This window comes from Pseudarthrobacter enclensis, assembly GCF_030811655.1.
Taxonomy (GTDB): Bacteria; Actinomycetota; Actinomycetes; order Actinomycetales; family Micrococcaceae; genus Arthrobacter; species Arthrobacter enclensis_A.
This window is the reverse complement of the sequence record NZ_JAUSRE010000004.1, coordinates 57,672-251,977: the sequence shown is the minus strand read 5'-3', so window position 1 is coordinate 251,977 and position 194,306 is coordinate 57,672. Positions and strand designations below refer to the sequence as shown.

The window sequence follows — 194,306 nt, the reverse complement described above, 5'->3', positions numbered from 1 at the left end:
CATGAAACGACTGGGGGCAGAAACCATGCCGGGACCGACCGGCCAACACACCCTCATCCTGCAACAGGAACGGGCTACGAAAAAGGTAACGGGGGTAGAGCCTCCCGGTACCGCAGCGCTCGGCCGAAGGCTGCTGATTACCGGTCAATTGATAGTTTTCCAGCGGGATGTCCCCAAACAGTTTCCCCTCTGTAAAAGGCGGATAGACATCTTGTTTCCTGCAGATTTCCGTCCCCTCACCAGCACTGATGCCGCACCGGCACTCGGCGGCGGGGGCCGCCGTGGTGCAAGAATGAGGCGGTGACTTCAGCCGGACCGGGACGCCCCCGCCACCAGCAGCCGTCGCGGCCAGGCGCCACGGCCCGCGACGAAATACTCGACGCCGCAGCCGAGCTCTTCACCAACCAGGGCTTCGCCAGCACCTCCACCCGGTCGATTGCGGATGCGGTAGGAATCCGGCAGTCGTCGCTCTACCACCACTTCAAAACCAAGGACGACATCCTCGAGGACCTTCTGGAGGGGACGGTGTCAGCCGGCCTGAAGTTCGCACGGTCCGTGGCCGCGCTTCCTGCCGGATCCCCGGGAACCGAAGGCCCGGCAGGAAGCCGGCTGCACGCCGTCGCGCTTTACGACGGCACCCAGCTGTGCAGTGCCCGTTGGAACCTGGGCGTCCTGTACCACCTGCCGGAGGTGCGGAGCACCCGCTTTGCCCGGTTCCTCAGCGATCGGCAGGAGCTGCGGCGGCTGTACGGGGAGCTGGGCGGGAGCCTGCCGGCGACCCCTAAGGGAACGGACGGAGGCGACTTCACCTTCCGGCTTGTCGAATCCCTGATCTACCTCCGGGCGGATGGGGCGGTTGGTCCGGAGTCGGCCATGCAGGCTGCGGACGCCGGGCTCATTCTTTGCGGGCTTGGCCACGATCTCCCGGCCATCCGGGGCGCCAGCCGGGCCCTCATCGACGGGCTCGCCTGAGCCAGGGCGTCCGTTACACCCGCGTCCCTTATGCCCCACCGAGTTTGCTCAGCTAGGCTCGGAGCATGACGCGAGAGAACATCAGGACCCCCGACGGCGGCACGATTGAGCTCTTCTCCACCGGCGCGGAACTTGCCACGGCAGGGTCGGGAGTGGTGGTGGTACCGCCCTCCATGGTGACGGCCGCCGACTACACCAAATTTGCCCAGAAACTGAGCGCAGCCCTGGGCCGGCCGGTGCACACGTTCAACCGTCGCGGCCGCGGCTCATCGTCCCCGCAGCCCGAGGATTACACACTGGACGTGGATATCCGGGACCTCGATACCGTCATGAAGCACACGTCCAGCACGGACGTCTTTGGACACAGCTTCGGCGGCGCGGTTGCCCTGCACGCCGCGCGGACCCTTCCGGTGGAGCGACTGGCCGTCTACGACCCCGCGGTGTCCGTAAACGGCAGCGTGACCGCCAACTGGATTGGGGAATACGAGAAGGCGATCGCCGCCGGCGACGACGACCGCGCCCTGGCCGTGATCCAGCGGGGCCTGGAGGCAGGCGGTTCCTTCTCGTCGCGCATGCCGCTCTCCATGCTGACGCTTGCCAACAAGCTGACAGCGGGCACCACGGAAGGCAAGCAGCAGCGTGAACTGATGCGCACCGGCGTCCGCGAGATCAGGGCCATCATTGCTGCGGACATGCCGGCCGAACCGTTCCAGGCGCTGCCCTTGGAGACGCTGATTGTGGTGGGTGAAAAGAGCCCGGCGTACTTCGGCATTGCCTGCGGCCAGATCCACGACGTCCTGTCCGGTTCCAGCTACACCATCCTGCCGGGCTTCGGCCACGACGGCGCCATCAAGGCTCCGGACAAGCTGATCAAGGAACTGAGCGACTTCTTCGCCGGCTAGTGTCGCCGGCTGAGTCAGTGCGCGCCGTGCCCTGCCGTAGCGCCGTCGGTCTTGCGCATCATTACGGACAGCACGACGGCGGCCAGGGCTATGACGGTCGCTGTCATGAAGGCGGCGCTCATTCCGGCGACCAGGCCGGACGCGGCACTCACCACCGCGAAGATAGACACCAGCAGCGCGGTGCCCGCGGCGCCGGCCACCTGCTGCGTGGTGCTCATGATCGCCGAACCATGGGAGTAGAGGTGCGGGGGCAGCGGGTTGAGTCCAGTGGTGAAGGCGGGGGTGAACAGCAGCGCGAGGCCGAAACTCAACCCCACGTGAAGGGTGATGATCCACCAGACTGCCGTGCCGGCGTCGAGCATTGAAAACTGCCAAAGTGTGGCCACCATCAGCAGGGACCCGGTGACGGTCAGCGGCAGCGGGCCCACCTTGTCGAACGCGCGGCCAATGACCGGGCCAAGCAGGCCCATGGCAAGGCCGCCGGGAAGCAGCGCCAGTCCGGTTTCGAGCGAACCGAGGCCGCGCACCTGCTGCAGGTAGAGCGGCAGCAGGATCACGCCGCCGAACAGGGCCATCATGGCCACCACCATCAGCAGGACCGAGACGGTGAACATCCGGAAGTTGAAGGCCCGCAGGTCCAGCAGCGGCGCGGCGGCCTTCTGCAGGCGGACCTGGCGCAGGACGAATACCGCCAGCGCAGCGACGCCGACGACCAGGGCCGCGATGGCACCTGCGCCTGGACCCGCCTGGCCGCCGTGGCCGCCACCGATCTGGCTGAGGCCGTAGACCAGGCCGCCAAAGGCCGGGACGGTGAGGATAACCGACAGGACATCCAGCTTCCCCTTTTCCGCCTCGCCCACGTTGGTGAGGTATTTCGCCCCAATGGCCAGCGCGGCAAGGGCCACGGGCAGGACGAAGACGAACATGAACCGCCACGTGAAGTGCTCCAGGATCAGGCCCGAAACGGTGGGCCCCATAGCGGGCGCCACTGAGATGGCGATACTGACGTTCCCCATCACCGCGCCGCGTTTGGACAACGGAACCAGGGTGAGGATGGTTGTCATCAGCAGCGGCAGCATGATGGCGGTGCCGCCGGCCTGGACGATGCGTGCCAGCAACAGGACTTCGAACCCGGGCGCCATGGCCGCAAGCGCTGTCCCGCCCGCGAACAGGCCCATGGCAAGCATGAAGACCGCCCGCGTGGAGAGGCGCTGGAGGATGAATCCGGTGGTGGGGATGACCACGGCCATGGTGAGCATGAACCCCGTGGACAGCCATTGGACGGTGGGCGCATCCACGCGGAGGTCCACCATAAGCCGCTGCAGGGCCACGTTCATGATGGTCTCGTTGAGGATCACCACGAACGTCGCCACCAGCAGCGTACTGATGATGGTCACAGACTCCCGGGACATCTTCTCCGGGGCAGCAGGCCGCGATCCTTGGTTTTTGACGGACTGGCCGCTGGCGTTGGGAGAGGTCTCGGTAGACATGGGTGTTCCCTCAGGGGTGTTTTAAGAGTGGTGCGCGGCCGGCGCCGCTGCAGATTCCAACACTCTACCCGCTGGAGTAATTCCTCCGCATGGGTTCTTTTTACCCCTGAGGGAACATTAGGGATTTGCGTTAGGCCGTCTGGCCCGCGTGCTCGCCTTCGGAGATTTCTTCCACCAGCTTGTTGTTGAACGCGGGGAGGTCGTCCGGGTTCCGGCTGGTCACCAGACCCTGGTCCACCACCACTTCCTGGTCGGTCCAGTTGGCGCCCGCGTTCTTGAGATCCGTTTCCAGGGTGAAGTAGGACGTGACGTTGCGGCCCTTGATCACGCCAGCCTCGATCAGCAGCCACGGACCGTGGCAGATCGATGCCACCGGCTTGTGCTGCTCAAAGAAGCTGCGGGTGAAGTTTTGGGCGTCCTTGTCGACGCGCAGGTGGTCTGCGTTGACGACACCGCCGGGAAGGACCAGCGCGTCAAAGTCGGAGGCGTCGGCGTCGGCGACCGTCATGTCGACGTCGAAGGTATCGCCCTCCTCCGTGCCGTTGTAGCCCTGCAGCTTGCCGCTCTTTGGCGCAACCAGGGTGGGCTCGCCGCCGGCGTCCTTAACAGCCTGCCAGGGGCTGGTGAGCTCTACCTGCTCCACTCCATCAGTGAGCAGGAATGCGACCTTCTTGCCTGCGATGCTGTGCTCTGACATTGTTCCTCCTCGCCTGAGGCGGCCCGCGGCCTTTAGGCACACGGCATGCCGCCCGAGAGTTGATTGCCTGACGCTTTCCAGCCTAGGAAAGTAAAAAGTAATAAGCAAGCTGACTATCTTTCCCGATGGTGCTGCCCCTGCGGACTTCCGCGGCAAATGTGCCGCGTTCGACGCGTAGGTTCCTCCTGCTGCGCGCTACGCATTTCCGCGGCGCAAATTACTCGTCGCGCCGGGTGCTTGGGCTGCGGAAACGAACCTGCGCAGCGGCAAGGCGTACGACGGCGGCGCGCGGCTTTTGGGGAGCGGCGCCATGGGCTGCGCGGGCCGGGCGCCCAACGATCCCCCAGCCACGATCCCCTCGTCTGCCCGGTCTGAATGTCGGTGGGTGGTTGGATGATGTGGGTATGGGAATCAGCGGTGGTTTGGGGGCGGTGTTGGAGGGTGTTCGTGCCTCTGTCGCTGCCCTTGATGCGCTGGCTTTGGCAGACCTGGACCTTGAGATCCCTGCAGTGGGTGCTGATGGTGCCGGTGTGGACGTGTTGCAGCGGCGGTACGAGTTGTGCCTGGAGCGGTTGGAGGTTGTTGCCCGGTTGGAGGCGCAGCTTGCGGCGGTGAAGGCGCGGGACGTGGCGGAGTGCATTGGGTTGCAGCAGGCCATGACCGGCCCGGATGCCTCCCTGCAGGACCGCACCTACGCCGAAATGTCTGTCGTGGAGGAGATCGCAGGGGTCCTGACCATCAGCTCCGCGGCCGCGGGCGCGTTGGTGGACCAGTCACGGCGGGTCTGTTCCCTGCCACCGGTGCTCGAGGCGCTGTCCGCCGGTGCCGTGTCCTGGCAGCACGCCCGCATCATTGCCGACGAGACCGAAGAACTCACCCCCGAAGGCGCCATGGAGTTGGTGGCGCATTTCTTCGACCTCGACGCCCCCAACCCCGCACGCGGCGCAGCCCCCGGTGAGCTTGTCCCGTCCCGGTTCCGGGCGAAGGTCCGTGGGTGGCGGGAACGGCACCACCCGGAATCCATCGGGAAACGCCACGCCAAAGGTGAGGCGGACCGGCGGATGGAATACAGCCCCGACCGGGACGGCATGGCCTGGCTCTCGCTCTACCTCCCCGGGGACACCGCGTGCGCCATCTGGAACCGCACCACCGCCACCGCCCGCGGCCTCCAAAGCCCGGACGAGGCCCGCACCCTCACCCAACTCCGCCCCGACATCGCAGCATCCCTGCTGCTCGGTGCCGGAAACCCTGCCGGGCCCATCAAGACTCCCACCCCCAAGACCGACGTCCTGGTCACCGTGCCGGTGTTCTCCCTCCTCGGCCTCACCGACGAACCCGCCACGCTCGACGGCTTCGGCCCAATCCCGGAGTCGATGGCCCGCAAACTCGTCGCTGACGGGGCGCATTCGTTCTACCGGGTCCTGGTCGACCCCCGGGACGGGGCACCACTGGAAATCGGACGCACCCGCTACCGACTCCCAGAGACCATCAAACAATGGATCAGGATGCGCGACGCCAAATGCACGTTCCCCGGCTGCACCAACCGCACCCCCGACAACGAAATCGACCATGGCACAGCTTGGGAACACGGTGGAAGCACCGGGATCAGCAATCTCGGACAACTTTGCCCGAAACACCACCGACTCAAACACCACAGCACTTGGGCACCAGATCCAACCACCACGAAAGAGCCACCCGGCTGGACCTCACCCAGCGGCCGCCACTACAAACCCGAACACCCGGACCGAGAACAACCGCACTGGCCGCAATGGCTCCTGCCTGCTGGACTGCAGTCTCCGGAGGCCAAGGGCCTCGATGCCGGAGTTCCGGATGCCACGTGCAGTGACGTGCACTGCCTCAATATCCGCTGTCCCGAGGGCGGCCTGGCAGACCTCCCGCCCTGGGAACCAGACAATGACAGATACCTCGACCTCGACGACATCCCACCCGACGACCCCCTCTGGGAGGAGTTCTTTGCAGGATCGCTTGCCCTCACCCCCGGCTGGATCGGAGCAGAGTGCTAGGCCTTGGCGCTCGGCGCCCGCCCGTGACTGCGTCCATCAGTTGAAAACTGAAAGGCCTGGTTTGTCTGCAGCTGATCAGGTCGGGGGCGCCTGCGGGTCGGCGGCGGCTGCGGGTTGACCGCGGCTCCGCCTGGACCTTCAGAGGCTGCTAAGCCCTGTGGTGCTCAATCAGCCAACCGGCCATCTGCTGGGCACGTTTAGCGGCGTCCATGTCGCCCTCGGCGGCAGAGATGATGGACCCCTTCATCAGAATGTGCATGGACCGGGCGAACTCCTCGGGCTGTTGGAGTCCAGCTGTTTCCGCCAGGGCTTGCACGTGGCCGCGGATCTTCGCCAGGTAGTCGATGCTTGCCTGGCCAAGAGGATGCGCTGGGCCCATCTCCAGGAGGACATTGACGAAGGAGCAGGCTTCGAAATCTTCGCGCAGGAACCAGTCACTGAAGACATCGAAGATGGCCAGCAACTGTTCCGCGGCAGTGTTTGCCCTCCGCTGCGCTTCGGAGACGATGGCATCAACAGTCCACAATTTGTCCCGCCGCTCAAGGAACGCAAGCACCAGGGAGTCCTTGGACGGGAAGTGCCGGTAGAAGGTGGCCTTGGCCACTCCGGATCGTTCGATGAGTTCATTGACGCCAACATCCCGGATGCCCCGCCGCGAGAACAAGTCGTACGCGACCAACAGGATGCGCTCCTGGATACCGGCACCGCCAAGCGTCGCCTCGCCCGCAGCGTGCGCGGAAGGCGGTTGACCGTTTGCCTCAGGATTCATCGTGTCAATAGCCTACTCCAGGGAAGACAGACCAGTCTTTCCGGCTGTAAAGTTCTTCCTACGCGCAGTGCTCTCAACAGCCGCGGAGGCCAGACGAACGGCCCCTTCGGAACGGTGCAAGGAGGCCCCTATGGCAGCAGAGCGGTTGTTCGAAAGCGTTCCGTCGGACCCGGAGCCTTGGATGTCCAGTGACACTCCGGCCGAAGTCCGGCAATTCGCTATCGAATCCCTCCGCTGGCAGGCGCAGGAAATCATCGACGAACTGCTCTCCAGCACAGACCCTGCAGATGAACTGGCCAAGGCCCGTCTGCGACGGTACGTGGCCCAAAATCCCGGGCGCCCGGAAAGGGCGCTACTGGAGCAGCTGATGGCCAGCGAGGACGGCCTTCACCTCTAGGCCGCTCCTTCAACGCGCACGCTCGAAAGCTGCAGGAACCTGGCGCGGCCCGGCTGGTGCATCAGGAGTTGAGCGGCATGTTGTCGATGAGCCGCACCGGGCCCACCTTGGCAGCGATGAGGGCCAGGCCTTCTCCGCGGAACGGCGTCTCCCGGCAGTTTTCGGCCAACGGTTCAAGCGTGCGCGGATCCACCACGTCGAAGTAGTCGAGGGAAACCAGCGGCTGGGATTCCACCAGCGCCAGCGCGGAGTCAAGGTCCAGGGGCTCGTGGGCGTTGGCCCGCTCTTCCAGCAGCCGCAGGGCCCTGGACAGAACCAGGGCGGCGTCCCGCTCTTCGTCGGACAGGAAGCGGTTCCGGCTGGACAGCGCCAGGCCGTCCTCCGCGCGGACCGTCGGCACGCCCACAATTTCCACGGGGAAGTTCAGGTCGGCAACCATCTGCCTGACCAGGGCCAGCTGCTGGGCGTCCTTCTGGCCGAAGTAGGCACGGTAGGCAGGCAGTCCACCCGCAGCGGCACCTGCTGCGGAACCAGCCGTAAGCCCCGCCGCCGGCATCCCATAATGCAGCAGTTTGGCCACAACAGTGAGGGCGCCGTCAAAATGCCCGGGTCGCGAAGCGCCCTCCCATTTCTCCCCCAACCGGCCCGAGGTAACCCGCACCAACGGCTCCCCGCCGGGGTAGACCTCCTCCACGGAGGGCGCGAACGCGAGGTGCACGCCCTGCTCCTCCAGCAAGGCAAGGTCTGCGTCAAGGGTTCGCGGATAGCGGTCCAGGTCCACGGCGTCACCGAACTGCAAGGGATTGACGAAGATGCTTGCAACCACCACGTCATTGTTTTCGACGGCGGTGCGCGCCAATGTTGCATGGCCTTCGTGGAGTGCGCCCATGGTGGGCACCAGCGCCTGTGAAGTGCCCTGCTTGGCGTTCAGGAGCCGGACGCTTTCGGCCTTCAGCCCGGCCACAGTGGTCACGAGTTGAATGGACATCAGTCCTCCTTCGGATCCAGGGCGTCGCGGAGCCCCTTCAGCTGGTCAGGTTTCAGCAGGCCGCGACCTTCAGCACGGCGGGCAGTGGCGTGTGCCATTGCCAGGTACGCCTCAAGCACATCCCCATGCCCACCGTCGTCGAACTCACGCAGCGCTTCCGCATGGGCACGGACCGTTCCCACGTCGCCCCGCGCCACGGGGCCAGTCAGCGCGGACTCCCCGGAGGCCAGCGCGTTCTCCAGGGTTGCCCGGAGCAGCGGACCGAGCATGCGCTCCGGGGCTTCGACGCCCACCTCGCGCAGCAGTTGCGATGCCTGCGCCACCAACGTGACGAGATGGTTCGAGCCGTGGGCCAGGGCGGCGTGGTAGAGAGTCCGGTCCGCTTCGGCGATGGCGACCGGCTCCGCCCCCATCTCCACCACCAGCGCCTGGGCGATGGGGAGCATGGCGGCGTCGGCCGTCACCCCGAAGGTACAGTCAAGCAGCCGGGTGAGGTCCAGGCTCATGCCGGTGAAAGTCATGGCCGGGTGAAGTGCCAGGGGAATGGCGCCCGCGGCACGCACAGGATGCAGCACACCTACGCCGAACCGGCCGGAGGTGTGCGCCACGAGCTGCCCGGGCTGCCAGGCGCCGAGCTTCGCCAGCCCCTCCACCAAATCCGGCAGTGCATCGTCCGGTACCGCCAGCAGCACCAGCTCGGCTCGCTCAACGATCTCCTGCACTTCCAGGATGGGCACGCCGGGGAGCAAAGACTCAGCCCGCTCCCGGCTCGCATCGGAAACCGCCGACACTCCAATGACGGCGTGCTCGGCGGCCCGCAGGGCGGCGCCAAGAACGGCCCCCACCTTGCCGGCGCCGATGATTCCGACGCCGAGGCGTCCGGGCTTAGCCATTTTGCTGGCCTTCCTGTTGGTTATGCATTCGGGAATCCATAGTTTCGACGGGCTCAACCACCGCTTCGCCCCCACCCACCGGATTGGGCTCCGGCGCCGGAACAACCTGCCGCAGCCATTGTTCCGTCGTCTGCCGCTTCCGGGCCAACCGGGCGCGCGCCGACTGCTCGTCGAAGAGCCGCCTCGCCTCGTCCAGCCCCGCGTGCCTGAGCCGCGGGGCAACCGGCCCCGCCGTGGTGTGCAGGACCAGGTCTGCCACTCGGAACCAGCGCGCCAGGGGCCCCTGCTGCAGCGCCATTGACTGCGTCCGTTGATGCGGCACCAGCACAAGCTCGCGCCACCAGCGGCCGGAACGGATCAGCAGGGCCGTGTCAGTGGCCGCAAAACCGTTCCGCCGCCACGCCAGAGGTGCCAGCAGCCAGGCTCGGCGCGGCGTGGTAACAAACCCGCTGCCGGTATCCCTGCCGGTGAGCCCGGCGCCGAACGTCATGGCAGGCTGGGCGGTTCCGGGGTCGGGCAGGACCAGCGAGAGCATGGCCAGGACCTCGGGGAACTTCCCCACCGGCAGCAGGATGGTCCGGGTGTTGCCTTCGACCGCGTTGCCCGACGTTCCGTAGCCCGCCGCGTTGACCTGCATCCGGTACCAGCCGAACGGGCGCCAGAGCGGGGGCTGCGCAATCTTCACCGCCTGGATCCGCCCGGGCGGAAGCGTCTGCGCCTGGGTGTCCAGGAGTCCGTAACGCAGCCGGATTCCGTCAGGGGAAATGGCGGCGGTGAAGTTGTACCCCTTGTTGAAGAAGTTCCAGTAGCTTGCCGCAAGGCCCAGCGCGGCGGGCACCAGGTAGAAGTAGAAGGCGCGGTTGTCCGTCACTGCGGACAGGATCACGGAAGCCACGCCGCCCACCACAATGAAGAAGCTTTGCTCGCTCAGCAGCAACGATCCAATAAGGCGCGACGGCGGCACGGCCAGCACTGCGAGCTCCGGCGCCTCGGGCGCGGGACGGGCTGGAAGTCCCGCGACGGTCGGGTCCCAACGGCCCGCGACGGACGGGGCACTCATGCCGGCCGCGGAAGCCGTGCCGGGACCAGCAGCAGGGAATGCCCCGGAAGCGCGCGCCAGGATGGTGGCGCGCAGCTGTCGTGCGTCATCGATCCTCAGGTAGGCAAGGCGGACCGCGGACTCGCCGGCGTCGGCAACTTCAAACTTGAGTTCAGCCAGCCCAAAGATCCGGGCCAGCAGGGGCCGCACGATGTCAATGGCCTGCACCCGGTCCAGGCGTGCCTGGCGGTGCTGCCTGAAGAGGAGTCCGCTGTTGACCCGGACGTAGCCGCCCGACACCTGGTATCTGGTGAAGTACCAGGTAAGGACGAACCCCAGCACCGCCACCGCCAGCACCAGCGCTCCCCCGCCCAGCAGCCAAGGGGCACGCCTGGCGAACCCTTCTTCAAAAACGGGTTGGCCCTGCAGGGCCCGCTCGAAAAGGTCCCTGCCAAAGAAGAAGGCGATGGCTGCCAGGGCAAACCAGCCACGGACAAAAGGTGAGGCGGGATGGACACGAAGCCATTCGCCGTCGGACGTTGCGTTGCTTTCCGGACCGGATGCAGCAGAGGGCAGCAGGGGCGGTCCGGGCAGCTGGCCGTCCGCGGTCACAGCCCTGCCAGCCTGGCTTCGCCGCGCGCAGCCAGCTGCTCACGCAGCCGCACGCCTTCCATTGCCGGGAGGCCGGGGATGCGCGCGTTGGTGCCCGGCGACGCTGTGTGGAGCTTTACGGTGCACAGCCCCAGCGCCCGTTCCACCGGGCCGACGGCGATGTCCACGTACTGCATCCGTCCGTAAGGCACGGCCATGCTGCGCTGGAAGAAGATGCCGCTCCTGATCAGCAGGTCGTCGCCGCGCTCGGCGTAGCCAATGGCCCGGACCTGCCGCGGAATGAGGGCCAGCCGCCACAAGGCAACCACCAGCGCGACGGCGGGAACGGTGACGGCCAGCCACAGTGGGGGCCACCGCCACCATCCCAGGAGGACAAACACCAGCGGAGCGGACAGGATGAGGACTGCGGCGAGGTTGGCGACGGCCCACTCCACCAGCCGGACGGAGACGTACTGCGGCGAAACCCTTTGCCAGGCGATACCGGGCGGGTCAATCGCCTCGGTATGCATATTCGCCTTCCCCTGCGGCTTCCCCGCGGGCAGGGCGGCCCTTTTTGCTGTCCAGGTTGGGGTCGCCGTCTTCCGGCGGAATCCGGCAGAACCGCTCCACGACGAGACCAACCACGATCATCACCAGCCCGCCGCCGGCCATGGCCAGGGCCAGCCAGGTGATGCTCTGGTCGCTGCGCAGGCTCCATACCCGCAGCTGGTCGAGGAAGATGCCCACGTGCCAGCCCAGCAAGACTGTCCCGGCATAGGCGCAGGCCTGCGCCAGGACCAGGGTCCGGGCGGCCAGGAGCGGATCCAGGTGGGTCTTCTTGGCAGTGCTGTTGGGCTTGTGGCTGTTGCGCCATCTCAGGACCCGGATTCCCAGGACCAGCGTGATGGCCACGATGACACCCATGGTGGCCAGGGCGGTAAGGGGCAGCACGGGCGTAGCCATGCTGTACCGGCTGGTGACAACAGTGGCAGACCAGCCGGCGACGGCGAGGATGACGCAGATCAGCAGGAGGCGCAGGGGGTTGATGGGCTTCATCGTTCCTCGACCGCTCCTGCCGTGGGCAGCCCGTTGAAGTCGCCGAACCCGTCGAACGGAGCCAGGTCCGCGAAATCGTCCGCCTGTGCCGCGAGGATGCTGATCCGTTCGCCGGCCAGTGTGGCGCTGGGCTCAATAAGCGACCAGGGGTAGAGGACGAAGGCCCGGGACGCCGCCCGGGGGTGCGGAAGGGTCAGGTGGGGGTCGTCGCTGTGCAGGTCGCCGTAGGTGATGATGTCGACGTCGAGCGTCCGCGGACCCCAGTGGACCTCACGGACGCGGAGGTGCTTGTTCTCCACGGCCTGGCAGTGTGCCAGCAGTTCCATTGGGCTGAGGCAGGTCTCCACGGTGATGACCATGTTCAGGAAGTCCGGCTGCCCCGCAGGACCTCCCACCGCCTTGGTCTGGACGATGGGCGAGACGGCAAGGAGGCGCACTTCCGGCGGATCCACGAGGTCCGCCACGGCCTCGGTCAGCGTCTCATTGCGTTCGCCAAGGTTGCTGCCGAGGGCCAGCACGGCCTTGGTGTAGGTCCCGTTCATCCGCGCACCCCGATCATGCCGCAGCCGCTCATGCATCCGCTCCGGAAAGGACGGGTCCGGCGGCGGCACGTTCCCTGTGGACAGCCACAGCGACGTCGCCGAACGGGACCTCGATGGGTGCCTGGGGCTTGTGGACGGTGATGTCGACGGCGTGGAGCTTGAATTCGGCCAGGAGGCTGTCCGCGATGCGCACAGCCAGCCCCTCGATGAGGTTCAGTGGTTCCCCGGAAATCCAGTCGACAATACGCTGCGCAACCTCACCGTAGTGTGCGGTGTCCCGGACATCGTCGGACTGCGCCGCCTCGGTGAAGTCGAGGTAGAGCACCGCGTCCACAACAAAGGGCTGGCCCTCCCGGCGTTCGAAATCGAAGACACCGTGATGGCCGACTGCGGTTACTCCGGTCAGCGTAATCCTGTCCATGGGTCCCCGGCCCTATTGCGTTTTGGGTACGGTTGCGGCTGAAGACACGGCGGCCATGCGCGCAGCCACCTTCACGGCGTCCAGGCTTGATCCCACGTCATGCACGCGGACGGCCCAGGCCCCGCGGTAGGCACTGATGGCGGTGATCGCCGCCGTGGCACCGTCGCGCTCCTCGGGAGCGGCGGCCTTGCCCGCCACGGTAAGCAGGGTGCCCAGGAACCGTTTGCGGGAGGCACCTACCAGGACCTTGTGGCCCAGGCTGTCCAGCTGGTCCAGGTTCTGAAGGAGTTCCCAGTTCTGCGCGTCGTTCTTCGCAAACCCCAGGCCCGGGTCAATAATGATCTGCTCCTGGCTCACTCCAGCCGCGTACAGCTTGTCCCGCACTCCCGCCAGTTCCGCCACCACTTCGGCGGCCACGTCCGTGTATTCGGCGAGCGAATTCATGGTCCGGGCGTCTCCGCGGCGGTGGGTGAGGACGTAGGGCACCTTGGCGGCAGCCACGAACTCGGCCATTTCGGGCTCGATACTCAGGCCTGAAATGTCGTTGATGATGGCGGCGCCCGCCTTGACTGCCGCTTCCGCCGTGGAGGCGTGGGTGGTGTCAATGCTCACCAGGGCACCAGCCTTCACCAGCGCCTCGATGACGGGCAGGACGCGGCGCTGCTCTTCGTCCGGGCTGACATCATCCGCGCCCGGCCGGGTTGACTCTCCGCCGACGTCGATGATGTCCGCACCCGCGTAGAACATGCGCAGGCCGGCAGCAATGGCGGTATCCGCCGTGGCATGCTTGCCGCCGTCGCTAAAGGAATCCGGGGTGACGTTCAGGATGCCCATGACCAGCGTCCTGTCAGTGGGCAGGTCGTCAAACCGCGCAGCCGGGCGCGGCTTGCGCAGGATGGGCAACGGGGAGGTTGCGGGCCCCGTTCCGGGGGCTGCAGCGAGTGAATCCATGGTGTGTGGTTACCTTCCGAGGATGAGGCTCATGGCTTCGGCACGGGTGGCCGGGTCATGAAGCTGCCCGCGGACCGCACTGGTGACGGTCTTCGCTCCGGGCTTGCGGACGCCGCGCATCGACATGCACATGTGCTCGCATTCAACAACGACGATGGCGCCGCGGGGCTTGAGGTGCTGCACCATCGCTTCGACTATTTCAGTGGTCAACCGCTCCTGCACCTGCGGGCGCCGTGCGTAGATGTCCACCAGCCGCGCCAGCTTGCTCAGACCCGTCACCTTTCCGTCGTGCGACGGGATGTAACCGACATGGGCCACCCCGTGGAAGGGCACCAGGTGGTGCTCGCACGTGGAGTAGAAGGGGATGTCCTTGACCAGGACCAGTTCCTCGTGGTCCAGGTCGAAGGTGGTGGACAGGACGTCCGCGGGGTCGTGGTGCAGTCCGGCGAACACCTCGGCGTACGCCTTTGCCACCCTTTTGGGAGTGTCGACGAGGCCGCCGCGGTCCGGGTCCTCGCCGATGGCAAGGAGGATCTCGCGGACGGCCGCCTCAATCCGGGGCCGGTCCACCTTTTGGCTCGTCGAATGGTGGGAACCGGCCTCCGCCAGGTATCCGGCGGAGGCGGGAACGTCGTCGTCGTCGAAGGAAGTCACAGGGAAAGCTTAGCCGCGAAGGGTGTCAGGCCCCGAGTCGGTGACTCCGCCCTTGAAGGGAGCATCCTCCGGGACGCCCTGCGCGTGCGGGGGCTGGGCGTCCAGCGGCTCGTCCAGGCGGGCCTTCTTGGCTTCCTCCTGGGCTTCGCGCTCTGCCCGCTCGCGGCGGGTTTCCACGGGACCGGCCAGGACTGGGCGGGTCTCCTTGGACAGCCACACCTCACGGAAGTCGCGCTTGCGCACGTCCCGGAAGATGTCGGCGATCTCTGCCTGGTTGAGCGTTTCCCGCTCCAGCAGTTCAAGGGCCAGTATGTCCAGGATTTCCCGGTTTTCGGTGAGGATCTCGTAGGCCTCGTCGTGTGCCTGCTCGATGAGGCGGCGCACTTCCTCGTCCACGACATAGGCGATCTGGTCCGAGTAGTTGCGTTCGTGCCCGGCGTCGCGGCCCAGGAAGGGTTCCCCGCCGCCCTGGCCCAGGCGGACAGCGCCGACACGTTCGCTCATGCCGTATTCGGTGACCATCTTGCGGGCGGTGCCGGTGGCCTTCTCGATGTCATTGGAGGCACCGGTGGAAGGGTCGTGGAACACGATCTCTTCCGCCACTCGGCCGCCCATGGCGTAGGCCATCTGATCCAGGAGTTCATTGCGCGTAATGGAGTACTTGTCGTTTTCCGGAACCACCATGGTGTAACCCAGGGCCCGGCCACGCGGAAGGATGGTGATCTTGGTGACCGGCGCGGAGTTGCGGAGTGCAGCCGCCACCAGGGCGTGGCCGCCTTCGTGGTAGGCGGTGATCTTGCGCTCGTGTTCCTTCATGACGCGGCTGCGCTTCTGCGGGCCCGCCATGACGCGGTCGATGGCCTCGTCCAGGGCGCGGTCATCGATCAGGTTGGCGTTGGAGCGCGCGGTGAGCAGTGCGGCCTCATTAAGGACGTTGGCGAGGTCGGCGCCGGTGTAGCCGGGGGTCTTCTTCGCCACGGCTTTCAGGTCCACGCCGGGCGCCATCGGCTTGCCCTTGGCGTGCACCTGCAGGATCTGGTCGCGGCCGATCAGGTCCGGCGCTTCCACGGAGACCTGGCGGTCGAAGCGGCCGGGACGCAGCAGTGCGGGGTCCAGGACGTCAGGCCGGTTGGTGGCGGCGATGAGGATGACGTTGGTCTTGACGTCGAAGCCGTCCATCTCCACCAGCAGCTGGTTGAGGGTCTGCTCACGTTCGTCGTTGCCGCCGCCGATGCCGGCGCCGCGGTGGCGGCCGACGGCATCGATTTCATCGACGAAGATGATGGCGGGCGAGTTGGCTTTGGCCTGTTCAAAGAGGTCGCGGACGCGGGAGGCGCCGACGCCGACGAACATTTCCACGAAGTCCGAACCGGAGATGGAGAAGAAGGGTACGCCTGCCTCGCCGGCTACGGCGCGGGCCAGCAGGGTCTTACCGGTACCTGGAGGGCCGTAGAGCAGGACTCCCTTGGGGATCTTGGCGCCAACGGCCTGGAACTTGGCCGGTTCCTGCAGAAATTCCTTGATTTCCTGGAGTTCCTCCACGGCTTCGTCCGCACCTGCGACGTCAGCGAAGGTTACCTGCGGCATGTCCTTGCTGACCATCTTGGCCTTGGACTTGCCGAACTGCATGATCTTGGAGCCGCCACCCTGCATGCGGGTCATCAGGAACCAGAAGAGGGCGCCCAGCAGGATGACCGGGATCAGCAGGGAGAGCAGGCCGGAGAACCAGTTGCTCTCGATCGGCTGGTCGGTGAAGCCCTGGGCGGGCTTGGCGTCGGTGACGGCCTTTACTACGTCCTGTGCCCGTGCATCCACGAAGAAGAACTGCACGCTCTTGCCCTTGTCCTGCCCATCCACCTGCAGGTCATCCTTGAGCGTGAGGTCAACGCGGTTCTCACCGTCGAAGATCTTGGCCTGCTCCACCTTGTTGCTGGAGAGCAGTTCCAGGCCCTTGTCCGTATCGATCCGGGCGGCACCGCCGGGGGCGAGCGTTGCAAAAGCCACGAGGAGCAGACCGACCACAACGACGATCCAGATGCCCGGGCCTTTGAAGAAGTTCTTAGCTTTCATCTGTTCGGGGCTGGCCCCGTCCCTTCCGGTAGTGCTTCACGGCGAGTAATCTGCGCGCGTGATGGTGCTGCGTCAGCTTCTAGCTATACACCGTCCGGACTAGATCACGCATAGCCGAAAGCAAAAGTTCCCTGTCGGCGTAGCTTGCGCGGATGACCGCCGAACGCCCGCTTCAGCGCAACACCGGCAAGGACGGGACTGTCGTCCGGCGGGGAGTCCTGGGGAGGCCTACTCGTAGACGTGCGGGGCCAGGGTGCCCACGAAGTCCAGGTTGCGGTACTTTTCGGCGTAGTCCAGGCCGTAACCCACCACGAACTCGTTGGGGATGTCGTAGCCGACGTACTTGACGTCGATCTCCACCTTGGCCGCAGTGGGCTTGCGGAAGGCGGTGCAAATCTCAACGGACGCCGTGCCGCGGGATTCCAGGTTGGTCTTGAGCCAGGACAGGGTGAGGCCGGAGTCGATGATGTCCTCGACGATCAGCACGTCCTTGCCCATCAGGTCCGTGTCCAGGTCCTTGAGGATGCGCACCACGCCGGAGGACTGGGTTCCCGAACCATAGGAGGACACGGCCATCCAGTCCATGGAGATGTGGCTGTGCAGTGCCCGGGCCAGGTCCGCCATGACCATGACGGCGCCCTTGAGGACGCCCACAATGAGGATCTCGCGCCCTTCGTAGTCCTTGTCGATCTGCGCTGCGAGTTCGGTGATCCGCTGCTGGATCTGTTCCCTGGTGTAGAGAACGTGCTTGAGGTCTGCCTGGACGTCGTTTGAATCCACCAATGGCTCCTGTTTAGATGCGGGGTGCGACTATTTTGCGGGTGGCTTTTGGGGCCGGAATACTAGCTTCCCACAGCGCGCCCGTTCGCGGGGAACGGAACCGGCGTCCTCCGGGGACGCGGCGACGGCAACGCCCCGGGATTCCTCAAGTTCCGCCAGCGACAACCTGTACACGCTCACGTTGCCGGGCAGCTGGACCGGACCTGCCGAACCCTTCCGCCGCAGCAGCGCTTCCGCCGCCAAAAGGCGCTGATAACCGGGCTGCTGGCCGCCGGCGCCGGCCGCCGCCTTGGCGATGACCCGGAACCTGATGGCGGGGGCCAGGTCCCGCAGCGCCTCCTCCGGCAGGCTCAGTCCGGTCCCCTCCCGCTCCACGAGCGAGGCGTAGGTGCTTTCCGCCACTTCCTCCAGGTAGTCGGCGTCCAGCTGCAGGATGGCGGCGGTGCGGGCGAGGGACTCAGCTACGCCGGGACCGAGTTTGTCCTCAAGGTGCGGGAGGACCTCCACCCGGGTCCGCGAACGGGCGAAAGCGGGATCGGCGTTGGTGGGATCGTGCCAGGGATCCAGGTCCTCCACGGCACAGATCTCCTCGGTGTCCGCCCGGCGGAGTCCGAGGAACGGCCGCAGCAGAAGGGTCTTCCCCGCACCTGCGCGGGCAGGCCGCATGCCGGCAAGCGAACGGGTGCCGGAGCCGCGGGCAAGGCCCAGGAGCACTTGTTCAGCCTGGTCGTCCAGGGTGTGGCCCAGGAGGATTGCCTCCGCGCCTTGTTCAACAGCGGCGGCTTCCAGCGCGGCGTGCCTGGCTTCCCGGGCGGCGGCTTCGGGGCCCATGCCGGCGCCGGCCACGGTGACAGTGCGGATCTCAACCGGTGCCAGGCCCAGCTCCGCCAACACCTGGGCCGTGTGCGTGGCCACATCAGCTGAGCCCTCCTGCAGCTGGTGGTCAACCACCACGGCGCCAACCGTAAGGGGGTGGCCGTCCACGTGCCCGCGGCGGGCAAAATAGGCGGCGACGGCGGCGAGCGCCAGGGAGTCCGGGCCGCCGCTGCACGCAACAACAACGTGGCGGGGATAGCCTGCCCCGGACAGGGCGTCCTGCAGCATTTTGCGTGCTGTGCCGACGACGGGCGCGAGCCTGCCGGGCCGGCGTCGCCCACTGCGCGTGGGGGCATGTACCGGCAGAGGTGAAGGTGGATTGTCAGGCAGTGGCGCGTGGGGCAATTACAGGCCCATCCGCTCAAGCCACAGCTTGGCGTCATGGATCTCGGGTTCCGTAGGCAGGTGCTCAGCCGACTCCCACACCCTGTTGAACCCCTCCATCCCGGCCACGTCCACCACGGCGCGGACAAAGCGCGCCCCATCGGAGTATTGGCGCATCTTGGCGTCCAGACCCAGGAGGCTGCGGATGAACTTCTCGATCACGCCGCGGTCCTTGCCCCGGTCGTTGAAGCGCTGCCGGATGGTCTTGACGGAGGGCACGATGCTGGCGTCCACGCCGTCCATCACCACGTTTGCGTGGCCTTCGAGCAGGCTCATCACGGCGGTGAGGTGTGAAATCGCGGCCTTTTCCTCGGGGTCCTGCAGCAGGTCCAGGATGGCGCCGCGGCGGGGCGCCTCTCCGTTCGCCGACCGGTCCTTCAACGACCGTGCAGCGGCCGAAGCCCGTTCCATCAGCGAATCGACGTTGCCAAGCAAGTGGCCGCTGAGGTTGTCGATCTGTTCGAGCATGTGGTGGCGCAGCCAGGGTGCGGCCGCGAACTGGACGCGGTGGGTTTGCTCGTGCAGGCACACCCAGAGCCGGAAATCCTCCGGCGCGACGTTGAGTTCCCGCTCAACAGAGACGATGTTGGGGGCCACCAGCAGCAGCCTGCCGGCCGCGGGCGCAGAGGAGTTTTCCGCCAGCGCGGCGAAGGGGTCGTACTGGCCCAGGACCTTGCTGGACAGGAAGGCCAGGACGGCGCCCAACTGGCTGCCGGTGATGGCGCCGCTGACCTGGGCAGCCCCGGGGCTGAGGTTTCCGCGCCGGCTGTCCAGCATCTTCTGCATGGCGGGTTTGAGCATCACCGCGAAGCTCTGGGTATTGGCCTTGGCCCAGGACGCCCGGTCCACCACGAGCACCGAGGAGTCCCGAAGATCGCGTGCCGCCTCCAGGCCCGTGATCTCGTGGACGTGCGGCACTGATGCGTCCGCGAGCCTGCGCAGGCTGTCCACCGCCTCGCCGATGGCCTTTTCGTCGAGCACCGGTCCGGCTGGGGCCAGCCGCGCTGCGGCAGAAGCAGCGAGGTCCCAGTTAATCAGGGATTGGGCCGGACTGGATTGGGCCGTGGGGGATCCGTTTGTGGATACGGACGGTGCGGACTCGCGCGCAGTGGACTCCATGGTTCCCATCAGAACACAGCAGGCCGCGGCCCGTCCTTAAGTTCGCTGACCGGCGAAACTTCCACAGCCCCTGCACAGGAGGGGAAAAGCGGCGTCCCAGTGTGCCGCGGGAGATTGGAAACACCCCGAAAGTCCCTGCCGAAAGAGGCCGCCATGATCCCCTACCGTCCCATTCCTCCCCTGACCGCAGGCGAGCGCAAGGGCTGGGCGTCAGTGCTTGCCGCCGTCGTCAGGGCCGCGTTGCTGGGCGTGCAGCCGCAGTAGTTCCTAGCGGCAGCCGCAGCCTGCGAGCGCCGTGGCGGCCCGGTCCAGGGCCTCCTTGTTGCCGGCGGCCCCGGGCGTCAGTCCGTTGCCGATGAACGAGAAGACCAGGAGCCGCCCGTCAGCGTCCACCACGTAGCCGCTCAGCGCGAGCACCGTGTTCAGGGTTCCGGTCTTGGCCCGCACCAGCCCCGCGCCGCCGGACGTTGTGGCATCGCCGTAGCGGGCGTCGAGCGTTCCGGACAGGCCGCCAACCGGAAACCCGTCCAGGGCGGCGCGCAGCCTGGTGTCGGTACCGGTGGTCATGGCACGCACCACCTCCGCCAACAGGCCGGAAGGGACCTGGTTGCCCATGGCCAGCCCGCACACGTCCGCCAGCTTCACAGAGTCCGCGGCGATCCCGGCTGCCCCGAGTTCGGCAGCCACGGCGGCCACAGCGCCATCGTTGCTGCCCGGCCTGCCCGTGGCCACCGCGGCCATCCGGCCCATGGTTTCGGCCAGGTAGTTGTCCGATACCTGCAGCATCAGGTCCACCTGCTCTCCCACGGTGGCCGAGTCAATGCCCGCCAGGGCTGCAGCGCCGGGAGCGGCGGGGGAACGTTCGACGCCGGCCGCCACCGTCAGTCCCGCACCGGCACCTGCCGCGCGCAGCTGCCCGGCGAACGCCTCTGCCGCGGCCATCGCGGAGTCCTGCGGGCGCGGACCTGTGGTGACGGCGGGATCGAACCGCGCCGAGTTGAGCGCCAGAGGAGAGAGGGGTGCTATTTCGCCGGCTTCAACGTCGCCCGACTGCCAGTTGGGATTCAGTGCCGGCCCGGTAAAGAGGGAGTCATCCACCAGGACCTTGATGGTTCCCGTGGTCCCGGCGGCCTGCAGGGCCCGGACCGTCAGGGCGGCAAGGGTGCCAAGGCCTGCGTGGCCCATCACCTGGTTCGGCTGTGATTCCCCTGCCCCGAGGAGAACGTCGCCACCGCCCACCAGCACCACCTGTCCCGGCGCGGGGCCTGGCACCACCTTGGTGGTGAAGCGGTGCTCCGGTCCCAGCGTGCGCAGTGCGGCCACCGCCGTCAGCAGCTTGAGGTTCGACGCCGGAACCCGGCCGTCCGCGCCGCCCCTGTCAAAGAGCACCTGGCCCGTGAGCGCATCCTGCACCGTGCCGGTGAAAGTACCGCCGCCGTCGGTCATCAACACCGGCTCCACCTGGGCTGTTACCGCTGGCCGGACCGGCACTGGCGCGGACGGCTGAAGCGGGGCGAGCACCTGCGGTGCCGAAAGGGTTGCCGGAGCCTGCTGCCAGGCAGGAGTGGCGGGAGTGGACGCGGGGGCGCTGGAGCCGAACAATCCGGGGCCGAGGAATCCGGGAGCCACCAGCAGGGCGCCCGGGACGGCGAGGATGAGCAGGACCAATGCCGCCAGCGCCAAGTGCCAGGGCTTTCGAGGCCGCCCGCCACCGTTTCCCGGGCGGCGGGACAAACGGTCACGCGTGGGTTCCCGGCTGGTTGTTTTGGTCATGCTGGTGCTGGTCCTCAAGTCCTGAAATTCCCCACAAGTTCCTGATTCCAGGGCCTCTCGCTATATCCTCAATACTAGTCGGCGGCACCGACACTCTCATTTACGGGCCCGTCAAGTGTGCCGCGCACCCCCCTGCAATTGCCGAGGAGCATTCCATGAAGCACGACGTGACCATCGAGATCCCCAAGGGATCGCGCGTCAAGTACGAAGTTGACCACGAGACCGGCCGCGTCCGCCTGGACCGCGTCCTCTTCACCTCCATGCAGTACCCCACGCACTACGGGTACTTCGAAAACACCCTCGGCGAGGACGGCGACCCGCTGGACGCACTGGTGCTCCTGCAGGACTTCGACCTGCACCCGGGTGTCATTGTCGAGTCCCGCCCCATCGGCGTCTTCAACATGACCGACGACGGCGGCGGGGATGCCAAGATCCTGTGCGTGCCCGTGGACCCCCGGTTCGACCACATCCAGGAAGTCAGCGACGTCAACGAGTTCCTGATCAAGGAAATCGAGCACTTCTTCACCCGCTACAAGGACCTGGAGCCGGGCAAGTGGGTCAAGGCCGAAGGCTGGGGCGACCGCGCCGCCGCCGAAGCCGAACTGGAGGCCTCCATCAAGCGCTACGTGCCCACCGGACACTAGTCCCCCTGACGGCGTGGGCCCACCTCCTTGTTGACGGCCCACTCCAACGACCAGTCCGACGGCGGGTGCCCGGCTTTTCGAAGCCGGGCACCCGCCGTCGTTGTTCCAGGAAGTTGTGGCATGGTGAAGCTGTGAGTTCCGAGCCCGCCGTAACGTCCCAGCTCTTGTTCCAGCCTCCCTGCGGGCCCGTCTCCGGTTGGCGTGACGGCGGGGTCATCCGCGCCACCGGCATCCCGTACGCCAGGGCGCAACGGTTCCAGCCGCCGGCCCCGGCCCCGGACTGGACTGCGGAATTTGCCGCCACCTCCCTCTCCCCTGCGTGCCCGCAGGCACCCGTGCCGTTCCTCGATGACGTCCTGGGCACCAGGTACGGCGAGCTCCCTGGCAGCGAGGACTGCCAGAACCTGTCCGTCACGATGCCCGGTGACCTGATGCCGGGTGAGAAACTGCCGGTCATGGTGTGGATCCATGGCGGCTCCTACACCACCGGTTCCGGGGACCTGGCCATCTTCGACCCCGCCCGGCTGGTCGCCGAAAACCGCGTCATCGTGGTGTCCGTGACGTACCGGCTGGGCCTGTTCGGGTTCCTGGCCACTCCCACGGGCCGGCCCGGCAACCTGGGCCTGCTCGACCAGCTTGAGGCCTTCCGCTGGGTGCAGCGGAACATCGCCGGCTTCGGCGGCGATCCGGGCCAGGTCACCGCGTTCGGCCAGTCCGCGGGCGGCGACGCGATTGCCCACCTGATAGCCACGCCCGAGGCGCCATCCCTCTTCCAGCGCGCCATCATCCAAAGCGCGCCGCTGGGCATCACCCGCGGCCGGGCAAAGATGAATCACGCCATGGGCATCGCCGCGGATTCCGTAACGGAGGAGACGCCCGCCCTGGACGTGGTGGCCCGTGAAGCAGAAGTTACCCAAGTGGCCAGGAAGTTTGGCATGCTTGCCGCCATGCCGTTTGGAACCCAGTACGGCCACGACCCGCTCCCGGAGGAGTCCGGCATCGAGGCAGCCTGGAACCGGAGCGCGCCCGCAATCGAGGTACTGATTGGCCACACCTCTGAGGAGGCCCGCCTGTTCCTGCCCCGCAACCCGCGGCTCATGCGGCTGGCCGCCGTTCCGCTGGTGGGGGCCGCCGCCGTCCGCGCCATCGACTGGGTGGTCACCGAAACCGTATACGGCCGGGCCACCAGGCGGTTCGCCCGCCGGCACGCCAAAGCGGGAGGCCGTGCCCACCGCTACGTTTTGGATTGGCACGCCCCCGGGAACATCTTCGGCGCCGCCCACACTGTGGACCTGCCCCTGCTGCTGGGCACCCGGAAGACCTGGGAGGGCGCGGGCCTGATCGAGGGCGCCCGCTGGGAGGATGTTGAGGCCGCGGGCCGGGAGATGCGCGCGCTGTGGGCCGGCTTTGCGGGGGGCGGGGACCTCGGGAAATCCGGCGGCATCCCGGGTGTCCTGCGCTACCGAGCCGTCTGAGCCCGGCATGAAGACCCTCGGCGTGGACCTGGCGGCAGCCACCAAGAAGACGGCGGTTGCGGTCATCGATTGGGGCGGTGACCGGGCCCGCCTTACCCACCTGGCCCTGGACGTGGGTGACCAGGAGATCGTGGAGCTGTTCGGCACCTGCGACATGACCGGCGTCGACTGCCCCGTGGGCTGGCCCGACGCGCTCATCCCGTTCCTCACCGGCCACCTGAACAACATTGCGGCCCCGGTCCTCGAACACGACGGCATCGCAGGCCGCAGGTTGCTTGCCTACCGGGACACGGACCGGTTCTGCACCGCCCAGACCGGCCTGATCCCGCTGAGCGTCTCCGCGGACCGGCTGGCCCATCCTGCCATGCGCTGCGCTGTGATCCAGGCAAAGATCGCCGCGCTGCACGGTCCGCAACGGCGCGACGGGGCCGGACGCCTCGCCGAGGTGTATCCGGCGGCATCGCTGAAGATCTGGGGCCTCAACGGGCGCGGCTACAAGGGCCGGGGTGTCCCGGAAGCCGAACGCCTCAGCCTCCTGCTGGCTGCCCTGGAGGAACAGGCACCGTGGCTGGACCTGGGCGGTTACCGGGACAGACTGACCAGTTCGGACGACCTGTTCGACGCCGTCATAGCCTCACTGACCGCCCGTGCCGTGGCCCGTCGTCGTACGCTCCTGCCCGATGGTGCCCACGCCCAGGCCGCCCGCAGCGAAGGCTGGATCCACCTGCCCAGCTGCACGCTGGACGAACTCCCGGGGCAGTAAGTCAGCCGCCCAGCTTCCAGTTCCGGATCTCCTCCGGGTCCTCGCCGTGCGTGCGGGTGTGCGCGCGGGCGCGGCTGCGCCGGTCCTGCAGGTCCTGGCGCAGGAGCGAGTGCTTCTCCGCCATGCCCGGCACGCGGTCGATCGCATCGATGGCGAGGGTGAAGCGGTCGATGCCGTTGAGCATGGCCATGTCGAACGGCGTGGTGGTGGTCCCCTCTTCCTTGTAGCCGTGCACGTGCAGGCCCTGCTGGTTGGTGCGCCGGTACGCCAGCCGGTGGATCAGCGCGGGATACCCGTGGTAGGCGAAAATAACAGGCTTGTCCGGGGTAAAGATCCCATCGAAGTCGTGGGCCGGGAGGCCGTGCGGATGCTCGCTTTCGTCCTGCAGCCGCATCAGGTCCACCACGTTGACCACGCGGACCTTGAGTCCGGGTGCGCCCTCGCGGAGCAGCTCGGCCGCCGCCACGGTCTCCACCGTGGGTACGTCACCGGCGCAGGCAAGGACGACGTCGGGCTCCTCGCCGGGCACTTCGGACCCCGCAAACGTCCAAATCCCCAAGCCACGGCGGCAGTGGTTGGCGGCGTCCCCCGGGCCAAGCCAGGTGGGCGAGGGCTGCTTGCCGCTGACCACAATGTTCACGTAGTCCGTGGAAGCGAGGCAGTGCTCCATGACGGACAAGAGAGTGTTGGCGTCCGGCGGCAGGTACACCCGGATGACCTCGGCCTTCTTGTTGACTGCATGGTCGATGAAGCCCGGGTCCTGGTGCGAGAACCCGTTGTGGTCCTGCTGCCACACATGCGAGGACAGGAGGTAGTTCAGCGAGGGCACCGGCTGGCGCCAGTGCAGTTTGCGGGACACCTTCAGCCACTTGGCGTGCTGGTTGAACATGGAGTCGACAATGTGGACGAAGGCCTCGTAGCAGTTGAAGACCCCATGCCGGCCGGTGAGCAGGTAGCCTTCCAGCCAGCCTTGGCACAGGTGCTCGCTCAGCACCTCCATCACCCGGCCGGACCGCGCCAGGTGCTCATCGACGTCGTCAATCCGGTACTGCCACACCTTGTCGGTGACCTCGTAGACGTTCTGCAGCCGGTTGGACGCCGTCTCATCCGGGCCGAACAGCCGGAAGTTCTCCATGTTCTGCGCAATAACGTCCCGCATCCAGGAGCCAAGCGTGACCATGGGGCTGACCCGCTCGATGCCGGGAGTGGGCACCTCCACGGCGTGGTCCCGGTACGCGGGCAATTTCAGCGCGCGCCGGAGCAGCCCGCCGTTGGCGTGCGGCGTAGCGCTCATGCGGAAATCTCCCGTGGGCGCACCCTCTGCGATGTCGGGCCTGAGCCTGCCGTCGCCGTCGAACAGTTCGTTGGGCCGGTAGGACAGCATCCACTCCTCCAGCTGCTTCAGGTGCTCCCCGTTGGTGCGGACCTCCGACAGCGGCACCTGGTGCGCCCGCCACGTGCCTTCCACCTGCAGCCCGTCCACCATGCGGGGGCCGGTCCAGCCCTTCGGCGAGCGCAGGACGATCAGTGGCCAGCGGTGTCCACCCTCCCCCGCATCCTCACCGGAGAGGTCTTGCCGGTGGGTGTCCTGGATGGCTTTGATGTCCGCCAGGCAACGGTCCAGGACAGCGGCGAAATCCTGGTGTGCCTGTTCCGTGCTGTCCGGGTCCGCCACGGTGACGAAGTACGGCTCGTGCCCGTAGCCGCGCAGCAGCTGCTCCAACTGCTGCTCAGGCATCCGGGCGAGGATGGTGGGGTTGGCGATCTTGTAGCCGTTCAGGTGCAGGATGGGCAGCACCGCGCCGTCCGCCGCGGGATCCAGGAAGTTGTGGGAGTGCCAGCTGGCGGCCAGTGGCCCGGTTTCCGCCTCGCCGTCGCCAATCACGACGGCGGTCACCAGCTGGGGGTTATCGAAGACCGACCCGTAAGCGTGCGCCAGGGAGTACCCGAGTTCCCCGCCTTCGCTGATGGAGCCGGGAGTTTCCGGGGCGGCGTGGCTGGGGATGCCGCCGGGGTAGGAGAACTGCCGGAACAGTTCCGCCAGGCCGGCCTCATCGTTGCCCACATGGCCATAGATTTCAGAGTAGGTTCCCTCCAGCCATGCATTGGCGACGACGGCGGGGCCGCCATGGCCGGGACCGGCCACAAAGAGCATCTCCAGTGAGTCACGGCGGATCACGCGGTTAAGGTGCGCGTAGATGAAGTTGAGCCCAGGGGTGGTCCCCCAGTGGCCCAACAGGCGGGACTTGGTGTCCTCCGCCTGCAGCGGTTCCCGCAGGAGCGGGTTGGACCGCAGGTAGATCTGCCCCACGGAAAGATAGTTCGCGGCCCGCCACCACTTATCAACGAGCTCGAGTTCTTCCTGCGGAAATGCGTCCTGCTGCATCCGGTCCTGCTGCTGCCCGTCCTGCCCTGCGCTGCCGGCCATGACCATCCTTACGTCGGGTGTGCCGCTGCAGGCGGCCGTTCCCCCATCGCAACAGATGAAGGGGCAGGCAGGCAACCCCCGCCGTCGGGCTTTTCCGCCCTTGCCGCACAGCGCATGGCACAGGTTCCCGGCAGACGGCGCGGCCGCGGAACAGTAAGACTGACCCACGGGCCCACATTCCGGCGGGGATCCAGGGGCGCTGACCACTCGTAACATGCCGGTTCCGCCGTTCCTACTTCCGGGTAGTGTGGACCCAGAATGTTCACCCTGACCATCAACCAGACGGACAGCCGGCGCGACGGCGACCAGGTTCCGCAGCTGCTCAAGGCACTGCGGCACATTCCCGCGCGCCTGGATTTCGACCGGTCCGTGGAGGACGAAGTCCAAGGGATCGTCGAGTGTCCGCACCAGGCCGTGGACACCGCCCTGATCGCGCTCCGCAGCGGGTACTGGTACGTGGGAATCGGCGTAGGACCGGTGAATGAACCGCTGCCCAACCAAGTCAAGGACGCGTCGGGCCACGGCCTGGTGTACGCGCGGCGCGCCGTGGACAGGCTTCGCAACAGCAAGGAACGCATCCCGGTGGCCGTAGAGGGGCCCCTGGCTGATGCAGCCCACGACGCCGAGGCCGTCCTTCGCCTCCTGGGCCACATCGTGCGGGACCGTTCGGGCGCAGAGTGGCGGGTGCTGGACCTGCTGACACCTGGCGTCCGCGGGCAGCAGAAGGCGGTGGCGCAGGAACTGGGCATCACCACCCAGGCTGTCAGCAAAGCGGTGGCACGGTCGCAGTGGAACGAGGAACATGCCGCCCGGCCCGCTGCCGCAAGACTGCTGGCGCTGATCCTCGCAGCCACGTAACCCGGGGCGGGGTAACCCGCTTAGGCGTGGTCCGCCGTCGTCATTCCTGCCTGGACGTGCGCGCCCGGCTTTAGCTGCCGGCGGCTGCCATTACCGGTTCGCCGTTGAAGTACTCCAGCTTCCAGCCGTCCATCGCGTGGTGATGTGCCAGGTTCAGGGCGGCGTTGTCCACGCTGGCGAGGGTCTGGCCGATGGCGCGGCTGAGGCTGACGCGCAGCAGCGTGCCATGTGTGACCACCAGGAGCCGCTGGCCGCGGAACTCCTCTGCCAGGGCTTCCAGGGCGGCGAGGCCCCGGTCTGCGGCCTCGTCTTCGCTTTCCGCACCCTTGAAGCCGCCGGGAACCCGGAGCGCCTCCAGCTCCGGGCCCGCCTGCATCCCTTCGGCAGGACCGAAGCTGCGCTCGGTGAGCTCCGGGACGCGCCGGGATACCGTCAGCCCGAGCCCTTCGGCGATCAGGTCAGCCGTTTCCGCGGCGCGGCTCAGGGGCGAGGAAACGATGGCGTCCCACTCGTAAGGGGCGAGGACGGCGACCGCGTCACGCGCCTGGCCGCGTCCGACGTCGTTCAGAGGGATATCGGTTGATCCCTGCAGCCGGCGCTCGGCATTCCAGTCGGTCTGGCCATGGCGGACGAGGGCGAACGTCGTAAGGGTCATGCCCCTATTCTGCCTTGGCCGCGGACCGGGACCGGAATCGCGGCAGCGGAAAGTGTCTTGCAGCGCCTTACAGCAGGCTGCGGAGCACGTGGGCCGCGCCGTCGTCGTGCACCGAGTGGGTGACCTCATCGGCAGCGGCCACCACCTCTGCCGGAGCCTGCCCCATGGCCACGCCGCGGCCTGCCCAGGCGAGCATTTCGATGTCATTCCTGCCGTCACCCACAGCCACCGTGAGGTGCTCCTCGAAGCCGAGCCGGACGCGCAGGTTTTCCAGGGCGCTGGCCTTGGTGACGCCGGCGGCGGCGATGTCCAGCCACGCGGTCCAGCCCACGGAGTAAGTCACTCCGGCCAGGCCCACGTGGTTGATGGCCTCGTTGAACTCCTCGGGGGTGTTTTCGGTGCTGAACACCACCACGCGGACGGCGGTTGCCTCCAGCATGGTGTGGAAGTCCACGCCCACCGCCTCGACCCCAAAGCTGGCATCCTGGAACCGCTCCGTGGACAGGAAATTACCGTCGGCGTCCTCCAGCGCATACTTGGCGGACGGGAGGCGTTCGCGGAGGGCGCGCAGGGCCGGCGCGGGATCGAACGTGGCTTTGTGGATCACCTCGTAACCGTTTTCCAGCTCCGGGTGGAGCCGCAGGGTCACGCCGCCGTTGCAGCAGACCGCATACCCGCGCTCGATGCCGATCTTCTCGATGATGGGAAGCGTGGCATTCAGCGACCGGCCGGTGGCAATCATCACCTCGTGTCCGGCGGCCACTACGGCCTGCGCGGCATCCCGCACCCCGGGGGACATGTGGCCGTCATGGTTGACCAGGGTGCCGTCCACATCCAGTGCGACCATGAATTTCCGGTCAATAGGGGTGAACTCAATGTTGTTCAGGTTGTTGTTCTGGTCATTCTCTCGCCGGTCATCGTTGCCGGCGACTGAGGTTTCAGTCAGCGTTGTCATCCACATAGTGAACCAGACGTAACTGACACGCGCTAGGACGGGGACCACACGTTTACTGAACTGTTGGTTAACACGGCGGATTTCCACATGGCTGCTGTGCCGGCGTCTCCTTCGTTATGCACCCGCCGACGGACACCGCACCCCCGCACGCGCCGGTGCCATGTCCATTGGCAGGTGCGGTTAGGAGATCCCTGGTTGTCCACATGCACCTGCTGCCCGCTTCAACGACGGTGCATCATCCTGTGACGATGAGCGGCATGCACCTGAACTCGGCTCAAGATCTCCGCCTCACCACGGGGGATGCCCGCTCACTCAGCAGGCGCTATGCCCAGGGTGAACTTGTCCGCGTCCGCAAAGGTGTTTACGCCCGGAAGGAAGAGTGGGTATCCCTGGCTCCGTGGGAAAGATACCTCCAGACAGTCCGCGCCGTGGACCTGGAACTCCCGGGATCCGCATTCTGCCTGAACTCAGCGATTGCTGTTTGGAACTTGGACCTGCTTGCAGTTCCTGGATGCGTCCATCTGTCCGGGGCATCGAGGGGGCACCGGCCGGAAGCAACCCACCACTTCCGCGGCGTGCAACAGGTCCGGTCACACAGGCATCGAACACATCAGCGCTTACGGCGTTCACAGGCATCGTGGCCACCCTGCCGCAGTGGAGCACGCAGGGCTTCAGGTAACCCCCCTGCCCGAGACCGTAGTAGGAGTCATCGCGACGGAAAGCTTCGCGGCAGGAGTAGTGCTGACGGACCACGCAATTAGCAGCCGCCGCACTTCGGGACCTGCGCTCAGCAAGGATGAACTGCTGGGCACGGCTGCCCGGCTCCCCGGCTCCTATGCTCCAGGCAAAGTTCAAAGTTCCGGCAGGCGGGTTCCTCCTCGCCCGGACTGACTTCTTCTGGCCTAAGTACCGGCTTATCGGGGAGTTCGACGGCGACGCGAAGTATCTCAGTGACCACTACCTGGGCACCCGGACGGCACGGCAGGCCGTACTGGCGGAGAAGAAACGCGAGGACAGGCTGCGGGCGGCCGGCTTCCCGGTTGTTCGATGGGACTGGGCAACAGCGTCCGACCCCGCCCGCTTCGCGGCATGCCTCCGGCAGGCAGGCCTGCCGGTCGCCCGGAGCAGACTATCTGGCACGTGTCCAGGTCCGGGTGCACCAGCAAAAAGAAACCTACAGGACCGGCAAAACCTCAAGGCCGCCGATGTACTTCTGCAGCGCCTTGGGCACGTTGACCGAGCCGTCCGGGTTCTGGTGGTGCTCCAGCAGCGCCACGATCCAGCGGGTGGTGGCCAGGGTGCCGTTCAGGGTGGCCACGGCACGGGTGCCCTTGGAGACCCCTTCAGCGTTGACCACCCGTTCACGGATGTTCAGGCGGCGGGCCTGGAAGGTGGTGCAGTTGGAGGTGGACGTCAGCTCGCGGTAGGCGCCCTGCGTGGGAACCCAGGCCTCGCAGTCGTACTTGCGTGCGGCGGAAGTGCCCAGGTCGCCCGCCGCGGTGTCAATCACCCGGTAGGGCAGCTCGCACTTGGCCAGCATCTCCTCTTCCCAGGCCAGCAGCCGCTGGTGCTCGGCGGCGGCCTCCTCAACCGTGGTGTAGATGAACATCTCCACCTTGTTGAACTGGTGCACGCGGATGATGCCGCGGGTGTCCTTGCCGTGCGAACCGGCCTCGCGGCGGTAGCAGGAGCTCTGGCCGGCGTAGCGGATGGGGCCGGCGGAGAAGTCCAGGATCTCGTCGGCGTGGTACCCGGCCAGCGCCACCTCGGAGGTGCCCACCAGGTAAAGGTCGTCTTCGGCGAGACGGTAGATCTCGGCGTCGTGCTTAACATCGAAGCCCGTACCCTGCATGGTCTCCGGGCGCACCAGCGTGGGGGTGATCATGGGAACGAAGCCCGCTTCGATGGCCTGGTCCATGGCCATCTGCAGCAGGGCCATTTCCAGCCGGGCTCCAACGCCTTTGAGGAAGTAGAAGCGGGCGCCGGAGACCTTGGCCCCGCGCTCCATGTCGATGGCGCCGATCAGCTCACCGATCTCCAGGTGGTCACGCGGCTCGAAGTCGGGGAATTCGCGGGGCGTGCCAACGGTCTTAACCACCACGTAGTCGTCCTCGCCGCCTTCGGTAACGCCGTCCTCCACCAGGTTGGGGATGGTGCGCAGCAGTTCTTCCTGCTTGAGCTGGGCGGCATCGGCCTCCGCGGAGGCTGCCTTGACGGAATTGGCCAGCTCCTTGACCTCGGACAGCAGGGCCTGCTTCTCCTCGCCCTTGGCTTTGGCCACCTTCTTGCCGAACACGTTCTGTTCCGCGCGGAGGTTTTCGAAGCGGAGCAGGGCGGCACGGCGGGTGGAGTCCGCGGAGATGATCGCGTCCACCACTGATTCGTCCGCGCCGCGGGCACGCTGGCTGGCACGGTACTTGTCCGGGTTTTCGCTGAGGTCTTTTACGTCGATCACCAGACAAGGGTATCCAATTCGGTGCACGACGGCGGGCGGCGGCCTCCGTGCCCCCGCCTGCCGCGCGCCGGGCTACTGTTGAACCACCATGAGCGACTGGATTCTCTACCTGCTGATTGCGGTGGCGCTTGCCTTCGCCACGTCCAGCTGGTGGGGGGTGCGGCGCCTCAAAGCCCTGCACGTCCGCAGCGCCGTGGCCGGGGAAGCCTACGAATCCGGGCTGGGGCAGCAGCGGGTGGCCGTGGTCCTGAATCCCATCAAGGCGCGGGCAGCCGAGGCGCGGGCAACGATCCAGCGGGCCTGCCTGGCAGCCGGATGGGAAGAGCCGGTCTTTTTCGAAACCACGGCGGAGGACCCCGGCTTCTCCCAGATGCAGGCCGCCCTTGCGGGCAAGCCCGACGTCGTCCTGGTGGGCGGCGGCGACGGCACTGTACGCGTGGTGGCTGAGGCCCTGGCCAACACGAACGTGGCAATGGGCCTGATCCCCCTGGGCACGGGAAACCTGCTGGCACGCAACGTAGACCTGGACGTCAACGATCTGCATGGCAACATCCAGACCGCACTCTTCGGCCGCCAGCGCTACATCGACACCGCCCGGATGGCCATCGAGAACTCCCGTACCGGCCATTACTCGGAACACCTCTTCCTGGTGATCGCGGGCATCGGGATGGACGCGGAGGTGCTGGCCGACACCAACGCGGGGCTGAAGAAGGCCGTGGGCTGGCTTGCCTACACGGAGGCCGGCGTCCGCCACCTTCCCGGCCGGCGCAAAAAGGTATCCATCGCCCTGGACGGCAGCCCGGAGCAGATCCGGAATATCCGCAGCGTGCTGTTCGCCAACTGCGGCCTGGTACCGGGCGGCATCGATTTCATTCCGCAGGCCATGATCGACGACGGCATGCTGGACGTGGTGGTGATGAGTCCCCGGAGCGCCCTTGGCTGGCTGCTGATGTACATGAAGATCATGTTCAAGCACAGCGGAAAGCTGCCCATCATGACCGTGTACCGCTCCACCAAGGTGGTCATCAAGTGTCCCGAGCCCATGCCCACGCAGCTCGACGGCGACACGTCCGGTGAGGCGACGCAGCTTACGGTCCGGGTGGAGCCCCGGTCGCTCCTGGTCAGGGTGAAAGGGCAGGTCCAGGCAGCGATGGGATAAAGACTCCGGGGCCACGTTGGCGCCCGCTTACGGGAGGGCCGGCGTCCGGATGACGGCCTGGTCAGGAGCCGGCTTCCTCTTCTGGTTCCTTCTCCACGTGCGTGCCGTGCTTGGCGGCCGCATGGGCTTCGGACTGCTCGCGGATCATGGCCTGCTCCTCTTCGAAGCGCAGGCGGTCAGCCCGGTCCGCGTCGTCCCCGTCCCAGTCCTGGTTGTCTCCCGACGGCTTGGGGTTGACGATCATCCCCTGGCCGTCGTTTTCGGTGCTGCTGGTCATGACCCTCTCCCTTCGTCAGGGGCCATACCCCGTGTGGATCAGGTAAGCATACGCATTGTCCACAGCCCGGGGAAGTACTTCGGAGCGCTTTTGCCTACGCTGTTGGCGAAGCCGCAAAACCGTTTTCACCTGCGGGGCGTTCCCCCGACAGGATGGATTCAACCCAGGATCGGGCGGCCGAGAACGCTTCATCGGAGGTGTGTGGCGCCACCTGGGAGGCCTGGCCGTCCGCCCTGGGGTAGGAGCCCAAAAAACGCGTCGCCGGGCTGATGCGGTGAAGCCCCGCCAGCGCATCAGCCACCCGGGCGTCGCCCACGTGGCCGTCAGCGTCAATACTGAAGAAGTAGTGGCCCAGGTACTGTCCCGTGGGGCGGGATTCGATCCGGCTGAGATTGACGCCGCGGCTGGCGAACTGGTCCAGGATCTCCATGAGTGCACCCGGGCGGTCCTCCGGCAGCGGGACAGCCACCGTGGTTTTGTCCGCGCCGGTGGGGGCCGGAAGCACTTCCGGGCGGCTGACCAGGATGAAGCGGGTCACGGCGCCGTGATTGTCACCAATGTTTTCCGCAAGGACCGACAGTCCAGCATGTTCCCGTGCCACGAGGGGAGCACAAATGGCCGCGTCGTAGTGGCAGTCTTTGTCCAGCAGGCCCACGGCGGCGGCCGCAGTGGAGGACCCCGGGACAAATTCCGCTTCGGGTATGTTCTTGTCCATCCACAGCCGGCACTGGGCCCAGGCGTGTCCGTGGGTGGAGATTCTCCGCACGTCCTCCAGCCGCACGCCAGGGCCGGCCACGAGGACGAAGGTGATGGGAACCAGGACCTCACGAACGATGCGGAGTTCCGGGCCGCCCGAGATTGCATCCAGGGTGGCGGTGACTCCACCCTCAACCGAGTTCTCGATCGGGACCATCGCAGCATCCGCCGCCCCGTCGCGCACCAGGTCCAGGGCAGCGTTGACGTTGGACGCGGGAACGCGGACCGCCTGGAGCGCGTCCGGAACCTGCAGGAGCGCAGCCTCGGTGAAGGTACCTTCCGGCCCCAGGAAGGCGTAGGTATGGGAAGCAGCGGGCACTAAAGCACCAAGGGCTTGAGTCCGTTGTCCGAGACCAGGGGCTTGCCGGATTCGAGCCACTGGTCCATTCCTCCGGCGACGTTGATGGCGGTATACCCCTGGCCCGTGAGCCACTGGGCAACGCGGAAGGACCGGCCGCCGGTGCGGCAGATGACGTAGACGTCCTCATCGGGATCGAGCTCGCCCAGCCGGGCCGGGACCTGGTCCATGGGGATGTGGAGTGCGCCGTCAGCATGTCCGGCAACCCACTCGTAGTCCTCGCGGACGTCCAGGATTACCGCGTCGGTAGGGACGTCATGGACGGGGACGGTATCGAAATCACTCATCGGAAGTCCTGTCTTGGCGGATCAGAGTCACTTTTAAGCCTATCCCTTCCACCTGCTTCCGCCCCGACCGGAGCCGGCACGCTCGAAACAGATGCCGGAAAGCAGCGGGTTAGGCTGGTGGAGCACAAGGAGGTTTCCATGTCCCGAAAGCCCGTGGCCACCACCGCGCCAGCGCCGCGTCCGCGCGCACGGGCGGAGCGGAACACCCTGGGGCCGCAGCGGAAGGCACGTCTTCGTGGCTGAACTCCACGACCTTTCGGCAATGCAGCTGCGGAATCTCCTGCGCAGTGGAACGGTCTCCGCCGCAGATGCCGCCGCCCATTTCCTCGCGCGGATCGGGCAGCAGAACCCCCGCCTGGGGGCCTTCATCACCGTCACCGGGGACCAGGCCATGGAACAGGCACGGGCAGCTGATGCCCGTTACTCCCGCGCCCTGGACAGCGACCTTCCCCTGCTGCACGGCATGCCTCTGGCCTTCAAGGACCTCACCGACGTGGCCGGGGTGGTGACCACGCACGGCAGTGCTGCACTGGAGCACAAGCCTGCGCCGTCGGACGCTCCCCTGGTGTCCCTCTTCAAGGACGCCGGCGTGATTCCGCTGGGCAAGACGCAGGTGCCCGAATTCGGACTGACGGCCTACAGCGAAAACCGCATCGCACCGCCGTCGCGCAATCCCCATGCCCCCAGCAGGAGTTCGGGAGGTTCGTCCGGCGGCAGCGCCGCGGCGGTGGCGGCAGGGCTGCTGCCGTTCGCGCCGGGGACCGACGGCGGCGGATCGGTCAGGATTCCGGCCGCGGCGTGCGGATTGGTGGGGCTGAAACCGGGCCGGGGCCTGGTGCTGGCCGGGGAAAGCGCGGGAGATCCGGCCCGCCTGGTGGCGCCCGGGCCCCTTGCGCGCAGCGCGGAGGATGCAGCACTGATGATGGATGCGCTGGCACCGGGGAACGGATACCTCCAGGCACTGCGCCAGGAGCCTTCCCGGCTCCGCATCGGCGTCACGCTGGACAGCCCATGGTCGGGCACCTTTCCCTTCACGCCCGACGCCGAGGCACTTGACGCCCTCCGCGCCGGCAAGGCCCTCCTGGAACACGCGGGCCATGTCCTTGCCGACGCTGCCATCCGTTATGACAACCGCTACCCTGATGCCTTCACCACGGCCTGGACCGCCGGGGTGGGCACGGCGAGGATCAGCCCCACGCGCGAAGCCTTGCTGGCACCCCTGACCCGGACTTTCCGGCGGCGCGCCCAGCAGCGCAGCCCCGCGAAGCTCGCAGAGGCGCTGGCCTTCCTCCGGCAGTTCCAGCACGACACCGTGGCCCAGTACGGGCAGTGGGACCTCATGCTGATGCCGGCGCTGGCGCAGACCCCGCGGCCGGTGGGATGGTTCACCGGCACCGGACATGGCAGTGAGCGCTGGCCCGCGGCCCAATGGCCGGGCGATGCAGACGGCGACTACCGCAAGCAGTGCGAATTCGCGCCCTGGTCCTCCATGGTCAACGTGTGCGGCCTGCCGGCCATCACCATTCCCGTGTACTGGACCGGCGGGACCCCCGGCAGCGGGTTGCCCATGGGCATACAACTGGTGGGCCCCATGGGCTCGGAGGTACTCCTCCTTCAGGTGGCGCACCAGATAGGGTACTGACGCCAGCCACTGCTGTTGGCCGTTGTTGACCTGAACCTAACGGCCGCTTAACCCGCCCGTAATCCTCACGGCACAGACTGGAAGAAGCACCATTCAGCACCCTCCATTCGCCCTCCGCCCGATGAGGAGTTGCCCCACCATGAACGCAGAGAACCCTGCTGCCAACGCCGGAACCACCGGGATGGCCGACGACGAACGGCCGGACCTGAGCAACTCCAACGTCCGCGAGGACCTGGCCATGACGGGCCGGTGCGCCCTGGTCCACCTTCCCACGGGCCGGACCTGCCTCCTCCCCCTCCGCCACCAGGGGCCCTGCGAGTTCCACCGCCCGCAGGAGGCGCAGGACATGGTGCCTGGCAGCTGAGCGGCGCCCGGCTGGAAGCGGCTGGAAGCCTCCTGGTCCTGATGTCCCGGCCCATCGCGGGCCTTGCCTCCGCGGCCCCCTGCCCCTTCGCCGGTCTATCGACTCCCGCACCAAACCGGAGGACGATTAAAGGGCAGTCACCATAAGGAGGTCTGTGATGTGCTACGCATCGAGCAAGGACTTCGGGTGGGGCGCAAGGAAAGAAACCAAGCGTCAGCCTGAAGCGGAACCGGAGGCTCCCGAGAAGACCCCGGAGGAGCCGGACAAGGCACAGGAATTCACGTTCTGGGCCTTCCCCAAGTGGCGCCGGACGCCTGCGCCACGCACCCCCTCGGCCGAGCGGAGCAAGGAGAGGGTGTGACGACCGGGGCGACCGACCCGGACAGGAGTCACGGAGGGGTCCCCGCCCGGGGCCCCCTCCGCCATTGCGGCTCCATGACAGCTCCATGCCAGGCCTGTCCCTGATGCGCCGCACGCCGTCGTTCCAGTCGTTGTGCTGCGGGGATCCTGACGTCTATGGTTGAACAATAAGCATGCTTACCATCCTGGGAAGAGGGACGACAATGAGCGCAGGACAGTACACGCCGGGACCGGACCGCCGGCCGGAAACTGAACCCGGCACCACGCAGCCCGACTCCACGGCAGCACCGGCAGCACCGGCGGCCCCCGCCGCGGGGCGCGGCAACGCACCCTCTTACCGGGCAGACACACCGGACACGGCGGCGCCCACGGCCGCGGCCCCCAGGGCAGGCGCCGCCCCGGACCGCAAAGTCACCCGCGCAGGTGTCATCTGGGCCGCCGTGGTTGCCGCGCTTGTGCTGTTGATCCTGCTGATCATCTTCATCCTCCAGAACCAGGACCAGGCCCTGGTCCGTTTCCTGGGATTTGAAGGTTCTGTCCCGCTGGGCATGGCGCTCTTCATCGCCGCGGTGACCGGAGGGGTGCTGGTGGCAGTGGCAGGCGGTGCCCGCATCCTGCAGCTGCGCATGAATGTCCACCGGGACCGGGCGCGACAGCGGAGGTAAGCGCCCCAGGCGTACTCATGGCTTTGCGCGTGCCGGACCGGGGGTAAAAACCGGGAGCCGACCCCATTCCAGCCCCCGGCACAGCGTCAGCGCCGTCCCAGGGAGGCGAACTTCCGGGCCCGTGCGGCCACGAGTTCAGGCACCGGAACAGCGGCCACCCTGCCCAATTCATATTCAATGGCACGGGCCATCCGGGTGCAGAACTCCCGCGGCTCCAGTGAGGCATCAGCACGCTCATCAACAATGTGGTCCACCAGGCCGTTGGCGTGCAGCGCGGCGACGTTCACCCCCTGCGCCTGGGCCATGGCGGGCGCGAACGCGGTGGTCCGGTGGACGATGGCGCTGGCACCCTCCGGAGGCAGCGGCGACAGCCAGCTGTGCTGGGCAGCGATGGTCCTGTCCGCGGGCAGCAGCGCCAGGGCCCCTCCCCCGGCGCCTTGGCCCAGCAGCACCGAGACCGACGGCGAACCAAGCCCGATCAGTTCGTGCAGCGAGCGGGCAATCTCCGCGGCCAGACCACCCTCCTCCGCCTCCCGGGACAGCGCCGCACCGGCAGTATCAATGACAGTGAGCAGGGGAAGCCTGAGCTCCTCTGCCAGTTTCATCCCGCGGCGGGCCTCCCGCAGCGAGCCTGGCCCCATCCCGGCACCATCCTTGCGCAGCGGGCGCGCGTGTCCCAGCACGATGCAGGACTGGGTGCCGAAGCGCGCCAGCGCCAGCAGCAGGCCCGGGTCCTTCTCGCCCTGTCCCGCCCCGTTAAGGGGGAGGGCGTCCGTGGCGCCGAACTTCAGCAGCTGGCGCAGGTCAGGGCGGCGGGGCCGCCGGGAGAGCTCGATGGAGGTCCAGGCGTCAACGGCCGCTGGCCGGATGTTCAGGGTTTCGGGCGGAGCAGGCGGCGCAGCCGCCGGATGTCCGGGAGAGAGGAGGTCCAGGGCCCGGGCCACCAAGTCGGCCAGGTCGCCGGGCTCCACCACACCGTCGATCAGCCCCTTGTGGAAAAGGTTCTCGGCGACCTGCACGTTCTCCGGGAACGCTTCGCCGTACAGGGCCTGGTACACCCGCGGCCCCAGGAAGCCCAGCAGGGCACCCGGCTCGGCAACGTTGATGTGTCCCAGCGATCCCCACGACGCCATGACGCCGCCGGTGGTGGGGTGCCGCAGGTAGACCAGATAGGGCAGCCCGGCCTGGCGGTGTGCCCGGACAGCGCCGGTAATCTTCACCATCGACAGGAACGCGAGCGTGCCTTCCTGCATGCGGGTTCCGCCGGAGGCAGGGCCGGCCAGCAGCGGCAGGCCCTCCGCGGTGGCGCGTTCGACGGCGGCAACGATCCGTTGCGCCGCAGCATGCCCAATGGAGCCGGCCAGGAAAGAGAATTCGCTGACGATCAGTGCCACCGGGCGCCCGCGGATGAGGCCGGCGCCGGTGATTACCGATTCGTCGGCGCCACTGCGCTCCCTTGCTTTGGCCAGGTCGCGGGCGTACTCCTCCGACAGCGCGGGCTGCTCCGGTTCGCTATCCCAGGAGACAAACGACCCCGGGTCCACCACCGCGTCCAGCAGTTCGGTTGCCTTCATGTGCCGTACATTCTCTGCCGTCGCCATGCTATTTGGAGCCGCCAGGCGTGGCACCCAGGCCCAGCCATTCGCGGATTGCGGCGCCGTCCTCGTTGAGCAGCGGTGGCGCGTCGTGGCCGGTCCGGGTGGTTTCGGCCGCGTCCCCGGGTGCGAAGAACCGCAGGGGCGGGCCCGGCAGGCTGATCTTTCCAAGCAGCGGATGCTGCACGTCAACCACCAGGCCCTGCGAGGCCACCTGCTCCCACGCGTACACCTCGTCCAGCGAGCGGACCTTCCCTGCCGGGATCCCGGCGTCGTTCAGTTTTTCCAGCAACTCAACAGCGCCATAGTCCGCGAACGCGCGTTCGACGGCGGCAATCACCTCATCGCGGTTCCGCACCCTTTCCGCGTTGCTGGCAAAGCCCGGGGCAGCCGGTTCCAGGCCAAAGGCCGCGGCGAAGGACTGCCAGAGCTTCTCGCTGCCGACGCTGATCTGCACGCTCCCGTCCTTGCAGTTGAACAGGCCGTAGGGGGCGATGGACGGGTGGTGGTTGCCCTGGGCCTGCGGGACTTCACCTGCGATGGTGGTCCTGGTGCCCTGGAAGGCGTGGACCCCGATCAGCGATGCCAGCAGCGAGGTCCGCACCACTTGGCCCTGCCCGGTCCTGTTCCGCTCCACCAAAGCGGCGAGGACACCAAAAGCGCCGTTCATCCCGGAAAGCAGGTCCGCGATGGGGACGCCCACGCGCTGGGGATCGTCCGGCCCCGAGCCCGTGAGGGACATGAGGCCTGCTTCCCCCTGGAGGATCTGGTCGTAGCCGCTGCGCTGGGATTCGGGCCCGTCGTGGCCAAAGCCGGTGATGGACAGGATGACCAGCCGCGGGTTGAGCTGGTGCATGGCGGCGGTGGAGAAGCCCAGCCGGTCCATGACGCCGGGCCGGAAGTTCTCGATTACCACGTCCGCGCGCTCCAGCAGCCCGCGCAGTACCGCCTGCCCGTCGCCGCTCTTCAGGTCCAGGGTGATGGACTCCTTGTTGCGGTTGCAGGACATGAAGTAGGTGGACTGGAGGTCGTCCTCCGGCCCCACGAAGGGCGGCCCCCAGCCCCGGGTGTCGTCTCCGGTCCCGGGACTCTCCACCTTGATGACGCGGGCGCCGAGATCGGCCAGCATCATCCCGGCGTGCGGACCTGCCAGTGCGCGGCTGAGGTCGACGACGAGGTGCCCGGCCAGGGGTCCTTGGGAAGATTCGGTTGTAGACATGCTGGGTTTCCTTTCTAAAGTGCGGCGTAGGTGGCTAGAGCCAGCCGGGAACCACCAGTGCCAGCCAGGCCAGGACGGGACCGGCCACGATAACGATTCCGCTGTAGCCGAGGATCCGCTTGTAGAACTGGTCCTTGTCCACACCCTCGGGCGCGTTGGCCAGCACCAGGGCGCCGTTGGTGGAGAACGGTGAGACGTCCACGATGGTGGCGGAGACCGCCAGGGCGCAGATGACGCCGACGGCACCGATCTCGCCAGTGGAGAGGAACGGCACGGCCAGCGGGATGAGTGCCGCCAGGATGGCGGTGGAGGAGGCAAAGGCGGACACCACGGCGCCGATGAAGCAGATGATGAGGGCCGCAAGGAGCGGCATTCCCATTCCGGCAACGCCGCTGGAAACGAATTCGATGGTGCCGGCTTCCTCCAGTACGCCGACGAAGGTCAGCATGCCGCAGATCAGCAGCACGGTGGACCAGCTGATCTTGTTGATGGCGCCCTTCTGGGCTGCGGGCGATACCAGGGCCAGCACGATGGCGATGGTGATGGATACGAACCCGACGTCCATCTTGAAGCCGAGGGCCACGACGGCCAGCACGATCAGGCCGGCAATGGTCACCAACTGCGGGATCCGTTCCTTGCGCTCCTTGGTGGCGGCGACGCCGTCGCCTGCGGGGTCGCGGGGGCCGTACATGCCGGAGCCGACGCCCTTGAAGGGGACGTCGCCACCGGCTGCCTTGGCGCCGACGCTGACGGCCATGCGGGCTTCGGCTGCCTGCTCCACGAAGTGCCCCACCCTGGAGGACAGGAGGTTCCTTCCACCCAGGACCATGAAGAGCACCAGGGCGATGACCAGGTTGAAGATGAAGCTGGAGAGGAAGAGTGCCGTGGGACTGAAGGCCAGGTCCGTCTTGGCAAGGATGCCGTTGACGGTGACGCCATAGACGGCAATGGGCGAGAAGCCGCCAGCCTGGGCACCGTGGATGACCATCATGCCCATCAGGAGCGGGCTGATCCTGTACTTGCCGGCGAAGCTCAAGGCGATCGGGGCGATGATGGCAACGGCCGCGGGAGACAGGGCGCCTACAGCCGTGATGACGGCGGTGATGGCGAACATGACCCAGGGAATGAGGGCAACGCGGCTGCCCACGAGTTTGACGGCACCCCGGACCAGCAGGTCGATGGTGCCGTTGTTCTGGGCGATGGCGAACAGGTAGGTGACGCCGACGATGGTCAGGAAGAGGCCGCCGGGGAAGTTGGCCAGGATTTCGTTGGTGGACATGCCAAGGACTACGGCGCCCAGCAGGAAGGCGCCCACGAACGCGAGCGCACCCATGTTCAGGGGCAGGACGGTCGCGAGCAGGAACATCACCGCCAGGATGATGATCGATAACACAGGAGCGGACATCGTTGGTCCTCCATTTTGGGGAAGCTAGGGGGAGCGAGTGTGTGACGTGAGTTACTGGCTCACTGGACTAGCCTCTTAGACAGTGAGTCTATCTGTCAATAGATGAAGGAGGTATCCTGATCCGGTACGTCCGAGGGAGGGCTTTGTGGAGAAGGCAGCACGACTGGGTCTGGAGCGGGTCTCACGTCCGCGGCTCTACGAGCAACTGGTGGAGCAGATCCTCGCCTACATCGAGTCCGCGCAGTTGAAGCCCGGCGACCTCCTGCCCGCAGAACGCGACCTCGCGGAGCGGCTCGGCGTTTCCCGCGCCACCCTGGCCCAGGCCCTGGTGGCCCTTGAAGTACTTGGCGTTATCGACGTGCAGCACGGCACCGGGGCAGTCCTGGCCAGGCGGCCCAGCGTGGCCTCCGTCATCAAAGGTCTGCGCGCCCACCAGAGCCGCCTCCCGGAAATCGTGGAAGCCCGCAGCACGCTTGAAGTGAAGCTTGCCGCCCTTGCCGCTGAACGACGGACTGACCAGGACCTGGCGGCCATCGACACCGCCCTGGACGTCATGGAAAAGGAAATCCACGACGGCGACCGCGGCACCCACGGCGATGAGCTGTTCCATCAGGCCATCACGGCCGCTGCGCACTCGTCGGTGTTGGCGCAGCTGATGGCGTTCATCGCGGAAATGATCCTGGAGACCCGGATGGAATCGCTGGGCCAGCCCGGGCGCCCCGAGCAGTCATTGGCCTCGCACCGGAAGATCGCCGAGGCCATCCGCGCCCAGGATGGCGCCTCAGCCGCGGACGCCATGCTGGCCCACATCGACCTTGTCTCTGACGTGGAGCTGCTCCGCTAGGACCGACGGCGCCCCGGCTGAAGCGCCCGTGCCGTCGCCGCATCCTTGGCCGGCCGGGACTAGAACGTGCCGCCGCTATTCGAACCGGACGTGCTGGCGACGGCCAGGCCAATGATGAGCAGCAGCCACAGTGCACCGTAGCCCAGCAGGCACAGGTAGCCCAGGACCAGGCCGCTGATGGACATGCCCCTGCCCGAAGGTTCCCGGCGGAGGGCAAGATGGCCGGTGATGATTGCGGCGACCTGCGGAAGCACCAGCCAGCCCATGATGACCGAGGCGATGCCGCAGACCATGCTGGCAATGCTCAGGGTCTTCGGCTCCGGCCTGCCGTAGTACGCCTGCTGGCCAAAGTACTGGGCCTGATCGTACTGGGCCTGGTTGTAGGGGGCCTGGTTGTACTGCGGCTGGCCGTACTGCGGGGTCCCGAACCGTCCCTGGCCATAGGATCCGCGGCCATAGTCGGGCGGCCCGTACTGTCCCTGGTTGTTCCCTGCCGGCTGCTGGTGGCCGGGCCAGGGCGAGCCATTGCCTTGGTAGTCAGGTCCCTGGGATGGCTGGTTGGTCATGGTTTCTCCCCTGCGAATCTGCCTACAGCCTACTTCAGTGCAGTACCAGGCGGATGGCCAGGAAGACCATCAGGACCCCGATCCCGGCGTCGATCCAGCGCCAGGTCTGCGGCCTGTGGAGGACACCTGCCAGCGCCCGCGCCCCGTACCCCAGGGCCGAGAACCACAGCACGCTGCCGGCGACTGCGCCGCCGGCGAAGACCCAGCGCAGGTCGGCGCCCTGCTGGTTGGCCACGCTGCCCAACAACACCACGGTGTCCAGGTAGACATGCGGGTTGAGGAAAGTCAGTGCTGCAGTGGTGGCAACCACGGAGTTCTTTGACCTGGGCGCCTGCTCCGAAAGCGCAGAGGGTTTCGCCGCCGCTGTGAAGGACCGCACCCCGAACCAAAGCAGGTAGGCCGCGCCGGCCCAGCGCAGGACCTCCAGCACTCCGGGGAACCGCGCCACCAGCGCTCCGATGCCGGCTGTCCCGCCCACTATCAGCAGGGCGTCACCGGCCATGCAGACGGCTACCACGGCCCCAATGTGCTCCCGCCTGATCCCCTGCCGCAACACGAACGCGTTCTGCGCCCCAATCGCCACTATGAGCGCGAGCCCTGTCAGCATTCCGGTAATCCCTGCGGTCCACATATCAACGACGGTAGGATCCTGCGCCATATGCAGGCAAATAAAACATTCTTCTCTTTCCTTAGAATATCTTCATGAACCTGGAACACTTGAAGGCCCTCGTCGCTGTGGTGGACGAAGGTACGTTCGAGGCAGCGGCGGATTTCCTCCGGATCACGCCGTCCGCCGTCAGCCAGCGGATCAAGGCGCTGGAAGCCTCGGTGGGGCAGGTCCTGGTGCGCCGCCGGCTGCCCTGCACCGCCACCGACGCCGGCGCCCTGCTGCTGCGGATGGCCCGCCAGGTGCAGGTATTGGAGGCGGAAACGGCCGCTGCTCTTGGCTCCGGAGCGTCCTCCCGGGCCCATCTCCCGGTGGCTGTCAATGCCGATTCGCTGGCTACCTGGTTTGTCCCCGTGCTGCAGCAGGCCGCCGGATGGGACGACTCAGCCCTCGACCTCCACGTGGAGGACCAGGGCTACAGCAGCCAGCTCCTGCGCGAGGGCGAGGTCACGGGCGCCGTCACTTCGGACCCCGTCCCGGTCAGTGGCTGCCGGGTGGAACTCCTGGGTTCCATGCGGTACATCCCGGTGGCTGCCCCCGCACTGCACCGCCGTTTTTCCACCTCAAGGGGCATCGACTGGGCGGCCATGCCGGTCCTCAGATTCAACACAAAAGATAACCTGCAGCAGCAGCTCCTTGCGGCGAAGGGCGTGGGCGAACAACCTCCCACGCATACCGTCCCGTCCTCGCAGGGATTCCTCACCGCGGTGACCGCCGGCCTGGGCTGGGGGATGATCCCGGAGCTGCAGCTCACCGACGAGCTGGAGTCCGGCGCGCTGGTCCGGCTGGAGAAAGCCGACCACCAGGACGTGGCCCTCTACTGGCAGGCCTGGACCCTCGATTCGGAGCGGCTCAACCGGGTTACTGCCGCCGTCCGCAGCGCTGCGGCAGACCGGCTGCGGGCCGGAGGTGCCCCGGAGGCTAGCGGCCCAAGTAGGGCAGGATATAGACGGCGAAAATGACGAAGGCGGCGAGCAGCGCCAGCTTTCCTCCGCTCGTGGTGCCGCGCTGATGGGCACTGCCGTTCCGGCCGTGGGCGCCGGCAGCGGCGCCGGCCCGTGATCCTGGCGGCGTCCCGGCCCGCTCTGACGCCTGCCGCCCGCCGTTCGCCGCCCTGGGGGGCAGGGCCTTGCCCGCAGGGTGCCGGGCCGCGCTTTGGCTTCGTCCTGTTCCGTCCGGACCTGCCGCCTTCCGGGGCCCGGGCTTCATGCGGGGAACTGCAGTGGAGCCTCCGGGCGGTAAAGCGTCCGGCGGGCGCACCACGGTACCCGGACGCACGTTCCGCAACGCGGTAATGCCCGGCTCCTGCTCATGCGTAAGCTGCTGGCCCAGCTGCGCATACAGCCCCACCACCTCCTGCTGGTCCAGCACTGGCGGCAGCGCCTCGATAGCGGCCACCACCCGTTGGGAGCCCGCAATGGCAACGTCCGAGTTCGTCACGCCGAACAGGTCCGGCTGCGCGGCCATGCAGATGAGCGGCCGCACCAGCCTGCGATGCGGTGGAGTCAGCACCGAGGCCACGGCAGCGCACTGGGCAAGGGCACCTTCCACGGCCTGGGTCCGCGCAAAACGGCCCTGCCACAGCACGCCGGATGCCACCCGGACCTCACCCGTCCAGTTCTTGGAATCAACCACCACCACACCGCCCGGTCCTACCAGGACGTGGTCCAGGTTCGCCTTGGGACGGCCCGGCCAGTGGACATCGTGGAGCACGTACCAGCCGCGCGGCACCAGCTCGCTGAGCTTTTCCGCCACCACTTGCTCCCCCACGGCGCCGGCGTCCCACGACTTTGTGGAGCGCTCCGTCTGGTCCAGCCGGCGTTTCAGCCTCGCAACCCGCTCGGCGGCGAGCCTGGACTGCTCCGCTGCCCCGTCTCCTGCCCCCATTGGACGTCCCCGTTTCCTTGGCGGAAATGACGACGGCGACGGCCCGCCGTCGTCCGTTCCTTTCGTTGCATCGTGGAATTTTCTTGAAATTAGCAGGGTGCCGGAGGGCAGGTATATAGGTACTTTCCGGGCCAGGTACTCAGGTGGACTACTTGTTTGGCGGCGTCATTGCGTGTCACAGGGGCCGGATTTTGGGCGGGTCGTTTTGACTCCTGCCAGGTTCTGGCATGCTGGAGCCATGGCTAGCCGCGCGGGCACAGTTGCCCAACCACAGGACCTTGTTGACATCACTGCGCTCCTTGACGCGTATTACGACATCACGCCGGACCTGGGGGACCCCGGCCAGCGCGTGGTGTTTGGCACGTCCGGACACCGCGGGTCCAGCCTCAAGGCGTCCTTCAATGAGCCGCACATCGTGGCCATCACCCAGGCGATCGTTGAGTACCGGGCAGCGCAGGGCGTCACCGGTCCGCTGTTCCTGGCGAAGGACACCCATGCCCTGAGCGAGCCGGCGCAGAACTCCGCCCTGGAGGTGCTCGCCGCCAATGGCGTCCAGGTCCTCGTCGACGCCCGTCACGGCTACACCCCTACTCCGGCACTGAGCCACGCGATCCTCACGTATAACCGGAAGGCTGCGCCCGGCGCGCCCCAGGCGGACGGCATCGTGGTGACCCCCAGCCACAACCCGCCGGCCGACGGCGGCTTCAAGTACAACCCGCCGCACGGCGGCCCGGCCGACTCGGACGCCACGGGCTGGATCGCAAACCGGGCCAACGAGCTGCTGGAAAACGGCCTGCGCGGCGTGAAGCGGATTCCGCTGGCCGAGGCCCAATCCGCGGACACCACCGGCAAGTTCGATTTCCTCTCCAGCTACGTGGATGACCTTCCGTCCGTCCTGAACCTGGACGCCATCCGGGAGGCCGGCGTCCGGATCGGGGCCGATCCCATGGGCGGAGCCTCCGTGGACTACTGGGGCGAAATCGCTGAACGCCACCACCTGGACCTCACCGTGGTGAACCCCACGGTGGACCCGCAGTGGGCCTTCATGACCCTGGACTGGGACGAGAAGATCCGCATGGACTGCTCCTCCCCGTCCGCCATGGCCTCGCTGATCCAGCGGATGTCCGACGCCGCGGCCTCCGGCCAGCCCGCCTTTGACATCGCCACCGGCAACGACGCCGACGCCGACCGGCACGGGATTGTCACCCCTGACGGGGGCCTGATGAACCCCAACCACTACCTGGCCGTGGCCATCGATTACCTCTACCGCAACCGCAGCGGCTGGAACCCAGCCTCCGTGGTGGGCAAGACCCTGGTGTCCTCCTCCATCATCGACCGCGTGGCAGAGAGCCTGGGCCGCAAGCTCGTCGAGGTCCCGGTCGGTTTCAAGTGGTTTGTGCCGGGCCTGCTCTCCGGCGAGGGCGCGTTCGGCGGCGAGGAATCCGCGGGCGCGTCCTTCAACAAGCTGGACGGCAGTGTGTGGACCACGGACAAGGACGGCATCCTGCTGGCCCTGCTGGCCTCCGAAATCACCGCGGTCACGGGCAAGTCCCCGTCCCAGCTGTACAAGGGACTGACGGACCAGTTCGGCGCCCCGGTGTATGCCCGGATCGATGCCGCCGCCACGCGTGAACAGAAGGCGAAGCTGGGCAAGCTGTCCGCTGCCGACGTCACGGCGACGTCGCTTGCGGGCGAAGAGATCACCGCCAAGCTCACCGAGGCGCCCGGCAACGGCGCAGCAATCGGCGGGCTGAAGGTGGTCACCGAGAACGCCTGGTTCGCGGCCCGGCCCTCCGGCACGGAGGACGTCTACAAGATCTACGCCGAGTCCTTCAAGGGCGAGGAACACCTGAAGCAGGTGCAGGCCGAGGCCAAGGCGCTGGTGGACAGCGTCATCGCCTAGCTTTCACCTTCGCGGCTCCAGAGCCGGAGGACGCGCCTAATGGTGTGGTCGCCGCCGGGAGCCATGTCCACCAGGGCGACGCGGTCAAGTACGACGGCGTCGCCCGGGTGGAGGCGCTTGGTGGCGGTTGGGCCGGTGCCCACCTGGTGGGAGACGTGCGGCCGGTAACCCGTGAGGGTGTGGTGCGGCGTGAGGATCCTTCCGCCAACATCCGCCACGGCCTGCACGAGCTTTTCATGCAGTTCCTGCAGGGCGGGGTGCGGTTCCACCAGGTTGACGGGGACGGACGCGTTCCGTCCAAACCCCGCGTCCTCCGCTACGGTCAGCGGGGCACCAAGTGCTGCGGTGGCCGTCCCGTCCGCCAGCCCGGCGATGCGTTCGGCGGGTTCGGCACCTGCTGGAGTGCCGGCGTCGAACCTCACGTCAAACCGCACGAGCGTGATGTGCAGCGGCCAGTCAGTCCGCGGGAAGACCTGGCCCTCGGCCACCGGTTCGACGAAGGCCACGAAAATCAGGTTCCGGATCGGCATGGCCCCAGTCTCCCACTCCCCCCGTCAGACGCCCCATCACGTCCCGCCCTTAAAACCCCAACGCCCCATCAGGAGGTGATGGGGCGTTGGGGAAAAGGGGGCAGTAGGTGATGGCGCGTCGGGAACTGTTAGACGGTGCGGACGGCCTCGTCGTAAGAGAACTTGGGCTTGGCCGCGCCCCAGGCTTCCTCTCCGGGCTGGCCGATGTTGACCACCAGGAAGCTCTTCTGGTCCCCGGCGGGGAAGAAGGCTGCGTCGATCGCGGCGAAGTCGGCGCCCGTCATGGGGCCCGCGGCGAAACCGAGCGAGCGGACGGCCAGGATGAAGTAGCCGGCCTGCAGGTGGGCATTGTTATTGCCCGTGGCTGCGGCCAGGGCCGGGTCGGCGTCGTACATGGCCTTGGGGGCGTTGTAGCCGGGGAGGAAGTCGTCCCACTTGCCGGCCCAGTCGGTGTCGTAGCTGAGGATGGCCACGAGGGGAGCGGAAGCCGTCTTTGCCTGGTTGCCGCGGGACAAGGCGTCCACAAGGGTGGCGCGGGCCTCGGCCGAGCGGACGTAGGTCACGCGCATCGGCTGGGAGTTGAACGCGGTGGGGCCGAACTTGGTGAGTTCGTAGATGGCCTGTGCCTGCTCCTCCGTCACCTCTCCGGTGAAGGAGTTGGCGGTGCGGGCCTGGGCGAAGATGGCGTCCACCGCTGCGGAATCGATAACCGCCTCATCATGGGCAATGGTCATGTGCTTACCTTTCGCTGCGCCGCCCTGCCTGCGGGGTGGCTTCTGTTGCTTTCCATAGTTGCAACTTCAACTGCTTTCCTCCTCTTCCCGTGGCGGCAGGTGACGTTGGCCACAGCGGCAGTCCTGGAAAACTTGGCGGTATTCTGGAGCGAGTCGATTTTCGCCCATTCGCGGCATCCCCCCTGAAAGGCTTTCCTTCCCATGAGCATGCTCGGAATCAAATGGAAGCTGCACGGCACCGGCAAATCCATCAAGCCCGGCCAGGTGGTGGCGCCGGATGAGCGCCTGGCCTGGCCGTTGACGATCGGCGTGGGCATGCAGCACGTGGTGGCCATGTTCGGTGCCACCTTCCTGGTGCCCATCATCACCGGGATGCCGCCGGCCACCACCCTGTTTTTCTCAGGGATCGGAACGCTGCTCTTCCTGGTGGTCACCAAGGGCCGGGTGCCCAGCTACCTGGGCTCCAGCTTTGCGTTCATCGCCCCCATCACCGCGTCACAGGCCCAGTTCGGCATCCCCGGCGCACTGGGCGGCGTGGTCCTCGCCGGTACCACGCTGGCGCTGGTGGGCGCGGTGGTGCAGAAGTTCGGCGCAGGCTGGATCAACCGGCTGATGCCGCCCATCGTCACCGGCGCCATCGTGGCCCTGATCGGCCTGAACCTTGCCCCCGCCGCCAAACAGAACTTTGACGCGGCGCCCGTCACGGCCCTGGTCACGCTGGTCACCATCATCCTGGTCAGCGTCCTGTTCCGCGGCATCCTGGGCCGATTGAGCATCCTGGTGGGCGTGGTGGTGGGCTACCTGGTGGCCATGCTCCGCGGCGAGGTGAAGTACGACAAGATGGACGCCGCAGCATGGGTGGGCCTGCCGCACTTCCAGACCCCGGAGTTCCACATCGGCGTCCTGGGTCTGTTCGTCCCCGTAGTCCTGGTGCTGGTGGCGGAGAACATTGGCCACGTGAAGTCGGTGGCCGCCATGACGGGGCAGAACCTCGACGGCGTCTCCGGGCGCGCGCTGCTGGCCGACGGCGCAGCCACCGTGCTGGCCGGCTTCGGCGGCGGATCCGGCACCACCACGTATGCAGAAAACATCGGCGTGATGGCAGCCACCAAGGTCTACTCGACGGCGGCCTACTGGGTGGCGGGCATGTTCGCCATCCTGCTCAGCTTCTCCCCGAAGTTCGGCGAACTGATCGCTACCGTCCCGGCAGGCGTGCTGGGCGGCGCGGCCACCATGCTGTACGGCATGATCGGCATCCTGGGCGTGAAGATCTGGGTGCAGAACAAGGTGAACTTCTCCAACCCGGTCAACCTGACCACGGCTGCCGTGGCCCTGATCATCGGTATCGCCGACTACACCTGGACCATCGGCGACCTGAAGTTCACCGGCATCGCCCTTGGCTCGGCCGCCGCCCTGGTGATCTACCACGGCATGAAGGCCATCGCGGAAGCACGCGGGACCGTGGCAGAACCGGAAACCGAGCCGGGAGCGCTGCCGCCCGCGGCCAAGGCCGCCATGAAGGCTGCCGCCAAGCGCGCTCCCCGGAAGCGCTAGGCGCCTCAGGCCACCCTGTCCGATCCCAGCGCCGGGTCGAGTCCCATGTCCACAGCGGATGGGACGCCGCGCCCGGAGGCATGGCCCCCGGGATGGCCGGGCGGGAAGGGACCGGGACGGCCAAGGCCGAACACCGGTTCCGGCTGCGGACGCTTAGCCATTAAGGGGCCGCCGGCCTGGTGGTGGCGCAGCCGCTTCAGCACCCATGGCACGAAGTACTGCCGCGCCCACACCAGGTCCTCGGCCCGGGCCTGCGTCCACCCGTGGGCCGGAAGCGGCCGCGGCTGGAGCGGCTTGAGCGGGTGGGCCACGCCCAGTGCGTTGAGGGTGGCCACGGCAACCGAGTGATGCCCCAGCGGGGATAGATGCAGGCGGTCGGGGTCCCACATGGCCTCGTGCTGAAGCTCCGGCAGGCACCACAGGTCAACCATGATGGCGTGGTGCCGGGCCCCTATCCTGTGCAGGTGCTCGTTGTAGATGGCGACGCGGCCCCGGATCTTTCCGAAAACCGGCGTGCTGCCCCAGTCGGGGCCGGCGTACAGCAGCACCGTGGCGCCCGTCGCGGCCAAGGTGCCCACGGCCTCGTCAATCTTTTCTGCCAGCTTGTCGGGGTCGCCATGCCGGAACACGATGTCGTTGCCGCCGCCGGACATGGCGATCAGGTCGGGTCTCAGGGCCAGGGCCGGTTCCAGCTGGGCATCGAGGATCTGCTTCAGCAGCATGCCGCGGATGGCCAGGTTGGCGTAGGCGAAGTCCGGCTGGCCGTCCGCCAGTTCCTCCGCCACCCGGTCCGCCCAGCCCCGGAGGCCGCCCAGGCTGTGCGGTTCGGGGTCGCCAATTCCTTCCATGTAGGAGTCGCCCAGGGCAACGAACCGGTGCCATGGGTGCCTGGCTACTCCTTGTTCGACGGGCCGCAGTTCCTGCTTCTCGATGGTCATGCCGTCCTCCCTTTTGCCGCTGGCGGGGGTTCCCTCCCCGCCCCGGCGTCCCTGCGGGGTGACGTTCCGGTTGGAAAGTCCCGCCCCGCCGCCGACGGCCGCGGCAGCTCCGCCACGCCGTCGTACGGTTCCTGCCGCAGTCCCGCAGGCTGCGCGGGCCCGCGGTCCATTCCACTGGGCGCAACGACGCTCAATGCCGCGTCCCGCAGGTCCACTTCGTGGTGCAGTGCCTGTGTCTGCAGGAAGCGCAGCGCGCCCTCGCGCGTGAGTCCGTATTCGTTCATGAGGCTGCGCACCGCGAGGTCCACCAGCACCAGGGAACTTTGCACGACAGCCAGACCCGCCGTCGCTTCCGCGCGCTCCGCCACGTGGAGCACAACACGCAGCGCCCGGGCAACCTGGCGTGCGTAACGCCGGCTGCTGACCAGGTCGTCGCTGGTGAACATGTGCGGGGCAGGCGCATACAGGCTGATGGCCGCGCTGGTGCCGCCCTCGGAGAGGATGGGAACGGCGAGCAGGGATTGAACGCCGTGGCCGGCGGCGATGCTGGAATATCCGGGCCAGCGGCGGTCCAGGCCCAGGTCGGACACCAGGACGAACTCTCCGCTGCGAACCGCCTCCATGACCGGTCCATCGGAAAACGAGCACTGCTCCCGGTCCGCCTCGCGCGCCTGCTCGGTGCTGGCCGCCAGCGCGTGTCCTTTACCCAACCGGAAGAGGGTGGCAGCCCAGCCGATGCCACGCCGCTGGCCCCCAATGTCCACCATCAGGTCATGGGTGACTTCCCCGAGGTAGGTTTCAACGTCTTTACTGTCGAAAACCGGCTCCGGGGTAACTGGAAGCGGTCCCCAGCCAACCTGCCCGGTGGGATCAGCGGCCATGTTCCAGCCTTGCTATCAGAGCTCCGGCCCACTGCAAAACCTTTGCTCCAAGCATACGGCCGGTGGGCGGCTTGAAGGTGGACACCGGGAAAACAAGGGGGTTTTGGCAGCTTAGGGAGGAGCGGCGCGCCGGTGTCCCTTCCACCGGCATCGCTGCGCAGTAGCATCGGGAGAGGGAACGCCGAATACTCCCTGCCCGCCTGGGTACCTGTCCCTGGGCAAGGGGGTCTTGAAGCATCCATGCCAGCACGGAAACGAGCAACGGAAAGAGGAGCTAATGCGGGAGCCGGGCACCAGCGAACACACTTCGGAAGCGGATGCAGACGCAGTAAATGGGGAAGTGGACGCGGGTGCTGCGGAGCAAGCCACGGAACTGGACGCGGGTGCTGCGGAGCAGGCCACGGAACTGGACGCGGGTGCTGCGGAGCAGGCCACGGAACTGGACGCGGGTGCTGCGGAGCAGGCCACGGAACTGGACGTCAATTTCGACGAGCAATTCTTCGCGGCCCGGCCCAAAGCACTGCGGCCCATCGCACGGCGGCGCCAGTTCGTAGGCAGCAAGCCGTCCTTCGAATTCGACGGGCGGAACGCCGCGTACGTGGAGTGGCTCCGCAACCAGGCCATGCTGGGGGACGCGAACACGCTGGCGCGGCAGCTGTCCGGACAGGCCAGCATGTGGCAGAACTCGTACGCGCACCCCAACCCGCGTGCCGCCGTCGAACGCGCTTCCGTCTGGTTCACCGCCTATCCCCTGTCCTTCATCACGCCGACCGGCCAGTCATTCCTCTCCGCCCTGGGCGACCCCGAAATGTGGAAGGCCTTCCGTGAAATCGGCATCCGCGGAATCCACACCGGCCCCGTGAAGCTTGCCGGCGGCATCAGCGGCTGGTCGCACACGCCCAGCGTGGACGGGCACTTCGACCGCATCAGCATGGCGATCGACCCGGTCTTCGGCACGGAAGACGAGTTCCGCCGCATGTGCGAGGTTGCCGCCGAGCATGACGGCACCGTTATCGATGACATTGTCCCCGGCCACACCGGCAAGGGCGCGGACTTCCGCCTGGCCGAAATGAACTTCCGGGACTACCCCGGGATCTACCACATGGTGGATATTCCGGAAGAGGACTGGCACCTTTTGCCGGATGTTCCCGAGGGTGCCGATTCAGTCAACCTCAGCCCGGACTCGGAGCAGGCGCTGCAGAAGGCCGGCTACATCATCGGGCGGCTGCAGCGCGTCATCTTCTACGAACCCGGGGTCAAGGAAACCAACTGGAGCGTCACCCGCCCCATCGTGGACACCACCGGCAAGACCCGCCGCTGGGTCTACCTGCACTACTTCAAGGCCGGCCAGCCCTCCATCAACTGGCTGGACCCCACCTTCGCAGGAATGCGCCTGGTGGTGGGCGATGCCCTGCACTCGCTGGTGGACCTGGGCACCGGGGCGCTGCGCCTGGACGCCAACGGCTTCCTGGGGGTGGAAAAGAGCGCCGAGGAGCAGCCCGGCTGGTCCGAAGGGCACCCGCTCTCCGAGGCCGCCAACCAGCTCATCGGTTCCATGATCCGCAAGGTGGGCGGATTCTCCTTCCAGGAGCTGAACCTGACCATTGACGACATCAAGGCAACCTCGGATTCCGGGCCGGACCTCTCCTACGACTTCATCACCCGCCCGGCGTACCACTACTCGCTGGTCACCGCGGATACCGAATTCCTGCGGCTGACCCTGCGGCTGTCCCTGGAAATCGGCGTCGACCAGGCCTCGCTGGTGCATGCCCTGCAGAACCATGACGAGCTCACCTACGAACTCCTGCACTTCGCCGCCGGGCACCGGGACGAAATGTTCGAGCTTAACGGCGAGGAACTCACCGGAGCCCAGCTTGCAGAGCAGATCCAGCAGACCCTCCGGGACCGGCTGACCGGCGAGAACGGGCCCTACAACGCCGTCTTCACCACCAACGGCATTGCCTGCACCACGGTCAGCTTCATCATGGCCGCGCTGGGAATCAAGGACCCGGCGGACATCACCCCGGAGCAGGAAACGCAGATCAGGGACGTCCACCTGCTCCTGGCCATGTACAACGCCCTGCAGCCCGGCGTCTTCGCCCTCTCCGGCTGGGACCTCACAGGCATCCTGGCCCTGGACCGGAGCAGCGTCCGCGAACTCACCTCCCAGGGTGATACGCGCTGGATCAACCGCGGCGCCCACGACCTCATGGGAACCAGCCCGGACGCCACCACCTCCTCGGCAGGGATGCCCCGGGCACGCAGCCTCTACGGGCCGCTGCCGGAACAGCTGAAGGACCCGGACTCGTTCGCCAGGCGGCTGCAGCGGATCCTTGCCGTTCGTGAAGACAACGGGATTGCCACCGGCACCCTGCTCGACGTTCCGGACGTCTCAAACCGGGGCGCACTGGTGCTGGTCAACCGGCTCAAGGACGGAGCCCTTCAGGTCACGGCACTGAACTTCTCCGGCCAGGACATCGCCGGCAGCATCCAGTCCAACGAACTGCCGTCAGGCGCCAACGTCCAGGACCTGTTCAGCGGCGAGACCGTGGGGCAGGTGGACGACCTGCACAGCTTCTTCCTGGAACTGCCGGCCTACGGCGGAACGGCACTGATCCTGACCGAGGCGCCGGAGCCCGACGCGGAAGCCTAGGTTCCCCGGGTGGCGCCGGAATCCCCTGCGTCACCCGGCGGCGGCCCCGGCCAGGGTCGCTTCGATGACGGCTGGCGACAGGATGTACTGGGTGACCAGCTGGCTTGCCCCCAGTACGGCAGCCTGGCTTCCGGCGCGGGAGACGCTGATGCGCAGGTGCGAGGTGGCCAGCGGCGGCGAGCGCCGGTACACCACTTCGCGGATGCCGGCCACGACGTGCTCCCCCGTCTCCCCAAAGCTGCCGCCCACCACAATGACTGACGGATTGAGCAGGTTGACCACGGAAGCCAGCACCTCGCCGATGTCCCGGCCTGCCTGGCGCAGGGCCTGGATGGCCTGCAGGTTGCCGTCTGCGGCGAGCCGGATCACGTCGGCGCCCCTTGCCACGTCCAGTCCGTGCTCCCGCAGGGAACGCGCGACGGCGGGACCTGACGCGAGTGCCTCCAGGCACCCATAGTTTCCACAGGCGCAGAGGATATCCGCGCCCCGGGCCACCTGGACGTGTCCCAGGTCGCCCGCCGTACCGTTGGCACCGCGTTGCAGTTCGCCGTTGCTGATGATGCCGGAGCCGATGCCCGTGGCCACCTTGACGAAGAAAAAGTTGTTGTGCTCCGGCCAGTGGGCGGACTGCTCCCCCAGGGCCATGATGTTCACGTCGTTGTCCACCAGCACGTGGACGGGGAGGGACCGCTGGACGTAGCTGACCACATCGAACCCGTCCCAGCCCGGCATGATGGGTGGTTTTACGGGCTTGCCGGTGTCATGTTCCACGGGTCCGGGGAGTCCGATGCCGATCCCAGCGAGTTCGCCAACCCCCCGTCCCACGGAGCCAAGCAGTTCCTTGCCCTGCGCCACCACCTGGTCCAGCACTGCCTCGGGCCCATCGGCCACCTGCTGTTCAAGCCGGTGCTCTGCGAGGATCTTCCCGCCCAAATCAGTGACCGCCACGATCACGTGGGTGGCGCCCACGTCCACGGCAAGCACCAGCCGGGCGGAGGGGTTGAAGGCAAAGCGCGACGGCGGCCTGCCGCCGCTGGACAGCGCCTCGCCTGCGGGACCCACCAGGCCGGAGAGCATCAGCGCATCAATCCGGGAAGCGACGGTTGAGCGGGCCAGTCCCGTGGTCAACGCGAGTTCGGCCCGGGTGCGCGCCCTGCCGTCGCGCAGCAGTTGGAAAAGATCGCCGGCGCGGGACAGGCTGCCGACGTCGGCGTCTTTTAGGGCCTGTTTCCCCGTGGCTTGAGTCATGTCTAAGTCATAACACTCTTACTTGGTGCTGTCATCACGGCAGAAGAACGATGCGCAACAAACAACTTTTGCTTGACGCGCGTCAAAAGTGCCTCTACGTTGTGATTCACGGCACATTCGTCATTCCGCTAGCAGGCATTCACGGAACTGATCCCGCCACAACAGAGTCCGCTTACAAAGAGGTAATTGAACTTGTCACACCACGCAGCGCCAGCAGACCGGCTCCTCGGCGTCGGCATTCTCGGCGCCGGCCCGGTCACGCAGGCCATCCATCTCCCGGCCCTGGCCCGGCTTCAGGACATCCTCGAGGTGCGGCACATCATGGATGTGGACCCGGCGGTGGCCTCCTCCGTTGCAGCCCGCGTCGGCGCAACATCCAGCACCGGGATGGATACCCTTCTTGGTGACCCGGCTGTGGACATCGTGGCCATCTGCAGCCCCCATCAATTCCATGCAGACCAGGTCATCGCCGCCTGCCGGGCAGGCAAGAAGGCAGTTCTTTGCGAGAAACCCTTCGCCATGAGCGGGGAGGAAGCTGCCCGCATCTCCGCAGTCAGCGCTGAAACCGGCGTACCCATCATCGTCGGGGCCATGCACACTTTCGATCCCGGCTGGCTCGCGGCAGAAGAGAACTGGGGCGACCTTCCGGAGCAGGTGCACACCATCCGGTCCTCCATCGTCCTGCCGCCCAATGCCCGCTTCGAAGACTTCGCAACTGAAATCATCACCCGCCCCACCGCCGCCCAGCCCGACTACTCGGACATCGAGGTCATCAAAACCGCGCTGCAGGGCGGCGTCATGGGCCTGGCAATCCACGACCTGCCCCTGGTGCGCCGATTCACGCCGGACTTCGAGCAGGTCGAGCTCCTCCACGTATTTCACGTCCGCCCGTTCGGCTACACCATTTCGCTCCGCACGCCAAGCCGCACGATTGAACTGCGGGCCGTCATGAACAGCACCTGGAAGCCGGAATGGTCGTTCGAAGCAATCGCGGACGACACGGCACTGCATATCGACTTCACGCCGTCCTACGTCCAGGCGGGCTCCGCCGTCGCTGCCTTCTCGCGTGGCAGCGGCACCGAAAGAAGGTCTTCGGTCCCTACGGCCACAACGGCTACGAGGGCGAGTGGCGCGAATTGGCTGAACTGGCCAGGGGAACCCGGCCAGTTCCCTCCGCGCAGGCGCTGATTGACGACCTTACATTCGCCCTCGCCATCGCGGATGCCACGGTGGCAGGTGCGGCGGCACTGCACGCAGATGCCGCAAACAAAGCAGGAGCTTCGGCATGAACGGCCACTACACCGTCTGGGCAAACCCCGGGGCCGTGGCAGGCGGAGCCGTCACCCAGACCATGGCATCCCTGCCCGCAACGTTCGGACCAGCCCCGGAGGAGCGGGCAGGCAGTGCCGACGTCGTGGTCATCGCCGGCGGATTCGGCTGGACCGCCGAAGCCACTGCCGCGACCGGCTCCGGCGCCCGGGGCATTGTGGTGGCCAACCCGGTTCCCGAGGACACCTCGGAACTGGCAGCCGCGGCAGGTGCCGCAGGTACCGCCGTCGTCCTTGACCTTCGCTGGGCTTCCAATCCCGCACTGGTGGGCGAAGCCGCGGACCCGGACGCCCGGGACGCGGTGCGCAGCGCACTTGGCACTGCGTCCCTGCTGGACAGCGTTGCGACGGCGGCTCCAGGCAGCGACCCCCAGCGGATCCTGGGCGAGCACCTGGCCGCGCTGCTGGCCGTGTGCGGCCCCTTCGACGGCGTGGCACGGCTCAACGGCAATGCCGCCGGATACACCGTGGGCGGCCGACTTGGCAACGGCGCCCCCTTCACCGCCCAGGGCGTGCTCACCGCTGCCCGCCCGGCCGGCGTCGATATCCGCCTCTACACTGCCGACGGCGGGGTAGCTGTCCAGGTTCCCGACCCGGACGCAGCGTGGCCCGCCGAAGTCCGGGTTACGGGGGCGCACGGCGAACTCCTGCTCCCCACCCTCTACGAATCCGCCCACCGGTATGCGTGGCGGCGCCTGAAGGAACATCTTCACGCCGGCACCCGTCCAGACGATCTGGCCGGGTTCGCCCGGCTGACCGACCTCTACGCAACCCTCGCCGCCCCGTAACCAGCCCCTCCGATACGCAACCGAACAAGCACCCCCGCAGCACAGTCCAGTCCCACCTCCACTCTCGACGATGAGCAGGACCGCACCACCGGCGCAGGCCAGGACGGTCCCGAAAGGACACATCATGAACGCAACTTCCGAACAGCGCCGTTCCTTCTCCCGGCGCGGCTTCCTGGGCCTGACGGCTGCCGCTGCCGCAGCACCCCTCCTCGCTGCATGCGGGGGCGGCTCGGCATCGCAGGGCGGCGGAGGCGGAGCGGGCGGCACCATCAAGTTCTGGGACATGCCCTGGGCAACGCCGGCCTACAATGACGCCGCCAAGGGCATCGCGGAAGGTTTCTCCGGCGCCAACGGGGCCAAGGCGAGCTACCAGATCATCCAGTGGAACAACTTCTACCAGACCTTCTCCTCAGCGATCGCCTCGAAGACAGGCCCGGCCGTCTCCACCGGCGGCGGCTTCCAGGCCTTCCAGTTCGAACAGCAGGGCCAGATCGCCTACGCGGACAAGGTCATCGACAAGCTGAAGGCCAACGGCCAGTTCGACGACTTCCTGCCCGGCGTGCTGGACCCCTTCAAGTCGGCCAAGGGCTACGTGGCCGTCCCGTGGCAGCTGGACATGCGCGTCTTCTGGTACCGCAAGTCCCTGTTCGACAAGGCAAACGTTGCACTCCCCACTGACTGGCCGTCCCTGCTGGAGGCGGGCAAGGCACTGAAGAAGGTCGGCGCGTTTGGCTTCACCACCGGCGCAGGAGCAGGCAACAACTACGCCAACCACTCCATGATCATGATGATGGTCAACAACGGCGGCGGTGTCTGGAACAAGGACGGCGAGCTGGACCTGATGAATGACCGGAACGTCGAGGCCATGGAGTTCGTCCTGGAACTCGTGTCCAACGGCATCATCGACCCCGCTGCCGTCAGCTACACCACGGACAACATGTCAGCGCAGTGGAAGGACGGAAAGGCAGGCTACGGCCTGTTCCAGGTCAACGTGCCGCAGCGCGTCGGCGACACGTCGGGAGACCTCATGGTGGCCGATCCCATCACCGGGCCGCACGGCGACAAAGCCACCATCGTGTTCCCGAACAACATCATGATGTACACCAACACCCCGTCGCAGGACGCCTCAGAGGAATTCCTGGTGTACTACCTGGGCCAGCTGAAGCAGCTGTGGCAGAAGAAGCTGATGTCCGCCCTGCCGGTCTTCAAGTCCATCACCGAGATGCCCGAGTTCGCAAACGACCCCAACAACGTGAAGATCGTCAAGGAATGGCAGCCCATCGCCAAGACTTTTGCTGCCCAGGGCAGCACACTCAACGCCAACCTGGCTGCGCTCGACGGCGGCCAGGCACTCAACCAGTTCAGCCAGACCATCATCACCGGCAAGGCAGATGCCAAGACTGCCCTGCAAACCTTCCAGTCGGGCCTAGAATCCGTCTTGAAGAAGTAGGACGGACCGCCCATGTCCAGCACCACCACCCAGTCCGGCCTGGCCCGGGCCCGCCGCGGGGTTGCACCTGGCGGGACCGGGACGGTCCCCGGGAAACGCAAGAGCAAGCTGTCCGCGCAGGCCACCAGGACGTTCTTCTGGCTCCTGCTCCCCTCCGTGGTCCTCCTTGTCCTGATCCACGGCTACCCTCTGGTCTATGCCGCCGTGCAGGCGACGCACGACGGGGACCTGCTGCAGACCGGCAACTTCGTGGGCGGCCAGAATTTCGCCACCGTCCTGACCTCGCCGGCGTTCTGGAAGGCAGCGCAGTTCACGCTGTGGTTCACCATCGTGGGGGTCTTCGGATCCTGGCTGGTGGGCCTGGGCCTGGCCCTGCTCCTGCGCACCAAGATCCCGGGCGGCGGCACCTTCAAGGTCCTGCTGCTCCTGCCCTGGGTGGTGCCCATCGTGGTGTCTTCCACCGCCTGGAACTGGCTGGTGGCCACCCCGGACAGCCTGATTCCTTCGCTGTTCCGGAACCTGGGCATGGGCACCCCGCTCTTCCTGGCCGATCCCACCCTGGCCGCCGTCACCGTGATGGTGTTCAAGGTGTGGGTCAGCTTCCCCTTCATGATGATGATGATCTCGGCCGCCCTGGCCTCCGTGGACACCACCGTGTACGAGGCAGCCAGCATGGACGGCGCCAGCCGCTGGCAGCAGTTCACCCAGATCACCCTGCCGTTGATCGCACGCTCCACCTACATCAGCTGGATCCTGATGACCATCTTCTGTGTCAACGACTTTCCCACGATCTATCTGCTCACCGGCGGCGGCCCCGTCAATGCCACCACGTCCCTGGTGGTCCTTGCCTACCGGACCGTGTTCCAGGACTTCGCCACCGGGCCCGGCGTGGCCATCGCCTTCCTCATGACCATGACCCTGGTGGTCATCTCGGTCATCCTGTACCGCCAGATCCGAAAGTCGAGCGTCGAATAATGAGCGCAGTCCTTCACGCCCATCCCGAGTCCGGCCCGAGCCTGGGCGTTGACGTCGGCAAGCGCCGCAAAGTCCTCTCCGAAGCCGGCCAGCGGGGCCGCTGGTGGCGCTTCGCCGCGATCCTCATCATCACTGGAATCGTGCTGGTGCCCATCATGGTCACCGTGCTGCTGGCCTTCACGCCCGGACCCAACAGCACCGCGACCGGGCTCACGTTCGAAAACCTCGCCAACGTCTTCTCCAAGACCCTGGCCGCGACATGGCTCAAGAACAGCCTGGTCACCACCCTCTCCACCGTAGTAGTGTCCGTGGCCGTTGCAGCACCCGCCGGATACGTCCTCTCCCGAGGCCGCAGCAAGGCGGTGTCCGGCTACTCGCTGCTGCTGTTCGTGATGCAGTCGCTGCCGATCATCACCTCCGTGGTGCCGCTTTTCATCCTGTTCGCCGGCATGGGCCTGGTGGACAACCTCCTGGGCCTGACCATCATCTACGTGGGCTCCACCATGACAGTGGCCACCTGGATGATGGCGGCCTACTTCGACTCCATCCCGGCCAGCCTCGAGGAGGCATCCTGGATCGACGGATGCTCGGTCTTCGGATCGTTTACCAAAGTGGTGCTCCGGAATTCACTCCCGGGCGTCCTCTCCACAGCGATCTTCGCCTTCCTGCTGGCGTGGAACGACTACTTGGTGGCCATCGTTTTCCTGCGCTCGAACGAAATCTTCACCCTCCCCATGGGCGTGCAGTCCTTCTTCCAGCAGAATGCAACTGACTGGACATCCGTCATGGCCCTGGCCGTGGTGATGATGCTCCCGCCCGTCATTGTCTTCGCCACCTTGAACAAGTACTTCAGCGTCGGCGGCATCGGCGGATCGCTGGCAGGACGCTGACCACGGTCCGCTGAAGACCGCCCGCCCACCCCAACGACCAACCACAAACCGCAAAAGGAAATACATGTCCTACTCACTGCAGCTCTACACCCTCCGCAATGCCCTCTCCGAGGACCTTCCCGGCACCATCAGGAAGGTGGCGGAGATCGGCTATACCCAGGTTGAGCCGTACAACTTCGTGGCCACTGCCAAGGAACTGGGTGCGGCCCTGAAAGAGAACGGCCTGACCGCGCCCTCGGGCCATGCGCCCCTGATGAGCCAGGACCAGGACGGGATTTTCGCCGCTGCGAAGGAACTGGGAATCACCACGGTCATCGACCCGTTCCTTCCCGCGGAGCACTGGCAGAAAGCCGAAGACATCCAGGCCACCGCAGCCAAGCTGAACGCAGCCGCGAAGAAGGGCGCGGAATACGGCATCCGGGTGGGATACCACAACCACGCGTGGGAGCTGGAGTCCACTATCGAGGGCCGGACCGCCCTGGAATACTTTGAAAGCCTGCTGGACCCGGAGCTGGTCCTGGAAGTGGACACCTACTGGGCGGCCGTGGGTGGCCAGGACCCCGTGGAGCTCCTGGGCAGGCTGGGGGACCGGGTGAAGTTCATCCACATCAAGGACGGCCCCCTGAACAAGGACAACAAGGCCCAGCAGCCCGCCGGCCAGGGCAAGGTTCCCGTCCTGGACGTCATCGCCGCCGCCAAATCCCTGGAAGTGGGCGTGGTGGAGTTCGATGACTACAGCGGCGACATCTTCGAGGGCATCGCCCAGAGCCTCGCCTTCCTGACCAGCAACACTGCAACTGAAGGAGCCAACGCGTGAGCACCCCCGCAGCCAACCCGGCCCGCAGCGGCCCGGTAGGCGTCGGTGTCATCGGCGCCGGCGTGATCAGCAAGCAGTACCTCGACAACCTCACGGCGTTCCCGGACCTCAAAGTCCACGTCATCGCCGATCTCTTCGAGGACGCCGCCGAGGCACGGGCCAAAGAGTACGGCATCCCGGAATGGGGCGGCGTTGACAAGGCCCTGAACCACCCCGACGTCGAAATCATCGTCAACCTCACCATCCCCGCCGCGCACGTGGAAGTGGCCACCGCAGCAGTCCACGCCGGCAAGCACGTCTGGACCGAGAAGCCGTTCTCCCTGGACCGCGAGTCCGGGCTTGGCCTGCTCAAGACCGCGGACGCTGCAGGAATCCGCCTGGGCTGCGCCCCGGACACGTTCCTGGGCGCGGGCATCCAAACCGCGCTCCGGCTGATCCGCCGGGGCGACATCGGCACTCCCCTGACCGCCATGACCACGTTCCAGACCCCCGGCCCGGAGTCCTGGCACCCCAACCCGGCGTTCCTCTTCCAGCACGGCGCGGGCCCGCTGTTCGACATGGGCCCGTACTACCTCACCACCCTGGTCCAGGCCTTCGGCTCCATCCGCAAGGTGGCCGCCGTCGGGTCCAAGGCCAAGGACGTGCGCGTCATCGGCTCCGGCCCCAAGGCCGGCGAGGTGTTCACGGTTGAGGTGCCCACGCACGTTTCCGCCATGGCCCAGTTCGAGTCGGGCGCGTCCTCGCACAGCGTCTTCTCCTTCGAGTCCCCCCGGACGCGGATGGGATTCGTGGAGATCACCGGCACCGAGGCCACCATCTCGCTGCCGGACCCCAACTACTTCACGGGCGACATCAAGCTCTGGCGCGCCGGCGACGAGGACTGGACCACCGTTCCCGCCACCGGGCCCGCCAACGGCCGCGGCATGGGCGTCCTGGACATGGCACGCTCCCTCCGGGCCGGCGTTCCGCACCGCGCACCGGGCGAGCTGGCGTACCACGTGTTGGACACGATGGTCTCCATCAGCGAATCAATCGACGCCGGCACGTTCGTGAACGTCGAAAGCAGCGCCCCGGCATCCCCCGCCCTCCCCGAGGACTGGGCACCGGAAACGGCCACCCTCTAACCCGGCACACCCAGCCCAGCCAGCAGGAAGCACGCAGGAACGCATCATGACCACCCCCGCACACCAGTCCGAGCCCCGGGCCTCCCGACCGGCTACACGCCCGTTGGGCGTGGCCGCCATTGGTTACGCCTTCATGGGCAAGGCCCATTCCAACGCGTGGCGGAACGTGGCCAGCTTCTTCGACGTCCCGGCCTTCGAACAAAAAGTCCTCGTGGGCCGGGACGCCACCGCTGTGGCAGAGGCCGCGGCCAAGTACGGCTGGGCCGAATCGGCCACGGACTGGCGCACCGTAATCACCCGGGACGACATCGACATCGTGGACATCTGCGCCCCGGGCTGGATGCACGCCGAGATCGCCATCGCGGCGCTCGAGGCGGGCAAGCACGTGCTGGTGGAAAAGCCGCTGGCCAACACCCTGGCCGAGGCAGAACTCATGACCGCCGCGGCCGCCAAAGCCAGGGCCCGGGGCGTGCAGTCGATGATCGGTTTCAACTACCGCCGCGTCCCCGCCCTGGCCCTCGCCCGGGAACTCATCGCCGAAGGACGGCTGGGCACCGTGCGGCATGTGCGCGCGGCGTACCTGCAGGACTGGCTCGCCGACGCCCAGGCCCCCATGACCTGGCGGCTGCGGAAAGAAACCGCCGGGTCCGGCGCCCTGGGGGACATCGCCTCGCACGCCATCGACCAGGTCCTGTTCCTGCTGGGCGACCAGGTCACCGAAGTCTCCGGCCGGCTCAACACGTTCGTCACCCAGCGCCCCGGCTCTGAGGGAACCGAGGACGTCACGGTCGACGACGCCGCCTGGGCCACCCTGTCCCTCACCTCCGGGGCCATCGCCTCCGTCGAGGTCTCCCGCGTGGCCACGGGCCGGAAGAACAGCCTCCAGATCGAGGTCTACGGCGAGAAGGGCAGCCTGCTGTTCGACCTGGAAAACCTCAACGAACTCGGCTTCCTCGACGCCACCCTTCCCGTCCGCGAGCAGGGCTTCCGCCGTATCCTGGTCAACGAACCCGAGCACCCCTACCTCGCAGCCTGGTGGCCGCAGGGCCACATCATCGGCTGGGAACACACCTTCACCCACCAAATCCGCGACTTCCTCACCGCCATCAACGATGGAACCCAACCCACACCGTCGTTCGAAGAGGGACTGAACGTCCAATACGTCCTGAACGCCGTCGAGGAATCCGCAGCCAACAAAAGCACCCTCACCATCGTCCGCCACTAAACGCCAGCCAGTACCAGCCGCCGCCAGCACCAATCCAAGGAGCCCCCGCATGCCCCGCCCGTTCACCCTGTTCACCGGCCAGTGGGCCGACCTGCCCTTCGAAGAAGTCGCACGCCTGGCCTCCGGCTGGGGCTACGACGGCCTGGAAATCGCCGTCTCCGGCGACCACCTGGACGCCTGGCGCTGGGACGAACCCGGCTACGTCGACTCCAAACTGGAGATCCTGGACAAATACAACCTCAAGGTCTGGGCCATCTCCAACCACCTCAAAGGCCAGGCCGTCTGCGATGACCCCATCGACTTCCGGCACCAGGCCATCGTCGGATCCAAAGTCTGGGGCGACGGCGACCCCGAAGGCGTCCGCCAACGCGCCGCCGAGGAAATGAAACACACCGCCCGGCTCGCCAAAGCACTCGGCGTCGACACCGTCGTCGGGTTCACCGGATCCTCCATCTGGCAATACGTCGCCATGTTCCCGCCCGTCCCGGACAAAGTCATCGACGCCGGCTACCAGGACTTCGCCGACCGCTGGAACCCCATCCTGGACGTCTTCGACGAACAAGGCGTCCGCTTCGCCCACGAAGTCCACCCCTCCGAAATCGCCTACGACTACTGGACCACGGTCCGCACCCTCGAAGCCATCGGGCACCGCGAAGCATTCGGGCTGAACTGGGACCCCTCCCACATGATGTGGCAGGGCATCGACCCAGTGTCCTTCATCTGGGACTTCAAGGACCGGATCTATCACGTGGACTGCAAGGACACCAAGATCCGCCAGACCGGACGCAACACCGTCCTGGGCTCGCACCTGGCCTGGGGTGACCCCCGCCGCGGCTGGGACTTCGTCTCCGCAGGGCGCGGCGACGTCCCTTGGGAAGCTTCCTTCCGCGCCCTCACCGCGATCGGCTACAACGGCCCCATCAGCATCGAATGGGAAGACGCCGGCATGGACCGCCTCCACGGCGCCCCCGAAGCCCTCGCAGCCCTGAAGAAGTACGACTTCCCCGCCTCCCAAACCAGCTTCGACGCCGCCTTCAGCAGCAACGACTGAGCTCCCCGCCATGCGCAGCCTCCGCCCGGGCCAGCAATGCGAGGTGTGGATCGCTTCGACCAACGGCCAGCGGAATCTTGTATACGCTTCAAGGAATATGCTCTTTGAAGCGCCCAACTGGACCCTTGACGGGCACGCACTGATTCTGAACGGCGGCGGCAAGCTGTGGCGGCTCAGCCTGGCGGATGGCGGCCTCGCGGAGGTTCCGCTGACCGGCGTCCCCCACCTCAACAACGACCACGTCCTCGCCCCGGACCGGAGCACCATCTTCCTATCCGGGGAGGACGGCCACATCTACCGGGCGCCCCTTACGGGCGGTGCAGCCACGCGGATCACGGACGACGACGGGTCCTTCCACTTCCTGCATGGCATCAGTCCCGATGGTGGGCGCCTGGCGTACGTGGACATCGAGGGTGGGGACTTCACGCGGCCGGGGCGTCTGCGGACCATCCCCGCGGCCGGCGGTCCGGCCCGCAGCGTGGATGTGGGGGCCGGGCACTGCGACGGCCCCGAGTACTCGCCGGATGGAGACTGGCTGTACCTCAACACCGAATCCTTCAGCACGGCGCCCGGCCACGCGCAGCTGGCGCGCGTCCGCACGGACGGCAGCGGATTCGAGCGGCTCGCAGAGACTGCCAGTGTGGACTGGTTCCCGCACCTCTCCCCCGACGGCCGCCTGGCCAGCTACCTTCGCTTCACGGCTGGAACGCAGGGCCACCCCGCGGACCTGCCGGTTGAGGTCGTCCTCGTTTCCACCAATGACTGGACCACTCCGCTGCACACCTGGCCGGTCTTCGGCGGCCAAGGCACCCTCAACGTCAACAGCTGGTCGCCGGATTCCCAACGCTTTGCCTTCGTTGCGTACCCGCTGCGCTAGGGTGTACGGGCCGACTCCTGGCCGAGGACGACGTGGTGCGCCTCCACGCGCCGTTCTATCACCGTCGTGGGCGATTCCAGGTGGACCGCACCGGACGGCAGGATGCCCGCACCGCCGTACCGTTCCATGACCTGCCATTGGGCCACCACGTCCTCGCCGGCATGGTCGGCCGGGAGGCTGGCCCAGAAACGGAACCCCCCGGCGTCGTTCAACGCCTCTCTCCGGTACAGCACGCAGCCGCCCAGCCATGCCACATGGTAGGGGACCCATTCGCCGGGCCGCAGCGACAGTTCGGCGCTCAGGTGGCTGAGGTTGGCGGCGCTGTGCAAAGGCCACTGTTCGAATTCCCGGGTGCCCGGGCGGACGCGCTCGGGGGTCACCGGGCCGTCCCATGGCCGGAACGGTGCCGTCTGTTCCGGCCTGGGGTCACCCAGGAAGGACAGGCCCTGCGGCGCCATTCCCACAAAGCCGCACTGGAGCCGGTCGAGCGCCTGGCTCAGCCGGGCCAGGGCACCGGGCTCCAGCCAGACGTCGTCATCCAGGAAGAGGCACTGGTCCGCGGTGGACTGCTCCAGCAGGAACTGCCGGTGTTCGGCCAGGCCGCGGCGCGGGAGGTGGCGCAGCAGCGTGACGGGCCGTCCCTGCGCCTCAAGCACCCGCACCATGGCGGCGGCTGCGGGATGTTCCCAGGCGGGCTGGCCTGCCGACTGGTCGCTGATGACGACGGCGAACGTGGGCCCGGACTGCGCGGCCAGTCCCGCGAGGGTCACGGCGAGTTCGGCCGGCCGGTTGCATGTGGGAACCAGGACGTCCACGTCCACGCTGTCCGGCCGGTCCAACCGGCGCGCCCACTGCTCCGAAGATCTCATGCCACAGGCCACCTTCCCGGGGTTCGACGCCGGCGCCGACAGGCAGCATGGGGTGGCAGCTGCTGCCGGTTGCCGGCGAATTGGTTTCGCCTCTTCCGTACCCAGCCGGGCGGGATGTATGCCCTCCCCCCGGCGCAGGCAGCCGGCTGAAGCCCCGTTACAGCAGAGGCCCCCCGCGTCCGCTGCCCGGGGGCAGCAGAGCGGGGGCCCGTGGGCCAGGGCGCCTTATCCGGCGTCGAAGCTTTCGTCGTCGTCGTTGGGTGACTTCTCCTGGGGAAGATCGTTGCCGCTGCCGTCCGGAATGCCGGTGGCTTCCTGCCCGGACTCGGACGACACGGGAGCCGAACCCTGGGAATCGTCGTTGGACTCATCGATTTCCGCTGCGCTGGAGGGAAGGTCCATATCGTGCGGTACGGGCTGCTGACCCGCTCCGGCCTGCGGCTCGTTGGTGTCCGCGCCGGGCGACGAAGTGCCGCCGCTGGACTGCTTGCCCTGCCCGCCATGGGTCCCCGCCGCCTCCTGCTCCGCGGTGGGGGTCCCGTAGCCGCCGGGGGCCGTCTCGGGTTCAGCCTGCTGGTTTTCCTGCGTCATGCTTCCTCCTGTTGTGCGTTGCCGATATTGCTGGTCTGGTGATGGTGCCGGATAGTCGTTCCGTCCTGCCTACAGTCCCTTGCCGCCGGTGACCGGCAGGACGGCGCCGGAGATGTAGGAGCCGTCCTCGGATGCCAGCAGTACATACGCTGCGGCGAGTTCCGCGGGCTGTCCGGCCCGCTCCAGGGGCGTGTCCTGCCCGAAGGACGGTAGCTTGTCCGGCCACTCTGTGGCGGGAATCAGGGGTGTCCAAATGGGGCCGGGCGCCACTGCGTTGACGCGGATCCCCTTGGGTCCGAGTTCCTGGGCCAGGACTTTGGTGAACGCCACCTGGGCCGCTTTGGTCATGGCGTAGTCGATAAGCCCCGGTGAGGGGTTGAAAGCCTGGATGGAGGCGGTGGTGATGATGGAGGCCCCCGCCTTGAGGTGGGGTACGGCCGCCCTGGCCGACCATAGCAGCGAGTACAGGTTGGTGCGGAAGACCCGGTCAAATTCCTCGGTGGGAAGCGTCTCCAGGCTCTCACGGTTCTTCTGGTACGCGGCGTTCAGCACCAGGACATCGAGGCGCCCGAATTCGGAGACGGTCTCGTCCACAATGCGGGTGCTGAATTCCTCCTCGCGTCCGTCGCCGGGAAGCAGGAGCACCCTGCGTCCGGCTTTCCGGATCCATTCCGCCGTGTCCTGCGCGTCGTCTTCCTCCTCCGGCAGGTAGGAGATGGCGACGTCGGCCCCTTCCCTGGCGAAGGCGATCGCCGCGGCTTTGCCGATGCCCGAGTCGCCGCCCGTGATCAGCGCGGCCTTGCCCTCGAGCTTGCCGTGCCCCTCGTAGCTCAGCTCCCCGTGGTCCGGCTTGGGGTCCATCGGTGCCGTCAGCCCGGGCTGTTTTTGTTCCTGTTCCGGAAACGGCCCCGAGTGGTAGCCGCCGCGCGGATCTCCCGGCTGGTCTTTCTGCTTTTCCGTGTCGCTCATGGTCCGCCCTGCCTGTGTCGGTTGGAAAAAGCCCGTCGGTTGGGAAGAGCACCACCGTGCTCCGGCCCTTTGAAGCTATCCCGATGTGGAGCACGTCGTCCACCACTCCGGGTAATAATCAGTAAACTTATCAAATGTTGTAGGAGGCGCAACGGCTGGCCTTGTTTCTGGGTATGGGAGGAGTAGAAAGAAGACCTGGACGGGGCCTGAAAGGGAGGAAGACCGATGTCCGAAGTCGAGGACTACACCGGCCGTACGGGACGGAATGAGACCCGTGAAGAGCAGCTGGACCGCAACTGGGCGGAACTGCTGCAGGAGCTGCGCGTGCTCCAGACCGGGGTGCAGATCCTGGCAGGCTTCCTGCTGACGCTGCCATTCCAGCAGCGGTTCGAAAAGCTCGACGACTGGGAAGTCGGCCTCTACCTGGCCAACGTAGTGATCGCCGCGTTAACCACCGCCTTCATCCTCCTCCCGGTCAGCGTGCACCGCCGGCTCTTCCGCAAGCGGCTCAAGGAAATGCTGGTTTCCAGCGCCGACACCATCACCAAAATTGCCCTTGGCGGCATCGCCCTGCTCAGCGCCGGAACCGCTGCCCTGGTGTTCGACGTCGCTGCCGGACGGTCCGCCGGGGTCGTGGCGGGAGGAGCGCTCCTGGGCGTCATGGTGGTCTTGCTGGTCTTTGTCCCGCTTCGACTGAACAGACTGGCCACCGGAAGGGTCCTTCCCACGGCCGGGGAGAAGGAGTGAGGATACGTAAACGGGCCAGGGAACACGGCCTGCTGCTGGCCAACGCAGGCCTGGTCCTCGCTTTTTTCGTTGGGATGGCCACGTAGGCGGTCCTGGTGGGTGCAGCGGTCCACCTTCGGGAAAAGGGGTCCCCTGAATCGAAGCCTGTCGCTGAACCCCACTGCGGAACCGGCGCCGAAGGCGCGCCGACGCAACACCACCATCGTGGGCTGGCGACCCCGCCTGCTAGGCGCCTTCGAGTACCTGGCTTGTGGCCCAGGCCAGGTACTTGCCGGCGTTTGCCACGGCGTCTTCCGGGCTTGAGGCGACGTCCAGCAGCTGCGCCGCGCCGACCACACCGTGTCCGGCGAGATCCTCAAGGGTCACCAGGATCCTGCCCGCCACCACGATGACAGGAATGCCCCGTTCACGGGCCGCGTCGGCGAGCGCGATCGGGGCCTTTCCGGTCAGCGACTGCGAATCCATGGACCCTTCGCCGGTGATGACCAGGTCTGCCTGGTCCAACTGGCCTGCCAGACCGGTCAAGCCGGCCACCAGCGCGAAGCCGCCTTCCAGCGTGGCATTGGTAAAGGCAAGGAACGACGCCGGGAAGCCGCCGGCGGCGCCCGCACCGGGGACGTTCACGTCCCGCCCCGTTGCTTCCCGCAGCACTGATGCCCAGTTGCGAAGCCCGGCGTCGAGCATTTCCACGGCGTCCTGGTCCGCCCCCTTTTGCTGGGCGAAAACGTGCGCGGCGCCGGTTGGCCCGTACAGGGGGTTGCGTACGTCCACGGCAATGCGGAAGGTGGCGGCGGACAGCCGCGGGTCCAGGCCCGTCGTGTCGAGGGCGACCACGTCGGCCAGGGAACCACCGCCCAGGGGCACCACGTTCCCGGCGGAGTCCAGGGGTTTCAGGCCCAGGGCCCGCAGGGCGCCGCTGCCGCCGTCGGTCATGGCCGATCCGCCCAGGCCCAGGACGATTTCGGTGGCGCCGGCGTCGAGGGCGGCGGCGATGAGCTGGCCGCAGCCGTAACTGTGTGCCCGCAATGAGTTGGCCGGGGTCGGCTCCATGTCGGCCAGACCGGACGCCTGGGCTGTTTCGATAACCGCCGTGACCTTGCCGCCGCCCGCCTTGTGGATGGCCCAGGCAGCGCCCACGGGGGCCAGGATGGGTCCCACCACGGCGTTCAGCCGCTCTTCGTAGCCGGCTGCGACGGCCGCTTCCAGGGTGCCCTCGCCGCCGTCGGCAATGGGGAACTGGGTGGCAACGGCGTCCGGGTACACCCGCAGCGCGCCTTCGGCGATGGCCGCGGCAGCTTCAGCTGCGGTGAGGGACCCCTTGAACTTGTCCGGGGCGATAAGAATGCGCATGCGCTCCATCATGCCAGCCGGACCAGGGAAAGGGCTTGCCGGATCCGCGATATGGACCTGCGGGCTGGCGTCCGGACCGGAGCCAGGTTCCGGCGACCCCCTACGCTTCGCGCCAGTCGTTGCTGGTGAGGTGCGACCCTGCCTGCGGGCCCATCTGCAGCATCCCGCCGTCCACCACCCAGGCCGCACCCGTCACATAACTGGACGCCGGCGAGGCGAGGAACGCTATGACGTCGGCGATCTCGCGCGCGTGCCCGGGCCGTCCGAGCGGCACCCCAGGCCGCTGCGTCGTCGTGGGGTCCTGGTCCTCCTGCCCCGTCATGGGGGTGGCGATCTCGCCCGGGGCCACGGTATTGGCCGTAATGCCGTACTGCCCCAGCTCCAGTGCCAGCGTCTTCATGAGGCCGCCCAGGCCGTGCTTGGACGCATCGTAGGCGGACGATCCCACGCGGGGCTGGAACTCGTGCACGCTGGAGACGGCCACCAGCCGGCCGCCCCGTCCGGCGTTGACCATGCGGCGTGCCGCTGCCTGCAGGCAGACGAAGGCGCCATTGAGGTTCGTGTCCAGGATCTTCATCCAGTCCTCGATGCCCATATCCAGGAATCTTGTGCTTGCACCGGTGCCGGCGTTGTTCACGAAGACATCGAGGCCCCCCAGTTCCCCGGCAAGCTCGTCGATTACGCCCGCGGCCTCCCGGAGTTCGGTGGTATCCAGGCGGCGGACCACCGCTTTGCGGCCCAGGCCGCGGATTTCCTCCGCCGTACCTTCCGCACCTTCCTTGTCTGAGTGCCAGGTGACGCCAACATCCATTCCGGCGCGGGCGAGTGCCACGGCGGTGGCCTTGCCGATTCCCGAGTCGGAGGCGGTGACAATGGCGGTGGTGGGGGCAAAGTCGCTGGTGTCCGGCATGGCGGGCCTTTCGATGGGTTAGGCGGGGCGGCGGAGGTCGTCCTGGTAAGGCTCGTTTTCGGTGTCGGGAGCGAAACGGCGGACTGCCGCCTCCCCGGAAGCTTCAGGGACGGCCATCAGGGGGACTGCGAAGGTCACCACGGGGCGGCCAGCGGGGTCGTCCGCAGACCTGATGGTGAGGCTCCTGGTGCCGGGCGGCACCGACGGGGTAAACACCTGCAGGTTGCGGGACCCAAGGGTGGCCGAGTCCTGCAGCCGGTATTCAGTCCCGAAGTGGTCCTGCAGGACAAGGCGGGGTTGGGGCGCGCCATCCGAGGGCAGGTGGATGTTGACCACCAGCCCGGAGGCCCACACCTCCACGGACAAAATGGTGAATTCGGTGGCGGAGGTGACGTGCCGCCCATAGGTGGGGGGCAGCAGCATCCGGCGGAGTGCGCCGGACGGAATGAGATTGCTCATGGTATTTCCTGAAGGTCATGCGCCTCGGCGGAGGGCTGCGGAGCCGAAGATAATTCCGGCGCCTGCAAAACGCTGGGGCGCGGGTGCGGCTTGGGCGTCTTCCGGGCTGGGGTCCTCCACCCGGAAGAAGTGGATTGGCGCCGTCGCTGCGTTGTTCCTGGTGAATGAAGTTGGGTTTTGCGGGAGTTGCCGTGTCAAACCATGTCCTTCCGTGATGTACGCGGCCCCCTCTCACCCATCAACTAGTAAGTCTACTTACCATGGAGCCTCCAGCCACGGCCCCCTGTCAAGGGGAACACGGGTGGTCTGCGGCGTGCCTGCGGGGAGATGGGCAAAGTGTGCGGCAATGGACGGAGCCGGGTGCACCGGGCGTCTTCCGGTTAGTGGCGGGGGCGGACCACGGCGTAGTAACCGGGCACCCGGTCCTGTCCCGGGACACCGGTCACGGGGTTGGTTTCGATGGCCACCTGGCCGTCCTCAAGGAGTTCCCAGTCCGACGCCGGGAACGCGCGTTCGCGTTCTGCCGGACCGAAGTGCCCTGGCATGGGGAGTCCGCGGATGGCCAGTTCCAACGGTGCCGGAATGCCGCGTGTGCTGGCGCCGAGGTGCGAGACATATTCCACAGGGTTGCCATGGAAGTTCGTTTCAGCCATGAAGACTGTGCCGCGGCGGCCCGCAAGCTGCAGCAGGTTTTCCACCAGCGCCACCTGGTGGGCCGGGTCAAGGACGTGCAGGACGCCCCGGATGAACACATTGGCTCCGTCGGCAGCGGCCTGGATGGATTCCGCCAGTGCCGCGCCCGCGCCCGCTGCCGTCATGTCCCGCGCTTCGTAGGTGGTGTTGCCGGTCCCCTGCGGCTCCGCGGCGGCCCTTGCAACCGCGTGGGGTGAGACATCCACGCCGATGACCCGGGGAAAGATCCCGGCGAGCGCCCGGGTGAAGCTGCCATGGCCGCAGCCTATGTCCACTACGGGAAGCGCGGGGTCAAGGTGGCGCAGCAGGGTGTCCTTGTAGCCAAGGAACTCGTGGTCGCTGCCCGAGTCCCACAGGACCTCACCGCCGGGCCCGGTAGTACTGATGCCAGCCCAGTACTTGTCCCACGCCTTGTGCCGGTCCTTCGGGGCGCGCCGCGACAGCCTGACGAGCTTGGGGATCATCAGGTATTTCTGCCAGGCGGAGGACGTTGACTTTGCTGCGGACACGGGTCAAATATATGTTCCCTCCCCGGCCGAAGCTGCACCTTGGGTTACGTTACGGCGCGCCACATCCCGGGTTGATGCCAAGGGAGATGCCCGGCGGGTCCAACGAAGTGGACCCGCCGGGCACGCGTCCCCCTAGAATGTACTCAACTGGGAGGGAAGGGAGCACTGTGACGGCTGCGCCGAGTGACGTCCGCCTGCCCCGTACCGCTGTTGTCGCCGATCCCGACGCCGGCCGGCTCGCCGCTAACGCACAGGCGCTGCGCAACGCCGGGTACACCGTCCTCGAAGCAACCGACGACCCTGGCCTCGCTGGCCTGCTGGCCGCCGTCGAGCCTTCCGTTATCGTCGCGGACGCCAGCTTGTCCTCCGTCCGGTCCAAGGCCCCGGTTCTGGTGATGGTGGACCTGGACAACCCGAAGGAGATCGCCGCCGCCAATCCACCCGGCGTCCATGACTGCATCACCAAGCCGCCGGCCCCCAAGGAGCTGGTGCACCGGGCATCCGCCCTCATCGACCAGGTCAGGCGGCGCAGCGCCTCGCGGCAGGAGGCGGAAGGGCTTCGCGAGCAGCTGCGTGAGGTCTCCGCCGCCGTCCGCGCCACCAACGATCCGCAGGAGATCGCCAACCACGTGGTCTCCGGGTTCGGCCGGACCTTCAAGGCAGACCACGTTGTCCTGGCCACTTTCGAGGACCACAGGGTCCCGGTGATCAGGGCGGCGTGGCACAGGCGCGGCCTGGCCGCGCTGCCGCCCGAGGCCCTTCCCGGCGAGGACACGGCCCGCGCCACGGCGGACGCGCTCTGGGCAGGGACGGAAACACTCTCCGCGGACGGGACCGAGACCGGGTCCCTGGCATACGACAAGCCTGTGTCAGCGATCGCCGGCGCCGCTTCCACGCTTGCGGTGCCCATCGGTGAGGGCAATTCCTCCCTGGGCATCATCTGGATCGCTGCGATGGACCGGACCCGGACGTGGTCAAGCGCCGAGCTGGGGCTGATCCAGCACGTGGCCGGCAACGCCGCCTACGGGCTCATCCAAAGCCACCTGATCAGCAGCCAGCAGCAGGTGGTCAAGCAGCTGCGGGAACTGGACAAGGCCAAGACCGACTTCCTGGCCACGGTCAACCACGAACTGCGCACACCGCTGACCTCGATCATGGCGTACCTGGACATGATCCAGGAGAGCACTGAGCATCCGGTGTCCAGGGAAGTCCACCAAATGCTGGACATCGTGGTCCGCAACACCGAGCGGCTCCGGACCCTCATCGAGGACATGCTCAGCGTCTCGCGGGGCGGCCTGGACACCCTGGAGATGCATCTTGCGCCGGTGCGCCTTGGCCGGACCCTTGACCTGGTGGCCGCGGCCCTCCGCCCCCTGGCCACGCTCCAGAACGTGACCATCGACGTGGAGCCGGTACCGGAGGATCCGGAAATCCTTGCCGACGAAGTGCAGCTGCAGCAGGTGTTCACCAACCTGGTGTCGAATGCCATCAAATTCACGCCCAGCGGGGGACGGATTGCGGTGGGCAGCGAATCCCATGCCACCCCGGACGGGTCCAAGTGGGCCACCGTGCGGATCTCCGATACCGGCATCGGCATCTCGAGCGATGAGATCAACCACGTCTTCACGAGGTTTTACCGGGCATCGAACGCCATGAACGGCGCCATCCCCGGCACCGGGCTGGGCCTCGCCATCTCCAAGGACATCGTGGACCGCCACGGCGGCCGGATCGACGTCGACTCCACCTTGGGCACAGGGACCACGGTCACCGTCAGCCTTCCCCTTGGCACCGACCGCGCCCTGGCCAACTAGGCGTCAAAGGAGGAGTGGCGGTGTTTGCCAACGACGACCCCCGGCTGTCCCAGCTGCTGGAAGGCATAGTCCGGCTTGCCTCCGGCGACCTCAACTCCCGCATTGAGGTTTCCCCTGCCCGGGATGAACTGGATGCGATCATCATGGGCACCAACCTGCTGGCCGAGGACTTGCAGGTCATCTACGAGGAACTCGAGCAGCGGGTCCAGGTGCGGACCCAACTCCTGCACGAGGCGCACCTCGAGATGCAGAAGATGGCCATGCAGGACCCGCTGACGGGGCTCGCCAACCGGTCCGCGTTGATCGAGGCCCTCCGCACTGCCCTCGGGTCCCGCTCCGGAGCGGACGGGGAACCGGGGCAGGACGGCCCGGCAATCCTGCTCATGGACCTGGATGCGTTCAAGTCCATCAACGACAGCCTGGGCCACACCGCCGGCGACCAGGTGCTGGTGACCGTAGGCGAAAGGCTGCGGACAGCGGTGCGGGTGTCCGACGTCGTGGCCCGCCTGGGCGGCGACGAATTCGCCATCGTCATGCCGTCAGCGTCGGCGGACCAGGCTGCCATCGTGGCGCACCGTATCCTTGCGTCCCTCAACGATCCCATCGAGCTGCCGGGCCGCAGCGTCCGCTGCGGCGCCAGCATCGGACTGAGCGTGGGAAGCGACGGCCAAAGCCCTGAGGACATGCTGATGGAGGCCGACGTCGCCATGTATGCCTCCAAGGCGGAAGGACAGAACAAGCTGCACCGGTTCGAGCCGGCGCTGCTGCTGATGCGGCGGCTCCGCAGCCAACTGGTCGATGACCTGCGGGCCGCCATCAGGAATGATGCGCTGAGCCTGCACTACCAGCCGGTGGTGGAGCTGGAGACCGGACGGATCGAAGGCGTCGAGGCCTTGGTCCGCTGGGACCACCCCACCCGCGGCTTCATCATGCCCGACGAGTTCATTCCCCTGGCCGAAGAGGCGGGACTGATCTCCGAACTCGGGCTGTGGGTGCTCAGGACGGCCGTGAAGCAGCTGCGGTCCTGGATCGACGCGTCGCTGGTGGACAGCAGCTTTTCCGTCCGCGTCAACATCTCCGCCACGGACCTGCAGAGCCTGCAGTTCATCGAGGACGTGCGGAACACCCTGCAGGAAAACGGCGTGCGGCCCCAGCAGGTTGTCCTGGAGCTGACGGAAGTGGCCATCGTCAAAGGCAACGAACTCGACCGCTATTCCCTGGGCGGCCTCCGCGGCCTGGGCGTGGGCATCGAGATTGACGACTTCGGCACCGGTTACTCCTCCATCAGCTACCTTCGCCGGCTGCCCGTTGACCGGGTCAAGGTGGACAGGTCGCTGATCACCGGCCTGGAAAGCGATCCCAGCCAGCCGGCCCTGGTGGCTGCGGTGCTGCAACTGGTGCGGGCATGCGGCCTGGAAGCCGTTTGGGAGGGCGTTGAAACGGCGGAACAGGCGGAAATCCTGCGGGACCTTGGCTGCCGCAGCGCGCAGGGCTACTACTTCAGCCGCCCCGTTCCGCCGGACCAGATCCCGGAACTGCTTGCTGACCAGCAGGAAAGCGCTGACCAGTAACGCAAAACTACTGCGCTTTTGGAGCCGCCGTTATACGATCAGCGTGCGGTGTCAGGGTTTTTCGCCGCCGCGGAATTCAGTTCTGGCAGCACCGTACTTTTATAAGGCGTTTGGAAATTTGAACATTATTGGGCCATGGGGTCATTACTTCGTCAACTGGGGGCGTCGCTAATGTCGGTTCGGGTACAGGCATGGGGAATTATCGCCGCTGTCCTGGCGGATACGGATCCTGCGGGAGCCGCCGTGCGGCAGCGGTTGAGCAACAGCCTCGACGAGAATCCGGGCGTGCCTGAACGCGCCCTGCTGGAATATCTCCTGGAGACCCGGCGCAGCGAGGCGAATACGGCGGATTCGTTGGAACCGGCACGCGACATCCGCCTTACGCCGCCCGCACTGCCGCCCCAATTCGCCGAACAGGTGGACGCGATCCGCAGTATGTCGCGGATCAGTGCCCTGCTCGAAAACCAGATGCTGATGACAGCATTCCAACCCATTTACGGGCTGGAGGGAAAAACGGTGGTCGGCGTGGAAGCCCTCTCACGCTTCGTCAGCGACGACGGCGCCACCGCTGAACTTTGGTTTGCCGAGGCCGCGGCCGTGGGCCTCGGGGCAAACCTTGAATTTTCTGCCCTCGGATCCGCGGCAGCTGCTGCCCGCGGCCTGCCGGAAAACCTATATGTCTCACTCAACATTTCCCCTACGTCCTGCACGGATCCGCGGCTTCCGGAACTGTTCGAGCACATTGACCTGTCCGTTGACCGGGTGGTCCTGGAATTGACCGAGGACATTCCGGAAGAGGAGTACCTGCAGTTTATTTCCGCCATCAATCCGCTGCGGGAGCAGGGGCTGCGGATCGCTGTTGACGATACCCACACCGGGGCCGGTGCACTCAGCCGCATGCTCCACCTGCGCCCGGACTTCCTCAAGGTGGGGCGCAACGTCATCGGCGACGTAGACAAGGACGGACTCCAGCGTGACCTGGCCGCCTGCCTGGTGGACTTCACCGACCAGATCGGCATCACCCTGGTGGCCGAGGGCATTGAGACGGTGGGCGAGCTGAAGACCCTGACTGAGCTGGGCATCAGCGCCGGCCAGGGCTTCCTGCTGGGCAGGCCCTCAGTGCGCCCGGAGGACTGGGCGGCCTGGAACACGCGCCTTGACCTTGATGGCCTGGAGCGTCAGTTGGCGGGCCCGGGCAGGTCACGGACCGGCCGGGGCAAGAAGACTTCCTAGGAATCAGCGCACGGCAGGGCGGGAACGGCGTGCGGCAAGCGCGCGGCCCCCGCCCTGGCCTGTAAGGGCTATTCGGAGTGTCCCTGGTCCCTGCTCATCTGGTCCTCGGCCGGCGGGGTCTCGCCGGGAGGCACTCCCCCGCCCGGCTCCAGACCGGTGACATTGCCTTCCGCGGGGTCGGGGTTGGGTGAGCCGCCCGCCTCGCGGCTTCGCTGTTCGGCCAGGTGCGGCTGCGCCGCGCCCACATTGTCCTTCCCGGGACGGTCCGGGTTGGCGGGGTCGTTTTCGGGATGGTAAGTGCCCATGTTGCTCTTCCTTCCTCTCCGGCTGTGGTTGGATTCCCCAGCACTGGACTAATTGTAAGCATGCTGATAATTCTGGAGGAGTAGGGCCGGGACGCCGCTGGGGCGCGCCGGCATGCGATGTCGGAAGGAGCAGTCACATGGGAATCGGCGACAGCATCGGCAAGGCAGCGGAAAACGCCATGGAGGACCTGGCCGGGACGTCCAAGCCGACCGAGAAGATGGACGTGCCTGATCCGGCGGACCCCAATGACGACGTGGAGGTCCACTCGTCGCTCAGCGAAGGTTCGAACGCGATGGAGGCGGAGAAGCAGAAGGCCCCGGGCCTCAAGGCCGGCGCCGCCCCCGCGCCGTTGTCCACCAGCCCGCTGGGCGGGGACGTCGACGAGACCGACAATGACAGCGCGCACAACGACAGGACGGACGACGGCGGACTGGCCGGCGACGCGTCGGCGCCCACCGGCCGCGGGAGAACAGCGGCTGGACCGGCAGGACTTCCCGACAGCAATCCTGACGAGTTGCGGGCAGACCCCACCGAAGGAGACGCGGATCCGTCCACCAGCACGGGCCGGGGTTAGCCCTCCGGCCCGTGGGGCCACTGGCCCCGGGCAAGCAGCACGTCGCGGAGCAGGTCCGCCCGGTCCGTGACGATGCCGTCCACGCCCAGCTCCAGGAGCCGGTGCATCTCGTCCTCCTCGTTGATGGTCCACACGTGCACCACCAGGCCCAGGTCGTGGGCCCGGCGGAGGAAGCCCCGGGTAACAACGGGGAGCCGCCCATAGCGGACGGGAACCTGCAGCGCATGAACATCCCGCAGCACCCGCCGCATCAGGCGGCGGAACACCGGGCGGGGAAGCGCCGGGCCCAGCAGGGTGAAGAGCGCGTTTGAACCCACTCCCGCAGAGGAGGCAACAGGGCGGCTGAGCAGCTTCAGCACCGCCCGTCGCCGCCGGTCCGAGAAACTGGTCACCAGAACACGGTGGTGCACCTGGTGCCGCTCAATGGCGGCCGCCGTGCTGCGCACCGACCCCCAGTCCTTGACGTCAAGGTTCAGCCGGGCCTCTGGCAGCCCCGTGACCAGTTCGTCAAACGTGGGAATGGGCTCCTGGCCGCCGATCCGGGCCTTGGCCACCTCCGTGTGCGGCAGCTCCGCCACCCGGCCGCTGCCGTCCGTCACCCGGTCCAGGCTCTCGTCGTGGAAAAGCAGCAGCACGCCGTCGGCCGTGGTGTGCACGTCCGTTTCGAGGTAACGGAATCCCAGGTCCACGCCGGCCCGGAACGCGGCCATCGAGTTTTCGAGCCCCTCGGCAGAGAACCCGCGGTGGGCCATGGCGATGGGAAGCTGCCGCCCGGCGTCGTCGGGGTGCTGGAAAAAGGGCAGGGTCACACTGCGAGCGTACTCCGCCGCGCGGGCCCGGACCCCGCCGTCAGTCCCGGCATGCGGTCTCGCGGCAGGCCACGATGTCGACGCCGTCGCTGCAGTGCAGCATGGTCCGGCCGCGGCCGCCGTCGAGGTGGACCCACACAGCGGTGTGGTCCGGCGTAACGGTGTCCACCACGCCACCTGCTTCAAACCCGGGCGAAAACAGGACCCGGACGCGGTCACCCTGCCGCAGCTGCTTCCAGTGCGGGGCGGGCGTTGCCGTGCCCAGCGGCGCATTGGCCGCGTGTTGCCATGCATTCCTTGCCATTATTACCCCCTTCGAGCCGGCGGGAGGCTGCCGGCCCTGCACGCTTCACGCTACGGCGGGAAGGTAAACGCCAGGTGAGCGCAGGCTGTGAAGTTGGCAACGGGCACCAGGCGCGGGGTCAGGAGAACTGGACGCCCAGGGAAGCGAGCCTGGCCTCCAGAACCTGGGCCACGCCGTCGTCGTCAAAATGCGGCGCCCGCTGACCCGCCGCCCTGATGGCCTCCGGGTGTCCGCTGGCCATCGCGTAGCCGTGGCCCGCCCAGCGGAGCATTTCGATATCGTTGGGCATGTCCCCGAAGGCCACCACGTCGGCGGCATCGATGCCCAGCCCGGACGCATATTCGGCGAGCGTGACTGCCTTGTTCACCCCGGGCAGCGACAGTTCCAGCATGGCGACGCCGGGCGAGGAGTGGGTGGCAGCGGCCAGGTGCCCGACGGCGGGAGCCACCTCGGCGAGGAAGTCGTCCGGCGTTCCCTCCCGGACAATGGCGAGGAACTTCACCACGGAGTCGTTGTCCGTGAGCGTGTCCGCCAGCGGCGCCGGGGTGAATTCGGCAAGAAGCTCGCTGGACTCGTTTTCGATGAAGCCCGGTTCCAGGTGGAAGCCGGTCAGCGTTTCGGCGGCGAACAGCGTGGCCGGCCGGAGCGCCTTGATGATGCGGCGGGCTTCCATGACGGTGTCGGTGGGCAGGGTGCGGGCAGAGACCAGGCGGTTGGCCTCGAGGTCCCAGACCACAGCTCCGTTGGAGCAAATCACCCGCCCCGTGTGGCCCAGCTGCTCTTCCAGCGGGTGCAGCCATCGCGGCGGCCGTCCCGTGACGAAAACAAGTTCGACGCCGGCATCCCGGCAGGCGTGGAAGGCGCGGATGGTGCGGGGGCTGATCTTTCCGTCGTGCCCAAGGATTGTTCCGTCGATATCGCTTGCAACCAGCCGCATCCTGCAAGTCTACGGGGGCGCGGGCGCCCCCATGGTGGCAGTTCGCGGAAGACTGCCCGTTGTCAGTCTCCGGGGCTACACTGAACTATCGAACGTATTTTCGAATAAGGGTGTGTTGTGGGCGTTATTATCGGTCCCCGCGTGATAGAGGCGGGTGCCTCCTTGTTTTCGGTGCTCATCTCGGCCGTGCCGGTGGCGGCAGGCTTTCCGTCCCCGGCCCAGGACTACTTCGACGGCCGGATCGACCTGAACGCACACTTGATCAAGGACATCACCAGCACCTTCGTGGTGCGGGTGACTGGCGACTCCATGGAGGGCGCCGGCATCAGCGACGGCGACGAACTGATCGTGAACCGGGCGCTCGAACCCAGGGACGGATCCGTGGTGATCGCGGTACTGGACGGTGAACTAACCGTCAAACGCCTCCGCATCACCGGCAGCGGTGTGGTGCTGCAGGCAGAGAATCCCAAGTATCCGGACATCCACGTGCCCGCGCTGTCCGAGCTGACCGTCTGGGGCGTGGCCACCAGGTGCCTGCACCATGTCTGAGGTACGGGGTCCTCGGGAGCAGCGGCATGGCTAGGCCGGCCCCGATGCGGCAGATGCCGCAGATTGCGCACGTGGACGTCAACTGTTTCTACGCCTCCGCGGAGCGGGCGTTCGACCCCTCACTGGAGGGGCGTCCGCTGGTGGTGCTGTCCAACAATGACGGCTGCGCCGTGACGCGCTCCCCGGAGGCGAAGGCACTGGGCATTGCCACCGGCGAGCCCTGGTTCAAGCTTGCGCCGCGCGCCGAAGAATGGGGGCTGGTGGCAAAATCCAGCAACTACGAGCTTTACGGGGACATCAGCGCCCGTGTCATGGAACTGCTGGGCAGGTATTCGGCCTGGCTGGAGGTGTACAGCATTGATGAGGCGTTCCTGGGCGTCAAAGGAGACACCGGGCAGTTGCTGGCCCTGGGCGGCAGGATCAAAGAATCCGTGCGCCGGCATGTGGGGGTGCCTGTTTGCGTGGGCATCGCCCCCACCAAGACCCTTGCCAAACTCTGCAACCAGTGGGCCAAGAACAATCCCGCTTTTGGCGGCGTCTGCGTGTGGGAATCGGTCCCGGCCGAGGTGCGGGAGGGGTTGATGGGCCGGCTGCCCGTCGATGAGGTCTGGGGCATCGCCGGCCGGCTCAGCAAGCGTCTGAACGTGTTGGGGATCTTCACCGTCCTGGACCTGGTCCACGCGGATCCTGTCATGATCAGGGACAGGTTCTCCGTGGTGCTGATGCGAACCGTCCTGGAACTGCGCGGCACACCCTGCATCCCCATGGAGGAGGAGCGGATCGGGCGCGACCAACTGATCTTTTCCCGCTCCTTCGCCACTCCCGTGACCACCTCTGCCGGCCTGCGCGAGGTGTTAAGCATCTACGCACAGCAGGCGAGCGCCCGGCTGGCCAAACACGGGCTGCAGGCGAAAGTGCTGACGGCCTTCGCGGCCACGTCGCCCTTCCGGAATCATGAACAGGCCTACCCGTCGGTGTGTGTTCCGCTGCCCATGCCCACGGCGGATCCACTGCTGCTCACCAAGGCGGCGCACGCGCTGCTGCCCAAAATGCGGGATGGACTCAAGTACGCCAAGGCGGGCCTCATGCTCACCGACCTGCGGCCTTCAGGAAACCAGCCGCCCCTGGCGCCGTTCGAAAACCGGCACGAGGCACGCGGCATCGGCCCCCTGCTCGACGACGCGAGCAGGCGGTTTGGCCGCGGCTCCATCGGCCTGGGGCACGCCGGTATCAGGTCCGGCCTGGACTGGACCATGAAACGTGGGATGCGCTCGCCCCGCTACACCACGCACTGGGACGAACTCCCCCTGGTCAAGGCGGCCTGAAAACAGCAGGTCCCGCCGCCGGCGCACTGCCAGCGGCGGGACCTCGTTACTGCCTGAACCGTCGCGTCTTGACGCTTCCTGCCTAAACGCGTCGCCGGGCTGTGACGAAGTGGAAGATCAGGACGATTACTGCGACGACCAAAAGAATGTGAATGAGGCCGCCGCCGATGTTTGCCAGCAGTCCGAGAAGCCAGAGAACAGCGATGATAATGGCGATCCAAAGCAACATGAGAGTCTCCTTGACTAGTTTTTCAAAATCCCCATGTCGGGCACGTACCCACCAAAGCGGCAGATAAATCACCCCAAGCGAATCAGGAAGAGTACCTGACCACGTGCGCCACTGATTCCGGCGCCGTAGCAGCCCCGATTCAAGACGCCCCGCGACGAATTTTGACGCCCTCCTACGCCACGTTGAGCCTTCGCGTCGCCCCGTGAACCCCTGCGACACCGGCGATTGTGGGGCCGCTGGACGCTCCGTAACCTCAACTCAGCATCCGCCCCAGCAAAGGATTCCCCATGGCAAACCCGCAGGACAAGACTTCCCAGAACCAGCAAAGCTCCACCCGCATCGTCGCCGGCGGGTCCGGCAAGCCCAAGCGCTCGGCCGGCCTGAAAATTGGCATTGCGGCAGCCGTCCTCGCCCTCATTGGCGGGGGCGCCGCCGTCGCCTCCGCCGTGAACAGCGGGACACCTGCAGCAGGCCAGGACGCCGCCCAGCCCGGTACTCCTGCCGCCGAGCTGAAGCTCGGCTACTTCGGCAACGTCACGCATGCTCCGGCCCTGGTGGGCGTCAGCAAGGGCTTCATCGCCGGCGAGCTCGGCAGCACCAAGCTCAGCACCCAGGTCTTCAATGCCGGTCCGGCCGCCATCGAAGCGCTGAATGCCGGGGCCATCGATGCCACCTACATCGGCCCCAACCCGGCCATCAACTCGTTCGTGAAGAGCCAGGGCCAATCCATCGACATCATCGCCGGCGCTGCGGCGGGCGGCGCGCAGTTGGTGGTCAAACCGGAGATCACCTCGGCCGCGGACTTAAAGGGCAAGACCCTTGCCTCGCCGCAGCTGGGCGGCACCCAGGACGTTGCCCTCCGCGCGTGGCTATCCTCGCAGGGGTACAAGACGAACGTGGACGGCAGCGGCGACGTTGCCGTCAACCCCACCGAGAACGCGCAGACCCTGAAGCTGTTTCAGGATGGAAAGCTCGACGGCGCGTGGCTGCCCGAGCCCTGGGCGTCCCGCCTGGTGTTGAACGCCGGCGCGAAGGTGCTGGTGGATGAGAAGGACCTGTGGGACGGCTCGCTGTCCGGCAAACCGGGCGAGTTCCCCACCACCGTCCTGATCGTGAACCAGAAGTTCGCCGCCGACCACCCGGACACCGTCAAGGCATTGCTGAAGGGGCACGTGAAGGCGGTCGAGTGGCTGGACAAGGCATCAGGCTCCGAGAAGGCCACCGTGATCAACACAGCCCTCAAGGAGGCCGCCGGCGCGGAGCTGAAACCGGACGTCATTGACCGCTCCCTGAAGAACATCGTGTTCACCGTGGACCCGCTCGCCGGAACCTACAAGAAACTCCTGGCCGACGGCGTGACCGCCGGCACCACCAAGCAGGCCGATATCAAGGGCATTTTCGACCTGCGGGCCCTCAACAGCGTCTCGAACGGGAAGACATCCGCCGCCGGGCTCGGCAAGGAATAGCCCCTACACCCGTCGATTGCTCCCCCCAGGCTCCCAACCTTCGCAAGCTCAGGCCGGGGCCCTCGCCGGCGGGGCCCCGTAGTTGTCCTTTTGGGTCCGCAAAACGGCAGGTACGGAGCAATCGATGAAGGCTTAGGCCTCCTTCGCAGCCTCATGCAGCTCGGTCCGGGTTGGGGGGTTGGCGCCGGGCCGGGACACGGTCACGGCGGCAGCCCGGGCGGCGTGCTCCAGCAGTTCGGCCAGCCCTTCAACCGGCAGTTCCCGCAGGTCCTGCCGGTTCTGGGCACCGTCCAGCTCCCGGTCCACCAGGCCGGACAGCAACGCCGCCATGAACGAATCGCCCGCCCCCACGGTGTCTGCGACGTCAACTTTGGGCGCAGGCACGGAAGCTTCGCCGGCCCGGCACACACCCCAAGGGCCCTCTGCGCCACGGGTGACCACCACCATTGCCGGCCCCTCCTCCCCACCGAGCGCGAGCCACTTGCGTGCCGAATCCAGCACGTCCTGCCCGGGATACAGCCAGGCGAGGTCCTCGTCGGATGCCTTAACCACATCGGAGAGCACCACGAATTTCTCCGCCTGCTGCCGGGCATAATCCACGTCCGTGATGATGCTGGGCCGGCAGTTGGGATCAAAGCTGATGGTGGCGGAGGGGTGGGCATGTTCGACGGCGGCCAGCACCTCGGCCGCGCCGGGCTCCAGCATCGTGGCAATGGACCCGGTGTGGAGCAGCGTGGTGCCCTGCAGCATGAAGCCAAGGCGGTCCGCCAGGCCCGGGAGCTCCCAGGCGAGGTCGAACGTATAGGTGGCCGCGCCGTCGTCGTCAATCAATGCCGTGGCCACGCTGGTGGGCAACTCATCCGGGGGCAGCGGCAGCATAACTGAACTGGAGCGCAGGTGGGCGGCTACGGAGTCACCGTAGGCGTCCCGGCCGTAGCGCCCAACGAACTGCACCGGGTGGTCCAGCCGGGCCAGCCCCACCGCAACGTTGAGCGGACTGCCGCCCACGTGGGCCTGGATTCCAGAAGCACGCTGGACAACGTCAACAAGGCCTTCGCCGATCACTGTGAGCATGGTCATACTCTGCCAGAAAGAGGGCAGCGTCAGCAGTTCGTGTCAGCCGAGCAGGCGCCGCGCCCGCTCCCGGCACGTCAGATAGGCCTCGGCGCCCACATCGATCAGGGAGAAGTGGTCGCCCCGCACCATGACCAGCTCCGCCGGCATGGGTCCGGAACGGCTCGCGTCCACGTACGTGGTGGACATGCTCAGCGGCACGTCCACATCCTCCCTCGCGTGGACGGCGAGGACGGGTACGTCCAGTGGGAGCGCGGCCATGGGATCAGCCATGCGGTGGCGCCCGGCAAATTCCGACGACGGGCCGCCCAGCAGGTTGCTCACGGCGCCGTCACTGAGGTTCAGCCGTTCAGCTTCGGCCAGGTTCAGCACACCGGACTGGCTCACCACGCCGGTGAGGCGGACACCGTCGCCACGGCTTTGCAGCAGGCCACCCTCCGCCGGCCCCAGCCCGGCCAGCCGGTCCCGGCCAGCGGCCCACACCGCCAGGTGGCCGCCGGCCGAATGGCCCAGTGCCACTACTTTGCCTAGATCCAGTGCGTGCGGTTCTGCGAGCCCGGCGAGCCGGTCGATCCCGGCCAGAACATCCTGGAACGTCCCGGGCCAACCCCCGCCGTTGCCCGCGCGCCGGTACTCAAGGTTCCACGCCGCCATGCCGTGTTCCGCCAAGTCCCTGGCCAGCGGTTCACCCAGTTCGGCTCCGTACCTGGAGCGCCAGTAACCGCCGTGAATCACCACCACCACGCCCTTGTGTTTCCCGCCGGCAGGCAGCTCCGGCAGGAACAGTTCGCCCCACTGGCTGGGGTCCGGACCGTACTGATACCTATGCCGCTGCACCATGTGCAGAGACTACAGGGGCGGCGGGGGTTAGGCTGGCCCACTTCTGGACGGTCTACGACTGCGGGAGCCCCGGGTTTTCGGGGTCCCGCCGTGATAACTGTGCCAGTCTGCGCGGGGCGTGACATGACCGTGCGTTTAGGCCCCCTCGCTGGTGGGCACGGTTTCCCCATGGATAAGGCTGAAGTAACCACCCAGGGGTCAACGGTCGAGGAATGGACGCGGGCACTGGCAGAGTCCACAGGTTCACCGGGCGGCGGAGCGGGGACGGGGGTCATGCTGGCCGTGGCGGCGTCCCTCACGTCCATGGTGGCCGGCTACAGCGGGGACGACGGCGGCGAGCCGGCAAAGATCCGCGCGCGGGCGCAGCAGTTGCGCCGGGAGGCCCTGCACCTGGCTGATGAGGACGCCTCCGCCTCCAAGGCGTTTGGTGCAGCTTTCCGGCTGGAGCCCGGCGACGGGCGCGACGAGGCCATCCGGCGTGCATCGCTGGAGGCCGCCGCCTCATCAGCGGTCCTGGGCGACCGGGCCATCGGGGCCATTGACGACCTCGCCTGGCTGGCCACCAACGGCAACCGCGCGCTGGTGGCCGACATTGTCGTAGCGTTCGGCGCCCTCCGCGCTGCCGTGGCGGGCGCACGCACCAACGTCAGCTTCGACCTGGGATCGCTCCGGTCCGCCGGCGCCACCCTGGACCAGGTCCGGACACAACAGCCGGAGCTCTGGGCCGCCGTCGAAAAACTGGGCGGCGCCATGGACCGCATCGACGAACTGACCGCCGCCATCGATGACCGCGCCGCCCCGACGGAGGCCGGCTGATAAAGACCCGAAGGTAGAGCCCGGTGCCGTCACGGCGCCGGGCTCTTTCATGCCCGCGGCCACTTCTCCCCCACCAAGGGTTGACACCCACGGACTTATGTCTAATGCTTAAACGAAAGTTTGTGCAGTGGCGCACATCCGATGGGAGCAGTCAATGAACGACCCGAAATCACGGCCCCGCCACGGGGCTGTTTCCCGAAGAAACCTCCTCCTGGCGGGGCTGGGAACCGCCATGTCAGCCCCTTTCCTCGCATCCTGTGCGGGGTTTGATACCAGCGGCGCATCAGCAGGTCAGGGCACCGTCGGGTTCCTTTCCACGCAGTTCACCCCAGTGGAGGAAAAACAACGCTACGAAGCGGTCCTCAGGAAGTTCGCGAAAGTCCCCACCGCCTACAACTCGGTGGACCCCGGCGTTTTCGCCTCCACGGTGACCTCGCAGGCGGGCGCCGGCAACGTGAAGACCTCCCTCCTGGGTGGACTTCACGGCGAACTGGCCCCGCTGGCCGGCTCCCTCGAAGACGTCGATGGCCTCCTCAGGGATCTGTCCGGGCGCGGATTCACCAAGGAAATGCTCGACCTGACCAAGGTGGGCGGTTCCACCTCCCGCTACGTCCCCTGGATGCAGGCAACCTACGTGGTGGCCGTAAACAAAAAGGCCCTGGAGTGGCTCCCCGCGGGCGTGGACGTCAACGACCTGACATATGAGGGCTACCTCGCGTGGGCCAAGTCCGCCAAACAGGGAGCGGGCCGCCCCGTCTTCGGAATGCCGGCCGGCCCGAAGGGCCTGCACCACCGCTTCTACCAGGGTTTCCTCCTGCCCAGCTTCACCGGCGGGCAAATCACCACGTTCCGAAGCCAGGATGCGGTGGGCGCCTGGGACTACATGCAGGAACTGTGGTCCGTGATGGCCCCGGCGTCCACCAACTATGACTACATGCAGGAGCCACTGGCCCGGGGCGAGGTGCTGGTGGCCTGGGACCATGTGGCCCGCCTGGTCAATGCCCCCGCCGACAAACCGGACGACTGGCTCATGGTCCCCGCACCGCGCGGGCCCAAGGGACGCGGGTACATGCTGATCATCGCCGGGATGGCGCTGCCCAAAAACGGCAAGGACCGTGACCTCGCAGAGAAGGCCATTCGCGCCCTGACCGAACCGGCCGCGCAGATCGAAACCCTGCGCAGCAACGCCTTCTTCCCCGTGGTCCAAACCGAGCTTCCCTCAGACTTGACGGGGGCCATCGCGCTCGAAGCCGCCGCAGTGCGCCGCCAGCAACGCTCCGCCGGGGCCCTCCTGGCTCTCCCGCCGGTAGGGCTGGGCGCCAAAGAAGGCGAAGTGTCCCAAATTTTCAAGAACTGCTTCCAGCAGATCTGCCTGGAAACCCGGCCCGTCCAGCAGGTCCTGGATACGCAGGCCACCCAGCTCAACACCATCCTGAAGGGCCTGAACATTCCCTGCTGGGCCCCCGATCCGATCTCCACCACGTGCGAGGTAGCGTAATGGCTGTAGAGGCACCCCCCACCCCCGCCGCAACAGCGGCACCACCGCGGCGGCGGAAAATACCTCCCGCCGTCCTGTTGATAGCGCCCTCGGTAATCTTCATGGCACTGCTCCTGGGATGGCCCGTCGTCCAGGGAGTACTGCAGGCCTTCAGGGACGACCAGGGTTTCACCCTCGAATTCGTCACCCGCATGGTCCAGGACCCCTACTTCTGGCCAGCGGTCCGCAACACCCTGTTGCTGATCGTGGTGATGATTCCGCTGCAGTTCGCCCTTGCCATCGCCATGGCCCTGATGCTGCGCAGCAACCCGCGGCTGCACAAGGTCCACTTCTTCGTCTGGGCCATCCCCCTGGCGCTGAGCGACCTGGCGGCCGGCCTGGTATGGCTCGCGATCTTCAACGACCGCGGCTACCTCAACTCTGTCCTGTCCTGGTTCGGCCTGCAGGGCACCTCCTGGCTGGCCTACGACAACCAGACCAGCATGTTCATCTGCGTCCTCATCGCCGAGCTCTGGCGCGCCACGTCCCTGGTGCTGATCATCGTGGTGGCAGGACTGCAGGGCATCCCCAAAGACTATGACGAGGCTGCCCAGGTATTCGGCGCCGCCTTCTGGCAGCGCCTCCGGCACGTGACGCTGCCGCTGCTCAAGCCCAGCCTCCAGGTGGCGCTGATCCTCCGGACCATCCTTGCCTTCCAGACCTTCGCGGTGGCCCAGGCACTGACTGGCCAGAACTTTCCCCTTGTGGTGGGTGAAACCTACCGCTGGTACACCGGGCTGCAGAACCCCAACGTCGCTGCGGCACTGGCACTCGTCATCCTCGTCGTGTCCATGCTGACGTCGATCTTCTACCTGCGGGCTCTCCGCGACCAGAACCAGGGAGGGCTCCGATGAGCACCACTGTGGACACCACGCCCATTGGGCGTCGGAAGCGGAACCGGATCCTGCTGCAGGCGGCGTGCATCGCCGTCTCGCTCTTCATGCTGATCCCCATCTACCTGATCTCGCTTGCGGCGCTATCCAGCCGTGAATCGCTCAACGAGTTCCCGTTGTCGCTCCTCCCCACCCATTTCTCGGTCGAAACGCTCAACGCCTTCCTCGGCTCCACCGGCATCTTCGGAGCACTCGGCAACTCGCTGATTGTTGGCGCCGGGACCCTCCTGCTGTCAGCGCTGATCGGCGTTCCCGCGGGGTACGCACTGGCCCGGTTCACCTTCCCCGGCAAGGACCCGTACCAGCTGTTCCTGCTCTTCACCCGGGCCCTCCCCATCGTGGTGCTGTCCGTTCCCCTGGCCAGGCTCTTCCTGACGGTGGACATCTATGACACGACGTACGCCGTCATCCTGCTCCACACCGCGCTGGCGCTGCCCACCACCATCCTGATCTCTGCCAGCGTCTTCCTCAGCGTCCCCATCGACGTCGAGGAAGCTGCCCGGCTGTTCGGCTGCTCACCGCTCGGGGCGTTCGGCAGGGTGGTGCTCCCCATGGCCCTTCCCGGCCTCGCCGCGGCGTCGATCTTCACCTTCGTCATGTCCTGGAACGAAGTGCTGGGCGCATCCATCCTCACCCTCGACCACCGCACCCTTCCCGCGCAGGTCCTCAGCTCGCTGTCAGACTCACCGCTCGCGTACAGGTTCGCCGGGGGCTTTGCCCTGGTCATCCCGTCCATCATCTTCATTGCCCTGATGCGCCGCTACCTCACCAACATGTGGGGCTCAACCATCCGCTAGGCCCTCCAGGCCCACCACCCACTCTTTCGAAGGAGCCCATCGTGGCTGACATCCAGATCTCCAACCTCGTCAAAACCTATCCCGGCGGATCAGAACGCGCCACGGATGACGTGTCCCTGTCCATCCGTGACGGTGAGTTCACCGTCCTCCTCGGACCTTCCGGTTGCGGAAAGACCACACTGCTGAGGATGATCGCCGGGCTCGAACTGCCCGACTCAGGTTCGATCTCCATCGGCGGCCGCGACGTCACCTACCTGCCGCCCAACAAGCGCAACCTGTCCATGGTGTTCCAGTCCTACGCCGTCTTCCCCCACCGGAAGGTCCGCTACAACATCGGATTCGGGCTGAAGATGGCCAAGGTGCCGGCGGATGAAATTGAACGCAAGGTGCAGTGGGCGGCCGATCTTCTCCAGCTGGGCCCGTACCTGGACCGGCTCCCGGCCAACCTCTCCGGCGGCCAGCGGCAGAGGGTTGCCGTGGCCAGGGCCATCGTCATGGACGCCGATGTACTGCTCATGGACGAGCCGCTGTCCAACCTCGACGCCCTGCTCCGCCTGACCTTCCGCTCGGAACTGAAGAAAATCGTCCAGGACCTTGGGACCACCACGGTCTACGTCACGCACGACCAAAGCGAGGCGCTTTCCCTGGGAGACCAGGTGGCCGTGATGCGCAAGGGCCGGATCGCGCAGCTGGGTGACCCGCTGGACGTCTATGACGCCCCCGCGGACCGGTTCGTGGGCGGCTTCATCGGTTCCCCGCCGATGAACTTCCTGGACGCCGCAGTCAGCCACGACGGCGGCACGCTGGTCCTGGGTGAACAGCAGCTCATGGCCCCTTCCATCCTGCGTTCCTTCGCAGGCAAGGACGTCCTCCTTGGGGTCCGTGCCGAAAACGTGGCAGTCAACAGCACCCGCTCGTCCGGCGATGTGGCCGCCACTGTCCTGGTGGTGGAACCGATGGGCTCCACCACCCTGCTCACCGTTGAGGTGGACGGACACCCCCTCAAGGTGCAGGCGCCGCCCACCTTCAAAACGGCACCCCACCGGACTGTCTGGCTGGGCTTCGCACCGAACACCATGCGCGTCTACGACCGCGAAACGTCAATGGCACTGGAGGCCTCATGAACCCGACCCGCTCCCTGTCCATGGAAGAACTGCGCTCAGCCGCTGTTGAAGTCCTCAAGGTCAACGACCTGGGCACCATGACCAGCGCCGCCCCGAACCTGTACCCCCACATGTGGAGCTGGGACGCGGCCTTCGTTGCCATCGGGCTTGCCCGCACCAGCGTCCCCCGGGCCGTCACGGAACTGCGCAGCCTCCTCAAAGCGCAGTGGTCCACGGGCATGATTCCGCACATCGTGTTCAGCGACAACGACACCGGATACTTCCCGGGCTTCGACCGGTGGGGCACGGAAAGTGCGGCGGCGCTGCCCGAAGGTATCCGCAGCAGCGGCATCTGCCAGCCTCCCGTCCACGCCATCGCACTGCGCCACATCGTTGACCGCGGGCGGGAAAACGGCGGCGAAGACCAGGAGGTGGCCGAGTCGTTCCTGGCGGAGTCCTTTGACGGGTGGCTGGCATGGCACCGGTGGCTGGCGGCAGTCCGCGACCCCGACAGCGTGGGGCTTGTTGAAATCCACCACGGCTGGGAATCGGGTTTCGACAACTCACCCCGGTGGGACGGCCCCTACTCACGGATCGTTCCGGGACCCGTGCCGGCATTCACCCGCAGGGATGTCCTGCACGTGGCAGACGCCAGTGAACGGCCCGACGACGACGAGTACACCAAGTACCTGTGGCTGGTTCAGCAGATGGCCGAGGTCGGGTTCGATGACGCCGCCGTGCAGGACGCCGTCGATTTCCGCGTCCGCGACGTCTTCTTCTCCGCAATCCTGGCTGCGTCCAGCGACGTCCTTGCAGGCCTTGGCGATGAGCTCGGCCGGGAACACGAGGCCGGCGAGCTCCGGGCCATGGCGGCCCGGTTCCGCGCAGGTGTCGCCTCGACGGTGGACCCGGAGACCGGGCTGGCGCGGGACTACGACGTGCTGGCCCGGGAATGGATTGGCACTGAGACGGTTTCCGGTTTCGCGCCCCTCGTGGCAGGCGGCGACCCCGCCCTTCTGGCAGCCCAGCGGGAACTCCTGCGCGGACCGCGGTGGATGGGCTTCCCGGGCCTGCGCTTCCCGCTGCCACCTTCCACATCCCCTGCCAGCGATGCCTTCCGGCCCCGGACCTACTGGCGCGGCCCCGTGTGGCCCTTCCTCAACCTGCTCCTTGGCTGGGCCTGCGCCCGCGATGGTGAGGCAGCGCTCTTCGAGATACTGAGGTCGGCCTCCCTTGAACAGCTTTCGGACCTGCAGTTCGGCGAGTACTACGAGCCGTTCACCGGCGAACCCCTCGGAAGCCTCGCCCAGGCATGGACCGCGGCCGCGGCCCTGGAATGGGTGGGGTCGTATCAGGGGAACAACAAGGGGAAGTAGGCTGGGGAACCGGGAAAGGGGGCCGGAGTGACGGTTGAAAGAGTGCCTGCGGGACTGGTTGGGGCGACGTCGCACGGGCACCTGCTGGAACTCATCCGCGCCGCGGACGGACTGTCCCGGCAGCAGCTCCTGTCCACCACCGGCATGTCACGGGCCACCCTGTATGAACGGCTGGACACGCTCACCCGGCGTGGCTACATCTACGAAGCGGAGCCGCTGGACTCCACGGGCGGGCGTCCGTCACGGAAGATCCGCTTCGAAGACAGGGGCAGGGTGGTCCTGGCGATCACCCTCGGCCAGACCCACGGCACAGTGAGCATTGCCGACACCGCGGGCAGGCAGCTGCGCTCCTTCACGAAAACCCTCGATGTCAGCGACCCTGCCGAGTCCGTCCTGGGCCCGTTGATCCGGGAAGGGCAGGCGCTGTTGGCCCAGGGGAAGAATGAGACGCTGCTCGGTATAGGTGTCAGCCTCCCGGCCCCCGTGGAGGCCGGCACGGGGCACGTCCGGCACCCCACGACCCTCCCCGGCTGGGCAGCGGACTCCGTAGTAGCAGCGGTCAACGCCTCTTGGGACCTGCCCCTCGTCGTCGAGAACGATGCCAGGGCAGCCGGCCTGGGCGAGCGCAGGAGCGATGCCGAGACCGTGGTCTACGTGAAAGTGGGCACCGGCATTGGCTGCGGCATCGTGGTGGAGGGTTCCATCCTCCGGGGTGCCCACGGCGCGGCGGGGGACATCGGACATATCCGGATGACTCCGGACGGTCCGCTGTGCCGGTGCGGCCGCCGCGGCTGCCTCGCGGCCTACAGTTCAGGCAGGGCACTCAGTGAGAAGCTCAGCGCACGGGGCTTCAAGAACATGGCAGCCATCCGCGCCGCTGCGGGGGCGGGTGATCCTGCGGTGCTCGGGGCCCTGGAATCGGCGGCGGAAGTGCTGGGCAGCGCCCTGGCCGCCACGGTCACAACGCTCAACCCTGACCGGCTGGTCCTGGGAGGGGAAGTGGGATCCATGGACTTTTTCGCACAGCAGGTGGGAGAGCGCGTCCTCGCCGATGTGGTGGACCGGATCGGCGAAGGCCTGGTGGTGGAAACCGGGCACCAGGAAGACGTTGCTGCCTGTTCGGGGCTCGCTACCCTTGTGATGCGGAAGATTTTCGCCCCGGGAGCTGTGGACCAGGTGTTTTCAGAAGAAGCAGTCCGCACGGCATCCGGCAACCCCCGGCGGTAGCAGGCAGGACATCCAGAAGCGAAAGCAGGTCTGCGCATGGCACGCGTCTTGATCACCGGATCCACTGACGGGCTGGGCCGGGCGGCAGCGGCCTCGCTGGTGCAGGCCGGCCACGAGGTGATCGTGCACGCCCGGTCCTCCCGCCGGCTCCCCGCGGTCCAGCACCTCCTGGACCGCGGTGCGCAGTGCGTCGTCGGCGACCTTGCCAACCTGGAGGAGGTCCGGCAGCTAGCGGACCAGGCGAACGGAATCGGCGGTATCAGCGCCGTCATCCACAACGCAGGCGTGCTGAACGGCCCTGCACTGCTGCCGGTCAATGTCGTCGCCCCGTACCTGCTGACCGCACTCATCCCCGGTCCGCGCCGGCTGGTCTACCTCAGCAGCGGGATGCACCGGGGCGGCGACACCGGACTGGACGGCCTGGATTGGACCGGACGCACGACGACGGCCTCCTACTCCACCACCAAGCTGCACGTCACCGCGCTCTCCGCAGCGGTGGCCCGGCTGTTTCCTGACGTCACCAGCAACGCCGTGGACCCTGGCTGGGTCCCCACGCGGATGGGCGGGCGGTCAGCGCCGGACAGCCTGGAACTGGGCCACCGCACGCAGGAGTGGCTGGCCACCAGCGATGATCCGGCGGCGCTGGCCAGCGGCGGCTACTGGTACCACCAGCGCCGGCAGACGCCGCATCCGGCAGCCCACGACTCCCAGTTCCAGGACGCCCTCCTGGCGCAACTCGCGGAACACACCGGAGTTACCCTGGACGCACTGCGCTGACCCCGTCGACTGCTGAGTACTTGTCGTTTTCGCGCCCCATAACGACAAGTACGGAGCAATCGATGGGGTTTTGTGCCGGTACGGAGCAGTGGATGGGGTTAGGAGGCGCTGAGGCGGCGTTCGACGTCGGCCGCTTCCGGGTAGGCCGCCTGGGTCCCCTTGCGCGTGGTCGCCATGGCCGCGGCAACGGAGGCGAACGCAGCGGCATCCGCGAGCGCATCGCCCGCTGCGAGCCGGACGGCAACCGCCCCGGTGAAGGCGTCTCCGGCACCGGTGGTGTCCACGGCACGCACCTCGGTGGGCTGGACTAAGGTGACGCGGGCGCCGGCAGGTGCACCCGCGTCCAGCACCACGGAGCCCTTCGACCCCAGGGTCACCAAAACCTGCCGGATCCCGCGGCCGGCGAACCGGGAGCACACCGCATCCCACTCCGCAGCGGGGGCACCGGCACCGGGCACGTCCGATCCCAGGAACAGCGCGGCCTCGTGGGCGTTCACCAGCAGGACGTCCGCCAACTCGGCCAGGGCTGGGGGGATCTCCGCGTAGGGCGAGAGGTTCAGCAGGACCTGCGCGCCGGCGTCGTGCCCTGCCTGCGCCGCCGCCAGCACCGTCTCCATGCTGACCTCCAGGCAGAGGCTGACGACGTCGGCCCCCTCCAGGACGTCCGCAGCGCGGGTCACGTCGGCGGGTGACAGCGTCCCGTTGGCGCCGGCGGAGATGATGATGTTGTTTTCGCCGCGGGCATCCACGGCGATCACGGCAACGCCGGTGGGCTCCCTGGAAGTGCGCACATGGCTGACGTCCACGCCTGCCCCGGCGACGGAGGCCTCGAGCATGTTGCCGTTGGCGTCCTCCCCCACGGCACCCACCAGGCTGACGTGCCCGCCCAGGCGTGCCGCGGCGACTGCCTGGTTGGCACTCTTGCCGCCGGGGTTCACAGCGAACCCGTTTCCGTGCACCGTCTCGCCGGGCTTCGGCAGGCGGTCGCAGTAAATGGTGAGGTCGGCGTTGAGGGAGCCGACGACGACGATCCGGCCTGGGTGCCCAACGCCCGCGCTGCTCATGCGGCCACCTCCGCCTCAACCGGCTTGGGGATCAGCAGCGACGCGGCGAACGCAGCGACGGTCAGCGCCAGGCCCACGAGGACGACGGTCAGGTAGGAGGCACCCGCATCGCCGAGGGCCGACGTCGCCACCAGCACGGCGGGCAGGATCAGGAAGCTGAGGCCGGCGCCGAGGTTGAACGCGCCGGCGTTCATGCCGGGCAGGAAGCCGGGGTTGCGTGCGGGCGAGAGGACAACGCCGAGTCCGTTGAGCATGATGTTGACGGTACCGGCGTACATGATGCCCAGCAAGACCGTACCGAAGATCATCAGCGGCAGGCTGTGCAGGCCCAGGAACGCGATGACTGCGAGCGCGGCGATGCTGCCCAGGAGCCCGATGCGCAGCACCTTGGTGTAGCCGAGGACCGGGGCCAGCCTGCCGCTGAGCGCACCCACCAGCCAGCCCAGCAGGGCGTACGGGGTGAGGATGATCAGCGACATCTCGGTGGGGCCAACACCGAACCCCGGCGACCCAGCCTGGACGTAGGCCGGAACGATGCCGTTGATGACGGCGAAGATGCCGGTCATGGTCAGCGTGGTGGTCAGCAGCGGGGCCCAGGTGGAACGCTGGCGCAGGTGGACGGTTTCCACCATGGGCTGCGCGGCGCGCTGTTCGGTCCGCCAGAAGGCAAGGAACGCGACGGCGGAGACAGCCACCAGCGCCAGGCTCAGCATCAGCGTGCCTGAGTTGAAGCCTCCCACCAGCTTGGAGCCTTCGTTCAGGGCGGTCAGCAGGGCACCGACGGCCACCACGATGAAGAACACGCCCAGCCAGTCCATGCGGGTTCCTGCGGCGGGCCTGCTTTCGGAAGCGAGGAACACGATGAGGGCTGTGGCCGCGGCGGCGAGGACCACCATGAGCCAGAAGATGCTGCGGAAGCCGTAGTGCTCGGCGAAGTAACCGCCCACGAAGGAGTCCACGCCGGCCACACCGCCATTGACGGCGGTAATAAGGCCCATCAGCGTGCCGTACTTGCGGGGGTTGCTGACGGCGGAGCGCAGCATGATGAGGCACAGCGGGACGGTAGGTCCGCTGACGCCCTGGATGATGCGGCCCACGAAGAGCCAGGTGATGTCCGGGGCGAGCGCGGCGATGACGGAGCCCACGGCCATGAGCAGCATCATGCCCACCAGGACCTTCTTGCGGCCCACGATGTCGCTCAGGCGGGGCAGGAACAGGGAGAACAGGGCGGCGGCGGTGAAGAACCAGGTCTGGGAGAGGCCGATCAGCGCCTGGTCCGCCTTGAGTTCCTGGCCCATGGTCACCAGGGCGGGGCTGAGCATGGAGGCGTTGAGCTGGAACGCTACGCAGGCGGCCAGCAGGGCGGTCATGAGGGCGGCGATGGTGCCGCGGCCGGTCTTGGTTTCAGCCATGGTTGCGGTGGCCATCTACTTGACCCCTCCGGCGGTGAGGTGGGCACTTTCCGGGCGTACGACGTCGGCCGTGCTGCCCTGGGTGCCATCCGCGCCTCCGCTGCTCCCGGCGTCGTCCGCCTTGGTATTGGCGCCCGGCTCACCGATGCGGACCAGCGCATCGGTAACCAGGTTCCAGAACCGTGCGTGGTCCAGGTCCACGGCCACGCTGGTGTGGCAGTCCGCGGGTGCCGGGGCGCGGAAGTCGGCCACGGTCATGCCCAGGGTGAGCGTGCCCTGCAGCTCGATGTTGACGGGGACCTTGCGGGTGCTGACGATGCTGGGGTCGATCACGTAGGCCACGGCGCAGGGGTCGTGGACGGGCGGGAAGTCGAAGCCCTGGGCGTCCTTGTAGGTGTGGGCGAAGAAGTCCATCAGCTCGGTGACGAACTTGGCGGGGCCCGTGCCGATGGCGGCGATCTTCTCCACCACCTCCGGGGTGGCCAGCGCCTGGTGGGTGAGGTCCAGGCCCACCATCACCACCGGCCACTTTTCGTTGAAGACGATGTGGGCGGCCTCGGGGTCGATGATGATGTTGAATTCGGCCACGGCGCTCCAGTTGCCCACGTGGTAGCCGCCGCCCATGAGGACCACTTCCTTGACGCGTTCCACGATGCGCGGTTCCTTGCGGGCGGCCATGGCGATGTTGGTGAGGCCGGCGGTGGGGACGAGCGTGACAGTGCCGGGCTCGTGCGCCATGACCGTGTCAATGATGAGGTCGACGGCGTGGCGCGGGTCCAGTTCGATGGTGGACTCGGGCAGTGCGGGGCCGTCCATTCCGCTGTCGCCGTGGATGTCCGGCGCGGTTTCGATGCTGCGCACCAGCGGGCGGGGGCAGCCGGCTGCGAAGGGGACTCCGGTGATGCCGGCGATGGTGCCGACGGCCAGGGCATTGCGGGTGACTTTTTCGAGGGTCTGGTTGCCCACCACCGTGGTGACGGCCAGGAGTTCGATGTTGGGGTTGCCATGGGCCAGCAGCAGGGCCACGGCGTCATCGTGGCCGGGGTCGCAGTCCAGGATGATTTTCCGGGGTTCTGGTGAACCCGTCCGGCGCTGGCTCGCTTGGGGATTTGGTTCCACGATGGTGCTCCACGTCATTGGGGCCTGCCGGGGCAGGGGTTTTGAGTATTCCGGGAGGAATCATGGCAGGGTTGTGTTGCCCGCGTCAAACGCTTGACGTCCGTCCCGCGTTGTCCCACGTCAAACGCTTGACGCCTTGCCCTGCCTGGGGCTGCCCGGCGGCGACTAGGATCGGAGTATGGATTCCGGGGAACAGGTGCAGCAGCGGGCGCGGCCCCGGCGGGTGACGGCAGCCATGGTTGCTGCGCGAGCAGGGGTTTCCGTGGCCACGGTGTCGCTGGTGGCCAACGGCAAGACGGCGGGCCGGGTGTCCGAGGACAACATTTCCCGCGTGCGGGAGGCCATTGCCGAGCTGGGCTACGTGGTGGACGGGATCGGCAGCTCGCTGGCCCGCGGGGTGAGCTCCATCGTGATCCTGGTGGCGCCGGACATCTCCAACCCGTTCTTCGCCAAGGTGATCGGCGGGGTGCGGGAATCGCTCGGACCCACCTACCAGCTGCTGCTGTCCGTCACCGAGTCGGGCGAGTTCCCCAAGGCCGACGACGTGCGGAAGCTGATGTCCCTCCGGCCGGCAGGGCTCCTGGTGGACGCCCCCAACGCAGGCTTCTTGGCCGACCTTTCAGTGGGCGGCCCGCTGGTCCTGCTGGATGCGCCGGGCCTGGCATCCGTCGCCCCGGCAGTCAACCTTGACGTTGCCCATGGGGCCAGGGAGCTGGCTGCGCACCTGGCAGGGGCCGGCCACCGGCGGGTGGCCTACCTGGACAGCATTACGGGGACGGAGACCTTTACCATCCGCCGGGAAGCATTCCTGGCGGAGGCCGCGGCGCGGGGAATGTCCGTAGATCCCAGCCACATTCCCGCCACCACCATCGACGTCGGCGAGGCGGCTGCTGCCTTCGCCGCCGCCTGGCCGGAGTGGCAGCGCGAAGGGGTGACCGCCGTCGCCTGCGCCACTGACACGCACGCCTATGGTGTGCTGCAGGAAGCCCGGGTGGAGGGGGTCCGCATTCCGGAGGAGCTGGCGGTGGCCGGCTTCGACGACCTGCCCTACTCAGCCACCAGCAGCCCGGGCCTGACCAGCGTCCACCTGCCCGCGGAGCTGCTGGGGCTGAAGGCCGGAGAGCAGCTGCGCCGGCTGATGGAGGGGCAGGCGCTGGAGCAGGAGGAGCTGACGCTGGAGAGCTCGCTGGTGGTGCGCGGCTCCACGGTGGCCGCCGCGACGTAGGGCCTTCGTGCCCGGCCCGTGTCGCACCCCGGCCGTAAGCTGGGATTATGCCGAGTAACTGGGAAAGCCTGGACGCGCCGCTGCGTGAGTCTGTGCAGCACAACGTGGAGATCTATGAGCGCGTCCGGCCTGCCCTGAAGCTGGTGACCCGCGACGTCCTGCTGACCCTGCGGGACATGTTGAAGGACAGCGAGGTGACGCCGCTCTTCGTCACCGGCCGCACCAAAACGGTGGAATCCTTCAAGGAAAAGATCTCCCGCACGGAGGAACCGCTGGAGCCAGGTGGACGCAGGCTCCTGAAGTTCCCGGACCCGTTCCGCACCCTCAATGACATGGTGGGCATCCGCGTCATCACCAAACTGCCGGCGGAAAACGCCGTGGTGGCCAACATCATCAAGCGGCAGCGCCAGGTTTTCGACTGCCGTGGGGACCGGGAGAAGGACATCGGGTCCATCGAGTCCGGTACCTATGGGTACTCCAGCCGGCACCTGATCCTGCGGACCATCCAAAACGAGGCCGTCAAGGAGTACCAGCAGGTCTTCAACCCGGACGTTCAGCCCAACGGCAGCTACTTTTTCGAGTGCCAGATCCGCACCATTTTTGCCCACGCGTGGAGCGAGATTGAGCATGACATCCGGTTCAAGGCGGAGGATCCGCGCGCCTGGACGCCGCACTTTGACCGGCAGTTCACGGCCACCGCGGCCATGCTGGAAACGGTGGAGACGGCCTTCGCGGACCTGCACGAGCGGTATGAGGAAGTCCGCAGCTACTGGGACATGGACGGCGAGGGGGCAGCGCCACTCACGCCCAACCGGATCCGCGACGTCTGGCGTACCCTGCTCCCCCACGTGGACCGCAAGGTGGACGATGACTGGGGCTGGGCGGCGGAACTCCTCGCCGCGCACGGGCTGAACCAGACCATGCAGCTGGCCGGGCTGCTGAACGCCAACCGCATTACTGAAGTGCGCAAGGCCCTGGACCACCGCTACTCCCCCGGTCCGGACCGGCTGCTGGACGACCTCCTGCTCTGGCAGTACGGCACAAGCCATGTGGACCTGACCGCCGAGGCGCCCGACGTCGTCCCGCACCCCCGGCGCGACAGCCTGCTGCGGCGGCTGCGGCAGATCGAGCGGTACAGGATGACGGCGAAGTAGGGCTTTGTCGTTGAAACCCACGCAGGTGGTTCTGTCCGGTTTCGGTCCGGTGGGGCAGGCCTTTGTTGCTGCGGTATCGGCGCATGATTCCTTCCTGGAGATTGCCGCCATCCGGGGTCACGAGACGGAGGTCTTCCTTGCTCCCGGCTCCGCCGTGCCGGAGCGCTCCTCCTGGGCGCCGTTGCGGCCAATCGAAGAGACGCTGGCCCTTACCCGGGCTGACGTCCTGGTCCAGGCACTGCCCTCCTCGCCTGAAGCTCACTCGCGCGTGTTGCAGGAGGCTATTGTTGCCTTGAGGAGCGGCGCCGACGTGGTGACAGCGACCAAGAGCCACGTCCTCAGCCATTGGCGCGACCTTGAACGTGCAGCGGACGAAGGCGGGAGCCGCATCCGCATCTCCGGAGCCACGGGCGCGGCGCTTCCCACGGCCGACACCGCCCGTGTAGCACTGAGGGGCATGGGCTGCACGGCTATGCGGGCCTGTCCGAACGGAACCTCCAACTTTGTGTTGGATGAACTTGCCCGTGGTGTTGAACTGTCCGCCGCGGTGCTGGATGCGCAGCGGCGCGGCATCGCCGAGGCGGACCCTTCCGCGGACCTGTCCGGGAAGGACGCAGCCACGAAGGTGCGCCTCATTGCAGGGCTCCTGTGGGACTGGGACGTCTCCCGGATTGCAGTAGAGACAGAGCCGATCGACTCCACCACGCCTGCCAGGGCTTTGGCCGTGGCCGCTCGGGGACTGCGCCTCCGCGCCGTGGCCAGCGCCTCCCTGGACCAGCCCATGGCGGTCAGGGTGCGGCTTGAGGCAGCGGCACCGCCGGACCCGCTCTCCTCCATCACCGGCCCGGAAAAGGCGATGGTCTTTAGGTGCCCCGAAGCCGGCGACATTACGGTCCAGGGCGGCCGGTCCAGTCCCTTGGGGGCGGCACTGGCAACGCTGAAGGACGTATCCAACCTCGCAGGGACAAAAGCCACCGGCTTTCGATAAGGAGCCAAGTAAGGAGCACAAAGCCAGCAAGAGTGCTGTTCATTATATCGAACTCCATCCACTATGCTGTACGCATGACTTCCACCAAGACCGTGGCCATCGCCGTCCCGCTCGAAGCCGAGCTTGTGGACCAGATCCGTGCCGTTGATCCCTCCGTTACCGTGCTCCACCAGCCGGAGCTCCTGCCGCCCGAACGCTTTCCGGCCGACCACGCCGGGGATCCCGCCTTCCAGCGGACGGAGGAACAGGAGGAACGCTATTGGGCCATGCTCAACAGCGCCGAAGTGCTGTACGGATTCCCCAACGAAAACCCTGCAGGCCTGGCCCGCATCGCCCGGGAAAACGCCAGGCTGCAGTGGGTCCACGCCATGGCTGCCGGTGCAGGGGGAGCCGTGAAGGCGTCCGGCCTTGACCAGGACATCCTGCAGAAGTTCAAAATCACCACGTCAGCAGGAGTGCACGCCCTGCCCCTCGCGGAATTCGCCGCGATGGGCATTCTGAACGGCTTCAAACGGACCGCAGAGCTGGCCCAGGACCAGGCCGCCAGGAACTGGCCCAGCCTCCGCGTCCCCACCCGCCTGGTGAACGGGTCCAGCCTGGTGGTCAGCGGCCTGGGGGAAATCGGACTGGAAACGGCCCGGATTGCCAGCGCCCTGGGTATGAAGGTCAGCGGCACCAAACGCAGCGTGGGACCCATCGACGGCATCGAGCGGGTGGTGGACAACGCGGAGCTGCCGGCCCTACTGGCCACGGCAGACGCCGTCGTCAATACCCTGCCGGGCACCGCCTACACGGAAAAGCTGTTCAACCGCGGGATGTTTGCCGCCATGAAGCCGGGAACCATCTTCGTCAACGTGGGCCGCGGAACCGTGGTGGACGAGGACGCCCTGCTGGAGGCTCTGGACAACGGCCAGGTGGGCTACGCCTGCCTGGACGTCTTTGCCATCGAGCCGCTGCCGCAGGACAGCCCCCTGTGGAACCACCCCCGGGTCATGGTTTCACCTCACACCTCGGCCCTCAGCGCCGCGGAAAACCGCCTGATCACCGAGCGGTTCTGCAGCAATCTCCGCACCTTCCTCGACGGCGGGGACCTGCCCCACCTCGTGGACACGGTCCACTTCTACTAGGACGGGGCGGAAAAGCGATGCGCATCGCCAGAATCAGGACCGCGGAGGGTGCCCGGCATGCAGTGGAGCGGGACGGCATGTGGCACCACATTGTTGACCCCTTTGAGGAGCCCTTTCAGTACACCGGTGGCACCACCGCGGACAGCGAGGCCATATTCCTTGCCCCGGTAGAACCCAAAGTAGTGATCGGCATTGGCCACAACCGGACGCTGAACAACCACCCCCTGCCCATCCAGGCGTGGCACAAGTCGGTCCACACCGTGGCCGGCCCCGGTGATGCCATCGGCGCGGTCCGGGACCAGGGAACGGTGAACGCGGAGGGTGAGCTCGCCGTCGTCATCGGCAGGACATCAGCAAACCTGACCGCAGAGAACGCGCTGGACCACGTCCTGGGCTACACCTGCGTCAACGATGTCACCAACGTGGACCAGAACCTGGTGGATGAGCGGAACTTCCAAGGCAAGGCAGGGGTCAACTACACACCCTTGGGCCCCTGGATTGAAACCGGACTTGCGGATCCCGGCCAGCTGGCCATCGACGTCTACGTCAACGGGAGGGCCAAGGCCACCTCCGGGACGTTCAACCTGCCCTCCACCGTGGTGGACTGCCTTATCTACGTCACCGAGTGGCTGACCCTTGAACCGGGCGACGTGGTGATGACCGGAGCGCCCGCCACAGTGGTCGCCATCGAACCCGGGGACCGGGTGGACGTCGTGGTGGAGGGCGTTGGCACCTTGAGCAGCATGGTGGCCTGACGGCGAGCAGCCGAGGCCGCCGGGGCACTTATGATGGATTGCGTTCAGTTGACTGAACGATCAGCGAAGTCCGCCCGGCGACCTAAGGAGAATCATGGCCGATTCCCATGCCCCCGCTTCACCCGAAAAGCCGGGAGCCGCGTCGCCTGCGCCGGCAGTCACGCGGGCAGCTGCGGTACTGGACGCCCTTGCCGCCTCTGCCACCGGCCGCCTGACACTGAGCGACCTCTCGCGCGAAGTGGGGATCCCCAAGTCATCCACCTCCAACCTCCTGCTGGCCCTGGAGGAGGCCCGCCTGATCAGCAGGCAGGGTGCCGAGTTCACCCTGGGCCGCAAGCTGGTGGAACTGGGCGCCGCCTATCTTGGCCGGATGGATGAGGTCCAGGAGTTTTACCGGTACTGCGAACAGGCCTCGGTCCTTTCCCGCGAGACCGTCCGGATCGCCATGCTGGACGGCGCCAACGTCATTTACCTCGCCCGGTACGAGGGCCATCCCGCAGTCCGCCTCACCTCCAACATCGGTGACAAGATGCCGGTATCCCTGTGCGCGGTGGGTAAGGCGCTGGTAGCCCGGCTCAACTGGCACGACATCGAGGAAATGTTCCCGGACGACGCCGAACTGCCGGTCCTCACGCCCAAGTCCCTGCGGACGGGCGCTGAGCTGAAGGCCCAGCTGAGGGAAATCCGCGAACAGGGCTTTGCCTTCGAGGATGAGGAGTCCACCACCGGCGTGGTGTGCCTCGCCGTCTCCGTTCCCACCCGCGGAGCCCACGGCCCCAGCCTGGGCCTCTCCGTGACGGCCCTCGAGGCGACCTACACCCCGGAGCAGGGTGCCCAGATGGTCAAGGAACTGCAGGAGCTGGCCCATTCGCTGGGCAACCCCATGGGATAGGCGAACACCGCGCCGCCGGCATTTTGTCATTCAAAACCTAAAACTATTGCCAGTCGTTCAGCTTGCTGTATTGTGTTCAGCATAGTGATCGACACAACCGGTGTTGTCACTATGCCACCAGGCCAACGGGGGCCTGGAGCGCATTAGAGGGAGTTCTCGTGACAACTCGTACTAACTCACCGCAGGCCACCACGGACGGCGCCGTCGTCGATCCGGACCAGCTGCGAAGGGCAACACTTGCCAGCTCCGTGGGATCCGCCCTGGAGTACTACGACTTCTACATTTACGGCCTTGCCTCGGCCCTCATCTTCGGCCCGCTGTTCTTCGCGCCGCTCGGCGAGAGCGGAGCCGTCATAGCCTCCTTCGCCACCTACGGCGTCGGGTTCGCGGCGCGTCCCTTCGGCGGCGTGGTATTCGGCCATATCGGGGACCGCTTCGGCCGCAAGATGGTGCTGATCCTGACCATCGGCCTGATGGGCCTGTCCAGCTGCGCCATCGGTCTCCTGCCCACCTTCGACCAGGCAGGAATGCTGGGAGCGGTACTCCTGGTGACGCTGCGCATCCTGCAGGGCCTGGGCGCCGGCGCCGAGCAGGCAGGCGCCACCACCCTCATCTCCGAGGTAGCCCCGCGCCGCCGTCGTGGTTTCTTTGCCTCGCTGCCGTTCGTTGGCATCCAGCTGGGCACCCTCCTCGGTGCAGGGACTTTCGCCCTGATGGCCCTGGCGGACAAGCAGCTCCTGCAGGGCTGGCTGTGGCGCGTTCCGTTCCTGGCCAGCATCATCCTGATCATCATTGCCATCTTCATTCGGCTCCGGCTCAAGGAGACCCCGGTCTTCCAGGAACTGGAGAAGCACAAGGCCGTGGTCAAGAACCCGGTAGGCCAGATCTGGAAACACTCCAAGAAGAACGTGCTGGTCGGCATTGGCCTCCGCATGGGGGAAAACGGCAACTCGTCCATCTACTCCGCGCTGCTGGTGTCCTTCATCAGCATGCCGGCCGGCGTTTTTCCGGGTGACAAGTTCATCGGCCCCACCGGCCTGCTGATTGCCGCAGGCTTCGCAGCGGTGCTGGTGGTCGCCTTCGGCGCCCTGTCCGACCGCTACGGCCGGGTTCCCGTCTACCGCTACGGCGCGCTCTTCCAGGCCGTCATCGCCCTGCCCGCCTTCTACCTGGTCACGCTCGGCAACGTCGCCCTCGTCTGGGCGGTCATGGTGGTAGGCATCGCCCTCGGCGTGCAGTCCATGCTCGGCCCCCAGTGCGCCCTGCTCCCGGAACTGTTCGGCTCCCAGCACCGCTTCACCGGAGTGGCCCTGAGCCGTGAGCTCTCCGCGGTGCTCGCCGGAGGCTTCGCCCCAATGATCGGCGTCGCGCTGCTGGCAGCCACCAACCATTCCTGGCTGGTACCCGCGCTCTACTCGCTGGTCCTGGCGGCGATCTCGTTCGTCACCACGTTCTTCACTCCGGAAACGAACGGCCGCGACCTGGTGGTCGTTGAGGACGCCAGGTGACCAACGACGCCGGTCCCTCCACAGCCACGGCGGGTACCATCCGGCGCGTCGGGTCGTAGGGCTCGGGCTCATGGGCGCTCCGATGGCGGCGAAGCTGCTCAAGGAAGGCTGGCAGGTCAGGGGATGGAACCGCTCCCCCGCCGCCGTCCGGGACCTCGAGCAGCTCGGTGGGACCGGCGTCGAACACGTCGCGGAGTTGCGTGAGGAACCCGTCATCATCTTCATGCTCGCCGATCTTCCGTTCATCGAGGAAGCAGCGGCGGGACTCCTCGAAGCCTGGCGGACCGCGCCCCCCGCGCCGGGAACACTGCTGGTGGTAATGAGCAGCGTCTCACCCGTGGCGGTCCGGGCGTTTGGCCGCGCCGTGGCCGACGCAAGCGACGGGAACGCCTCGGTGCTGGACGCACCGGTCAGCGGAGGCACGGACCGCGGCACTTGCCGAGGCCGCCGAGCTTGCGGCGAAGGACTCCACCCCCACGGGGCCGGCGAAGTTCATGCACAAGGACCTGTCACTTGTGCTGGAAGCGGCGGGCAACGCCGGAGCCGCCGCGCCATTGGCTTCCGCTGGCGTTGACCTCTACGCGCAACTGGTGGCGCAGGGCCTGGGGGACCTGGACCTGGCTGTGGTCCGGCAGGCAATTGCCAATCTGGCCCGGCTTTAAGCTGCGTTACCCCGGAAACCCGGGTCCCGCCGTCGTATGGGTCCTAAAAGTGGGCCAGCCTGGCACCGCTTCGTCGCTTCGAAAGGCGCCACGGCTGCTATATCCTGTTCTTTTCCCGTCCGGGCCAGGGGAAGGCAGGACACAGCACGTCGAATGGCCCCGTAGTGACACCCAGCAACGAATTTTCCAGACCCGCCTATGGCAACATAGCGCGCGAAGATTTCCTCGACTGCCCCACCGGGCTCGTGGAGTACTACTTCGACGAGGGCGTCTTCCACTGGTCGGACAGCCTGTACCGTATGTACGGCTTTGAACGGGGCGACGTGGTCCCGTCCATGGAAATGGTCTTTCCGCACCTCGAGCCTGAAGACCGGCCAAGAGTCCAGGCCTATTGGGACCACGTATCGAGCGTCGGCGGCCCCTCATCCATCTACGTGTCCATCCGGGACCGCAAGGACCGCCAGCACAAGATGCTTTTCTCGGCGGACCACATCCTCGACGGTGACACCCCGATCGGAGTCTGGGGTGTGGTGGTGGACCTCACCGAGTCGATCCACACCGACCGGCACCAACTCGCCACGGAGGCGGTGGCCGCGTCGGCCCTCAACCGGGCGGTCATTGAGCAAGCCAAGGGCGTACTGATGGGACGCACGGGCATTGATGCGGACAAGGCCTATGCGCTCATAAACCAGCTGAGCCAGGACACGAACCGCAAGGTCTACGCCATTGCACATGACATCGTGGAACGCGTAACCACCCGTGCCGGGGATCCGACCAACAGGGACCATCCGCTGCTGTAGGGCGGACCGGTTGCGGGCGCTTCTGGCAAACGCGGGCGCCGGTGACATATTGCGACATGTCCCCGGGCACCCGCACATGGCTGCGCCTATTCTGGGGACGAGCCACGCCTTGTTGCACATCCCGCCCTGCCGGAGGAAGCCATGCCCCATCCCGCACTCCCCCTTCGCAAGCTTGGATTCCTCACCATCGGCGTGTTCGATCCGGCAGATCCTGCCGCCGGCCATGAATCCACGCTGCAGATCATCGGACTCGGCGAGCGGCTGGGCTTCGACAGCGCCTGGCTGCGCCACCGGCACCTCCAGTTCGGAATCTCCTCACCGGTTGCGGTCATGGCTGCCGCCAGCCAGCGCACCTCCCGGATCGAGCTTGGTACGGCCGTGACCCCGCTGGGCTGGGAAAACCCGCTTCGGCTGGCCGAGGACCTGGCCACTGTGGACCTGCTGGCCGGGGGACGGATCAACCCGGGGGTAAGCGTGGGCGAACCGATGAACTATGACACCGTGAAGCATGAGCTGTACCCGGACACAGCAGAGCGTGAAGACTTCAGCTACGCCCGCGTGGAACGGCTTGGCCGCCTGATCGCCGGGGAAAAGGTCAGGGAATTCTCCGGCAAGCAAGGCGTGGTGGAGGAATTCTCCAACCGGGTCGAGCCCCACTCGCCCGGTCTCCGGGACCGCCTCTGGTACGGGGCCGGAAGCACTAAATCGGCCGTCTGGGCCGGCGCCCACGGCTTCAATCTGCTCTCCAGCAGCGTGATCTTTCCGGACAAGGACCAGGAACCGGACTTCGCCCTCGTCCAGCAGTCGCAGATCCGCGCCTTCCGTGAGGCGGCTGGCGCCGCTGGATATTCCGGGGCACGGGTTTCGCAGGGTCTGGTGGTGATCCCCACCGACTCGGCGACTGCGGCGCAGCGGGAGAAGTACCAGCAATACGTGAACGAACGCACCCCCCGCACTGCTGCTCCGCAGGGCCCAAGGGGCATGATGTTCGCCCGGGACCTGATCGGCACCAGCGAGGAAATCACGGAGCAACTGTACGCCCACGCCGGCTTCCAGGAGGTGGACGAAGTGGCGTTTGCACTGCCGTTCAGCTTCGACCACGGGGACTACGTCCAGATCCTGACCGACATCGCCGGCAAGCTGGGGCCCGCCCTGGGGTGGGCTCCTTCCCAGGCGGGGTAAGGGCGCCCAGCCGCCAAGGTTGGTGCGGTGCCCCTCGGGGGACAGACGGCGGAAGCTGTTGTCCCGCACCCCAGACAGCGCTCCTGTCCCCCCGCAAATGGACGTTTTGCGCAAATGTGGACTGACCACTGTGGACTGACCATTGACCGACAGTCGGTCCCAGCCTAGTATCGTGCCATTACGCTTTCCGGAAAGTGGAAACCCCCTTCCATTCTTGTTGCAGACAAAGGAGTCTCTTGTGACAGCGTTCCAACAGATTGTCGACCCCCTGGGGTCGCTCGCCCTTGCAGCGGTGCTGGCGGCCCTCCCCCTGATCCTGCTCTTCATCCTCCTCGGAATCTTCCGGACCAAAGCTTGGAAGGCGGCAGTGGCCAGCCTGGCTTTGTCCATCCTGCTGGCGGTCGTCGTATGGAGGATGCCGGTTGGCCAGGCCCTCAGCGCCACCGCCGAAGGAGCGTTCTATGGTTTCTTCCCAATTCTCTGGATCCTGATCAATGCCCTGTGGGTCTACCGGCTGACCACGGAAACGCGCTGGTTCGGAGTGCTCGGTGCAACGATCAGGTCCGTCTCCGCCGACCTTCGGATCCTGACCATCCTGATCGCGTTCTGCTTCGGGGCCCTTCTTGAGGCCCTCGCCGGCTTCGGTGCCCCGGTGGCAATCACGTCCGGCATGCTCATGGCGGCGGGGATGAAACCCCTCAAATCCGCGGCGGTTTCGCTTCTCGCCAACACCGCACCCGTTGCCTTCGGCGCCATGGGATCGCCCGTCATCGCCCTGAGCGGCGTCACCGGCATCCCGCTGGCAACCGTTTCGTCCATGGCCGGACGCCAGACGCCGTTCCTGGCCCTCATTGTCCCGCTGCTGCTGGTGTTCATCGTCGATGGCAAGCGCGGTGTCCGCCAGACGTGGCCAGCCGCCGTCGTGGGAGGCGTGGTGTTCGCCATCGTCCAATTCCTTACGTCGAACTTCTTTACCGTCGAACTCACGGACGTCCTCGCCGGCATTGTCGCCACCGCCGCCGTCTTGCTGCTGCTGCGCGTGTGGAAGCCCGCCCAGACGATGACTGGTGACGAATCCGGGGCCGTGGACGGGGAAACGGAATCCATTGCGCTGGCCACGGGGACCGCCTCAGTCAGCCGCAGGGCAGGCGCCACAATGGTCGACGGCGGGAGGACCGGCGAAGCGGCGCGTCCCAGTCAGGCCGGCCTGGGGCCAGCAGGGGAACCGGGTGTTTCTGTGCGCCCGTCGCCCCGTGAGATCTGGATGGCGATAGCGCCTTACCTCGTGATCATCGCCGTCTTCTCCCTCTCCCAAATACCGGCCGTCAAGTCCTGGCTGACTGCTGCGGGCGGCTTCTCGTTCAGCTGGCCGGGGCTCGACGTGGTGGGATCCAATGGCAAGCCTGTCTCCTCACAGACCATGCGTTTCGACCATCTCAAGGCCACCGGAACGCTGCTGCTTATTTCCGGCCTCATCACCCTGGTTCTCTACCGGATCCGCTTCGGCGCGGGCGTAAAGATCTACGTCAAGACCCTTTCGATGCTCAGGTGGACGATCCTGACCGTATGCTCCGTCCTGGCCCTTTCGTTCGTCATGAACCTCTCGGGGGAGACCGGAACCCTCGGCGTTGCCCTTGCCTCTACGGGCGGGATCTTCGCCCTGATCTCCCCGATCCTGGGTTGGATCGGCGTCGCGCTTACCGGCTCGGACACCTCCGCAAACTCGCTTTTCGGCCAGCTCCAAGTCACCGCGGCGTCGCACGCCGGCCTTTCACCGGTACTGATGGCGGCCACCAACTCTTCGGCTGGCGTCCTGGGCAAGATGCTCTCCCTGCAAAATCTTGCCGTAGCCGCGGCCGCTGTGGGCATCGACGGGCTCGAAAGCACCCTGTTCCGCAGGCTTCTGGGCTGGAGCGTCGCCCTCCTGGCACTCCTCACCATCCTCGTCCTGCTTCAGACCAACGTCCTCGCATGGATGGTGCCGTGAGCACCCGTCCGGCCCCATCCGCTCCCCTCCAAAACGATCCGGAAAGTCCCATCATGACCGTTCACACCGCCTCCCCCGCCGCGCCCACCTCCTCGCCGACAGCGGCAGTGCTGGGAGCACACCCACAGGCCACAACGGACGCCGATGCCCGCAAGGCCGCAGCCACGGACCGTTCCGGCTATATCCCGTCCACGCTTCCCGACGGAGTGGTCGTCGCCCGGGGGGTTGATGACGTCGTCGAGGCCCTCCGCCTCGCCCAAGCCCACGGCGTCCCCGTTGTCCCGCGGGGAGCGGGTACCGGCCTCGCCGCCGGCGCCAGCGCACACGAAGGCGAGATCGTGCTCGATGTCTCGCGGATGAACCGCATCCTTGCCATCGATCCCGTGGAGATGACTGCCATCGTCGAACCCGGGGTAATCAACGCGGAGGTCAATGCTGCCGCAGCCCAGCACGGGCTCTTCTACGCCCCCGATCCCGCAAGCACCGCGATCTGCTCGATCGGCGGAAACATCGCCACGAACGCAGGAGGTATGTGGTGCGCGAAGTATGGCGTCACCCGGGAATCGGTGCTGGGGCTGGTTATTGTGCTGGCAGACGGACGCATTCTTCGGACCGGCAGGAAGACCATCAAGGGCGTCACGGGCTATGACCTGAACGCCCTCTTCATCGGCTCCGAGGGAACCTTGGGCGTGGTCGTCGAAGCCACGCTTCGCCTGCGCCCCAAACCCGTGCGCACGGAGACCCTGGCAGCCTACTTTGCCGACATCGAGGCAGCCGGCCGGGCCGCCTCCGCAATCACTGCGGCCCGCATCCAGCCGTCCATCCTGGAACTGATGGACGGGCCCACTCTGGAGGCCGTGGACCTGGCTGAGGGCACCAAGCACCGCGAGCTCGGCGGAGCCTTCCTCCTTGCCCAGACTGACGGCTACGGTGCCCACCTCGAACTCGACGAGATTGTGCAGGCGATCAGCCCATACGCAACTTCGATCCACCGGGCCGCAGATGCAGTGGAGGCCGAAGCCCTGGTCAAGGCACGGCGTGACGCGATCCCAGCCCTGGAAAGGCTTGGGCGCGTATCGATCGGCGACATCGCGGTGCCCCGGAACCGCCTTGCCGAGGCGTTCACCGGGCTCGAAGACATTGCCGCCCAGAGGGGAGTGCGGATTTTCAGCGTTGCGCATGCAGCTGACGGCAACCTCCACCCGATGCTCGTCGTCGACCCCCACGAATCAATCACGGAGGGGCCTGCGAAAGCCGCGCTTGGGGACATGTTCCACCTCGCCCAGCGCCTCGGCGGCACCTTGACCGGCGAACACGGCGTAGGACTGTTGAAACGGGAGTGGGTCGGCGAGGAGATCGGCGAAACGTCCCGGTCCCTGCAGCAGGCCATCAAGGGCGTCATTGATCCCGCGGGGATCCTCAACCCCGGCAAAGCCATTTGACATGGCGTGCCCTGAGCACCGGCCAAGAACACCCCCGCCCGCCCACCACACAAATTTCCTTAACACCGAACTCTTTAAGAGGAGCAACAAATTATGTCGTCGCACGTGAAGACAAATGGACTCAGCGTCGCGGGAGGACTCTATTCCTTTGTCCAGGATGAGGCACTCCCCGGCACCGGGATCGAACCGGAGGCCTTTTGGGCAGGGGCGGCAGCCCTTATCGGGGAGTTTTCCCCGCAGGTTCGGGAACTGTTGGAAACACGGGACCGGCTGCAGGAGCAAATTGATGAGTTCCACGGCGCCCAGCCCGGTCCGGTCGACCCTGACGCGTACGAGGCTTTCCTCCGCTCGATCGGTTACCTGGTCGACGAACCGGAAGACTTCAAAATCACCACCGCCCGCGTGGACCCTGAAATAGCCTCGGTCTCGGGCCCCCAGCTGGTCGTGCCGCTGCTGAATGCACGCTTCGCCGCGAACGCGGCCAACGCCCGCTGGGGTTCCCTGTACGACGCGCTTTACGGCACCGATGCCATCGACGAGGCGGAAGGGCGCGAGCGCACCGGCGCCTACAACCCGGTCCGCGGTGCTGCCGTCGTCGCCCGCGGCCGCCATTTCCTCGATGAGAACACCCCTCTGGCGGAAGGGTCGCACGCAGACGTCACCGCGTACCGCGTCGTCGATGGCATCCTGGTCGCCGAGAACGCCCATGGCAGTACGGGCCTGGCCGAACCTTCCCAGTTCGCCGGCTACCACGGGACCGGGCTGGAGCCGGACGCGGTTCTGCTGGTGCACCACGGGCTGCACATTGAGATCCAGATCGACCGGAGCCATCCCATCGGGGCGGGTGACGCCGCAGGCGTGAAAGACATCGTCCTTGAGTCGGCTGTCACGACGATCATGGACCTTGAGGACTCGGTGGCCGCAGTGGACGGCGAGGACAAGGTGGCAGGCTACCGCAACTGGCTCCAGCTCATGCAGGGAACCCTCACCGCTGAGGTTGAAAAGGGCGGGAAGACCCATGTCCGGCGGCTCAACCCCGACCGCGTCTATACGGCTCCCGACGGATCCGGACTGACCCTCCCCGGCCGTTCCTTGTTGCTGATCCGCCAGGTCGGCCACCTCATGACCAGCGACGCCGTCCTCGACGCAGACGGCAACCCAGTGCCCGAGGAGATCCTCGACGCGCTCTTCACCGGCCTTGGCTCCGTTCACGACCTTCGCGGACCACATGCAGGGAGCAATTCCCGGACCGGGTCGGTCTATATCGTCAAGCCCAAGATGCACGGGCCCCATGAGGTAGCCGTTGCCTGCGCCCTGCTCGCCCAGGTGGAATCCGTCCTGGGCCTGGACCCGCTCACACTCAAGATCGGCATCATGGATGAAGAGCGCCGCACTTCCGCCAACCTCAAGGCCTGCATTTGGGAGGCCCGGGACCGGGTTGCGTTCATCAACACAGGCTTCCTGGACCGCACCGGCGATGAGATCCACACATCGATGCTGGCCGGACCGATGGTCCGCAAGGCGGACATGCGCTCCACCAGCTGGATCAAAGCCTACGAAGACGCCAACGTCGACATCGGGCTCGAGTGCGGCTTCGCCGGCCGGGCGCAGATCGGCAAGGGCATGTGGGCTGCGCCGGACAACCTGGCGGACATGCTGGAGCAGAAGATCGCCCACCCCCTTGCCGGGGCTGACTGCGCGTGGGTCCCGTCCCCCACTGCTGCGACCCTCCACGCCATCCACTACCACCAGGTCGACGTGGATGCCCAGCAGGCGCAGCTCGGTCACGAACGCCGCTCCACGCTGCGGCAGCTGCTCACCATTCCCGTGGGAAACCCGGCTGAATGGGACGCCGACTCCCGGCGCAACGAGCTGGACAACAACATCCAGAGCACCTTGGGCTATGTCGTTCGATGGGTCAACGCCGGCGTCGGCTGCTCCAAGGTCCCCGACATCCACGGCACGGCGCTGATGGAGGACCGCGCCACCTGCCGGATCAGCTCACAGCACATTTCGAACTGGCTCCTTCACGGCGTCATCACTGAACAGCAGGTGGAGGACTCACTGCGGCGCATGGCCGAAGTAGTGGACGCACAAAATGCCACCGACCCGGACTACCTGCCGCTTGCCCCGTCCTTCAGCAGCGAAGCGTTCCTGGCGGCCCGTGAACTCGTGCTGGAGGGAGCGGCACAACCCTCCGGCTACACCGAGCCAATCCTCCACCGGCGCCGCGAAGCGCAGAAGCACACCACCGACCTCGCCAGGAGCGCATCATGAGCCTGAACCTCGACACCGCCCAGTCCATCATCGCCGAGGCCCTCGCCGCCGGACAGCAGCACGGCTTCAAGCCACTGACCGTCGTCGTACTCGACCCCGGAGGGCACGTTATTGCCGCGGCGAGACAAGACGGCGCTTCCAACAGCCGCTTCGAAATCGCCCACGGCAAGGCGTACGGCGCACTCGCCCTGGGCATGGGCTCGAGGGCGCTTATGGAACGGGCTGAGCAGCAGGCCTACTTCATCGCTGCCGCAGCTGCAGCCATCGGCGGACGCCTCATCCCCGTCCCCGGCGGAGTACTCGTCCGCAGCAGTGAGGGCACCATCCAAGGAGCCGTCGGGATCAGCGGTGACACCTCGGACAACGATGAGACGGCCGCATCCAAGGCCATCCAGGCGGCAGGGTTGACGGCACAGGTAGCCTGACCCGCACTGCACTGCTGGAACCCAGCCCCCTGGAGACTTCCTCTCCAGGGGGCTGGCGCGTATCCGGGCTCAGATGGCCTTCCCGTAAAACCATTCAATGTGCTCACGGACCAGACGCGCTGCCAGAACCCCGTCCCGGGCCTCGACAGCGTCGAAGATGCCGTGGTGGTGGGCCCGAAGGACGTGCACCACCTCTTCCCACGCCCCCTGCCGGACAGCGGCGTCGCTGATGTAGTCGCGGATCGCCTCGCGCATCGATTCCATCATGGTGCTTACGACGACGTTGCCGGCCAAGGCGCTCAGGGCGACGTGGAATTGGGCGTCCAGGAGGGTGAATATCTGGGAGGGCAGGCCGTCGTCGTCCATCGCCTCAAGCAGCCTGCGTGCGTCGTCGATTTGTTCAGGAGTCCATGGTGCGGTTGCGGCATGCTCAAGCGCCCACGTCTCAGTCATGGTCCTGGCCTCGACGATGTCCTTGAGGGGGAGCTGATGGCTCGCGACGTGCATGCGCAGGGCTCCGCCGAGGGCTGATGACGGGTTCGAGACCACAATGGTCCCTGAATTGGGCCCCGAGCCCGTCGCCGAACGGACCACGCCCATCACTTCGAGCGCCCGGATGGCGTTGCGCACGGAGGCACGTGAAATGGCGAACTGTTCCGCGAGCGCACGTTCACCGGGCAACCTGTCACCGAGCTTGAGGGCCCCGGAGCGAAGGCTCTCCTCCACATGGCGGAGCACGGCATCATGTGCCCGGGCGGCGGTGAATTCAGACATAGACCAATCATGCCGCAGCGGAGTCCCGGAGAAGGTCCCGCGCAGCCGATTGGGCTGACGTCCGGGGTAGTGATTCCCCGCGCCGGACCGCCGCCGGCCGCCCTAAAGGGCCAGGCGCGGCCCGTCGGCCAGGACGGGAGCGGAACCAACAACCGGGAGGGCCTCGGTCAGGGCCTCGACGACGGCCAACTGGCCGGTGGAATCAGGAACGCCGGGGTACTGGACATGCGCAGCTTCGGCAGGCTTGGCGGCCGTCTCCTCCGAGCGCATGCGGACAAGCGCCACTGCCGAGATGAGGAACCAGGCCACATTGGTGACCACGGAGGGCCAGGCCTGATGCAGGGTTCCGTTGAGAATGAAGGCCACAGAGCCGAACAGGTTTGCGGTCTGGAAGCCCTTGCCGGCCTTCAGCCAGCCCATGGAAACCGCGAGATATGCACTGAGTATCGCAACAGCGCCTGCCCAGCCGGCGATTTCCCACAGCAGTTCCATGGCGACCTTTCAAGGGTGCCCAGGCGCAGAAATGCGGGCAGGGCTTAAGAGGGTGGTACGGGTTGGTTTTCGCCGGGGCCAGGTTCCTCAAGCCCTGTTCGGGCGAGGACCTCATGCTGGCCGGCGGCATAATCATATCCTGCGTGCGGTCACGGTTTTTACCGCCGGACCGTGACGCTCCCCACGTCTGGACAAGACCCCCGTGGCGTAGCACCATCGGAGCTGTGACCAGCCGTCCTGCCTCCGATCCCTACCTGCGCGAACTGACCCAGCTGCGGCGCGTCAAGGACCGGATGGACCGCGAACACGCGCAGCCACTCGACGTCGAATCCCTTGCCCGGGATGTGCATATGTCCGCCGGCCATTTCAGCCGCCGCTTCAAGTTGGCGTATGGCGAATCCCCGTACAGCTACCTCATGACGCGCCGAATCGAACGGGCCATGGCACTGCTGCGCAAAGGCGACCTCAGTGTCACCGAGGTGTGTTTCGCCGTCGGCTGTTCCTCGCTTGGCACCTTCAGCACCCGCTTCAGCGAACTGGTGGGCATGCCCCCCAGCGCCTACAAAGCTGAGGCGGAACATTCGACGGCGGGGATTCCCGCGTGCGTGGAAAAGCAGGTGAGCAGACCGGTCAGGAATAGAGAAGCGTCCGCGGCGGCGGCGTTACTAGCATGACTGGCATGGACATCAACATTTCCTCGACTTTCCTCCCCGCCTCCGATCCGGAGGCCTCGGTGGCCTTCTACCGGGACGCCCTGGGCTTCGAAATCCGCAACGACGTAGGCAAGGGCACCATGCGGTGGATCACCGTGGGCCCCGCCGGCCAGAAGGACGTCTCCATCGTCCTGCACCCGCCGGCGGTGGATCCCGGGATCACCGAGGACGAGCGGCGCACCATCACGGAGATGATGGCCAAGGGCACTTACGCCACCATCGTCCTGTCCTCCCCGGACGTGGATGCCGCCTTCGCCAGGGTGGAGGCCACCGGGGCCGACGTGGTCCAGGAACCCATCGACCAGCCCTACGGCATCCGCGACTGCGCCTTCCGCGATCCCGCCGGCAACACCGTCCGCATCAACCAGCGGCCCTAGGCATATAAACAACAACGTATATAAGGGACGACGCCGGCGCCAGGCTGCGAGGGCAGCCTCCGGCAGGTGCCGCTCCAGATGAGGGGGACATTTTGAGCACGGACACCAGCACCGGCCCGGCAGCACAGGCCGGGGTCCATATTGCCGACAGCCACGACCTGATCCGCGTCCAGGGCGCCCGGGAGAACAACCTCAAGGATGTGAGCCTGGACCTGCCCAAGCGGCGGCTCACCGCCTTCACCGGGGTGTCCGGCTCCGGCAAGAGCTCGCTGGTGTTCGCCACCATCGCCGCCGAATCCCAGCGGATGATCAACGAAACCTACAGCGCGTTCGTCCAGGGCTTCATGCCGAGCCTGGCCCGCCCCGATGTGGACCGGTTGGAGGGACTGACCACGGCGATCATCGTGGACCAGGAGCGCATGGGCGCCAACCCCCGGTCCACCGTGGGAACCGCCACCGACGCCAACGCAATGCTGCGGATCCTATTCAGCCGGCTCGGGAAACCCTACGTCGGCCCGCCCACCGCCTTCTCCTTTAATGTGCCCACCCGCAAGGCCAGCGGCATCATGAGCACCGAAAAGGGCGGCCGGGTGGAGAAGAACGTGGTCCGCCAGGTGACCTACCTCGGCGGGATGTGCCCGCGCTGCGAGGGCATGGGCAACATCAGCGACATCGACCGGACGGCCCTCTACGACGAGTCCAAGTCCCTGTCCGAAGGCGCCCTCACCGTCCCGGGCTACTCCATGGACGGCTGGTACGGACGCCTGTTCGAGGGGATGGGCCTGCCGATGGACAAGGCGATCGCCAAGTTCACCAAGAAGCAGCTGGACACGATGCTGTACGCCGAGCCCACCAAAATCAAGGTGGAGGGCGTCAACCTCACCTTCGAGGGCATCATCCCCAAGATCCAGAAGTCCATGCTCTCCAAGGACGTGGAGGCCATGCAGCCGCACGTGAAGCGGTTCGTGGAGCGGGCCGTCACCTTCGCCACCTGCCCTGACTGCGGTGGAACGCGGCTCACGCCGGAGGTGCTCAACTCAAGGATCAACGGCAGGAACATCGCGGACCTGTGCACGATGCAGATCAGTGACCTGGCCCAATGGATCCGCTCACTGGACGAGCCCTCGGTCCGGCCGCTGCTCGACGGGCTCCGGGGCCTGCTGGATTCCTTTGCGGAAATCGGACTCGGCTACCTCTCCCTTGACCGCCCTGCCGGGACCCTCTCGGGCGGTGAGGCGCAGCGGACCAAGATGATCCGGCACCTGGGTTCCTCACTGACTGACGTCACGTATGTCTTCGATGAGCCCAGCATCGGGCTGCACCCCCACGACATCGAGCGCATGAACACCCTCCTGCTTCAGCTGCGGGACAAAGGCAACACCATCCTGGTGGTGGAGCACAAACCCGAGATGATCGCCATCGCTGACCACGTCGTCGACCTTGGCCCGGGCGCCGGGACCGGCGGCGGCGAAATTGTCTACGAAGGAGACGTCGACGGGCTCCGTTCCAGCGAAACCATCACCGGCCGCCACCTGGATGACCGCGCCCGGCTGAAGGATTCCTTCCGGCAACGGTCCGGGGCGCTGGAGGTGCGCGGTGCCTCGACTAACAACCTGCAGGACGTCGACGTCGATGTCCCGCTCGGGGTGCTGTGCGTGGTGACAGGGGTGGCTGGGTCCGGCAAGAGCTCACTGATCCACGGCTCGCTGGCTAAGCGCGAGGGCGTGATCGTCATCGACCAGGGGGCCATCAAGGGCTCACGCCGCAGCAACCCCGCCACCTACACCGGTCTGCTGGAGCCGATCCGCAAGGCGTTCGCGAAGGCCAACGGCGTCAAGGCTGCCCTCTTCAGCTCCAACTCGGAGGGTGCCTGCCCCACCTGCAACGGTGCCGGGGTGATCTTCACCGAACTCGGCGTCATGGCCACGGTGGAGTCCACCTGCGAGGACTGCGAGGGGCGCCGTTTCCAGCCTGCCGTCCTTGAATATACGCTCGGCGGCATGAACATCGCGGACGTCCTGGATCTGTCCGTGGACGCGGCCCTGGCGTACTTTGCCGATGGGGAGGCCAGGACACCCGCGGCGCACAAGGTCCTGGAACGCCTGGCGGATGTTGGCCTGGGCTACATCACCCTGGGCCAGCCGCTGACCACCCTGTCCGGCGGCGAGCGGCAACGCCTCAAGCTGGCCACCCAGATGGCGGAAACCGGCGACGTCTACATCCTCGATGAGCCCACCGTGGGGCTGCACCTGGCCGATGTGGAACAGTTGCTGGGCCTGCTGGACCGTCTGGTGGACGCCGGGAAGTCGGTCATCGTGATCGAGCACCACCAGGCGGTAATGGCGCACGGTGACTGGATCATCGACATCGGCCCGGGAGCTGGGCACGACGGCGGCAGGATCGTTTTCGAGGGAACCCCGGCCGAGCTGGTGGCCGGGCGTTCGACGCTTACGGGGCAGCACCTGGCAACGTACGTCGGGCGTTGATCCTCCCGGGCCTTAGAGCCGGCCCAGGAAGCTGACCATGGCTGCTGCGATCTGCTGCTGGGCGGCCGCCCGGCTGATGCCGGGTTCGCCGTCGCCGGGCTGAACACCGTAGTCGCCGAAGAACGCGTGCACGCCTCCCTGGACGGCGGCGAATTCCGTGTCCGGGGGCAGGAGTTCCCGCGAGGCTTCGATCTTGTCCGGCGTGCTGAGTCCGTCCTGGGTGCCGGAGACGGACAGGACGGAGAGACCGCCCCGTCCGCGCAGTGATTCCACCGGGTAGGAGGCGTACAGCACCAGGCCTGTGACGTAGGCATTCTTCAGGGCGAATGACGATGCGGACACTCCGCCCAGGGAATGGCCACCTACCGCCCACGTGGTGATATCCGGGTTGTCCGCGATGGCACCGCGGGCCTGGTTTCCGTCCAGGAGGCTGAGCCCCAGGGGTTCCTTGAGGATGATCACCCGGTACCCGGCGCCGACGGCCGGCGCCAGGATGTCCTGGTAGGCTCGGGCATCCACCCGCGCCCCGGGGTAGAAGACCAGTCCCTTCGTGGTGGTGCCTCCCTCTGGTGACATGGTGATCGTGGTGGTGGTCTCGGTGACGGTGAGGTCCGACGTGGGGCCGGCCTCCGCCGTCGGGCCGGGCTGGTAGGCAAAGGGGTTGAGCCAGGCCAGCCCGGCGGCGAGCGCCAGCACGGCCAGGCGGCCGGTCCAGGCTCCCACGGCCCGGACAGCGGAGCGCGGTCGGGGGATATCGCGGCGGCGCCAGAGCAGGACCGCCCATGCTGAACCGGCGGCAGCCGCGGCCAGCAGGATGCCCGGCAGCAGCGGGTGGCCGTGCAGGACGGCCGGGTTCCCCGCGAGCATCCACAGTGCAACCCCCATCAACGCGGCGGCGCATACCGCCGACACCCAGTGGAGGGCCGTCCGTTTCCCGGGCGGTGCGCCGGCGCGCGCGGCAGCTGAGGTCTCCATGGTCCCTGATCCTGCCACCCGACGGCAGGATTTCAACACGGGCTGGCCTACGCTGGCCGTATGCCCGAAAAGTTCCGGTACGACGTCGACATCCTGCACCTGCTGGTCTCCCCCGCACACGCCTATTTCGGCCGAGCCCGGGACGGCGCCGCCGACGTCCCCACCACGGACGCGGAGCAGGTGGAGGTGGTGGCCGGCAAGGGCATCGTCGGGGACCGGTTCTTCGGCAAAGCCGCCCACATGGACGCCGCCGTCACCCTGTTCGCCGTCGAGTCACTGGAAGCCATAGCCGCGGACCTGGGTGCCGCGCCGTTCGATCCCCTGCTCACCCGCCGCAACGTGGTGCTGCGGGGCGCCCAGTTGGCGCCGCTGCTGGGGCAGGACTTCGCACTCGAATCGGGTGGCTCGGTGGTGCGGTTCCACGGCGGCCGGCACGCCCAGCCGTGTGCGTGGATGAACGAAATGCTGGCACCCGGGGCGCACCCTGCCATGCGCGGACGGGGCGGGATCCGGTGCCGGGCCCTGTCCAGCGGACTCCTGCACAGGGGCCCGGCCGTGCTGATCAGCCCGGTGCCTTTGGATCCGGGCGGGGCCGGGGAGCCCAGCCTCCTGCGCCCAAGCCGGCTGCCCTAGCCGGGCTGCAGTGGCGGGACGCACGACGGCGTCAGCCGGCTTTGTGACCCTCCAGGTCTTCGAGGGACTTGCCCCTTGTGTCGGCGGAGATCAGGGTGGCCACTGCCGAGACAAGGCAGATGCCCAGCGTCGTCAACCCAATGGTCAGCGGGACATTGGCGGAGCCCGGAGGGGCGATCGCGGTGAAGATGCTCGGGAAGAACGACGCGATCATGAGGCCGATGTTCTGCGAGACGGCGAAGCCGGTCACGCGGATCCGCATGGGGAACTGCTCCTGGAAGAATGTGGCGAAGGTGGCATTCCACATCTGGAAGAAGATGCCCTGGACGATCACCACGCAGACGAAGACCAACGGCAGGCTGCCCAGCTGGATCGCCCACAGGTACCCGGTGACCAGCAGGCCGCCGACGACGCCGCCGGCCGCCATGAGGATACGCCGCCCGATCCGGTCGGACAGGGCGCCGAACAGCGGGATGGTCACGACGGCGGCAATGTTGGCCACAAGGGTCACCCAGAGGAACTCGCTGCTGGAGAAACCGTTGCCATAGCCCTTTTGGGTGGCGTAGGAGACGCCGAAAATCAGGGTGGCCATGCCGATCACGTTGGTGAAGGTCATGAGGATGCAGCGGACCAGGGCACCCGGCCGGGTGCGCAGCAGCTCCGCGAGCGGGAAGCGGCGGCGGCCGCCGGGCGTCCCGGTGTTCGCCGCGTACGTGGGCGGTTCCTGGACGCGCCGGCGGATGAAGTAGCCTGCCAGGATTACGACGGCGCTGAGCAGGAACGGGATACGCCATCCCCAGGCGCCGAACTGGCCAGCCGGGAGGACGGCGGCGAGCGGGAGCAGGACGGCGGTGGCCAGGATGGATCCCACCTGGGTGCCCTGGAGGCTGAAGCTTGCAAAGAATCCGCGCCTGGCGTCGGGGGAATGCTCCACGATCATGGCGCTGGCGCCGCCAAGTTCGCCGGCCACGGCAAAGCCCTGGATCAGGCGCAGGAGCACCAGGAGCGCGGGGGCCAGGAGGCCCACCTGGCCATACGTGGGCAGGAGTCCGACAGCGAAGGTGGCAAAGCCCATGAGCAGCATGGCGAAGACCAGCACCTTCTTGCGCCCGTGCCGGTCGCCGTAGGCACCGAGGACCACGGCGCCTACCGGGCGGGAGACGTAGCCCACCGCGTAGGTGGCAAGGGAAGCGATGATCCCGACTGTAGGGTTCTCCGACGGAAAGAAAATGGTGGGGAAGACCAGGGTTGCCGCCAGGGAGTACAGGGCGAAGTCGTAGTACTCCAGGGCGCTCCCGATCCAGCCACTCATCGCCGCTTTCCTCGGGTCCCGCGATCCTGTTCCAGCACCCTGGCTGGTGAGGGGCGCCCGGGTTGGGGTGGTGCTCATGTGCTTGTCCTTCGTCGTCATTGGCAAGGAACCGGAACCGCTGGGAGCAGCAGGCGTTCCGGGCTGTTGTATGCGCCCGGAGCTGCCCACAGGGACTGAAGCAGCGGCTCTTGAATCGATTCATCCAATATAGAAGGTGACGCAGGTAACGTCAATGGGCAAGCGCTATCCCGCAGGTTTCGGCTGCTGGGCAGCTGCCATTGTCACCGGCTGGCGTGGTAAGCGGCGGCCATGTCCTGTTTGCTGCGGCCCTGCTCCGCGACGCGGTCCAGCCTGGCCGCGGAGGCCTCGGCGCCATCGAGCTTCAGGCCGTATTCAGCGGCGGCATCAACAATGAGGTGGGCGTCCTTGCGCGCCGTGTCCACGGCGAAGGACGCCGGCTCCAGGGCGTCCTTCACAATGAGGTCCATCTTCATCCGCAGATAGGGAAGGTCGAGCGGGCCGCCGTCCACCACGTCCAGGAACTGCTGCGGGTCCACGTCCAGCGCCTGCGCGAGGGCAACCACCTCGCCGGCTGCGTTGGAGGCGGCGATGACCCAGCTGTTGACCACGAGCTTGAGCCGCGCCGCGGAACCTTTGGAGGGATCTTCGCCGGTCCAGATGATGCGGGCGCCAATGGCATCAAGCACTGGAGCTACCCGCCCGCGCAGCGGCTCAGGCGCGGCGGCGAGCACCAGGAGCTGGCCTGCTTCGGCAGGAGCCCTTGTCCCGGAAACGGGCGCTTCCACCAACTCCACACCCAGCTCCGCAGCCAGGTCCGCCAGGGCCGCCGCATCCTGCACCCCCACCGTGGTGGACTGCACCCAGGCAGTGCCGCGCCGGAGGCCGGGGGCTGCGCTGCGCATCACCTGCTGCACCGCTTCTGCGTCGTAGAGCATGGTCAGCACCACGTCGGCCGCGTCAACAGCCTCGGCAGGGTTCGCGGCACGCCTGGCACCATCGGCGGCCAGGGGCTCGGTTTTGGCCCCATCGCGGTTCCACACCGCAACCTGGTGACCTGCCTTGAGGAGGTTCCGCGCCATGGCTGCCCCCATGATTCCGGTCCCCAGCACCGCTACGTTGAGTTTGCTGTCCTGCACGCCATCCTCCTGGTCAATGTTTGGCTTTGCCTACCAAGTCAACGTTTCCAGGAATCGGCTGGTTATTCATCAGGGCGGCAAGCTCCTGTGGATTGTCGGTCCCCACACCTAGACTCGTGTCCATGAGCGACAGCAACCAGGAGACAATCGGAAGTCCGGAGCCGGAACCCAATGCAGGCCTCAACCGGGATCCGGAAGACTGGGTTACCGGGGATGAACCCATGACGGCGGCGCAGCGCAGCTACCTCGATACGCTGGCCAGGGAGGCAGGCGAAGAACTGCCCGCTGACCTGAGCAAGGCAGAGGCGTCGAAGCACATCGACCGGCTCCAGCAGCGCAGCAACCGCGTGGCCGGCGGGGACGGGGACAACAGCGGCGGCAGCTAGCCACGCAGCAGCAACACGCTGACGACGGCGGCAGGACAGGACGGCGCGGAACGCGCCTACGCCGAAAGCCGGCTAAAAAGAGGCCTTACCAGGCCTGGCACTCGCGGGTAAGGCCGAAGGGAACTGCCTCGCTAAGGTCAACCGTGAACGTGTCGGCTCCATGGCGCGTCACCAGGATCCCGTGGCGCTTGCCGGTCAGGGCGTGGGCCTTGGCTGCCGCGACGGCGTCGTCGAGCTGGCTGTCCATGCTCTGGCGGTCGGACACGGTGAGGGTCAGTGGGAAGTTCATGGTGTGTTGCCTTATGGTTCTCGGGGGTGGGTGGTCGTGCGCCGCCCTGCGCTCCCCCTGGCTGCATAGGCGGTGGGCGCCTGGAGCGCCTCGATCAATGGTGCCCGAGCATCCAAGGGCCAGCAACTTTAGATAAATGACGCAGGTCAGCGCCTTGCCGCCCTCTGTTTGTCCTGACAATTCTTGGCAGCAGGGCACCGTCAATTAGAGTTGAACAGGAGTGGAAGCCCGTTTTAACGGCCTCCAGTGCCCCCTTAAACCCGCTTCGCGGCCCCACCCGAGCCGTTTTGCGCGACCGCTGACTGTGCAACGACCTGACAAGGATTCCGCCATTTCCACCGACGCTCTCTTCGGCAATCTGACCAGGACCCGCAACGTCATCCTCCCCACCCCGGTACGGAACTGGCTGAACACCGGACGCGGCCTGCTGGCCGGCTTCATCGTGGTCCACCTCGTCTTCCTGGTCTTCGCCGCGTCGCTCTCGCTCCGCGGGGAAGCCTTCAGCGACACCTTCATTTACCGCGAATGGGCGATGGCTGGCTTCAATGACGCCAACCTCACCGGCGGCCCCAGCCCCTGGGTCTATCCCATCCTGGCGCTCATCCCCATGGCCATCGCAGGCGTGGCAGGACCCGGGCCATTCTTCTTCCTCTGGGTCCTCATGACCACACTCCTTAACGCCTGGGCACTCCTGAAACTCACGGAGCGGGGACGCAACACCAGCGCCATCCCGGCCGGCTGGTGGTGGCTGGTGTTCACTTTCCTGATGGGCTGGCTCGGTTTCGCCCGCGTGGACGGCCTCACCGCCCCGCTGGTCCTGGTGGCCCTGGCGTACGGCGTGCAGCGTCCGTTCGTCGCCTCGGTCCTGTTGGCCATCGGGACCTGGGTGAAGGTGTGGCCGGCGGCCATCATGCTGGCCCTCTTCGCCGTCGTCAAGAACCGCCTGCTGGTGGTGCTGGCAGGAATCGCGGCGACGGCCGGCGTCGTCGCGCTGGCAGCAGCCCTGGGCAGCGTCCCCAAGCTCCTGAACTTCCTCACCCAGCAGGGCGACCGCGGCATGCAGCTCGAGGCCACTTTCACCACACCCTGGCTCTGGCTTTCCGTCCTGAACGTGGGCGGCTCCCGGATGTACATGAACACGGACATCAACTCCATGCAGGTGGACGGCCCCGGCACCGCCATGATGTCCGTGCTGATGCAGCCGCTCCTGGTCCTCGCCGCCCTGCTGGTGGCCGGGCTGACCTTCTGGGCACTGCACAACGGCAAGCAGCACAAGGTGGCCGGTGGCGTGGACCGCACCGAACTGCTCCTGGCCGGCGCCCTGACCCTCGCCACCGCGTTCGTGGTGTTCAACAAGGTGGGCTCGCCCCAGTTCATGGTGTGGCTCGGGCCCGCCGTCGCCGTCGGCCTGGCGCACAGCTGGCGCGAATGGCGGATCCCGGCCCTGATGCTGATCGCCATCGCCGTGGCCACCTACTTCATCTACCCCCTCTTCTACGACGCCCTCAGCCACAACAACCCCTGGATGGCGCTGGTGCTGACAATCCGGAACGTCCTGCTGGTGGTGCTGTTCCTGTGGAGCGTCCGGCGCCTGTACTCGCTGGGCAAGAAGACGGCTGTACCTGCCCCTGCGCTCAAGGAGACCTGAGATTTCAACGAGGTTCTTTGACCGTCTGGTGACGGTCCGCAGCAGGGTCCTGCCGGCAAAGGTGGTGGACTGGTTCGCCCGCCCCTCCAGCGTCTGGTGGGGCTTCGCCGTCGTCCACCTGTACTTCCTGGGCTGGATGGCGTCCTTCTTCCTGAACGGCGATACGTTCAGCGACACCGAGCAGTACCGGCAGTGGGCCACTGCCGGGTACAACCCGGCTGACCTGGCAGGAAAGATCAGCCCCTGGGTCTACCCGGTGCTGGCGCAGATCCCCATCTTCCTTGCGAATATCGCGGGACCACGCCTCTATCTGCTGGTCTGGTTCCTGATCATCACGGCGCTCAACGCCGTCGGTCTCCTCTACCTCACCCGCGGCCCCCGGAAAGTGACGAGCATTGCACCGGCCTGGTGGTGGCTGTTCTTCACCGTCTTCATGGGCTATCTGAGCTTCGCCCGGGTGGAGGGCATCACGGCGCCAATCGTGCTGATCGCGCTGCTCTACGCGGCCGAACGGCCCGTGGTGGCGGGGGTCCTGCTCAGCATCGCCACCTGGATCAAGGTGTGGCCCGCGGCCGTCCTGGTTCCCATCGTCATCGCCAGCCACAAGCGCATGCAAGTAGTCCTTGCCGGCGCCGGCGTCACCGCCGTCGTCGGTTTGGGAACCTGGCTGACCGGCGGCCTGCCGCACATCATGGACTTCCTCCTCAACCAGGGCGAACGCGGCATGCAGCTTGAGGCCACCTTCTCCACCCCCTGGGTCTGGCTGAGCGTGTTCCACGTCGCCGGCGCGAAAATGGCGGACAACACAGCCATCAATTCCACGGAGGTGTACGGCCCGGGCGCCAGTACCGCTGCGTTCCTGATGCAGCCGCTACTGGTGCTGGCAGCGGTCACGGCCGCCGTCCTGCTGGTGCGCGCCATGCGCCGCGGCGCGGAGCGGGAGGAGCTGTTCCTCGAGGGTTCGCTCATGATGGTCACCGCATTCATCGTGTTTAACAAGGTCGGCTCCCCGCAGTTCATCATCTGGCTCGCGCCGGTGATCATCGCTGGCCTGACGCACGACTGGGAGCGCTGGAAGGTACCCGCGGCGCTGCTGATGGGCATCGCCATGACCACGTTCGTGATTTACCCGCTGTTCTACACACCGCTGATCCACGCCCACCCCGTCATGGCGGCCATCCTCACCACGCGCAACGTGCTCCTGGTGGTGCTGCTCTGGTGGTCGGTGAAGCGCACGGCCGAGCTGGGCCGGAAGACCGCGGCGCAGGTGCCCGCAGAAGCTTAGGGGGTTTCGCGGCGTTCGACGGCGGCGGCTTCACGTTGGCGGGCTGCCCCGGGCTGGCGCTGGGCCCGGCGTTCCATCGCCCACTCCCAGCCCCGACGGGCCAGGTCCAGCGGCTTGCCTTCGATGAGCAGCTTGCGGGTGTGCACGTCCAGGACCAGCAGGTAGAACGTGAACGCGAGGGCCGTGAAGAACGCCAGGGACGAGGCATCGATGGGCAGTTCCACGAAGGACCAGACGGAGAGCTGGTCCTGCGCACCGAACACCACGAAGAACGTCACGCCTACATAGAGCGACCGGATCTGCCAGTCGTCCCGGATGCCGGTAACGGCGAGGAACGGCAGGAACCAGAGGATGTACCAGGGCTGGATGATGGGCGAGAGCATCACGACGGCGGTAAACGCCAGGGCCATGCGGCGCACGGCGCGGGAGTAGTCGCCGCGGAACATCAGCAGCAGGACCAGCCCGATGGCTGCCCATTTCATGGCCGTCCGGAGCCAGGTGGCCAGCGTTCCGCCCGGCAGCCCCAGCGCGTTGGCCAGCATCTCCACCTGCTGGCCCAGGAAGCCGGACGGCGAATAGCCTGTGTAGCCGGGGGTGGGGTCCATAATGGCCCAGGTCCAGCCGATCCCCAGGTTGTAGGGAATCCCGCTGAGTGCCAGCACCCCGAAGCTGATGCCGGCCGTCGCGGCCCACATCAGGAACTTCCGCGGCCAGGAGGCTGAAGGACCCGCCCACATGAGCCCGATGAATGGCAGCAGCAGCACGGTGATTGGCTTGATGCCGATGGAGGCCGTCACCAGGAGGATGCCAGGCAAGTACCGCCGGGTAGCGGCCAGGTAAACGCCGGCGACGGCGAGGCCCACCATGAGTGCGTCGTTGTGGGCGCTGGCGATGAAGCTGATGAGGAACAACGGGTTGGCCACGGAGATCCAAAGCGCCCGCGCACCGTTGATGCCATGCAGTTCCGCGAGCTTGGGCACGAAAATGACGCAGAGCAGGACCCCGGCGCCGGCCAGGACGCGGAAGAGAAGGACGGACGCATCAGGCTGGGCTCCGGTCAGTCCCACCACGGCACGCGCCAGCCACAGGAAGTACGGGCCGTACGGTGTCCGGTTTTCCGCCCAGGCGGGGTCTGCGCCCAGCGAGAACCAGTTGTTAAGGGTGGAGATACCCACTTCATAGGGGTTCTGGCCTTCCATCACCAGCCTGCCCTGGCCTGTATAGGCATAGACATCGCGGGAAAAGACGGGCACACAGAACATCAGCGGCAGGGACCACGCGGAAATGGCCACCACTACGGACCGCAGCGAGGAGCCCCCGTAGGCGCCCAGCCGTTGGCCCAGCCGGAGCCAGGAGCGCATCAGCAGCATGGCGCCGGCTGTCAGCAGCACCGTAGACACGGCCACGCCCCAGCCTTCGGTGCGGAGCGCGATCACCACCGGCTGGCGGATCATGGGGGAACCGTTGGCGATCCATCCCGTTCCGATGGAGCCAACAAACATCATGAGGGCCCCGACGAAACCTTCGACGGTTGCCAGGTAGGCACGTCCCCTGGCGGGCGCGGAGGCGTCGGCCGGTGTGCCCGGCCGGCTGTCCGACGTCCTGAGGTGTGACCCGCCTGCCGTCATGATTGTGTGGTCCCCTACTTCGATACGGCACTGGTTGCGCCGGCACTGAAGGCCGCCCTGCAACCCCGCCATTTTATCAGCCGTGCTTACTGCTGCCCCGGGACGCGGTGCATCCATACGGCACAGTTTGGCAACGGCATTCGGTGCGATACCCGGTCCTGTTGCGCGCAGTCCCCTACCGGGCCCGCAAAAGCGCCAGGAACTCGTCGGCCATGCCCAGTTGTTCTTCCAGCTTGGCCCGTCGCCTGGCTGCCTCTTCGATAAATCCGTTCAACTCCGCCCTGGTGTCCGTCACGTCCTGGCCAGGGGCGGCCGCCTCCAAAGCGTCAATGACGCGAAGCAGGCCGCCCATGGCTTCGAGCGTGAACCCCAGCGGCTTCATCCTTCGAATCAGCAACAGCCGGGTGAAATCGCGTTCCGTGTACAGGCGGAAGCCGCCCTCGGTGCGGCCGGAGGGCTTCAGCAATCCCACCTCGTCATAGTGCCGGATGGTCCGCAGGGACATCTGCGAACGGTCCGCCAGCTCGCCGATGTGCATTGTCGCCACCACTTCTTCGGCGGTCATCTCTTTCACCATCACGTCACCAATCCGGCTCAACCCTCACGTTAGGGTAGTGTTGCATGCGCAGCCGAAAGTCACCGGCGCATTCTTTCCTCCACCCCATTGTCTTCCACGGCAGGGCTGGACCCGTGCGCATCGTGGCGCGCAGAAACGTTGCACACCGCTCTTTCCGCAGAGCCAACTCCCCCTGGAGCCGCCCCTTGGCCGTCGCCGACCGCACCCGCCCAATCCGGCAACCCGTCACCGTCCTCACGGCCCTGCGCTCTCCCCGGCAGCTGTCCCGCGAGGTCCTTGCCGGCATGGTCACCACCCTTGCCCTGGTCCCGGAAGTCATCTCGTTTTCGATCGTGGCCGGGGTGGATCCCATGGTGAGCCTTGTCGCCTCCATCGTGCTTTCCTTGGCGATGTCCATCCTTGGCGGACGCCCCGGCGTCGTGACGGCCGCTGCCGGCTCCGTCGCCCTGGTGATCGCCCCGCTGGTGCACCAGCATGGCGTCGAGTACGTCCTGCCCGCGGTGATCCTGGCCGGGGTGATCCAGGTGGTCTTTGGCCTGGCAGGCCTCGCCCGGCTGATGCGGTTCATCCCGCGCTCCGTGATGATTGGATTCGTCAACGCACTGGGTGTGCTGATCTTCATGGCGCAGGTGCCCCATGTCCTCAATGCCCCCTGGCTCGCCTACGTCCTGTTCGCCCTGACCTTCGCGATCATTTTCATCCTTCCCCGGTTCACCAAGGTGGTGCCGTCGCCGCTGGTGGCCATCGTCGTGGTCACGGCGATCGTCATCATCGCCGGCCTCACCGTGCCCAACGTCGCCGACGAAGGACCCCTGACGGGCAAGCTTCCCGGCATTACGCCTTTCTTGTTCCCCGTGACCCTGGAGACCTTCCAACTGGTCCTGCCCACGGCGCTGAGCGTTGCATTCGTGGGCCTCATGGAAACCCTCCTCACGGCGAAACTGGTGGATGACATCACGGAGACCCCTTCGCACAAGGGCCGCGAATCCTGGGCCCTGGGCGTTTCGAACATCCTCGCCGGCTTCTACGGCGGCATCGCCGGCTGCGCCATGATTGGCCAGACGGTCCTCAACGTGAAGACCGGGCAGGCCCGTACCCGGATATCCACGTTCGTGGCCGGACTGTTCCTGCTGGCCCTGGTGACCGGGCTCAGTTCGATCATGGGGCAGATTCCCATGGTGGCCCTTGCCGCAGTGATGATGGTGGTGGCCGTGACCACCGTGGACTGGCACAGCCTCAAACCGTCCACGCTGAAGCGGATGCCCGTACCGGAAACGCTCGTCATGGCAGTCACCGTCGCCGTCGTGGTCCTCACGGGGAACCTTGCCTACGGCGTGTTGGTGGGCGTCGTCCTGGCGATGGTGCTGTTCGCGCGCCGGGTGGCCCACGTCATCACCGTTGAACGGCACCTTGCGGAGGACGGCGAAAGCGTCCGCTATGAGGTGGTGGGGCCGCTGTTCTTCGGCAGCAGCAATGACCTGGTGGAGCAGTTCGCATACGCCGAGGATCCGGCCGAAGTGACCATCGACCTCAGCCGTGCGCAGATCTGGGATGCATCAACGGTGGCGGCCCTGGACTCTATCGAAACAAAATACGCGGATCACGGTGCAACGGTGGCAATCGAAGGTCTCGATGAGCGCAGCACCGGCTTCCACCGCCGCCTCAGCGGGCATTTGGGCGCCTGATCGGCAGAGCGCATGCGGAAAGGGGCGGGGCCGTCAGCCGAGTCCGCCCCTTCCATGCATGACAATTAGGAGAATCGCGCGGGCCGGAAAGTGGCCAGCATGGGGTGCTTCTTCCCGGTAAGGATTTCCCCGGCCAGGAGCTCGCCGGCGATGAGGCCCAGCGTGGCTCCGGAGTGGGTGAACGCCACGAAGCAGCCGGGCACCTGGCCCAGTTCGCCAAGCACCGGTTCCCCGTCACCCGGAATCGGCTTGTAGCCCATCTTCCAGGAAGCGGGCTTCAGCTCCGGGTTCCCGGCAATCAGCCTGGACGCCTCATCCGCCAGTTCCTGCACCACCTCGTCCGGAATGGTGAAGGAGCCGTCCGCGTGCTCGGTGATGTGCTCCTCATACCAGTCGTGGTCCAGTGCGAACGTGCCGCCCGGATTGGGCCGGAGTGCGGCGCGCGGGGTGTTCATCACCGCGGTCACCTCATGCTGCACCTGCTTGGTCACCACCAGCATGGACACCGGCGAACCATTGGGGATGTGCACCCCCAGGGGTTCGACGACGGTGGGCGTCGCTGCGCCGCAGGCCACCAGGACGGCGTCGGCCGGGTAGGTCCCGCCGGATGCGGTCTCCACGCCGGTAGTGCGGCCGCCCTCCACCATGACCGAGGCCTTGCCGGCGTTGAGGACCAGTTCACCGCCGCGGGCGTGGAACTCCTCCATGAGGAAGTCGATCAGGTCCGGCAGGCTGACCCAGCCTTCGCCCGGATTGAAGATGGCGTTGTCCGGCACGGCACTGGAATCGATGCCGGAGGTGGCGGCGGCAATCTCCTCCGGAGCAAGCAGCTTGGAATCGTAGCCAATGGACTTCTCGTAGGCGTGCCGGGCCTCGGTGACCCCAGCCTGGCCGGCCGCGTTCCACATCAGCCCGCCGCCAAACTGGAGCCACTCTCGCTTGGGGTCCGAGGCGAAGAGCGTGCGGTAGCGGTCCACGCCGGCAACCCGCAGCCGGTGGTACGGGGTGGCCCGTTCACCGGCGGAGTTGAGCCAGGACAGGGAACGGCCACTGGCTTCGCTGGCCAGGCCGCGCTCGGTCAGCAGGATCACGGAGGCGCCTTCGCGCAGCAGGTGCACGGCGGTGGAAACGCCCAGGATTCCGCCGCCGATGATGGCGACGCGCTTGGTGGATGCTGCAGAGGACATGGTTGGTCCCTTTCTGTGAAGTTCGTGGTTGTGATGGACGCAGTCGTTGCGCCGTTGGAAAGGAAGTTGGATGCGGTGTCAGGCCAGGGCGTGGATACTTTCGATGACCTTCAGGACGTCCAGCGGGCCGGCTGGATCCACGGGCAGCGGCCCCTGGCCGCGCAGGGCGGCGGCAAGCTGGACGTAGAACTGCGGGTAGGAACCGCGTTCAGCCGGAACCGGCCGGACTGCCCCATCGATTCCCAGGAGCCCCCAACGCTCCTGGGGTTCCACACCGTAGGCCGGGTCCGACGGCGGCATCCCGGCCGCGAGTGAGGGTTCCTGGCCGTCAAGTCCCCACTTCGTGTAACCCGCCTTAGAGCCGAGGACGTGGAAGCGGGCGCCGGCCTGGGCAGCCAGGCCGTTCATCCACAGCCGCGAACGGACACCCGAGGCGTGCAGCAGTGACACGAAGGCTTCGGTGTCCGCCGCGTCCGGATGCGGGCCGCGGTTCGCCGTCTCGCCGTAGCTCCGCTCCACCGGGCCGAACAGCTGGATGGCCTGGTCGATCAGGTGGGCCCCCAGATCGTGCAGGATCCCCCCACCCTCGGCGAGGGACACCGTGTCCCGCCAGTTCCCGAACCCCTCGGGCCGCCACCATTCGAACCGTGACTCGAAGTTGGTGACCTGCCCCAGCGCTCCGGAAGCCAGGACCTTCCGGAGGGTCAGGAAGTCTGCGTCCCACCGGCGGTTCTGGAAGACCGTAAGCTGCACCCCGGCGTCGTCCGCCCTGCTGATCAGTTCCTCACCCAGGCCGGACGTGGGCACGAAGGGCTTGTCCACCACCACGTGAAGGCCGTGGGCGATGGCGGTGGCCGCAAGGCCAAAGTGGGTGTGCGGCGGGGTGCCCAGGATAACCAGGTCCAGATCTGCGGACACGGCGAAGAGTTCCTCCGGAGTTCCAACGATCCGGGCCTGTGGGTAGAACCGTGCCGCTTCGGCGGCCCGGGCGGGCTGGGCCGTGACGATCACGTCGAGCGAAAAGTCCGGGTTCGCCGCGATCAGCGGGGTATGGAAGACCTTGCCGGAGATGCCAAAGCCGACGACGGCGGTCCGGATTGGCGCCTCTGCAACGGTACCCATCAGAGCACCTCGGAGAGGAAGCGCTGGAGGCGTTCGCTGCGGGGGTTGTCGAAGAGTTGGGTGGGAGTGCCTGCTTCGACGACTTCGCCTTCGTCCATGAAGACCACCTGGTCTGCGACTTTGCGGGCGAAGCCCATTTCGTGGGTGACCACCAGCATGGTCATGCCGCGGCGGCCCAGGCCGGCCATGAGATTCAGGACGCCTTTGACCAGTTCGGGGTCCAGGGCGCTGGTGGCTTCATCGAAGAGCATGACTTCGGGTTCCATGGCCAGGGCGCGGGCGATGGCGACGCGTTGCTGCTGGCCGCCGGAGAGGTCGCGGGGGCGGTGGTCGGCGCGTTCGGCGAGTCCCACTTCCGCCAGGCGTTGGCGCGCTTTGGCCATGGCCTGGGCCTTGGGCATGCCCTTCACGGCCCAGAGTGCCAGGGCGACGTTTTCCTCGGCGGTGTGGTCCGGGAAGAGGTTGAAGTGCTGGAAGACCATGCCGATGCGGGTGCGCAGTGTGTCCGGGTTGGTACCGAGGATGGTGTCCCCGGCCAGGAGCACGTCCCCGCTTTTGGGTTCATGCAGCCGGTTGATGCCGCGCAGCAGGGTTGATTTGCCCGAACCCGAAGGGCCGATGATGCAGGTGGTGGTGCCCGGAGCGACGGTGAGGCTGACGTTCCGCAGGACCTCGATGTCGCCATAGGCCATGGTCAGGTTGCGCAGTTCCAGGCTTGAACCGTGGAACGCCGGGACCTCTTGGACCGCGGTGCTCTTGGTGGAAATGGGTGTGTTCATGTGTTGCTCCCGGCAGTGAGCGGCGAGGCCGCGTCGAGTTCCTTGACTTCCTGCAGGCCGCTGGTGGGCGGTGCGGCACGGCGGCGCCCCGTGCGGAACTTGTTGTCGAAGTGGTTCACCAGGTGCGTCAGCGGCACCGTGATCACCAGGTAGAAGAGACCGGCGGCCACCAGCGGGGAGAGGTTGCCCGAAAGCACGGCGGCGTCCTGGCCCACGCGGAACAATTCGCGTTCGCTGACCAGCAGGCCAAGGAAATAGACCAGGGAGGAGTCCTTCACGATGGCGATGAACTGGTTCACCAGCGCCGGCAGGACCCGTCGGACGCCCTGCGGCACCACCACAAGGGCCATGGACTTGGCGTAGCTCATGCCCAGCGCACGGCATGCTTCGCCCTGGCCCTTGTCCACGCTCAGGATCCCGGCGCGGAAGATCTCCCCGATGTAGGCGCTGGCGATCAGGCTCAGGGCGATGATGCCCAGCGGGTACGGTGACGGGCCGAAGACCGATTGGCTGAGCCGGGCGAAGCCCTGGCCGATCAACAGGATGGTGAGGATGGCGGGCAGGCCGCGGAAGAGATCCGTGTAGATCCTGGCCGGAACCCGCAGCCACTTCGACGGCGAGATGCCCATGACTGCCACCGCCATTCCCAGCACCGTGCCAAGGACGGTGGCGGCGATGGAGATGATCAGCGTGTTCAGCAGGCCGACCGCCAGGAGTTGGGGCAGGACCTCGGCCATAGCGCCGAAGTCGAAGAAAGTTCGGATGATGGTGTTGAGCCAGTCCATGGTCGCTCTCAGACGTTGATTGTTTGGAGGTGCCGGGCGGGCCGCTTGGTGCAGCCCGCCCGGCTTTGCGCCCGAAGGCTTACTTGCCGGATTACTTGCTCGGGGACGGCGAGGCGGTCTGTTCGGCCTTGGGCAGGTACTGCTCAGGCATCGGCGAACCCGGGAACCACTTCTGGTAGAGCCTCTTCCAGGTGCCGTCCTCCATGGCCGCGGCCAGGCCCTTGTTCAGGGCTTCCTTGAACGCCGTCTTGCCCTTGGCCACGGCGAATCCCGCCGGGGCGTCGAAGGACGGGATGTCAGCGGCGCTGACCAGTCCGTGCTGCGCTTCGTAGGCCTTGGCGGCCTCGTAGTCGAGGAAGTGCGCGTCAACGGTTCCGCTGTTCAGCGCCGCGATGGCGGTGTTGTTGTCCGGGAAGCGCACCAGGCTGGCGGAGGTGAAGTTCTTCACCGCATAGGCCTCCTGCAGGGTTCCCTGGACTACGCCGAGGCGCTTGCCGGCCAGGCTGTCCACGTTCGTGATGCCCGACGTCTTGGTGGTAATCACGGTCAGGTAGCCGGCCAGGTAGCCGTCCGAGAAGTCCACGGTTTCCTTGCGCTTGTCAGTGATGCCGATCGCGGCAACGCCGGCGTCGAACTGCCCGTTGGCGACGGCGGCAAGGAGGCCGGAGAAGTCCTGGCCGGTGAAGACCACATTGTCCACACCGGCCCGGTGGGCCACGTCCTTGAAGAGTTCCACGTCGAAGCCGGTGAAGTTGCCGGAGGCGTCCGCGAATGTGTACGGCTTGGAGTCGCCGAGGCTAGCCACGCGGATGGTGCCGGGCTGGATCAGCCCGTAGGGGTTGTTTTCCGTCGTGGAAGCGGCGGAGGTGGAGCTGCAGCCGGAAAGGGCCAGGACCGCAGCGAGTGCTGCGGCGGCGATCCCTGCCGGGCGGAGATTCTTTTTCTTCACAGCGTTGTCCAATCGTTGGGAGGGAGGCGGTGCTGTCAGGGCCGCCGAAGAAAGTCGCCGATGCTCTTGTTGAGTCCGGTCTCACACCCTAGGATTGAGACCGGACTCACATCGATGGATAGAAATGTAGCGGAAGTCACAGGGGGCGTCAACAGCCCGTGCGAAAGGTGAAGATGAGCGCTGAAGGAGCGCGACGGCGGGACGTCACCGTCGCCGACGTCGCAAAGGCCGCGCAGGTGTCCAAAGCCCAGGCCGCACGCGCACTGGGCAATTACGGCGCCGTCAGCGATGAGGTCCGCGAGCGCGTCCTGGCTGCCGCGGAGGCCCTTTCCTACCGGCCGAACGAGCTTGCGCGCAGCATGAACACGGGCAAATCGCACACCATCGGCGTGGTGGTGGGCGACATTGAAAACCCCCACTTCGGCCTTGCCACGAGGGGTATCACCGACACCGCCAAGAAGGCCGGCTACAACGTCATTCTGGTCAATACAGACGAGGACCGCGCTGCGGAAGTTGACGCGGTACGGGTCCTGTTGGACAAGCGGGTGGACGGGCTGATCGTCGCTCCCGCGTCGTCGGTGGACACCGGGCACCTTCAGGAGGTGCACAAATCCGGACGCCCATTGGTCTTCATCGACCGCACCGCCGGCGGGATGCCGGTGGAGACCATGGCCGTGGACATGGCAAGGATCTCGCGGGAGGCCACGCAGTACCTGCTCGACGCCGGACACCGCCGCATCGCCTTCATCTCCACGCTGCGGACGGAGACCCCGTATACGCCCGGGATGACGCTGGAATCCTCCCAGATCGCCGATCGTATCGACGGCATGCGGGGGGCCTTCCTGGAGTCCGGGCTGCCATTTCCAGAGGATCTGGTCCGGCTGAACGCGGGCGACGAAGATTCCATCCGCAGCATCACCCGGGAAGTGCTGCGGGGTCCTGACCGTGCCACCGCCGTAGTGGCTTCGGACGGCCTTATCGCGCTGAGTGTCATGGAGGCCATCCAGGAACTGGGCCTGTCCATCCCGGCGGATGTTTCATTCCTGATGTACGACGATTTCCCCTGGACCAGGCTGACAACCCCTCCCCTGACCGTCATCGCCCAGCCCGTGTACAACATGGGCGTTGCAGCGGCCAAGGCACTGATCCGGCAGATGGAGGGATTGCCGCCCGCCGCCCCTGCGCAGTTCACGGCCACCCTGGTGCGGCGGGGGTCGGTGGGGCCCTGCCGGACGGAAGGTGACCCGGACAGGGAAGAGCTGGCGGCCCGGCTCAACTGAGGCTGAGGAAGACGTCCGCAGAAGTAAAGAATAGTCGGCGCAATGTACGGTGCAGATACGATCCTTCGCGTTCGCCGGCTGCGTTGCCACTGAACTCTTGTTCCGCCACCACCGCCGGCGCATGAACGCCGTCCTGGGAGCTACCTCTTAAGATCAGATCCGGGGCTGCAGCACTCCCCGCGCGGGTCTACGCTGAGCCATGAGCCACCAACAGAAAACCTGGCACGACAAACACAAAGCCACCCTCAGCAGGGGACAACGCGCTGCTGACGTCATGCGCAACGGAATGGGAAGCTGGCCCTTTGTATCGGGTTTCATCGGCTTCATGCTCGTCTGGGCCGCCGTGAATACCTGGGCGCTTGCGTCGAACGCCTGGGACCCATACCCCTATATCCTCCTGAACCTCCTGCTTTCCATGCTGGCAGGTCTCCAGGGCGCAATTTTGCTCATCGCCGCAAAGCGACAGGACGCAATCGCCGCGGCCATGGCCCAACACGACTACGACACCAACACCGAGGCCAAAGAAGAGGTTGAACTCCTGATATCCATCAACCGCATCCAGCTGGAAATTCTGCAGGAGCTGAAGAAGTCAGCTCCGCATTAGCCCCAGGCCCCGACCCCGGCGTCCCAGCCAGCCGGCAGCCGCCGTGACAGCGCCCCTGGTCCTTCAATTGGTATGGCCGGTGGCGGCCCCGGCCCGTTCGAAGTTGAAGTATGAACGGGCGTCCGGCGGCCGGATATCAGCCACGGCGTCGTTAAAGATCCGCATGGGATGCGGCGCAAAGGGGTGCTCGGCGATGGCGTCATAGTCCAGTTCAATTCCCAAGCCCACCCCGTCGGGGATCAGAACGTCGCCCTCCGCCGTCAGCTGGAGCCGCTCATCGGAGATATCGCGGCGCCACGGCACGTCTGTTGCCATGATCTCCAGGTACCTGAAGTTTGGCAGGGTGGCGCCCAGCTGCAGGGTCGCCGCCGTGCTAAGGGGTCCGCTGGGGTTGTGCGGTGCGAACGGAACATAGTGCGCCGCCGCCAGCGTGGAAAGGAAGGACAATTCCAGCAGGCCGCCGGCATGGGTGACATCGGGCTGGATGTAATCCACCGCGTTGCGCGCCAGGGCCGGGATGAACATATTCCGTCCCATCCACCGCTCCCCTGCCGCGATCGCAACCGGGGACTTTGAGCGGACTTCGACGAGCGCGTCGATTCCGTCCGGCGGGCACGGTTCCTCGAAGAAGACCGGCTGGAACTGTTCCAGTTCCCTGGCCACCCGGATGGCGGTGGGGACATCAAAGCGGCCGTGCCCCTCAATGAAGAGCTCAACGTCATCACCTACCGCCTCGCGCACAGCAGCCACTGGCTCAAGCATGCGGCGGAGGTCCCGCGGCTCCAGGAAAAGGTCCGCGGCTTCGAACGGATCCCATTTGAGCCCGCGGAAGCCCTGGGCAACCGTTTGGACCGCGGCCTCCGCAAAGTCATCCGGGGTCGCGGCCCCCGAGAACCAGCCGTTGGCATAGGCTCGGACCCGGTCGCGGACTTGGCCGCCCAGCATCCTGTGCACGGGAACTCCGAGTGCACGCGCCGAAACATCCCACATCGTCATCTCAAGGGCACTGAGGGCGGTCATCGAGACCGGACCGCCGCGCCAGTAGGCATCGCGGTTGAGTTCGTAGATGGTTTGGCTGATCCGCGTAGGGTCCTTCCCCACTACCGCAGTGGCAAGAACGGCAACGGCGCCGACGACCGCCTGCTCCTGGCCCTCAAGTGTCGCCTCGGCGATGCCGGTAAAGCCCTCGTCGGTGCTCAGCCTGACGAAGATGACGTTCGTCCGGTAGAAGTCCACGACCACGGTGTCGAGGTTGGTGATTCTCATGCCATGTCTTTCCGTTGTGGGTGCCGGCTTCTGCCGCGCAGGCAGGCGGTCAGCTGGCGGGAGGGGCAGTGGACTCCCGGACAATGACATGGGTGGCCAGCTCCACGCGGTGTGAATCCAGGACTTCCCCCCGCGCCTGTCGCAGGAGTGACCTCAGGGCTGCCCGCCCCATTTCCTCGAGCGGCTGTGCCACGGAGCTCAGTGACGGCACCGACTGCTCACCCTGGTTGGTGCCGTCGAAGCCGATGAGGCTGATGTCTTCCGGAACCCTGATGCCGTGGCGCCGCGCTTCGCTGAGGACACCCAGGGCGATGGCGTCGCTGCCGGCGAAAATGGCGGTGGGGAGGGGGTCAAGCTTCAGCAGCTCCTTGAAGCCGTGGACGCCACTCTCGGTCCGGAACCGGCCGCCGGAAACAATGTATTCGGGGTCCACGGCTACTCCGGCAGCCATCAGGGCGGCCATGTAGCCGTGCAGCCTCGCCTGGTTGCATTCGGCGCCCTCGATTCCGCCGATGTAGGCGATGCGCCGGTGTCCAAGTCCCATCAGATGTTCGGTGGCGGCCTTGCCGCCGGCCCAGTTGGTGGCACCAACGCTGACGACGTCGGCAGACGGCGGATTGAGTGGGTCAATCACCACAACCGGAATCTGGCGCCGGCGGAATGCGTGCAGTTGCGCCTCGCTGAAGGCTGAAGTAACCACGATCATTCCCGCCCTGCCCTCCTCGAGCATGCGCTGGGCGCGGCGTTCCGGCGTTTGCCTGCCCGGCGTGGACTGTCCCGTCACGCTCACCAGGATTTCCACGTCCGCTCCGGCGGCAAACTGCAGAATGCCGTTCAGCACCTGAATGGTGTAAGCGGAATCGAGCACATCGATGACTACCTCGACCACTGTCCCGCCTTCCGCCGCCGCCCGGCGCTGCACCGGCGACCGGTAGCCGGCCTGCTCCAGGGCGGCGAGAATCCGGGCCCTTGTTTCGGGCGCCACATCATCGCGGCCGTTGACCACCTTGGAAACAGTGGGCGCCGAAACCCCTGCCTGCCGTGCCACGGTGGCGAGCGTGGGTTTGGCCCGCTCCGGCGTTTTGGTCGTCATGGGTTCGCAATCTTTCGAAGGATGTGAAGTGCATTCATTCTGTAGACCCCGCCTCTCTTGCGTCAAGGGCCCCTCATTAAGCGGGAGCAGCCGGAAAATATCCTCTACGATACCTTGACTGCGCCGATCTTTAGGGTTTTAGTTTAGACCGTGACTTATATCACCGTTCGAAATATTTCGAACAAACGTCGGAGCTGACGCCCCGTACCCGACTGCAAATTTCACAATGGAGAAGCAATGAAGCAACCCCAGACCTCCCGGCGCTCTTTCCTCGCCCTCGCTGCCCTTACTCCCTTTGCCGTTGCCGCCACCAGTGCCTGCGGCACGTCGGGTCCGGGTGCTTCCAGCGGAGGAGGCGGCGCCAGCATGTGGTACTTGTCCGGCGAACCGAACCAGACCACCATGCAGAAGGCCGTGGATGCCTTCAATTCGGCCAACTCAGCGGACAAGATCACCGTTACGTACTTCCAGAACGACGCCTATAAGACCAAGATCAAGACCGCCATCGGCGCCAACCAGGCACCCACCATCATCTACGGCTGGGGCGGTGGCGGCCTCAAGACCTACGCCGAGGCCAACCAGGTGGAAGACCTGACCGGCTGGTTTGACCAGAACCCGGACCTGAAGAAGAAGTTCTTCCCGTCGGTATTCGGGGCCGCCACCGTCAACGGCAAAATCTATGCCCTGCCCAACCAGTACATCGCCCCGATTGTCCTGTTCTACAACAAGGATCTCTTCCAGAAGGCGGGCGTACAGCCGCCCCAGACCTGGGACGACATCATGTCCCTGGTCAAAACCTTCAATGACATGGGCGTGGCGCCCTTCTCGCTGGGTGGCCAGTCACGCTGGACCTCCATGATGTGGCTGGAATACCTCCTGGACCGTATCGGCGGCCCCGAAGTGTTCAATGCCATCTTTGCGGGCAAGCCCAATGCCTGGATGGATCCGGCGGTCATCCAGACGGGCACGAAGATCCAGGAGCTCGTCTCCGCCGACGGCTTCATCAAGGGGTTCTCCTCCATCACCGCGGATTCGCAGGCTGACCAGGCACTTCTGTTTTCCGGCAAGGCAGCCATGATGCTGCACGGTTCCTGGACCTACGGCTCCATGAAGAAAGCGGGCCAGAACTTCGTACAGAACGGCAAACTGGGCTTTGTTCCGTTCCCCACGGTTGCCGGCGGCAAGGGAGACCCGAAGAACGGCGTGGGGAATCCGGCTGCCTACATGTCCATCTCCTCCAAGGCCTCGGACAAGGAAAAGGAGTCCGCCAAGAAGTTCTTCAAGGACGGTATCCTCACCGACACGGTCATTGACGCCTACATCAACTCCGGCTCCGTGCCCATTGTTAACGGCATCGAAAACAAACTGAACACCTCCGAGGACAAGGAGTTCCTCAACTTCGTCTACGGCATGGCCAAGAACGCACCGAACTTCCAGCAGTCATGGGACCAGGCGCTCAGCCCCACCGCCGCCGAGGCGCTGCTGAACAACATCGACCAGCTGTTCCTGAAGTCAATTACGCCGCAGCAGTTCGCCGAGAACATGAACGCCACCCTGGGCAAATGAGTAACGCCGTCTCCACTGCCCCCCGGGCTGCCGTCCGGCCGGCCAGTTCCAAACCAACGGAACAGCGCAAGACGGCCCTGGCATGGTTGACGCTGCCGGCGCTGTTCTTCTTCCTGGTGTTCGCCGTCGTCCCGCTGGCAGGGGTGCTCATCCTCAGCTTCACCAGCTGGGACGGCATCGGTGCCATTGGGGCGGCGGGCCTGGATAACTGGTTCTCCGTCCTGGCGGATCCCGGGCTGTATAACGCCCTGGGCCTGACCTTCCTGATCATGGCCGTTTCGTGGCTGGTCCAGACACCCATCAGCCTGCTCCTGGGTGTCTTCACGGCCGGCAGCCAGCGCTACCGCGCCGCCCTTGCCGTGCTGTACTTCCTGCCGCTGCTCTTGTCCTCCGCCGCCGTCGCCATTGCCTTCAAGGCGCTGCTGGACCCTAACTTCGGCCTGGCAACTGGCCTGGGGCTGCCGTTCCTGGCGCAGGACTGGCTGGGGGTTCCCCAGCTTGCGCTGGGCCTGGTCATCTTCGTCATCGCATGGCAGTTCGTCCCCTTCCACACGCTCATCTACCAGGGCGGCGTGCGGCAGATCCCGAAGTCGCTGTATGAGGCAGCGCAGATCGACGGCGCCGGGACCATCAAGCAGTTCTTCCACATCACCCTGCCGCAGTTGAAGTACACCATCATCACTTCGTCAACCCTCATGGTGGTGGGTTCGCTGACCTATTTCGACCTGATCTTCGTCCTCACCGGCGGCGGCCCGGGCAACTCCACCCGGATCCTGGCGCTGGACATGTACCTCCGCGGCTTCCGGGCCAACCTCATGGGGCCGGCCAGCGTCATTGCCGTCATCCTCGTCATCATCGGCCTTGCACTTGCCTTGTTCCTCCAGCGCCTTGGGGGCAAGGACAAGCAGGGCAGCCAACTGGAAGGTTTGTAGGGTGAGTACCGTCCTGAAAAGCAATACGCAGGGGGCCCACACCGGAACGCTTGGCGGCTCCGCAGCCGCCAAGCGGGGGCTCGGCCCAAAGCTGCGGCGGCTCAACATTCCCGGCGGCCTGGGCGGCTGGCTTTGGCTGGCCATAATTATCCTGCCGGTCTACTACGTGGTGATCACCAGCCTTAAGACCCAGGCGGGATACTTCGGCCAGAATCCACTGGCCCTTCCCACCTCGCCCACGCTGGAGAACTACCAGATGGTCCTCGAGGCGGACTTCGCGCAGTACTTCATGAACAGCGCCATCGTCACGCTCGGTTCCGTGATTCCCACGGTGCTGATCTCCTTCATGGCCTCGTTTGCCATCGTCCGCGGCGCCGGCAGGTTCCTCAGGCTGGTCAACGGCATGTTCCTGATGGGGCTTGCCATCCCGCTGCAGGCCACGATCATCCCCATCTACCTGATGATCATCCGGCTCAACCTGTACGACAGCCTGCTGGCGCTAATGCTGCCGTCCATAGCCTTCGCCATCCCGCTGACGGTCCTGATCCTGTCCAACTTCATCCGTGACGTCCCGAACGAACTGTTCGAGTCCATGCGGCTGGACGGCTGCAGCGAGTGGCAGACGATGTGGCGGCTGGCCCTGCCCCTGACGCGCCCGGCCATCGTGACCGTTGCCATCTATAACGGCCTGCATGTCTGGAACGGGTTCCTGCTTCCGCTGGTCCTCACCCAGAGCCCCAGCCTGAGGGTCCTTCCCCTGGGCCTGTGGACCTTTCAGGGTGAGTTCAGCGTCAACATCCCTGCTGTGCTCGCCTCCGTGGTGCTCAGCACCCTCCCCATCCTGGTGCTTTACGTTATCGGCCGCCGCCAGCTGCTGGCAGGCCTGACCGCCGGCTTCAGCAAGTAACATCCGGGATTTCCAGAAAGGACTTTCAACATGACCACCGCAAAGCCCCTGCGGGTCGGAATGGTGGGCTACGCCTTCATGGGTGCAGCCCACTCCCACGCCTGGCGCACCGCACCACGGTTCTTCGACCTGCCGCTGCAGCCACAGCTCACCGCGGTGGCCGGAAGGAATGCCGACGGCGTCCGCGGAGCCGCGGACAAGCTGGGCTGGGAGTCGGTTGAGACTGACTGGCGCCGCCTGATCGAGCGTGACGACATCGACCTCATCGACATCTGCACACCCGGCAACACCCACGCCGAGATCGCCATCGCCGCCCTTGAAGCCGGCAAGCACGTGCTGTGCGAAAAGCCGCTGGCCAACTCCGTGGAGGAAGCCGAACGGATGACCCTTGCCGCAGAGACCGCCGCGAAGCACGGCGTCTTCTCGATGTGCGGCTTCAGCTACCGCCGAACGCCCGCTTTGGCGCTGGCCAAGCGGTTCGTGGAACAGGGCAGGCTCGGCGAGATCCGCCATGTCCGCGCCCAGTACCTTCAGGACTGGCTCTCCGACGCCAACGCCCCCATGACGTGGCGGCTGGACAAGAGCAAGTCCGGCTCCGGCTCCCTGGGCGACATCGGGGCGCACAGCATCGACGCCGCCCAGTGGGTCACAGGGCGGAACATCAGCGGTGTATCGGCAATACTGGAAACCTTTGTCCGCGAACGGCCACTGGCCGGGGACCTCGTGGGCCTTGGCGGCCACGGCGACCTCAGCAGCGACGCTCCCCGCGGGACAGTCACGGTGGATGATGCGGCCATCTTCAGCGCAAAGTTCGACGGCGGCCCCATCGGTGTGTTCGAAGCGACGCGTTATGCGCTGGGCAGGAAGAACGCCATGCGTTTGGAGGTCAACGGCACCAAGGGCTCACTCGCCTTCGATTTCGAGGAGATGAACGTCCTGTCCTTCTATGACGCGGCGGAGTCCCCCGATGCGGGCTTCCGCCGGATCTTTGTCACCGAACCCGAGCACCCCTACGTGGGGAACTGGTGGCCCACCGGCCACGGCCTGGGATACGAACACGGCTTCACCCACCAGGTGGTGGACCTCGTCACCGCCATCGGTGAGGGGCGCCAACCGGAACCGTCCTTCGGCGACGCCCTTCAGGTGCAGCGGGTCCTCGCCGCCGTGGAATCAAGCGCCGCGAATTCCAGCCAGTGGCAAAAAGTCTGAGCAGCGAGAAGAAGCCTGGGCACCGGCCCGGCACAGAACAGCAACCGCTTCAAGGAACCTAGGAACTCACATGACACGACCAATCACGCTCTTTACCGGCCAATGGGCCGACCTGCCGTTCGAGGAGGTTGCCCGGCTTGCCGGCGAGTGGGGCTTTGACGGGCTGGAGATCGCCTGCTGGGGCGACCACCTGGACCCGCGCCGGGCAGCGGAGGACGACAACTATCTCAAGGGCCGCCTGGACATTCTTGAGAAGAACAATCTCAAGGTGTTTGCGATCGCCAACCACCTGACCGGGCAGGCTGTGTGTGACGACCCCATCGACGAGCGCCACCAGGGCATCCTGTCAGCTGAGACCTGGGGTGACGGCGAGCCCGAAGGGGTACGCCGCCGGGCGGCTGAGGCCATGAAGGACACCGCCCGCGCGGCCGCCCGCCTTGGCGTGAAGACCGTGACAGGATTCACCGGCTCCTCCATTTGGAAGGCGGTGGCCATGTTCCCGCCGGCCCCGCAGTCGATGATCGACGCCGGCTACCAGGACTTCGCCGACCGTTGGAACCCCATCCTCGACGTCTTCGAGGAGGAGGGCGTCCGGTTCGCCCTTGAAGTCCACCCGTCCGAAATCGCCTACGACTACTGGACGGCTAAGCGAACCCTTGAGGCGATCGGCCACAGGGAATGCTTCGGCTTGAACTTCGACCCCTCGCACTTCATCTGGCAGGACCTGGACCCGGTGATGTTCCTGCAGGACTTCGCGGACAAGATCTTCCACGTCCACGTCAAGGAATCCGTGCGCCAGCTGGACGGACGCAACGGCCGCCTCGGCTCCCACTTGGCCTGGGCGGACCCCCGGCGCGGCTGGGACTTCGTCACCGCAGGGCACGGGGATGTCCAGTGGAACAGGATCTTCCGGACGCTGAACGCCATCGGGTACGAAGGTCCTACCAGCATCGAATGGGAGGATGCCGGCATGGATCGGCTCATCGGCGCCCCCCAGGCGCTGGCCATGGTCAAGGAACTGGCGCGGATTGCGCCGCCCGCCGCCGCCTTCGACGCCGCCTTCTCCAGCCACTGACCCCAAGCCTTGCCGGCACACGCCGGCAGCCAGACAAAGGAAACTTCAATGACAGATCGCAAGAATGCGCTGGTCGTCCGCGGCGGCTGGGACGGCCACCAGCCCTACGAGGCCACGGAGCTCTTCATTCCCTACCTCAAGGACAACGGATACGACGTCCGGGTGGAGGAGTCCCCCAAGGTCTACGCCGACGCGGCATACATGGCGGGCGTGGACCTGATCGTGCAGTGCATGACCATGAGCACCATCGAAAAGGACGAGTTCGCCGGACTGCGGGCAGCCGTGGAGAACGGCACCGGCCTCGCAGGATGGCACGGCGGCATCGCCGATTCCTACCGGAACACCTCCGACTACCTGCACCTGATCGGCGGCCAGTTTGCCTGCCACCCCGGCAAGCACCCCGACGAGTGCGTGGGCGAGCAGTCGGACAACTACGTGCCCTACACCGTGAACATGCTGCCCGCCGCCGCCGAGCACCCCATCACCAAGGGCATCAAGGACTTCGACCTGGTCACCGAACAGTACTGGGTCCTCTCTGACGACTACGTCGACGTCCTGGCCACCACCACCCAAAAAGTCCGCGAGTGGGATCCTTGGCACCGCGAGGTGACCTCCCCCGCCATCTGGACCCGCCAGTGGGGCAAGGGCCGGATCTTCGTCTGCACGCCCGGGCACCGGGTGGAAATCCTCCAGGACCAGAACGTACGCACCATCATCGAAAGGGGCCTGCTGTGGGCAAGCCGTTGAAAGTCGGAATCATTGGCTGCGGAGCCATCATCGCCCAGTACCTCACCAACTTCCGGCGTCTGGACCAGATCCAGCTCGTGGCGGTGGCGGACCTGGATCCGGCGCGCGCCCAGGCTGTGGCAGATGACTACGACGGCGTCCGCGCCGTCTCCGTGGAGGAACTGCTCGCCGCTGACGATATCGACCTGGTCCTGAACCTGACCATCCCCGCGGCGCATGCTGATGTCGCGCTGAAGGCAATCGCGGCCGGCAAGAGCGTGTACGGAGAAAAGCCGCTGGCGGCCACCACCGAAGAGGCACGCCAGGTGCTGGACGCAGCACGCCAGGCAGGCGTGGTCGTCGGCTGCGCCCCTGACACCGTGCTGGGCACCGGCATCCAGACCGCCCGCAAAGCGATCGACGACGGCCTGATCGGCGCCGCCATTTCGGCGTCCGCCACCATGGTCACCCCAGGCCACGAACGCTGGCACCCCAACCCCGACTTCTACTACCAGCCCGGCGGGGGCCCTCTTCTGGACATGGGCCCCTACTACGTCACTGCCCTGGTGACGCTGCTGGGCCCGGTGGTGTCGGTCATCGGCGCAGCAAGCCACACCCGCAACGAACGCACCATCGGATCCGGCCCCCGCCAGGGCGAAACGGTACCGGTCACCATCGATTCCCACGTCACCGGCATCCTGGTCCACGCTTCCGGAGCCCTGTCCACCCTGTTCATGAGCTTCGATGCCGTGAAGTCCAAGTCCCCGAACATCGAAATCCACGGCGAGCGCGGATCCCTGGTGGTGCCGGATCCCAACCACTTCGACGGCGACGTCCAGCTGTTCTCCCTGGGCGCCCAGGACTGGGAAACACTTCCCGCCTCCGCAGGCTACATCGACTCGGGACGCGGGTTCGGCATCGCTGACTTGGCTTCCACCCCGCGGGGCAAGGAACCGCGCGCGGGAGGGACCCTGGCCTATCACGTCCTGGAGGTCATGGAATCGGTCCTCAAAGCCGCGCACAGCGGCATGACGGTCTCCATCCAGAGCACGGTGGAGCGGCCGGAGGGCGTGCCGCTGACCGCCCTGGCTGAACAGGCAGAAGCCATCCAGAGGCGCTAGGGCGAGTACCGGGATTAGGGAAACCGCGCCGCTGTTTGCAGTCGGGCTAGTACAGCCGGTCGCTGCGGGCGGCGCGGTTCCTGCCCAGCGACTTGGCCCTGTACAGGGCCGCGTCCGCAGCAGCGATGAGATCGTCCACGTCGGAGGTCCCGCCGTCGTAAGTGGAAATGCCATAACTCGCGGTGGGCATGTCCATGCCGTGCGCTGTTTCAGTCCCGGCCAGGCGCCTGCTGATCTCCTCGGCGATGATCTCGGCGCGTTCGGCGCTGGCGCCCGGAACAAGGATGACGAACTCCTCCCCGCCGTACCGGCCGGTCAGGTCCGTGGAGCGCACCGTGGCCAGGCACGCCTCAGCGAAAGCCTGCAACGCAAGGTCACCCGCTGCGTGGCCGTAGGTGTCATTGACCGTTTTGAAGTGGTCCAGGTCGGCCAGGATCAGGGCCCCGGAACCGCCGGTAATGGTCCGGTCAGCGAGTTGCTCGGCTGCCAGTTCAATGAACGCCTTGCGGTTCAGCAGCCCCGTCAGGTCATCCCGGCTCGCCACCACGCGCAAAGCACGGGTCTGTTGTTCGGTGCTGAGCGCGGCCATGCTGAAAGACACCACTACCAGCAACACCATGGTGACCAGCGTGGTCACGGCAGAACCGAAGACAGTGGTGAAAAGGGCACCGTCCTGGCCCTCCACGAGTAAGGCCACGCACCGGAGGAAGTAAAAAACCGACAACCCTCCGGCCGCAACCGCCATGGGGATGCGGACCCGTGAATAGCCGGGCTCCAGCCGCCACAGCTCCCGGGAGGCCAGACCAATCGTGAGGCTCATCGCCGAAAGGAACACGGGTCCGCCGGACCAGACATTGGTTGCCGGGTGGTCCAGCGCCGATGCCACGAGGGTCAACACCGGGATGGCGGTGAAGGCCCACTTTGGCGGCCGGACAGTCCGCAGTGAGCGGGCGCCCGCCCAGACAGCAACCCCGCCATGGACCAGCAGCGTGTTTCCCACCGGGTTGGCCCACACCTGGTGCGGCGTTCCGTCCAGGAGGAAACAGCCCGATCCGGCCAGGAAGAACAGCAGTGCGACGCACCACCAGGCACTGTACGGCGAACGCGTCACCCTGTAGGCGGAAAAGTAGAAGAGGACCACCAGCACCAGGGCCATCAGGCCAAATGCAGCGCGAAGGGTTGCCGTATCCAGAACCATTTGCCAGAAGTCCCCCCAGAAAGCCCGAGTGCTGCCCACGCAAGTATCGCATCCACCCACGGTGCATGGGCATCCTTACCCCGATCGCAAAGGCCCAAACCCGCCTACGCTGGTGGGTACTACCCGGACGACGAAAGGCCGGCAATGCTCCTTCTTTTCGGTTTCAAGACTGCCCGCAGGGCCCTGCCGGGCCGCGCAGCGACCTGCCCGCACTGCGGCGCATTCATCTACCACCTCCTCGAGGAGCAGGCTACGAAGTTCACGCTGTTCTTCATCCCGGTGCTCACCGTGTCGCGGAAGTTCAGCATCACCTGCACCAGCTGCGGCTATGTCTCGTCCATCAGTGGACGCCAGAAGCGGGCGCTGGAAACGGGCCGGTAAAGGGTTCGGCATCCCCGCCTTTTCCGACGGCAGGAACACGCGTTCGGCAACGGGGGTGGGGAGTAGGGTGTCGCCATGGACATCATCCTGGTTCCCGGTTTCTGGTTGGACGCCTCCTCCTGGGAGAAGGTGGCCCCGGTTTTGGAAGCAGCAGGGCATCACGTTCATCCCCTTACGCTTCCCGGCAAGGAGTCCATGGACGCAAGCCGCGCAGGCATCAACCTGCAGGACCATATCGACGCCGTCGTGCAGGTCCTTGATGGCCTCCCGGGAAAGGTGGTGCTGGTGGGCCATTCCGGCGGCGGGGCCATCATCCATGGTGCGGTGGATGCGCGGCCGGGAAAGGTGGAGCGGGCCATCTACGTGGACAGTGGTCCTCTGGGCGACGGCGGCGTCATCAACGATGAACTGCCCGCCAAGGGGGACGACGTCCCCCTCCCGCCCTGGGAGAGCTTTGACGACGCCGACCTGGTGGACCTTGACGACCGGCTGCGACAGGACTTCCGGGCACGTGCCATCCCGGAACCCCGGGGTGTGGCGTACGGCAGGCAGCATCTGCATGACGAGCGCCGCTACGATGTTCCCGCCACAGTCATCTCCTGTGAGTTCCCCTCCGCCATGCTCCGCGAGTGGATGGCGGCGGGCCAGCCATTGGTGGCAGAGCTGGCACGGATCCGGGACACGGAGTTCCTCGACCTGCCCACCGGCCATTGGCCGCAGTTCACCAAGCCCGCTGAACTGGCACAGGCCATCCTGTCAGCGGTTGATGGCCCCCGCACTAACTAGGACGACACACTCTTGCGCCTTCGCATCTCGGTCCCCATAATAAATGAATGGCATTCATTTATTCGACCGTGGTCGGGGACAGCGCCGCCCCTGGCCACATTTCCACCGGCAGCTCCGTGCACATGCCCGCAGAGTGGGACGACCACCAACGCACATGGATGGCCTTCCCGCCCCCCAACGACACCTTTGGCCCCACCGGAAGCCCCACCCTGGACCGCGCCCGCGCGGCCTGGACCAGCGTTGCGCACACCATCGCCAGGTACGAACCCGTCACAGTCGTGGCCGACCCCAGGGACGCCACCGCTGCACGGGAATGGCTCGGGGACCGCGTCGACGTCGTGGAAGTACCGCTCGACGACGCCTGGCTGCGGGACAGCGGCCCCACGTTCGTCCACGTGCCGGACGGTTCAATCGCCGCCGTGGACTGGACTTTCAACGGCTGGGGTGCGCAGGAATGGGCCGCATGGGAGAAAGACCAAGCCGTGGCGCAGACCGTGGCCGCAGGCATTGGGGCACCTCTCCTGCAGACGTCCCTGGTGAACGAGGGCGGCGGCTTCCACGTGGACGGCCAAGGGACTGTACTGCTCACGGAGACCGTCCAACTGGATCCCGGCCGCAACCCGGGTGCCACCAGGGAGTCCGTGGAATTGGAGATCCACAGGGCCCTGGGCACTACGAAAGCCATCTGGCTTCCGCGCGGACTCACCAGGGACTATGACGAATTCGGCACCCGCGGACACGTGGACATCGTGGCCGCGTTTGCCGGACCCGGCACCATCCTTTTGCACCGCCAGGACGACCCCTCCCACCCCGACCACGCCGTCTACCTGCAGCTGAAGGCAGTCCTTGGCGGGCAGCTGGACGCACAGGGCCGGCCGCTCCGCATCATCGACGTTCCCGCTCCCACCACGCTCAAAGACGACGAGGGATGGGTGGACTGGTCCTACATCAACCATTACGTCGCCAACGGCGTAGTGGTGCTCTGCAGCTTCGACGACCCCAACGATGCCATCGCAGCAGGCATCCTGGAACGGGCCTACCCCGGCCGCACCGTGGAACTGGTTGACGCCAGGGACATCTTCGCGTTTGGCGGCGGGATCCACTGCATCACGCAGCAGCAGCCGGCCGGGCGGACAGGTGGCGCCGCATGAAAACGGCCGGGCAGACCCACAGTGCGGACAGGGTGAAAAATTTCGATGTGGTGGAGGCGGGCATCGCCCAACTCCGGGCAGCCCTCGAGTCCGGGGAAGTCACCAGTGTGGAATTGGTCCGCCTGTACCTGGAGCGCATTGAGAAATATGACTCTTCAGGCATACACCTGAATGCGCTTGTCGTCATGAATCCGGAAGCCCTTGCCGAGGCGCGGACGTCCGACCGCCGGCGGGCTGCCGGCTTTACGCTGGGCCCGCTCGATGGGATCCCTTATACCGCCAAGGACAGCTACCAGGTGAAGGGCCTGACTGTCGCAGCGGGGTCTCCGGCGTTCAAAGACCTGGTGGCGCGGCACGACGCCTTCACTGTCGCCCGGCTCCGGGCCGGCGGCGCCATCCTGATCGGGCTGACCAACATGCCGCCCATGGCCAATGGAGGTATGCAGGGCGGGGTATACGGCCGCGCCGAAAGCCCGTACAGCGCCGAGTTCCTGACCGCAGCATTCGCGTCCGGTTCGTCCAACGGCTCCGGTACGGCCACGGCGGCCAGCTTCGCAGCATTCGGGTTGGCAGAAGAAACGTGGTCCTCCGGACGGGCGCCCGCGTCCAACAACGCCCTGTGCGCCTACACCCCCTCCCGCGGCGTCATTTCCGTGCGCGGCAACTGGCCACTGGTTCCCACTATGGATGTGGTGGTTCCGCATACCCGCACCATGGCAGACATGCTGGAAGTCCTGGACGCGGTGGTAGCGGACGACGCCGAGGCCCGCGGGGACTTTTGGCGGACCCAGCCGTGGATTCCGTTGCCCAAGGCATCTGCTGTCCGCCCGGCGTCGTACCTTGACCTCGCCGTTGCAGACGCGGGCGCGGGCGCGCGGGTACTCGCGGGCAAACGCCTGGGCATCCCCCGGATGTACATCAACGCCGATCCCGAAGCCGGAACAGCGGAGGCGCCCGGCATCGGCGGCCCCACCGGCCGGCGGATCGAAACGCGGGTATCAATCCTGGATCTGTGGAAGGCCGCCCGCCGCGACCTTGAGGCCGCCGGAGCGGAGGTGGTGGAGGTGGACTTCCCGGTGGTGACCAACTACGAAGGCGACCGGCCCGGCGCCCCCACCATCTCCACCCGCGGCCTGGTTTCCCCGGAGTACCTGCGGCGCGAAATCGTGGACCTGTCGGCCTGGGCATGGAATGACTTCCTGGACGCCAACGGTGACCCGCAGCTGAACCGGCTTGCCGATGTGGACGGCTCCGCCATCTTCCCCGCCCCGAAAGGCGCCCTGCCGGACCGCTATGACGGTTTCGACGACGACATCGCGGACTACCCCGCCTGGATTAGGAGCCACGGTGTCCCGCGACTAACCGAGATTCCCCATCTCCCCGAGGGCCTGGCAGGACTGGAGGAAACCCGCCGGCTGGACCTCGAGGAGTGGATGGACCGGCTGGGACTGGACGCCGTCGTCTTTCCGGCAGCCGCTGATGTGGCACCGGCGGATGCGGACACCAACCCGGCTTCGGCGGACATTGCGTGGCGCAACGGCGTGTGGGTGTCGAACGGGAACCTGGTGCCCCGCCATTTGGGCATCCCCACGGTGACCGTTCCCATGGGCATCGCCGCGGACATCGGCATGCCCGTGGGCCTCACCATCGCCGGGAAGGCCTACAGCGACACGGACCTGCTCCGGTTGGCGGCAGCCTTCGAAGCCACCGGCAGCCGGCGGGTTCCGCCTCCGCGCACCATGGCCGGGGACGTGCAGCCAGGGGTTGGCTAAGCCAGCGGCACGGGGCTGTCAGGGGCTTCCGCGACCAGCCCGCGGAAGTGCCTTGACAGCCGCAATTGTTAGCGCTGACAGTAAAGGGAAACCGATTGCCAAGCGAAAGCCACGCCATTGAAAAACTGGGCAGGAAACCTCGAATACTCCTCCGCGGATGTGCGGCGGCCGGAATCCGTAGCGGAGTTGGCAGAGATCGTCGCAAACTCGCCGCGGGTCAAGGCCCTGGGATCCCGGCACTCCTTCAACCGGGTAGGGGACACGGAAGGTGTCCATGTCCTCCTCGATGCCCTGCCGCAGCAGGTGGAACTGGATTCGGGGCGCGGAACAGTACGCGTCAGCGGCGGCGTGAGCTACGGGGCGCTGTGCCGGACCCTGGAGGACTCCGGGGTGGCCATCCACAACCTCGCCTCGCTGCCGCACATCTCGGTCGCCGGCGCGGTCCAGACGGGCACGCACGGCTCGGGGGTGAACAACCCGTCGCTGGCCGGCGCCGTGGAATCCGTCGACCTGGTCAGGGCCTCCGGAGAACAGGTGACGCTCACCCGTGCGGATGGAGACGAGTTCCTGGCCAGCGTGGTGGGCATGGGGGCCCTGGGAATTGTCACCGGCCTGGAACTGGCGGTCCGCCCCAGCTTCCGGATGCGCCAGCGGGTCCTTGAGGACCTGCCCTGGGACAACGCGCTCGAGGAGTTCAGCGCCGTCATGTCCGCCGCCTACAGCGTGAGCCTGTTCACCGATTACGCCGGGGAAACGATCAACCAGGTCTGGCTCAAGGCTCTTGATGAGGAGCCGGCGCTCCCCGGCCTGTTCGGGGCAAGGGCGGCTCTGCGGCCGCGGCACCCTCTGCCGGACATGTCCGCGGAGAACTGCACCGCGCAGCTGGATGAACCCGGGCAGTGGCTGGACCGGTTGCCGCACTTCCGGCACGAGTTCACTCCGAGCAACGGGGACGAACTCCAAAGCGAGTTCATCCTTCCCCTGGAGCACGCCCCCGCCGCCCTCCAGGCCGTCCGCAGCCTGGCTCCACAGCTGGCACCCCTGCTCTTCGTCTCGGAGATCAGGACCGGCGCCGCGGACGAGTTCTGGCTCAGCCCCTTCTATCGCCGGCAGAGTGTGGCGCTGCACTTCACCTGGAAACCGATGCAGCCCGAGGTGGAAGCCTTTCTTCCGGTCCTGGAGGATGTTTTACGGCCTTTTGGGGCACGTCCGCACTGGGGCAAGCTCTTCACTCCGGAGGGCCATGACTGGGAGGCGCTGTACCCGCGGTTCACGGACTTCCGCTCCTTCGCCCACGGCCTCGATCCGGAGGGCAAGTTCCGGAACGGGCTGCTGGACACCATCCTGGGGGTCCCCGCCCGCAGGTAGGAAGCCGACGGTACGCTGGATGCATGACTTTTCGGCCCGCCGTCGTTCCCGCCACCGCCCTTGCCGCCGCCCTGCTGCTGACGGGATGCGGTGCCGTGGGGGAGGCCGCGGGCAACGCCGCCAGCGACGCCGCTTCCAAGGCCGCCTCCTCCGCAGCACAGGAAGTCACCCGGCAAATCTGCGCTGTCGTCCAGAACGGCTTGGTCAGCTCTGAGGACAAGAAGGCTCTGGCCGGCCTGGTCTCGGCAGCAAAGGCGGCAGGCGTCCCCGCGGACATCACGACGCCGTTGGGCCAGATTGCGGAGTCCGGGGACCAGGTGCCGGCGGACTCCGTCAGGGCCCTCAAGGACGCCTGCCAGCGCTGATCACCAAGGGCCGGAAGACCCTTCAGCGCGCGGGTCGCCGGTGCTAGCGTGAAGTGACGAACCAGCTCGTGATCCTAAGTCACGCGGCGAAGGAGATCGTCATGGCAGAACGCGGCAGGGCCCCCTTCATCCTTTTCAGCAAAGAGGAGGGGAAACAATGACCAGCAGCCTGCAGAAGTTCGCGGACCTGTACCGCCTCCCCGGCCCTTGGTGCACCGCGTACGTGGATGCCGGCACCGGAACAGTCGACACCCTGGAAGCCGGCGACGTCCGGGCCGGAAACACCCGCGCCCAGCTCGAAGCACAGGGAGCAGCTGCGGCGGACATCGATGCGATGGAACAGGCACTTCAGCCGGCCACAGGAATGCCTTCCCCTGTGTCCAGGTTCGTCCTGGTCCACGGTGGAAAAACGGAAGTCAACGAAGTGCTCCCCGGCGAACTGGTCCTGCCGGAGCGGATGGTACTGGAGCCGGTCCCGGATTTGCTCCCCCTGGTCAAGCACCGGCCGGAGGACCTGCCGTACGTTGTGGCGGAAGTAAGCCGCGACCATGGTGAAATCCGGCTGTACCGGGCCGGGGCCGGCGCTCCCCGCAGCGTGCAGGAAGTTGAAGGCGAGTCCGAGCACCTTCACAAGTTCCATGGCGGAGGCTGGTCCGAGCTGCGGTTCCAACACCACACCGAGGACGTTTGGCGCCGGAACGCTGATGAGGTGGCAGTTGAAATCGACAGGGTAGCCAGTTCCAGCGGCGCCCGGCTCATCGTCCTCGCCGGTGACATCCGAGCCCGAGGCCTGGTCAAGGAAAATCTCTCCGAGGCAGGCAGGGCACTCCTGTCCGAAGTGGATTCCCACACGCATACAGCCGGGGCGGACAGTGCCAACCTTGAGGACCAGGTCAAACAGCACGTCGCCGAGGTGTGGGCAGAGGAGCAACAAACCGTCCTGGACAGGCTGGCGGTCCGGGAGGGCCAGGCCAATCCGGAGGCGGCCCATGGCGTCGGAGCTGTGGTGCACGCGCTCCAGCAAGCCCAGGTGGAACTCCTGATCTTCGATGATGCCGCCTTGTCCGGCCGGACCATGCTGGCCCTTGACGCGGAGCCGTGGATCGCCACCGCCAAGGAGGAAGCCCTGCCTGCCGGAATCCTGGGAGAGGTGCCCGCACCCGCGGCGCTGCTTCGGGCGGCCGCGCTTACCGACGCCCGGATTCTCCTGGTTCCGGGCCCTGTCCTGCCCGCCGGCGTCCATATCGCGGCACTGCTGCGCTGGTCCTCCGGGCCTGGCGTCCCGTCGTCGTAGGCCCTACGGCCGTTGCAGGAACCCAAAGATTGGAAGGGGCACCGATGAGCACTGCAGATGAGAACCCGGATGACGTCCTGGACAGCGTGATGGTCCCGGAGGAGGATGCGCTTCCGAACCCCACCCGCACGGGGCACAGCAAGATGCCCGAGGACGTTGACGACGACGATTACCAAAGGGCAGTGGAGCAGGAACGGGTGGCAGCGGGCCTCGCCGACTACGCTCCCGCCGACGTTCCGCCGGCCACCGACCCGTTGCCGCCGGAAGCGGCCGACGCCGCAGACCTGGCTCAACGGGGCTTGCTGGAGGAAGAACCGGAAGACAAAGGCTAGGAAGAAGCGTTGATCACCCGGAAGGCGGCCACCGCTTCTTCCTGTTGTCGGTTTACCTTTGCCCGGCCCCAGGCCAGCCTCAATTCTGGCCCGGCTGCTCCCAGCCCCGGAGACCGCCTGCCCGTCCAGCCTGGGGCCGGTGGGCGTGCCCGGTCCGGTGTTCAGGCGGGGCGAACGGGACAACACCGGTGTCGCGGTCCAGCGGAACGGCGCGGACAAATTTTGTCAGTTCCTCCCGAAGCGCCTTCCAGGCAATGTCCGGATCGTCCGGGTAGGCATTGACTTCCGCTTGGCGTGCTGCCTCCACGGCAGCAACGCCGGCATCCGTAAGCTCAACCTTCAGCTGCCGGCGGTCCGAGGCATGGCGCGTCCTGGTGATATGTCCCGTGGCTTCAAGGCGGGTCAGGACACGGCCGAGGGTTTGGCTTTGGACCCTGATCGCCTCGGCAAGTTGTTCCTGGTTCAGTGGTCCCCCCGTCAGGCCTTCCAGTGCGATAACGGCGGCACGGGTGAGGCCAAGGGGGGCCAGTGCATCGTCCTGGCGCCGCTGGATCAGCCGCGCCGCCAAGGTAATCAGGCGGTAGCTGCTCCGGGCGTCCGGATCGAGATTGCTGGTCATCGGCCGCGGCCTTCCTGTAGGTGGCGAAGTGCTGGTCACCCTGCGTCGCTACACCCCTACAATAAGCATGCTTAGCAACATATTCGCAAGTAGGCTTACTATCCGAGCCCCAGAACCTCCGCATCCGCCCGGAAAGACCAGGTCCCGGGAGCGGCACCCCTTGCAATCGAAATGGAAAGTGTGCTTAGTATCTAATTAGTAACCTTGCTTACTAAGTCGCCAGCACTGCTGGTTCTTGATCGCCCAGCTAGCCCTTTCTGAAAGAGAGCGAAGATGACAGAGAACCAATGGCCCCAGACCCCACACACCGTCACCGACCCGGCCCTCGCCGATCCGTACGGTGCAACAGAGTTGGATTCCCAGCACAACGCCTACTCCGCGGATTCGGGTGATGCTTCCAAGACGCAGGCAGCCAAGGATGAGGCTTCGAACGTGGCCGGTCACGCTGCCTCGGCAGCCCAGGGCGTCGCCGAAACGGCCAAGAGTGAGGCCGCGAACGTAGCCTATGAAGCCAAGGCCAACGCTCAGGACCTGCTGCACCAAGCCAAATCGGGACTCACCACCCAGGCCGGCACCCAGCAGCAGAAGGCCGCCGAAGGCATCCGCAACATCTCCAGCCAGCTGCACAGCATGGCCACCGCCCCGGACCAGCAGGGCGTAGCCAGCGACCTGGTCCGCCAGGCAGCCGAACGTACCTCTTCCATGGCCACCTGGCTGGAAAACCGCGAACCCGGCGACCTTCTCAATGAAGTCCAGCGCTTCGCCCGCAACCGCCCCGGAACATTCCTGCTCCTCGCCGCCGGCGCCGGCGTCCTGGCAGGACGCCTCACCCGCGGCCTCACCGCAGGCGCCCCCGAGCCGCAGGGGCAGGTGCAGGCTTCAGCCCAGCACCGGGATGTGCAGCCGGCACCGGTAGCGCCGCTGCACCAGGAGACGGTGTACGCAGCCGGCACCGACGACCTCTTCAACGAACCCGTTGTGGGCAGCGCCGCTCCGGTCTCCACCAGCACCTTGCCCTCCGGTACCGCCGAGGAAACTCCCCTTCGCTTCGAGGACGACCCTTACCGGGCTGAAAACGGCGTCTACAGCGCTGAAGAGCACTTTGGTACTGACGGCACGGCCGGTACCGGCCGCCACGGCACGGGTGGTTTGTGATGAGTAGCCAGATTCCGGAGCCGCCGCCCAGCGCGGCGCATGTGAAAGCGGACAACGCCTCCCTGGGCGAGCTGCTCGGGGACGTAACCCGGGACCTGTCCACCCTGATGCGCCAGGAAGTGGAACTGGCCAAGGCCGAAGCCAAACAAACAGCCACCCGCGCAGGCAAAGGCGCCGGCATGCTCGCCGGCGCCGGGATCGGCGGACACTTCGTCCTGCTCTTCCTCTCCCTGGCCCTGATGTGGGCCCTCGGCGCCGTCATGGCCCTGGGCTGGGCCGCGCTGATCGTCGCCGTCATCTGGGCCATCATCGCCGCCATCCTGGCCTCCACCGGCCGCAAGGAACTCAAGCAGATCAAGGGCCTGCCCCAAACCGGGGAAACCCTCTCAGAAATACCCCCAACCCTAAAACCAGGTGAGGTAAACCGATGAGCGAAAACCCCGACGTCATCCGCGCAGACATCGAAGCCACCCGCGCACGGCTGGGCACCAACGTCGACGCCGTGGCCGACAAAGTCACCCCGTCCAACATCGTCCACCGCCAAACCGACAAAGTCCGGGACGCCATGACCGGGGTCAAGGAGAAAATCATGGGCGCCGCAGACACCGCCACCACCACAGTCCACAACACCACCAGCACCGGAGCAGGCCACACCACCAACGCCATGCACTCCGCCGGCGACAGCCTCCACCAGGCACAGGACACCGTCTCGGCCAAACTCTCCGACGCCGGCCAGGCCGTCTCCAACGCCCCGGACCAGGTCAAAGCCAAAACCGCCGGCAACCCCCTCGCCGCCGGACTCATCGCCTTCGGCGCCGGCATGCTGATCTCCTCCCTGATCCCGGCCAGCGAGAAAGAACGCGAAGCCGCGGACCAACTCAAAACCGCAGCCCAACCCCTGGCAACCCAGGTCACCGACGCCGCCAAAACCGTCGCCCAGGACGCCATGGAAAACGTCAAAGCAACCGCCACCGACGCCGCCCAAAACGTCAAAACCGAAGGCCAACAAGCCGCCACCGACGTCAAAGACCACGCCACAGACGCCAAAGACAACATCCAAAACACCTAGCCTGCGTGGCTAGCCAGTAACACCAGCGAAGCCGGTTCCGCACCCTGCGGGCCGGCTTCACTGCTGCCCGAAGACGGGGCTAGCGTTTCCCCTTTTTCCGTGAACCCCGTCCGCGGCCCTTGTCCGGGTTGGGCGCGTACCGCTGCGCCACCTTGGGGCCTTTTTTGGTGCCGGTCCCCCTGCGGTCGGGCTTGGGCTCCTTCTTCACCGTTGTTGGCTGGGCGGAGGGCTGGCGGGAGCTCTGCGCGGTGCGCCCGCGAACGATGCCGATGAACTCCTCGAGCACCTCGTCGGTGGCGTCCGTGGGCCACGCCAGCGCAATCCCGGTGCCGCCCGCGCCTGTGAGCCTGCGTACCACGGTGTCCTTGACATTGAAGTGGCGGGCCACGGACATGGGAAGGATCACCAGCCCGGCGCCCGCAGCAACCACCTGCAGAGAAGCCTCCGGGCCCCCCAGGGCCGCGACGTCAAGGAAGGATTCCTGGTCAAGGTCGGCAAGGGCCACTTCCTCGAACACCGAGATCTCGTGGCCCTTCGGAGCCACCACCACCGGTTGCTCCTCATAAAGGGGTATGAGGCTGAGACCCTCCCGCTCCACGGGAAGGCGGACAAATCCCATCTCGGCGCTGCCGTCGCGGAGGCCGCCAAGTTGGGCGCCGTCGTCGACCATAAATGCCTGGAGGGGAATATTGGGCATCCGTTCCTCCCACCGGCGGATCCACTTGCCCGGCGTTACCCCCGGCACATAGGTAATGCGGAGCACCCGCGGCGCAGCCTCCTCAGGGGCGGTTTGGGCATCAGTCGTGGGGGAATCGTCAGCGGGCACGTCTTCACAGTACCCGCCGCCCGGATACCCTTGAAGCATGACCTCTGCAAACTCCCAGTCCATGAAGCCGGCCACCGTAGCCAAGAAACTTGGCATCTACCTGCCGGCAGCTCCGCAGGAGTTCCAGGATTCAACCATTACCCGCGAGGAATTCGCCGAGCTCCAGGCCAACCCGCCGGAATGGCTGGCGGAACTGCGCCGCAACGGCCCCCACCCCCGCCCGGTTGTCGCCCAGAAGCTGAATGTTTCCATCAGCGGCCTTGCCCGCGGCGGGGTTGAGGAAGCGTTGACGACGGCGGAGATCACCGCGCTGCTCCAGGCTCCCCCACAGTGGCTGGTCACCGAGCGGGCCACGCACGCGGCCGTCCGCGCCGAAGCCCAGCGGGTCAAGGAGGAAGCCGCAAAGAAGCAGGCCAAGAAGGACCGCGCCCAGGCCTGATAGCCGGCAGCCGCATTGCAGAAGCTTGTCCGCCCCTCAGGGCCTTGAAGGTCCGGATGCGCGAACAACGCTTCTATTGCATCGCGGACCGTTAGTCCTGGTGGATCTGCACGTAATTGCCGCAGCCGTCGTCAAACACGGCGCTGGTACCGAACGGATCCGAGGTGGGCGGGATCTTGAAGCTGACGCCGGCAGCCACAAGCCGGTCATACTCCGCCTGCAGGTCCGGAACCCCAAAAACGATGGCGGGCAGACCGGCCTCGCGCACGGCGTTCATATAGTCCGCGCCGATCGGGTTGTCGCTGGGTTCCAGGAGCAGCCCAACTGAACTGTCGTCCGCTCCCGGATCCTTGATGATGTACAGGTTGTGTTCAGGCATCGCCATGAGCGTGTCGAAACCCAGGGTCCCGGTGTAAAAGGCATGGGCGGCCGCGGGGTCCTTGACGTGGATGCTGCACATTTTGATTCGCATGCTTCCACGGTACCCGTCAGGCCCTGACGGCCTGCAGGGCTGCCGACCACGAAATCAGCTGGTCGAACAATGCCTGCAAAGCCTGCTCCGCGGTCTCGGAGGGGGTGAAGGCTGCGTAACCCTGGAACTCCGTGGCGAACGGCAGGGATACCTGGGCCCGGACGTCGGCCATCTGGAGTTCGGCCACAATAAGCCTGAGGTGTTCCACGGCCCGGATGCCGCCGGCGCTCCCGTAGCTCACAAAGCCGGCAGCCTTGTTGTTCCATTCCGCGTACAGGAAGTCCAGCGCGTTCTTCAGGGCGCCGGGCACAGAGTGGTTGTATTCGGCAGTGACAAAGAGGTACCCATCATACCCGTTGACGGCCGCGGCCCACCGTTTTGTGTGTTCGTGCTGGTAGTTGCCCCGGGACGGCGGCATTGGCTCGTCCAGGAGGGGAAGATTGAAATCCGCCACGTCGAGCAGGTCAAAGGTGGCACCGCCGCGTTCCCTCGCGCGCCTGAGTACCCAGTCCGCCACCTGCCTGCTGTGCCGCCCGGGTCGGGTGCTGCCCGCCACTACTGCGATCTTTACCATGACCGTCCTCCTTTCCGGACAGGACCATGGACCTGTGGGTGGAAGGCCCATATAAAGCAAAATGCCCGGGCTGCGGGCTTTTATTCCGGCGCGCCCGGGCATTGACCCCCCTGTTGGAAGGGGGTCCAATGGAAGGACCAGCCCGGGCTTTCCGGCCGGGGCTATGGCGCCCGGAGGTGTGCGATGGCAATGGCTGAGTCCCTGTTCCACGGCGCTTGGGTGGTGCTCCTGTGCGGCCCGGTGTTGGTGGCAAGCGTGGCCGGCACGATGTTCGTTGTCCGACGCCGGATGCTGGCTCCCGCGGGCAGTTCACCGGATGAAGCTCCGGACCAGGTGTTCTGGGACCTTTTCCTGGGCGCCTGCGTGGCCATCCCCGCTTTGTTGATCCCAGCACTGGTATCGCCGTGGGCCGGACTGGTCCTGGCGGGGGCCGGCACTGCTGCGGGAATTGCCGCCCACCGAACAACCCCCAGGTTCCTTGCCCGGCGTGCCGCCCGGCGTGAACAGCGGCAGCAGCGTTCAGTCCACCAGGCTGCCAGGGCGCAGCATGATGAACTCATGGTCCGGTGGCGGCGTTACGAACTTGATCCCGCCTACAGCATCGATTATCCGGCGCTGACCGACGTCCGGCTGCCTGAAACGTCTGCGCTGATCAAGGCCATGCGGACGGCGGACCGGCTGCGGGAGGCGGCACACCAGGGCTACCCGGAGGCCGTCGGAAGCCTGGCCGCGTCCCTGGCGGCAGCCGAACGGGCGGCGGGAATTCCGTCCGCGCTGCCTTTGGAGCAGGGTGCCTGAGGTTAAGTGCCGTGTCGGCCGGGTTGCGGCCGCCCCGCAGGCCGGCGGTAGCATCCCAGGATGAAGCCTGAGGAATTGCCGGTCCATGACGAGTACGGCCGGCTGCTGGAGGACCGCGGGGTCTGGCGGCAGGCCACCACCCTGGAGGCTGCCGGTGAATTGACCGCCCGCTGGCTGGAGGGCGGCAGTTCCTATCAGCCGGGGCATTTGGCCGCCGCGTTCGACGACGAGACCAGGCCGATCGCCCCGGCGCTGGCCGGGCTGAACCGCAACGGACTGTTCACCAAGGAATCGCAGCCGGGAATCCTCGCCGAGGGGGCGGCGCAGCGTGAATACGTCACCGGTTTCTGCAGTGCAGGGGTTGCTGGCCAGTTGCTGGCGCTGTCCACCCGCACCGAGCTGGTTTCCGTTGGCCATGCGCCGGGCGAAGCCAGCAGCGCCGCCATCCCCGTGACGCTGGCAGGAGCTGAAATCACTACCGTGCTTGGCTCCAGCGAGAGTCCCGTGGAGGAGGCACAGATCCGGGACTGGGCGGAGGAGACCAACGATGCCCTCGCCCTGCTGCTCGCGGATTCCTGGTATGTGGAAATCCTGGATCCGGTGTGGGGACGGAGCGGGGTGCTGTTTCCGGCGGTCCTGCAGGCATTGAAAGGGGCGGAGCAGCCTTAGCCGCCCCGCCCCGCCCACCGTCCGGAACTACAGTTCCACGGTGCCGCTTTCGCCGACACTCATCCGGTCATGGGTGACCTTGGACTTGACCCATTGCAGGACGGTGGCTGCTGTGCCGCCCGGGCTGGTCCAGTACTCAGCGGAGTCCGAGTCGATGTGCAGCAGGCACACCTCGGGGGTGTCCGGGCCGTCCGGGAACCAGGCTTCAACGGCCTGGTTCCACAGCTCGCGGATTTTGGTCCGGTCCGTGACTACCTGTGCGGTCCCGGCCACGGACACCCACTCGGTGTTCTTGCCAAAGGAGACGTTGACGCGCGAATCAGCCCGGACATGCGCAACCTGGGAGGTGCCAAGGCCCGTGAAGAACCACATGTCGCCGTCGTCCTTTACCTCCTGGACGGCCAGGGGCCGGCTGACGAGGGCGCCTTCTTCGTTGATGGTGGTGACCATCCCGATCCTGGAATCGTTGATGATCTCCGTAACCTTGCTTATGCTCTGGGCGTCAGTCATGCCTCACCTCGTTCGTCTGAAGTCGGGGACGCTCCCCGCCGCCAGCCTATTAGTAAGCATGCTTATTTACCAGCCGGCGGTCATCGGAATCTTTGCCACCTCGGCGATCCGGGCGGCCGTGATGCGGCCCATGCGGATTGCCCCGTCCACGTGCTGGTACCCCTCGGCCGCAAGGTCGGAGGAAGACCAGTAGATGGGACCAACCGGTGCGTGCTGGTCCTTGCCGTAGCGGTGGAGGCCGCCCAGGTCGTAGCTGGCAGCGTACGCGCCGCGGGTCCATTCCTCCGAGCCCCAGTCGGACTCGTAGTAGACCTCCGGCGTCAGCGCCTCCTCACCGAGGTAGCCGGCGATGGATTCCAGGATGGCTTTTTTGCGGTCTTCGGCGGACAGCTCGAACATGGCGTCGGCCTTCTCGTCCGAGATGAAACCCACCAGAGTGCCGCGCGGGTCGCCGTGGTTGGTGTTGTCGTAGACCTCCTGGACCAGGGCGTCGGCGCCGAAGCCTGTCCCGGACAAGCCCTTATCGCGCCAGAACGGGGTGCTGTAGACGGCGTGCACCTTGATGACCAGGCCCAGGGACTGGTGCTGGTGCATCTGGTGCTGCCGGCGGGGCAGCGGCGGGTTATAGGAGACACGCGAGTAGAGGTTGGGCGGCACGGCCATGATCACGAAGCGGGCGTTGACCGTGGCCCGGTCCGATTCGACAGTGGTGCGGTGGCCGCCGTCGCCGTCCGGCTCCCAGTTGATGGTGCGCACCGGCGAGTTGAGGACGACGTCGCCACCCAACTCCTGCGCCTGCAGCAGGGAGACCTGCTGCATCCCGCCCACCACGCGCCGGTCCAGGATGAAATCCTCGTCCGTCAAGTGGGTGAACGAGCCCGCGGAGGCGGCCATCAGGATTGCCTGAAGGGCGGAGAAGGAGTGCGCCGGCTTTGTGAGCATGCCGCCGGCGATGAACAGGCCGATGTTCTTGCAGGCTTCCTCGTTGGTTGAGTTCTGCCGCAGCCAGTGATGGAAGGAAATGGTGTCCAGCTCGCGGGCCTTGGGGTGCGCCCACGGCTCTGTTGGTCCGATCTCGGCGGCGAGACCGTCCAGGAGGGCCACAAGACGGTCCATTTCGACGGCGGTCGGGGCGTCCACGGGGAAGGTGTCGCCCGTGTAGCGAATGGGTGAGCCGTCGGTGCCAATGTAGATGGACTCCCCGTCGCGGTAGCGCGGGTAGGTCTCCAGGTTCAGTTCCTCCAGCAGCTCCAGGAGGGCGGTCTGGTCCGGGGAAACCCACTGGCCCCCGATTTCGAGCATGGCGCCGTCCACCGTGTCCGTCCAGGTGCGGCCACCCACGCGGTCGCGGGCCTCGAGCACGGCTACGGTGAGGCCGGCCTTCTTCAATTCACGGGCGGCCGTGAGTCCGGACGGCCCGGCTCCAACGACTACGACGTCGCGGTTCAGGTTCAGCATGATGTCCTCTCTGCGGCCCTTCGTGACAGGAACCACTAAATGAATGTCATTCATTTATTAGAACTATAACCGGTGCCTGGCAGGAGCGGAAGTACCGGGTGGAATAATGCAGGGGACGTCAACGAAAGGGCAGCAATGCCGGCAGTATCAGCCGCACGGGGACGCCCCACCAGCAACGGGGCAGGGCAAAAAAGGCGGGCCGGACGCCCGTCGGCGGCGGTGCTGGACAAGTCGGGAATCACGGCGGCAGCGCTGGAACTGGCCAGCCGCAAAGGCTATGAAGGGCTGACCATGGCGGCCCTGGCCAAGGTCCTCGACGTGGCGCCGTCCGCCCTTTACAACCATGTGGCCTCAAAGCAGGACGTCCTGCTGCTGGTGGAAGACCATCTGATGTCGCTCGTGGACGTTTCAGCCTTCGCGGCCGGAAATTGGGAGGACGCGGTCCGCACCTGGGCCTGGAGCTACCGGAACGTCTTCGCGGAGCACACTCCGCTGATCCCCGTCATTGCAGTCCTGCCGGTCACGGACGCGCCCCAGACGCTGGCCATGTATGAGACCGTCAGCAAAGGCTTTTCCGACGCCGGCTTCCCGCAGGAGCGCATCGTTCCCGCGATCGTGGCGCTGGAGTCGTTCATCTTCGGGTCTGCGTACGATGTCACGGCGCCGGAGGACATCTTCGAGTCGGGTTCAATGGCCGACGCCACGCCCTATTTCACCGCAGCGGTGCGGAGTTCGGCCCGGGACGCGGATCCTTCCGGTGGGCGCGCTGAAGCCAACGCGCAGGAGCTGGGCCGCCCGGCGGACACGGCCTTCAGGATGGGACTGGAGGCCTTGATCTCCGGGCTGGGGGCGCTGCGGGGCCGGTAGTCGCCTAGCTCTCGGCCGCCGCGAGCTGGCCGCAGGCGCCGTCGATTTCCTTGCCGCGGGTGTCACGGAGGGTGCAGGGCACCCCGGTGGCACGGAGCCGCGCAATGAACTCCTGTTCCACTTCCTTGTCCGACGCAGTCCAGATGGACCCCGGGGTGGGGTTGAGCGGGATGGGGTTAACGTGCACCCAGCCGCGTCCGCGCTGGTTCAGCTTCTTGCCCAGGAGGTCTGCACGCCAGGGGTGGTCGTTCATGTCCTTGATCAAGGCATACTCGATGCTGACCCGGCGGCCTGTCTTTCGGTAGTAGTCGTAGGCGGCGTCGAGCGCTTCATCCACTTTCCAGCGGTTGTTGACCGGAATCAGCTCATCCCGGAGCTCATCGTCGGGGGCATGCAGGGACAGCGCAAATGTGACCGGCAGGTCCTCGTCCGCGAGCTTGCGGATGGCAGGGACAAGGCCGACGGTAGAAACGGTGATGTTCCGGGCCGACATTCCCAGGCCTTCAGGCGAGGGGTCCACGAAGCGGTGCAGGGCGGCCATCACGCGCTTGTAGTTGGCCAGCGGCTCCCCCATGCCCATGAACACGATGTTGGTGACCCGCTCGTCGTCGTGCTCCTTCGGGCCCAGCTCGCCTGCCGCGATGACGCGGTTCGCAGCCACCACTTGGTCAACGATCTCCGCTGTGGACATGTTGCGGGTCAATCCGGCCTGGCCGGTGGCGCAGAAGGGACAGTTCATGCCGCAGCCGGCCTGCGATGAGACACAAAGGGTGATGCGGCCCGGGTAGCGCATCAGGACGGACTCCACCAGGGCCCCGTCGAAGAGCCGCCAGAGGAACTTGATGGTGTCCCCTTTATCGGTACGGTTTCGCCGCACCTCGGTGAGCAGCGGCGGGAACATCTGGGAGACCAGCTCCTCACGGCCTGCCTTGGGCAGGTCGCTCATGCGCTCCGGATCCACGGTCCAGTGCTGGAAGTAGTGCGTGGAGAGCTGCTTGGCACGGAAAGCCGGGAGGCCAAGCTCCTTCAACTTTTCACCGCGCTCCGCCAGGGTCATGTCGGCCAGGTGAACCGGCGGTTGCTTTACCCGGGGGGACGCGAACTGGAGGAGCGGACGGCCTTCGACGGTACGGGCCTGCTCCCAGCCCTCGGCGGTGGGCAGGACCTGGGGGCGGGCACCGGCGGCTTCCCGGGGCGCGCGAACAGGATTTCCAGAAGGAGAAGTGGGGGAAGTCATCCCCTCTATCATCCCATGGCGGTCAAACCGCCGCCCATCCTGCCGGGCGACGCCCCCGCCGTCGTACAAATGGCGAGGCGCCAAAGCACCCGCCAGCGGACAAACCACCAGGGAACGCGTGGGTGCGACGTCCGGCCCGCGGTGCAATTTGTCAGATGCCGGAAACGCAAAGGAGCCCCGGTCCTAAGACCGGGGCTCCTTCATCTGCGTGCGCGAGGGGGGATTTGAACCCCCACGCCCTTTCGGACACTGGCACCTGAAGCCAGCGCGTCTGCCGTTCCGCCACTCGCGCGCAACTTCTTCCACTCAGCCGGACCGTTTTCCTGCATCCGTGCCTCGTAAAAGCAGCGAGATCAAGCATAACGGACATGAGCGGGAAATTACCAATCGGCCTCCACCAGCCCTCTGTGACAGTGTGCAGAGTGCGCAGAAACCGTAAGGAAGCGGGGGCCGGGCAGGACCATTGGCAGCAGCAGGATGGCGTGCCGGCGGCCCACGCCACTGCCGGAATCGGGCTTTTGCGGGCGGCCGGCCGTTGCGGATTAAGGTCATTCACAGAGGTGGCAAGTAGTATCGGATGTAGGAGTGGGCACTGCCGGCGGGTCAACCGCGCAGCGGTGGACTGCCCTGCAGGTGCTGGTCAGCAACAAACTACTGCCCCGGAGCCGGGGGGAAAGGAGAAGCACCATGGGTCTGCTGGACAAGGTTGAACGTGGCATTGAAAAGGCCGTCCGCGGCGTCTTCTCCACCGGTTCCAAAGCCCAGGTTGAACCTGTGGAAATCGCCAGCCGGCTCCGCCGGGAGGTGGACCACAAGGCCCTCACAGTAGCGGCCGGGCGCACCCTGGTACCCAACGTCTTCGATGTCCAACTCAGTGATGACGACTTCGGCCGGGCCCAGGAATGGGGCACTCCCCTGGCCGAGGAACTCTGCGATGTGGTGATCAACCATGTGCGCAGCCAGGGCTACATCCTCCAGGGCCCGGTGCGGATCTCCTTCCGCCGGGATGCTGGGCTTCGCGCCGGGGATTTTGAGATTGCCTCCACCACCGAGAAGTCCCAGGGAGGGGCCGCCCCGCAGCCCAGGCCGAACGTCCCCGCAGCTCCCAGCAGGCAGCCTGTCAGGCTCCAGCCCGTGCTGGACATCGATGGCCAGCGCTATTCGTTGAACGCCCCCTCCATCATCCTGGGCCGGTCATCCGACGCAGACATCCACATCGAGGACACTGGCGTATCCCGGCGCCACCTTGAGATCCGTACGGCGAACGGCCTTACCAGCGCAGTGGACCTCGGCTCCACCAACGGCAGCTACGTCAACGGCCAGAAAGTCTCCGGAAGCACGGAACTCACCGACGGCTCCACCATCACGATGGGACGGACAAAGATCATTTTCCGCCTGCTTCCTGCCAGCCCGGGTGGCCACGCATGAGCGACCTGACCATCACCGCGCTGCGGTTCGGCTTCCTGCTGCTCCTCTGGGTGCTCATTTTCAGCATCGTCTCCGCCATGCGCCGGGACCTGATGCTGGGCCGGAAGGCCGCGGCCGGCGCACCCACGGCCCGGCAGATCCGGCGGAACCCGGAACTTGCCGAGGCACCGCCGCAGCCGGTGAAGCAGCAGGCGCGGCAACTGGTGGTAGTTGAAGGTCCGCTCAAAGGCAGGACCGTGCCGCTGGCAGCCAGTCCCATCCTGCTGGGCCGCGCCCAGGAAGCCACACTGGTCCTGGAGGATGACTACGCGTCCGGCCGCCACGCCAGGCTTTTCCCGCAGGGCAGCCGCTGGTTTATCGAAGACCTTGGCTCCACCAACGGGACCTACCTCGGTGACCAGCAACTTACCCGTGCCCTGCCGGTCGAGCCAGGGGTACCCGTGAGAATCGGCAAGACGGTCATTGAATTGAGGCCGTAACCGTGGCCGTGCCTGAAAACCCCGCAACCGGCTCCAGTCCGGCTGAGCGGCCCCTTATCATGCGCTTCGCGGCGCGCTCCGACGTCGGCCGGATCCGTTCGAAAAATGACGATTCCGCCTACGCGGGCCGCCATCTCGCTGTTGTGGCGGACGGCATGGGCGGGCATGCCGGCGGTGACGTTGCCTCGGCCGCAACCGTCCTGGACATGATCCACCTGGACAGTCCCGACCACGGGGACGAGGCCGGGACAGTCCTCGCCGACGAAATCCAGACGGCAAACTCGCTGCTGTCCGAACTGGTGCACATCAACCCCAAACTGGCGGGCATGGGGACCACCGTTACCGCGCTCCTGCTTGCAGGCGGCAAACTGCACTTCGCACATATTGGCGACTCTCGTGCCTACCGCCTCCGTGACGGCGAATTCAAGCAGATCAGCGTGGACCATACCTTCGTCCAACGCCTGATCGACGAAGGCAGGCTGCGCCCCGAGGAAGCCGAAACCCACCCGCACAAGAACGTCCTCATGCGGGTCCTCGGCGATGTGGACGCCAGCCCTGAGCTCGACCTGGACACCCTTGACGCCCGGCCCGGGGACCGCTGGCTGCTGTGCTCCGACGGGCTCAACTACGTGGCCGGGCATGCCGTGGAGCGGACGGTCCGGGAGACGCATAACCTGCACGAATGCGCGGAAACCCTGGTTGAACTGACGCTGGAGGCGGGGTCACCGGACAACGTCACCGTGGTCGTGGTGGACATCGTGGAAGAAACGCCCGACGACGTCAGCACTGCCGCCGTCGACGTCGTCCGCCCGCTCCAGGGCGGCAAACCCGCTGCCGCGTCAAGTGCGGCCGCGGCGGCCTCCGCCACCACTCCCGCCAGTCCCACCGGGGATAAAGAGACCGCCGGCACTGCGGCGGATGGCAGCGGCGCCGCGGCGAAGGCCGGTACCACCGGGAACGACCAGGACGCTGAAGCGGACACCAGCGACGGCCAAGCAACGGAATCCGGCAGCACGGACCCCAATCTGGGGGAACATCTTTCTGCTGAGGTACTTCGGGAAGAACTCGCCTCCCGTCCGCATGAACTGGTCGGGGCGGCTGCGGCCGCCGCCGAATCCGGATCAATCCCCACCGTGGCCGGCCGTACCGTGGCCCGGCGCGCCGCTACCCTTCTGACCCATAAGGCTGAACCTGCCGGCGACGGTGAGGACAACCTCGTGCCGCTGCGGCCCCGCCGCTGGGTTGCGTGGTCCGTTGCGGCGGCCGTGGTGGTTGTGGTGGCGGTTGGTCTCTGGCTCGGCTACGCCTGGACACAGACCCGCTACTACGTGGGCGAGTTCGATTCCCGCGTGGCCATTTTCAACGGCGTATCCCAAAGGCTTGGGCCCATCCAGCTGTCCTCCCTGGAAGCCGTGACTGATATCCGCATGGACTCCCTGCCGCCCTTCTCGCAGCAGCGGGTCCGCCAGACGGTTCCGGCCAATGACCTCTACGACGCCCAGCGGATCGTGAAGAACCTCGAACTCACGGGAACCACGTCACCGGAGGAGGAGTGCCCCAAGCCATCGGGTTCAGCCACTCCCTCCGCACCAACCCCCAGCGCACCTCCTGCCAGCGCCGCTCCTCCGCCGGCCCCGAATGCCTCCGCACCTCCGGCACCTTCGCCCTCTCCCACCCCCACCATCACCTGCGAGGCGGCCAAATGAGCCAGGTAAGCACTATGCCCAAGCCTCGCCGCAACGTCGAGCTGGCGCTGCTGTTGCTGGCCCTGGTGGTGGGCATCGGCGCCAACATGCTGGTGGGCGTGGACCAGGAAAAGGCGTTCGACTCCGACTTCTGGTTCCAGTCCAGCCTCTTGGCCATCGCCGCCTTGGCGTTCCACGCCGTACTGCGCTTCCGTGCTAAATATGCAGATCCGGTAATACTTCCAATCGCAGTCGCCTTGAACGGGCTGGGCCTGGCGATGATCCACCGCCTGGACCCTCCCGGCGGCGACACGGGGAACAACCAACTGCGCTGGACCCTTCTCGCGATGGCGGTCTCCATCGCAGTCGTGTTCTTCCTTAAAGACCACCGCATCCTGCGGCGGTTCACCTTCATCTCCCTTGCAGCCTCCGCTCTGTTGCTGATCATGCCGCTCGTGCCGGGGATCGGAGCCGGCGAAATCCTCGGTGCGCAAGTGTGGATCAAGGTTGGGTCCATGACGTTCCAGCCGGGTGAAGTGGCAAAAATTACCCTGGCTATATTCTTTGCCGGTTATCTTTCATCGAACCGGGACCTCATCCTGCTCGCGGGACGCAAGATCGGACCCATGCAGTTTCCACGGTTCAAGGACATGGGCCCGATGATCACCGCATGGCTGGTCAGCATTGGCGTGCTGGTCTTCCAGCGGGACCTCGGGTCGTCGCTGCTGTTCTTCGGGCTATTCATCGTCATGATCTATGTGGCCACGAGCCGGATCAGTTGGGTGGTGATCGGCGTGGCCCTGATCATTGGGGGCGGCTTCGTGGCGGCACAGGTGTTCTCCCACGTGCAGCAGCGCATCTACGGATGGCTCAACGCCTTCTCACCCGACGTCTACGAGAACGGCAGCCGGCAGGTGATTGAGGGGCTGTTCGGCATGGCCAACGGTGGACTGGTGGGGACCGGCCTTGCCCAGGGTCGGCCCGACCTGGTTCCCTTCGCCAACAGTGACATGATCATCGCCTCCCTTGGCGAGGAACTGGGCCTGATCGGCCTGTTCGCCATCGTCCTGCTGTACCTGATGTTCTTCACCCGGGGCTTCCGCGCAGCGCTGGGCACGCGCGACTCGTTCGGCAAGCTGCTCGCCTGCGGCCTGTCCTTCGCGGTTGCCCTTCAATGCTTCGTCGTGATCGGTGGCGTGACCCGGCTCATTCCGCTAACCGGTCTGACAACACCTTTCCTTGCAGCCGGCGGATCATCACTGCTGGCCAACTGGATCATCGTGGGTCTGCTGCTGATGATTTCCCATGCCGCGCGCGGCCCGGTGGACACCACACCACTTCCGCCGGCAGGAACAGCTGCGGCAACAGGAATTGATACTCCAACTGAGGCGGTGAAGCAGGCATGAACCAGGCGATACGTCATTCTTGGGTCGCCGCCGTTGCGATGTTTGCGCTGATCTTCGGCGCCATCAGCTACGTACAGGTGGTGGGTGCTGACGATCTCAAGACCAACCCGCTGAACCAGCGTGCCATCCTGCAGAACTACTGCAATGACCGTGGTGCCATTATTGTGGGCGGCACCCCTGTGGCCGAGTCGGTGGACACCGGATCCGAGACCTGTAAGTTCCAGCGCACCTACGCCCAGCCTGAACTGTACGCGGGGATCACCGGATACTTTTCGAAGAACTACGGAGCCACCGGCCTGGAACAGGCCATGGGCGCCGAACTGGCGGGCAACTCCGACCAGCTCTTCCTTGACCGGGTGGGCCAGCTCTTCCTGGGCAACCAGCCCAAGGGCGCATCGGTGGAACTCACCATTGACCCGCAGATCCAGCAACTCGCCTACAGCCTGATTCCGGACGGACAGCGTGGATCGATCGTGGTGAGCAATCCCAAGACCGGTGCCATCCTGGCCATGGCCTCCAAGCCGTCCTATAACCCCAACCTTGTGGCCACACAGGACCCTGCGGCCGAGGGTGCCAACATGAACGAGCTGGTCAAGGTTCCGGGCATCAACCTGAACCAGAACGTCAGCGGTCCCACGGGCGAGCTCCTCGCTCCCGGATCTGTCTTCAAGCTTGTGGACACCGCAGCCGCCCTGGCCTCCGGGAAGTACAACAAGGACAGCGTCCTGCCCAACCCCGCCGAAATGCCCTTCGACGGCATCCAGTACAAGCTGCCTAACTATGCCGGCGGCAACTGCTACACCCGCGACACTGCCAGCTTCGCCTTCGCCCTGCAGCAGTCCTGCAACACCCCGTTCGCCAGCATCGCGCTGGACCTTGGCCGCAACGCCATTGCGGACCAGGCCAAGAAGTTTGGCTTCGGCGAGGATGTCGGGGACCAGCTGAAGCTCGGCCATGCGCTGGGCAACGGCTTCCCGGACAACCTGGACAAACCAGGCCTTGCCCAGTCGGCAATCGGCCAGAAGGACGTCCGCGTCACGCCCCTGCAGGTCAACATGATGACGTCGGCCATCGCCAATGGCGGGGCACAGATGGCGCCCACCCTGGTCAAGACACTGAGGTCCCCGGACCTGCGGGTGATCGACGAGCCCAAGCCGGCGCAGCTGAGGACGTCCACCACTCCCGACATCGCCAAGCAGATCACTGAATGGATGACCAGCGTGGTCACCGATGGCATCGCCAAGTCCGCAGCAGTCCCCGGCGTCCAGGTGGCTGGCAAGACCGGCACCGCCGAACTGGGCAATGGCCTGAACAACTCGTGGTTCACCGGGTTCGCCCCCGCGGACAACCCCAAGGTCAGTGTCACGATCGTCATGGAAGGCGTAGACATCTACGCGGGCGCAAAGCTAACCAGTCCTAACGCGAAGAAGATTTTTGAGGCGGTGTTGAATAAGTGAGGCCTACAACGGGAATCACCCTCGGCGGCAGATTCCAGCTGACTACGCGGATCGCGATCGGCGGCATGGGGGAAGTCTGGAAGGCCAAAGACCTCGTCCTGGGCCGCATCGTCGCCATCAAGGTGCTGAAGGAGGAATACACGGGTGACCCCGGCTTCCTCCAGCGTTTCCGTGCCGAAGCCCGCCACACCGCCCTCCTGAACCATGTGGGGATCGCCAACGTCTTCGATTACGGCGAAGAAGAGGGCTCGGCGTACCTGGTCATGGAACTGGTCCCGGGCCAGCCGCTGAGCAGCATCATCGAGCACGAACAGGTCCTGTCGCCGGACCGGACACTCTCGATCATCGCCCAGACCGCGCGCGCGCTGGCAGTCGCCCACGCCCAGGGCCTTGTCCACCGCGACGTCAAGCCGGGCAACCTCCTCATCACCCCCGACGGCCGTGTCAAAGTCACAGACTTCGGCATCGCCCGCCTGGCCGACCAGGTGCCGCTCACGCAGACCGGACAGGTCATGGGTACAGCGCAGTACCTGGCTCCTGAGCAGGCGACCGGCCAGACGGCCACCGGCTCTTCGGACATCTACTCACTGGGCGTCATCGGATACGAATGCCTCAGCGGCCACCGGCCGTTCTCCGGTGAGTCGCAGATTGCCATCGCACTGGCCCAGGTGAACGACGCACCGCCTCCGCTTTCAGAAACCCTGCCTGCTCCTGTGCGCGCGCTCCTGATGTCGATGCTGGCCAAGGACCCCAAGGACCGTCCTGCCAATGCCATCAAGTTGGCCGAAGCTGCTGAAGCCATCCGCAACGGCGATATCAGCGCAGCACGTGCCGCTGTGCCCGGCATGCTTCTTTTCGACGCCGACACCGGTCCCATCACTGCCCCTGTTGACACCGCCACCGCCCCCACCGGTGTCATTGGCACCCACCGGGATTCATCCACCGCCACCTCCGCCCTGCCGGTGCTCGGGGCAGGTGCGGCCGGCGCTGCCGCCGCAATGGCTGCCGGTGCCCATGGTGCGACTGCCGATGGTGCGGAGCGTGCGCCGGGACCACTTGCCCGGGCCAACGCATTGGCTGCCGAGCGGAACTGGGACCAAGAGGAGGAGACGTACGACGACGAGCCCTCCGATGAGCCCCGCCGCAAGGGCCGCAGCCCCTGGACATGGCCCCTGATCGCCCTGATCCTGCTGCTCCTGTTTGCGCTCGTGGGTTTCCTCCTGAACCAGGCAGGCCTCTTTTCGCCTGCCGGCAACCCCACGACAAGCGCCACGGCCAGCAGCACGCCCACGGCGTCGGCCACCCCCACCCCGACCACTCCGTCCGCTACGCCTACCCAAACGCGGAACACCCCTACTCCCACGCCCACGCCGACGCCCACACAGGCCACGGTGAACGTGATTCCAGCCGCGTACCTGGGCAAGGACTACCGCCAGGTGCAGTCGACCCTGGCGGGCATGGGGCTTCAGGTAACGGTCCTCCCACAGGAGAGCACCTCCGCCGCCCCGGGAACCGTGCTTGAGTTGAACCCGACCGGAACGGTGCCCAAGGGATCCTTGATCACTGTTGTCTACGCCACCGCCCCGGCTCCTGCCCCCACCACGGCGGCACCGACGGCTGCCCCAACCTCCTCGTCCCCGGTAGCGGGGCCCACGCCCATCTCGCCCCTGCCAACCTGCGCGGCCGGCCAGACGCCTGGGACGCCTCCGACCTGCGCACCGTAAACATCGGGATCACCAGTGAATGAGTCACCACGCACTCCGTTGCACCGGGAGGACAGCCTTCCGGTGGACAACCGGCGTGTCCTGAGCGGCCGCTACGAGCTGGGCAACCTCATTGGCCGCGGCGGCATGGCGGACGTCTACAAGGGCACCGATACCCGCCTTGGCAGGACCGTTGCCATCAAGCTGCTGCGGCCGGACATGGCCCGGGACCCACAGTTCCAGGCCCGGTTCAAGCGTGAAGCCCAGGCGGTGGCAGCCCTGAACCACCCGTCCATCGTGGCCATCTTCGACACCGGCGAGCATCTGGTCCATGAGGGCAGCGGCGAGGACGTGCGGGTGCCCTACATCGTGATGGAATACGTTGAAGGCAAGACGCTGCGCGATCTGATTCGTGCCAATGATGTCACCATCGACCAGGCCATTGACTACTGCCTGGGCGTACTCGGAGCCCTTGAGTACAGCCACAAGGCAGGGATTGTGCACCGGGACATCAAACCTGCCAACGTGATGTACTGCCAGGGCGCCAATTCGGTGAAGGTCATGGACTTCGGCATCGCCCGCGCCATCGCCGATTCCTCCGCCACCATGACCCAGACGCAGGCAGTGGTGGGAACGGCGCAGTACCTTTCACCGGAACAGGCCCGGGGCGAAACCGTGGACGCCCGCAGCGACCTGTATTCTGCTGCATGCCTGCTCTACGAAATGCTGACTTCGCGGCCACCGTTCGTCGGGGACAGCCCGGTATCCGTGGCCTACCAGCACGTCCGGGAAATTCCAGAGCCGGCCAGCAGCCTCAATCCACAGGTGACACCTGCGCTGGACACCGTGCTGGCCAAGGCCCTGCAGAAAAACCGGGACGACAGGTTCCAGGATGCCGCAGCTTTCCGCCGGGCCCTCCGCGCCGCCAAGGCCGGCGTGGCCCTACCGCCCGTCCCGGCTTCCGAGGCGCCCACAGATCCCAACGACCATGTCCCCGAGGCTGCGCCGCCCACCGAGGCTTTCGGGGCGGCGGGGGCAGGTTTCGCCGATGAGGCGCCCACAGGTCGCCTCGCTGCCACCAGCCTTTTCCATGACGACGGCGTCCCGGCGGCTCCGCTGGAGCTGGCAGACGGGCACGGAGCTGACGATGAACTCCCGCTCGGCTTCCCCCAGGAACGCGAGCGGACCACCCATCAGAAGTCACGGCGTCGTGCCTGGATTGCCACCTTGGTGATCTTCACCCTGCTGATCCTCGCCGGCGGTGGCTTGTGGCTCTACCAGACGGTCAACCGTCCCGTTCCGGCTGCGCCCAAGATCCAGATCCCGTCGGTGGCTGCCATGACCGAAACCGCGGCGCTGCAGGAACTGTATAACGCGGGCCTCCGCCCCAAAATCGCTCGGTCGTCAAACGACACCGTGCCTAAGGGAACCGCCATCGGGACGGACCCCGCAGCCGGGGCGTCCCTGGATCCGGGTGCTGAAGTTGTCCTCAACGTCTCCCAGGGGCCCAGCTCAGTGAAGGTTCCGGATGTCCTCCCCGGCAAGACGGAGGCGGCTGCCCGGGACATCCTGCGCCAGGTGGGCCTGGTGGGATCACCGTCCACCACCACCGCCAACAGTGCCACGGTACCGGCCGGAATAGTGATCACCTCCAACCCGGCCCCGGGTCAAAGCGTTGGCGTTGGCAGCAGCGTGGAGCTCATCGTTTCCACCGGCAAAGTCGTGGTCCCGGAACTGCGGGGCCTTGGCCGTGACGAGGCCGAGGCTGCCTTGAAGCAGCTGGGCCTGGTCCCTTCGGTGGTTGAGGCGGAGAACTCGCAGGTGGAGCCGGGGAAAGTCACGGACCAGAGCGACCCCGCCAATGCGGCGGTTGACCAGGGAAAGACGATCACGATCGTGGTGGCGAAGGCACCGGCGCCCACACCCTCCCCCACGGACACCCCGACGCCGTCATCCAGCCCGACGCCGAAGCCCACCAGGAAGGGCTGACAGCCTGTGCCCGGGCTGGTCCCGGCTAGTGCTGGATCAGCGGGCTGAGCTTCGCTGCCCTGGCGGCCGCGCCCTTCATTCCCAGCGACTCCAGCCAGTTCCCGAGCATCTGGTACCCCCCTTCGGTGAGGACCGATTCGGGATGGAACTGCACTCCGCACAGCGGGGCAGTCCTGTGCTGCAGACCCATGACGACGCCAGAAGCCGTTTGCGCAGTGATCTCCAGGACATCAGGGATGGATTCCCGGACGGCCGCGAGCGAGTGGTAGCGGGTAGCTGTGACGGGGGAGGGGAGCCCGGCGAAAACACTGGTGCCGACGTGCTCCACCTGGGATGTCTTGCCGTGCATGAGCTCAGGGGCGTGGGTTACCTTCCCGCCGAAGGCCTCCGCCAGAGCCTGGTGGCCCAGGCACACGCCGAACATGGGAACGCTGTTCTCACCGCACCACTTGATCAGCTCGATGCAGACCCCCGCCTCAGCAGGATTGCCCGGGCCGGGAGAGATCAGGACGCCGTCCCGGGTGCTGGCAAGCTCAATTGCCTCTGCCAGCGTCACGTCGTCATTGCGGACCACGGTGGTCTCGGCGCCGAGTTCCTGGAGATAGCCCACCAGGGTGTAGACAAAGCTGTCGTAGTTATCCACTACAAGGATCTTGGTTGCGGTCATGGCTGGTCTGTAGAACCAATCGTCGAGTCGGTGAATTGGGTGAAGTGGGACATCCAGGGGAAAAGGAACTGGACCATCAGTACCAGGGCAATGAACACCAGTACCAGCGAGATGGAGATCCTGACCCAGAGCGGTCCGGGGAGGTGGCGGAATATCCAGGCGTACACTGTCAGCTCCTTCCGGTGGCGGCCGCAACCTGCGCGGCGATCTCAGCCGGCGGTCCCGCCGCTGCAGGGCGCCAGCTGTCCAGCAGGGCGTAGGCGATGATGCGTTCTTCCGCGCCGAAACGGGGGTTGCAGCTGGTCATGGTCAGGTAGCTTTCGGTGGGCGCGACGCCGGGCTGGGTGGGTACCGGATCCAGGACGTCGGTGCGGGAGGGCATGACGATCTGGTTGTTCCGGAAGACGTAGATGTAGTAACCGTCCTTCGTCTGGACGTAGATCTTGTCACCGGGCACCAGGGTGTGGATATTGTCCAGCACCGCGCCGTGGGTTTGGCGGTGTCCCGCAACGGCAAAGTTGCCAATGGCCCCCGGCATTGCCGTATTGCTGTAGTGGCCGATTCCCAGGGTGTCCAGGACGTCCTGGCTGGTTCCCTGCACGATGGGGCGGGTGTAGGTGGCACCGAACCGGGGAATATACATGATGCCGATGGTTCCCGCGTGGCCGGGAGCGGTTCCCACGACGGGCTTGCCGAAATCTTCAGGGGCAGGCGAACCGGGATGGGCTGTTGCGGTAGGAGCCGGGGCCGGGGTCCCCAGGTCCTGGGCAAATTGCTTGATGACCTGGCTCTGCTTGGCATCTGATTCCACATTGGTCCACCACAACTGCCAGGCTACGAAGAGCAGGAGGATGATGCCTGCGGTAATCAACAGCTCGCCCAGCACCTGCACCGTGCCGCGCAGCAGGGCACGACGAGGGGCGGGCCCGGTGGCGGCCCCCGCCTTCTCCTGCAATACCACGCGTTCTCCTCCGGGCGTTCACCCTGGGCACTGGTTGCCCATCAACTGCGGCTAGAATTGGCTGCTAGTAAGAATCCAGATTTGACCAAGATCGCGCAGACCGCTGGCAATTTCCTTCTTGCAGGATACCAAGCCGCGGACGCCGAGCTTGCCCAGCCCGCCAAGGAGAGCCAGTGCCCGAGTCAAGGCCTCGCAAGAAGACTGCCCCCAGCGCCCAGCCGGCTTCCCAGCAGGCCTACAAGCCCAATCCAGTGTGGTTCAAGCCGGTGATGTTCGGCCTCATGATTATCGGCCTGTTTTGGATCATTACGTTTTACATCAGCGAGGGCCGCTTTCCCGTCCAGGCCTGGCAGTCGTGGAACATCGTGGCAGGCTTCGGCATTGCCATCGTTGGGTTCCTGATGACCACCCGCTGGCGTTCCTAGCACGCCCCGGGACCCTACCGAGGAGGACTGCACTGGCTCCCGATGCAACCGGCGTGATCATCGGCGAGGACGGGCTTGCCCGGCCTGCCTGGGCCGCCGCGGATCCCCTCATGCGCACGTATTACGACCGGGAATGGGGGCTGCCCGTCACGGATGAGCAGGGCCTCTACGAACGGATTTGCCTGGAAGGCTTCCAGGCGGGCCTCTCCTGGGCCACCATCCTGCGCAAGCGTCCTGCGTTCCGTGCAGCCTTTGCCGGCTTCGATCCGGACGTTGTCGCCTTGTTCGGCACCGCAGACGTGGAACGGTTGATGCAGGACCCCGGCATTATCAGGAACCGTTTGAAAATTCTTGCAACGGTAAAGAATGCGCAGGCCACCGTTGAGCTCCGCAAGGACGGCGGCCTGGTCGACTTCGTATGGAGTTTCCGCCCCTCCAGCACCCCCAGGCCGACGGAGGTCACGGATATCCCCACGCAGTCGGCGGAGTCCGTTGCCCTCTCCAAGGCGCTGCGGAAGCGCGGTTTCTCCTTTGTTGGACCCACCACCATGTTCGCCCTGATGGAGGCTGTGGGCATGGTGGACACCCACCTCCTGGGCAGCCACCGCCGGGGCTCATCGGGGATTTGGCCCGGCTAGCCCACCGGCCGCCAGCCTGCGACCTTACAGTTATCCCCAGCTGTTGGGAAGGTTATCCACAATGTGGAAAACCATAAGGTTCTGCTACGCGAAGCCCTGCCCATCCCCATATTGCAGCTTCCTGAGGCTAAACCCACCCCACACATGCCGTTATTAACACTGTGGAACACCTGTGGATAACGGCTGCACGCCTGCGGAAGGGCGGCAGGTCGCGCAGGCTATGGCCGGTCCCGCCTGACGGGGTGGTGGCTGGTGATGGATACCCGGTTGAACGCATTCATAGTCACGGCCACCCAGCTCACGGCCGAGAACTCTTCGGCCGAAAGGCACTCCCGAGCGAAGGCTTCTGCATGCTCACGCACGCGCTGGTCCGGCAATTCGGTGATGCTCTCCGCCAGCGCCAGGGCAGCGCGCTCTTTGTCGGTGAACAGCGTGGTCTCGCGCCACGCGGGCAGTACCGCCAACCGCTGGGCACTTTCCCCCGCCTCCCCGGCCCGCCGCACGTGGAGGTCCAGGCAGTAAGCGCAGCCGTTGATTTGCGAGATCCGCACGTTGAGCAGTTCCAGCAGCCCCCGCCCCAACCCGGCTTCTTCGGCAGCTTCCTGCACTTTGAGTCCCAACCCGCTGATCGACTTCCACAGGGCCGGATGCTGTTTGTCCAGGTACAGGTGTTCGGTCACGCCCACGGGTGTCCTTTGTCGGTTAGAACGGCTCTGGCACGCAACCATCATAGGCAGGATGGACCCGGCCCGGACGCGGGTCTTATCCACTTACCAACATGGCAATACCCACAAGTTATCCACAGCTGTGGGAAACCGCGTGGAAATCCTTCCGGAAAACCGCCCCATCCCTACTGCGGTGGGATAAACGTGCCCTTGAACTACACCCCTGTCACTTATTAACAATGTGCAAAACTCTGTCGATAACCCTACGGCGAGCCGTGGTTTCCTGTTGCAGCGGGCCGGCGCGGGCCTGCTTGTCCACAACGCTGGCTTGGACGTGCCGCTTATCCACTTACACACAGTGATATCCCCAATAGATATCCACAGGTGTGGAGAAATGCCCCTGACACCGGAACGGGACCATCGACAACGCCAGCGTACCGGGCATTATCACCGGAACTACAGCTGTGTAAGTTACGCACACTGTGGATAAGGGGTGTGGAAAAGCAGGCTGCCCCCACACCCGAAGGTGAAGGGGCAGCTGACGTTCGGAGAACGGGAGAGGGCTAAAGCGTCACCCTGAGCCAGCTCGCGGCAATGAGCAGTGCAAGGACGGCGGCCAGGCCGAGCGCCTGGATGAGCGGCTGCCGGGGGCCACGCGGCGTGTAGGCGATGACGGCTGCACACAGGCCGCCGGTGACCAGTCCACCAAGGTGCGCCTGCCAGGCGATCTGTGGGACCAGGAAGCCGATGACCCCGTTGATGGCGATCAGCACCCACAACTGGCGGGTGTCGCCACCGCGCTGCCGCTGCACCAGCAGCATGGCGCCGAAGAGGCCGAAGATCGCCCCGGACGCCCCCACCACCCCGAAGAGTTGCTGGCCGGGGACATAGAGCGGGGTCAGCAGGAGATACCCCACGGACCCCCCCAGGGCGGAGATAAGGAACAGCGCCAGGAACCGCACGCGGCCCAGGATCGGTTCCAGGGCCTGGCCGAAGATCCACAGCGTGTACATGTTGAGCAGAATATGGAGCAGGTTGTCCGGGGAGTGCAGGAATGCCGAGGTGAGCATCCGCCACGGTTCGAACTCGCCGTACTTGGGTTCTGCGTAGATGTTGGCGAAGGCCAGGGTCTGGTAGACACCCTCATTGGGAATGATGAACTGCAGGACCTGGAGTACCGCGCAGACCGCAATGATTGCGAACGTCACCAAAGGTTTCCCGCTGGCAACGGCACCGCCGTAGACGGTCCGCACCTCCGGCGTCGTACGTTTTGTTTCGTTGACGCAGTCAACGCATTGGAATCCGACGGCGGCCGCCCGCTGGCAGTCGGGGCATGCCGGGCGCCCGCAGCGCTGGCAACGCACGTAGGACGGCCGGTCCGGGTGCCGCGGGCAAACCGGGACCTGGGCGGACGGCTCGGCCGACGGAATTCCGTAACTCATGGTGGAGCGTTACAGCTGTTCGATGTCGATGCTGTTGATGATGACGTCCTCAACGGGGCGGTCGCCCATGCCGGTGCGGACGCCTTCGATGGCGTCGACTACCTTCTTGGATTCCTCGTCAGCCACTTCACCGAAGATGGTGTGCTTGCCCTGGAGCCAGTCCGTGGGAATGGTGGTGATGAAGAACTGTGAACCGTTGGTGCCCTTGCCCATCTGGATGCCGGCGTTGGCCATGGCCAGCTTGTAGGGCTGGTTGAAGCTCAGTTCCGGGTGGATCTCATCGTCGAAGCGGTAGCCGGGGCCGCCGGTTCCACGGCCCAGGGGATCGCCGGCCTGGATCATGAAGTCCTTGATGATGCGGTGGAAGATGGTTCCGTTGTAGAGCGGTGTGCCGGCTTTGTCCTCGCCGGTTTCCGGGTGGGTCCACGCCTGCTCGCCGGTGGCGAGCCCGATGAAGTTCTTGACCGTCTTGGGCGCGTGGTTGCCGAAGAGGTTGACCTTGATGTCGCCGAGGCTGGTGTGGATGGTTGCTTTTGCGGTTGCGATGGCAGTCATAGGCCCCATTCTCCCATGCCGGTCCGGGCCGGCCACGGCTGCGGAGGCAGTTCCGCGTTGGGTGAAATCCCCCTAAAATCCGCAGAGTGAATAGCCCGCGAAGATCTGGGCACGTAGGCTAGCGACAGAACCGTCACATTAATCGGGAGGTAGTTGTGAAGAAATCGGATCGTATTGCCCGGGACCTTGAGCAGTCGGTGACCAGTGCCGTGGTAAACGCGAAGGATTGGGCGGCGCCGCGGGTGGAAGCCGCTGTGGACTGGGCTGTTCCCCGCCTCCAGCAGAGCCTGGATACTGCATCTCCCAAGATCCAGGAAGGCCTGAAGTCGGCAGCGCATAACCTGGCTGACGGTGTTGCCACGGTAACTCCGCGGATCCAGGACGGGCTGGCACACTTGGCACCCAAGATCAACGACGTCGTCGAAGGCGCCTCGCCCAAGCTGCACGAAGCCCTGGACAAGGCAACGCCTGTTGTCCTGAATGCCCGCGACCGCGTAGTGGTGGAGTACCTTCCCCGCCTCTCGGACCAGATCGGAGTGGCTTCAGAGGCAGTTCACCGCACGCTGGAAAACACGCCGTCCCGGGTGGACGCGATGGCGCAGAAGCTGGGCGATGCGGGCATCATCCAAGCCATCCAGGAACAGGCGCAGGCAACGGGAACGCAGCTGAAGGCTGCCGCCGCCGGAGCAAGCCGCGCGGTGGACGTACAGCTGGCGCAGCCGGAGCCCAAAAAGAAGCGCGGCTGGCTGGTGTTCGGCGTCGTGGCAGCTGCCGTTGCCGCGGGTGTTGCAGCATGGAAGGCATCCAAGCCGGTGGAGGACCCCTGGAAGACTCCTTCCCCCGTGACGCCGACTCCGGCCCCCGTTCCTGCCACCACGGTGAGCGATGTCAAAGACACCGCCGCAGAGGCCGCCGACAAAGCTGCAGCTGCAACGGGTTCTGCTGCGGGTGCCGCAGCAGACAAAGCCGGTGACGCTGCGGAGAGCGCAAAGGACAAGTCCGCGGACGCCGCTGAGAAGGCCAAGCACGTGGCCGAGGACGCCAAGGCCGCTACCAAGGAGGACAACGGCGGCAGCCAGGCCTAGTCTTCCCGCCACACAGGAAAGGGGCTCCGCTTGACAGCGGGGCCCCTTTCCTGTGCCTGTGTTCGGGCCGCGGGCAGGAAACTCCCGGATGCTAGATTTGAAGTGATGCCAGCCAACCGATCCTCTGGGGATTTTCGTGAATGACGCAGCCGTACAGCTCCGCGTGTCCATCGTCATCCCGGCGTACAACGAGGAGAGCGTCATCAGGCAGTGCCTGATTGCCGCCATTTACCAGAGTGTTCCTGCGCACGAGATCATCGTGGTGGACAACCTTTCCAAAGACCGGACCGCTGAGATTGTCCGCCAGATGCAGCTTGAGTATCCGGAGAGTCCCATTATCCTGCTGAGCCAGGACCGTGAGCAGGGGCTGATTCCCACCCGGAACTTTGGCCTGGACAGCGCCACCGGGGACATCCTGGGGCGCATTGACGCGGACTCCATTGTCGAACCCGACTGGGTGGAGCAGGTGCAAAAGGCTTTCGCGGACCCGTCCGTCCAGGCTGCCACCGGCCCCGTGGTTTACTACGACATGCCCATGCGCCGCTTCGGGCTCAAGGCGGATGACAAAATGCGCCAGCTCATGCTGAAGCTTGCCAAGCACCAGTACCATTTCCTGTTCGGCTCAAACATGGCCCTGCGTGCCACCGCCTGGGAGACCATCCGCCCGGAGACCTGCCGGGACGAAAAGGACGAAATGCACGAGGATATCGATTTGTCCCTGCACCTGGCTGACCATGAGCTTCCCGTACGCTACTGGCCGCAGATGGTGTCCGGCATGTCCGCGCGCCGCCTGGAGGATTCACCGCGGGACTACCGCTACTACGTCACCCGCTTCGACCGGACCTACAAGGCGCACAACGTCAAGAAGATGGCGCTCAAGGCCCCCATGGTGGTCTTCTTCTCGGTGTACTTCCCCGCCAAGCTCCTCAGGGCCATTCACACCGTCAACACCGCCCAGCCAGTGCGCCGCGGCGGTCAGTAGCCCTCAGGTCGATCAGTAGGCCTCAGTCGGTTCCCAGTTCCGCGAGGCGTTCCGACGGCGGTTCCTCCTGGGGCGCACTTGCGCGCCTTCCGTTCCTGCCGGTTCTTTGGCCCAGGACGACGACGGCCAGCCCCGCCAAAATGAGGCCGAGTCCCGCATAAGTGCCTGCCGGCAGGGTCTCGTGCAGGAAGAGCGCCGCCAGCAGCGCTGCCCCCGGGATCTCAAGGAGGATGATCATGGAAACGATCAGCGGGCTCATGGTGGCAAGCAGGTGGTTGAAGGCGGTATGGCCCACCAATTGGGCGCAGACGGTGATGGCTGCGATGCCAAGCCACCCTGCCGGCTCGAACCCGGATAAGGGCTGGCCCGCGCAGAGGGCCAGCACAGCCACAAGGGCGGCGCACATCCCATAGCAAAGCGTCGTGTAGGTTCCGGTGGTCATGCTCTGCCGGGCTTTGCCTCCGGCCAGGGTGTACAGGCCTGCAAGCGCCCCTCCGGCCATCGCCAGCAGATCGCCCGTGACGGCCCGGGGGGAGGTCCCCAGATCAAAGCCCGTAATCGCCACCACTCCGCCGAAGGCAATTCCCAGCCCGGCCAGTACCTGCCACCGGTGGCGGGTGCCGCGGAACAGCTGGAACACGGCGATCCACGCTGACTGCAAGCACACCAGGGCGGTGGCGGCGGCTACCGAGGTGAGCTGGAGTGAGGTGATGAAGCAGGCAAAGTGCAGGGCAAGGGCGACTGCTGCCAGGGACGACCAGCGGAATTCCCTGCCGGTTACCCTGCCGAACTGCCGCGGCTCGCGGACCAGGGTGGGTGTGGCCATGACAGCGGCACCGATGGCGTTGCGCCAGAAGGCGATGGCAAGGGCGCTGACGCTGGTTGCGCCCAGGGTGGCTGCGATGAGGGGCCCTGAGGAGGCCACGCCCAGGACGCCCAGGGCCGCGAAGAAGAAGTTCACTGCAGCCCCCTTGATGCTGGTTACGCGTGGCGATGGAAAGCGAAAAGTCCCGGTCTGCGTTTCCGCTGACCGGGACTTTCTTATGGTGGAGGCACGGGGACTCGAACCCCGAACCCCCTGCTTGCAAAGCAGGTGCGCTACCAATTGCGCCATGCCCCCATAAGAAGCAACCCGTCCATCATACCCTAGAACCTGAGGGCTTCTGACCGCCCCCGGCGCGGGTGTCCAGCCTAGTCCACCGTATCGGTTGACTTGCTCCAGACCGTCTTCCGGGCTTCGGATTCCTGTGCTTTGCGATAGACCAAGATACCCGCGATTGCCGCTGCCAATACAAGCAACTTTTTCACGTGCTCCCCGTTCCGGCCGCGTACGGACGAATCCGAACCCAACCTCCGTTTGAAACCTGCACAGGTTCCGTGGGCGTACCAGGACTTGAACCTGGGACCTCTTCGTTATCAGCGAAGCGCTCTAACCGCCTGAGCTATACGCCCCGATCCCTCATCGGGCCGAGACATGACTTTACAGCACACCCCGGCCCGATCTCAAATCGGGCCTTTCCGCCGGCGTGGAGCCGGCGGAAATGGCTTCCTAATCGTCAGTGAGGGTCACGCCGATGCCGCCCACGAGGGTGGCAGAGATGTTGTAGAGCACGGCGGAAAGCATGGACAGCGCGGTCAGCAGGACCACGTTGACCACGGCGATGATGGTGGCGAATGACGCCACCTGTCCCAGCGAGGCAACCTTCTTCAGCTCGAAACCTCCGCTTTCAGAACCGGCGAGCGTGCCGAGCAGGCTGTCCACCTGGTCAAAGATGCCGGTCAGGTCAAGCACGGTCCACAGGACGATGGCTGCCACCACGGTGACGATGCCCAGTGCCACGGAAAGCAGGAATGCCATCTTCAGGACGGACCAGGGGTCCACCTTGCTGATCAGCAACCGCGCCCGGCGAACCTTTGCCTTGGGTGCCGGCTTGACCAGGCCGGGGGTGCCCTGGCTGGAAGATCCGGGCGCAGGCCGCTGGCCCTGGAAGGGCCGCTGGCCCGGCTGCACGGGACGATCGCCCTGCTGTGGCCGCTGGGAAGGGACAGCAGGCCGCTGGCCCGGCGCCGCGGCGGGGGTTGAGGGGCGCTGCTGCGGACGGACAGGTGCGTTCACGCGGGGCGCCGCTGAAGGCCGGTTCCCCTCGGGAACAGTGCTGTTCGGCTTGGGAAATGAGTCGGAATTACTCACTCGTTACCTCCGTGTTGTCTTCGTTCGGCTCAGCGTCGCCCGAGGCGTCCTCTGACTCAACGGCCGGTGTTTCTTCTGCCATTGCTGGCGCGGCGGATTCCCCAGCGGTCCCGCCATCTTCAGCCAACGTTACGTCATCCCCGGCGGATTCCTCGTCCTCGAGGCCGCGTTCGCTGTTGCGTGCCACCTCGATGATGCGGTCATTCTTGTCCGGCTTGGCAAAGATGACGCCCATGGTGTCACGTCCCTTTGCAGGAACACCGGCAACGGAGGACCGGACAACCTTGCCGCCCTCCATGACCACCAGGACTTCATCTTCTTCCTGGACGATGAGCGCGCCCACCAAATGGCCGCGTTCCTCCTGGTACTTGCCCACCTTGATGCCCAGGCCGCCACGGCCCTGGAGCCGGTATTCCTCCACCGCCGTGCGCTTGGCATATCCGCCCTCGGTGACGATGAACACGAACGAACCGTCCGTGACGACGTCTGCGGCCAGCAGTTCGTCGTCTTCGCGGAACTTCATGCCGGTGACGCCGGATGTTGCCCGTCCCATGGGGCGCAGCGCGTCGTCCGTAGCCGTGAACCGGATTGACTGGCCCTTGCGGGAGACCAGGAAGAGGTCGTCGGTTTCCGAAACGAGCTGGGCGGAGACCAGTTCATCGCCGTCACGCAGGTTAATGGCGATCACGCCGGCGGAACGGTTGGTGTCGTAGTCCTCAAGCCTGGTCTTCTTCACCAGCCCCCTCTTGGTGGCCAGCACCAGGTACGGCGCCTGCTGGTAATCCTTCAGGTCCAGCACCTGGGCGATGTGTTCATCGGGTTGGAAGGCCAGCAGGTTGGCCACGTGCTGGCCCTTGGCGTCCCTTCCGGCTTCCATCAATTCGTATGCCTTGGCGCGGTATACGCGGCCCAGGTTGGTGAAAAACAAGAGCCAGTGGTGGGTGGTGGTGACGAAGAAATGCTCCACGACGTCGTCGCCGCGCAGCTGGGCGCCCTTGATGCCCTTGCCGCCGCGCTGCTGTGACCGGTAGTTGTCACTGCGGGTGCGCTTGACGTATCCGCCGCGGGTGATGGTGACCACCATCTCCTCTTCGGGGATCAGGTCCTCCATGGACATGTCGCCGTCGTAGCCCATCAGGATCCTGGTGCGCCGGTCGTCGCCGTGCTTGTCCACGATTTCGCCCAGCTCGGTGCTGATGATTTCGCGCTGGCGCTGCTCGGAGCCCAGGATCTCCTTGTATTCGGTGATCAGCGCTTCGAGTTCGGCATGCTTTTCCTGGATTCGCTGGCGTTCCAGGGCGGCCAGTCGGCGCAGCTGCATGTCCAGGATGGCCCGGGCCTGGAGCTCGTCGATGTCCAGCAACTCCATGAGCCCGTCCCGCGCGGCTTCGGTGGTGCTGGATGCACGGATCAGGGCGATGACCTCATCCAGCATGTCCAGCGCCTTCAGGAGCGCCCGCAGGATGTGGGCTTCTTCTTCGGCCTTGCGCAGCCGGTACCGGGTGCGGCGCGCAATGACGTCCATCTGGTGCGTCACCCAGTGGCGGATGAAGGCGTCAAGGCTCAGGGTGCGCGGCACGCCGTCTACGATGGCCAGCATGTTGGCGGAGAAGTTGCTCTGCAGTTCGGTGTGCTTGTAGAGGTTGTTCAGCACCACCTTGGGCACGGCGTCACGCTTCAGCACGATCACCAGGCGCTGGCCGGTGCGGCCCGACGTTTCGTCGCGGAGGTCGGCGATGCCCTGGATCTTGCCGTCCTTGACCAGTTCAGCGATCTTGATGGCCAGGTTGTCGGGGTTGGCCTGGTACGGAAGTTCCGTGACCACCAGGCAGGTGCGGCCCTGCAGTTCCTCCACCGCAACCACGGCGCGCATGGTCACCGAACCGCGGCCGGTGCGGTAGGCATCCTCGATGCCCTTGTGTCCCAGGATGGTGGCACCGGTTGGGAAGTCCGGGCCCTTGACCCGAACCAGCAGTTCCTCGAGGAGTTCCTCGCGGGTGGCACCGGGGTTGGCCAGGTACCACTGCACGCCGTCGGCGACTTCCCTGAGGTTGTGCGGCGGGATGTTCGTGGCCATGCCCACGGCGATGCCGGAGGAACCGTTGACGAGCAAGTTGGGGAACCTGGCCGGCAGGATGGTGGGTTCCTGGTTCTTGCCGTCGTAGTTGTCCTGGAAGTCGACCGTTTCCTCGTCGATGTCGCGGACCATCTCCATGGCCAGCGGAGCCATCTTGGTTTCGGTGTACCGTGGTGCGGCGGCACCGTCGTTGCCTGGGGAACCGAAGTTGCCCTGTCCCAGCGCCAGCGGGTAGCGCATGGTCCAGTCCTGGATCAGGCGCACCAGGGCGTCGTAGATGGCAGTGTCACCGTGGGGGTGGTACTGACCCATGACCTCGCCCACCACGCGGGCGCACTTGTTGAAGGAACGGTCGGGACGGTAGCCGCCGTCGAACATCGCGTACAGGACGCGCCGGTGCACGGGCTTGAGCCCGTCCCGGACGTCGGGGAGGGCGCGGCCCACGATGACGGCCATGGCGTAGTCCAGGTAGGAACGCTGCATTTCCGTCTGCAGGTCAACCTGCTCAACGCGGTCGATCAGCACATCGCCTTCAAGAACGGTGTCCGGTTCTCCGGCCTCAGGGGCGGGAATCTCGGGTGTTTCGTCGCTCATTCTTTATTTTCCGTTTCAGGTATATGTCTGGTTCCGAATACTTTGGGAGCGGATCCTTAGATATCCAGGAACCTGACGTCCTTGGCGTTCTGCTGGATGAAGTTGCGGCGTGATTCCACGTCTTCGCCCATGAGGACGGAGAAGATCTGGTCGGCGGCAAGAGCGTCGTCCATGGTCACCTGCAACAGGGTGCGGTGGTCCGGGTCCATAGTGGTGTCCCACAGTTCGGTGTAGTCCATCTCGCCAAGGCCCTTGTAGCGCTGGATACCGTTGTCCTTGGGAATACGGCGGCCGGCCGCCTGGCCTGCCACTAGCTTGGCGTCACGTTCACGGTCGCTGTAGACGTAGTCGTGCGGCGCGTTGGACCACTTGATCCGGTACAGCGGAGGCTGGGCGAGGTACACGTAGCCGTTCTCGATCAGCGGCCGCATGTAGCGGAACAGCAGGGTCATCAGCAGGGTGGTGATGTGCTGGCCATCCACGTCGGCGTCGGCCATGAGCACGATCTTGTGGTACCTCAGCTTGGCAAGGTCGAAGTCCTCGCCGATGCCCGTGCCGAAGGCAGTGATCATGGACTGGACCTCGGCGTTCCCCAGGGCCTTGTCCAGCCGGGCACGCTCCACGTTCAGGATCTTGCCACGGAGGGGCAGGATGGCCTGGGTTTCGGGATTCCGGCCGCGCTTGGCGGAACCGCCGGCCGAGTCGCCCTCGACGATGTAGACCTCGCATTTTTCCGGATCCTTGGAGGAACAGTCGGAAAGCTTCCCGGGCATGCCGAAGGACTCCAGCGGGCTCTTTCGCCGGGCATTGTCCCGGGCCTTCCTCGCCGCCATCCTGGCCTGCGCGGCCGAGATCGCCTTGCGGATGACATCGCGGGCAGGCCCCGGATTGCGTTCCAGCCAGTCGCCAAGGCCGTCGGTGACCACCCGCTGGACAAAGCCCTTCACTTCCGAGTTGCCCAGCTTGGTCTTGGTCTGGCCCTCGAACTGCGGTTCGGCCAGTTTGACGGAGATGACGGCGGTAAGGCCCTCGCGGATGTCATCACCCGTGAGGTTGTCATCCTTGTCCTTGATGATCCCCTTCTCCCTGGCGTACCGGTTGATGAGGGATGTCAGCGCAGCACGGAAACCTTCTTCGTGGGTGCCGCCTTCGTGGGTGTTGATGGTGTTGGCGTAGGTGTGGACGCTCTCGGAGTAGGCGCTGGTCCACTGCATGGCCATTTCCAGGGCAATCTTGCGTTCGGTGTCCTCGGTTTCGAAGGCGATGACGTCCTCGTGGACCACCTCCACCTTCTTGCCCGAGTTCAGGTGCTTGACGTAGTCCAGCAGGCCTTCGTCGTACTGGTACACCACCGTGCGGTGTTCGGCGCTGACCTCACCCTCGGTGCTGAGGTCGTCGAGGTCCAGGTCCCCGTCGGTATCCTCGGCCGCCGCGCGCTCATCCGTCAACGTGATGCGGAGGCCCTTGTTCAGGAAGGCCATCTGCTGGAAGCGGGCGCGCAGTGTCTCGAAGTCGAATTCGGTGGTTTCGAAGATCGCAGGATCGGGGTAGAAGGTCTGCGTGGTACCGGTGGTGTCCGTCTCTTCACCCTTGACCAGGCTGCCCTGGGGCTTGCCGCCGTCGGCGAACGACATGCGCCATACGTGTCCCTGGCGCCGCACCTCGGTATCCACGCGGCTGGACAGGGCGTTGACAACGGAAATACCTACGCCGTGCAGGCCGCCGGAAACCGCGTATCCGCCGCCGCCGAACTTGCCCCCGGCGTGCAGGATGGTCATGACCACTTCGACGGTGGGTTTGTGTTCGGTAGGGTGCATGTCCACGGGAATGCCGCGGCCGTCATCGACAACCTTGACTCCGCCGTCGGCCTGCAGGACTACTTCAATGTGGCTGCAGTAGCCTGCAAGTGCCTCATCCACCGAGTTGTCCACCACCTCGTAAACAAGATGGTGGAGACCGCGGGGGCCGGTGGAGCCGATGTACATGCCGGGGCGCTTGCGCACAGCCTCAAGGCCTTCGAGGACGGTGATGTCGCTGGCGCCGTATTCCCGCGGTGTGGCCGCCGCAGGGGGGGTATCAGGGGCGCGGCCATCCTCGACTGCTGTATCTGCTGCCAGAATATCTGTATTGTCGTTAGCCACAGGCGCTGCGACTCCTCTGTTCTCGATGACGGCCGGCCGGTTTCTCTTCCCAGGGAAAAGCCACCCGCCAAAAGGCACAAACTTATGGCGCCGGTGACGTGCTGATGGTGATCCGTTCTCCGCACACGGGAAGCGCGCGGAGAACGGACTGAAGTCAACGTTTCATCCGCGCCCAGTTATCTGCTGCTATTCTACCGCGAACAGCCACAGATCCTTGCATTCCAGGGCCTTCGCTGCCAGCGAATATGGCTGTGTGAGGCGCTGCGCCCGGCCTAGGGCGGCCCAGCGGTGCGGCCTCCGGGTGCCTATACACGCATCGGCCCCCGCAGCGCCCTACACGCCCGTGGGCCCAGTTTCAAGACCCGGGTTTTCGTCTATCCGTAAGTGTCCCGGGGGCCGCGGCCATTGACGCTGCGGCCTCCCTTGCGCCAGCTGGGTGCCGAAGGGCCCAGAACCTGGATGCTGGTCACCACGCCGTCCCCAAGCTCACGGCGGAATTTCTCAAGCAGGCTGCTGCTCAAAAGCCTCAGCTGGGTGGCCCATGCCGTGGAATCGCACCTCACGTGCAGGGTGGTGTCGGTGAAGCTCTCGGGCGTGCAATGGGCCGAGATTTCCGGCCCCACCAAGGTGGCCCACTCCGCCATCACTGAGCCGACGGCCACGGGCGAGGTCCAGCCCCGCTCGGCCACGAGCCGGCCCACAACTTTTCCAAGGCCCAGCGGATCGCGGCCCGTGGCATGGAACTGGCTGAAGCCACGGGTGTCCCGGATGCTGCCTTTGGACTTTGCTGAGCCGGGCCGCGCCACTTTCCGCCGGACTTCGCCGCGGGCAGCCGCGGCTTCGCGCATCCGGTTCAGTGCGGCCTGCGGGGCATCGATGTTGTCTGGCTCGCGGCCGGGCCGGGGGCCGCCGCCCTGGTCACTGCTCATCAATACCTCCCGGAATGACCTTCACCCGCCGCCCGGAAAGTTCTTCCGGGATATCGGCGTCGACGGCGGCGGTCACCAGGACCTGTTCCGCGCCGGAGACTATTGCCGCCAGTTTACGCCGCCGCTGCACGTCAAGTTCGGCGAACACATCGTCCAGGATGAGGATGGGGGCCGAGCCTCCGGTCCGGGCGTCGTCCAGCATGACGTAGTAGGAGGCCAACCGGAGCGACAGGCACATGGACCAGGTTTCGCCGTGCGAGGCGTACCCCTTGGCAGGTGCCTGCCCGAGCATCAGTTCCAGTTCGTCGCGGTGGGGGCCAACCAGGGAGATGCCCCGTTCCAGTTCCTTCCTGCGGGACTCGGCGAATGCCTGCACGTACCGCTCTGTGAGTTGGTCCACCGAAAGACGGCGCAGGTCATCCTGCTCTCCCGAAGAACCGCCGCCTGGGGCGGGCTGCACGCTGCCGGCCGGGACGCCGTCGTCGTCCATCTGGTTCTGCAGCGTTGAACGGTACGTGGCGTCAGCGGGTTTGGACGCATCCGTAAGCTCAGCGTAGGCGCGGGTCAGGTGGGGGCGAAGCCGGTCCACCAGTTCCAGCCGTGCATGCAGCAGTTCCGCCCCGGCCCTGGCCATGTGCTGGTCCCACACGTCGAGCGTGGATTCATGGGCGGCCGTAAACCGGCCGGCGCGTGCCGATTTGAGCAGGGCGTTGCGCTGTTTCAGGACGCGGTCGTAGTCGCTGCGGGTGGCTGCATGGCGCGGGATAAGGCTGGCCAACAGCTCATCCAGGAAACGGCGCCGGTTGGACGGGTCTCCCTTGACCAGGGCCAGGTCCTCCGGAGCGAACAGCACCGTCTGGCAGATGCCGAGCAGGTCACGGGCACGGACGGGGTTGCTGCGGTTGATACGTCCACGGTTTGCACGGCCGGCGTTGATCTCCAGTTCAAGTACCGTGGTTTGGCTGCCGCGGACCAGCCGGGCGCGGACCAAAGCCCGCTCAGTTCCGAACCTCAGCAGCGGAGCATCGGAACTGACCCTGTGTGAGCTCAAAGTGGCCAGGTAACCAATGGCTTCCATCAGGTTGGTTTTGCCGATGCCGTTGGAACCAACCAAAACGGTGACTCCGGGGCCCAGGGTGAG

At 66.2% G+C, this 194,306-nt stretch carries 190 protein-coding genes, 3 tRNA genes and 1 pseudogene (1 of these 194 only partly in view); 102 read left to right on the top strand and 92 right to left on the bottom strand.

Translation table 11 applies throughout. The features are described 5' to 3' along the window. Positions 1-300: 300 nt before the first annotated feature. Both J2X98_RS05995 and J2X98_RS05990 read left to right on the top strand, forming a co-directional pair. Positions 301-972: a TetR/AcrR family transcriptional regulator gene (locus tag J2X98_RS05995; protein WP_307305456.1), complete on the top strand. Its 672-nt coding sequence runs from the start codon at positions 301-303 to the stop codon at positions 970-972. Positions 973-1,037: 65 nt separating this feature from the next. Next, complete coding sequence (locus J2X98_RS05990; RefSeq protein ID WP_307305452.1) at positions 1,038-1,874, top strand: alpha/beta fold hydrolase; 837 nt, start codon at positions 1,038-1,040, stop codon at positions 1,872-1,874. A 14-nt stretch (positions 1,875-1,888) separates the two neighbouring features. Here J2X98_RS05990 and J2X98_RS05985 read toward each other — a convergent pair whose 3' ends face one another. Together J2X98_RS05985 and J2X98_RS05980 are read right to left on the bottom strand one after the other, a co-directional pair. Continuing rightward, positions 1,889-3,364 (bottom strand): DHA2 family efflux MFS transporter permease subunit, encoded by a 1,476-nt coding sequence (locus J2X98_RS05985; protein WP_307305448.1) that lies wholly within the window; start codon positions 3,362-3,364, stop codon positions 1,889-1,891. A 130-nt stretch (positions 3,365-3,494) separates the two neighbouring features. Further along, positions 3,495-4,061, bottom strand: a complete 567-nt coding sequence (locus J2X98_RS05980) for a type 1 glutamine amidotransferase domain-containing protein (RefSeq protein WP_307305446.1) — start codon at positions 4,059-4,061, stop codon at positions 3,495-3,497. Positions 4,062-4,465: 404 nt separating this feature from the next. On the opposite strand from J2X98_RS05980, the gene J2X98_RS05975 reads away from it, so the two are divergent. Beyond that, positions 4,466-6,085: an HNH endonuclease signature motif containing protein gene (locus J2X98_RS05975; protein ID WP_307305443.1), complete on the top strand. Its 1,620-nt coding sequence runs from the start codon at positions 4,466-4,468 to the stop codon at positions 6,083-6,085. Positions 6,086-6,233: 148 nt separating this feature from the next. Here the strand turns inward: J2X98_RS05975 and J2X98_RS05970 are convergent, their stop codons facing one another. Beyond that, positions 6,234-6,854 carry a TetR/AcrR family transcriptional regulator gene (locus J2X98_RS05970; protein ID WP_307305440.1) on the bottom strand — a complete coding sequence of 207 codons (621 nt, stop codon included), beginning with the start codon at positions 6,852-6,854 and terminating at the stop codon, positions 6,234-6,236. A gap of 130 nt (positions 6,855-6,984) precedes the next feature. Between J2X98_RS05970 and J2X98_RS05965 the strand changes: the two genes are divergently transcribed. Further along, positions 6,985-7,251, top strand: coding sequence for a hypothetical protein (locus tag J2X98_RS05965; protein WP_141944463.1), 267 nt, complete (start codon positions 6,985-6,987; stop codon positions 7,249-7,251). Positions 7,252-7,312: 61 nt separating this feature from the next. Here the strand turns inward: J2X98_RS05965 and J2X98_RS05960 are convergent, their stop codons facing one another. The 14 genes from J2X98_RS05960 to dacB all read right to left on the bottom strand — a co-directional run bounded on the left by J2X98_RS05960 (position 7,313) and on the right by dacB (position 21,388). Beyond that, positions 7,313-8,239, bottom strand: a complete 927-nt coding sequence (locus J2X98_RS05960) for a 4-phosphopantoate--beta-alanine ligase (RefSeq protein ID WP_307305434.1) — start codon at positions 8,237-8,239, stop codon at positions 7,313-7,315. Beyond that, complete coding sequence (locus tag J2X98_RS05955) at positions 8,239-9,132, bottom strand: Rossmann-like and DUF2520 domain-containing protein (RefSeq protein WP_307305431.1); 894 nt, start codon at positions 9,130-9,132, stop codon at positions 8,239-8,241. Before J2X98_RS05955 ends, J2X98_RS05960 begins: the two co-directional genes overlap by 1 nt. Next, a complete protein-coding gene (locus tag J2X98_RS05950; protein ID WP_307305429.1) occupies positions 9,125-10,783 on the bottom strand; it encodes a PH domain-containing protein in 1,659 nt (552 codons plus the stop codon). The genes J2X98_RS05955 and J2X98_RS05950 overlap by 8 nt, the downstream gene beginning before the upstream one ends. Beyond that, complete coding sequence (locus J2X98_RS05945; protein WP_307305426.1) at positions 10,780-11,292, bottom strand: PH domain-containing protein; 513 nt, start codon at positions 11,290-11,292, stop codon at positions 10,780-10,782. Before J2X98_RS05945 ends, J2X98_RS05950 begins: the two co-directional genes overlap by 4 nt. Then, positions 11,273-11,818 (bottom strand): DUF3180 domain-containing protein, encoded by a 546-nt coding sequence (locus J2X98_RS05940; RefSeq protein WP_307305423.1) that lies wholly within the window; start codon positions 11,816-11,818, stop codon positions 11,273-11,275. Before J2X98_RS05940 ends, J2X98_RS05945 begins: the two co-directional genes overlap by 20 nt. Then, positions 11,815-12,360 carry a 2-amino-4-hydroxy-6-hydroxymethyldihydropteridine diphosphokinase gene (folK, locus tag J2X98_RS05935; protein ID WP_141944476.1) on the bottom strand — a complete coding sequence of 182 codons (546 nt, stop codon included), beginning with the start codon at positions 12,358-12,360 and terminating at the stop codon, positions 11,815-11,817. The genes J2X98_RS05940 and folK overlap by 4 nt, the downstream gene beginning before the upstream one ends. 28 nt (positions 12,361-12,388) lie before the next feature. Then, on the bottom strand, positions 12,389-12,781 hold the full coding sequence (folB, locus tag J2X98_RS05930; RefSeq protein WP_141944478.1) for a dihydroneopterin aldolase: 393 nt from the start codon (positions 12,779-12,781) through the stop codon (positions 12,389-12,391). A gap of 12 nt (positions 12,782-12,793) precedes the next feature. After that, a complete protein-coding gene (gene folP / locus J2X98_RS05925) occupies positions 12,794-13,732 on the bottom strand; it encodes a dihydropteroate synthase (RefSeq protein ID WP_307305419.1) in 939 nt (312 codons plus the stop codon). 9 nt (positions 13,733-13,741) lie between these two features. After that, complete coding sequence (gene folE / locus J2X98_RS05920) at positions 13,742-14,386, bottom strand: GTP cyclohydrolase I FolE (RefSeq protein WP_141944482.1); 645 nt, start codon at positions 14,384-14,386, stop codon at positions 13,742-13,744. 9 nt (positions 14,387-14,395) lie between these two features. Beyond that, the gene (gene ftsH / locus J2X98_RS05915) at positions 14,396-16,456 is read right to left on the bottom strand and encodes an ATP-dependent zinc metalloprotease FtsH (protein ID WP_141944484.1); all 2,061 of its coding nucleotides are present in this window, start codon (positions 16,454-16,456) and stop codon (positions 14,396-14,398) included. 228 nt (positions 16,457-16,684) lie between these two features. Then, a complete protein-coding gene (gene hpt / locus J2X98_RS05910; protein ID WP_102977004.1) occupies positions 16,685-17,236 on the bottom strand; it encodes a hypoxanthine phosphoribosyltransferase in 552 nt (183 codons plus the stop codon). Positions 17,237-17,266: 30 nt separating this feature from the next. Further along, a complete protein-coding gene (gene tilS / locus J2X98_RS05905; RefSeq protein ID WP_307305413.1) occupies positions 17,267-18,340 on the bottom strand; it encodes a tRNA lysidine(34) synthetase TilS in 1,074 nt (357 codons plus the stop codon). 117 nt (positions 18,341-18,457) lie between these two features. Then, positions 18,458-19,615, bottom strand: a complete 1,158-nt coding sequence (locus J2X98_RS05900) for a zinc-dependent metalloprotease (RefSeq protein ID WP_307305481.1) — start codon at positions 19,613-19,615, stop codon at positions 18,458-18,460. Positions 19,616-19,882: 267 nt separating this feature from the next. After that, positions 19,883-21,388, bottom strand: coding sequence for a D-alanyl-D-alanine carboxypeptidase/D-alanyl-D-alanine endopeptidase (gene dacB / locus J2X98_RS05895; protein ID WP_307305411.1), 1,506 nt, complete (start codon positions 21,386-21,388; stop codon positions 19,883-19,885). A 155-nt stretch (positions 21,389-21,543) separates the two neighbouring features. Between dacB and J2X98_RS05890 the strand changes: the two genes are divergently transcribed. The 3 genes from J2X98_RS05890 to J2X98_RS05880 all read left to right on the top strand — a co-directional run bounded on the left by J2X98_RS05890 (position 21,544) and on the right by J2X98_RS05880 (position 24,270). After that, complete coding sequence (locus J2X98_RS05890) at positions 21,544-22,032, top strand: inorganic diphosphatase (protein ID WP_141944488.1); 489 nt, start codon at positions 21,544-21,546, stop codon at positions 22,030-22,032. A gap of 131 nt (positions 22,033-22,163) precedes the next feature. Then, positions 22,164-23,507 carry a carboxylesterase family protein gene (locus tag J2X98_RS05885; RefSeq protein WP_307305407.1) on the top strand — a complete coding sequence of 448 codons (1,344 nt, stop codon included), beginning with the start codon at positions 22,164-22,166 and terminating at the stop codon, positions 23,505-23,507. A 7-nt stretch (positions 23,508-23,514) separates the two neighbouring features. Continuing rightward, positions 23,515-24,270, top strand: a complete 756-nt coding sequence (locus J2X98_RS05880) for a DUF429 domain-containing protein (protein ID WP_307305402.1) — start codon at positions 23,515-23,517, stop codon at positions 24,268-24,270. 1 nt (position 24,271) lies between these two features. On the opposite strand, the gene J2X98_RS05875 is transcribed toward J2X98_RS05880, so the two are convergent. Continuing rightward, a complete protein-coding gene (locus J2X98_RS05875; protein ID WP_307305400.1) occupies positions 24,272-26,698 on the bottom strand; it encodes a phosphoketolase family protein in 2,427 nt (808 codons plus the stop codon). 258 nt (positions 26,699-26,956) lie between these two features. Here J2X98_RS05875 and J2X98_RS05870 point away from each other — a divergent pair, with 258 nt between their 5' ends. After that, the gene (locus tag J2X98_RS05870) at positions 26,957-27,556 is read left to right on the top strand and encodes a MarR family transcriptional regulator (protein ID WP_141944493.1); all 600 of its coding nucleotides are present in this window, start codon (positions 26,957-26,959) and stop codon (positions 27,554-27,556) included. Between the two features lie 70 nt (positions 27,557-27,626). Here the strand turns inward: J2X98_RS05870 and J2X98_RS05865 are convergent, their stop codons facing one another. The 3 genes from J2X98_RS05865 to serS form a co-directional block, all read right to left on the bottom strand. Next, entirely contained in the window at positions 27,627-28,211 is a 585-nt protein-coding gene (locus tag J2X98_RS05865) for a histidine phosphatase family protein (protein ID WP_307305395.1), read from the bottom strand. Positions 28,212-28,278: 67 nt separating this feature from the next. Then, complete coding sequence (locus J2X98_RS05860; protein ID WP_307305392.1) at positions 28,279-29,166, bottom strand: HAD family hydrolase; 888 nt, start codon at positions 29,164-29,166, stop codon at positions 28,279-28,281. A gap of 1,174 nt (positions 29,167-30,340) precedes the next feature. Further along, the gene (gene serS, locus J2X98_RS05855) at positions 30,341-31,621 is read right to left on the bottom strand and encodes a serine--tRNA ligase (RefSeq protein WP_307305389.1); all 1,281 of its coding nucleotides are present in this window, start codon (positions 31,619-31,621) and stop codon (positions 30,341-30,343) included. Between the two features lie 88 nt (positions 31,622-31,709). Between serS and J2X98_RS05850 the strand changes: the two genes are divergently transcribed. Then, entirely contained in the window at positions 31,710-32,780 is a 1,071-nt protein-coding gene (locus J2X98_RS05850) for a diacylglycerol/lipid kinase family protein (protein WP_141944501.1), read from the top strand. Between the two features lie 61 nt (positions 32,781-32,841). Here the strand turns inward: J2X98_RS05850 and J2X98_RS05845 are convergent, their stop codons facing one another. From J2X98_RS05845 to J2X98_RS05835, 3 genes are all read right to left on the bottom strand, one after another. Further along, positions 32,842-33,057, bottom strand: coding sequence for a hypothetical protein (locus J2X98_RS05845; RefSeq protein ID WP_141944503.1), 216 nt, complete (start codon positions 33,055-33,057; stop codon positions 32,842-32,844). 94 nt (positions 33,058-33,151) lie between these two features. Continuing rightward, the gene (gene pheA / locus J2X98_RS05840; RefSeq protein WP_307305384.1) at positions 33,152-34,132 is read right to left on the bottom strand and encodes a prephenate dehydratase; all 981 of its coding nucleotides are present in this window, start codon (positions 34,130-34,132) and stop codon (positions 33,152-33,154) included. Further along, a complete protein-coding gene (locus tag J2X98_RS05835) occupies positions 34,132-34,458 on the bottom strand; it encodes a rhodanese-like domain-containing protein (protein WP_141944506.1) in 327 nt (108 codons plus the stop codon). Before J2X98_RS05835 ends, pheA begins: the two co-directional genes overlap by 1 nt. Before the next feature lie 235 nt (positions 34,459-34,693). Between J2X98_RS05835 and J2X98_RS05830 the strand changes: the two genes are divergently transcribed. The 4 genes from J2X98_RS05830 (at position 34,694) to J2X98_RS05815 (ending at position 37,489) form a co-directional block, all read left to right on the top strand. Continuing rightward, complete coding sequence (locus tag J2X98_RS05830) at positions 34,694-36,100, top strand: amidase (RefSeq protein ID WP_307305378.1); 1,407 nt, start codon at positions 34,694-34,696, stop codon at positions 36,098-36,100. A gap of 139 nt (positions 36,101-36,239) precedes the next feature. After that, a complete protein-coding gene (locus tag J2X98_RS05825; RefSeq protein WP_141944510.1) occupies positions 36,240-36,464 on the top strand; it encodes a hypothetical protein in 225 nt (74 codons plus the stop codon). Between the two features lie 157 nt (positions 36,465-36,621). Beyond that, positions 36,622-36,825: a hypothetical protein gene (locus tag J2X98_RS05820; RefSeq protein ID WP_141944512.1), complete on the top strand. Its 204-nt coding sequence runs from the start codon at positions 36,622-36,624 to the stop codon at positions 36,823-36,825. A 202-nt stretch (positions 36,826-37,027) separates the two neighbouring features. Further along, positions 37,028-37,489, top strand: coding sequence for a LapA family protein (locus J2X98_RS05815; protein ID WP_307305372.1), 462 nt, complete (start codon positions 37,028-37,030; stop codon positions 37,487-37,489). A gap of 86 nt (positions 37,490-37,575) precedes the next feature. Here the strand turns inward: J2X98_RS05815 and J2X98_RS05810 are convergent, their stop codons facing one another. From J2X98_RS05810 to J2X98_RS05800, 3 genes are read right to left on the bottom strand one after another with little or no spacing between them, the layout of a single operon-like run. Continuing rightward, a complete protein-coding gene (locus J2X98_RS05810) occupies positions 37,576-39,090 on the bottom strand; it encodes a carboxyl transferase domain-containing protein (protein ID WP_307305369.1) in 1,515 nt (504 codons plus the stop codon). Between the two features lies 1 nt (position 39,091). Beyond that, a complete protein-coding gene (locus J2X98_RS05805) occupies positions 39,092-40,303 on the bottom strand; it encodes a CaiB/BaiF CoA transferase family protein (RefSeq protein WP_307305366.1) in 1,212 nt (403 codons plus the stop codon). A 34-nt stretch (positions 40,304-40,337) separates the two neighbouring features. Beyond that, on the bottom strand, positions 40,338-41,708 hold the full coding sequence (locus tag J2X98_RS05800) for an SLC13 family permease (protein ID WP_141944519.1): 1,371 nt from the start codon (positions 41,706-41,708) through the stop codon (positions 40,338-40,340). Positions 41,709-41,853: 145 nt separating this feature from the next. Between J2X98_RS05800 and J2X98_RS05795 the strand changes: the two genes are divergently transcribed. After that, positions 41,854-42,552: a FadR/GntR family transcriptional regulator gene (locus J2X98_RS05795; RefSeq protein WP_307305363.1), complete on the top strand. Its 699-nt coding sequence runs from the start codon at positions 41,854-41,856 to the stop codon at positions 42,550-42,552. Between the two features lie 59 nt (positions 42,553-42,611). Here the strand turns inward: J2X98_RS05795 and J2X98_RS05790 are convergent, their stop codons facing one another. Together J2X98_RS05790 and J2X98_RS05785 are read right to left on the bottom strand one after the other, a co-directional pair. Continuing rightward, positions 42,612-43,118, bottom strand: coding sequence for a DUF4190 domain-containing protein (locus tag J2X98_RS05790; RefSeq protein WP_307305360.1), 507 nt, complete (start codon positions 43,116-43,118; stop codon positions 42,612-42,614). Between the two features lie 34 nt (positions 43,119-43,152). After that, a complete protein-coding gene (locus J2X98_RS05785; protein ID WP_307305358.1) occupies positions 43,153-43,749 on the bottom strand; it encodes a LysE/ArgO family amino acid transporter in 597 nt (198 codons plus the stop codon). A 71-nt stretch (positions 43,750-43,820) separates the two neighbouring features. Between J2X98_RS05785 and J2X98_RS05780 the strand changes: the two genes are divergently transcribed. After that, positions 43,821-44,747, top strand: a complete 927-nt coding sequence (locus J2X98_RS05780; RefSeq protein WP_307305356.1) for a LysR family transcriptional regulator ArgP — start codon at positions 43,821-43,823, stop codon at positions 44,745-44,747. Here J2X98_RS05780 and J2X98_RS05775 read toward each other — a convergent pair. Next, entirely contained in the window at positions 44,707-45,672 is a 966-nt protein-coding gene (locus J2X98_RS05775) for a nuclease-related domain-containing protein (protein WP_307305352.1), read from the bottom strand. The two genes, J2X98_RS05780 and J2X98_RS05775, sit on opposite strands and share 41 nt — an antisense overlap. Positions 45,673-45,910: 238 nt before the next feature. Between J2X98_RS05775 and pgm the strand changes: the two genes are divergently transcribed. Continuing rightward, positions 45,911-47,575 carry a phosphoglucomutase (alpha-D-glucose-1,6-bisphosphate-dependent) gene (gene pgm, locus J2X98_RS05770; RefSeq protein ID WP_141944529.1) on the top strand — a complete coding sequence of 555 codons (1,665 nt, stop codon included), beginning with the start codon at positions 45,911-45,913 and terminating at the stop codon, positions 47,573-47,575. On the opposite strand, the gene J2X98_RS05765 is transcribed toward pgm, so the two are convergent. Further along, a complete protein-coding gene (locus tag J2X98_RS05765; RefSeq protein WP_307305346.1) occupies positions 47,572-48,105 on the bottom strand; it encodes a 2'-5' RNA ligase family protein in 534 nt (177 codons plus the stop codon). The genes pgm and J2X98_RS05765 overlap by 4 nt on opposite strands. A 128-nt stretch (positions 48,106-48,233) precedes the next feature. Beyond that, entirely contained in the window at positions 48,234-48,839 is a 606-nt protein-coding gene (locus J2X98_RS05760) for a malonic semialdehyde reductase (RefSeq protein WP_141944532.1), read from the bottom strand. 201 nt (positions 48,840-49,040) lie between these two features. Here J2X98_RS05760 and J2X98_RS05755 point away from each other — a divergent pair, with 201 nt between their 5' ends. After that, positions 49,041-50,393, top strand: a complete 1,353-nt coding sequence (locus J2X98_RS05755) for a uracil-xanthine permease family protein (protein ID WP_307305343.1) — start codon at positions 49,041-49,043, stop codon at positions 50,391-50,393. Between the two features lie 5 nt (positions 50,394-50,398). Here the strand turns inward: J2X98_RS05755 and J2X98_RS05750 are convergent, their stop codons facing one another. After that, positions 50,399-51,331, bottom strand: coding sequence for an SGNH/GDSL hydrolase family protein (locus J2X98_RS05750; protein WP_307305341.1), 933 nt, complete (start codon positions 51,329-51,331; stop codon positions 50,399-50,401). Then, on the bottom strand, positions 51,328-52,212 hold the full coding sequence (locus J2X98_RS05745) for a GAF domain-containing protein (protein WP_307305338.1): 885 nt from the start codon (positions 52,210-52,212) through the stop codon (positions 51,328-51,330). Before J2X98_RS05745 ends, J2X98_RS05750 begins: the two co-directional genes overlap by 4 nt. A gap of 277 nt (positions 52,213-52,489) precedes the next feature. Here J2X98_RS05745 and treS point away from each other — a divergent pair, with 277 nt between their 5' ends. After that, positions 52,490-54,865, top strand: coding sequence for a maltose alpha-D-glucosyltransferase (gene treS, locus J2X98_RS05740; protein ID WP_307305335.1), 2,376 nt, complete (start codon positions 52,490-52,492; stop codon positions 54,863-54,865). Between the two features lie 30 nt (positions 54,866-54,895). Here treS and J2X98_RS05735 read toward each other — a convergent pair whose 3' ends face one another. After that, entirely contained in the window at positions 54,896-56,113 is a 1,218-nt protein-coding gene (locus J2X98_RS05735) for an ROK family transcriptional regulator (RefSeq protein WP_141944541.1), read from the bottom strand. Positions 56,114-56,299: 186 nt separating this feature from the next. Here J2X98_RS05735 and J2X98_RS05730 point away from each other — a divergent pair, with 186 nt between their 5' ends. The 10 genes from J2X98_RS05730 (at position 56,300) to J2X98_RS05685 (ending at position 66,638) form a co-directional block, all read left to right on the top strand. Next, on the top strand, positions 56,300-57,301 hold the full coding sequence (locus J2X98_RS05730; RefSeq protein ID WP_307305331.1) for a Gfo/Idh/MocA family protein: 1,002 nt from the start codon (positions 56,300-56,302) through the stop codon (positions 57,299-57,301). A 97-nt stretch (positions 57,302-57,398) separates the two neighbouring features. Then, the gene (locus tag J2X98_RS05725; protein ID WP_307305328.1) at positions 57,399-58,229 is read left to right on the top strand and encodes a hypothetical protein; all 831 of its coding nucleotides are present in this window, start codon (positions 57,399-57,401) and stop codon (positions 58,227-58,229) included. Between the two features lie 124 nt (positions 58,230-58,353). Beyond that, on the top strand, positions 58,354-59,679 hold the full coding sequence (locus tag J2X98_RS05720; protein WP_141944545.1) for an ABC transporter substrate-binding protein: 1,326 nt from the start codon (positions 58,354-58,356) through the stop codon (positions 59,677-59,679). A gap of 12 nt (positions 59,680-59,691) precedes the next feature. Beyond that, the gene (locus J2X98_RS05715; RefSeq protein WP_141944547.1) at positions 59,692-60,654 is read left to right on the top strand and encodes a carbohydrate ABC transporter permease; all 963 of its coding nucleotides are present in this window, start codon (positions 59,692-59,694) and stop codon (positions 60,652-60,654) included. Then, positions 60,654-61,544, top strand: a complete 891-nt coding sequence (locus J2X98_RS05710) for a carbohydrate ABC transporter permease (RefSeq protein WP_141944549.1) — start codon at positions 60,654-60,656, stop codon at positions 61,542-61,544. The genes J2X98_RS05715 and J2X98_RS05710 overlap by 1 nt, the downstream gene beginning before the upstream one ends. Positions 61,545-61,608: 64 nt before the next feature. Beyond that, the gene (locus J2X98_RS05705; protein WP_141944551.1) at positions 61,609-62,361 is read left to right on the top strand and encodes a sugar phosphate isomerase/epimerase family protein; all 753 of its coding nucleotides are present in this window, start codon (positions 61,609-61,611) and stop codon (positions 62,359-62,361) included. Beyond that, on the top strand, positions 62,358-63,485 hold the full coding sequence (locus J2X98_RS05700) for a Gfo/Idh/MocA family protein (RefSeq protein WP_307305319.1): 1,128 nt from the start codon (positions 62,358-62,360) through the stop codon (positions 63,483-63,485). Before J2X98_RS05705 ends, J2X98_RS05700 begins: the two co-directional genes overlap by 4 nt. A gap of 46 nt (positions 63,486-63,531) precedes the next feature. Then, on the top strand, positions 63,532-64,710 hold the full coding sequence (locus tag J2X98_RS05695) for a Gfo/Idh/MocA family protein (protein ID WP_307305316.1): 1,179 nt from the start codon (positions 63,532-63,534) through the stop codon (positions 64,708-64,710). 49 nt (positions 64,711-64,759) lie between these two features. Further along, positions 64,760-65,761 (top strand): sugar phosphate isomerase/epimerase family protein, encoded by a 1,002-nt coding sequence (locus J2X98_RS05690; RefSeq protein ID WP_307305315.1) that lies wholly within the window; start codon positions 64,760-64,762, stop codon positions 65,759-65,761. Between the two features lie 10 nt (positions 65,762-65,771). Further along, positions 65,772-66,638: a TolB family protein gene (locus tag J2X98_RS05685; protein ID WP_307305312.1), complete on the top strand. Its 867-nt coding sequence runs from the start codon at positions 65,772-65,774 to the stop codon at positions 66,636-66,638. Here the strand turns inward: J2X98_RS05685 and J2X98_RS05680 are convergent. From J2X98_RS05680 to J2X98_RS05670, 3 genes are all read right to left on the bottom strand, one after another. Then, positions 66,635-67,507 (bottom strand): glycosyltransferase, encoded by an 873-nt coding sequence (locus J2X98_RS05680; protein ID WP_307305309.1) that lies wholly within the window; start codon positions 67,505-67,507, stop codon positions 66,635-66,637. The two genes, J2X98_RS05685 and J2X98_RS05680, sit on opposite strands and share 4 nt — an antisense overlap. A 225-nt stretch (positions 67,508-67,732) precedes the next feature. Continuing rightward, the gene (locus J2X98_RS05675) at positions 67,733-68,098 is read right to left on the bottom strand and encodes a hypothetical protein (RefSeq protein WP_307305306.1); all 366 of its coding nucleotides are present in this window, start codon (positions 68,096-68,098) and stop codon (positions 67,733-67,735) included. 69 nt (positions 68,099-68,167) lie between these two features. Further along, positions 68,168-69,067, bottom strand: coding sequence for an SDR family oxidoreductase (locus J2X98_RS05670; protein ID WP_307305303.1), 900 nt, complete (start codon positions 69,065-69,067; stop codon positions 68,168-68,170). Positions 69,068-69,292: 225 nt separating this feature from the next. Between J2X98_RS05670 and J2X98_RS05665 the strand changes: the two genes are divergently transcribed. Further along, complete coding sequence (locus J2X98_RS05665) at positions 69,293-69,814, top strand: DUF6328 family protein (RefSeq protein ID WP_307305300.1); 522 nt, start codon at positions 69,293-69,295, stop codon at positions 69,812-69,814. A 225-nt stretch (positions 69,815-70,039) separates the two neighbouring features. On the opposite strand, the gene J2X98_RS05660 is transcribed toward J2X98_RS05665, so the two are convergent. The 5 genes from J2X98_RS05660 to J2X98_RS05640 all read right to left on the bottom strand — a co-directional run bounded on the left by J2X98_RS05660 (position 70,040) and on the right by J2X98_RS05640 (position 73,690). Beyond that, entirely contained in the window at positions 70,040-71,164 is a 1,125-nt protein-coding gene (locus J2X98_RS05660; protein WP_141944567.1) for a glycerate kinase, read from the bottom strand. 100 nt (positions 71,165-71,264) lie between these two features. Then, on the bottom strand, positions 71,265-72,074 hold the full coding sequence (locus J2X98_RS05655) for an SDR family oxidoreductase (RefSeq protein WP_307305297.1): 810 nt from the start codon (positions 72,072-72,074) through the stop codon (positions 71,265-71,267). 18 nt (positions 72,075-72,092) lie between these two features. Further along, a complete protein-coding gene (locus tag J2X98_RS05650) occupies positions 72,093-72,533 on the bottom strand; it encodes a hypothetical protein (protein ID WP_307305295.1) in 441 nt (146 codons plus the stop codon). A 15-nt stretch (positions 72,534-72,548) separates the two neighbouring features. Continuing rightward, positions 72,549-72,731 (bottom strand): hypothetical protein, encoded by a 183-nt coding sequence (locus tag J2X98_RS05645; RefSeq protein ID WP_307305292.1) that lies wholly within the window; start codon positions 72,729-72,731, stop codon positions 72,549-72,551. A 182-nt stretch (positions 72,732-72,913) separates the two neighbouring features. Beyond that, complete coding sequence (locus tag J2X98_RS05640) at positions 72,914-73,690, bottom strand: class I SAM-dependent methyltransferase (RefSeq protein ID WP_307305478.1); 777 nt, start codon at positions 73,688-73,690, stop codon at positions 72,914-72,916. Positions 73,691-73,902: 212 nt separating this feature from the next. Here J2X98_RS05640 and J2X98_RS05635 point away from each other — a divergent pair, with 212 nt between their 5' ends. The 3 genes from J2X98_RS05635 (at position 73,903) to J2X98_RS05625 (ending at position 78,350) form a co-directional block, all read left to right on the top strand. Beyond that, entirely contained in the window at positions 73,903-75,546 is a 1,644-nt protein-coding gene (locus tag J2X98_RS05635; RefSeq protein ID WP_307305289.1) for an ATP-binding protein, read from the top strand. Between the two features lie 20 nt (positions 75,547-75,566). Then, positions 75,567-77,117, top strand: a complete 1,551-nt coding sequence (locus tag J2X98_RS05630) for a putative bifunctional diguanylate cyclase/phosphodiesterase (RefSeq protein WP_141944575.1) — start codon at positions 75,567-75,569, stop codon at positions 77,115-77,117. Positions 77,118-77,288: 171 nt separating this feature from the next. Next, a complete protein-coding gene (locus J2X98_RS05625; protein ID WP_307305285.1) occupies positions 77,289-78,350 on the top strand; it encodes an EAL domain-containing protein in 1,062 nt (353 codons plus the stop codon). Between the two features lie 68 nt (positions 78,351-78,418). On the opposite strand, the gene J2X98_RS05620 is transcribed toward J2X98_RS05625, so the two are convergent. After that, on the bottom strand, positions 78,419-78,655 hold the full coding sequence (locus J2X98_RS05620; protein WP_141944578.1) for a DUF6480 family protein: 237 nt from the start codon (positions 78,653-78,655) through the stop codon (positions 78,419-78,421). Between the two features lie 137 nt (positions 78,656-78,792). Here J2X98_RS05620 and J2X98_RS05615 point away from each other — a divergent pair, with 137 nt between their 5' ends. Then, on the top strand, positions 78,793-79,230 hold the full coding sequence (locus J2X98_RS05615; protein ID WP_307305281.1) for a hypothetical protein: 438 nt from the start codon (positions 78,793-78,795) through the stop codon (positions 79,228-79,230). Here the strand turns inward: J2X98_RS05615 and J2X98_RS05610 are convergent. The 3 genes from J2X98_RS05610 to J2X98_RS05600 all read right to left on the bottom strand — a co-directional run bounded on the left by J2X98_RS05610 (position 79,227) and on the right by J2X98_RS05600 (position 81,280). Next, on the bottom strand, positions 79,227-80,039 hold the full coding sequence (locus J2X98_RS05610; RefSeq protein ID WP_307305278.1) for a glycerophosphodiester phosphodiesterase: 813 nt from the start codon (positions 80,037-80,039) through the stop codon (positions 79,227-79,229). The two genes, J2X98_RS05615 and J2X98_RS05610, sit on opposite strands and share 4 nt — an antisense overlap. A gap of 40 nt (positions 80,040-80,079) precedes the next feature. Further along, the gene (locus J2X98_RS05605) at positions 80,080-80,343 is read right to left on the bottom strand and encodes a hypothetical protein (RefSeq protein WP_141944586.1); all 264 of its coding nucleotides are present in this window, start codon (positions 80,341-80,343) and stop codon (positions 80,080-80,082) included. A 118-nt stretch (positions 80,344-80,461) separates the two neighbouring features. Beyond that, positions 80,462-81,280 (bottom strand): HAD family hydrolase, encoded by an 819-nt coding sequence (locus J2X98_RS05600; protein WP_307305275.1) that lies wholly within the window; start codon positions 81,278-81,280, stop codon positions 80,462-80,464. 117 nt (positions 81,281-81,397) lie between these two features. Here J2X98_RS05600 and J2X98_RS05595 point away from each other — a divergent pair, with 117 nt between their 5' ends. Both J2X98_RS05595 and J2X98_RS05590 read left to right on the top strand, forming a co-directional pair. Beyond that, positions 81,398-81,829, top strand: a complete 432-nt coding sequence (locus tag J2X98_RS05595) for a LexA family protein (RefSeq protein WP_307305273.1) — start codon at positions 81,398-81,400, stop codon at positions 81,827-81,829. Positions 81,830-81,855: 26 nt separating this feature from the next. Continuing rightward, on the top strand, positions 81,856-83,154 hold the full coding sequence (locus J2X98_RS05590) for a Y-family DNA polymerase (protein WP_444964466.1): 1,299 nt from the start codon (positions 81,856-81,858) through the stop codon (positions 83,152-83,154). A gap of 82 nt (positions 83,155-83,236) precedes the next feature. On the opposite strand, the gene J2X98_RS05585 is transcribed toward J2X98_RS05590, so the two are convergent. Continuing rightward, positions 83,237-83,383: a lmo0937 family membrane protein gene (locus tag J2X98_RS05585; protein WP_307305270.1), complete on the bottom strand. Its 147-nt coding sequence runs from the start codon at positions 83,381-83,383 to the stop codon at positions 83,237-83,239. 287 nt (positions 83,384-83,670) lie between these two features. On the opposite strand from J2X98_RS05585, the gene J2X98_RS05580 reads away from it, so the two are divergent. Then, a complete protein-coding gene (locus tag J2X98_RS05580; protein ID WP_307305268.1) occupies positions 83,671-84,849 on the top strand; it encodes an ABC transporter substrate-binding protein in 1,179 nt (392 codons plus the stop codon). Positions 84,850-84,981: 132 nt separating this feature from the next. Here J2X98_RS05580 and J2X98_RS05575 read toward each other — a convergent pair whose 3' ends face one another. Both J2X98_RS05575 and J2X98_RS05570 read right to left on the bottom strand, forming a co-directional pair. Further along, positions 84,982-85,950, bottom strand: a complete 969-nt coding sequence (locus tag J2X98_RS05575) for a carbohydrate kinase family protein (RefSeq protein ID WP_307305472.1) — start codon at positions 85,948-85,950, stop codon at positions 84,982-84,984. A 15-nt stretch (positions 85,951-85,965) separates the two neighbouring features. Next, on the bottom strand, positions 85,966-86,763 hold the full coding sequence (locus J2X98_RS05570) for an alpha/beta hydrolase family protein (RefSeq protein WP_307305265.1): 798 nt from the start codon (positions 86,761-86,763) through the stop codon (positions 85,966-85,968). 168 nt (positions 86,764-86,931) lie between these two features. Between J2X98_RS05570 and J2X98_RS05565 the strand changes: the two genes are divergently transcribed. The 8 genes from J2X98_RS05565 (at position 86,932) to J2X98_RS05530 (ending at position 95,289) form a co-directional block, all read left to right on the top strand. Further along, a complete protein-coding gene (locus J2X98_RS05565; RefSeq protein ID WP_307305264.1) occupies positions 86,932-87,579 on the top strand; it encodes a cyclodeaminase/cyclohydrolase family protein in 648 nt (215 codons plus the stop codon). A 232-nt stretch (positions 87,580-87,811) separates the two neighbouring features. Continuing rightward, the gene (locus J2X98_RS05560; RefSeq protein WP_307305261.1) at positions 87,812-89,077 is read left to right on the top strand and encodes an ABC transporter substrate-binding protein; all 1,266 of its coding nucleotides are present in this window, start codon (positions 87,812-87,814) and stop codon (positions 89,075-89,077) included. Beyond that, entirely contained in the window at positions 89,077-89,970 is an 894-nt protein-coding gene (locus tag J2X98_RS05555) for a carbohydrate ABC transporter permease (RefSeq protein WP_307305258.1), read from the top strand. Before J2X98_RS05560 ends, J2X98_RS05555 begins: the two co-directional genes overlap by 1 nt. Beyond that, complete coding sequence (locus tag J2X98_RS05550; protein ID WP_141944637.1) at positions 89,967-90,806, top strand: carbohydrate ABC transporter permease; 840 nt, start codon at positions 89,967-89,969, stop codon at positions 90,804-90,806. Before J2X98_RS05555 ends, J2X98_RS05550 begins: the two co-directional genes overlap by 4 nt. Positions 90,807-90,847: 41 nt before the next feature. Further along, a complete protein-coding gene (locus tag J2X98_RS05545; RefSeq protein WP_307305254.1) occupies positions 90,848-91,930 on the top strand; it encodes an ABC transporter ATP-binding protein in 1,083 nt (360 codons plus the stop codon). After that, positions 91,927-93,285: a glucosylglycerate hydrolase gene (gene ggh, locus J2X98_RS05540; RefSeq protein ID WP_307305252.1), complete on the top strand. Its 1,359-nt coding sequence runs from the start codon at positions 91,927-91,929 to the stop codon at positions 93,283-93,285. Before J2X98_RS05545 ends, ggh begins: the two co-directional genes overlap by 4 nt. A 27-nt stretch (positions 93,286-93,312) precedes the next feature. Continuing rightward, positions 93,313-94,512, top strand: coding sequence for an ROK family transcriptional regulator (locus J2X98_RS05535; protein WP_307305250.1), 1,200 nt, complete (start codon positions 93,313-93,315; stop codon positions 94,510-94,512). A 36-nt stretch (positions 94,513-94,548) separates the two neighbouring features. Beyond that, positions 94,549-95,289, top strand: a complete 741-nt coding sequence (locus J2X98_RS05530; protein WP_307305248.1) for an SDR family NAD(P)-dependent oxidoreductase — start codon at positions 94,549-94,551, stop codon at positions 95,287-95,289. Between the two features lie 98 nt (positions 95,290-95,387). Here the strand turns inward: J2X98_RS05530 and J2X98_RS05525 are convergent, their stop codons facing one another. Genes J2X98_RS05525 through uriH form a run of 3 tightly spaced genes read right to left on the bottom strand, consistent with a single transcriptional unit; the run spans position 95,388 to position 98,902 of the window. After that, a complete protein-coding gene (locus J2X98_RS05525; protein ID WP_307305245.1) occupies positions 95,388-96,353 on the bottom strand; it encodes a ribokinase in 966 nt (321 codons plus the stop codon). Then, positions 96,350-97,780: a uridine transporter UriT gene (gene uriT / locus J2X98_RS05520; protein ID WP_307305243.1), complete on the bottom strand. Its 1,431-nt coding sequence runs from the start codon at positions 97,778-97,780 to the stop codon at positions 96,350-96,352. Before uriT ends, J2X98_RS05525 begins: the two co-directional genes overlap by 4 nt. After that, on the bottom strand, positions 97,781-98,902 hold the full coding sequence (gene uriH, locus J2X98_RS05515) for a uridine-preferring nucleoside hydrolase UriH (protein ID WP_307305237.1): 1,122 nt from the start codon (positions 98,900-98,902) through the stop codon (positions 97,781-97,783). A gap of 160 nt (positions 98,903-99,062) precedes the next feature. Here uriH and J2X98_RS05510 point away from each other — a divergent pair, with 160 nt between their 5' ends. The 15 genes and pseudogenes from J2X98_RS05510 (at position 99,063) to J2X98_RS05445 (ending at position 115,308) form a co-directional block, all read left to right on the top strand. After that, on the top strand, positions 99,063-100,109 hold the full coding sequence (locus tag J2X98_RS05510; RefSeq protein ID WP_307305233.1) for a LacI family DNA-binding transcriptional regulator: 1,047 nt from the start codon (positions 99,063-99,065) through the stop codon (positions 100,107-100,109). Positions 100,110-100,156: 47 nt separating this feature from the next. Continuing rightward, the gene (locus tag J2X98_RS05505; RefSeq protein ID WP_307305230.1) at positions 100,157-101,263 is read left to right on the top strand and encodes a GTP pyrophosphokinase; all 1,107 of its coding nucleotides are present in this window, start codon (positions 100,157-100,159) and stop codon (positions 101,261-101,263) included. 10 nt (positions 101,264-101,273) lie between these two features. Further along, positions 101,274-102,251: a hypothetical protein gene (locus tag J2X98_RS05500; RefSeq protein WP_307305228.1), complete on the top strand. Its 978-nt coding sequence runs from the start codon at positions 101,274-101,276 to the stop codon at positions 102,249-102,251. Between the two features lie 74 nt (positions 102,252-102,325). Then, a complete protein-coding gene (locus J2X98_RS05495) occupies positions 102,326-103,378 on the top strand; it encodes a D-2-hydroxyacid dehydrogenase (protein ID WP_307305226.1) in 1,053 nt (350 codons plus the stop codon). Positions 103,379-103,395: 17 nt separating this feature from the next. Continuing rightward, complete coding sequence (locus J2X98_RS05490) at positions 103,396-104,133, top strand: fumarylacetoacetate hydrolase family protein (RefSeq protein ID WP_307305224.1); 738 nt, start codon at positions 103,396-103,398, stop codon at positions 104,131-104,133. Between the two features lie 94 nt (positions 104,134-104,227). After that, complete coding sequence (locus J2X98_RS05485; RefSeq protein WP_307305220.1) at positions 104,228-105,025, top strand: IclR family transcriptional regulator; 798 nt, start codon at positions 104,228-104,230, stop codon at positions 105,023-105,025. Between the two features lie 158 nt (positions 105,026-105,183). Continuing rightward, positions 105,184-106,533: an MFS transporter gene (locus J2X98_RS05480; protein ID WP_141944660.1), complete on the top strand. Its 1,350-nt coding sequence runs from the start codon at positions 105,184-105,186 to the stop codon at positions 106,531-106,533. 70 nt (positions 106,534-106,603) lie between these two features. Further along, a pseudogene (locus J2X98_RS22305) lies at positions 106,604-106,900 on the top strand (NAD(P)-binding domain-containing protein); the annotation flags it as partial. Continuing rightward, positions 106,887-107,195: an NAD-binding protein gene (locus tag J2X98_RS22300; protein ID WP_444964465.1), complete on the top strand. Its 309-nt coding sequence runs from the start codon at positions 106,887-106,889 to the stop codon at positions 107,193-107,195. The pseudogene J2X98_RS22305 and the gene J2X98_RS22300, both read left to right, overlap by 14 nt. 164 nt (positions 107,196-107,359) lie before the next feature. Then, positions 107,360-107,995, top strand: a complete 636-nt coding sequence (locus J2X98_RS05470; RefSeq protein WP_307305216.1) for an ANTAR domain-containing protein — start codon at positions 107,360-107,362, stop codon at positions 107,993-107,995. Positions 107,996-108,136: 141 nt separating this feature from the next. Continuing rightward, a complete protein-coding gene (locus tag J2X98_RS05465; RefSeq protein WP_307305213.1) occupies positions 108,137-109,177 on the top strand; it encodes an LLM class flavin-dependent oxidoreductase in 1,041 nt (346 codons plus the stop codon). Between the two features lie 238 nt (positions 109,178-109,415). Continuing rightward, positions 109,416-111,164, top strand: a complete 1,749-nt coding sequence (locus J2X98_RS05460; protein WP_141944665.1) for an L-lactate permease — start codon at positions 109,416-109,418, stop codon at positions 111,162-111,164. A 53-nt stretch (positions 111,165-111,217) separates the two neighbouring features. Continuing rightward, entirely contained in the window at positions 111,218-112,606 is a 1,389-nt protein-coding gene (locus J2X98_RS05455) for an FAD-binding oxidoreductase (protein WP_307305209.1), read from the top strand. A 93-nt stretch (positions 112,607-112,699) separates the two neighbouring features. Beyond that, a complete protein-coding gene (locus J2X98_RS05450) occupies positions 112,700-114,883 on the top strand; it encodes a malate synthase G (protein WP_307305208.1) in 2,184 nt (727 codons plus the stop codon). Next, positions 114,880-115,308 carry a GlcG/HbpS family heme-binding protein gene (locus tag J2X98_RS05445; RefSeq protein ID WP_141944671.1) on the top strand — a complete coding sequence of 143 codons (429 nt, stop codon included), beginning with the start codon at positions 114,880-114,882 and terminating at the stop codon, positions 115,306-115,308. The genes J2X98_RS05450 and J2X98_RS05445 overlap by 4 nt, the downstream gene beginning before the upstream one ends. Before the next feature lie 69 nt (positions 115,309-115,377). Here J2X98_RS05445 and J2X98_RS05440 read toward each other — a convergent pair whose 3' ends face one another. Next, positions 115,378-116,082 carry a FadR/GntR family transcriptional regulator gene (locus J2X98_RS05440; protein ID WP_141944673.1) on the bottom strand — a complete coding sequence of 235 codons (705 nt, stop codon included), beginning with the start codon at positions 116,080-116,082 and terminating at the stop codon, positions 115,378-115,380. Positions 116,083-116,184: 102 nt separating this feature from the next. Continuing rightward, the gene (locus J2X98_RS05435; protein WP_307305202.1) at positions 116,185-116,574 is read right to left on the bottom strand and encodes a CBU_0592 family membrane protein; all 390 of its coding nucleotides are present in this window, start codon (positions 116,572-116,574) and stop codon (positions 116,185-116,187) included. A gap of 224 nt (positions 116,575-116,798) precedes the next feature. On the opposite strand from J2X98_RS05435, the gene J2X98_RS05430 reads away from it, so the two are divergent. The 3 genes from J2X98_RS05430 to J2X98_RS05420 all read left to right on the top strand — a co-directional run bounded on the left by J2X98_RS05430 (position 116,799) and on the right by J2X98_RS05420 (position 120,150). Beyond that, the gene (locus J2X98_RS05430) at positions 116,799-117,248 is read left to right on the top strand and encodes a helix-turn-helix transcriptional regulator (protein WP_307305200.1); all 450 of its coding nucleotides are present in this window, start codon (positions 116,799-116,801) and stop codon (positions 117,246-117,248) included. Next, the gene (locus J2X98_RS05425; protein ID WP_141944679.1) at positions 117,245-117,664 is read left to right on the top strand and encodes a VOC family protein; all 420 of its coding nucleotides are present in this window, start codon (positions 117,245-117,247) and stop codon (positions 117,662-117,664) included. Before J2X98_RS05430 ends, J2X98_RS05425 begins: the two co-directional genes overlap by 4 nt. A 92-nt stretch (positions 117,665-117,756) precedes the next feature. Beyond that, positions 117,757-120,150 carry an excinuclease ABC subunit UvrA gene (locus tag J2X98_RS05420; protein WP_307305196.1) on the top strand — a complete coding sequence of 798 codons (2,394 nt, stop codon included), beginning with the start codon at positions 117,757-117,759 and terminating at the stop codon, positions 120,148-120,150. Positions 120,151-120,162: 12 nt separating this feature from the next. Here J2X98_RS05420 and J2X98_RS05415 read toward each other — a convergent pair whose 3' ends face one another. Continuing rightward, a complete protein-coding gene (locus J2X98_RS05415) occupies positions 120,163-121,125 on the bottom strand; it encodes an alpha/beta hydrolase (protein WP_307305194.1) in 963 nt (320 codons plus the stop codon). A 60-nt stretch (positions 121,126-121,185) separates the two neighbouring features. On the opposite strand from J2X98_RS05415, the gene J2X98_RS05410 reads away from it, so the two are divergent. Next, a complete protein-coding gene (locus tag J2X98_RS05410) occupies positions 121,186-121,758 on the top strand; it encodes an MOSC domain-containing protein (protein WP_141944685.1) in 573 nt (190 codons plus the stop codon). A 31-nt stretch (positions 121,759-121,789) separates the two neighbouring features. On the opposite strand, the gene J2X98_RS05405 is transcribed toward J2X98_RS05410, so the two are convergent. Together J2X98_RS05405 and J2X98_RS05400 are read right to left on the bottom strand one after the other, a co-directional pair. Further along, entirely contained in the window at positions 121,790-123,148 is a 1,359-nt protein-coding gene (locus tag J2X98_RS05405) for an MFS transporter (protein WP_307305190.1), read from the bottom strand. Between the two features lie 203 nt (positions 123,149-123,351). Further along, positions 123,352-124,227, bottom strand: coding sequence for an NAD(P)-dependent oxidoreductase (locus J2X98_RS05400; protein ID WP_307305188.1), 876 nt, complete (start codon positions 124,225-124,227; stop codon positions 123,352-123,354). A 122-nt stretch (positions 124,228-124,349) separates the two neighbouring features. Here J2X98_RS05400 and J2X98_RS05395 point away from each other — a divergent pair, with 122 nt between their 5' ends. Then, positions 124,350-124,613 (top strand): DUF3072 domain-containing protein, encoded by a 264-nt coding sequence (locus J2X98_RS05395; protein ID WP_307305184.1) that lies wholly within the window; start codon positions 124,350-124,352, stop codon positions 124,611-124,613. Between the two features lie 85 nt (positions 124,614-124,698). Here the strand turns inward: J2X98_RS05395 and J2X98_RS05390 are convergent, their stop codons facing one another. Beyond that, positions 124,699-124,902: a hypothetical protein gene (locus tag J2X98_RS05390; RefSeq protein ID WP_141944691.1), complete on the bottom strand. Its 204-nt coding sequence runs from the start codon at positions 124,900-124,902 to the stop codon at positions 124,699-124,701. A gap of 358 nt (positions 124,903-125,260) precedes the next feature. Between J2X98_RS05390 and J2X98_RS05385 the strand changes: the two genes are divergently transcribed. Continuing rightward, positions 125,261-126,550 carry a glycosyltransferase family 87 protein gene (locus J2X98_RS05385; RefSeq protein ID WP_307305469.1) on the top strand — a complete coding sequence of 430 codons (1,290 nt, stop codon included), beginning with the start codon at positions 125,261-125,263 and terminating at the stop codon, positions 126,548-126,550. Between the two features lie 28 nt (positions 126,551-126,578). Beyond that, on the top strand, positions 126,579-127,835 hold the full coding sequence (locus J2X98_RS05380; protein ID WP_307305181.1) for a glycosyltransferase 87 family protein: 1,257 nt from the start codon (positions 126,579-126,581) through the stop codon (positions 127,833-127,835). Here the strand turns inward: J2X98_RS05380 and mptB are convergent. Together mptB and J2X98_RS05370 are read right to left on the bottom strand one after the other, a co-directional pair. Continuing rightward, positions 127,832-129,463, bottom strand: coding sequence for a polyprenol phosphomannose-dependent alpha 1,6 mannosyltransferase MptB (mptB, locus tag J2X98_RS05375; RefSeq protein ID WP_141944695.1), 1,632 nt, complete (start codon positions 129,461-129,463; stop codon positions 127,832-127,834). The two genes, J2X98_RS05380 and mptB, sit on opposite strands and share 4 nt — an antisense overlap. Positions 129,464-129,638: 175 nt before the next feature. Next, positions 129,639-130,040 (bottom strand): MerR family transcriptional regulator, encoded by a 402-nt coding sequence (locus J2X98_RS05370; RefSeq protein ID WP_307305466.1) that lies wholly within the window; start codon positions 130,038-130,040, stop codon positions 129,639-129,641. Between the two features lie 185 nt (positions 130,041-130,225). Between J2X98_RS05370 and J2X98_RS05365 the strand changes: the two genes are divergently transcribed. Then, a complete protein-coding gene (locus J2X98_RS05365) occupies positions 130,226-131,725 on the top strand; it encodes a SulP family inorganic anion transporter (RefSeq protein WP_141944697.1) in 1,500 nt (499 codons plus the stop codon). A gap of 65 nt (positions 131,726-131,790) precedes the next feature. Here the strand turns inward: J2X98_RS05365 and J2X98_RS05360 are convergent, their stop codons facing one another. From J2X98_RS05360 to J2X98_RS05340, 5 genes are all read right to left on the bottom strand, one after another. Next, entirely contained in the window at positions 131,791-132,912 is a 1,122-nt protein-coding gene (locus tag J2X98_RS05360; protein WP_307305174.1) for an NAD(P)/FAD-dependent oxidoreductase, read from the bottom strand. 78 nt (positions 132,913-132,990) lie between these two features. Beyond that, entirely contained in the window at positions 132,991-134,034 is a 1,044-nt protein-coding gene (locus tag J2X98_RS05355) for a Gfo/Idh/MocA family protein (RefSeq protein WP_141944701.1), read from the bottom strand. Then, entirely contained in the window at positions 134,034-134,813 is a 780-nt protein-coding gene (locus J2X98_RS05350; protein ID WP_307305169.1) for an amino acid ABC transporter ATP-binding protein, read from the bottom strand. Before J2X98_RS05350 ends, J2X98_RS05355 begins: the two co-directional genes overlap by 1 nt. Then, positions 134,810-135,598: an amino acid ABC transporter permease gene (locus J2X98_RS05345; RefSeq protein ID WP_307305166.1), complete on the bottom strand. Its 789-nt coding sequence runs from the start codon at positions 135,596-135,598 to the stop codon at positions 134,810-134,812. The genes J2X98_RS05350 and J2X98_RS05345 overlap by 4 nt, the downstream gene beginning before the upstream one ends. A gap of 91 nt (positions 135,599-135,689) precedes the next feature. Next, entirely contained in the window at positions 135,690-136,547 is an 858-nt protein-coding gene (locus J2X98_RS05340; RefSeq protein WP_141944707.1) for an ABC transporter substrate-binding protein, read from the bottom strand. A gap of 173 nt (positions 136,548-136,720) precedes the next feature. On the opposite strand from J2X98_RS05340, the gene J2X98_RS05335 reads away from it, so the two are divergent. Together J2X98_RS05335 and J2X98_RS05330 are read left to right on the top strand one after the other, a co-directional pair. Beyond that, positions 136,721-137,827, top strand: coding sequence for a LacI family DNA-binding transcriptional regulator (locus tag J2X98_RS05335; protein WP_307305162.1), 1,107 nt, complete (start codon positions 136,721-136,723; stop codon positions 137,825-137,827). Between the two features lie 199 nt (positions 137,828-138,026). Next, positions 138,027-138,431 (top strand): DUF1003 domain-containing protein, encoded by a 405-nt coding sequence (locus tag J2X98_RS05330; protein WP_307305159.1) that lies wholly within the window; start codon positions 138,027-138,029, stop codon positions 138,429-138,431. Positions 138,432-138,494: 63 nt separating this feature from the next. Here J2X98_RS05330 and J2X98_RS05325 read toward each other — a convergent pair whose 3' ends face one another. After that, positions 138,495-139,697, bottom strand: a complete 1,203-nt coding sequence (locus J2X98_RS05325) for a mandelate racemase/muconate lactonizing enzyme family protein (RefSeq protein WP_307305156.1) — start codon at positions 139,695-139,697, stop codon at positions 138,495-138,497. A gap of 49 nt (positions 139,698-139,746) precedes the next feature. Beyond that, on the bottom strand, positions 139,747-140,790 hold the full coding sequence (locus J2X98_RS05320) for a LacI family DNA-binding transcriptional regulator (RefSeq protein ID WP_307305153.1): 1,044 nt from the start codon (positions 140,788-140,790) through the stop codon (positions 139,747-139,749). A 237-nt stretch (positions 140,791-141,027) separates the two neighbouring features. On the opposite strand from J2X98_RS05320, the gene J2X98_RS05315 reads away from it, so the two are divergent. The 7 genes from J2X98_RS05315 to J2X98_RS05285 all read left to right on the top strand — a co-directional run bounded on the left by J2X98_RS05315 (position 141,028) and on the right by J2X98_RS05285 (position 148,326). Next, positions 141,028-142,356, top strand: a complete 1,329-nt coding sequence (locus J2X98_RS05315) for an extracellular solute-binding protein (RefSeq protein ID WP_307305150.1) — start codon at positions 141,028-141,030, stop codon at positions 142,354-142,356. Then, positions 142,353-143,288 carry a carbohydrate ABC transporter permease gene (locus J2X98_RS05310; RefSeq protein WP_141944718.1) on the top strand — a complete coding sequence of 312 codons (936 nt, stop codon included), beginning with the start codon at positions 142,353-142,355 and terminating at the stop codon, positions 143,286-143,288. Before J2X98_RS05315 ends, J2X98_RS05310 begins: the two co-directional genes overlap by 4 nt. 1 nt (position 143,289) lies before the next feature. Next, entirely contained in the window at positions 143,290-144,195 is a 906-nt protein-coding gene (locus J2X98_RS05305) for a carbohydrate ABC transporter permease (protein ID WP_141944720.1), read from the top strand. A gap of 30 nt (positions 144,196-144,225) precedes the next feature. Then, positions 144,226-145,404 carry a Gfo/Idh/MocA family protein gene (locus J2X98_RS05300; protein ID WP_307305143.1) on the top strand — a complete coding sequence of 393 codons (1,179 nt, stop codon included), beginning with the start codon at positions 144,226-144,228 and terminating at the stop codon, positions 145,402-145,404. A gap of 70 nt (positions 145,405-145,474) precedes the next feature. After that, positions 145,475-146,479, top strand: coding sequence for a sugar phosphate isomerase/epimerase family protein (locus tag J2X98_RS05295; protein WP_307305140.1), 1,005 nt, complete (start codon positions 145,475-145,477; stop codon positions 146,477-146,479). 48 nt (positions 146,480-146,527) lie between these two features. Next, entirely contained in the window at positions 146,528-147,226 is a 699-nt protein-coding gene (locus J2X98_RS05290) for a ThuA domain-containing protein (RefSeq protein ID WP_141944726.1), read from the top strand. Then, positions 147,211-148,326, top strand: coding sequence for a Gfo/Idh/MocA family protein (locus J2X98_RS05285; RefSeq protein WP_307305134.1), 1,116 nt, complete (start codon positions 147,211-147,213; stop codon positions 148,324-148,326). The genes J2X98_RS05290 and J2X98_RS05285 overlap by 16 nt, the downstream gene beginning before the upstream one ends. A 46-nt stretch (positions 148,327-148,372) precedes the next feature. Here the strand turns inward: J2X98_RS05285 and J2X98_RS05280 are convergent, their stop codons facing one another. Continuing rightward, positions 148,373-149,524, bottom strand: a complete 1,152-nt coding sequence (locus J2X98_RS05280) for a GGDEF domain-containing protein (RefSeq protein WP_141944731.1) — start codon at positions 149,522-149,524, stop codon at positions 148,373-148,375. Between the two features lie 144 nt (positions 149,525-149,668). On the opposite strand from J2X98_RS05280, the gene J2X98_RS05275 reads away from it, so the two are divergent. The 8 genes from J2X98_RS05275 to J2X98_RS05240 all read left to right on the top strand — a co-directional run bounded on the left by J2X98_RS05275 (position 149,669) and on the right by J2X98_RS05240 (position 156,973). Continuing rightward, positions 149,669-149,905, top strand: a complete 237-nt coding sequence (locus tag J2X98_RS05275) for a zinc-ribbon domain-containing protein (RefSeq protein ID WP_141944733.1) — start codon at positions 149,669-149,671, stop codon at positions 149,903-149,905. Positions 149,906-149,980: 75 nt separating this feature from the next. Further along, the gene (locus J2X98_RS05270) at positions 149,981-150,691 is read left to right on the top strand and encodes an alpha/beta fold hydrolase (RefSeq protein WP_307305128.1); all 711 of its coding nucleotides are present in this window, start codon (positions 149,981-149,983) and stop codon (positions 150,689-150,691) included. Positions 150,692-150,738: 47 nt separating this feature from the next. After that, positions 150,739-151,842, top strand: coding sequence for an agmatine deiminase family protein (locus J2X98_RS05265; RefSeq protein ID WP_307305126.1), 1,104 nt, complete (start codon positions 150,739-150,741; stop codon positions 151,840-151,842). Next, a complete protein-coding gene (locus tag J2X98_RS05260; RefSeq protein ID WP_307305124.1) occupies positions 151,839-153,614 on the top strand; it encodes an amidase in 1,776 nt (591 codons plus the stop codon). Before J2X98_RS05265 ends, J2X98_RS05260 begins: the two co-directional genes overlap by 4 nt. 117 nt (positions 153,615-153,731) lie before the next feature. Further along, positions 153,732-154,982: a D-arabinono-1,4-lactone oxidase gene (locus tag J2X98_RS05255; protein ID WP_307305122.1), complete on the top strand. Its 1,251-nt coding sequence runs from the start codon at positions 153,732-153,734 to the stop codon at positions 154,980-154,982. 23 nt (positions 154,983-155,005) lie between these two features. Next, positions 155,006-155,347: a hypothetical protein gene (locus J2X98_RS05250; RefSeq protein WP_307305120.1), complete on the top strand. Its 342-nt coding sequence runs from the start codon at positions 155,006-155,008 to the stop codon at positions 155,345-155,347. A 157-nt stretch (positions 155,348-155,504) separates the two neighbouring features. Next, entirely contained in the window at positions 155,505-156,641 is a 1,137-nt protein-coding gene (locus tag J2X98_RS05245; protein WP_307305118.1) for a baeRF2 domain-containing protein, read from the top strand. A gap of 44 nt (positions 156,642-156,685) precedes the next feature. Next, on the top strand, positions 156,686-156,973 hold the full coding sequence (locus tag J2X98_RS05240; protein ID WP_307305116.1) for a hypothetical protein: 288 nt from the start codon (positions 156,686-156,688) through the stop codon (positions 156,971-156,973). Positions 156,974-157,052: 79 nt separating this feature from the next. On the opposite strand, the gene J2X98_RS05235 is transcribed toward J2X98_RS05240, so the two are convergent. After that, positions 157,053-157,592 carry a MarR family winged helix-turn-helix transcriptional regulator gene (locus J2X98_RS05235; protein ID WP_141944747.1) on the bottom strand — a complete coding sequence of 180 codons (540 nt, stop codon included), beginning with the start codon at positions 157,590-157,592 and terminating at the stop codon, positions 157,053-157,055. Positions 157,593-157,865: 273 nt separating this feature from the next. Here J2X98_RS05235 and J2X98_RS05230 point away from each other — a divergent pair, with 273 nt between their 5' ends. Genes J2X98_RS05230 through J2X98_RS05220 form a run of 3 tightly spaced genes read left to right on the top strand, consistent with a single transcriptional unit; the run spans position 157,866 to position 159,816 of the window. Next, on the top strand, positions 157,866-158,747 hold the full coding sequence (locus J2X98_RS05230; protein WP_307305111.1) for a hypothetical protein: 882 nt from the start codon (positions 157,866-157,868) through the stop codon (positions 158,745-158,747). After that, positions 158,747-159,178, top strand: coding sequence for a phage holin family protein (locus tag J2X98_RS05225; RefSeq protein WP_141944132.1), 432 nt, complete (start codon positions 158,747-158,749; stop codon positions 159,176-159,178). Before J2X98_RS05230 ends, J2X98_RS05225 begins: the two co-directional genes overlap by 1 nt. Then, positions 159,175-159,816 (top strand): DUF3618 domain-containing protein, encoded by a 642-nt coding sequence (locus tag J2X98_RS05220; RefSeq protein WP_307305104.1) that lies wholly within the window; start codon positions 159,175-159,177, stop codon positions 159,814-159,816. The genes J2X98_RS05225 and J2X98_RS05220 overlap by 4 nt, the downstream gene beginning before the upstream one ends. 79 nt (positions 159,817-159,895) lie before the next feature. On the opposite strand, the gene J2X98_RS05215 is transcribed toward J2X98_RS05220, so the two are convergent. Next, positions 159,896-160,717 (bottom strand): LysR family substrate-binding domain-containing protein, encoded by an 822-nt coding sequence (locus J2X98_RS05215; protein ID WP_307305102.1) that lies wholly within the window; start codon positions 160,715-160,717, stop codon positions 159,896-159,898. On the opposite strand from J2X98_RS05215, the gene J2X98_RS05210 reads away from it, so the two are divergent. Then, positions 160,680-161,081: a DUF5997 family protein gene (locus J2X98_RS05210; protein ID WP_141944755.1), complete on the top strand. Its 402-nt coding sequence runs from the start codon at positions 160,680-160,682 to the stop codon at positions 161,079-161,081. The genes J2X98_RS05215 and J2X98_RS05210 overlap by 38 nt on opposite strands. A 91-nt stretch (positions 161,082-161,172) precedes the next feature. On the opposite strand, the gene J2X98_RS05205 is transcribed toward J2X98_RS05210, so the two are convergent. Then, positions 161,173-161,553 (bottom strand): VOC family protein, encoded by a 381-nt coding sequence (locus J2X98_RS05205; protein WP_307305096.1) that lies wholly within the window; start codon positions 161,551-161,553, stop codon positions 161,173-161,175. A gap of 16 nt (positions 161,554-161,569) precedes the next feature. Next, a complete protein-coding gene (locus J2X98_RS05200) occupies positions 161,570-162,127 on the bottom strand; it encodes an NADPH-dependent FMN reductase (protein ID WP_307305092.1) in 558 nt (185 codons plus the stop codon). A 189-nt stretch (positions 162,128-162,316) separates the two neighbouring features. Here J2X98_RS05200 and J2X98_RS05195 point away from each other — a divergent pair, with 189 nt between their 5' ends. Together J2X98_RS05195 and J2X98_RS05190 are read left to right on the top strand one after the other, a co-directional pair. After that, on the top strand, positions 162,317-162,925 hold the full coding sequence (locus J2X98_RS05195; protein WP_307305089.1) for a hypothetical protein: 609 nt from the start codon (positions 162,317-162,319) through the stop codon (positions 162,923-162,925). 60 nt (positions 162,926-162,985) lie between these two features. Beyond that, positions 162,986-163,594 (top strand): DUF6919 domain-containing protein, encoded by a 609-nt coding sequence (locus J2X98_RS05190; protein WP_141944763.1) that lies wholly within the window; start codon positions 162,986-162,988, stop codon positions 163,592-163,594. Positions 163,595-163,621: 27 nt separating this feature from the next. Here J2X98_RS05190 and J2X98_RS05185 read toward each other — a convergent pair whose 3' ends face one another. Together J2X98_RS05185 and J2X98_RS05180 are read right to left on the bottom strand one after the other, a co-directional pair. After that, positions 163,622-164,104 (bottom strand): pyridoxamine 5'-phosphate oxidase family protein, encoded by a 483-nt coding sequence (locus tag J2X98_RS05185; RefSeq protein WP_141944765.1) that lies wholly within the window; start codon positions 164,102-164,104, stop codon positions 163,622-163,624. 66 nt (positions 164,105-164,170) lie between these two features. Then, positions 164,171-165,616 carry a flavin monoamine oxidase family protein gene (locus J2X98_RS05180; protein WP_307305081.1) on the bottom strand — a complete coding sequence of 482 codons (1,446 nt, stop codon included), beginning with the start codon at positions 165,614-165,616 and terminating at the stop codon, positions 164,171-164,173. A gap of 81 nt (positions 165,617-165,697) precedes the next feature. Here J2X98_RS05180 and J2X98_RS05175 point away from each other — a divergent pair, with 81 nt between their 5' ends. Further along, complete coding sequence (locus J2X98_RS05175) at positions 165,698-166,429, top strand: TetR/AcrR family transcriptional regulator (protein WP_141944769.1); 732 nt, start codon at positions 165,698-165,700, stop codon at positions 166,427-166,429. Between the two features lie 4 nt (positions 166,430-166,433). Here the strand turns inward: J2X98_RS05175 and rlmN are convergent, their stop codons facing one another. Further along, positions 166,434-167,666, bottom strand: coding sequence for a 23S rRNA (adenine(2503)-C(2))-methyltransferase RlmN (gene rlmN, locus J2X98_RS05170; RefSeq protein WP_307305075.1), 1,233 nt, complete (start codon positions 167,664-167,666; stop codon positions 166,434-166,436). A 209-nt stretch (positions 167,667-167,875) separates the two neighbouring features. Further along, positions 167,876-167,958 (bottom strand) — tRNA-Leu (locus J2X98_RS05165). 395 nt (positions 167,959-168,353) lie between these two features. Between J2X98_RS05165 and J2X98_RS05160 the strand changes: the two genes are divergently transcribed. Genes J2X98_RS05160 through pknB form a run of 7 tightly spaced genes read left to right on the top strand, consistent with a single transcriptional unit; the run spans position 168,354 to position 177,813 of the window. Beyond that, positions 168,354-169,094, top strand: coding sequence for a DUF3662 and FHA domain-containing protein (locus J2X98_RS05160; protein ID WP_307305072.1), 741 nt, complete (start codon positions 168,354-168,356; stop codon positions 169,092-169,094). After that, positions 169,091-169,573 carry an FHA domain-containing protein FhaB/FipA gene (locus J2X98_RS05155; RefSeq protein WP_141944774.1) on the top strand — a complete coding sequence of 161 codons (483 nt, stop codon included), beginning with the start codon at positions 169,091-169,093 and terminating at the stop codon, positions 169,571-169,573. Before J2X98_RS05160 ends, J2X98_RS05155 begins: the two co-directional genes overlap by 4 nt. A gap of 2 nt (positions 169,574-169,575) precedes the next feature. Beyond that, the gene (locus J2X98_RS05150; RefSeq protein ID WP_307305067.1) at positions 169,576-171,279 is read left to right on the top strand and encodes a PP2C family protein-serine/threonine phosphatase; all 1,704 of its coding nucleotides are present in this window, start codon (positions 169,576-169,578) and stop codon (positions 171,277-171,279) included. Continuing rightward, positions 171,276-172,664 carry an FtsW/RodA/SpoVE family cell cycle protein gene (locus tag J2X98_RS05145; RefSeq protein ID WP_141944778.1) on the top strand — a complete coding sequence of 463 codons (1,389 nt, stop codon included), beginning with the start codon at positions 171,276-171,278 and terminating at the stop codon, positions 172,662-172,664. The genes J2X98_RS05150 and J2X98_RS05145 overlap by 4 nt, the downstream gene beginning before the upstream one ends. After that, the gene (locus tag J2X98_RS05140) at positions 172,661-174,121 is read left to right on the top strand and encodes a penicillin-binding protein 2 (protein WP_307305063.1); all 1,461 of its coding nucleotides are present in this window, start codon (positions 172,661-172,663) and stop codon (positions 174,119-174,121) included. The genes J2X98_RS05145 and J2X98_RS05140 overlap by 4 nt, the downstream gene beginning before the upstream one ends. Then, a complete protein-coding gene (locus J2X98_RS05135; RefSeq protein WP_307305060.1) occupies positions 174,118-175,845 on the top strand; it encodes a protein kinase domain-containing protein in 1,728 nt (575 codons plus the stop codon). The genes J2X98_RS05140 and J2X98_RS05135 overlap by 4 nt, the downstream gene beginning before the upstream one ends. A gap of 15 nt (positions 175,846-175,860) precedes the next feature. Beyond that, complete coding sequence (pknB, locus tag J2X98_RS05130) at positions 175,861-177,813, top strand: Stk1 family PASTA domain-containing Ser/Thr kinase (protein WP_174237554.1); 1,953 nt, start codon at positions 175,861-175,863, stop codon at positions 177,811-177,813. A 25-nt stretch (positions 177,814-177,838) separates the two neighbouring features. On the opposite strand, the gene J2X98_RS05125 is transcribed toward pknB, so the two are convergent. Genes J2X98_RS05125 through J2X98_RS05115 form a run of 3 tightly spaced genes read right to left on the bottom strand, consistent with a single transcriptional unit; the run spans position 177,839 to position 179,441 of the window. Next, the gene (locus J2X98_RS05125) at positions 177,839-178,480 is read right to left on the bottom strand and encodes an aminodeoxychorismate/anthranilate synthase component II (RefSeq protein WP_141944784.1); all 642 of its coding nucleotides are present in this window, start codon (positions 178,478-178,480) and stop codon (positions 177,839-177,841) included. Next, entirely contained in the window at positions 178,477-178,647 is a 171-nt protein-coding gene (locus J2X98_RS05120) for a hypothetical protein (protein WP_174237555.1), read from the bottom strand. Before J2X98_RS05120 ends, J2X98_RS05125 begins: the two co-directional genes overlap by 4 nt. A 2-nt stretch (positions 178,648-178,649) precedes the next feature. Beyond that, positions 178,650-179,441 (bottom strand): class E sortase, encoded by a 792-nt coding sequence (locus J2X98_RS05115; protein ID WP_307305056.1) that lies wholly within the window; start codon positions 179,439-179,441, stop codon positions 178,650-178,652. Between the two features lie 173 nt (positions 179,442-179,614). Between J2X98_RS05115 and J2X98_RS05110 the strand changes: the two genes are divergently transcribed. Together J2X98_RS05110 and J2X98_RS05105 are read left to right on the top strand one after the other, a co-directional pair. Then, positions 179,615-179,866: a cell division protein CrgA gene (locus tag J2X98_RS05110; protein ID WP_141944788.1), complete on the top strand. Its 252-nt coding sequence runs from the start codon at positions 179,615-179,617 to the stop codon at positions 179,864-179,866. Between the two features lie 53 nt (positions 179,867-179,919). Next, positions 179,920-180,504, top strand: a complete 585-nt coding sequence (locus J2X98_RS05105) for a DNA-3-methyladenine glycosylase I (protein WP_373460832.1) — start codon at positions 179,920-179,922, stop codon at positions 180,502-180,504. Between the two features lie 218 nt (positions 180,505-180,722). Here the strand turns inward: J2X98_RS05105 and J2X98_RS05100 are convergent, their stop codons facing one another. From J2X98_RS05100 to J2X98_RS05090, 3 genes are all read right to left on the bottom strand, one after another. Next, positions 180,723-181,190, bottom strand: coding sequence for a carboxymuconolactone decarboxylase family protein (locus J2X98_RS05100; protein ID WP_222116084.1), 468 nt, complete (start codon positions 181,188-181,190; stop codon positions 180,723-180,725). A 542-nt stretch (positions 181,191-181,732) separates the two neighbouring features. Next, entirely contained in the window at positions 181,733-182,611 is an 879-nt protein-coding gene (locus J2X98_RS05095) for a rhomboid family intramembrane serine protease (RefSeq protein WP_141944789.1), read from the bottom strand. Between the two features lie 9 nt (positions 182,612-182,620). Next, entirely contained in the window at positions 182,621-183,166 is a 546-nt protein-coding gene (locus tag J2X98_RS05090) for a peptidylprolyl isomerase (protein WP_307305048.1), read from the bottom strand. Between the two features lie 155 nt (positions 183,167-183,321). On the opposite strand from J2X98_RS05090, the gene J2X98_RS05085 reads away from it, so the two are divergent. After that, positions 183,322-184,251 carry a hypothetical protein gene (locus tag J2X98_RS05085; RefSeq protein WP_307305045.1) on the top strand — a complete coding sequence of 310 codons (930 nt, stop codon included), beginning with the start codon at positions 183,322-183,324 and terminating at the stop codon, positions 184,249-184,251. A gap of 136 nt (positions 184,252-184,387) precedes the next feature. After that, positions 184,388-185,233 carry a glycosyltransferase gene (locus tag J2X98_RS05080; RefSeq protein ID WP_307305042.1) on the top strand — a complete coding sequence of 282 codons (846 nt, stop codon included), beginning with the start codon at positions 184,388-184,390 and terminating at the stop codon, positions 185,231-185,233. 22 nt (positions 185,234-185,255) lie between these two features. On the opposite strand, the gene J2X98_RS05075 is transcribed toward J2X98_RS05080, so the two are convergent. The 9 genes from J2X98_RS05075 to recF all read right to left on the bottom strand — a co-directional run. Continuing rightward, a complete protein-coding gene (locus tag J2X98_RS05075) occupies positions 185,256-186,194 on the bottom strand; it encodes a DMT family transporter (protein WP_307305039.1) in 939 nt (312 codons plus the stop codon). 83 nt (positions 186,195-186,277) lie between these two features. Then, a tRNA-Ala gene (locus J2X98_RS05070) sits at positions 186,278-186,353 on the bottom strand. A 71-nt stretch (positions 186,354-186,424) separates the two neighbouring features. Next, complete coding sequence (locus tag J2X98_RS05065; protein ID WP_018769884.1) at positions 186,425-186,541, bottom strand: DLW-39 family protein; 117 nt, start codon at positions 186,539-186,541, stop codon at positions 186,425-186,427. Positions 186,542-186,611: 70 nt separating this feature from the next. After that, positions 186,612-186,685 (bottom strand) — tRNA-Ile (locus tag J2X98_RS05060). Between the two features lie 97 nt (positions 186,686-186,782). Beyond that, complete coding sequence (locus tag J2X98_RS05055; RefSeq protein ID WP_307305032.1) at positions 186,783-187,424, bottom strand: DUF3566 domain-containing protein; 642 nt, start codon at positions 187,422-187,424, stop codon at positions 186,783-186,785. Beyond that, on the bottom strand, positions 187,417-190,095 hold the full coding sequence (gene gyrA, locus J2X98_RS05050; protein WP_141944801.1) for a DNA gyrase subunit A: 2,679 nt from the start codon (positions 190,093-190,095) through the stop codon (positions 187,417-187,419). The genes J2X98_RS05055 and gyrA overlap by 8 nt, the downstream gene beginning before the upstream one ends. A 56-nt stretch (positions 190,096-190,151) precedes the next feature. Further along, positions 190,152-192,236 (bottom strand): DNA topoisomerase (ATP-hydrolyzing) subunit B, encoded by a 2,085-nt coding sequence (gene gyrB, locus J2X98_RS05045; protein WP_307305027.1) that lies wholly within the window; start codon positions 192,234-192,236, stop codon positions 190,152-190,154. Positions 192,237-192,610: 374 nt separating this feature from the next. Further along, a complete protein-coding gene (locus J2X98_RS05040; protein ID WP_141944805.1) occupies positions 192,611-193,165 on the bottom strand; it encodes a DUF721 domain-containing protein in 555 nt (184 codons plus the stop codon). Continuing rightward, positions 193,155-194,306: the 3' portion of a DNA replication/repair protein RecF gene (gene recF, locus J2X98_RS05035; protein ID WP_307305022.1), read on the bottom strand. The gene runs 54 nt beyond the window's last position; the window shows 1,152 of its 1,206 coding nt (coding positions 55-1,206); the start codon falls outside the window, past its right edge; it ends in the stop codon at positions 193,155-193,157. The genes J2X98_RS05040 and recF overlap by 11 nt, the downstream gene beginning before the upstream one ends.

Bases quoted from the DNA above. Each gene is read 5' to 3' on its own strand.
- J2X98_RS05990 (WP_307305452.1), top strand. From the start codon at position 1,038: ATGACGCGAGAGAACATCAGGACCCCCGACGGCGGCACGATTGAGCTC.
- J2X98_RS05985 (WP_307305448.1), bottom strand. From the start codon at position 3,364: ATGTCTACCGAGACCTCTCCCAACGCCAGCGGCCAGTCCGTCAAAAAC.
- J2X98_RS05980 (WP_307305446.1), bottom strand. From the start codon at position 4,061: ATGTCAGAGCACAGCATCGCAGGCAAGAAGGTCGCATTCCTGCTCACT.
- J2X98_RS05975 (WP_307305443.1), top strand. From the start codon at position 4,466: ATGGGAATCAGCGGTGGTTTGGGGGCGGTGTTGGAGGGTGTTCGTGCC.
- J2X98_RS05970 (WP_307305440.1), bottom strand. From the start codon at position 6,854: ATGAATCCTGAGGCAAACGGTCAACCGCCTTCCGCGCACGCTGCGGGC.
- J2X98_RS05965 (WP_141944463.1), top strand. From the start codon at position 6,985: ATGGCAGCAGAGCGGTTGTTCGAAAGCGTTCCGTCGGACCCGGAGCCT.
- J2X98_RS05960 (WP_307305434.1), bottom strand. From the start codon at position 8,239: ATGTCCATTCAACTCGTGACCACTGTGGCCGGGCTGAAGGCCGAAAGC.
- J2X98_RS05955 (WP_307305431.1), bottom strand. From the start codon at position 9,132: ATGGCTAAGCCCGGACGCCTCGGCGTCGGAATCATCGGCGCCGGCAAG.
- J2X98_RS05945 (WP_307305426.1), bottom strand. From the start codon at position 11,292: ATGCATACCGAGGCGATTGACCCGCCCGGTATCGCCTGGCAAAGGGTT.
- J2X98_RS05940 (WP_307305423.1), bottom strand. From the start codon at position 11,818: ATGAAGCCCATCAACCCCCTGCGCCTCCTGCTGATCTGCGTCATCCTC.
- folK (WP_141944476.1), bottom strand. From the start codon at position 12,360: ATGAACGGGACCTACACCAAGGCCGTGCTGGCCCTCGGCAGCAACCTT.
- folB (WP_141944478.1), bottom strand. From the start codon at position 12,781: ATGGACAGGATTACGCTGACCGGAGTAACCGCAGTCGGCCATCACGGT.
- folP (WP_307305419.1), bottom strand. From the start codon at position 13,732: ATGGATTCACTCGCTGCAGCCCCCGGAACGGGGCCCGCAACCTCCCCG.
- ftsH (WP_141944484.1), bottom strand. From the start codon at position 16,456: ATGAAAGCTAAGAACTTCTTCAAAGGCCCGGGCATCTGGATCGTCGTT.
- tilS (WP_307305413.1), bottom strand. From the start codon at position 18,340: ATGCTGCAGGACGCCCTGTCCGGGGCAGGCTATCCCCGCCACGTTGTT.
- J2X98_RS05900 (WP_307305481.1), bottom strand. From the start codon at position 19,615: ATGGAGTCCACTGCGCGCGAGTCCGCACCGTCCGTATCCACAAACGGA.
- dacB (WP_307305411.1), bottom strand. From the start codon at position 21,388: ATGACCAAAACAACCAGCCGGGAACCCACGCGTGACCGTTTGTCCCGC.
- J2X98_RS05890 (WP_141944488.1), top strand. From the start codon at position 21,544: ATGAAGCACGACGTGACCATCGAGATCCCCAAGGGATCGCGCGTCAAG.
- J2X98_RS05880 (WP_307305402.1), top strand. From the start codon at position 23,515: ATGAAGACCCTCGGCGTGGACCTGGCGGCAGCCACCAAGAAGACGGCG.
- J2X98_RS05875 (WP_307305400.1), bottom strand. From the start codon at position 26,698: ATGGCCGGCAGCGCAGGGCAGGACGGGCAGCAGCAGGACCGGATGCAG.
- J2X98_RS05870 (WP_141944493.1), top strand. From the start codon at position 26,957: ATGTTCACCCTGACCATCAACCAGACGGACAGCCGGCGCGACGGCGAC.
- J2X98_RS05865 (WP_307305395.1), bottom strand. From the start codon at position 28,211: ATGACCCTTACGACGTTCGCCCTCGTCCGCCATGGCCAGACCGACTGG.
- J2X98_RS05860 (WP_307305392.1), bottom strand. From the start codon at position 29,166: ATGACAACGCTGACTGAAACCTCAGTCGCCGGCAACGATGACCGGCGA.
- J2X98_RS05850 (WP_141944501.1), top strand. From the start codon at position 31,710: ATGAGCGACTGGATTCTCTACCTGCTGATTGCGGTGGCGCTTGCCTTC.
- J2X98_RS05845 (WP_141944503.1), bottom strand. From the start codon at position 33,057: ATGACCAGCAGCACCGAAAACGACGGCCAGGGGATGATCGTCAACCCC.
- J2X98_RS05835 (WP_141944506.1), bottom strand. From the start codon at position 34,458: ATGAGTGATTTCGATACCGTCCCCGTCCATGACGTCCCTACCGACGCG.
- J2X98_RS05825 (WP_141944510.1), top strand. From the start codon at position 36,240: ATGAACGCAGAGAACCCTGCTGCCAACGCCGGAACCACCGGGATGGCC.
- J2X98_RS05820 (WP_141944512.1), top strand. From the start codon at position 36,622: ATGTGCTACGCATCGAGCAAGGACTTCGGGTGGGGCGCAAGGAAAGAA.
- J2X98_RS05815 (WP_307305372.1), top strand. From the start codon at position 37,028: ATGAGCGCAGGACAGTACACGCCGGGACCGGACCGCCGGCCGGAAACT.
- J2X98_RS05810 (WP_307305369.1), bottom strand. From the start codon at position 39,090: ATGGCGACGGCAGAGAATGTACGGCACATGAAGGCAACCGAACTGCTG.
- J2X98_RS05805 (WP_307305366.1), bottom strand. From the start codon at position 40,303: ATGTCTACAACCGAATCTTCCCAAGGACCCCTGGCCGGGCACCTCGTC.
- J2X98_RS05800 (WP_141944519.1), bottom strand. From the start codon at position 41,708: ATGTCCGCTCCTGTGTTATCGATCATCATCCTGGCGGTGATGTTCCTG.
- J2X98_RS05790 (WP_307305360.1), bottom strand. From the start codon at position 43,118: ATGACCAACCAGCCATCCCAGGGACCTGACTACCAAGGCAATGGCTCG.
- J2X98_RS05785 (WP_307305358.1), bottom strand. From the start codon at position 43,749: ATGTGGACCGCAGGGATTACCGGAATGCTGACAGGGCTCGCGCTCATA.
- J2X98_RS05780 (WP_307305356.1), top strand. From the start codon at position 43,821: ATGAACCTGGAACACTTGAAGGCCCTCGTCGCTGTGGTGGACGAAGGT.
- J2X98_RS05775 (WP_307305352.1), bottom strand. From the start codon at position 45,672: ATGGGGGCAGGAGACGGGGCAGCGGAGCAGTCCAGGCTCGCCGCCGAG.
- pgm (WP_141944529.1), top strand. From the start codon at position 45,911: ATGGCTAGCCGCGCGGGCACAGTTGCCCAACCACAGGACCTTGTTGAC.
- J2X98_RS05765 (WP_307305346.1), bottom strand. From the start codon at position 48,105: ATGCCGATCCGGAACCTGATTTTCGTGGCCTTCGTCGAACCGGTGGCC.
- J2X98_RS05760 (WP_141944532.1), bottom strand. From the start codon at position 48,839: ATGACCATTGCCCATGATGAGGCGGTTATCGATTCCGCAGCGGTGGAC.
- J2X98_RS05755 (WP_307305343.1), top strand. From the start codon at position 49,041: ATGAGCATGCTCGGAATCAAATGGAAGCTGCACGGCACCGGCAAATCC.
- J2X98_RS05750 (WP_307305341.1), bottom strand. From the start codon at position 51,331: ATGACCATCGAGAAGCAGGAACTGCGGCCCGTCGAACAAGGAGTAGCC.
- J2X98_RS05745 (WP_307305338.1), bottom strand. From the start codon at position 52,212: ATGGCCGCTGATCCCACCGGGCAGGTTGGCTGGGGACCGCTTCCAGTT.
- treS (WP_307305335.1), top strand. From the start codon at position 52,490: ATGCGGGAGCCGGGCACCAGCGAACACACTTCGGAAGCGGATGCAGAC.
- J2X98_RS05735 (WP_141944541.1), bottom strand. From the start codon at position 56,113: ATGACTCAAGCCACGGGGAAACAGGCCCTAAAAGACGCCGACGTCGGC.
- J2X98_RS05725 (WP_307305328.1), top strand. From the start codon at position 57,399: ATGAACGGCCACTACACCGTCTGGGCAAACCCCGGGGCCGTGGCAGGC.
- J2X98_RS05720 (WP_141944545.1), top strand. From the start codon at position 58,354: ATGAACGCAACTTCCGAACAGCGCCGTTCCTTCTCCCGGCGCGGCTTC.
- J2X98_RS05715 (WP_141944547.1), top strand. From the start codon at position 59,692: ATGTCCAGCACCACCACCCAGTCCGGCCTGGCCCGGGCCCGCCGCGGG.
- J2X98_RS05710 (WP_141944549.1), top strand. From the start codon at position 60,654: ATGAGCGCAGTCCTTCACGCCCATCCCGAGTCCGGCCCGAGCCTGGGC.
- J2X98_RS05705 (WP_141944551.1), top strand. From the start codon at position 61,609: ATGTCCTACTCACTGCAGCTCTACACCCTCCGCAATGCCCTCTCCGAG.
- J2X98_RS05695 (WP_307305316.1), top strand. From the start codon at position 63,532: ATGACCACCCCCGCACACCAGTCCGAGCCCCGGGCCTCCCGACCGGCT.
- J2X98_RS05690 (WP_307305315.1), top strand. From the start codon at position 64,760: ATGCCCCGCCCGTTCACCCTGTTCACCGGCCAGTGGGCCGACCTGCCC.
- J2X98_RS05685 (WP_307305312.1), top strand. From the start codon at position 65,772: ATGCGCAGCCTCCGCCCGGGCCAGCAATGCGAGGTGTGGATCGCTTCG.
- J2X98_RS05680 (WP_307305309.1), bottom strand. From the start codon at position 67,507: ATGAGATCTTCGGAGCAGTGGGCGCGCCGGTTGGACCGGCCGGACAGC.
- J2X98_RS05675 (WP_307305306.1), bottom strand. From the start codon at position 68,098: ATGACGCAGGAAAACCAGCAGGCTGAACCCGAGACGGCCCCCGGCGGC.
- J2X98_RS05670 (WP_307305303.1), bottom strand. From the start codon at position 69,067: ATGAGCGACACGGAAAAGCAGAAAGACCAGCCGGGAGATCCGCGCGGC.
- J2X98_RS05665 (WP_307305300.1), top strand. From the start codon at position 69,293: ATGTCCGAAGTCGAGGACTACACCGGCCGTACGGGACGGAATGAGACC.
- J2X98_RS05660 (WP_141944567.1), bottom strand. From the start codon at position 71,164: ATGCGCATTCTTATCGCCCCGGACAAGTTCAAGGGGTCCCTCACCGCA.
- J2X98_RS05655 (WP_307305297.1), bottom strand. From the start codon at position 72,074: ATGCCGGACACCAGCGACTTTGCCCCCACCACCGCCATTGTCACCGCC.
- J2X98_RS05650 (WP_307305295.1), bottom strand. From the start codon at position 72,533: ATGAGCAATCTCATTCCGTCCGGCGCACTCCGCCGGATGCTGCTGCCC.
- J2X98_RS05640 (WP_307305478.1), bottom strand. From the start codon at position 73,690: ATGATCCCCAAGCTCGTCAGGCTGTCGCGGCGCGCCCCGAAGGACCGG.
- J2X98_RS05625 (WP_307305285.1), top strand. From the start codon at position 77,289: ATGTCGGTTCGGGTACAGGCATGGGGAATTATCGCCGCTGTCCTGGCG.
- J2X98_RS05620 (WP_141944578.1), bottom strand. From the start codon at position 78,655: ATGGGCACTTACCATCCCGAAAACGACCCCGCCAACCCGGACCGTCCC.
- J2X98_RS05615 (WP_307305281.1), top strand. From the start codon at position 78,793: ATGGGAATCGGCGACAGCATCGGCAAGGCAGCGGAAAACGCCATGGAG.
- J2X98_RS05605 (WP_141944586.1), bottom strand. From the start codon at position 80,343: ATGGCAAGGAATGCATGGCAACACGCGGCCAATGCGCCGCTGGGCACG.
- J2X98_RS05600 (WP_307305275.1), bottom strand. From the start codon at position 81,280: ATGCGGCTGGTTGCAAGCGATATCGACGGAACAATCCTTGGGCACGAC.
- J2X98_RS05590 (WP_444964466.1), top strand. From the start codon at position 81,856: ATGGCTAGGCCGGCCCCGATGCGGCAGATGCCGCAGATTGCGCACGTG.
- J2X98_RS05585 (WP_307305270.1), bottom strand. From the start codon at position 83,383: ATGTTGCTTTGGATCGCCATTATCATCGCTGTTCTCTGGCTTCTCGGA.
- J2X98_RS05580 (WP_307305268.1), top strand. From the start codon at position 83,671: ATGGCAAACCCGCAGGACAAGACTTCCCAGAACCAGCAAAGCTCCACC.
- J2X98_RS05570 (WP_307305265.1), bottom strand. From the start codon at position 86,763: ATGGTGCAGCGGCATAGGTATCAGTACGGTCCGGACCCCAGCCAGTGG.
- J2X98_RS05565 (WP_307305264.1), top strand. From the start codon at position 86,932: ATGGATAAGGCTGAAGTAACCACCCAGGGGTCAACGGTCGAGGAATGG.
- J2X98_RS05560 (WP_307305261.1), top strand. From the start codon at position 87,812: ATGTCAGCCCCTTTCCTCGCATCCTGTGCGGGGTTTGATACCAGCGGC.
- J2X98_RS05555 (WP_307305258.1), top strand. From the start codon at position 89,077: ATGGCTGTAGAGGCACCCCCCACCCCCGCCGCAACAGCGGCACCACCG.
- J2X98_RS05550 (WP_141944637.1), top strand. From the start codon at position 89,967: ATGAGCACCACTGTGGACACCACGCCCATTGGGCGTCGGAAGCGGAAC.
- ggh (WP_307305252.1), top strand. From the start codon at position 91,927: ATGAACCCGACCCGCTCCCTGTCCATGGAAGAACTGCGCTCAGCCGCT.
- J2X98_RS05530 (WP_307305248.1), top strand. From the start codon at position 94,549: ATGGCACGCGTCTTGATCACCGGATCCACTGACGGGCTGGGCCGGGCG.
- J2X98_RS05525 (WP_307305245.1), bottom strand. From the start codon at position 96,353: ATGAGCAGCGCGGGCGTTGGGCACCCAGGCCGGATCGTCGTCGTCGGC.
- uriT (WP_307305243.1), bottom strand. From the start codon at position 97,780: ATGGCCACCGCAACCATGGCTGAAACCAAGACCGGCCGCGGCACCATC.
- uriH (WP_307305237.1), bottom strand. From the start codon at position 98,902: ATGACGTGGAGCACCATCGTGGAACCAAATCCCCAAGCGAGCCAGCGC.
- J2X98_RS05510 (WP_307305233.1), top strand. From the start codon at position 99,063: ATGGATTCCGGGGAACAGGTGCAGCAGCGGGCGCGGCCCCGGCGGGTG.
- J2X98_RS05505 (WP_307305230.1), top strand. From the start codon at position 100,157: ATGCCGAGTAACTGGGAAAGCCTGGACGCGCCGCTGCGTGAGTCTGTG.
- J2X98_RS05495 (WP_307305226.1), top strand. From the start codon at position 102,326: ATGACTTCCACCAAGACCGTGGCCATCGCCGTCCCGCTCGAAGCCGAG.
- J2X98_RS05490 (WP_307305224.1), top strand. From the start codon at position 103,396: ATGCGCATCGCCAGAATCAGGACCGCGGAGGGTGCCCGGCATGCAGTG.
- J2X98_RS05485 (WP_307305220.1), top strand. From the start codon at position 104,228: ATGGCCGATTCCCATGCCCCCGCTTCACCCGAAAAGCCGGGAGCCGCG.
- J2X98_RS05465 (WP_307305213.1), top strand. From the start codon at position 108,137: ATGCCCCATCCCGCACTCCCCCTTCGCAAGCTTGGATTCCTCACCATC.
- J2X98_RS05455 (WP_307305209.1), top strand. From the start codon at position 111,218: ATGACCGTTCACACCGCCTCCCCCGCCGCGCCCACCTCCTCGCCGACA.
- J2X98_RS05450 (WP_307305208.1), top strand. From the start codon at position 112,700: ATGTCGTCGCACGTGAAGACAAATGGACTCAGCGTCGCGGGAGGACTC.
- J2X98_RS05445 (WP_141944671.1), top strand. From the start codon at position 114,880: ATGAGCCTGAACCTCGACACCGCCCAGTCCATCATCGCCGAGGCCCTC.
- J2X98_RS05440 (WP_141944673.1), bottom strand. From the start codon at position 116,082: ATGTCTGAATTCACCGCCGCCCGGGCACATGATGCCGTGCTCCGCCAT.
- J2X98_RS05435 (WP_307305202.1), bottom strand. From the start codon at position 116,574: ATGGAACTGCTGTGGGAAATCGCCGGCTGGGCAGGCGCTGTTGCGATA.
- J2X98_RS05425 (WP_141944679.1), top strand. From the start codon at position 117,245: ATGACTGGCATGGACATCAACATTTCCTCGACTTTCCTCCCCGCCTCC.
- J2X98_RS05415 (WP_307305194.1), bottom strand. From the start codon at position 121,125: ATGGAGACCTCAGCTGCCGCGCGCGCCGGCGCACCGCCCGGGAAACGG.
- J2X98_RS05410 (WP_141944685.1), top strand. From the start codon at position 121,186: ATGCCCGAAAAGTTCCGGTACGACGTCGACATCCTGCACCTGCTGGTC.
- J2X98_RS05405 (WP_307305190.1), bottom strand. From the start codon at position 123,148: ATGAGCACCACCCCAACCCGGGCGCCCCTCACCAGCCAGGGTGCTGGA.
- J2X98_RS05395 (WP_307305184.1), top strand. From the start codon at position 124,350: ATGAGCGACAGCAACCAGGAGACAATCGGAAGTCCGGAGCCGGAACCC.
- J2X98_RS05390 (WP_141944691.1), bottom strand. From the start codon at position 124,902: ATGAACTTCCCACTGACCCTCACCGTGTCCGACCGCCAGAGCATGGAC.
- mptB (WP_141944695.1), bottom strand. From the start codon at position 129,463: ATGACGGCAGGCGGGTCACACCTCAGGACGTCGGACAGCCGGCCGGGC.
- J2X98_RS05370 (WP_307305466.1), bottom strand. From the start codon at position 130,040: ATGGTGAAAGAGATGACCGCCGAAGAAGTGGTGGCGACAATGCACATC.
- J2X98_RS05360 (WP_307305174.1), bottom strand. From the start codon at position 132,912: ATGTCCTCTGCAGCATCCACCAAGCGCGTCGCCATCATCGGCGGCGGA.
- J2X98_RS05355 (WP_141944701.1), bottom strand. From the start codon at position 134,034: ATGGGTACCGTTGCAGAGGCGCCAATCCGGACCGCCGTCGTCGGCTTT.
- J2X98_RS05350 (WP_307305169.1), bottom strand. From the start codon at position 134,813: ATGAACACACCCATTTCCACCAAGAGCACCGCGGTCCAAGAGGTCCCG.
- J2X98_RS05345 (WP_307305166.1), bottom strand. From the start codon at position 135,598: ATGGACTGGCTCAACACCATCATCCGAACTTTCTTCGACTTCGGCGCT.
- J2X98_RS05335 (WP_307305162.1), top strand. From the start codon at position 136,721: ATGAGCGCTGAAGGAGCGCGACGGCGGGACGTCACCGTCGCCGACGTC.
- J2X98_RS05330 (WP_307305159.1), top strand. From the start codon at position 138,027: ATGAGCCACCAACAGAAAACCTGGCACGACAAACACAAAGCCACCCTC.
- J2X98_RS05325 (WP_307305156.1), bottom strand. From the start codon at position 139,697: ATGAGAATCACCAACCTCGACACCGTGGTCGTGGACTTCTACCGGACG.
- J2X98_RS05320 (WP_307305153.1), bottom strand. From the start codon at position 140,790: ATGACGACCAAAACGCCGGAGCGGGCCAAACCCACGCTCGCCACCGTG.
- J2X98_RS05315 (WP_307305150.1), top strand. From the start codon at position 141,028: ATGAAGCAACCCCAGACCTCCCGGCGCTCTTTCCTCGCCCTCGCTGCC.
- J2X98_RS05310 (WP_141944718.1), top strand. From the start codon at position 142,353: ATGAGTAACGCCGTCTCCACTGCCCCCCGGGCTGCCGTCCGGCCGGCC.
- J2X98_RS05300 (WP_307305143.1), top strand. From the start codon at position 144,226: ATGACCACCGCAAAGCCCCTGCGGGTCGGAATGGTGGGCTACGCCTTC.
- J2X98_RS05295 (WP_307305140.1), top strand. From the start codon at position 145,475: ATGACACGACCAATCACGCTCTTTACCGGCCAATGGGCCGACCTGCCG.
- J2X98_RS05290 (WP_141944726.1), top strand. From the start codon at position 146,528: ATGACAGATCGCAAGAATGCGCTGGTCGTCCGCGGCGGCTGGGACGGC.
- J2X98_RS05280 (WP_141944731.1), bottom strand. From the start codon at position 149,524: ATGGTTCTGGATACGGCAACCCTTCGCGCTGCATTTGGCCTGATGGCC.
- J2X98_RS05275 (WP_141944733.1), top strand. From the start codon at position 149,669: ATGCTCCTTCTTTTCGGTTTCAAGACTGCCCGCAGGGCCCTGCCGGGC.
- J2X98_RS05270 (WP_307305128.1), top strand. From the start codon at position 149,981: ATGGACATCATCCTGGTTCCCGGTTTCTGGTTGGACGCCTCCTCCTGG.
- J2X98_RS05265 (WP_307305126.1), top strand. From the start codon at position 150,739: ATGGCATTCATTTATTCGACCGTGGTCGGGGACAGCGCCGCCCCTGGC.
- J2X98_RS05260 (WP_307305124.1), top strand. From the start codon at position 151,839: ATGAAAACGGCCGGGCAGACCCACAGTGCGGACAGGGTGAAAAATTTC.
- J2X98_RS05250 (WP_307305120.1), top strand. From the start codon at position 155,006: ATGACTTTTCGGCCCGCCGTCGTTCCCGCCACCGCCCTTGCCGCCGCC.
- J2X98_RS05245 (WP_307305118.1), top strand. From the start codon at position 155,505: ATGACCAGCAGCCTGCAGAAGTTCGCGGACCTGTACCGCCTCCCCGGC.
- J2X98_RS05240 (WP_307305116.1), top strand. From the start codon at position 156,686: ATGAGCACTGCAGATGAGAACCCGGATGACGTCCTGGACAGCGTGATG.
- J2X98_RS05235 (WP_141944747.1), bottom strand. From the start codon at position 157,592: ATGACCAGCAATCTCGATCCGGACGCCCGGAGCAGCTACCGCCTGATT.
- J2X98_RS05230 (WP_307305111.1), top strand. From the start codon at position 157,866: ATGACAGAGAACCAATGGCCCCAGACCCCACACACCGTCACCGACCCG.
- J2X98_RS05225 (WP_141944132.1), top strand. From the start codon at position 158,747: ATGAGTAGCCAGATTCCGGAGCCGCCGCCCAGCGCGGCGCATGTGAAA.
- J2X98_RS05220 (WP_307305104.1), top strand. From the start codon at position 159,175: ATGAGCGAAAACCCCGACGTCATCCGCGCAGACATCGAAGCCACCCGC.
- J2X98_RS05210 (WP_141944755.1), top strand. From the start codon at position 160,680: ATGACCTCTGCAAACTCCCAGTCCATGAAGCCGGCCACCGTAGCCAAG.
- J2X98_RS05205 (WP_307305096.1), bottom strand. From the start codon at position 161,553: ATGCGAATCAAAATGTGCAGCATCCACGTCAAGGACCCCGCGGCCGCC.
- J2X98_RS05200 (WP_307305092.1), bottom strand. From the start codon at position 162,127: ATGGTAAAGATCGCAGTAGTGGCGGGCAGCACCCGACCCGGGCGGCAC.
- J2X98_RS05195 (WP_307305089.1), top strand. From the start codon at position 162,317: ATGGCTGAGTCCCTGTTCCACGGCGCTTGGGTGGTGCTCCTGTGCGGC.
- J2X98_RS05190 (WP_141944763.1), top strand. From the start codon at position 162,986: ATGAAGCCTGAGGAATTGCCGGTCCATGACGAGTACGGCCGGCTGCTG.
- J2X98_RS05185 (WP_141944765.1), bottom strand. From the start codon at position 164,104: ATGACTGACGCCCAGAGCATAAGCAAGGTTACGGAGATCATCAACGAT.
- J2X98_RS05180 (WP_307305081.1), bottom strand. From the start codon at position 165,616: ATGAATGACATTCATTTAGTGGTTCCTGTCACGAAGGGCCGCAGAGAG.
- J2X98_RS05175 (WP_141944769.1), top strand. From the start codon at position 165,698: ATGCCGGCAGTATCAGCCGCACGGGGACGCCCCACCAGCAACGGGGCA.
- rlmN (WP_307305075.1), bottom strand. From the start codon at position 167,666: ATGACTTCCCCCACTTCTCCTTCTGGAAATCCTGTTCGCGCGCCCCGG.
- J2X98_RS05160 (WP_307305072.1), top strand. From the start codon at position 168,354: ATGGGTCTGCTGGACAAGGTTGAACGTGGCATTGAAAAGGCCGTCCGC.
- J2X98_RS05155 (WP_141944774.1), top strand. From the start codon at position 169,091: ATGAGCGACCTGACCATCACCGCGCTGCGGTTCGGCTTCCTGCTGCTC.
- J2X98_RS05145 (WP_141944778.1), top strand. From the start codon at position 171,276: ATGAGCCAGGTAAGCACTATGCCCAAGCCTCGCCGCAACGTCGAGCTG.
- J2X98_RS05140 (WP_307305063.1), top strand. From the start codon at position 172,661: ATGAACCAGGCGATACGTCATTCTTGGGTCGCCGCCGTTGCGATGTTT.
- J2X98_RS05125 (WP_141944784.1), bottom strand. From the start codon at position 178,480: ATGACCGCAACCAAGATCCTTGTAGTGGATAACTACGACAGCTTTGTC.
- J2X98_RS05095 (WP_141944789.1), bottom strand. From the start codon at position 182,611: ATGAGTTACGGAATTCCGTCGGCCGAGCCGTCCGCCCAGGTCCCGGTT.
- J2X98_RS05090 (WP_307305048.1), bottom strand. From the start codon at position 183,166: ATGACTGCCATCGCAACCGCAAAAGCAACCATCCACACCAGCCTCGGC.
- gyrA (WP_141944801.1), bottom strand. From the start codon at position 190,095: ATGAGCGACGAAACACCCGAGATTCCCGCCCCTGAGGCCGGAGAACCG.
- J2X98_RS05040 (WP_141944805.1), bottom strand. From the start codon at position 193,165: ATGAGCAGTGACCAGGGCGGCGGCCCCCGGCCCGGCCGCGAGCCAGAC.